The sequence below is a fragment of the Pseudoclavibacter sp. Marseille-Q434 genome (assembly GCF_050315415.1).
Taxonomy (GTDB): Bacteria; Actinomycetota; Actinomycetes; order Actinomycetales; family Microbacteriaceae; genus Pseudoclavibacter.
Map to the genome: position 1 here is coordinate 171,606 of NZ_JBNPQH010000002.1, position 225,772 is coordinate 397,377.

208 protein-coding genes, 6 tRNA genes, 1 other RNA gene, 2 pseudogenes and 1 riboswitch (2 of these 218 only partly in view) are annotated in these 225,772 nt (G+C 68.9%); of the genes and pseudogenes, 86 read left to right on the forward strand and 131 right to left on the reverse strand.

The genetic code is table 11. The features are described 5' to 3' along the window. The 4 genes from ACQFZP_RS07675 to ptsP form a co-directional block, all read right to left on the reverse strand. Positions 1–239: the beginning of a MetQ/NlpA family ABC transporter substrate-binding protein gene (locus ACQFZP_RS07675; protein WP_211890905.1), read on the reverse strand. 577 nt of this gene lie to the left of the window's left edge; the window shows 239 of its 816 coding nt (coding positions 1–239); the start codon lies at positions 237–239; the stop codon falls past the left edge of the window. A gap of 55 nt (positions 240–294) precedes the next feature. Then, complete coding sequence (locus tag ACQFZP_RS07680) at positions 295–975, reverse strand: methionine ABC transporter permease (protein ID WP_104312847.1); 681 nt, start codon at positions 973–975, stop codon at positions 295–297. Beyond that, positions 975–1,715, reverse strand: a complete 741-nt coding sequence (locus ACQFZP_RS07685) for an ATP-binding cassette domain-containing protein (RefSeq protein WP_211890906.1) — start codon at positions 1,713–1,715, stop codon at positions 975–977. Before ACQFZP_RS07685 ends, ACQFZP_RS07680 begins: the two co-directional genes overlap by 1 nt. A 304-nt stretch (positions 1,716–2,019) precedes the next feature. Then, complete coding sequence (ptsP, locus tag ACQFZP_RS07690) at positions 2,020–3,711, reverse strand: phosphoenolpyruvate--protein phosphotransferase (protein ID WP_104312849.1); 1,692 nt, start codon at positions 3,709–3,711, stop codon at positions 2,020–2,022. Positions 3,712–3,865: 154 nt separating this feature from the next. Between ptsP and ACQFZP_RS07695 the strand changes: the two genes are divergently transcribed. From ACQFZP_RS07695 to ACQFZP_RS07725, 7 genes are all read left to right on the forward strand, one after another. After that, positions 3,866–4,954, forward strand: coding sequence for a YihY/virulence factor BrkB family protein (locus tag ACQFZP_RS07695; protein WP_104312850.1), 1,089 nt, complete (start codon positions 3,866–3,868; stop codon positions 4,952–4,954). A 61-nt stretch (positions 4,955–5,015) separates the two neighbouring features. Next, complete coding sequence (locus tag ACQFZP_RS07700; protein ID WP_211890908.1) at positions 5,016–5,864, forward strand: exodeoxyribonuclease III; 849 nt, start codon at positions 5,016–5,018, stop codon at positions 5,862–5,864. Positions 5,865–5,913: 49 nt separating this feature from the next. Next, positions 5,914–6,921 carry a tryptophan--tRNA ligase gene (gene trpS, locus ACQFZP_RS07705; protein ID WP_211890910.1) on the forward strand — a complete coding sequence of 336 codons (1,008 nt, stop codon included), beginning with the start codon at positions 5,914–5,916 and terminating at the stop codon, positions 6,919–6,921. 92 nt (positions 6,922–7,013) lie between these two features. Beyond that, complete coding sequence (locus ACQFZP_RS07710) at positions 7,014–7,751, forward strand: polyprenol monophosphomannose synthase (RefSeq protein ID WP_104312853.1); 738 nt, start codon at positions 7,014–7,016, stop codon at positions 7,749–7,751. A 15-nt stretch (positions 7,752–7,766) separates the two neighbouring features. Further along, positions 7,767–8,399 carry a GTP cyclohydrolase II gene (gene ribA / locus ACQFZP_RS07715; protein WP_151424117.1) on the forward strand — a complete coding sequence of 211 codons (633 nt, stop codon included), beginning with the start codon at positions 7,767–7,769 and terminating at the stop codon, positions 8,397–8,399. Between the two features lie 238 nt (positions 8,400–8,637). Next, on the forward strand, positions 8,638–10,050 hold the full coding sequence (locus ACQFZP_RS07720; protein ID WP_104312855.1) for an MFS transporter: 1,413 nt from the start codon (positions 8,638–8,640) through the stop codon (positions 10,048–10,050). A gap of 202 nt (positions 10,051–10,252) precedes the next feature. Further along, entirely contained in the window at positions 10,253–12,259 is a 2,007-nt protein-coding gene (locus ACQFZP_RS07725) for an ABC transporter ATP-binding protein (protein WP_211890912.1), read from the forward strand. 505 nt (positions 12,260–12,764) lie between these two features. On the opposite strand, the gene ACQFZP_RS07730 is transcribed toward ACQFZP_RS07725, so the two are convergent. The 14 genes from ACQFZP_RS07730 to ACQFZP_RS07795 all read right to left on the reverse strand — a co-directional run bounded on the left by ACQFZP_RS07730 (position 12,765) and on the right by ACQFZP_RS07795 (position 26,659). Beyond that, positions 12,765–13,331, reverse strand: coding sequence for an isochorismatase family protein (locus tag ACQFZP_RS07730; protein WP_211890913.1), 567 nt, complete (start codon positions 13,329–13,331; stop codon positions 12,765–12,767). Positions 13,332–13,394: 63 nt separating this feature from the next. After that, the gene (dacB, locus tag ACQFZP_RS07735; RefSeq protein ID WP_211890915.1) at positions 13,395–14,807 is read right to left on the reverse strand and encodes a D-alanyl-D-alanine carboxypeptidase/D-alanyl-D-alanine endopeptidase; all 1,413 of its coding nucleotides are present in this window, start codon (positions 14,805–14,807) and stop codon (positions 13,395–13,397) included. A 143-nt stretch (positions 14,808–14,950) separates the two neighbouring features. Continuing rightward, positions 14,951–15,733, reverse strand: a complete 783-nt coding sequence (locus ACQFZP_RS07740; RefSeq protein ID WP_211890916.1) for a dihydrofolate reductase family protein — start codon at positions 15,731–15,733, stop codon at positions 14,951–14,953. Between the two features lie 62 nt (positions 15,734–15,795). Next, complete coding sequence (folP, locus tag ACQFZP_RS07745) at positions 15,796–16,722, reverse strand: dihydropteroate synthase (RefSeq protein WP_104312860.1); 927 nt, start codon at positions 16,720–16,722, stop codon at positions 15,796–15,798. Between the two features lie 71 nt (positions 16,723–16,793). Next, positions 16,794–16,869, reverse strand: a tRNA-Thr gene (locus ACQFZP_RS07750). Between the two features lie 87 nt (positions 16,870–16,956). Next, on the reverse strand, positions 16,957–18,549 hold the full coding sequence (locus tag ACQFZP_RS07755; protein WP_211890918.1) for an alpha/beta hydrolase: 1,593 nt from the start codon (positions 18,547–18,549) through the stop codon (positions 16,957–16,959). Continuing rightward, a complete protein-coding gene (locus tag ACQFZP_RS07760; RefSeq protein WP_211890920.1) occupies positions 18,546–19,715 on the reverse strand; it encodes a DNA polymerase III subunit delta' in 1,170 nt (389 codons plus the stop codon). The genes ACQFZP_RS07755 and ACQFZP_RS07760 overlap by 4 nt, the downstream gene beginning before the upstream one ends. Positions 19,716–19,717: 2 nt before the next feature. Next, positions 19,718–20,356: a dTMP kinase gene (gene tmk, locus ACQFZP_RS07765; RefSeq protein ID WP_104312863.1), complete on the reverse strand. Its 639-nt coding sequence runs from the start codon at positions 20,354–20,356 to the stop codon at positions 19,718–19,720. Then, positions 20,353–23,250 carry a type I DNA topoisomerase gene (gene topA / locus ACQFZP_RS07770; protein ID WP_104312864.1) on the reverse strand — a complete coding sequence of 966 codons (2,898 nt, stop codon included), beginning with the start codon at positions 23,248–23,250 and terminating at the stop codon, positions 20,353–20,355. The genes tmk and topA overlap by 4 nt, the downstream gene beginning before the upstream one ends. Positions 23,251–23,419: 169 nt before the next feature. Then, positions 23,420–23,788, reverse strand: a complete 369-nt coding sequence (locus tag ACQFZP_RS07775) for an Rv3654c family TadE-like protein (RefSeq protein ID WP_104312865.1) — start codon at positions 23,786–23,788, stop codon at positions 23,420–23,422. Further along, positions 23,785–24,141 carry a TadE/TadG family type IV pilus assembly protein gene (locus ACQFZP_RS07780; protein WP_307852788.1) on the reverse strand — a complete coding sequence of 119 codons (357 nt, stop codon included), beginning with the start codon at positions 24,139–24,141 and terminating at the stop codon, positions 23,785–23,787. Before ACQFZP_RS07780 ends, ACQFZP_RS07775 begins: the two co-directional genes overlap by 4 nt. Positions 24,142–24,149: 8 nt before the next feature. Continuing rightward, entirely contained in the window at positions 24,150–24,368 is a 219-nt protein-coding gene (locus ACQFZP_RS07785) for a DUF4244 domain-containing protein (RefSeq protein WP_104312866.1), read from the reverse strand. Between the two features lie 60 nt (positions 24,369–24,428). After that, positions 24,429–25,469 carry a type II secretion system F family protein gene (locus ACQFZP_RS07790; RefSeq protein ID WP_249312259.1) on the reverse strand — a complete coding sequence of 347 codons (1,041 nt, stop codon included), beginning with the start codon at positions 25,467–25,469 and terminating at the stop codon, positions 24,429–24,431. Then, the gene (locus ACQFZP_RS07795) at positions 25,466–26,659 is read right to left on the reverse strand and encodes a TadA family conjugal transfer-associated ATPase (RefSeq protein WP_211890922.1); all 1,194 of its coding nucleotides are present in this window, start codon (positions 26,657–26,659) and stop codon (positions 25,466–25,468) included. The genes ACQFZP_RS07790 and ACQFZP_RS07795 overlap by 4 nt, the downstream gene beginning before the upstream one ends. Positions 26,660–27,230: 571 nt before the next feature. Here ACQFZP_RS07795 and acs point away from each other — a divergent pair. Further along, positions 27,231–29,198, forward strand: a complete 1,968-nt coding sequence (gene acs / locus ACQFZP_RS07800) for an acetate--CoA ligase (RefSeq protein WP_211890924.1) — start codon at positions 27,231–27,233, stop codon at positions 29,196–29,198. 87 nt (positions 29,199–29,285) lie between these two features. Here acs and ACQFZP_RS07805 read toward each other — a convergent pair whose 3' ends face one another. After that, on the reverse strand, positions 29,286–29,747 hold the full coding sequence (locus ACQFZP_RS07805; protein ID WP_104312868.1) for a RidA family protein: 462 nt from the start codon (positions 29,745–29,747) through the stop codon (positions 29,286–29,288). Continuing rightward, positions 29,744–29,908, reverse strand: coding sequence for a hypothetical protein (locus ACQFZP_RS07810; protein WP_167516566.1), 165 nt, complete (start codon positions 29,906–29,908; stop codon positions 29,744–29,746). Before ACQFZP_RS07810 ends, ACQFZP_RS07805 begins: the two co-directional genes overlap by 4 nt. Positions 29,909–30,005: 97 nt before the next feature. On the opposite strand from ACQFZP_RS07810, the gene ACQFZP_RS07815 reads away from it, so the two are divergent. From ACQFZP_RS07815 to ACQFZP_RS07850, 8 genes are all read left to right on the forward strand, one after another. After that, positions 30,006–32,528: a transglycosylase domain-containing protein gene (locus ACQFZP_RS07815; RefSeq protein ID WP_211890926.1), complete on the forward strand. Its 2,523-nt coding sequence runs from the start codon at positions 30,006–30,008 to the stop codon at positions 32,526–32,528. Positions 32,529–32,561: 33 nt separating this feature from the next. After that, positions 32,562–33,545, forward strand: a complete 984-nt coding sequence (locus ACQFZP_RS07820; RefSeq protein WP_146080837.1) for a metallophosphoesterase — start codon at positions 32,562–32,564, stop codon at positions 33,543–33,545. Between the two features lie 4 nt (positions 33,546–33,549). Beyond that, positions 33,550–36,078 (forward strand): transglycosylase domain-containing protein, encoded by a 2,529-nt coding sequence (locus tag ACQFZP_RS07825; RefSeq protein ID WP_104312871.1) that lies wholly within the window; start codon positions 33,550–33,552, stop codon positions 36,076–36,078. Positions 36,079–36,163: 85 nt separating this feature from the next. After that, positions 36,164–36,237, forward strand: a tRNA-Pro gene (locus tag ACQFZP_RS07830). A gap of 80 nt (positions 36,238–36,317) precedes the next feature. Continuing rightward, a complete protein-coding gene (locus ACQFZP_RS07835) occupies positions 36,318–37,214 on the forward strand; it encodes an aminoglycoside phosphotransferase family protein (protein ID WP_211890928.1) in 897 nt (298 codons plus the stop codon). A gap of 117 nt (positions 37,215–37,331) precedes the next feature. Continuing rightward, positions 37,332–38,453 (forward strand): N-methyl-L-tryptophan oxidase, encoded by a 1,122-nt coding sequence (gene solA, locus ACQFZP_RS07840; RefSeq protein ID WP_211890930.1) that lies wholly within the window; start codon positions 37,332–37,334, stop codon positions 38,451–38,453. Continuing rightward, a complete protein-coding gene (locus tag ACQFZP_RS07845) occupies positions 38,450–39,352 on the forward strand; it encodes a LysR family transcriptional regulator (protein WP_211890932.1) in 903 nt (300 codons plus the stop codon). The genes solA and ACQFZP_RS07845 overlap by 4 nt, the downstream gene beginning before the upstream one ends. 64 nt (positions 39,353–39,416) lie before the next feature. Next, positions 39,417–40,793, forward strand: a complete 1,377-nt coding sequence (locus tag ACQFZP_RS07850; protein ID WP_307852789.1) for a sodium/glutamate symporter — start codon at positions 39,417–39,419, stop codon at positions 40,791–40,793. Between the two features lie 96 nt (positions 40,794–40,889). Here the strand turns inward: ACQFZP_RS07850 and ACQFZP_RS07855 are convergent, their stop codons facing one another. Next, a complete protein-coding gene (locus ACQFZP_RS07855; RefSeq protein ID WP_211890934.1) occupies positions 40,890–41,402 on the reverse strand; it encodes a mycothiol transferase in 513 nt (170 codons plus the stop codon). Further along, positions 41,399–42,502, reverse strand: a complete 1,104-nt coding sequence (locus ACQFZP_RS07860; RefSeq protein WP_211890936.1) for a glutathione S-transferase family protein — start codon at positions 42,500–42,502, stop codon at positions 41,399–41,401. The genes ACQFZP_RS07855 and ACQFZP_RS07860 overlap by 4 nt, the downstream gene beginning before the upstream one ends. 153 nt (positions 42,503–42,655) lie before the next feature. Between ACQFZP_RS07860 and ACQFZP_RS07865 the strand changes: the two genes are divergently transcribed. Next, on the forward strand, positions 42,656–43,438 hold the full coding sequence (locus ACQFZP_RS07865) for a glucose 1-dehydrogenase (protein WP_211890938.1): 783 nt from the start codon (positions 42,656–42,658) through the stop codon (positions 43,436–43,438). A 68-nt stretch (positions 43,439–43,506) separates the two neighbouring features. Next, on the forward strand, positions 43,507–43,899 hold the full coding sequence (locus tag ACQFZP_RS07870) for a DUF1801 domain-containing protein (protein WP_211890940.1): 393 nt from the start codon (positions 43,507–43,509) through the stop codon (positions 43,897–43,899). Positions 43,900–43,942: 43 nt separating this feature from the next. Here ACQFZP_RS07870 and ACQFZP_RS07875 read toward each other — a convergent pair whose 3' ends face one another. The 3 genes from ACQFZP_RS07875 to ACQFZP_RS07885 all read right to left on the reverse strand — a co-directional run bounded on the left by ACQFZP_RS07875 (position 43,943) and on the right by ACQFZP_RS07885 (position 47,026). Then, positions 43,943–45,601: a polysaccharide deacetylase family protein gene (locus ACQFZP_RS07875; protein ID WP_211890942.1), complete on the reverse strand. Its 1,659-nt coding sequence runs from the start codon at positions 45,599–45,601 to the stop codon at positions 43,943–43,945. Next, positions 45,598–46,260: a hypothetical protein gene (locus ACQFZP_RS07880; protein ID WP_211890944.1), complete on the reverse strand. Its 663-nt coding sequence runs from the start codon at positions 46,258–46,260 to the stop codon at positions 45,598–45,600. The genes ACQFZP_RS07875 and ACQFZP_RS07880 overlap by 4 nt, the downstream gene beginning before the upstream one ends. Before the next feature lie 151 nt (positions 46,261–46,411). Then, positions 46,412–47,026 (reverse strand): TetR/AcrR family transcriptional regulator, encoded by a 615-nt coding sequence (locus ACQFZP_RS07885; RefSeq protein WP_211890945.1) that lies wholly within the window; start codon positions 47,024–47,026, stop codon positions 46,412–46,414. Positions 47,027–47,241: 215 nt separating this feature from the next. Here ACQFZP_RS07885 and ACQFZP_RS07890 point away from each other — a divergent pair, with 215 nt between their 5' ends. Continuing rightward, positions 47,242–48,504 carry an MFS transporter gene (locus tag ACQFZP_RS07890; RefSeq protein ID WP_211890947.1) on the forward strand — a complete coding sequence of 421 codons (1,263 nt, stop codon included), beginning with the start codon at positions 47,242–47,244 and terminating at the stop codon, positions 48,502–48,504. Then, on the forward strand, positions 48,501–50,147 hold the full coding sequence (locus ACQFZP_RS07895) for an amidohydrolase (protein ID WP_211890949.1): 1,647 nt from the start codon (positions 48,501–48,503) through the stop codon (positions 50,145–50,147). The genes ACQFZP_RS07890 and ACQFZP_RS07895 overlap by 4 nt, the downstream gene beginning before the upstream one ends. A gap of 109 nt (positions 50,148–50,256) precedes the next feature. Here ACQFZP_RS07895 and ACQFZP_RS07900 read toward each other — a convergent pair whose 3' ends face one another. The 5 genes from ACQFZP_RS07900 to ACQFZP_RS07920 all read right to left on the reverse strand — a co-directional run bounded on the left by ACQFZP_RS07900 (position 50,257) and on the right by ACQFZP_RS07920 (position 52,848). Beyond that, positions 50,257–50,514, reverse strand: a complete 258-nt coding sequence (locus ACQFZP_RS07900) for a type II toxin-antitoxin system RelE family toxin (protein ID WP_104252160.1) — start codon at positions 50,512–50,514, stop codon at positions 50,257–50,259. After that, the gene (locus tag ACQFZP_RS07905; RefSeq protein WP_104252159.1) at positions 50,511–50,774 is read right to left on the reverse strand and encodes a type II toxin-antitoxin system Phd/YefM family antitoxin; all 264 of its coding nucleotides are present in this window, start codon (positions 50,772–50,774) and stop codon (positions 50,511–50,513) included. The genes ACQFZP_RS07900 and ACQFZP_RS07905 overlap by 4 nt, the downstream gene beginning before the upstream one ends. Positions 50,775–50,970: 196 nt before the next feature. Beyond that, positions 50,971–51,435 (reverse strand): PDDEXK nuclease domain-containing protein, encoded by a 465-nt coding sequence (locus tag ACQFZP_RS07910; protein WP_307852826.1) that lies wholly within the window; start codon positions 51,433–51,435, stop codon positions 50,971–50,973. Then, a complete protein-coding gene (locus tag ACQFZP_RS07915) occupies positions 51,378–51,773 on the reverse strand; it encodes a DUF1016 N-terminal domain-containing protein (RefSeq protein ID WP_249312328.1) in 396 nt (131 codons plus the stop codon). The genes ACQFZP_RS07910 and ACQFZP_RS07915 overlap by 58 nt, the downstream gene beginning before the upstream one ends. A 133-nt stretch (positions 51,774–51,906) precedes the next feature. Further along, on the reverse strand, positions 51,907–52,848 hold the full coding sequence (locus ACQFZP_RS07920; RefSeq protein WP_211890951.1) for a LysR family transcriptional regulator: 942 nt from the start codon (positions 52,846–52,848) through the stop codon (positions 51,907–51,909). A gap of 121 nt (positions 52,849–52,969) precedes the next feature. Between ACQFZP_RS07920 and ACQFZP_RS07925 the strand changes: the two genes are divergently transcribed. Continuing rightward, positions 52,970–53,962: a DUF1852 domain-containing protein gene (locus ACQFZP_RS07925; RefSeq protein WP_211890952.1), complete on the forward strand. Its 993-nt coding sequence runs from the start codon at positions 52,970–52,972 to the stop codon at positions 53,960–53,962. Positions 53,963–53,982: 20 nt separating this feature from the next. Beyond that, positions 53,983–55,017, forward strand: a complete 1,035-nt coding sequence (locus tag ACQFZP_RS07930; protein ID WP_211890954.1) for a methionine synthase — start codon at positions 53,983–53,985, stop codon at positions 55,015–55,017. Between the two features lie 52 nt (positions 55,018–55,069). Here ACQFZP_RS07930 and ACQFZP_RS07935 read toward each other — a convergent pair whose 3' ends face one another. Continuing rightward, positions 55,070–55,672 (reverse strand): thymidine kinase, encoded by a 603-nt coding sequence (locus ACQFZP_RS07935; protein ID WP_104252157.1) that lies wholly within the window; start codon positions 55,670–55,672, stop codon positions 55,070–55,072. A 91-nt stretch (positions 55,673–55,763) separates the two neighbouring features. Continuing rightward, positions 55,764–56,273 (reverse strand): GNAT family N-acetyltransferase, encoded by a 510-nt coding sequence (locus ACQFZP_RS07940; protein WP_104312887.1) that lies wholly within the window; start codon positions 56,271–56,273, stop codon positions 55,764–55,766. Positions 56,274–56,361: 88 nt separating this feature from the next. Between ACQFZP_RS07940 and ACQFZP_RS07945 the strand changes: the two genes are divergently transcribed. After that, positions 56,362–57,600, forward strand: coding sequence for an APC family permease (locus ACQFZP_RS07945; protein WP_211890955.1), 1,239 nt, complete (start codon positions 56,362–56,364; stop codon positions 57,598–57,600). A gap of 349 nt (positions 57,601–57,949) precedes the next feature. On the opposite strand, the gene ACQFZP_RS07950 is transcribed toward ACQFZP_RS07945, so the two are convergent. From ACQFZP_RS07950 to pta, 7 genes and pseudogenes are all read right to left on the reverse strand, one after another. Next, positions 57,950–59,440 carry a malate:quinone oxidoreductase gene (locus tag ACQFZP_RS07950; protein ID WP_211890957.1) on the reverse strand — a complete coding sequence of 497 codons (1,491 nt, stop codon included), beginning with the start codon at positions 59,438–59,440 and terminating at the stop codon, positions 57,950–57,952. A 191-nt stretch (positions 59,441–59,631) separates the two neighbouring features. Next, positions 59,632–60,684, reverse strand: a complete 1,053-nt coding sequence (locus ACQFZP_RS07955; RefSeq protein ID WP_104312890.1) for an aspartate-semialdehyde dehydrogenase — start codon at positions 60,682–60,684, stop codon at positions 59,632–59,634. A gap of 25 nt (positions 60,685–60,709) precedes the next feature. Beyond that, on the reverse strand, positions 60,710–61,981 hold the full coding sequence (locus ACQFZP_RS07960) for an aspartate kinase (protein WP_104312891.1): 1,272 nt from the start codon (positions 61,979–61,981) through the stop codon (positions 60,710–60,712). A gap of 183 nt (positions 61,982–62,164) precedes the next feature. After that, positions 62,165–62,761, reverse strand: a complete 597-nt coding sequence (gene recR / locus ACQFZP_RS07965; RefSeq protein WP_068476612.1) for a recombination mediator RecR — start codon at positions 62,759–62,761, stop codon at positions 62,165–62,167. A gap of 1,449 nt (positions 62,762–64,210) precedes the next feature. Beyond that, positions 64,211–65,666, reverse strand: a pseudogene (locus ACQFZP_RS07970) (DNA polymerase III subunit gamma and tau); the annotation flags it as partial. Between the two features lie 232 nt (positions 65,667–65,898). After that, complete coding sequence (locus ACQFZP_RS07975) at positions 65,899–67,086, reverse strand: acetate/propionate family kinase (RefSeq protein ID WP_211890959.1); 1,188 nt, start codon at positions 67,084–67,086, stop codon at positions 65,899–65,901. Positions 67,087–67,139: 53 nt separating this feature from the next. Beyond that, a complete protein-coding gene (pta, locus tag ACQFZP_RS07980) occupies positions 67,140–69,254 on the reverse strand; it encodes a phosphate acetyltransferase (protein ID WP_104252303.1) in 2,115 nt (704 codons plus the stop codon). Between the two features lie 102 nt (positions 69,255–69,356). Here pta and ffs point away from each other — a divergent pair. The 3 genes from ffs (at position 69,357) to ACQFZP_RS07995 (ending at position 70,394) form a co-directional block, all read left to right on the forward strand. Beyond that, an RNA gene (gene ffs, locus ACQFZP_RS07985) (signal recognition particle sRNA small type) lies at positions 69,357–69,453 on the forward strand. 94 nt (positions 69,454–69,547) lie between these two features. After that, on the forward strand, positions 69,548–70,201 hold the full coding sequence (locus tag ACQFZP_RS07990) for an SDR family oxidoreductase (protein ID WP_104312894.1): 654 nt from the start codon (positions 69,548–69,550) through the stop codon (positions 70,199–70,201). A gap of 105 nt (positions 70,202–70,306) precedes the next feature. Then, a tRNA-Ser gene (locus ACQFZP_RS07995) sits at positions 70,307–70,394 on the forward strand. 224 nt (positions 70,395–70,618) lie between these two features. Here ACQFZP_RS07995 and ACQFZP_RS08000 read toward each other — a convergent pair. The 5 genes from ACQFZP_RS08000 to ACQFZP_RS08020 all read right to left on the reverse strand — a co-directional run bounded on the left by ACQFZP_RS08000 (position 70,619) and on the right by ACQFZP_RS08020 (position 75,725). Beyond that, positions 70,619–71,758, reverse strand: coding sequence for a hypothetical protein (locus tag ACQFZP_RS08000; protein ID WP_104312895.1), 1,140 nt, complete (start codon positions 71,756–71,758; stop codon positions 70,619–70,621). A 266-nt stretch (positions 71,759–72,024) separates the two neighbouring features. Beyond that, a complete protein-coding gene (locus ACQFZP_RS08005) occupies positions 72,025–73,380 on the reverse strand; it encodes a hypothetical protein (protein ID WP_211890961.1) in 1,356 nt (451 codons plus the stop codon). A gap of 249 nt (positions 73,381–73,629) precedes the next feature. Continuing rightward, positions 73,630–74,013, reverse strand: coding sequence for a 50S ribosomal protein L7/L12 (gene rplL, locus ACQFZP_RS08010; protein ID WP_104252146.1), 384 nt, complete (start codon positions 74,011–74,013; stop codon positions 73,630–73,632). 45 nt (positions 74,014–74,058) lie between these two features. Further along, positions 74,059–74,574, reverse strand: coding sequence for a 50S ribosomal protein L10 (gene rplJ / locus ACQFZP_RS08015; RefSeq protein WP_104252145.1), 516 nt, complete (start codon positions 74,572–74,574; stop codon positions 74,059–74,061). Positions 74,575–74,852: 278 nt separating this feature from the next. Beyond that, positions 74,853–75,725: a LysR substrate-binding domain-containing protein gene (locus ACQFZP_RS08020; RefSeq protein WP_211890963.1), complete on the reverse strand. Its 873-nt coding sequence runs from the start codon at positions 75,723–75,725 to the stop codon at positions 74,853–74,855. Positions 75,726–75,838: 113 nt separating this feature from the next. Here ACQFZP_RS08020 and ACQFZP_RS08025 point away from each other — a divergent pair, with 113 nt between their 5' ends. The 4 genes from ACQFZP_RS08025 (at position 75,839) to ACQFZP_RS08040 (ending at position 80,421) form a co-directional block, all read left to right on the forward strand. After that, a complete protein-coding gene (locus ACQFZP_RS08025) occupies positions 75,839–76,990 on the forward strand; it encodes an FAD-dependent oxidoreductase (protein WP_211890965.1) in 1,152 nt (383 codons plus the stop codon). 14 nt (positions 76,991–77,004) lie between these two features. Continuing rightward, positions 77,005–78,261 carry an allantoate amidohydrolase gene (locus ACQFZP_RS08030; protein ID WP_249312262.1) on the forward strand — a complete coding sequence of 419 codons (1,257 nt, stop codon included), beginning with the start codon at positions 77,005–77,007 and terminating at the stop codon, positions 78,259–78,261. A 70-nt stretch (positions 78,262–78,331) separates the two neighbouring features. Further along, complete coding sequence (locus ACQFZP_RS08035) at positions 78,332–79,330, forward strand: YqaJ viral recombinase family protein (RefSeq protein WP_249312263.1); 999 nt, start codon at positions 78,332–78,334, stop codon at positions 79,328–79,330. An 89-nt stretch (positions 79,331–79,419) separates the two neighbouring features. Continuing rightward, positions 79,420–80,421 (forward strand): NADP-dependent oxidoreductase, encoded by a 1,002-nt coding sequence (locus ACQFZP_RS08040; protein WP_249312264.1) that lies wholly within the window; start codon positions 79,420–79,422, stop codon positions 80,419–80,421. Between the two features lie 21 nt (positions 80,422–80,442). Here the strand turns inward: ACQFZP_RS08040 and ACQFZP_RS08045 are convergent, their stop codons facing one another. After that, a complete protein-coding gene (locus ACQFZP_RS08045; protein WP_104312898.1) occupies positions 80,443–81,111 on the reverse strand; it encodes a FadR/GntR family transcriptional regulator in 669 nt (222 codons plus the stop codon). Between the two features lie 189 nt (positions 81,112–81,300). Here ACQFZP_RS08045 and ACQFZP_RS08050 point away from each other — a divergent pair, with 189 nt between their 5' ends. Further along, positions 81,301–83,088, forward strand: a complete 1,788-nt coding sequence (locus tag ACQFZP_RS08050) for a 2-isopropylmalate synthase (protein WP_211890967.1) — start codon at positions 81,301–81,303, stop codon at positions 83,086–83,088. A 121-nt stretch (positions 83,089–83,209) separates the two neighbouring features. Here the strand turns inward: ACQFZP_RS08050 and rplA are convergent, their stop codons facing one another. The 5 genes from rplA to ACQFZP_RS08075 all read right to left on the reverse strand — a co-directional run bounded on the left by rplA (position 83,210) and on the right by ACQFZP_RS08075 (position 86,001). Continuing rightward, positions 83,210–83,896 (reverse strand): 50S ribosomal protein L1, encoded by a 687-nt coding sequence (rplA, locus tag ACQFZP_RS08055; RefSeq protein ID WP_068482355.1) that lies wholly within the window; start codon positions 83,894–83,896, stop codon positions 83,210–83,212. 103 nt (positions 83,897–83,999) lie between these two features. Next, entirely contained in the window at positions 84,000–84,431 is a 432-nt protein-coding gene (rplK, locus tag ACQFZP_RS08060; RefSeq protein ID WP_104252140.1) for a 50S ribosomal protein L11, read from the reverse strand. Positions 84,432–84,541: 110 nt separating this feature from the next. Next, positions 84,542–85,471: a transcription termination/antitermination protein NusG gene (gene nusG / locus ACQFZP_RS08065; protein WP_104312899.1), complete on the reverse strand. Its 930-nt coding sequence runs from the start codon at positions 85,469–85,471 to the stop codon at positions 84,542–84,544. A gap of 75 nt (positions 85,472–85,546) precedes the next feature. Beyond that, entirely contained in the window at positions 85,547–85,858 is a 312-nt protein-coding gene (gene secE / locus ACQFZP_RS08070) for a preprotein translocase subunit SecE (RefSeq protein ID WP_104252138.1), read from the reverse strand. Between the two features lie 70 nt (positions 85,859–85,928). Next, positions 85,929–86,001 (reverse strand) — tRNA-Trp (locus ACQFZP_RS08075). Between the two features lie 192 nt (positions 86,002–86,193). Here ACQFZP_RS08075 and ACQFZP_RS08080 point away from each other — a divergent pair. Beyond that, positions 86,194–87,405, forward strand: a complete 1,212-nt coding sequence (locus tag ACQFZP_RS08080; protein ID WP_179557858.1) for a pyridoxal phosphate-dependent aminotransferase — start codon at positions 86,194–86,196, stop codon at positions 87,403–87,405. Between the two features lie 159 nt (positions 87,406–87,564). On the opposite strand, the gene ACQFZP_RS08085 is transcribed toward ACQFZP_RS08080, so the two are convergent. The 4 genes from ACQFZP_RS08085 to ACQFZP_RS08100 form a co-directional block, all read right to left on the reverse strand. Further along, entirely contained in the window at positions 87,565–88,689 is a 1,125-nt protein-coding gene (locus ACQFZP_RS08085; protein ID WP_211890969.1) for a hypothetical protein, read from the reverse strand. Between the two features lie 154 nt (positions 88,690–88,843). Continuing rightward, positions 88,844–90,577 (reverse strand): ubiquinone-dependent pyruvate dehydrogenase, encoded by a 1,734-nt coding sequence (gene poxB, locus ACQFZP_RS08090; protein ID WP_211890970.1) that lies wholly within the window; start codon positions 90,575–90,577, stop codon positions 88,844–88,846. 81 nt (positions 90,578–90,658) lie between these two features. Continuing rightward, positions 90,659–91,063 (reverse strand): VOC family protein, encoded by a 405-nt coding sequence (locus ACQFZP_RS08095; protein WP_211890972.1) that lies wholly within the window; start codon positions 91,061–91,063, stop codon positions 90,659–90,661. Between the two features lie 10 nt (positions 91,064–91,073). After that, on the reverse strand, positions 91,074–91,568 hold the full coding sequence (locus tag ACQFZP_RS08100) for a helix-turn-helix domain-containing protein (protein ID WP_211890974.1): 495 nt from the start codon (positions 91,566–91,568) through the stop codon (positions 91,074–91,076). Positions 91,569–91,701: 133 nt separating this feature from the next. Here ACQFZP_RS08100 and ACQFZP_RS08105 point away from each other — a divergent pair, with 133 nt between their 5' ends. The 6 genes from ACQFZP_RS08105 to ACQFZP_RS08130 all read left to right on the forward strand — a co-directional run bounded on the left by ACQFZP_RS08105 (position 91,702) and on the right by ACQFZP_RS08130 (position 96,631). Next, positions 91,702–92,634 (forward strand): ABC transporter ATP-binding protein, encoded by a 933-nt coding sequence (locus tag ACQFZP_RS08105; RefSeq protein WP_211890976.1) that lies wholly within the window; start codon positions 91,702–91,704, stop codon positions 92,632–92,634. Continuing rightward, entirely contained in the window at positions 92,631–93,530 is a 900-nt protein-coding gene (locus ACQFZP_RS08110; RefSeq protein ID WP_211890978.1) for an ABC transporter permease, read from the forward strand. The genes ACQFZP_RS08105 and ACQFZP_RS08110 overlap by 4 nt, the downstream gene beginning before the upstream one ends. A gap of 54 nt (positions 93,531–93,584) precedes the next feature. Further along, entirely contained in the window at positions 93,585–94,820 is a 1,236-nt protein-coding gene (locus ACQFZP_RS08115) for a sensor histidine kinase (protein ID WP_249312334.1), read from the forward strand. Continuing rightward, entirely contained in the window at positions 94,817–95,530 is a 714-nt protein-coding gene (locus tag ACQFZP_RS08120) for a response regulator transcription factor (RefSeq protein WP_211890981.1), read from the forward strand. The genes ACQFZP_RS08115 and ACQFZP_RS08120 overlap by 4 nt, the downstream gene beginning before the upstream one ends. A gap of 10 nt (positions 95,531–95,540) precedes the next feature. Continuing rightward, positions 95,541–95,987, forward strand: a complete 447-nt coding sequence (locus tag ACQFZP_RS08125; protein ID WP_211890982.1) for a hypothetical protein — start codon at positions 95,541–95,543, stop codon at positions 95,985–95,987. A 392-nt stretch (positions 95,988–96,379) separates the two neighbouring features. Next, complete coding sequence (locus ACQFZP_RS08130) at positions 96,380–96,631, forward strand: hypothetical protein (protein WP_146080841.1); 252 nt, start codon at positions 96,380–96,382, stop codon at positions 96,629–96,631. 95 nt (positions 96,632–96,726) lie between these two features. On the opposite strand, the gene ACQFZP_RS08135 is transcribed toward ACQFZP_RS08130, so the two are convergent. Genes ACQFZP_RS08135 through ACQFZP_RS08145 form a run of 3 tightly spaced genes read right to left on the reverse strand, consistent with a single transcriptional unit; the run spans position 96,727 to position 98,727 of the window. Continuing rightward, positions 96,727–97,782: a UDP-N-acetylmuramate dehydrogenase gene (locus ACQFZP_RS08135; protein ID WP_104312912.1), complete on the reverse strand. Its 1,056-nt coding sequence runs from the start codon at positions 97,780–97,782 to the stop codon at positions 96,727–96,729. Then, complete coding sequence (locus ACQFZP_RS08140) at positions 97,779–98,270, reverse strand: MaoC family dehydratase (RefSeq protein ID WP_104312913.1); 492 nt, start codon at positions 98,268–98,270, stop codon at positions 97,779–97,781. Before ACQFZP_RS08140 ends, ACQFZP_RS08135 begins: the two co-directional genes overlap by 4 nt. A gap of 4 nt (positions 98,271–98,274) precedes the next feature. Further along, positions 98,275–98,727 carry an FAS1-like dehydratase domain-containing protein gene (locus tag ACQFZP_RS08145; RefSeq protein WP_374100763.1) on the reverse strand — a complete coding sequence of 151 codons (453 nt, stop codon included), beginning with the start codon at positions 98,725–98,727 and terminating at the stop codon, positions 98,275–98,277. Positions 98,728–98,945: 218 nt separating this feature from the next. Here ACQFZP_RS08145 and ACQFZP_RS08150 point away from each other — a divergent pair, with 218 nt between their 5' ends. From ACQFZP_RS08150 to ACQFZP_RS08170, 5 genes are all read left to right on the forward strand, one after another. After that, positions 98,946–99,518: a hypothetical protein gene (locus ACQFZP_RS08150; protein WP_211890983.1), complete on the forward strand. Its 573-nt coding sequence runs from the start codon at positions 98,946–98,948 to the stop codon at positions 99,516–99,518. Further along, positions 99,515–100,087, forward strand: coding sequence for an OmpA family protein (locus ACQFZP_RS08155; RefSeq protein ID WP_211890984.1), 573 nt, complete (start codon positions 99,515–99,517; stop codon positions 100,085–100,087). Before ACQFZP_RS08150 ends, ACQFZP_RS08155 begins: the two co-directional genes overlap by 4 nt. A gap of 9 nt (positions 100,088–100,096) precedes the next feature. Next, positions 100,097–100,705, forward strand: a complete 609-nt coding sequence (locus ACQFZP_RS08160) for a hypothetical protein (RefSeq protein WP_211890985.1) — start codon at positions 100,097–100,099, stop codon at positions 100,703–100,705. Between the two features lie 168 nt (positions 100,706–100,873). Continuing rightward, positions 100,874–102,100, forward strand: coding sequence for a glycerate kinase family protein (locus ACQFZP_RS08165; protein ID WP_211890986.1), 1,227 nt, complete (start codon positions 100,874–100,876; stop codon positions 102,098–102,100). After that, positions 102,097–103,641 (forward strand): SLC13 family permease, encoded by a 1,545-nt coding sequence (locus ACQFZP_RS08170; RefSeq protein ID WP_211890987.1) that lies wholly within the window; start codon positions 102,097–102,099, stop codon positions 103,639–103,641. The genes ACQFZP_RS08165 and ACQFZP_RS08170 overlap by 4 nt, the downstream gene beginning before the upstream one ends. A gap of 148 nt (positions 103,642–103,789) precedes the next feature. Here ACQFZP_RS08170 and ACQFZP_RS08175 read toward each other — a convergent pair whose 3' ends face one another. From ACQFZP_RS08175 to ACQFZP_RS08185, 3 genes are all read right to left on the reverse strand, one after another. Next, positions 103,790–104,680: a class II glutamine amidotransferase gene (locus ACQFZP_RS08175; RefSeq protein WP_179557843.1), complete on the reverse strand. Its 891-nt coding sequence runs from the start codon at positions 104,678–104,680 to the stop codon at positions 103,790–103,792. 234 nt (positions 104,681–104,914) lie between these two features. Further along, positions 104,915–107,077 (reverse strand): chorismate-binding protein, encoded by a 2,163-nt coding sequence (locus ACQFZP_RS08180; protein WP_211890988.1) that lies wholly within the window; start codon positions 107,075–107,077, stop codon positions 104,915–104,917. Further along, on the reverse strand, positions 107,074–108,201 hold the full coding sequence (locus tag ACQFZP_RS08185; protein WP_211890989.1) for an aminotransferase class IV: 1,128 nt from the start codon (positions 108,199–108,201) through the stop codon (positions 107,074–107,076). Before ACQFZP_RS08185 ends, ACQFZP_RS08180 begins: the two co-directional genes overlap by 4 nt. Between ACQFZP_RS08185 and ACQFZP_RS08190 the strand changes: the two genes are divergently transcribed. Then, a complete protein-coding gene (locus ACQFZP_RS08190) occupies positions 108,202–108,624 on the forward strand; it encodes a low molecular weight phosphatase family protein (protein WP_374100754.1) in 423 nt (140 codons plus the stop codon). Positions 108,625–108,653: 29 nt separating this feature from the next. Here the strand turns inward: ACQFZP_RS08190 and ACQFZP_RS08195 are convergent, their stop codons facing one another. From ACQFZP_RS08195 to ACQFZP_RS08225, 7 genes are all read right to left on the reverse strand, one after another. Then, entirely contained in the window at positions 108,654–109,325 is a 672-nt protein-coding gene (locus ACQFZP_RS08195) for a riboflavin synthase (RefSeq protein ID WP_211890990.1), read from the reverse strand. Between the two features lies 1 nt (position 109,326). Continuing rightward, positions 109,327–109,821, reverse strand: a complete 495-nt coding sequence (gene ribH / locus ACQFZP_RS08200) for a 6,7-dimethyl-8-ribityllumazine synthase (protein ID WP_211890991.1) — start codon at positions 109,819–109,821, stop codon at positions 109,327–109,329. Beyond that, entirely contained in the window at positions 109,818–110,516 is a 699-nt protein-coding gene (gene ribB / locus ACQFZP_RS08205) for a 3,4-dihydroxy-2-butanone-4-phosphate synthase (protein ID WP_211890992.1), read from the reverse strand. The genes ribH and ribB overlap by 4 nt, the downstream gene beginning before the upstream one ends. Then, positions 110,513–111,619: a bifunctional diaminohydroxyphosphoribosylaminopyrimidine deaminase/5-amino-6-(5-phosphoribosylamino)uracil reductase RibD gene (ribD, locus tag ACQFZP_RS08210; protein WP_211890993.1), complete on the reverse strand. Its 1,107-nt coding sequence runs from the start codon at positions 111,617–111,619 to the stop codon at positions 110,513–110,515. Before ribD ends, ribB begins: the two co-directional genes overlap by 4 nt. A 109-nt stretch (positions 111,620–111,728) precedes the next feature. After that, positions 111,729–111,871, reverse strand: a riboswitch (FMN riboswitch). An 87-nt stretch (positions 111,872–111,958) separates the two neighbouring features. After that, a complete protein-coding gene (locus ACQFZP_RS08215; RefSeq protein WP_211890994.1) occupies positions 111,959–112,738 on the reverse strand; it encodes a PIG-L deacetylase family protein in 780 nt (259 codons plus the stop codon). Continuing rightward, positions 112,731–113,993 (reverse strand): glycosyltransferase, encoded by a 1,263-nt coding sequence (locus ACQFZP_RS08220; RefSeq protein WP_211890995.1) that lies wholly within the window; start codon positions 113,991–113,993, stop codon positions 112,731–112,733. Before ACQFZP_RS08220 ends, ACQFZP_RS08215 begins: the two co-directional genes overlap by 8 nt. Before the next feature lie 87 nt (positions 113,994–114,080). Beyond that, a complete protein-coding gene (locus ACQFZP_RS08225) occupies positions 114,081–114,353 on the reverse strand; it encodes a hypothetical protein (protein ID WP_211890996.1) in 273 nt (90 codons plus the stop codon). A 443-nt stretch (positions 114,354–114,796) separates the two neighbouring features. On the opposite strand from ACQFZP_RS08225, the gene ACQFZP_RS08230 reads away from it, so the two are divergent. Together ACQFZP_RS08230 and ACQFZP_RS08235 are read left to right on the forward strand one after the other, a co-directional pair. Next, positions 114,797–115,150 (forward strand): ATP-dependent DNA ligase, encoded by a 354-nt coding sequence (locus ACQFZP_RS08230; protein WP_104312932.1) that lies wholly within the window; start codon positions 114,797–114,799, stop codon positions 115,148–115,150. Between the two features lie 86 nt (positions 115,151–115,236). Then, positions 115,237–115,644: an ATP-dependent DNA ligase gene (locus ACQFZP_RS08235; protein ID WP_211890997.1), complete on the forward strand. Its 408-nt coding sequence runs from the start codon at positions 115,237–115,239 to the stop codon at positions 115,642–115,644. Here the strand turns inward: ACQFZP_RS08235 and ACQFZP_RS08240 are convergent. Next, positions 115,626–115,883 carry a hypothetical protein gene (locus tag ACQFZP_RS08240; protein WP_104312934.1) on the reverse strand — a complete coding sequence of 86 codons (258 nt, stop codon included), beginning with the start codon at positions 115,881–115,883 and terminating at the stop codon, positions 115,626–115,628. The genes ACQFZP_RS08235 and ACQFZP_RS08240 overlap by 19 nt on opposite strands. Positions 115,884–116,052: 169 nt before the next feature. Here ACQFZP_RS08240 and ACQFZP_RS08245 point away from each other — a divergent pair, with 169 nt between their 5' ends. The 5 genes from ACQFZP_RS08245 (at position 116,053) to ACQFZP_RS08265 (ending at position 119,722) form a co-directional block, all read left to right on the forward strand. Continuing rightward, entirely contained in the window at positions 116,053–116,760 is a 708-nt protein-coding gene (locus ACQFZP_RS08245; RefSeq protein ID WP_211890998.1) for a GAF and ANTAR domain-containing protein, read from the forward strand. Then, positions 116,757–117,470: a GAF and ANTAR domain-containing protein gene (locus ACQFZP_RS08250; RefSeq protein ID WP_249312265.1), complete on the forward strand. Its 714-nt coding sequence runs from the start codon at positions 116,757–116,759 to the stop codon at positions 117,468–117,470. The genes ACQFZP_RS08245 and ACQFZP_RS08250 overlap by 4 nt, the downstream gene beginning before the upstream one ends. A gap of 167 nt (positions 117,471–117,637) precedes the next feature. Continuing rightward, positions 117,638–117,898, forward strand: a complete 261-nt coding sequence (locus ACQFZP_RS08255) for a hypothetical protein (protein ID WP_104312936.1) — start codon at positions 117,638–117,640, stop codon at positions 117,896–117,898. Positions 117,899–117,971: 73 nt separating this feature from the next. Next, positions 117,972–119,348 carry a cytochrome P450 gene (locus ACQFZP_RS08260; RefSeq protein WP_211890999.1) on the forward strand — a complete coding sequence of 459 codons (1,377 nt, stop codon included), beginning with the start codon at positions 117,972–117,974 and terminating at the stop codon, positions 119,346–119,348. Between the two features lie 119 nt (positions 119,349–119,467). After that, on the forward strand, positions 119,468–119,722 hold the full coding sequence (locus ACQFZP_RS08265; RefSeq protein WP_211891000.1) for a hypothetical protein: 255 nt from the start codon (positions 119,468–119,470) through the stop codon (positions 119,720–119,722). A gap of 5 nt (positions 119,723–119,727) precedes the next feature. On the opposite strand, the gene ACQFZP_RS08270 is transcribed toward ACQFZP_RS08265, so the two are convergent. Further along, positions 119,728–120,069, reverse strand: coding sequence for an ATP-dependent DNA ligase (locus tag ACQFZP_RS08270; protein WP_104312939.1), 342 nt, complete (start codon positions 120,067–120,069; stop codon positions 119,728–119,730). Positions 120,070–120,206: 137 nt separating this feature from the next. Next, positions 120,207–121,094 carry an SDR family oxidoreductase gene (locus ACQFZP_RS08275; protein ID WP_104312940.1) on the reverse strand — a complete coding sequence of 296 codons (888 nt, stop codon included), beginning with the start codon at positions 121,092–121,094 and terminating at the stop codon, positions 120,207–120,209. 189 nt (positions 121,095–121,283) lie between these two features. Between ACQFZP_RS08275 and ACQFZP_RS08280 the strand changes: the two genes are divergently transcribed. From ACQFZP_RS08280 to ACQFZP_RS08290, 3 genes are read left to right on the forward strand one after another with little or no spacing between them, the layout of a single operon-like run. Beyond that, the gene (locus ACQFZP_RS08280; RefSeq protein WP_211891001.1) at positions 121,284–122,258 is read left to right on the forward strand and encodes a cation diffusion facilitator family transporter; all 975 of its coding nucleotides are present in this window, start codon (positions 121,284–121,286) and stop codon (positions 122,256–122,258) included. Between the two features lie 57 nt (positions 122,259–122,315). After that, positions 122,316–123,347, forward strand: a complete 1,032-nt coding sequence (locus tag ACQFZP_RS08285) for a PfkB family carbohydrate kinase (protein ID WP_211891002.1) — start codon at positions 122,316–122,318, stop codon at positions 123,345–123,347. Further along, a complete protein-coding gene (locus ACQFZP_RS08290) occupies positions 123,344–125,722 on the forward strand; it encodes a glycoside hydrolase family 65 protein (protein WP_211891003.1) in 2,379 nt (792 codons plus the stop codon). The genes ACQFZP_RS08285 and ACQFZP_RS08290 overlap by 4 nt, the downstream gene beginning before the upstream one ends. Here ACQFZP_RS08290 and ACQFZP_RS08295 read toward each other — a convergent pair whose 3' ends face one another. After that, complete coding sequence (locus ACQFZP_RS08295) at positions 125,723–126,778, reverse strand: ankyrin repeat domain-containing protein (RefSeq protein WP_211891004.1); 1,056 nt, start codon at positions 126,776–126,778, stop codon at positions 125,723–125,725. A 142-nt stretch (positions 126,779–126,920) separates the two neighbouring features. On the opposite strand from ACQFZP_RS08295, the gene ACQFZP_RS08300 reads away from it, so the two are divergent. The 8 genes from ACQFZP_RS08300 to ACQFZP_RS08335 all read left to right on the forward strand — a co-directional run bounded on the left by ACQFZP_RS08300 (position 126,921) and on the right by ACQFZP_RS08335 (position 135,054). Further along, on the forward strand, positions 126,921–127,946 hold the full coding sequence (locus ACQFZP_RS08300; RefSeq protein WP_211891005.1) for a LacI family DNA-binding transcriptional regulator: 1,026 nt from the start codon (positions 126,921–126,923) through the stop codon (positions 127,944–127,946). Between the two features lie 112 nt (positions 127,947–128,058). Continuing rightward, positions 128,059–129,387 carry an extracellular solute-binding protein gene (locus ACQFZP_RS08305; protein WP_249312267.1) on the forward strand — a complete coding sequence of 443 codons (1,329 nt, stop codon included), beginning with the start codon at positions 128,059–128,061 and terminating at the stop codon, positions 129,385–129,387. Between the two features lie 2 nt (positions 129,388–129,389). Further along, positions 129,390–130,388 (forward strand): carbohydrate ABC transporter permease, encoded by a 999-nt coding sequence (locus ACQFZP_RS08310; RefSeq protein WP_249312268.1) that lies wholly within the window; start codon positions 129,390–129,392, stop codon positions 130,386–130,388. 2 nt (positions 130,389–130,390) lie between these two features. Next, the gene (locus tag ACQFZP_RS08315; protein WP_211891006.1) at positions 130,391–131,278 is read left to right on the forward strand and encodes a carbohydrate ABC transporter permease; all 888 of its coding nucleotides are present in this window, start codon (positions 130,391–130,393) and stop codon (positions 131,276–131,278) included. Then, a complete protein-coding gene (locus tag ACQFZP_RS08320; protein WP_211891007.1) occupies positions 131,275–131,976 on the forward strand; it encodes a ThuA domain-containing protein in 702 nt (233 codons plus the stop codon). The genes ACQFZP_RS08315 and ACQFZP_RS08320 overlap by 4 nt, the downstream gene beginning before the upstream one ends. 80 nt (positions 131,977–132,056) lie before the next feature. Further along, the gene (locus ACQFZP_RS08325; RefSeq protein ID WP_211891501.1) at positions 132,057–133,169 is read left to right on the forward strand and encodes a Gfo/Idh/MocA family protein; all 1,113 of its coding nucleotides are present in this window, start codon (positions 132,057–132,059) and stop codon (positions 133,167–133,169) included. Positions 133,170–133,337: 168 nt separating this feature from the next. After that, complete coding sequence (gene ppk2, locus ACQFZP_RS08330; protein WP_211891008.1) at positions 133,338–134,243, forward strand: polyphosphate kinase 2; 906 nt, start codon at positions 133,338–133,340, stop codon at positions 134,241–134,243. A 28-nt stretch (positions 134,244–134,271) separates the two neighbouring features. Then, positions 134,272–135,054 carry a maleylpyruvate isomerase family mycothiol-dependent enzyme gene (locus ACQFZP_RS08335; RefSeq protein WP_211891009.1) on the forward strand — a complete coding sequence of 261 codons (783 nt, stop codon included), beginning with the start codon at positions 134,272–134,274 and terminating at the stop codon, positions 135,052–135,054. An 18-nt stretch (positions 135,055–135,072) separates the two neighbouring features. Here the strand turns inward: ACQFZP_RS08335 and ACQFZP_RS08340 are convergent, their stop codons facing one another. From ACQFZP_RS08340 to ACQFZP_RS08350, 3 genes are all read right to left on the reverse strand, one after another. Beyond that, positions 135,073–136,257 carry a Gfo/Idh/MocA family protein gene (locus tag ACQFZP_RS08340; RefSeq protein ID WP_211891010.1) on the reverse strand — a complete coding sequence of 395 codons (1,185 nt, stop codon included), beginning with the start codon at positions 136,255–136,257 and terminating at the stop codon, positions 135,073–135,075. Then, the gene (locus tag ACQFZP_RS08345) at positions 136,254–137,099 is read right to left on the reverse strand and encodes a sugar phosphate isomerase/epimerase family protein (protein ID WP_211891011.1); all 846 of its coding nucleotides are present in this window, start codon (positions 137,097–137,099) and stop codon (positions 136,254–136,256) included. The genes ACQFZP_RS08340 and ACQFZP_RS08345 overlap by 4 nt, the downstream gene beginning before the upstream one ends. A gap of 96 nt (positions 137,100–137,195) precedes the next feature. After that, the gene (locus tag ACQFZP_RS08350; protein ID WP_179557822.1) at positions 137,196–137,780 is read right to left on the reverse strand and encodes a TetR/AcrR family transcriptional regulator; all 585 of its coding nucleotides are present in this window, start codon (positions 137,778–137,780) and stop codon (positions 137,196–137,198) included. A gap of 61 nt (positions 137,781–137,841) precedes the next feature. On the opposite strand from ACQFZP_RS08350, the gene ACQFZP_RS08355 reads away from it, so the two are divergent. Continuing rightward, positions 137,842–139,515, forward strand: coding sequence for an HNH endonuclease signature motif containing protein (locus tag ACQFZP_RS08355; protein WP_211891012.1), 1,674 nt, complete (start codon positions 137,842–137,844; stop codon positions 139,513–139,515). 164 nt (positions 139,516–139,679) lie between these two features. On the opposite strand, the gene ACQFZP_RS08360 is transcribed toward ACQFZP_RS08355, so the two are convergent. Continuing rightward, entirely contained in the window at positions 139,680–140,162 is a 483-nt protein-coding gene (locus ACQFZP_RS08360; RefSeq protein WP_179557820.1) for a hypothetical protein, read from the reverse strand. Positions 140,163–140,343: 181 nt separating this feature from the next. On the opposite strand from ACQFZP_RS08360, the gene ACQFZP_RS08365 reads away from it, so the two are divergent. Then, positions 140,344–141,189: a PhzF family phenazine biosynthesis protein gene (locus ACQFZP_RS08365; RefSeq protein WP_307852792.1), complete on the forward strand. Its 846-nt coding sequence runs from the start codon at positions 140,344–140,346 to the stop codon at positions 141,187–141,189. 144 nt (positions 141,190–141,333) lie between these two features. Here ACQFZP_RS08365 and ACQFZP_RS08370 read toward each other — a convergent pair whose 3' ends face one another. Together ACQFZP_RS08370 and ACQFZP_RS08375 are read right to left on the reverse strand one after the other, a co-directional pair. Then, positions 141,334–141,708: a VOC family protein gene (locus ACQFZP_RS08370; protein ID WP_211891013.1), complete on the reverse strand. Its 375-nt coding sequence runs from the start codon at positions 141,706–141,708 to the stop codon at positions 141,334–141,336. 95 nt (positions 141,709–141,803) lie between these two features. Further along, positions 141,804–142,775, reverse strand: coding sequence for a pentapeptide repeat-containing protein (locus ACQFZP_RS08375; protein ID WP_249312271.1), 972 nt, complete (start codon positions 142,773–142,775; stop codon positions 141,804–141,806). 155 nt (positions 142,776–142,930) lie between these two features. Between ACQFZP_RS08375 and ACQFZP_RS08380 the strand changes: the two genes are divergently transcribed. From ACQFZP_RS08380 to ACQFZP_RS08390, 3 genes are all read left to right on the forward strand, one after another. Then, positions 142,931–143,881 carry a metal ABC transporter substrate-binding protein gene (locus ACQFZP_RS08380; protein ID WP_211891014.1) on the forward strand — a complete coding sequence of 317 codons (951 nt, stop codon included), beginning with the start codon at positions 142,931–142,933 and terminating at the stop codon, positions 143,879–143,881. After that, a complete protein-coding gene (locus ACQFZP_RS08385; RefSeq protein ID WP_211891015.1) occupies positions 143,878–144,654 on the forward strand; it encodes a metal ABC transporter ATP-binding protein in 777 nt (258 codons plus the stop codon). The genes ACQFZP_RS08380 and ACQFZP_RS08385 overlap by 4 nt, the downstream gene beginning before the upstream one ends. Before the next feature lie 148 nt (positions 144,655–144,802). Further along, positions 144,803–145,666: a metal ABC transporter permease gene (locus ACQFZP_RS08390; RefSeq protein WP_104312952.1), complete on the forward strand. Its 864-nt coding sequence runs from the start codon at positions 144,803–144,805 to the stop codon at positions 145,664–145,666. A gap of 11 nt (positions 145,667–145,677) precedes the next feature. Here the strand turns inward: ACQFZP_RS08390 and ACQFZP_RS08395 are convergent, their stop codons facing one another. Further along, positions 145,678–146,376 carry a metal-dependent transcriptional regulator gene (locus tag ACQFZP_RS08395; protein WP_211891016.1) on the reverse strand — a complete coding sequence of 233 codons (699 nt, stop codon included), beginning with the start codon at positions 146,374–146,376 and terminating at the stop codon, positions 145,678–145,680. A gap of 71 nt (positions 146,377–146,447) precedes the next feature. Continuing rightward, positions 146,448–146,780 carry a tryptophan synthase subunit alpha gene (locus tag ACQFZP_RS08400; RefSeq protein WP_244296265.1) on the reverse strand — a complete coding sequence of 111 codons (333 nt, stop codon included), beginning with the start codon at positions 146,778–146,780 and terminating at the stop codon, positions 146,448–146,450. 150 nt (positions 146,781–146,930) lie between these two features. Here ACQFZP_RS08400 and ACQFZP_RS08405 point away from each other — a divergent pair, with 150 nt between their 5' ends. Together ACQFZP_RS08405 and ACQFZP_RS08410 are read left to right on the forward strand one after the other, a co-directional pair. After that, positions 146,931–148,517, forward strand: coding sequence for a sensor histidine kinase (locus ACQFZP_RS08405; RefSeq protein ID WP_211891017.1), 1,587 nt, complete (start codon positions 146,931–146,933; stop codon positions 148,515–148,517). Beyond that, on the forward strand, positions 148,514–149,170 hold the full coding sequence (locus ACQFZP_RS08410; protein WP_211891018.1) for a response regulator transcription factor: 657 nt from the start codon (positions 148,514–148,516) through the stop codon (positions 149,168–149,170). The genes ACQFZP_RS08405 and ACQFZP_RS08410 overlap by 4 nt, the downstream gene beginning before the upstream one ends. A 42-nt stretch (positions 149,171–149,212) precedes the next feature. Here the strand turns inward: ACQFZP_RS08410 and ACQFZP_RS08415 are convergent, their stop codons facing one another. From ACQFZP_RS08415 to ACQFZP_RS08435, 5 genes and pseudogenes are all read right to left on the reverse strand, one after another. Further along, positions 149,213–149,581: a hypothetical protein gene (locus ACQFZP_RS08415; RefSeq protein ID WP_211891019.1), complete on the reverse strand. Its 369-nt coding sequence runs from the start codon at positions 149,579–149,581 to the stop codon at positions 149,213–149,215. Then, on the reverse strand, positions 149,578–150,582 hold the full coding sequence (locus ACQFZP_RS08420) for a phosphotransferase family protein (protein ID WP_211891020.1): 1,005 nt from the start codon (positions 150,580–150,582) through the stop codon (positions 149,578–149,580). Before ACQFZP_RS08420 ends, ACQFZP_RS08415 begins: the two co-directional genes overlap by 4 nt. 413 nt (positions 150,583–150,995) lie before the next feature. Continuing rightward, the gene (locus tag ACQFZP_RS08425; protein WP_211891021.1) at positions 150,996–151,382 is read right to left on the reverse strand and encodes a hypothetical protein; all 387 of its coding nucleotides are present in this window, start codon (positions 151,380–151,382) and stop codon (positions 150,996–150,998) included. 199 nt (positions 151,383–151,581) lie between these two features. After that, entirely contained in the window at positions 151,582–152,130 is a 549-nt protein-coding gene (locus tag ACQFZP_RS08430) for a type 1 glutamine amidotransferase domain-containing protein (RefSeq protein WP_211891022.1), read from the reverse strand. Positions 152,131–152,439: 309 nt separating this feature from the next. Next, a pseudogene (locus ACQFZP_RS08435) lies at positions 152,440–153,243 on the reverse strand (DNA topoisomerase IB); the annotation flags it as partial. Positions 153,244–153,445: 202 nt separating this feature from the next. On the opposite strand from ACQFZP_RS08435, the gene ACQFZP_RS08440 reads away from it, so the two are divergent. Both ACQFZP_RS08440 and ACQFZP_RS08445 read left to right on the forward strand, forming a co-directional pair. Further along, on the forward strand, positions 153,446–153,676 hold the full coding sequence (locus tag ACQFZP_RS08440; protein WP_151424219.1) for a hypothetical protein: 231 nt from the start codon (positions 153,446–153,448) through the stop codon (positions 153,674–153,676). Positions 153,677–153,679: 3 nt separating this feature from the next. Then, complete coding sequence (locus tag ACQFZP_RS08445; protein WP_211891023.1) at positions 153,680–154,183, forward strand: hypothetical protein; 504 nt, start codon at positions 153,680–153,682, stop codon at positions 154,181–154,183. A gap of 17 nt (positions 154,184–154,200) precedes the next feature. Here the strand turns inward: ACQFZP_RS08445 and ACQFZP_RS08450 are convergent, their stop codons facing one another. Genes ACQFZP_RS08450 through ACQFZP_RS08460 form a run of 3 tightly spaced genes read right to left on the reverse strand, consistent with a single transcriptional unit; the run spans position 154,201 to position 157,325 of the window. Continuing rightward, positions 154,201–155,106, reverse strand: coding sequence for an IclR family transcriptional regulator (locus ACQFZP_RS08450; RefSeq protein WP_211891024.1), 906 nt, complete (start codon positions 155,104–155,106; stop codon positions 154,201–154,203). Positions 155,107–155,115: 9 nt separating this feature from the next. Continuing rightward, positions 155,116–156,717, reverse strand: coding sequence for a GMC family oxidoreductase (locus ACQFZP_RS08455; RefSeq protein ID WP_211891025.1), 1,602 nt, complete (start codon positions 156,715–156,717; stop codon positions 155,116–155,118). After that, complete coding sequence (locus ACQFZP_RS08460; RefSeq protein ID WP_179557806.1) at positions 156,714–157,325, reverse strand: hypothetical protein; 612 nt, start codon at positions 157,323–157,325, stop codon at positions 156,714–156,716. The genes ACQFZP_RS08455 and ACQFZP_RS08460 overlap by 4 nt, the downstream gene beginning before the upstream one ends. A gap of 321 nt (positions 157,326–157,646) precedes the next feature. Between ACQFZP_RS08460 and ACQFZP_RS08465 the strand changes: the two genes are divergently transcribed. Both ACQFZP_RS08465 and ACQFZP_RS08470 read left to right on the forward strand, forming a co-directional pair. Next, complete coding sequence (locus ACQFZP_RS08465) at positions 157,647–158,210, forward strand: DJ-1/PfpI family protein (RefSeq protein WP_104312965.1); 564 nt, start codon at positions 157,647–157,649, stop codon at positions 158,208–158,210. 318 nt (positions 158,211–158,528) lie between these two features. Further along, a complete protein-coding gene (locus tag ACQFZP_RS08470; RefSeq protein WP_211891026.1) occupies positions 158,529–159,560 on the forward strand; it encodes a hypothetical protein in 1,032 nt (343 codons plus the stop codon). Positions 159,561–159,980: 420 nt separating this feature from the next. On the opposite strand, the gene ACQFZP_RS08475 is transcribed toward ACQFZP_RS08470, so the two are convergent. The 5 genes from ACQFZP_RS08475 to ACQFZP_RS08495 form a co-directional block, all read right to left on the reverse strand. Then, positions 159,981–160,766, reverse strand: a complete 786-nt coding sequence (locus ACQFZP_RS08475) for an SDR family NAD(P)-dependent oxidoreductase (protein WP_104287516.1) — start codon at positions 160,764–160,766, stop codon at positions 159,981–159,983. A 288-nt stretch (positions 160,767–161,054) separates the two neighbouring features. Further along, complete coding sequence (locus ACQFZP_RS08480; RefSeq protein WP_211891027.1) at positions 161,055–162,734, reverse strand: SDR family oxidoreductase; 1,680 nt, start codon at positions 162,732–162,734, stop codon at positions 161,055–161,057. Positions 162,735–162,869: 135 nt separating this feature from the next. Continuing rightward, complete coding sequence (locus tag ACQFZP_RS08485; protein ID WP_179557803.1) at positions 162,870–163,871, reverse strand: anti-sigma factor; 1,002 nt, start codon at positions 163,869–163,871, stop codon at positions 162,870–162,872. After that, complete coding sequence (gene sigK / locus ACQFZP_RS08490) at positions 163,868–164,428, reverse strand: ECF RNA polymerase sigma factor SigK (protein WP_249312354.1); 561 nt, start codon at positions 164,426–164,428, stop codon at positions 163,868–163,870. The genes ACQFZP_RS08485 and sigK overlap by 4 nt, the downstream gene beginning before the upstream one ends. A gap of 97 nt (positions 164,429–164,525) precedes the next feature. Next, a complete protein-coding gene (locus ACQFZP_RS08495) occupies positions 164,526–166,322 on the reverse strand; it encodes a cytochrome c biogenesis protein CcdA (protein WP_211891029.1) in 1,797 nt (598 codons plus the stop codon). A 286-nt stretch (positions 166,323–166,608) separates the two neighbouring features. Here ACQFZP_RS08495 and ACQFZP_RS08500 point away from each other — a divergent pair, with 286 nt between their 5' ends. The 3 genes from ACQFZP_RS08500 to ACQFZP_RS08510 all read left to right on the forward strand — a co-directional run bounded on the left by ACQFZP_RS08500 (position 166,609) and on the right by ACQFZP_RS08510 (position 168,721). Further along, positions 166,609–167,298 carry a fasciclin domain-containing protein gene (locus tag ACQFZP_RS08500; RefSeq protein ID WP_104252061.1) on the forward strand — a complete coding sequence of 230 codons (690 nt, stop codon included), beginning with the start codon at positions 166,609–166,611 and terminating at the stop codon, positions 167,296–167,298. 283 nt (positions 167,299–167,581) lie between these two features. Beyond that, positions 167,582–167,854: a GlsB/YeaQ/YmgE family stress response membrane protein gene (locus tag ACQFZP_RS08505; RefSeq protein WP_104312971.1), complete on the forward strand. Its 273-nt coding sequence runs from the start codon at positions 167,582–167,584 to the stop codon at positions 167,852–167,854. A gap of 93 nt (positions 167,855–167,947) precedes the next feature. After that, the gene (locus ACQFZP_RS08510; protein WP_211891030.1) at positions 167,948–168,721 is read left to right on the forward strand and encodes a potassium channel family protein; all 774 of its coding nucleotides are present in this window, start codon (positions 167,948–167,950) and stop codon (positions 168,719–168,721) included. A gap of 105 nt (positions 168,722–168,826) precedes the next feature. Here ACQFZP_RS08510 and ACQFZP_RS08515 read toward each other — a convergent pair. The 4 genes from ACQFZP_RS08515 to ACQFZP_RS08530 all read right to left on the reverse strand — a co-directional run bounded on the left by ACQFZP_RS08515 (position 168,827) and on the right by ACQFZP_RS08530 (position 171,395). Beyond that, a tRNA-Met gene (locus tag ACQFZP_RS08515) sits at positions 168,827–168,900 on the reverse strand. Positions 168,901–168,932: 32 nt separating this feature from the next. Then, positions 168,933–169,007: transfer RNA gene (locus ACQFZP_RS08520), tRNA-Thr, on the reverse strand. A 96-nt stretch (positions 169,008–169,103) separates the two neighbouring features. After that, entirely contained in the window at positions 169,104–170,357 is a 1,254-nt protein-coding gene (locus ACQFZP_RS08525; protein WP_146080845.1) for a M23 family metallopeptidase, read from the reverse strand. Positions 170,358–170,585: 228 nt separating this feature from the next. Then, positions 170,586–171,395: an inositol monophosphatase family protein gene (locus ACQFZP_RS08530; protein WP_249312355.1), complete on the reverse strand. Its 810-nt coding sequence runs from the start codon at positions 171,393–171,395 to the stop codon at positions 170,586–170,588. Between the two features lie 187 nt (positions 171,396–171,582). Here ACQFZP_RS08530 and ACQFZP_RS08535 point away from each other — a divergent pair, with 187 nt between their 5' ends. From ACQFZP_RS08535 to ACQFZP_RS08550, 4 genes are all read left to right on the forward strand, one after another. Beyond that, positions 171,583–172,368, forward strand: a complete 786-nt coding sequence (locus ACQFZP_RS08535) for a DeoR/GlpR family DNA-binding transcription regulator (protein WP_104312975.1) — start codon at positions 171,583–171,585, stop codon at positions 172,366–172,368. Next, positions 172,365–173,372 (forward strand): 1-phosphofructokinase family hexose kinase, encoded by a 1,008-nt coding sequence (locus ACQFZP_RS08540; RefSeq protein ID WP_211891032.1) that lies wholly within the window; start codon positions 172,365–172,367, stop codon positions 173,370–173,372. The genes ACQFZP_RS08535 and ACQFZP_RS08540 overlap by 4 nt, the downstream gene beginning before the upstream one ends. Then, positions 173,369–175,405 (forward strand): PTS fructose transporter subunit IIABC, encoded by a 2,037-nt coding sequence (locus tag ACQFZP_RS08545; protein WP_179557798.1) that lies wholly within the window; start codon positions 173,369–173,371, stop codon positions 175,403–175,405. The genes ACQFZP_RS08540 and ACQFZP_RS08545 overlap by 4 nt, the downstream gene beginning before the upstream one ends. Positions 175,406–175,594: 189 nt before the next feature. After that, positions 175,595–177,064, forward strand: a complete 1,470-nt coding sequence (locus ACQFZP_RS08550; RefSeq protein ID WP_104312978.1) for an alanine/glycine:cation symporter family protein — start codon at positions 175,595–175,597, stop codon at positions 177,062–177,064. Positions 177,065–177,166: 102 nt separating this feature from the next. Here the strand turns inward: ACQFZP_RS08550 and nhaA are convergent, their stop codons facing one another. The 6 genes from nhaA to ACQFZP_RS08580 form a co-directional block, all read right to left on the reverse strand. After that, positions 177,167–178,492: a Na+/H+ antiporter NhaA gene (nhaA, locus tag ACQFZP_RS08555; protein WP_211891033.1), complete on the reverse strand. Its 1,326-nt coding sequence runs from the start codon at positions 178,490–178,492 to the stop codon at positions 177,167–177,169. Between the two features lie 132 nt (positions 178,493–178,624). Then, positions 178,625–181,654, reverse strand: a complete 3,030-nt coding sequence (locus ACQFZP_RS08560; RefSeq protein WP_211891034.1) for an aminotransferase — start codon at positions 181,652–181,654, stop codon at positions 178,625–178,627. A gap of 382 nt (positions 181,655–182,036) precedes the next feature. Continuing rightward, positions 182,037–183,617 (reverse strand): GMC oxidoreductase, encoded by a 1,581-nt coding sequence (locus ACQFZP_RS08565; RefSeq protein ID WP_211891035.1) that lies wholly within the window; start codon positions 183,615–183,617, stop codon positions 182,037–182,039. A gap of 47 nt (positions 183,618–183,664) precedes the next feature. After that, positions 183,665–185,167 (reverse strand): MFS transporter, encoded by a 1,503-nt coding sequence (locus ACQFZP_RS08570; RefSeq protein WP_211891036.1) that lies wholly within the window; start codon positions 185,165–185,167, stop codon positions 183,665–183,667. A gap of 128 nt (positions 185,168–185,295) precedes the next feature. Further along, positions 185,296–186,240 (reverse strand): hypothetical protein, encoded by a 945-nt coding sequence (locus tag ACQFZP_RS08575; RefSeq protein WP_211891037.1) that lies wholly within the window; start codon positions 186,238–186,240, stop codon positions 185,296–185,298. After that, positions 186,237–187,274 carry a Gfo/Idh/MocA family protein gene (locus tag ACQFZP_RS08580; RefSeq protein WP_211891038.1) on the reverse strand — a complete coding sequence of 346 codons (1,038 nt, stop codon included), beginning with the start codon at positions 187,272–187,274 and terminating at the stop codon, positions 186,237–186,239. The genes ACQFZP_RS08575 and ACQFZP_RS08580 overlap by 4 nt, the downstream gene beginning before the upstream one ends. 111 nt (positions 187,275–187,385) lie before the next feature. Here ACQFZP_RS08580 and ACQFZP_RS08585 point away from each other — a divergent pair, with 111 nt between their 5' ends. The 3 genes from ACQFZP_RS08585 to ACQFZP_RS08595 all read left to right on the forward strand — a co-directional run bounded on the left by ACQFZP_RS08585 (position 187,386) and on the right by ACQFZP_RS08595 (position 190,238). Beyond that, on the forward strand, positions 187,386–188,663 hold the full coding sequence (locus ACQFZP_RS08585; RefSeq protein WP_179557791.1) for an ROK family protein: 1,278 nt from the start codon (positions 187,386–187,388) through the stop codon (positions 188,661–188,663). 160 nt (positions 188,664–188,823) lie between these two features. Further along, complete coding sequence (locus ACQFZP_RS08590; RefSeq protein WP_211891039.1) at positions 188,824–189,225, forward strand: hypothetical protein; 402 nt, start codon at positions 188,824–188,826, stop codon at positions 189,223–189,225. Further along, positions 189,222–190,238 carry a restriction endonuclease subunit R gene (locus ACQFZP_RS08595; RefSeq protein ID WP_211891040.1) on the forward strand — a complete coding sequence of 339 codons (1,017 nt, stop codon included), beginning with the start codon at positions 189,222–189,224 and terminating at the stop codon, positions 190,236–190,238. The genes ACQFZP_RS08590 and ACQFZP_RS08595 overlap by 4 nt, the downstream gene beginning before the upstream one ends. Positions 190,239–190,336: 98 nt before the next feature. Here ACQFZP_RS08595 and ACQFZP_RS08600 read toward each other — a convergent pair whose 3' ends face one another. The 13 genes from ACQFZP_RS08600 to ACQFZP_RS08660 form a co-directional block, all read right to left on the reverse strand. Next, positions 190,337–191,347, reverse strand: a complete 1,011-nt coding sequence (locus ACQFZP_RS08600; RefSeq protein ID WP_211891041.1) for a sugar phosphate isomerase/epimerase family protein — start codon at positions 191,345–191,347, stop codon at positions 190,337–190,339. 45 nt (positions 191,348–191,392) lie between these two features. Continuing rightward, positions 191,393–192,547: a Gfo/Idh/MocA family protein gene (locus tag ACQFZP_RS08605; RefSeq protein ID WP_211891042.1), complete on the reverse strand. Its 1,155-nt coding sequence runs from the start codon at positions 192,545–192,547 to the stop codon at positions 191,393–191,395. Then, positions 192,544–192,942, reverse strand: a complete 399-nt coding sequence (locus ACQFZP_RS08610; protein WP_211891043.1) for a C-glycoside deglycosidase beta subunit domain-containing protein — start codon at positions 192,940–192,942, stop codon at positions 192,544–192,546. Before ACQFZP_RS08610 ends, ACQFZP_RS08605 begins: the two co-directional genes overlap by 4 nt. 19 nt (positions 192,943–192,961) lie before the next feature. After that, complete coding sequence (locus ACQFZP_RS08615; RefSeq protein ID WP_211891044.1) at positions 192,962–194,005, reverse strand: sugar phosphate isomerase/epimerase family protein; 1,044 nt, start codon at positions 194,003–194,005, stop codon at positions 192,962–192,964. A 25-nt stretch (positions 194,006–194,030) separates the two neighbouring features. After that, positions 194,031–195,134, reverse strand: coding sequence for a sugar phosphate isomerase/epimerase family protein (locus ACQFZP_RS08620; RefSeq protein WP_211891045.1), 1,104 nt, complete (start codon positions 195,132–195,134; stop codon positions 194,031–194,033). Then, a complete protein-coding gene (locus ACQFZP_RS08625) occupies positions 195,131–195,526 on the reverse strand; it encodes a C-glycoside deglycosidase beta subunit domain-containing protein (RefSeq protein ID WP_179557786.1) in 396 nt (131 codons plus the stop codon). Before ACQFZP_RS08625 ends, ACQFZP_RS08620 begins: the two co-directional genes overlap by 4 nt. A 30-nt stretch (positions 195,527–195,556) precedes the next feature. Then, complete coding sequence (locus ACQFZP_RS08630; protein ID WP_211891046.1) at positions 195,557–197,143, reverse strand: GMC oxidoreductase; 1,587 nt, start codon at positions 197,141–197,143, stop codon at positions 195,557–195,559. After that, a complete protein-coding gene (locus ACQFZP_RS08635; RefSeq protein WP_179557784.1) occupies positions 197,140–197,934 on the reverse strand; it encodes a TIM barrel protein in 795 nt (264 codons plus the stop codon). The genes ACQFZP_RS08630 and ACQFZP_RS08635 overlap by 4 nt, the downstream gene beginning before the upstream one ends. Before the next feature lie 43 nt (positions 197,935–197,977). Beyond that, positions 197,978–199,279, reverse strand: a complete 1,302-nt coding sequence (locus ACQFZP_RS08640; RefSeq protein WP_211891047.1) for a C-glycoside deglycosidase beta subunit domain-containing protein — start codon at positions 199,277–199,279, stop codon at positions 197,978–197,980. Between the two features lie 552 nt (positions 199,280–199,831). Beyond that, positions 199,832–201,334, reverse strand: coding sequence for a C-glycoside deglycosidase beta subunit domain-containing protein (locus ACQFZP_RS08645; protein ID WP_211891048.1), 1,503 nt, complete (start codon positions 201,332–201,334; stop codon positions 199,832–199,834). Between the two features lie 15 nt (positions 201,335–201,349). Beyond that, positions 201,350–202,186 (reverse strand): carbohydrate ABC transporter permease, encoded by an 837-nt coding sequence (locus ACQFZP_RS08650; RefSeq protein ID WP_211891049.1) that lies wholly within the window; start codon positions 202,184–202,186, stop codon positions 201,350–201,352. Between the two features lies 1 nt (position 202,187). Beyond that, entirely contained in the window at positions 202,188–203,162 is a 975-nt protein-coding gene (locus ACQFZP_RS08655) for a carbohydrate ABC transporter permease (protein ID WP_211891050.1), read from the reverse strand. Positions 203,163–203,221: 59 nt separating this feature from the next. Continuing rightward, the gene (locus ACQFZP_RS08660; RefSeq protein WP_211891051.1) at positions 203,222–204,514 is read right to left on the reverse strand and encodes an ABC transporter substrate-binding protein; all 1,293 of its coding nucleotides are present in this window, start codon (positions 204,512–204,514) and stop codon (positions 203,222–203,224) included. A 193-nt stretch (positions 204,515–204,707) separates the two neighbouring features. On the opposite strand from ACQFZP_RS08660, the gene ACQFZP_RS08665 reads away from it, so the two are divergent. Continuing rightward, positions 204,708–205,646, forward strand: a complete 939-nt coding sequence (locus ACQFZP_RS08665; RefSeq protein ID WP_211891052.1) for a LysR family transcriptional regulator — start codon at positions 204,708–204,710, stop codon at positions 205,644–205,646. A 537-nt stretch (positions 205,647–206,183) separates the two neighbouring features. Here the strand turns inward: ACQFZP_RS08665 and ACQFZP_RS08670 are convergent. From ACQFZP_RS08670 to ACQFZP_RS08695, 6 genes are all read right to left on the reverse strand, one after another. Then, the gene (locus ACQFZP_RS08670; RefSeq protein ID WP_211891053.1) at positions 206,184–207,401 is read right to left on the reverse strand and encodes an acetyl-CoA C-acetyltransferase; all 1,218 of its coding nucleotides are present in this window, start codon (positions 207,399–207,401) and stop codon (positions 206,184–206,186) included. Then, positions 207,398–208,402, reverse strand: a complete 1,005-nt coding sequence (locus ACQFZP_RS08675; RefSeq protein WP_211891054.1) for a fumarylacetoacetate hydrolase family protein — start codon at positions 208,400–208,402, stop codon at positions 207,398–207,400. Before ACQFZP_RS08675 ends, ACQFZP_RS08670 begins: the two co-directional genes overlap by 4 nt. Before the next feature lie 14 nt (positions 208,403–208,416). Further along, a complete protein-coding gene (locus tag ACQFZP_RS08680; protein ID WP_211891055.1) occupies positions 208,417–209,487 on the reverse strand; it encodes an amidohydrolase family protein in 1,071 nt (356 codons plus the stop codon). After that, on the reverse strand, positions 209,484–210,617 hold the full coding sequence (locus ACQFZP_RS08685) for an FAD-dependent oxidoreductase (protein ID WP_211891056.1): 1,134 nt from the start codon (positions 210,615–210,617) through the stop codon (positions 209,484–209,486). Before ACQFZP_RS08685 ends, ACQFZP_RS08680 begins: the two co-directional genes overlap by 4 nt. A gap of 64 nt (positions 210,618–210,681) precedes the next feature. After that, a complete protein-coding gene (locus tag ACQFZP_RS08690; RefSeq protein WP_211891057.1) occupies positions 210,682–211,722 on the reverse strand; it encodes a cyclase family protein in 1,041 nt (346 codons plus the stop codon). Then, positions 211,719–212,720, reverse strand: a complete 1,002-nt coding sequence (locus ACQFZP_RS08695; protein ID WP_307852794.1) for a fumarylacetoacetate hydrolase family protein — start codon at positions 212,718–212,720, stop codon at positions 211,719–211,721. The genes ACQFZP_RS08690 and ACQFZP_RS08695 overlap by 4 nt, the downstream gene beginning before the upstream one ends. A 107-nt stretch (positions 212,721–212,827) precedes the next feature. Here ACQFZP_RS08695 and ACQFZP_RS08700 point away from each other — a divergent pair, with 107 nt between their 5' ends. Beyond that, positions 212,828–213,358, forward strand: coding sequence for a prevent-host-death protein (locus ACQFZP_RS08700; protein ID WP_427865272.1), 531 nt, complete (start codon positions 212,828–212,830; stop codon positions 213,356–213,358). Here ACQFZP_RS08700 and ACQFZP_RS08705 read toward each other — a convergent pair. Next, complete coding sequence (locus ACQFZP_RS08705) at positions 213,355–213,726, reverse strand: hypothetical protein (protein ID WP_211891059.1); 372 nt, start codon at positions 213,724–213,726, stop codon at positions 213,355–213,357. The genes ACQFZP_RS08700 and ACQFZP_RS08705 overlap by 4 nt on opposite strands. Before the next feature lie 4 nt (positions 213,727–213,730). Next, the gene (locus tag ACQFZP_RS08710) at positions 213,731–214,504 is read right to left on the reverse strand and encodes an SDR family NAD(P)-dependent oxidoreductase (RefSeq protein WP_211891060.1); all 774 of its coding nucleotides are present in this window, start codon (positions 214,502–214,504) and stop codon (positions 213,731–213,733) included. Between the two features lie 277 nt (positions 214,505–214,781). Between ACQFZP_RS08710 and ACQFZP_RS08715 the strand changes: the two genes are divergently transcribed. Continuing rightward, positions 214,782–216,728, forward strand: a complete 1,947-nt coding sequence (locus ACQFZP_RS08715; RefSeq protein ID WP_211891061.1) for a hypothetical protein — start codon at positions 214,782–214,784, stop codon at positions 216,726–216,728. Positions 216,729–216,997: 269 nt separating this feature from the next. Here the strand turns inward: ACQFZP_RS08715 and ACQFZP_RS08720 are convergent, their stop codons facing one another. The 8 genes from ACQFZP_RS08720 to pcaC all read right to left on the reverse strand — a co-directional run. After that, complete coding sequence (locus ACQFZP_RS08720; protein WP_211891062.1) at positions 216,998–218,605, reverse strand: carboxylesterase/lipase family protein; 1,608 nt, start codon at positions 218,603–218,605, stop codon at positions 216,998–217,000. Between the two features lie 102 nt (positions 218,606–218,707). Further along, entirely contained in the window at positions 218,708–219,694 is a 987-nt protein-coding gene (locus ACQFZP_RS08725; protein ID WP_307852795.1) for an alpha/beta hydrolase, read from the reverse strand. After that, the gene (locus tag ACQFZP_RS08730; protein WP_211891063.1) at positions 219,691–220,959 is read right to left on the reverse strand and encodes an ABC transporter substrate-binding protein; all 1,269 of its coding nucleotides are present in this window, start codon (positions 220,957–220,959) and stop codon (positions 219,691–219,693) included. The genes ACQFZP_RS08725 and ACQFZP_RS08730 overlap by 4 nt, the downstream gene beginning before the upstream one ends. Positions 220,960–221,107: 148 nt before the next feature. Next, positions 221,108–221,740, reverse strand: a complete 633-nt coding sequence (locus tag ACQFZP_RS08735) for a TetR/AcrR family transcriptional regulator (protein ID WP_211891064.1) — start codon at positions 221,738–221,740, stop codon at positions 221,108–221,110. Between the two features lie 212 nt (positions 221,741–221,952). Beyond that, positions 221,953–223,167, reverse strand: a complete 1,215-nt coding sequence (locus tag ACQFZP_RS08740) for an acetyl-CoA C-acetyltransferase (RefSeq protein ID WP_307852796.1) — start codon at positions 223,165–223,167, stop codon at positions 221,953–221,955. Continuing rightward, complete coding sequence (locus ACQFZP_RS08745) at positions 223,164–223,820, reverse strand: CoA transferase subunit B (RefSeq protein ID WP_211891065.1); 657 nt, start codon at positions 223,818–223,820, stop codon at positions 223,164–223,166. Before ACQFZP_RS08745 ends, ACQFZP_RS08740 begins: the two co-directional genes overlap by 4 nt. Next, complete coding sequence (locus ACQFZP_RS08750) at positions 223,820–224,638, reverse strand: CoA transferase subunit A (RefSeq protein WP_211891066.1); 819 nt, start codon at positions 224,636–224,638, stop codon at positions 223,820–223,822. Before ACQFZP_RS08750 ends, ACQFZP_RS08745 begins: the two co-directional genes overlap by 1 nt. Next, a protein-coding gene (gene pcaC / locus ACQFZP_RS08755) for a 4-carboxymuconolactone decarboxylase (protein WP_283245165.1) crosses the window boundary here: on the reverse strand, positions 224,631–225,772 show its 3' portion. The gene runs 106 nt beyond the window's last position; 1,142 of the gene's 1,248 nt are visible here — the last part of the coding sequence; the start codon falls outside the window, past its right edge; its stop codon occupies positions 224,631–224,633. The genes ACQFZP_RS08750 and pcaC overlap by 8 nt, the downstream gene beginning before the upstream one ends.

A 225,772-nucleotide genomic window follows, 5' to 3' on the forward strand; every position in this document is an offset into this window, starting at 1 on the left:
AGCACGTTCGGCTGCACGTAGTCGGAGACGGGAACGAGTTCGATCTCGTAGCCGTCTTCGATGGCCTCGGCCGCCGCTTCGACGACATCCGTCATGGGGGTCACGGTGGCGGCGACCTTGATGGTGACGACATCGCCACCGCCGCTCGCCCCATCGGCGGTCGGCGCGCATCCCGCGGTGAGGAGGGCGAGGGATCCGACGGCGAGCGCCGCCCCGATCGTGCGGAGTCGAAGTGTCATAGCTGGTGGTTCCTTTTCGGTGCGTTCGCGGGGTGGATGCAAGGGAGAGATGCGCTCAGCGGCGGTCGAGCGCCACCGAGAGCCGGTGGCCACCGGTCTGCAGCAGCTGAACGCACACGATGACGATCACGATCGTCGTGTACATGAGCGGGTAGTCGTACTCCTGGTAGCCGTAGCGCAGAGCGAAGTCGCCGAGGCCGCCGCCGCCGACGACGCCGAGCACCGTCGAGTACGAGAGCAGGCTGATCGCTGCGGAGGTGAGCGCGTAGACGAGCCCGCTGCGCGCTTCGACGAAGAGGAACCGGGTGACGATCTGCCCGGTGTCGGCCCCCATCGACCTTGCCGCGTGCAGGACGCCGGACGGCACCTCGAGCAGGATCTGCTCGACGAGCCGCGCGTAGATCGCGACACCGACGAAGCACAACGGGAACGTGGCCGCCTGCGTACCGAACGTCGTGCCGAACACGAGCCGCGTGAGTGGGATGAGGAAGACGACGAAGAGCAGGAACGGGAACGAGCGCACGACGGTCACGTAGAGGTTCGCTGCCCGCCAGATGACGCGGTTCTCGCGCACTCCGCCGGGGCGCGTCAGGAAGATGACCACGCCGAGCGGCAGCCCGAGCACGATCGCGGCGGCCAGGGAGAAGACGAGCATGTACCCCGTCTCGCCGAGTGCCTGCCAGATGGCGTCGGCGTTGGCTGTGAGGGAGGTCACGATGCTGTCGACGAGCTCCATCACGATCCGAGCACCCGCTTGGCGTGCTCGACGTACGAGCCGCGGTCGTCCCGAGCGCTGTGCTCGACCGCCACGATGCCCTGCAAGTGGCCCCTGTCGAGGATCGCGGCCCGGTCGCAGATCGCTTTCACCGCGGCGAGCTCGTGCGTGACGAGCGCGATGGTCGTGCCGAAGTCGTCCCTGGTGGAGGCGAGCAGTCTCAGGATGTCGCTTGTCGTGCGCTCGTCGAGCGCGGAGGTGGGTTCATCGCAGAGCAGCAGCGGGGGCCTCGTCACGAGGGCGCGCGCGATGGCGACGCGCTGCTTCTGTCCGCCTGAGAGCTGCGCCGGGTAATCCCCGCCACGGTCGCCGAGCCCCACGTAGTCGAGCAGCTCGTCGACGAAGGCCGGATCGCGGCGATGCTGCAGCCGAAGCGGAAGCTCCACGTTCTGCCGAGCCGTGCGATTCGCGAGCAGGTTGAAGCTCTGGAAGACCATGCCGATGCGGCGGCGCAGAGCCCGACGCTCTCGTTCGCGCATCGCAGACGGGTCGGCGCCCTCGATGAGCACCCGGCCCTCGCTTGGCGTCTCGTCGGCGTCGAGCAGCCGCAGCAGTGTCGACTTTCCCGCGCCCGACTCTCCCACGATGCCGATGATCTCGCCGCGGCGGATCTTGAGGTCGATGCTGTCGAGCGCTGGCTCACCCGCTCCGTATCGCACCGTGACGCGTTCGAGAGCAGCCACGGGGCCGGGGTCTGGCATGCACACTCCATCGTTTCTGGATTCTGTACAACTATACGCGCCCGGTGCTCGCCGTGCCGATCGAGCGGAGACACTCGCGATCGGGCGTCCGCCCTCGACTCGGGATGGCTTCCTCGCTCCCGGATGGGTTGCAGCCCATCCCGAGGCGCGCAACCCATCCCGAGACCACGGGTCGTGAGCCCGCCCGCGGCTGGCGCGGAGAACGAGCGCACAGCGAAGCGGGGTGCATCCGGAAGACTCCGGATGCACCCCGCTCGGGATCAGCGCGGCCGCGCGGCGACGCGCTCGGCCTCGGATCGAGTGGCTAGACCTCGACGACCGGCACGGCCGTCGTGATGACGCCGCGCGTCGCGAGCGCGTCGACGACGCGGCCCTTCGCGCCCTCTGCCGACTTCGCGAAGATCGCGAGATGCGCGATCTCCTTCGCCTGCTCGAGCGTGACGCGCTTGAGTGCCGCGCGGACCTCGACGAACGCGGGCGGCGCCATCGAGAGGGAGCGCACGCCGAGCCCGACGAGCACGATCGCGAGGTTCGGGTCGGCCGCGGCCTCCCCGCACACGCCGACATTCTTCTGGTGGTGCTCGCCAGCGTCACCGATGCGCTCGATGAGTCGCAGCACGGCCGGGTGCCACGGGTCCTGGAACGCCGCGACGCTGCCCAGCAGGCGGTCCGCGGCCAGCGTGTACTGCGTCAGGTCGTTGGTGCCGACGGAGACGAAGTCGCTGGTCTCGAGGATCTGCTCGGCGAGGAGCGCTGCCGAGGGAACCTCGATCATGCTTCCCGCGGTCATGAGGCCGTACTCACGGGCGAGCGACGTGAAGTGCTCGCTCTCGTGCGCGTCGGAGACCATCGGGGCCATGACCCAGACCTTCGCCTCGGTCGCGGCCTGCGCGTTGGCGAGCGCCTGGAGCTGGTCGCGGAGGATCTGCTCCTTCTTCATGAGCACGCGGATGCCGCGGAGCCCGAGAGCCGGGTTCGGCTCGTCGGCCTCGGTGAGGAACGCGAGGGGCTTGTCCGCCCCGGCGTCGAGGACGCGCACGACGACCTTCTTGCCCGGGAAGTGGGCAAGTGCGGCCGTGTAGTCGGCCGTCTGCTTCTCGACCGTCGGGGCGGTGTCGCTGTCGAGGAAGAGGAACTCGGTGCGGAAGAGGCCGACGCCCTCTGCGCCGAGTGCAGCTGCACGCTCCGCGTCGGCCGGCTTGCCGATGTTGGCGAGGATCTGCACGGGTGTGCCGTCTGCGAGCTCGCCGGGCTCGACTGGGGCCGCCTTCATCGCCGCGACGCGGTCGATCTCGGCCTGCGCCTCAGCGATGCGCTCCGCGCTGGGCTCGGTGATGACCTGCCCCTTGGCGGCGTCGACGACGATCGTCATGCCGTCGAGCAGGCTGTCGGCCTCCTTGACGGCGACGACGGCGGGGAGGCCCTTCTCGGCGGCGAGGATGCCCGTGTGCGCCTTCGGGCTGCCGTCGCGCGTGACGAGTGCGAGCACCTTCGACAGGTCGAGCTTCGCCGTGTCGGCAGGCGCGAGGTCGTGCGCGACGAGGATGAACGGGGTGTCGCTCGAGGGGACCTCGGGGGCGGGGACGCCGCGGAGCAGGGCGATGACGCGCTGCGAGACGTCGCCGAGGTCGGTGGCGCGCTCAGCGAGGTAGCCGCCGAGGCTCTTCAGCATCTCGGCGAAGGAGGAGAAGGACTCGAATACAGCGCGCTCGGCGGTCTTGCCGGCTTCGGTGGCCGACTTGATGCTGTCTGCAAGCGACGGGTCCGCAGCCATCATGGCCTGCGACTCGAGCACGTTCTTCGCGGCGCCGTCGACCGTCGCCGCGCGAGCGGTGAGGGCCTCGCCGGTTTCACGGAGTGCCTCGATCGCTCGCTCGTACTCGGTCGCGGCGTCGCCAGTGGCGCGCTCGTCGGCCGGCTCGGGGAGCGGATCAGGCATGCGCAGGACTTCACCGAAAGCGACGCCGGTCCCGACGCCAAACCCCGTGTATTTCATAGCAACTCCTTCGTGCTGGTAACTCAGACAGCGTATCGGCACAGCAACGTAGGCTTCGACCGTGACCGAGCAAAACTCAGGCAAGAGTTCGCGCAGTTCCACGTTCGCGCCGCCGTTTCCGAAGTTCCCCCCGGAGGCGCCGTTCGGCGAGCGCATGAAAGCGCTGATCGCCTGGGCTCAAGCTACTCGCCCTGCCCGAGTCTTCGCTCATTTCGGGGCAAGAAGCGCCTCGGTACTCGCCGGCGGCATGGCGTATTCCGCTATCTTCTCCATCTTCGCGGGTATCTGGCTCCTCTTCTCTGTCGCGGGCATCTTCCTCGCGACCAGTCCGGAGCTGCGCGACGGGCTCATCGGAGTGCTCAATTCCTCGCTTCCGGGCCTGATCGGGGAAGACGGCGCCATCGACCCGAGCCTGCTCGAGAACACCGGCGCATTCGGCTGGGCGAGCGCCATCGCGCTGGTCGGTACCCTCGGCACGGCGCTCGGCTGGCTCGCCCAGGCGCGCACGGGCATCCGCACGATCTTCGACGTACCCGTCGCAACAAAGCGCAACTTCGTCGTGCAGAAGCTCGTCGACCTGGGCTTCCTTCTCGCGTTCGCGATCGCCCTCGCCATCTCGGCGGCGCTCACCGTGCTCTCCTCCACGTTCCTGTCGTCGCTGCTCGAGACCGTGGGCATCGACGAGTCGAGCGGCTTCGCGCTGGTCGTCATCCGCATCGTCACGGTGCTGATCCTGCTCGCGTTCGACACCGTCGTTCTCGCCGGCATCCTGCGCATCCTCGCCGGCCTGCGCATCCCGACCCGTTCCCTGTTCTTCGCCGCATTCCTCGGGGCGATCATCATCGGCATCCTGAAGCAGATCTCGACCGCGCTCATCGGCGGCGCGACGAGCAACCCGCTTGTCGCCTCCTTCGCCGTCCTCCTGGGCCTCATGATCTTCCTCAACCTGCTCTGCACGGTGCTGCTGCTCACCGCCTCGTGGGTCAAGGTGACGATGGATGACATCGGAGCGTCTCCGAGGCTCCTCACCGCGAAGGAAGCCAGGGAGGAGTCGACCGACACCATCCTGCGCGCCGAGCGTCAGAAGATCGCGACCGAGGTCATCGAGGCGAGGGAGCGCCTCAACTCGGCGCCACGCTTCTTCCGCTGGAAGGCGATGGCCGAGTACCGCTCCCTGCTGCGCGAGCAGCGTCGCGTCGAGGCCGAGGCCCAGCGTCGCCGCTTCGAGGGCGGACGCGTCTAGCGTCGGTTGGAGCGAGGGCGCCCGGGACCCCGTGTCGGTGGTCGCGTCTAGACTCGAACCCATGCCAAAGACCATTCGCATCGCGTCAGTGAACGTCAACGGAGTCCGCGCCGCCTACAAGAAGGGCATGGGCGAGTGGCTCGCTGAGCGCGACGTCGACATCCTCGCGCTGCAGGAGGTGCGTGCACCCACCGAGGAGCTGCACAAGCTCATCGACACGGCCGACTGGGAGCTGCACGACCACCTGGCCACCGCGAAGGGGCGAGCAGGTGTCGCGATCGCGTCGCGCATCCCGATCCGCGAGGTCCGCACCGACCTCGGGGCGGACGACTTCGACTCGGCCGGCCGCTGGCTCGAGGCCGACTTCGACATCGACGGCACTCCGCTGACCGTCGTGAGCTGCTACGTGAACTCGGGTGAGGCAGACACGCCGAAGCAGGACGAGAAGTGGAAGTTCCTCGACGCCATGAGCGCGAGACTCCCCGAGCTGCAGGCGCACAGCGCGCACTCGCTCGTCGTCGGCGACCTCAATGTCGGGCACACGAAGCTCGACATCAAGAACTGGAAGGGCAACGTGAAGCGAGCAGGCTTCCTGCCGCGCGAGCGCGCGTACTTCGACCGCATCTTCGGGGAGAGCGGTGCCAGCGTCGAGGGTGCGGACGGCTCCACCGGCACCGGGCTCGGGTTCGTGGATGTGGGCCGCCGCCTCTCCGGCGAGGTCGAGGGCCCGTACACCTGGTGGTCGCAGCGCGGCCAGGCCTTCGACAACGACACGGGCTGGCGCATCGACTACCACGTCGCCACCCCTGACCTCGCGCAGCGGGCCGCCACCTACGCCGTCGACCGTGCGGCGAGCTACGACACTCGCTGGTCGGACCACGCGCCCGTCGTCGTCGACTACACGTTCTGAAGCACCTTCCCACTCGCGTCACCAACCGCACGACCCCGAGGAACAACAGATGACCAAGCCCGTGCTCTTCTCCGGCATGCAGCCCTCCGCCGACTCGCTCCACCTCGGCAACTTCGTGGGCGCGCTCAGCAACTGGGTGCCCATGCAGGAGGACCACACGGCCATCTACTGCGTCGTCGACCAGCACGCCATCACGGTGCCGTTCGAGCCGGCGTCTCTGCTCGAGCGCACCCGGGTGACGGCGGCGCAGTACATCGCGGCCGGGATCGACCCCGAGCGCTCGATCCTCTTCGTGCAGTCTGCCGTTCCCGCGCACGCGCAGCTGCAGTGGGTGCTCTCCACGATCACCGGCTTCGGCGAGGCCAGCCGCATGACGCAGTTCAAGGACAAGTCGCAGCGCTACGGCACCGACACGACCACCGTCGGCCTCTTCACCTACCCCGTCCTCATGGCTGCCGACATCCTGCTCTACCAGGCAGCCGCCGTGCCGGTCGGTGAAGACCAGCGCCAGCACATCGAGCTGACGCGCAACCTCGCTGAGCGCTTCAACTCTCGTTTCGGAGAGACCTTCGTCGTGCCGGAACCGCACATCATGAAGGAGACGGCGAAGGTCTACGACCTGCAGAACCCGACCGCGAAGATGTCCAAGTCGGCCGAGTCCGACGCCGGACTCCTGCGGCTCCTCGACGACGAGAAGGTCACCCGCAAGAAGATCATGCGCGCCGTGACCGACGCCGACGGCGAGATCCGCTTCGACCGCGAGGCCAAGCCCGGCGTCTCCAACCTCCTCACGATCGCCTCGGTCCTCTCCGGGTCGACGATCGACGACGTCGCCGCCCAATACGCGGGTGGTGGGTACGGCGACCTGAAGAAGGGCCTCGCAGAGCTGGTCGAGTCGACCTTCGCGCCCATCCGCGAGCGCACCATCGAGCTCCTCGCCGACCCGGCCGAGCTCGACCGCATCCTCGCCCGAGGCGCTGAGCGCGCCAACGAACTCGCGCTCAGCACGCTCGATCAGGTCTACGAGCGGGTCGGGTTCCCGAAGCCGATCCGCTGATTCTCTTCACCGCCAGGTCGCTGCATCAGGGCGCTCTGCACAGCTCACGAGATCGCATCATTTCCGGCTCCTCCCCGCGCTAGGATGACGCAATGCCCGAAACGCTCGTCATCATCCCCACCTACAACGAACGCGAGAACGTCCGCTCCATCGTGGACCGCGTTCTTGGTGCCGACTCGCGCATCCATGTGCTGGTCGTCGACGACAACAGCCCGGACGGCACCGGCGAGATGGCCGACGAGATGGCCGCGGCGGATGAACGCGTCAGCGTGCTGCATCGCGCAGGCAAGCTCGGGCTGGGCACCGCCTACCTCGAGGGCTTCGCCATCGCAGCCGAGCGCGGGTACACCTACGTGTTCGAGTTCGACGCCGACGGATCGCACCCGCCGGAGCGGCTGCCCGAGATGATCGACGCCCTCGACGCCGGCGCTGGCCTCGTCATCGGCACCAGGTGGATGCCGGGCGGACGCACCGAGAACTGGCCACTGCAGCGCCAGATCCTCTCCCGGGGAGCGTCGATCTACGCGCGCGTGCTGCTGCAGAGCAAGATCCGCGACATCACGGCCGGCTACCGCGGCTACCGCGTCGCCCTCCTCCAGGGCTTCGACCTCACCCGCATCAAGAGCGCGGGCTACTGCTTCCAGATCGAGATGGCCTGGCTCTTCGAACGATCCGGCATCCGCGTGAGCGAGGTGCCGATCACGTTCGTCGAACGCCAGGAAGGCGCCTCCAAGATGTCGAGCGACATCATCGTCGAGGCAGTCTGGCGCGTCTTCGCGTGGGGCCTCGGCTACCGACTCGGCGCATTCTCGCGCCTGGCCGGTCGGTAGAACGAAAGCGACCCCATGAGCGATTCCCCAGCGTCCATCACCTTCGAGGCGGAGACCTCGATCCCCACCAGGCACGGCGTGCTGCGCTTCCGCGCCTACACCGATGACGCCAACGGCCAGCTGCACCTCGCGATCATCTCCGGCGAGCCGGAGAACGGCGCCATCGTCCGAGTGCATTCCGAGTGCCTCACCGGGGAGGCCTTCGGCTCGCTGAAGTGCGAGTGCGGGCCACAGCTCGACGCTTCCCTCGAGGCCATCGGCAGAGACGGTGGCATCGTGCTGTACCTGCGCGGCCACGAGGGTCGAGGCATCGGCCTCCTCAACAAGCTCCGCGCCTACGCCCTCCAGGAGCAGGGGCTCGACACCGTGGATGCGAACCTCGCGCTGGGCCTGCCCGCCGACAGTCGCGCCTACACGGCCGCCGCGCAGATGCTCGACGACCTCGAGATCTCCCGCATCCGCCTGCTCACGAACAACCCAGCGAAGGCTGAGGCGCTCGAGGCCCACGGCATCACCGTCGAGGAGCGCGTGCCCCTCGAGGTCGGCCGCGAGGATGCGAATCTGGCGTACCTCACGACCAAGGTCCAGCGCATGGGGCACATCATGAGCGAGCTCCCACAGCTTCCGGGCGACGACGCCGCGAGCTGACCTGCGCCACGCCGTCGCGGCCAGGCCGCCGCGCGCTGGGTAGAGGGCCAGCGAACGCGACGAATGCGGTGTAACCTCTTCTCGGCCGGAAGCCACAAGCATCCGGTCGAACTCGCGTCAGCAGACCTGCAATCAACCGGGCCGGGCGCGTTCCATCCACCGCTGCTCTGAGTTCCTGCACCGCGCAACCCGCACCGAAACCGCGTCTCACCAGCGAGCCAGCTGTCTCAGGAGCAACGTGTCATCCCCCAGCAAGACCACGCCAGGTGCATCGGCCGAGGAGTTCGAGGTCAAGAACTCCCGCGGGAAGGTCCTCACCGCGAGCCTCGTCGGAACTTCAATCGAGTTCTACGACTTCTACATCTACGCGACCGCGGCGAGCCTCGTCTTCCCCGCTCTCTTCTTCCCGAACGACAACGAGACGACGGCGCTGCTCGCCTCGTTCGCCGTCTTCGGTGTCGCGTTCATCGCGCGCCCCATCGGCTCCATCCTCTTCGGCCACTTCGGTGACCGCATCGGCCGCAAGGGCACCCTCGTGGCGACGCTCCTCACCATGGGCATCGCGACCTTCGCGATCGGCCTCCTCCCAACGGCGCTCACGCCGGGCTGGGAGATCCTCGCGCCGACGCTGCTCGTCATCATGCGCTTCTGCCAGGGCCTCGGGCTCGGCGGCGAGTGGAGTGGCGCCGCCCTCCTCGCCACCGAGAACGCACCGGCGGGCAAGCGCGCCATCTACGGCACGTTCCCGCAGCTCGGCGCCCCGATCGGCTTCATCCTCGGCAACCTGCTCTTCGTGCTGCTCTCGCACTTCATGAGCGACGAGACGTTCTTCGCGTGGGGCTGGCGCGTGCCGTTCCTCCTCAGCGCGATCCTCGTCATCGTGGGCCTCTGGGTGCGCATCAGCCTCATGGAGACGCCCGCGTTCGAGAAGGTCGTCCAGGCCGGCGAGGTCTCCAAGGTCCCGCTCTTCGCCGCGTTCAAGAGCAGCTGGCGCCAGATCATCCTCGGCACGTTCATCATGCTCGCCACCTACGTGCTCTTCTACATGATGACGGCGTTCACGCTGTCGTTCGGCACCAAGGCAACGCGCGAGCAGGCTGCCGCGAAGGCGGCCGAAGCCGGGGAGCCCTTCGACCCGAGCACCTGGGTGCCGGGGCTCGGGTACCAGCGCGAGACGTTCCTCATCATGCTCATCGTGTCCGTCGTGTTCTTCGGCATCTTCACGCTCGTCTCCGGCCCGTTGGCCGAGAAGTACGGGCGCCGCAAGATGCTGCTCTGGACAACCGGCGCGATCTTCGTCTTCGGCTTCGCGATGACGCCGCTCATCGGCCTGCACGAGTTCTTCGGCCCGCAGGCGATGCTCATCATCGGCATGACCCTCATGGGCCTCACCTTCGGCCCCATGAGCGCCGTCCTCCCCGAGCTGTTCCCCGCCAACGTGCGCTACACGGGCAGCGCGATCGCCTACAACCTGTCGAGCGTGTTCGGCGCCGGCTTCGCACCCACCGTCTTCATCGCCCTCTGGGCGTTCGGCGACGGCAGCCCGTTCTGGGTCGGCGTGTACCTCGCCGGTGCGGCCGTGCTGACCTTCGGTGCGCTCCTGCTCTCCAAGGAGACCCGCGACATCGCCTACGTGACCAACACGAAGTAGCTCTCGCACCTCGCCGACGGGGCCGCGCATCCATTGCGGATGCACGGCCCCGTCCTCGTCGCTCGCCCGCGTTCGGCCAGGCGAGTCGTTCCAGGTCGCGCCGGGTACCCTTGGCGGGTGCGCGCACACGACTGCGCGCCATCGGCGTGCGCGCACTTCAGCGCGCTGCGGGCGAAAGGCCAGGAGTTTGGGCGACAAGCCAGTGAGTTCAGCATCGGTCGGCGGCGAGGACACGACGCAGAAGAAGCGGGGTGGCTTCCTCGGGCGTCCGCCTCGCGAGGCATCCGGTGCGCCGAGGGCCACGTTCAAGCAGCTCCTCCCCCACCTGCTCGTGAACAAGCCGCTCCTCGCCGGCATCATCGCGATCAGCATCTTCAGCTCGGCGTTGAGCCTCGCGCAGCCGCTGCTCGTCAACGTGCTCATCGGGCAGGTCGAGGTCGGCACGATCGCCGCCTGGGTCGTCTGGGTGCTCGTCGGCGCTGTCGTCCTCGGTGCGATCGCGAACGGCGTCCAGCACTTCCTCCTGCAGCGCACTGGCGAGTCGATCGTCCTCAACACCCGCCGTCGTCTCGTCGCGAAGCTGCTGCGGCTGCCCGTCGCGGAGTTCGACGCCCGCCGAACGGGTGACCTCGTGTCGCGCGTCGGCAGCGACACCACGATGCTGCGGGCTGTCCTCACGCAGGGTCTCGTCGAGGCCATCGGCGGTGCGCTCACCTTCATCGGTGCCGTCATCGCCATGATCGTGCTCGACGGCGTGCTCTTCCTCATCACCTTCGCCGTCGTCGTCGTCGCGCTCCTGCTCGTCGTCGGCATGTCGATGCGCATCCGCGAGGCCAGCGCCGCAGCACAGCAGAAGGTGGGTGACCTCACCGCATCCGTCGAGCGGGCCATCTCTTCCGTCCGCACCGTGCGGGCGTTCGGGGCGACCGAGCGCGAGGAGCGCCTCGTCGACGCCGACGCCGTCGGGGCGTACCAGCGCGGCCTCGACGTGGCCCGCATCTCGGCGTTCATCGTGCCCGTCGCGGGCTTCGCCATGCAGGGCGCGCTCATCGCGGTGCTCGGCGTCGGCGGGCTCCGCGTCGCCGCCGGCGACCTCAGCATCGCCAACCTCATCGCCTTCATCATGTTCCTGTTCATGATGATCATGCCCCTCGGCCTGTTCTTCGGTGCCCTCACGGCCGTCAATACAGCGCTCGGCGCCCTGGGCCGCATCGAGGAGATCATCGCCATTCCTGAAGAGGGGTCAGGCGACCGAACCGAGGCCCCGCTTGTTGTCCTCGAAGGGCCGGCGAACGAGCACGGGGCTCCGGATGCGCCCGCCGTCGAGTTCGACGCGGTCTCCTTCCACTACCCAGAGGACGTCGTGCGCGCCCGCGCCGCCCGCGAGCGTGCCGCCGCGAGACTCGAGACGATCCGCCGCGAGTCCTCACGCGGCGGCATGGCAGCGGCCATGACGGGCGCCGCATCCGATCCCGACGCCCGGCTCTTCGCCGAGGACGGCGCGCAGGCACGAGTCGAGGCGCCCCTCGTGCTCGACGGCGTCAGCTTCGCGCTGCGTCGCGGTGAGCGTCTCGCCCTCGTCGGTCCCTCAGGCTCCGGCAAGTCCACAGCCCTCGCCCTGCTGGAGCGCTTCTACGACCCGACGGGCGGAAACATCCGACTCGGCGGCGTCGATCTGAGTTCCATCGACCGGCAGCACCTGCGCGCGCAGCTCGGCTACGTGCAGCAGGATGCGCCGGTCCTCGCCGGCTCCCTGCGCGAGAACCTGCTCCTCGGGCGGCCGGACGCCGACGACGTCGCCTGCGAGCAGGTGCTGCGCGAGGTGAACCTCGGCGACGTGCTCGACCGCAGCGACGACCGCCTCGACACCCAGGTCGGCGAATCAGGCGTCATGCTCTCCGGGGGCGAGCGGCAGCGCCTCGCCATCGCGCGCGCGCTGCTCTCAGCCCCGCCCATCCTGCTCCTCGACGAGTCGACATCCGCCCTCGATGGGGCCAACGAGCGACTCATGCGCGACGCGCTCGACAAGGTGTCCGAAGGCCGAAGCGTCATCGTCATCGCCCACCGCCTCTCGACCGTCGTCGACAGCGACGAGATCGTCGTCCTCGAGCATGGCCAGGTGCTCGGCCGCGGCAAGCACCTCGAGCTCGTCGACACCGTGCCGCTCTACCGCGAGCTCGCGCAGCACCAGCTGCTGCTCCCCCGCTGACTCCGCGGCGGCCCGCGCCTTCGCCCCCTCGGCCACGCCCACGCCCACGGTTCCGGGATGGGACGGGATGGAAAAGTCGCTCCGTGCCGGGAAACTTTCCAGCACGAAGCGACTTTTCCATCCCGAATGCCTGAGGTCGAGACCTGATCAGCGCGCCCGGGGCGGCGGCGCACGCGGCACGAGCGGCGCTCGGCGTGCAAGTTTCGGGATGGGTTGCGCGCTTCGGGATGGGTTGCGCGCTTCGGGATGGGGCACAAGCCATCCCGAAGCGTGCAAGCCATCCCGAAATGAGGTGTCTATCCACGCCGCGGACGCAGACGCAGACGCGGACGCGATCCGATCCGGTCCGGTCCGATCCGATCCGATCCGATCCGATCCGACCGCCATACGCCGTCTCGGGATGGGACAGTGACGTCGCTCGGGGAAACTTTCCAACACGAAGCGACTTTTCCATCCCGAGAACCACGAGGCCGGGACCCGGTCAGTGCGACGAAGGGCCGGGCCGCTACTCGACGGTGATGCCGGTGGCGCGGAGCTCTTCGAGGGCAGCCGCACGCGTCTGGGGGCTGACGGCGGAGGTGAGTCCGTCGATGACGCGCACCGCGAACCCGGCCCGTTGGCCGTCGAGCGCGGATGCGCGCACGCAGTGGTCGGTCGCGATGCCGACGACGTCGAGCTCGTCGACGCCGCGTGCGCGCAGCGCGTCGGCTAACGTCTCGCCGTCAGCCGTTGCGCCGTCGAACGCGGAGTAGGAGGGCGTTCCCTGGCCCTTGAAGATGTGCAGGTCGACGAGCTTCGTGTCGAGGGCGGGGTGGTAGTCGGCACCTGCTGTCCCCGCGACGCAGTGCTCCGGCCAGCTGTCGACGAAGTCGGGCTGCGCGTGGAAGTGCCCGCCGTTGTCGCTGTTCGCGTCGTGCCAGTCTCGGGACGCGGCGACGACGTCGTACTGCTCGCGGCTGCTGGCGAGGTGCTCGGTGATGCCGGCGGCGACGGCCGCACCGCCGTCGGTCTCGAGGGCGCCGCCCTCGGTGAAGTCGTTCTGGACGTCGACGATCAGCAGTGCACGGCTCATGTCACCAGTCTGCCGCAGGCCACCTGGATGGGCCAGGCGCACGTGGACCGCGCACGGCGTGCGTCACCAGTTGGCGAGGGACGCTCCGCACGAGTAGGTGCGCGCGGCGATGGTGTCGAGGGCGTCGCGGTTCGCGGGCGTGACGGTGCCGACGACGAAGAACGCGAACGTGAGCCTGCTGCCGTCCGCGGCGGTCAGGTAGCCGGCCAGGCCGTAGACCTCGTTGATCCAGCCGGTCTTCGCGGTGATCGCCCCCGGGGGCACTCCGAGCGGCGTGAGGCGCGACTGCAGGGTGCCCGTCTGGCCTGATGCGGGGAGGTCGTCGAGCAGCTGGGAGGCGGCGATGTCGGGCTGAGAGATGGTCTGGAGGAGCTCTGCGACCAGCTCGGGCGGCACCCGGTTGTCAGCGGAGAGGCCGGATCCGTCAGCGAGCACGAGTCCGCTCGTGTCGAGGCCCAGCGTCGTGAGCGCCTGGCTCGTGGAGTCCTGGATTGCGCCGAAGTCCGTTCCGATGCCCTGTTCGATCGCCACGAGGCGCGCGAGCGTCTCGGCGACGTTGTTGTCGCTGTCGATGAGCGCGTAGTGCACGAGTTCGGAGACGGGTTGCGACCAGACTTCGGCGAGGAGCTTGGCGCCGTCCGGCGCAGACCCGCTCGCTCCCGTGGTCGCGGCACCGAGCCTCGTGGCGAACGCGGCGGCCGCGGCCCCGCTCGGGTCCTCTGTGCGGGGCGAGACGAGGCTCGCCGGGTCCTGGCGTCCGCCGTCGACCATGAGCGCGGAGATGGGGCTGATGTAGCCGTCCGTGCGGTCGGCCTGGGACCAGGAAGGCTGCCATTCGGCGCCGCTGAAGGCGGATTCGTCGACGAGGACCTGGGTGGGCGCCGTGCCGGACAGGCTCGGGTCGTTCGCCCATGCCGTCCGGGTCTGCGCTGCGAGGTCCGCGAGGGTGCCGGTCGCTCCGGAGTAGTAGCTGCCGGCGCCGCTGTCGGTGGAGGCGAGCGTCACGTCTCCCCCGCCGACGATGACGACCGTTCCGGGCTCGCTGCCGGCGTAGACGCGGGTCGGGATGCGGAAGTCGGGGCCGAGCACCTCGATCGCGGCAGTCGTCGTGAGGAGCTTCATGACGGAGGCCGTCGGGACCGCATCCGTCGCCTTCCGCTCATAGACCGTCTCGCCGCTCTGGGTGTCGACGACGACACCGTGGAAGTCGAGGGCCCCAGCGGCACTGGCGACGTCTTCGATGGAGCACGTGCGCACGGGCTCTGCGGCGGCGGCCTCGACGGGGGTCTCCCGGACGGCACCGAGCGTCTTCGGGGCGAGTTCCTGGGCCTCGCCCGCGAAGGCAGGGGCCGCGACGGCGAAGCCGCCTCCTCCCGCGGCGAACCCTGCGCCGAGCGCGAGGACGCCCGCGAGGGTGAAGCCGATCAGGCGGCCAGCACCTGGGCGCCGCGTGCGCGCGCTGCCTGAGCCGGCCATGTCACCTCCGAATGGAACCTGGGCGCCCCGCGTCTCGTGACGCCGCGCCAAGGTGCCAGTCTAGCCAGCGCTCGAGTGCGTGCCGTCTGACGTCGGGCATGCGACCCAGGCCATCGGTCGCACAGTGCGATCTCGAGATCGGGTCAGCTGAGCCCGGCCGAGCGCCGGTAGTGGAGCAGCAGCGTGTGATCGCACTCGAGGACCCCGGCGAGGGCGAGCGGATGCTGCGCGAGCGTCTCCGAGTGCGCGATGCGCCCTTCCTGGCCGCCCACGAGCGCGGGCGACACGGTGAGGCAGAGCTCGTCGAACGCGCCCTGGGCGTTGATCTCGCCGAAGAGCGTTGGCCCGCCCTCGCAGAGCACCTCGCTGTGGCCGAGCTCGCGCAGCATGGCGCGCAACTCGGTGACGTCGAGGGTTCCGGGGCGGCCCGGATGCTCTGGCACGGTCAGCACAGTCGCAACCTCCCGGAAGGGCGCGAGCCGTTCCGGGTCGGAGACCGGAGTCACGACGATCGGCGGAACGGGTGCGTCGGCGAACATCTCATGCTTGGGGTCGAGGGCGAGCCGACTCGAGACGATGCCGAGCGTCGGGTGCGCGGGCCGTCCCCGCGCCTCCCGCCACGCGACGGAGGCCTCGGAGACGCGAAGGCCGACGTAGCCCTCGTCTCTGAGCGTGCCTGCCCCGACGAGCACGAGGTCGGCGAGGCGGCGCAGCAGCTCGAAGACCCGGTGGTCGGCTGCCGTGCCGAGGCTCCCCGACCGACCGTCACCGCCCATGGCGGCGCCGTCGACGCTCGCGACGAAGTTCAAGCGGAACGCGCCGTTCGCGGGGTAGGCGTAGTGGGCGAGCAGCTGCTCGTCGTCGAGCCACCCGTGCTCGCCTTCTGGGCCAAGCAACGAGCGGATCGCCGCTGATGGAGCGTTCATGGTGAGAGCATGCCACGGCGACGTGCGCGGCAGTGGTGAGTTGGGTGCGAGCGGGGTGGGCGCTACAGGTTGTGGCGCGTGTACGCGGGCGCGCGCAGTCCGAGGATCGCTTCGGTCATCCTCGTCGCGTCCACCGCTTCTGGGACGTTGTGCATGCGGACGATGCGAGCGCCGAGCAGGATGCACGCGACGGCGGATGCAAGCGAGCCCGAGACGCGGTCCCGCTTCTCCCGATCAAGGGTCTCCCCGATGAAGTCCTTGTTGGAGACGGCGGCGAGCACGGGGAAGCCGATCGATGAGATCTCGTCGAAGCGCCTGGTCAGCTCGAGCGTGTGCAGGGTGTTCTTGTTGAGGTCATGCCCCGGGTCGATGATGAGCTGCTCTTCCCCGACGCCGAGTTCGATGGCACGTTCGGCGCGTGCTGCCAGGAACACCCGCACCTCGCCGACGACGTCGTCGTAGTGCGGGCGCGCGAGCTCCGCCCTCGGCGCTGCGACGCTGTGCGTGATGACGAGCTGCACGCCGGAGCCCGCCACGACTCTCGCGAGGTTCTCGTCCCGGAGGCCGCTCGTGTCGTTGATGATGCCCGCGCCCGCCTCGATGCAGGCCTCCGCTACGCGCGCACGGTACGTTTCTGCGGAGATCGGCACGCCGGTGCGCTCTCGGACAGCACGGATCACCGGCACGACGCGGGCGATCTCATCCGCTTCCGAGAGCTCCTCGCCTGGCGCGAACGGCTGCCCGCCGATGTCGACGATGTCGGCACCCGCGCGTTCGGCGGCGAGCACCGCGTCCACGGCGCTCTGGAGACCGAACGTCGCCCCGTCGTCGTAGAACGAGTCTGGAGTGCGATTCACGATCGCCATGACCGCGACCCGGCGCGAGAAGTCGAACGGCTCCACAGTTCCCAGCTGGTGCACGGGGCTCCGCAGCGGCGGGAACGCGAGAGGCGGGTGCTGATCGGGGTCGTGGTGCCTGCGCTCGAGCATCTGCTCAGCGTACGGGAGGCGGGGCGCCCGAGAAGACAAGAGCCCCTCCGCACCGAAGTGCGGAGGGGCGATGGGGCCGCCTGCGAGAATCGAACTCGCGACCTATTCATTACGAGTGAATCGCTCTGCCGACTGAGCTAAGGCGGCCTGCCTGCAGCTCAACTCCCTGGGGTGCTGAACTCGACACCAAAGCATAACGCACACTTTGCTCAAGTGCACATCGGGGTGTCGCGGTCAGCAGACCAGCCCCTCGGCGGGCACTGTGCCGTCGATGAAGTAGGCGTCGACGGCACCGGTGACGCAGCTGTCGCCCTGCGTGTAGGCGAGGTGTCCCTCGCCCTCGAAGGTGAGCAGCGTGGCCGATTCGAGCTGCTCGGTCACGGCCTCCGCCCACGCGTACGGCGTGGCCGGGTCGCCGGTCGTGCCGATGACGAGGACCGGGTCGGCTCCCGCACCGGTGACGGGTGCGAGCTCGTTGGTGGACGAGAACGCCCACTGCTGGCAGGTCGTGTCTCCGAGCGCTTCGGGTCCTGGAATGCCGATCGGGGTCGACTCTGCGATCTGCCGGTTGAAGTCGGCGATCTTGGCGGGGTCGGTCTCGACCGGGTAGTCGAGACAGTTGATGGCGGTGAAGGCCTCGAACATGTTGTCGGCGTAGGTGCCGTCTGGCCCGCGACCGTAGTAGGAGTCGCTGAGCGCGAAGAACCCTGCAGGGTCGCCCGCTGTCTCATAGGTGGCGAACGCGTCGCTCAGGTACGGCCAGCTCTGGTTGTTGTAGAGCGCCGAGCTGATGGCCGTGTCGATGACGCCGCTCGTGAGCTTCCGGCCGTCTGCGTTCACGGGGAGGGTGTCATCGGCCTCGGCCATGAGGGTGTTGATCTTCGCTATCGCCTCGTCCACTGTGCCGGTGAATGGGCAGCTCGTCGTGGTCAGGCAGTCTTCGAGGTAGGTGCGGGTGGCTTCACCGAAGGCGCCCTGCTGGGCGAGCACCACCTGGAACGTCGACAGGGTCGGGTCCGTGGCGCCGTCGAGCACGACGCGGCCGACCGTCTCCGGGAACATGTCGATGTACTGGGCGCCGATGTCGGTGCCGTACGAGAACCCGAAGTAGTTGACCTTCGGGTCGCCGACGAGCGCGCGCAGCAGGTCGAGGTCCTGCACGGTGCTCTTCGTGTCGACGAACTCGAGGAGCGGTCCCGTGTTCTCGAGGCAGTCGTCGGCGAACTCCTTCGAGTTCGCGGTGACCTCCGCGATGATCTGCTCATCGGTCGCGGTGCCCGGATCGAGATCTTCGTTGACGCCATAGAACCACTCGTCCATGCCGGCATCGTCACGGCACTCGACCGCGCTCGACTCACCGACACCGCGCGGGTCCCAGCCCACGATGTCGAAATCCTCCATGAGCTCCGGCGTGAAGACGAACTGGGCGCTGTCGCGCACGAACGAGACGCCGGATGCTCCGGGACCGCCAGGGTTGGTGAAGATCGTCCCGATCGGGTTGCCGCTCGACGCGGGTACCTTCACCATGGCGAGCTCGATCTGCTCCGAGGTCCCGTCTGCCCAGTCCATCGGAGCTTCCGCGGTTGCGCACTCGAGACCGCCGCCGCACGCGTCCCAGCCGAGGTCCTGCTCGTAGAACGTCTGGATGCTGGGGTCGAGGCCGGTCGGGATGACGTCGACGTCCTCCGTCTGCACGCCTCCACCGGAGCCTCCGCCGGCGAGCGTCGTCACGAGCGTGCATCCGCTGAGCAGGAAGACGACTGCACCGGTCAGGAGCGAGGCGCCGATGCTGCGCGTTGCCGCGCGACGGGTGGTCGGTCTGGTCATGATGCTCCCTGCTGCGATGGCGTCCAGCTGATCAAGAATGCCTCGAGGACGAGCGCCACAGGAACGTTTGCGGCGAGTCGTGCTCTGGCTTTGCTCGCCGCGTCAATGCTCGTGAGCACGTCGTCGGAGCTGCGCGAGCTCGTTGCGGATTCCAGTTCGTGCCGCCGGTGCTCGTTGACGAGCTCGACAGGGAGAGCCAGCTGCAGCATGAGCAGGTCTCGCAGCAGGGAGACCGAGTCGGTCAGGATGCGATCGATCGCATCGACCTGACCGCGCTTCGCTCTGCGCTTCTGATGCTCTTCGAGTTCACGGATCTGTCCGCGCAGCTGCCTCGGCACTGCCTGGCCCGGCGTGAGGCCGAGAGACCGGAATGCGGCTGCCCGCTCCTTGTCGTCGCGGTCTGCCGCGTTGGCGGTGGCGTCCTCGTCGGCGATCGCGACGAGCTGTGCGGCCTTCCGGACGGCGTCGCCGGTCGTGCGGATGTCGAGCAGGCCGTCGAGGGACGCGTCACGGCGACCCCACGCGTCTTCGCTCGTGGCGAGTCGTTTGGCCATGCCGACGTGGCTCTGCGCCTCGCGGGCGGCACGCAGAGCGACTTCCGGCTCGATGCCGTCGCGACGCACGAGCAGCCCGGCGACGTCTCGAACCTCCGGCACCCGAAGCCGCACGCTGCGCACGCGTGAGCGGATGGTCGGCAGCAGGTCGGCCTCGCTCGGCGCGCAGAGCACCCACACGGTCGACTCCGGTGGCTCTTCGATGGCCTTGAGCAGCGTGTTCGAGGTGCGTGCGACCATGCGGTCGGCGTCTTCGACGAGGATGACCCGGTAACGCCCGGTCATCGGCGACATGGATGCGCGCTCCACGAGTTCGCGTGCCGTCTTGATGTCGAGCTGCACGGTCTCCGTGACGACGGCCGTGAGGTCGGGGTGCGAGCGGGCGCGCACCTGAACGCAGGACGGGCACACGCCACATCCGTCGTTCGGGCACAGCAGTGCCGCCGCGAAGGCGTAGCCCATGTTGCTTCGACCGGAACCGGGTGGGCCGGTGATGAGCCACGAGTTCGTCATGCCGCTCGTGTCCACTGCACCGAGTTTGGAGGCCTTCGCCGCGTTCGAGAACAGGGCGATCGCGTCGTCCTGACCGGAGAGGTCGTCCCAGACGGTCATGGCTACTCGCCGACCGGGCGCCGCTCGAGGAGCTCGGCGACGCGGGTGCGGATGCGCTCGGCCACGTGCTCTCGTGGCTGGGTCGCGTCGATCACGAGGAACCTGTCCGGGTCGGCGGCGGCAAGGCCGAGGAAGGCGGAGCGGACGGCGTCGTGAAAATGCTTCGATTCGGCTTCGAGCCGGTCGTAGGTGCCGCGGGTCGCGCCGATACGTCGGCGCCCTTCGTCCGGATCGAGGTCGAAGAGCACGGTGAGGTCGGGGAGCAGGCCGCGCGCGGCCCACAGGGAGAGGTCCCTGACCTCGTCGGCGCCGAGCTCGCGCCCCGTGCCCTGGTAGGCGATCGAGGAGTCGAGGTAGCGGTCCTGCACGACGACGTCGCCGCGTTCGAGCGCTGGTCGGACGACGGTTGCGATGTGGTGTGCACGGTCGGCGGCGTACAGGAGCGCCTCGGCCCTGGCATCCATGTGACCCTTGCGGTGCAGCACGAGTTCCCGGATGTCGGCGCCGAGGTCGGTGCCGCCCGGTTCGCGCGTGCGCACGACCGTCTGCCCGAGGGCCGCCAGCCATTCCTCGAGCAGGGCCGAGTGCGTCGACTTGCCCGCGCCGTCGCCGCCCTCGAGCGTGATGAAGAGGCCCGTCATTCGCTGCTTGCTGCCCCGCTGGCCTTGGCCGCAGGCTTCTTAGCAGGCGCGCGTTTCGCGGCAGGCTTCTTCGCTGCGGTCGTCTTGGTCGCCGCCGCCTTGGAGGCAGCTGGCTTCTTGGCGGCGGGCTTCTTCGCTGCCGGCTTCTTCGCGGCCGTGGTCTTGCGCTTGACGGGGCCCTTGGCACGCTTGTCGGCGAGCATCTGCACGGCTTCCTCGAACGTGACGTCCTCCGGGTTGGCGCCGCGCGACACGGTCACGTTGGTCTCGCCGTCGGTGACGTACGGACCGAAGCGACCGTCCTTGATCTTGATCGGCTTGCCGCTCACGGGGTCGGCCTCGAACTCCTTGATGGCCGCCTTCGTGGTGCGTGCCCCGTACTTGGGCTGCGCGAAGAGCTCGTGCGCGGCCTCGAGCGTGACGGTGAAGATCTCGTCCTCGCTCGTGAGCGACCGCGTGTCGGTGCCCTTCTTCAGGTACGGCCCGTACCGGCCGTTCTGGGCCGTGATCTCGGCACCCGTCTCGGCGTCGACGCCGACCACTCTGGGCAGCTCGAGCAGCCCGATCGCCTGCTCGTAGGTGACCTGCTCTGGGATCATCGACTTGAAGAGCGACGCCGTGCGTGGCTTCTCGGCAGCGGCGGCCTTCTTGGCGCGCGGCTTCTTGACTGGACGCCCCTCGGCAGCGGCGGCTTTCGCCTCGGCCTCTTCCGCGAGTGCCTTGGCCTTGGCCTCAGCCTCTGCGGCGGCCTCCTCGGCCTCCGACGGAGCCTCGGTCACGTACGGGCCGAAACGGCCGTCCTTCACGACGATGCGCTTGCCGGTCTCGGGGACGACGCCCAGCACGCGATCCGTCTGGATAGGCGCCTCGACGAGCTCGATCGCTTTCTCTGCGGTCAGCTCGTCGGGGGCCAGGTCTTCTGGGACGTTGACGCGCCTCGGGGTCTCGCCTTCCGTCTCCGGAGCGACCTCGAGGTAGGGGCCGTAGCGGCCGATGCGCAGGACGATGCCGTCGGCGAGCGGGGTCGAGTTGATCTCGCGGGCATCGATCTCGCCGAGGTTGTCGATGACGCCGCGGAGTCCCTTGTGGTCGTCGGTTCCGAAGTAGAACCCGCGCAGCCAGTCGTTGCGCTGCTCGGTGCCGGCGGCGATGCGGTCGAGGTCGCCTTCCATCTGCGCCGTGAAGTTGTACTCGACGAGGTCGTGGAAGTGCTCTTCGAGGAGACGCACGACGGAGAATGCCGTCCAGCTGGGGACGAGTGCGCTGCCGCGCGGCGCGACGTACCCGCGGTCGATGATGGTGGAGATGATGGATGCGTACGTCGACGGGCGGCCGATGCCGAGCTCGTCGAGCGTCTTGACGAGGCTCGCCTCCGTGTAGCGCGGGGGCGGGCTGGTCTCGTGGCTCTTGGCGTCTGCCGTCTCCGGATCGAGCTTCTGCCCCTTGGTGAGCGGCGGCAGCTTCGCTTCTGCGGTGGTCGAGTCGTCGCGCGCCTCGTCTTTCCCCTCCTCGTAGGCGGCGAGGAAGCCGCGGAAGGTGATGACGGTGCCGGACGCCTGGAACTCGGCGACGCGGCTCGTGACGGTGCCCTGCGCATCGGAGACGTCGATGGGCGAGGCGTCGATCGTGACGGTCGCCGTCTGCCCCTTGGCGTCGGCCATCTGCGAGGCGATGGTGCGCTTCCAGATGAGGTCGTACAGCTTGAAGTCGTTGGGGCTCAGCTTGGGCCGAAGCTCGCTTGGCAGCGCGAACGTGGAGCCGGCCGGCCTCACGGCCTCGTGCGCTTCCTGCGCGTTCTTCGACTTCGAGCCGTAGAGGCGGGGAGCCGATGGAACCGTCTCGGCCCCGTAGAGCTTGGCGGCCTGCGTGCGTGCAGCGTTGAGCGCCTGCGACGACAGCGACGAGGAGTCGGTACGCATGTACGTGATGTACCCGTTCTCGTACAGCGACTGCGCGACGCTCATCGTCTGGCGTGCGGTGAAGCGCAGCTTGCGGGCGGCCTCCTGCTGCAGGGTCGAGGTCGTGAACGGCGCGGCGGGGCGTCGAGTGTACGGCTTGGACTCGACGGAGGACACCGTGACGGGAACCGTGCCGGCCGTGAGCTGCACGGTCAACGTGGTCGCCTCGGCTTCACCGAGGATCACGGACGAGTTCTTGAGCACACCGTGGTCGTCGAAGTCGCGTCCGGTGGCGACGCGCTCGCCGTCGAGCTTCGTCAGACGGGCGACGAAGGCCGACCCCTCCTTCCCCTGCTCGGGCGCGAAGCGGGCTTCGACTCCCCAGTAGCTGGCCTTCACGAACGCGAGACGCTCGCGCTCGCGGTCTACGATGAGGCGTGTCGCCGCTGACTGCACGCGGCCGGCGGAGAGTCCGGGGCCGACCTTGCGCCACAGCACGGGCGACACCTCGTAGCCGTAGAGGCGGTCGAGGATGCGCCTGGTCTCCTGCGCGTCGACGAGGTGCACGTCGATGTCGCGCGTGCGGTCCTTCGCGGCTTCGATCGCCTCGCGGGTGATCTCGTGGAACACCATGCGCTTGACGGGGACCTTCGGCTGGAGCACCTGCAGGAGGTGCCAGGCGATGGCCTCTCCTTCGCGGTCCTCATCAGTTGCGAGGATGAGCTCGTCGGCGTCCTTGAGCGCCCGCTTGAGCTCGGCGACGGTCTTCTTCTTCTGGTCGGAGACCACGTAGTACGGCTCGAACCCGTTGTCGACGTCGACGCTGAACTTCCCGAGGGAACCCTTCTTGAGCTCTGGCGGGAGGTTCTTGGGCTCGATGAGGTCGCGGATGTGTCCGACGCTGGCGAGCACGGTGTAGTCATCACCGAGATACTGCGAGATGCTCTTCACTTTGGTCGGCGACTCGACGATGACCAGTGTGTTGCTGCCTGACACAAGCGTTCCTTGGATGGGTCTGCGTGCTCTCGCACGACGATTCCGGCTGGCCGGAGTTATGTGGGGGCTGTTGCCACCCGTCGGCGCCCATTATATGGATGGGCTGGTACATGGACGGGGTGACTGGGCGGAAGGCCTCCGACTGCCGGCGGCTCCGCTTCACGGCTTCTCAGTGAGGTGGCGGTCCTGCCCTCGACGGTTCCGAAAAGACGAACGGGCCGGACTCTACACGAACTCGCACAACGGCCTCACGGCCGCTGACCGTGCAGGCTTCGAGCGAGGCACCGTTGGCGGCGACGATGCGGGTGGCTTCGGCGCACGGGTCCCCCGGCTTCAGCCCGGATGCGACGTCGGCCGCGGCCAGCGCGCCCGCGTCGGCTGCGGCGTGCGCGGCCTGTCTTGCTGGGAAGGCGGCGAGCACGCTGACGGCTCCGACGGTGAGTGCAAGAAGGAGGAGCGAGACCGCCAGCACGACGACCCCGCCAGCGCCCCGGTCTCCGCCCAGGCAGCGGAGAGGTGCCGACGCTTCGGCGCTCATCGTCCGCCGCCGAGCGCGCACGCGCGGGCGCCGACATCCACGGGGAGCACGCGCTCCCCGAGGATGAGTGGCGTGGACGCCCGCGCACAGACGAGGCCGTCCGCGCGACTGATCTCAAGGTGCGCGTCTGGTACGAGCGAATGCACGTGCTCGCGAGCGATGGCCTCGTCGTCCCCACGTGCCACGAGCCTGACAGCGTCGGCGACGGCGTCCTGCAACCGGACCTGCACGACGACGCCCTGCAGTCCCGTGAGGCAGAAGGCGAGCAGGAGGACGACGGCGGGTGCCACGATGGCGAACTCCGCCGTCGCCGAGCCACGCTGGGAGCTCGCGGGCAGGAGCCATCGGGGCACCCGACGCATCATTCGTCCAGCGTGAGGGCGGTGCGGATGATGTTCTCGAGCAAGCCCCTGACCTCGTCGCTCTGCATGATGACGACGAGGAGCCCCGCGAACGCGACGGCTGCCATCGTCGCGATCGCGTACTCGGCCGTCGCGGCCCCCTCGTCATCGCGCATCCACTGCCGGAGTCTGCTCAACAAGCCTCGGGATGCGTCGCCGAAGGTCGTGATCTGGAACATGGGTGTACCTCTCTTATTACGTATTGACGGTTGGAATGCGGCACGGGCGTATCGGGCGGCTCAGAGCCGCGAGATGGTCTGGGTCACGACGGCGAGGATGAGCGGAGCGACGCCGAGCAGGAGAAAGGCCGGGAGCACGCACAGGCCGAGCGGCAGCATGAGGCGCACGCCGAGCTCGGCCGCTTTCCTGCTCGACGCGGCGCGCGCGTCGCGTCGCTCGAGCGCGGCTTCGCTGCGCAAGAGGGATGCGGCGGGCACCCCAGCGTCGCGGGCGAGCTCCAGCACTCGGTCGACGCGCCCGCCGCCCAGGCCGGTTCGAGCCGCCGAACGCCCGTCGGTTCCGAGCGCCGCGTCGTCGAGCGCGCGTTGCACAAGCGGGCGGACCGCGGCGACGGATGTGCCTCCAAGCATCCCGAGCGCCGTCAGGTCCAGGGCGAGGCCTGGCAGCTGCTCTCGTCGGGAAGCCGCTGCGATGAGTGCCCTGTTCCAGAGGTGCGCGGAGACCATGAGGGCGACCCCTCCGCCGAGACAGGCGAGGCCGATCGGCGTGCCGAAGAGCATCCCGAGGCTGTCGAAGCCGAGTGCGAGCCCGAGGAGGACTCCGAAGGCGGGCAACGCCATGACCAGCCGTGCGGCGCTGCTCGGGCCCGCGAGCGCGAGTTGCACCTCCCGCTCGGAGGCGCCGAAGTCGCGGAACGTCTGGGCCAGTTCGCCGAGGCCCCGGGCAAGCGGGGCCCCCGTGGTCTCGGCGAGGGACCAGGCGCAGCCGAGGGCTCGCCAGCTCGGCTCATCGTGCTCCCGGAGCATCGCACCGACTCGCTTGCCAGCGCGCACGCCTCTCGCGATGGTGAGCTCGACGGGATCGCTGGTGGCGGCGCGCCACCGCGCGGGGCGAGGAATCCTCAGGCGGAGCCTGCCCTCCACCCAGGATGCGAGCCGCCTCCAGGCGATTCGTCCGGACCTCGGTGATTCTTCGGAGGCGGCGAAGCTCGCCGCGTGCTGCCACGCGGAATCCGCTGTGGTGCCGCCTGCGAGCAGGGCTGCGAGTCGCTCGACGACCGCCGCGGTTCGCTCGGCAGCGTCGACATCGTGCTGGGTCATCGCCGGCCGAGATCTCGGTGACCCGGATCGTGTCGGCGGTCATCTCCGCGACGGACATCAGCCTCACCGGCGGTGGCAGACGCGAGAGCCGTGACGTTCTTCGCCTGGCCAGATTCTCGACGCAGGACCGATGCGATGGCCAGGCGCCCGGCCTCATCGAGGCAGAACTCCCCGATGTCGGCGAGCCGCCGATGCCCGACGGACGTGCGCTCGACGTGCATGACGAGGTCGATGGCGCTCACGGTCTGCCTGGCGACCGCATCCTGCGTCATGCCGGCAAGCGCGCCGAGGGCCTCGAGGCGCGAGGGCACATCGGCGAGGGAGTTCGCGTGGAGCGTGCCCGCGCCGCCGTCGTGCCCCGTGTTGAGTGCGGCCAGGAGCTCCCGGAGTTCGGCGCCGCGACATTCGCCGAGCACGAGCCTGTCCGGGCGCATCCGCAGCGACTCGCGGACAAGACGCTCGAGCGGCACGCTCCCGGCCCCCTCGATGTTCGCCTGTCTCGCCTCGAGCGAGACGCTGTGGGGATGTGCGATGCGCAGCTCGGCGACGTCCTCGATCACGACGATGCGGTCGCGGGGGTCTGACTCCGAGAGGAGCGCGGACAGGAACGTCGTCTTCCCGCTTCCGCCGGCACCCGTGATGAGCACATTGGCACGAGCTCGCACCGCTTCCCGGACGAGCTCCTCCGCGCCAGGAGAGAAGAACGCCTGCCGGTCGAGCTGCTCGATGGTGAGCTGGCGGACCCGCGGTGCCCGAATGGACAGGAGCGTGCCGGAGATCGACACCGGAGGCAGCACAGCGTGCACGCGGATGCCGTCAGCGATGCGCACGTCGACGCACGGCGCGGATTCGTCGAGGTGCCTGCCGCCGGCAGCGACGATACGGACGGCCAGTTCGCGCAGCGCCCGCTCGCTCGGCGCCACCCAGGAGTCTTCCCGCTCCGCGCCGCCGCCTCGATCGACGAAGAGGCCGTCGGTGCCGTTGACGAAGAGGTCCGTGACCTCGCCATCGGCGACGTACATCGCCAGGGGACCGAACGCGTCCGCCTGACCTCGAGTCAATGTCCGAACGGATCGCGGCGTGCTCTCCGCGGTGCGCGGCGGCAACGGCAGCGAGGCCGCACGCTGCGAGGCCGGGCGAGCGACGAAGCGCTGGCCTGATGTCGATTCGAGAGCTGAGCCGTGTGCCATGCACGAAGCGTACGAACGCCGGAGGCCCACGAGTCCGATGGCCGTCGCGCCTGTGCATGGGCCACTGTGCACAGGGCACACGACGACGGAGTCGCGCCGGACCGAACCGGGGCCGCGGGAGAATTGGAGAGGCGCCCGGACAGGGGGATATCCGAGCGCCTCAGCTCATGCAGCGTTCAGGGGGGGTTGATTGCTGCAGAGCGACGATAGTTGCGACAGAGAGCGAAACCATCGAGGTCCATGGTAGTGCATATTTCGTCCGGAAAACTAGCCGGTCGGCTGTCTATCGAAAAATGTTCGGCTACAGCCCGCACTTCCGCGCGAGATCACGGTTTACGCCACATTTTTCACCCCCGACACGCCGGGCGCTCACGCCTGCGCGTGGCATGGACTGCGCCACGGCTGGCACAAGTTCGGACTCACGTGCTCCCCGAAGCGAGGTGGCCCCGGGAAGCCCGCGGACATTCCCCCCGAAAGGCGGGAGTCGCGGCACATGCTGGCTCCGTAGACTTCTGGCACGCTGCGCCGCATTGAGGCGGTGCCGGATCGCAATGACGCGAAAGGACCTGTGGTGGCTGACAAGATCGAACACCTCCTGGAAGACCTCGAGACCTTCCCGCCAAGCGACGAGTTCACGGCCTCCTCCCCCGTGCCAGCAGACCTCGCGGCGCGGGCCGAGGAGGACAGGCTCGGCTTCTGGGCCGACCAGGCCAGGGAGCTGCACTGGTCGACCCCCTTCACGGAAGTCCTCGACTGGAGCGACGCCCCGTTCGCGAAGTGGTTCGGCGACGGCACGCTCAACGCCAGCTTCAACTGCGTCGACCGCCACGTGCTCGCCGGCAACGGCGACCGGGTCGCGATCTACTGGGAGGGTGAGCCCGGCGACAAGCGCACCATCACGTACTCGGACCTCCTCGGCGAGGTCAAGCGCGCCGCGAACCTCCTGGAGAGCCTCGGTGTCACGGCGGGGGACGTCGTCGCGATCTACATGCCGATGATCCCCGAGACCGTCGTCGCGATGCTCGCCTGCGCGCGCATCGGCGCCGTGCACTCGGTCATCTTCGGCGGGTTCAGCGCCGACTCCATCCGCAGCCGCGTCGAGGACGCGAACGCCAAGCTCGTCATCACGAGCGACGGCAGCATCCGCAAGGGCCGCATCTTCCCGCTCAAGGAGACCGTGGATGCGGCGCTCGAGACTGAGGGGCACACCGTCGAGCACGTGCTCGTCGTGCGTCGTGCCGACAACGAGGTCTCGCTCACGCCGGGCCGGGACCTGTGGTGGGACGAGGAGATCGCGCAGGTCGGCGACGAGCACGTTGCGAAGCCGTTCCCCGCCGAGCATCCGCTGTTCATCCTCTACACCTCGGGCACCACGGGGAAGCCGAAGGGCCTCCTGCACACGACGGGCGGCTACCTCACGCAGACCTCGTTCACGCACCGCACGATCTTCGACCTCAAGCCGGAGCAGGACGTGTACTGGTGCTCGGCCGACGTCGGCTGGGTGACGGGGCACAGCTACTTCGTCTACGGGCCCCTGGCCAACGGCGCGACGCAGGTCATGTACGAGGGCACGCACGACACCCCCGACCTCGGCCGCTGGTTCGACATCATCCAGCGCTACGGCGTCACGATCTTCTACACGGCGCCGACGGCGATCCGCGGCTACATGAAGTCGGGCAGGCAGATCCCCGCCAAGTACGACCTCTCGTCGATCCGCCTGCTCGGCTCGGTGGGCGAGCCGATCAACCCTGAGGCGTGGGCCTGGTACCGGGAGGTCATCGGCGGCAACCGGGTGCCGGTCGTCGACACGTGGTGGCAGACGGAGACGGGGGCCATCATGATCTCCGCGATCCCCAGCCAGGTGGCGCTCAAGCCCGGTGCCGCCCAGGTGCCGGTGCCCGGTGTTGTCGTCGAGGTCGTCGACGACCAGGGCGAGCGGGTCGACCCGGGCGAGATGGGGCTGCTCACGATCACCGAGCCGTGGCCTTCCATGGCGCGCGGCATCTACGGCGACCGCGAGCGGTTCATCGAGACGTACTGGTCGCAGTTCCCCGGGCGCTACTTCGCGGGCGATGGCGCGGGCGTCGACAAGGACGGCCACCTGTGGCTGCTCGGTCGCGTCGACGACGTCATGAACGTCTCCGGGCACCGACTTTCGACCACGGAGATCGAGTCGGCGCTCGTCGACCACCCGTTCGTCGCCGAGTCGGCGGTCGTCGGAGCGAGCGACGAGACGACAGGCCAGGCGGTCGTCGCGTTCGTCGTGCTCAAGGAGAGCAAGAAGGCCGAGATCGAGGCGTCGGACGCACCCCAGGTGCTGCGCTCGCACGTCTCGACGAAGATCGGCGCGATCGCCAGGCCGCGCCAGGTGTATGTGGTCGCCGAGCTGCCGAAGACGCGTTCCGGCAAGATCATGCGCCGCCTGCTTCGAGACGTGGCGGATGGCAAGGCCGTGGGCGACACGACGACCCTCACGGATGCGTCCGTGATGTCCGCGATCTCCGCGGGTGTCGCATCCGGGACCGCCGACGACGACTGATCCGCACGGCGAGACGAGCGAAGCCCTGCACCTCTCGGGAGAGGGATGCAGGGCTTCGTGGTGTGCGGATGCTCGCGAACGAGCTCGCTACTCGTAGGCGACGATGAGGTCGACCTCCACGGGCGAGTCGAGCGGCAGCACCGCGACGCCGACCGCGGCGCGGACATGCTTGCCGGCGTCGCCGAACGCGAGGCCGAGCATCTCGGAGACGCCGTTGGCGACCAGGGGCTGCTCGGTGAAGTCCGGAGCGGAGGCGACGTAGACCGTCACCTTCACGACGCGCGTGACGCGGTCGAGGTCGCCGATGACGGACTTGATGGCGGCGAGCGCGTTGAGGCCGGCGAAGGCGGCGAACTCGATCGCATCGTCGCGCGGGACTTCGGCGCCGACCTTGCCCTTCTCGGGGATCGCGCCCTCGATGAACGGTAGCTGGCCGGACGTGTAGACGAGACCGCCGTGCTCGACGGCCGGGACGTAGTCGGCGACGGGAGCTGCGACGGGCGGCACCGCCATCCCCATGGCGCCGAGACGCTCTTCGACCTGGCTCATGACTGCTCCCCCGCGATCGGACGCTTCATGTAGGCGACGGAGCCGCCCTCAGCATTGGTGGAAACCTGGACCAGTTCCCAGCCCTGAGCACCCCAGTTGTTGAGGATGACAGTGGGGGTGTGCAACGGGAGCGGGGTGATGAAATATTCCCACTTCTGCATGGACGTCCTCCTGTGCGTGAGCGCTCAGGCGCTTCATGGGGTTCTCATTGAACACTCCTGAAGACGCCGAGAGCGGGTGTGACTTACCCTTGATCCTATGTCTGTCACGAATCCAGGGGCGCCCAAACGCAACATTCTGGGCGGCCTCCTAGGGCTGCTCGGTATGAGCGGAGTCGCGGGCGTGCTCGTCACGGCCATGATCACGCCGCTCATCGCCGTCACCGGTGTGGCCGCGAACAGCACCATCTCGCTGTTCGAGAACCTCCCGACGTACCTCGAGATCGGCTCGCTGCAGCAGAAGACCGAGCTGTATGCCTCCAACGGACAGAAGTTCGCCGAGTTCTACAACCAGAACCGCGAGGAGGTCTCGCTCGACCAGATCTCCCCGTACGTCGCAGCAGCGGCCATCTCGGTGGAAGACCCGCGCTTCCGTGAGCACGGCGGCGTCGACGTCATCTCCGCGGCACGAGCTCTCGCGCAGTCCGTCATCGGCGACGGCGCGGCGGGTGCATCCACGATCACCATGCAGTACGTGCGCAACGTGCGCGTGCAGACGGCCGAGGCGATCCCCAACCAGGAGGAGCGCGACAAGGCCTACCTCGAGGCGACCGAGACCACCACGGGCCGCAAGCTCCAGGAGATGCGCCTCGCGATCGGCGTCGAGAAGCAGTTCTCGAAGGACGAGATCCTGCAGGGCTACCTCAACATCGCCCTCTTCGGCGGAACGACGTACGGCATCGAGTCGGCGGCGCAGCGCTACTTCGGCAAGTCGGCGCTCGACCTGAACCTGCAGGAGTCGGCGAGCCTCATCGCCATCGTGCAGGAGCCCAACGCCTACCGGCTCGACGTGCCAGAGAACATCGAGGCGAACAAGATCCGCCGCGACTACATCCTCATGCGCATGATGGAGGAAGGCGCGATCGACCAGGCGACCTACGAGGCGACCATCGCGACGCCCGTCGAGCCCCGCCCGACCGAGCCGAGGCACGGCTGCGGCGCGGCCGAGGGCAACGCGCAGTACTTCTGCGACTACGTCCGGCTCATCATGGTGCAGGACCCGGCCTTCGGCGAGACCTACGAAGAGCGGCAGTTCAACTTCCAGACCAAGGGCTACCAGATCAAGACGACCCTCGACCTCGACATGCAGGCGCAGGGTCAGGCCTCGATGGCCTCCGCGGTTCCCGCGTACGTCGAGGGCATGGACATGGGATCAGCTGCCTCGATGGTCGAGGAGGGCACGGGCCGCGTGCTCATGATGGTGCAGAACACCGCCTTCGGCGACACCGAGGAGCTTGCTGCCCAACCCGGCTACACCTCGGTGAACTACAACACCGACTACGAGTACGGAGGCTCCACCGGCTTCCAGGTCGGGTCGACGTACAAGATGTTCACGCTCGCCGAATGGCTCGCATCGGGCAAGTCGCTCAACTCGTCGGTCAACGGCAAGGACCGCGCGTTCAACCTCATCAACTTCCAGAACTCGTGCCTCGGCGCCGACGGCGGCTCCTGGTCGCCGACGAATGACGGTGGCGCGAAGGTCGGCAACGTCTCCGTCCGCCAGGCCACCTCGCAGTCCATCAACACGGCCTACGTGGCGATGGCTGAGCAGCTCGACCAGTGCCGCATCCGCGACACGGCCATGGCCATGGGCGCGCACCGTGCCGACGGCGCGGTCAACGAGTCGAACCCGGCAGCCGTGCTCGGCACGAACACCATCGCGCCGCTCTCCATGGCGACCGCGGTAGCCGGTTTCGCGAACGGCGGCGTCACCTGCTCGCCCATCGCCATCGACAGCATCACGCTGCGTGACGGCTCCGCCCTCGAGGCACCGAAGTCGACATGCAACCAGGCGGTCACCCCCGAGGTCGCCGCGGGAGTCACCTCGGCGCTCCAGGGCGTTGCAAACGGCGGTACCGGCAGCGCGTCCAACCCCGGCATCGCACCGCTGATGGGCAAGACCGGCACGACGGACAGCGGCCTGCAGACGTGGATGGTCGGCGCGACCTCGAAGGTCGGCCTCGCCGTCTGGGTCGGCAACGCGAGCGGCCAGGTGCCCATGTACGGTGTTGACCTGCCCCGCGCCGTCGGCAGCCAGACCCGCCACGTCATCTTCAACGACGTCATCGCGCAGGCGATGCGCGTCTACGGGGGCGACTCGTTCCCCGAGCCCACCGGCAGCGCCGTCCAGAACGAGCAGGTGACGGTCCCAGACCTCGCCGGCAAGTCGACGGCAGAGGCGAAGACGTCGCTCGAGGGGCTCGGCTTCAGCGTCTCGGTCGGCAACCCCGTCGAGTCCGACCAGCCCGAGGGGACTGTCGCGAGCACGCTGCCGAGCGCCAACACGCGCGTCACGCAGGGCACGACGATCACGATCAACCCGTCGCGCGGACCGGACACCGCGCCGACGTCGGACGCCCTCGCCGCCCCCGACCTCGCGGGCCAGACTCAGGAACAGGCGCAGTCGACCCTCTCCCAACTGGGGTTCAACGGCACGATGGCGATCCTGACCGAGAAGAGCGCGACAGTCCCGAGCGGGCAGGTCATCCGCACCGACCCGGCCCCCGGCGCGGAGCTCGAGCGCACCGGGTCCATCCAGGTCTACGTCTCTTCCGGCCCCTAACGGGTCATCGCACTGACTGAAACGAGTTCCACCATGGCGAATCCTGTCGCCACCTCGAGCTCCGGGAGACCTTCCCGACTCGGACCAGGCTCTTCATCTCTCGGAGCCGCGAGCGCCGTCGCCCTCACCCTTCTCGGGGTGGGGGCGGCGACCGCCGTATACGGCACGATGATCGAGCGCCGGGCCTTCCGCCTGCGCCGCGTCGAGTCGCGCATCCTGCCGCCAGGCTCGGCCCCCTTGCGTGTACTGCATCTCAGCGACTTCCACGTCGCGCCGTGGCAGCGCAAGAAGCAGGACTTCGTGCGAGGCCTCGCCGCGCTGAAGCCCGACCTCGTCGTCGGCACCGGCGACAATCTGGGTCACGTCGACGCCATCCCCACGGTCGCGCACATGCTGGAGCCGTTCGAGGGCATCCCCTCGGTGCATGTCTACGGCTCGAACGACTACCTGGGCCCCGTGCTCAAGAACCCGTTCACCTATTTCGGTCGCTCCGCGCACGTCGCGAAGAAGGCCCCGCACCTCGACACGAAGACCCTCACCGGGCACTTCAATCGCCTCGGATGGACGCCGCTCAACAACATGGCGGCCGTGCTCGAGGTCGCCGGCAGGCGCATCCGCTTCTTCGGTGTCAACGACCCGCATATCGAGGCCGACGACTTCGCGGCGGCGGGCAAAGCACTGCGGGAAGCGTCGGAGGGCCAGGACTGGGACCTCACCATCGGGCTCGCGCACGCCCCGTACCAGCGGGTGCTCAGCGGCCTCGTCGACCTCGGCGCGGATGCGATCTTCGCCGGTCACACCCACGGCGGCCAGGTCTGCGTGCCCGGCTACGGCGCACTCGTCACCAACTGCGACATCCCACGCGAGCAGGTCAAGGGCCTGAGCGCCTGGACCTCGCGCGGCCGCACGGCCGCACTCCACGTCTCCGCCGGCCTCGGCACGTCGATCTACGCTCCCGTGCGTTTCGCGTGCCCGCCGGAAGCGACCCTCCTGACCTTCCTACCCCGGGTATCGTGACGCCATGGCAACAAAGAAACGTGGAAGCTGGAAGCGCGGTCCGTTGACGCGCGTCCTCGGCCTGGTCGGGGTGAGCGGCCTCGCCGCCGTCCTGATCACCGCGCTCGTGACTCCGCTCGTCTCCGTCGCCAACATCGCGGAGAACAGCTCGATCAACCTCTTCGAGAGCCTCCCCGACTACCTGGAGATCAACGAGCTCCAGCAGGTCACCGAGCTCTACGCGAAGCAGGGCGGGCAGGACGTGAAGTTCGCCCAGTTCTACAACCAGAACCGCGTCGAGGTGCCGCTCGACAAGATCTCGCCATGGGTTCCGCTCGCGGCGATCTCGGTGGAGGACCCGCGTTTCCGTGAACACGACGGCGTCGACGTCATCTCCGCGGCCCGCGCGCTCGTCACGTCCGTCATCGGCGACGCCTCCGCAGGCGCCTCCACCATCACCATGCAGTGGGTCCGCAACGTGCGCGTGCAGGAGGCCGAGGCCATCCTCGACCCCGCCGAGAGCGAGAAGGCCTACATCGAGGCGACCGACCCGAACACGGGGCGAAAGCTGCAGGAGATGCGCCTCGCCATCGGCGTCGAGCAGCAGTACTCGAAGGACGAGATCCTCCAGGGCTACCTCAACATCGCCCTCTTCGGCGGCACCACGTACGGCATCGAGTCGGCCGCCCAGCGCTACTTCGGCAAGCCGGCGATCGACCTGAACCTGCAGGAGGCCGCAAGCCTGATCGCCATCGTGCAGGAGCCGAACGCCTACCGCCTCGACCGCGAAGAGAACATCGAGGGCAACAAGGAGCGCCGCGACTACATCCTCATGCGCATGATGGAGGAAGGCGCCATCGATCAGGCGACCTACGAAGCCACCATCGCGCTGCCCGTCGAGCCGAACGTCAAGGACCCGAACCACGGCTGCGAGTTCGCGGAGGGCAACGCCAAGTACTTCTGCAAGTTCGTGCAGCTGTCCGTGCTCCAAGACGAGGCGTTCGGCGCCACCGAAGCTGAGCGCAACTTCAACCTCGCAGGCAAGGGCTACAAGATCTACACGTCCCTCGACCTCGACATGCAGAGCGTGGCCACGCAGTCCATGCAGAACGCCGTGCCGTCGACCTACCCGGGAACCGACCTCGGCGCTGCCGCCTCCATGGTCGAGAACGGTACGGGACGCATCCTCGCGATGGTGCAGAACACCCAGTTCAGCGAGGTCGCAGAGAACCAGGAGCAGCCCGGCGTCACCTCCGTGAACTACAACGCGGACTACGAGTACGGCGGCTCGACCGGCTTCCAGACCGGATCGACGTACAAGATCTTCACGCTCGCCGAGTGGATCGCGTCGGGCAAGTCGCTCTACTCCTCGGTGCCCGGCCAGAACCGCACCTTCTACCTGGAGAACTTCTCCAACACCTGCGAGGCCGAATCCGACGGGCCGTGGGCACCGACCAACGACAGCGGCCAGCGCGTCGGCACCGTCTCCGTGAAGTCGGCGACGGCGTCGTCGATCAACACCGCCTACGTGACGATGGCCGAGCGGCTCGACCAGTGCCGCATCCGCGACACCGCGATGGCACTCGGCGGCCACCGCGCTGACGGGGCCATCAACCAGTCCGTTCCCGCCGCCATCCTGGGCGCCGCCAACGAGATGGCGCCGCTGTCCATGGCGACCGTCATGTCCGGCCTCGCGAACAACGGCGTCTCCTGCTCCCCCACGGGCATCGACCGCGTCACGCTGCCCGACGGCACCGAGGTCACCGGGCCCAAGTCACGCTGCATCCAGGCCGTCTCCCCGCAGGTCGCGGCCGGCGTCGACGAAGCCCTTGCTGGCGTCGTCAACGGGGGCACCGGCTCCCGGTCGAACCCGGGCATCGTGCCGCTCATCGGCAAGACGGGCACCACCGACAACGGCCTGCAGACGTGGATGGTCGGGGCGACGACGAAGGTCGGCCTCGCTGTCTGGGTCGGCAACGCCAACGGCCTCCTGCCGATGTACGACGTCGACCTGCCGCTCGCGGCGGGAAGCCAGACACGTCACGTGCTCTTCAACGACATCATCGGGCACGCGATGAGCACCTACGGGGGTGGAGACTTCCCCGAGTACGTCGAGGATGAGGACGCCCTGGTTCTCGCCACGATCCCAGACCTGACGGGACGCTCCACGGAAGAGGCGCGCCAGGTGCTCGAGAGCCTCGGCTTCGGCGTCTCGATCGGCCCTTCGGTCGACTCGGACCAGTCGCCGGGAAGCGTCGCGAACACCCTGCCGACCGCGAACACGCGTGTCGACAAGGGGACGACCGTCACCATCCACCCCTCCGCGCTCCCCGATGATTCGACGACCGGCCTGCTGGCTCCGGACGTGACCGGGAAGACGCAGGACGAGGCGACCTCGCTTCTGGCGGGTGCAGGGTTCACCGGAACAGTGACCGTCATCTCCGAGGCGAGCGCCACCGTTCCGAGCGGCCAGGTGATTCGCACGGATCCTGCAACGGGTACGCCGATCGAGCCGACCGGGCAGCTTCGCCTGTTCGTCTCGTCTGGCCCCTAGAAGTTTCCGTGGCACGCGCCCTCGGTTGGCGGCGCGAGCCAGCTTCGGGTACTCTTGGGGAGTTCGCCGCTCGGCGGTGAGCGATCGGGGTGTGGCGCAGTTTGGTAGCGCGCTTCGTTCGGGACGAAGAGGTCGTGGGTTCAAATCCCGCTACCCCGACAGACAGGCCCGAGTTCGCAATGCGAGCTCGGGCCTTTTTGCGCGCGCAGACTGGTGTACCTTCGGCGCATGTCGAACGCGTGGGCGAAGTGCTGATCCCGGACGACCTCGTGCGGCGCCTCTCGGGGCGGCCCGCGGACATCGGAGATGACGGCGACGCCTGGCTGCGCCGACTGCCCTCGCTCATCGACGAGCGGCTCGACGCCTGGGATCTCTTGGTGGCTGGTGATGCCCGCAATGGGCACAACGCGATCGTCATCCCGGTCACCCGGCGCGGTGAGCCGCAGATGCTGAAGCTCAGCTGGCCGCACCGGGAGGCGGCGTCTGAGCACCTCGGCCTGCGGCATTGGAACGGTGGAGGAATCGTGCGGCTGGCGGCCGCCCACCCCGCGGACTTCGCGCTGCTTCTCGAGTCCCTCGACTCCGGTCGAGACCTGCACGCGATCGAGACCGATGACGCGTGCCTCGTGATCGGCGGCCTGCTGCGTCGGCTGAACGTCGCTCCCCCGCGCTCGGTTCCCGACTTCCGCGCGGAGGCGCGCGGGTGGATCGAGCCGCTGCGTGCGCATCCGCCGTCGGTGCCCCGCCGCTGGGTGGACCGGGCGCTCGACACGTTCGACTCCAGACCCTACGAGCCGAGGCTGCTGCATCTGGATCTGCACTTCGGCAACGTGCTCGCGGCGGGTCGGGAGCCGTGGCTGGCGATCGACCCGAAACCCGTGGCGGGTCCGGTCGGCTTCGAGGTGTACCCGGCGCTGCGCACCCGCGTCGAGGACTACCGCGGCGGGTCGCTCATGCACGCCGAGGTGCGGAGCCGAGTCGAGCTCATCTGCGGCGAGGCCGGCATCGACCTCGACGACGCAAGAGAGTGGTGCATCGCGCATGCCGTGCTGAACGCCCACCAGGTCGCCGAGGAGGGATGGCCGACGCTCGTGACCATGCACCTGGCCATCGCGAAGGCGCTGTCGGACCTCTGAGTGCGCGCACGCGGCCGGATACCCGAGAGGCGGTCAGCTGTTTCTCGTTTGTAAACTCTCGACTCCCATCTTGTTTACGTCTTGTGTCGCGAGCGAGATCGTCGCAGGATCGTCAGCATGGATGCAGACGTCATTGTCATCGGCCTCGGGGCCGCCGGTTCGTACGCGTCCTGGAACCTCGCCTGCAACGGCGCGAGCGTGCTCGGCCTCGAGGCGCAGTCGCTCATCCACGACGACGGGGCCTACGCGGGCGAGAGCCGTCTGTTCCGCGCGGCGTACCACGAGGGCGCCCACTACGTGCCGCTGCTCCTCGCATCCCGTCGAGCATGGCTGGAACTCGCCGACGAGAGCCTCGCTCCGATCTTCCACCCGACCGGGGTGCTCTCGATTGGGTCACCGGCAGACCCCCGCATGGAGCAGGTCCGTCGTTCGCTCGCCGCGGCCGACATCCCGCACACCACGTTCACGACCGCAGAACTCGCGGCACGCTACCCGCAGCACCAGGAGCTGAGCGACGAGATCGCTGTGCTCGACGAGCTGGGCGGCGCGCTTCGACCGGAATCGGCGGTCACCGAGATCCAACGGCGCGCGACCGCGGCCGGCGCCGAGCTCCGCGGCAACTCGCCGGTGCTCTCGATCGAGGAGACCGGTGACGCTGTCCGCGTCGTGACCCCCGAGGGCACGCTCACGGCCAAGCAGGTCATCGTCTCGGCTGGCATCTGGACCCCGAAGCTCCTGCCGACCCTCGACCGGCACCTCACGATCAAGCCCATCGCCCTCACCTGGTTCGCCCCGCAGAACCCCAGCGACTTCGACCCCTCCGTCTTCCCCGCGTTCATCCGCGACCACGGCGCTGTGCACATCTTCGGCGTCCCGACGCTCGACGGCTCGCTCGTGAAAGCCGGCTACGACGCGAAGTGGGGAGACATCGATGCCCCTGCGCACCTCGAACGCCGGTTGAGCGCCGCGGAACGCGCGAAGATCTCGCGAGACATTCACACCCTCATCTCCGGACTTCCGGACGGGATCGCGAAGCACTCCGTGCACGCCGACATCTTCACCGCCGACAAGACCCCAGTCATCGGGAGGATCAGCGACCGGGTCACGGTCGGCACTGGATACTCGGGGCACGGGTTCAAGCTCACCCCCGCCTTCGGCGACCTCCTCGCGGACATCGCGCTGGGCCGCACGCCCGAGTTCGACATCTCCCGCCTATCCCCGCACCGGTTCGCCGCATGAGCGAGATCAGCCTCAAGCAGCTGCGCTGCTTCGTCGCCGTCTACACGGAGCGCAGCTTCACCCGCGCAGCCAAACGACTCGGTTTGGCCCAATCGCCCGTGAGTCAGGCCGTGGCCGCACTCGAGACCCAGCTCGGCGTGACGCTCTTCGAACGTGGCGGCCGCGATGTCACGCCGACGCCAGCCGCCGAGGCCCTGTACCCGGAGGCCGTCGAGATCCGCCGCCGCGCCGAGGGTCTCCAGCGCCTCGCGTCGGCAGCCAGCGAGCGGCCCGCGACACGGGTGCTGCGTATCGGCTCGGTCAGCTCGCTGTTCGCCAGCGCGCTGCCCGCGCTCATCCGCTCGGAAGCGCTTGCACCCTTCGCCGTCGACGTGTCAGACGGGAGCAACGCGGACCTGACGGCGTCTGTCGACGACGGCGACCTCGATGTTGCCCTGCTCCGGGACCTGTCCCCCGACAGCGACCGGCACGTGGTCGCCTTCCGCGAGCGCCTCTGCGTCGCGGTCGCCGAGGGACACGAGCTCGCAGGCCGGGAGGCGATCTCCACCGACGAGCTGCGCGACCATCCCCTGGTGCTCTTCGACCGGGGCCGCGCTCCGCTCGCGTTCGATCTGACGGTGGGTGCCTTCCTCCGGTCGGGCAACCCGTTGCGCATCGCCTCCCGGGTGACCAGCGAGCAGGCGATGCTCGGACTCGTGAGCTGTGGGCTCGGGGTCGCTCTCGTCCCGCAGTCCCTCGCGGTGCATCCGTGGCCCGGAGTGGCGTTCCGCGAGCTGCAGGATGCGGAGCACAGCTACCCCCTGGCCGTTCGGGTCACCGCCGGCGACCCGCTTGGCCTCCTCGAACCGCTGGCCACGTCCCTCCGTTCCTGGGCGTCCGCGCACGCCCTCATCCGCTGACCACACCACCCCAGCCGGTCACCGTCGACCGGGCCGAAGATCCCCACCACAGAAAAGAGTCCCCGTGGAGTACACGCCTCAAGCTCTCCTCGTCGACGCAGGCCTCATCGGCATGCTGCTCATCATCGGTACGCTCGCGAGAGCCACGATCAAGCCCCTGCAGACCATGATGATCCCGGCTTCCGTCATCGCGGGTGCGCTCGGCCTGCTCCTCGGCCCGAACGGGTTCGGGCTGCTGCCCTTCTCCGACCAGCTCGGCACGTACGGCTCTCTGCTTATCGTCATCGTGTTCGCGTGCCTCGCGCTCACCGATGACTTCAACATCTTCAAGATCGGCCGCAACGTGGCCGGCTTCGCCGCCTACGGAGTGCTCATGTACTCGCTGCAGGTGGTCATCGGCCTCGTGCTCGTGCTGCTCCTGCTCGGCCCGCTGCTCGGGGCGCCAGACAGCATCGGCCTGATGCTCTTCGCAGGCTGGGCTGGCGGCTTCGGCTCTGCGGCTGCGATCGGGGCGGTGTTCGCGGATGCAGGGCAGCCGGAGGTGCAGTCGATCGCGTTCACGGCGGCGACCGTCGGCATGCTCGTCGGTGTGGTCGGCGGCATCATCCAGGCGAAGATCGGCGCGATGCGCGGCCACGCGAAGGAGTTCGCGGGCATGAAGGGCATGCCGGATGATCTGCGCACGGGCGTGCTCGACCAGGTCAAGGCGCGCCCCGTGATCGGCACGCACACCTTCTCAGGCGGCACGATCGAGTCGCTCGCATTCCAGGCGGCGATCGTCGCGGCCGTCGCCGCGGGCGCCTATGGCATCAACCTGGTGCTCGGCGAGCTCATCCCTGCGGTTGCGTTCCCGCTCTTCTCCATCGCGTTCATCGTCGGCCTCGTGCTCCGGGGCCTCATGGCGGTCACCAAGACCCGCAAGTACATCGACCCCGACTCGCTCCGTTCGGTCTCGGGCGCGGCGACCGACGTCCTCGTCGTGTGCGGCATGGTGTCGATCGTGCCGAGCATCGTCGCCGACAACTGGCTGGCGCTGCTCATCCTGTTCCTCGTCGGGCTCGCCTTCTGCCTGTTCCTGGGGTTCTTCGCGGCGCCGCGACTCATGCAGGACGGCTGGTTCGAGCGTCAGCTCTTCACGTGGGGCTGGGCGACCGGCGCCGTCGCGACGGGCATCGCACTGCTGCGCATCGTCGACCCCCGCATGAAGTCGCGCACACTCGAGGACTTCTCGATCGCCTACCTGCCTGTGGTCCCCGTCGAGGTTGCCGCCATCACGTTCGTCCCACTGCTCGTCATCGGCGGCGCCGCGTGGTTCGCGGTCGGCATCTGGGGTGCGATCGCGCTGGTCGCGGCCATCGGAGGCGCGATCGTGATCTTCACCGGCCGCAAGGGGAGCGGCAGAACTGGGTCTGAGGCGAACGAGGCGGTGACCACGTTCTGAGGGCACTCCGCCCGCAGATGGGTCGTTCTCGCCCCGTTTCGGGCGTCGAGACGGGGTGAGAACGACCCATCCGGAGAGGATACGCCGAGCGCATCCTCAGCCGCGCAGGATCCCTGCCGCGTAGGCGGCCTGGCCGATGTGCTGGGCAGCGTCGTCGATGATGCTGACGAGGCGGGCGGCACGCGTGACGGGTGGGTCCCAGTCCTCGTCGATGACCTCACCGAGGGCGTCTGCGCCGAGCGAGCGGATGTGCGAGCGCAGCGCATCCGTCGCGGCACGCAGGTAGTCGAGCAGCAGCGCCGCGTCGTCGACGGCCACGGCCCGCGCCTCGGCGGGCGTGTGCCCGTATCCGACTGAATCGCCCAGCTCGTCGAGCCCGAAGCGGGTGTCGAATCCTTGCGAGGACCAGACTTCCTCACCCTCGGTGAGCCCGGCGACCTGCGCGTCGATCTCGCGTCCCGTGTGCCAGAGCAGCCAGGCGATCGAGTTGTCGTGCCCGCCCGGGTGCGCGTTGAGCGCGTCGGGGCTCAGCTCGGTGGCGAGGCGCTCGGCGGCCTCGAGGGGGCGCCCGGCGAAGTCGTCGAGCACGTCGACCGCGGACGCGCTCATGCGCGGGACCGCCCGAGGTGCACGAGGTCGTGGCCCGCTTCGATGGGCTCGAGGTTGGGTCCCGGAGGGGTACCGTCGCCGAACGGGGAGCCGCCGAGCTGCTCGCGGAAGTGCGGCAGGTTCCAGTTGTGCAGCTCTGGGCCCGCTGGCACGATGCCGCTCGGATTGATGTCGCGGTGCACCTCGTAGTAGTGGCGCTTGATGTCGACGAAGTCGGTGGTGTCGCCGAAGCCGGGGGTCTGGAAGAGGTCCCGCGCGTAGGCCCACAGCACCGGCATCTCGCTGAGCTTCTGCCGGTTGCACTTGAAGTGGCCGTGGTAGACGGCGTCGAAGCGGGCGAGCGTCGTGAAGAGTCGCACGTCGGCTTCGGTGATGGTGTCCCCCATGAGGTAGCGGCGGGTCTCGAGCCGTTCGGAGACGATGTCGAGCGCAGAGAAGAGCCGGTCGTAGGCCTCGTCATAGGCCTCCTGCGAGCCCGCGAAGCCGCACCGGTAGACGCCGTTGTTGATCTCCGTGTAGATGTGCTTCATGACGGCGTCCATCTCGTCGCGCAGCGGCTCCGGGTAGAGGTCGGGCGCCCCGTCGCGGTGGAACTCGGTCCACTCGGTCGAGAAGTCGAGCGTGATCCACGGGTAGTCGTTGGTGACGACTCCGCCGCTCGGCACATCCACGATCGCGGGCACCGTGATGCCGCGCGGGTAGTCGGGGAAGCGAGTGAGGTAGGCGTCCTGGATGCGCGGGATGCGGAGCACGGGGTCGAGACCGTCCGGGTCCTTGTCGAACGTCCAGGAGCGCTTGTCGTGCACGGGTCCGCAGACGCCCATCGAGATCGCGTCCTCGAGGCCGAGGAGACGGCGGACGATGATTGCGCGGTTCGCCCAGGGGCAGGCGCGGGCCACGACGAGTCGGTAGCGGCCGGCTTCGACGGGCCAGGTCTGGATGCCGTCGCCCACCGGGCGGGCATCCTTCGTGATGCGGTCGCCGATGTAGTTCGTGTCGCGGTCGAAGGGCTGACCCGCTTTCGAGTACACGCCCTGCTCTGCCGCTTCTTCGCGCGCTTCTTCGCCGTCTGGCCGTGCATCCTGCGTCGCCTGAGTCATGTCGCAATCCTAGGAAGCGGATGTGGATGCTCCCTGGGGGCGGAGGTGCGGGCTGGCGGGGCGTCAGGCTGCGGGAATAATTTCACTGGCCCAAGACATAACTAAAGTGTCGTCCTGCGACTGCCGGGCGATGCGATTCAACGAAGGAGCAGCATGTCCCGGTTCACCAACAAGGTCGTTCTGATCACTGGCGGAGGGTCCGGCCTCGGCCGCGCGACCGCCGTCCGCGTCGCGAGCGAGGGTGGGAAGCTCGCGCTCGTCGACATCTCCGAGCAGGGTCTCGAGGCGAGCAAGGCCGCCATCCTCGAAGCTGCGCCAGACGCCGAGGTCTTCACGACGACCGCGGACGTCTCAAGCGAAGCCGAGACCGAGGCGTACGTCACGGCCACCGTGGAGCGCTTCGGCCGTATCGACGGCTTCTTCAACAACGCCGGCATCGAGGGCCGCCAGAACCTCACCGAGGACTTCGGCGCCGAGGAGTTCGAGCGGGTCATCTCCATCAACCTCCGCGGCGTCTTCCTCGGTCTCGAGAAGGTGCTCAAGGTCATGCGCGAGCAGGGCTCCGGCTACGTCGTGAACACGGCTTCCGTCGGCGGCATCCGCGGCGTCGGCAACCAGTCCGGCTATGCCGCCGCGAAGCACGGAGTCGTCGGCCTGACCCGCAACTCGGCCGTCGAGTACGGCCAGTTCGGCGTGCGCATCAACGCCATCGCGCCCGGCGCGATCTGGACCCCGATGGTCGAGAACTCCATGCGTCAGCTCGACGCCGAGAACCCCAAGAAGGCGGCAGAGCAGTTCATCCAGATCAACCCGACGAAGCGGTACGGACAGCCGGAGGAGATCGCGGCCGTCGTCGCGTTCCTCCTCTCGGACGACGCGAGCTACATCAACGCGGCAGTCGTGCCGATCGATGGCGGGCAGTCCGCGAAGTACTAGCCGGGCGCCGATCTCGGAACGGGGCGGCGGGCCCGACCGTCAGCAGGCCACGGGTCTACGCTGACGGCATGACCGCTGCCCCGTCCCCAGACGTCGACGCCTACTTCGCCGAGCTCGAGCATCCGCTGAAGGACGTCGCGGTTGGCCTGCGCGAGTTGCTTCTCGACGCGCATCCCGCCGTCGTCGAGAGCATCAAGTGGAAGGCGCCGAACTACGAGGTCGCCGACGACTTCGCCACCCTCAACCTGCGGCGGCCGAGCGCCGTGCAGCTCGTGCTCCACACAGGCGCGAAGGTGAAGCCCGAGCACCCGGAGATCGTGGTCTCCGCTCCCCCGAAGCTGCTCACGTGGCCCGGCCTGAACCGGGCCGTCGCGTCGTTCTCGAGCCTCGCCGAGTTCGAGGACGCCCGCGAGGCGCTGGCCGACATCGTGCGGTCCTGGGCCGAGCAGGTCGAGGCCTGACCGACCACGGACCCTGCAGCGTGCGACCCCAGAGCGGCGCCGATCAGCGCGCCGAGGTGTAGCTGTTCCCCGCGGCCGGGACGCCGCCGAAGATCTGGTCGATGGTGACGAGCACGAACCCCCGGTCGTGCAGGCCCGTGAGGATCTCGGGCACCGCATCCACCGTCGAGTCGTGGATGTCGTGCATGAGAATGATCGAGCCCGCCTCGGCCTCGTTCGCTCCGCGATCGACGATCGTCTCGTGCGGCGGCCCCTCCCAGTCGAGGGTGTCGATGTCCCAGAGGATCGAGGGCATGCCGACCTTCGTGAGCACACGCGCGTCGACGTCGCCGTACGGGGGCCGGAAGACGCTCGGCCGCTCGCCGGTCGCGGCGAGGATGGCGTCGTTCGTCTTCTTGACCTCTTCCTCGATCTTCTTGTCGTCGAGGGTCGTGAACTGCGGATGCGACCACGAGTGGTTGCCGAGCTGGTGCCCGTCGTCGTCGATCTGACGTGCGATCTCCGGATAGCGCTGCACGTTCGGGCCGACGAGGAAGAAGGTGGCGGTCGCGTCCTGCTCGCGGAGCTGCCCGAGCAGTGTCTCCGTGATCGGCGCTGGTCCGTCGTCGAAGGTGAGGGCGACGCACGCGAACAGCTCGCAGTTGACATCGCGCTCCCCCGCCAGCGGCCGTTCGCCAGCGAGCAGCGGCTGCGGCGTCGCAGAGGCCGCGACGAGCTCGCGGCCGAGGTCCGTGAGCATGGGGGCCGCCGCATCCGGTGCGATGTGGATGCTCGGGAAGCGGTGCGAGATCGGCTCGCCGACCACCAGCGTCGTCTCGCCGTCCGGGGAGATCGGCGGGGCCGCGTCCGCGCCGCCCGACACATCCATCTCGGGGGTGAGCAGCCCGGCGGGGATGCCTATGCGCAGCCCGCCGTCTGGCGTCGGCGTGACGTCGGCGAAGCCCTGCGCGAGCACGGCGGCGTTGGTCTCGCTCGGCGGCGCGACCTGCGTGTCCCAGAGCGCTCCGAGCTCGCGGCGCGCGGCGAGCACGAGCTCGTTCCAGATCGAGAGCGCCGCGTCTGCCGTGATGACGTCGGCCCCGCCTGCTTGCTGCGCCGTGGCCGTGTCGGCGAAGAACACGAAGCTCTCGTCGCGGGTCACGGCCGGCGTCGCGCCGACGGTGCCCTCGACGACGCGCACGCGCTCACCGAACTCGCTGCCACTCGCCACCACGATCTCGCAGGTGATGACCAGCGCCTCCCCTTCGGTGGCGCCTCCCTGCGCGAGCACTTCCGCGGCGAGCGTGCTGCTCGAGCCCGCCTCGCAACCGCGACTGCCGAGGCCGGCGCCGGCAGCAGCGGCTTCAGGCTCGTAGACCGTGCCGAGGCGGGAGGCGAACGCGCCGACGGTGTCGACCACGAGCGAGCGGATGCGCGTGTTCAGGTCGGTCTGGCCCGGCACCTCCGTCCACCTCGCGTCCACCGCCGGCGCCGAATCGCGGATGCGGTAGTGATCGAGCGGGGTCGCGCCAGCCTCCGCACCGGCGACGTCGCCGGTGGTCTCGTCGAAGCTCGTGACGGCGGCGCGCACGGGCGGCTGCCAGGCGATATCGGGTGCTGGCGTGCAGGCCGCGAGCGCGAAGGTGGCAACGCCGAGCATCGCGACGCCGAGAAGGCGGCGGACGGGGCGCCGCTTGGAGCGCTGTCGGGTCGCATCCGTCATGCGACCGGCCCGCCGATGCTCTCGAGGATCTGGGCGATGGCCGGGCGGTAGCGGTCGAGGTCGTCGGCGCTGGCGCTGAACTGCACCGACGCGTTCGGCGAGACGGCGCCCGGGCTCGACACGGCCGCGGCCCCGACCATCACACCGGGTGCGCCCTGCCCCTCGGCGGCGGGCTGCCCGTACTCGTAGCTGCCGTGGCGAACCGAGAGCCCGTCCTTCGGGGCCTCGTCGATCCAGAACAGGCTGCCGAGCCCGGAGGTCAGAGCCCCCTCGGGCACCTCGCCGTCGCGCACGAGCGACTCGGCGGCCTCCACGGCTGCGGCGTCGGAGGCATCCACCATGGACAGCGGCTGCGCCGGCACCCGCAGGGTGATCTCGAGGCGCGCATCCGGGCTGCGAAGCGTGACGACGTCTGTTCCGAAGTAGTGGGGCACGATGACCCACCCGGTCGGCGCGACGACCGAGACTCCCGTCTCCTCGCCGCCCACGGCGACCGTCTCGTCGGCTTCCGCCGCTCGGCTCGTCATCTGCGTGAGCAGCGAGCCGCCGAAGAAGAACCCGAGCACCGCGAGCGCAGCGACCAGCACGACGCCGAGCGCGACGTACAACCAGGGGCTGCTGCGCGTGCGCTCGGGGGCGGCGTGATGCGGGGTCGTCATCGGAGGCTCCGGACTGTCGGGGGCGCGGACGGATGCACCCAGGCTACTGACTCGAGCGCGCTTCCGATCGGCTCTCACGCGGAAGTTCGTGCCCCTCGCTGCGCCGGGGGCGGACCTGTGGTCGCTTCACCGGCGCGGGAGCGACCACAACTCACTCCTGGTCGCCCGCGGGGAGGCGGTCTCGGAGGGCGGCGAGGAGGACACCGAGGGCCAGCTCGAACGAGCGCTCGACGCGTTCTGGCCCCGATCGGGAGCCGGCGAGGAGCTTCCCGAAGAGCTGGGTGGGCGCCTCCGGCTGCCAGACCTGTTCCGGCGAGGCAAGCTCGAGGCCGAAACCCAGCGCGAACGCGTCGATCATGCCGACGAGGGTGAGGATCTCGTCGTCGGGGAATCCGCCGGACTGCAGCGCCACGGCGAGGTCGTCGTAGGCGTCGATCACGGTTGGGCTCGTGATGGTCTTCCCGATGAGGAAGGGGAGGAGCGCCGGATGGTCGGCGTACATGCGCCGCTGTCGGCGCACGACATCCTCCACGAACGCGTCCCACGGTTGATCGGCGGGCAGCGTGCGATACCGCTCGACGAGGCGGCCACGCATGAGCTCGACGATGTCGTCGAGCCCGGAGACGTGCTTGTACAGCGATGATGGCCGCACGCCCAGGTTGCGGGCGATGGCGTTGACGCCGAACGGCTCGCCTCCCTCGACCAGCTCGAGGCCGGCGTCCGCGATGAGGGTCGGCGTGAGGCCCACGATCCTGCGTCCGTCCATCCACTCGCTCCTTCGCGCGCTGCGACGTTGTGCATCCCGATTCGGGCATTCGAGGAAAATGTTCGGGATGACTACCGCTCGAGCCCGTCTCCGTGCATACTAGCGAACACCATTCGCTGGCGAATGGTGTTCGCCAAACGTTCGTCTCCACGACGCATCACGACTCTGCACGCAGCGACCCGGCCCCGGCCGAGCCCAGACCCCACTGGAGCCCCATGACAACTGCAGCCGAACTCAGCACCCGGGTGCCCCTGCGCTTCGCGCCGGCCTCCGCGACGTTCGCCATCGCGATCGCGGGCTACCTCGCCGTGAACCTGTCGCCCTACATGATCAGCGCGGCGCAGGATGCGGTTGGCCTCGACGTCCTCGCCGCGAGCTGGCTCGTCACGGGCACGCTCCTCCTGACCGCCCTCGCAGGCCTTGCCGCCGCCGGCCTCTGCGCCGGGGCTCGCCGCCACCAGGTCGCCCGCATCGGGCTCGGCATCGCGACGCTCGGCTTCCTCGCTGCGGCCCTCGTCCCGGCGCTCACCATTCCCGGGCTGCTGATCGGCGGCATCGGAGCGGGCGGCGCCGTGGCCTCGGCGGGGGCGGCGATGGCGTCGTTCCGGAACCCAGACCGCGTTGCGGGCTGGAACGGCTTCGCGAACCGAGGCGTCATCACGATCGTCCTCGCAGTCCTCCCCATCCTCGGACTCGCGCCCCTCAACGTCTTCGGCGCGCTGGCGCTCTTCTCAGCCATCGGCCTGGTCGTGACGACGTGGCTCCCCCGCGCGCCCATCCTCGACCAGGGCGCCAGCCTCGGAACAGCAGGGGCCGCCACGGGTGAGGCCATGCCCATCGAGATCCCGCCGACCGGCACGATCCGCACGCAGAGCGCCGCGCCCTCGCGCCTCCTCACGATCAGCGGCTTCGGGCTCCTCATCGTCTTTGCGTTCTGGGCAGTCAGTGAGGACTCGCTCTGGGCGATGATCGGCATCATCGGCGCGGAGACCAGCGGCCTGACGCCGGAGGGGCTGGGCATCGCCCTCTCCGGTGCCACCGCCGGTGGGCTCCTCGGTTCGCTCGCGCTCATGGCGGTCGGCAGCCGCCTCGGCCGTGCCGTCCCGCTTGTTGTCCTACTGGTGCTGGGCGGCATCCTCAAGATCGTGCAGGGCAATCTCACCGACGAGACGGCGCTCATCGTGGCGTTCATCGCCTGGAACTCGATCTACGCCGTCGCGTTCATGTACTTCCTGTCGACGGCGGCGGCGCTGGATGCTCGCGGCCGCTGGTCGGGACCCCTGCTGTCGGTGTACCTCGTCGGCTCAGCCCTCACGCCCCTCATCGGCGCCAGCCTGAGCGAGCTCCTCGGCGCGCAGGGCTTCACGCTGGCGCTCGGCATCACGAGCTTCGTCCTCGCCGTACCGACCGGCATCATCGCCGCCATCTCCACTCGCACCGAACGATCCATCCCGAACACCGCGGAGGCACTCGTATGACCACCACCCTCTACCTGAACGGCCGCGTCTTCCAGGGCGCCGCATCCGCTGACCCCATGGATGCCGCGGATGCCGCGGACCCGAGCGCGTTTGTCGTGCGCGATGGCAAGTTCGCGTTCGTCGGCGGCGAGGCGGATGCGCGTGCCTTCGCTGCGGAGCCAGACGTGACCGTCGACCTCGGCGGGCAGCTGGTGCTCCCCGGCATCACGGATGCGCACACGCACCTCGTCATGATGGGCGAGGCGCTTGGCCAGGTCGGGCTCACGGACGCGCGCGATCTCGCCGAGGTCCAGCGCCTGCTCGCGGAGGCTCGGGCCGCTGACCCGGATGCGAGGGTCCTTCGGGGTCGGGGTTGGCTCTTCGATTCGATCCCCGGCGGCGCCCCGACAGCGGCGATGATCGACGAGGTCGTGGCCGATGTGCCCGTGTACCTCGACGCCAACGACTACCACTCGTGCTGGGTGAACAGCGCGGCGCTGCGCGAGCTCGGCATCACTCGTGAGACGCCGGACCCGAGCGGCGGCCGCATCGAGCGCGACGTCGACGGCGAGCCGAACGGCATGCTCTACGAGACCGCCGCGGTCGAGTACGCGTGGGTGCAGCGCGACCTCGCGATGACCGACGCCGACCGCGACGCCGCCGTTGAACGCGTGCTCGCCGCCTACAGCGAGGCCGGGGTGACGGGAGTCGTCGACATGGCCCTCAACGAGGTCGCACTCGATGCGCTGCAGCGCGCCGCCGACCGCCGTGACGGCCAGCTTCCGCTGCGGATCGCCGCGCACTGGCTCGTGTCCAATGCCGACGACGATGCGGCGAACCTCGAGCAGGTCGAGCGCGCCAGGGCGCTCGCGGAGCAACACGTGTCGCCGTGGCTGCGGGTCGTCGGCATCAAGCTCATCCTCGACGGCACGATCGACGCCTGCACGGCGGCGATGAGCCAGCCGTACTCGGACGGGTCGAACGCCGATGCCATCTGGCCGGCGGACCGCCTGTTCCCCGTGGTCGCGGCCGCTGATGCGGCTGGCCTGCAGATCGCGATGCACGCCATCGGAGACGCCGCGAGCACGATGGCGCTGGATGCGCTCGAGCACGCGTTCGAGGCGAACGGCGACATCGGGCGTCGGCACCGCATCGAGCACCTCGAGTACGCCGCACCCGGCACGGCGGAGCGCATGGCCGACCTCGGCGTCACCGCATCCATGCAGCCCGTGCACGCCGACCCCGCGATCCTCAGCAATTGGATCGCGCAGCTCGACGACGACCGTGTGGAGCGCGGCTTCGCGTGGCACGAGTACGAGGACGCGCAGACGACGCTCGCGTTCTCGACGGATGCGCCCACCGCTCCCTACGGTCCGCTCGCGAACCTCTACGTCGCAGCGACCCGCGAGTCGGCGCTCGACCCTGCCTTCCCTGCCGCGCAGGTACTTGGGCGCACGGTGCCGATCGAGCGCGCGATCGTGCACGCGACGCGGGATGCGGCAGCCTCGGTTGGTGACGCGAGCTGGCGGGGCAAGATCCGCGAGGGTTTCGCTGCCGACTTCTTCGTCGTCGACACGGACGTGCTGAGCGAGCCCGCCGCGAGCCTGCTCACAGCCCGGACGGTGCTGACGGTTGTCGGCGGGCGGGTGACGTTCGAGGCGTGAGGTCGCGCCTAACCGAGGACAGGTGATCACGCAGAAACGGGGTCAGGACCACACGGGAAGCAGCGCTGGCCGCCCCAAGTGTGCGCACAGGAGCGAGTACTCGCCCCGCCTACTTGTCGTAGACCTCACGCCGGTGGCCAGCGTGAACGATCACCACGGTCAAGACGTCGTCCTGAATGCGATACAGCACGCGGTAATCACCGGTCCGAACGCGCCACTCAGGGCGTCCGGTGAGCTTCTTCGCGGCAGGTGGTCGTGGGTCCTCCGCGAGCAGCTCGACCGCGGCCTGGATGCGACGCTTCGCTTCCGGCGGGAGCTTCTTGATGGCTCTGGCCGCCGCCGGGAGGACCAGGATCTGGTAGCTCACAGAGCGAGGCCGAGGTCACGCTTGACGGCATCCCACGGAATCGGCTCCTCCCCCAGCGCCTCGGTCTCTTCCCACGCAGCGTCCACTGCTCGAATGTCCGCGAGTTCCTCTGCGTCCTCGAGGAGCTGCTGCAACTGGGCGGCGTCGATCACGGCCGCGACGGGCCGGTTCCGCCGAGTCAGGTACACGGGCTCGAGGCGCGCGTCGTCGATGATCGAGGCCAGGCGAGCACGGGCATCGGTGATAGCGATCTGACTCATGGGGACAGCGTACGTCGAATCGAAGAAAACGTACAGAGTGCGCGATAATGCACTGAAAGTTCGAGACCTGGGAAGCGATCTGAGGTTGCCCCTACCCGAGCAGTTCCACACCCGCCTCCGCGACAACCGCCCGCACCTCGTCGAGGTACCGCTGCGCCTACTCGGTGAGGGGGATCGCGGAGTTGAGTGCCTGAATCTAGTCGTTCTCGGCTACGTCGATCGCAATCCTCGTCAGAGCCTCCTCAGCTGGCAGCGCCGCCTGGTCGGCGGGCGACAGCACGTATCGACTGACAGCGACCGGTTGCTTCGAACCGGCCAGTGAGTACTTGACGACCGTTTCGTTCTTGTCCGCCACGAGCAGAATGCCGACAGTGGAGGCATGTAACTCGGGGATCCGCATCTGCTCGTCCACGAGCGCAACGTAGAAGCCGAGTTGTCCGGCGTCACGCGGGTCGAATTTCGTTGTCTTCAACTCGACGACCACGAATCGCACTTGCTGCCAGTTGAAGAACAGCAGGTCCACGTAGAAGTCGTCGCCGTCCACTTCGAAGTGCACTTGCCTGCCGACGAAGGAGAACCCCGAGCCGAGTTCACGGAGCGTCTCTACGACACGAAGCGTGAGCCGCTCCTCAAGTTCGCGCTCGCTCGCGTCCGAGTCGATCGCAAGGAAGTCGAGGGCATACGGATCTTGGTGAGCTGCTGGGCAAGCTCAGAGTCGGCGCGTTTCAGCGCTGACCCGAAGTTGGATGGCGCGGCTCCAGCCCGCTCGTGCAGACGGGCCGCGATCTGGTGTTGCAGAACCGCCCGACTCCACCCATGGTGGGCATCCTGGGCGGCGTACCAGTCGCGAAGGCGTTGGTCGTCGAGCTTGTCCAGGAGCTGGATGGTGTGGCTCCAAGGCAATTGGCCAACAGGCTGTTGGCGAATTCGATCCTCGCTCGACCAGGCTTCCGCGAGCCGACGCGCATACTTCAGGTTCGACTTCGAGAAGCCCTTCATCGTGGGGCACTCGGCGCGAAGATCCGCCGCGAACCGGGCCAGCACACCGCTGCCCCACCGACAAAACCACGCCTCATCGGCGCGATCCGCCAACAGCCTGTTGGCGAATTCCGGAGCACCCCTGACACTCCCCCTACCCGAGCAACTCCACCCCCGACTCCGCGACGACCGCCCGCACTTCCTCGAGGTACCGCTGCGCCTGCTCGGTGAGGGGGATCGCGGAGTGGCCGATCCAGCCGATCTCGATGCGTTCATCCACGTCCAGCGGCACCGCGACGATGCCGGGATCGAGGTCATCACTGATGATGCCGGTCGAGATGGTGTAGCCGTCGAGGCCGATCATGAGGTTGAAGATCGTCGCCCGGTCGGAGACGCGAATCTCCCGTCTGCTCGAGAGGGTCGAGAGGATCTCCTCAGCGAAGTAGAACGAGTTGTTCGCACCCTGGTCGAACGTGAGCCTGGGCAGGTCAGCCAAGTCGTCGAGCGTCGCGCGCTTCCGGGACGCGAGCGGGTTCCGCCGCGAGACGAAGATGTGCGGCTGCGCGAGGAACAGCGGATGGAACACCAGGCCTGAATCCCGCAGCAGCTTGTCGATGACGTTCCCGTTGAAGTCGTTCCGATAGAGGAGACCGAGCTCGCTGCGGAGCGTCCGCACGTCCTCGATGATCTCCCACGTGCGGGTCTCGCGCAGCGAGAACTCGTACTCTGCCGCCCCGGTCGCCTTCACCATCCGCACAAACGCATCCACCGCGAACGAGTAATGCTGCGCCGACACCCCGAGCAGACGCCGCGACGGCGGACGACCCAGATACCGCTGCTCGAGGAGCGCCATCTGCTCGACCACCTGCTTCGCATACCGGAGGAACTCGGTGCCGTCAGTGGTGAGCGAGACGCCGCGCGCCGACCGAACGAGGAGGGCGCGGCCCACGCGCGACTCGAGGTCCTTCATCGCCGCCGACATCGTCGGCTGGGCGACGAAGAGGACGTCAGCGGCGGCGCTGATCGAGCGCTCCGCGGCGACCTCCACGAAGTAGTGGAGCTGCTGCAAGGTCACGCCGTTCGATCGCCGACTCATAGCCCAAAACTATAGTGACGAATAGTTGCGACGGATTACCCGATAGCCGGCGCCCGCCTGCACAATAAATGCATCCACGCCCACAGGCCTGCCGGCCTCACGACTCCCGGATTGGCCTCACATGGCGAACGACATCACGTTCAACATCACCACCACGCGCTTCGACGAGCACTACGCGCCGTCAGACAGCTCCCGCATCACCACGAACTTCGCCAACCTGGCACGCGGCGAGCACCGCCAGCAGAACCTCCGCAACGCGCTCACGATGATCGACCGGCGCTTCAACGACCTCGCCCGCTGGGACAACCCCACCGGCGACCGGTACACGCTCGAGCTCGACATCATCTCCGCCTCGCTGCAGTTCGACGACGACGGCGACGACCGGGAGTTCCCACTCCTCGAGGTCCTCGACATCGGCATCGTCGACCGGCAGACCGGCAAGCGCCACCAGGGCATCGTTGGCAACAACTTCTCCTCCTACCTCCGCGACTACGACTTCAGCGTGCTGCTGCCAGCCGCGAACGCGGGCGGCACCGACTTCACCCTGCCCGACGGTTTCGGCGAGCTGCACGGCAAGCTCTTCCAGCACTTCCTCGACTCCCCCGCCTACCAGCAGCGGTTCCACAAGTCGCCCGTTATCTGCATCAGCGTCTCGACGAGCAAGACGTACACCCGCACCGACAACCACCACCCGGTCCTCGGCGTCGAGTACCGACAGGACGACTACTCGCTGACCGACCAGTACTTCGGCAAGATGGGCCTGCAGGTCCGCTACTTCATGCCGCCAGGCAGCGTCGCGCCCCTCGCCTTCTACTTCCGCGGCGACCTGCTGAGCGACTACTCGCTCCTCGAGCTCACCGGCACGATCAGCACCATGGAAGCGTTCCAGAAGATCTACCGCCCCGAGATCTACAACGCCAACTCAGCCGCCGCGAACGTCTACAGCCCCACGCTCGACCAGCACGACTTCTCCCGCACCGAGATCGGCTACGACCGCGAAGAGCGCAGCCAGCTCGCGAAGACACAGGGCGCGTACACGGCCGAGCACTTCGTGAAGCCGCACGGCGACGTGCTGGATGCGTGGGCCGCCAACTACTCCGTCTCCGCCCGATGACCGACGAAGGATCGACGATCATGAACACCCTCCTCCCCGTTGCCAGCGTTGGCAGCCTGCCCAAGCCGTCGTGGCTCGCGAAGCCCGAGGTCCTCTGGTCTCCCTGGGAGCTCGAGGGCGCAACGCTCGTCGAAGGCAAGCAGGATGCGCTGCGCATCGCCGTGCAGGAACAGCGCCGACGCGGCGTCGACATCATCAGCGACGGCGAGCAGACCCGTCAGCACTTCGTGACGACGTTCATCGAGCACCTCGAGGGCGTCGACTTCGAGAACCGCGAGACGGTCCGCATCCGCGACCGCTACGACGCGAGCGTCCCCACGGTCGTCGGCGCCGTCAGCCGCAAGCAGCCCGTCTTCCTCGACGACGCGAAGTTCCTGCGCGCGCAGACCGACCAGCCCATCAAGTGGGCGCTCCCAGGGCCGATGACGATGATCGACACCCTCTCCGACCGGCACTACAAGAGCCGCGAGAAGCTGGCGTGGGAGTTCGCGACCATCCTCAACCAGGAAGCCAAGGAGCTCGAAGCGGCCGGCGTCGACATCATCCAGTTCGACGAGCCCGCCTTCAACGTCTTCTTCGACGACGTGGCGGACTGGGGAGTCGCAGCCCTCGAGCGCGCGGCAGAGGGCCTGCGCGCCGAGACGGTCGTGCACATCTGCTACGGCTACGGCATCAAGGCCAACAACGACTGGAAGGCGACCCTCGGGGCCGAGTGGCGCCAGTACGAGCGGACGTTCCCGCTCATCCAGAAGTCCTCCATCGACATCGTGTCGCTCGAGAGCCACCACTCCCATGTGCCGACGGACCTCGTCGAGCTCATCCGCGGCAAAAAGGTCATGCTCGGCGCCATCGACGTGGCAAGCGAGCAGATCGAGACGCCGGAGGAGGTCGCCGACACCCTCCGCAAGGCCCTCCAGTTCGTGGATGCAGACAAGCTCATCGCGAGCACGAACTGCGGCATGGCTCCCCTGCCGCGCGACGTCGCCTACGGCAAGCTGAGCGCGCTGACTGCGGGAGCTGCCATCCTCCGCGCGGAGTTGGGCGAGCAGGCCTAACCGCTAGCCCGGGATGAACGCGACGGGGTCGGATGCGGCGGTCAGATGCGACCTAGACGCGCCCGGCCCCAAGGCGTCCGTGCGACGCTTCGAGGTAGCAGTTGCCGCACATCGACTCGTAGCTGACCTCGCCCTGGTCGATCGCGACCTGGCCACCGTCGAACACGAATTCGCCCGCGACGCGGCGGCCGTTGAAGATCGCTTTCCGCCCGCAGCGGCAGATCGTCTTGAGCTCCTCCAGCGAGTGCGCGATCTCGAGCAGCCGCTGGCTGCCGGGGAATGCGATCGTCTGGAAGTCGGTGCGGATGCCGTACGCGAGCACCGGGATGCCGTCGAGCACCGCGATGCGCAGCAGCTCGTCGACCTGCCAGGTCGTCAGGAACTGCGCCTCGTCGACGAGCAGGCATGAGATGGGCTGCCCGTCGGCGACCAGCGCCGCGAGCTGCTCTCGGGGACTGTCCTCGGCACCCACCAGGATCTCGACGCGCCTCGTCATGCCGAGGCGAGAGGCGATCTCGCCCTCAGCCTTCGTGTCCACCGCGGGCTTCGCGAGCACAACCCGGTGCCCGCGCTCCTCGTAGTTGAACGCCGCCTGCAGCAGCGCCGTCGACTTGCCCGAGTTCATCGCCCCGTAGCGGAAGTACAGCTTGGCCATGGTCCTCCTCGTTTCAGGGCTGAGCCCGGTCGATCGTACCCGCCCGCAACGGCATGCGCCCACCCCGCGGCGCCGACGCCGACGTGCGACGTCAGAGCCGCTTGACCATCTCCAGCTCCCGCTTCCGCCGGTTCAGGGGGTACGGAATCGTGGAACCCGTCGCGACGAACCCGCGCCGCTCGTACGCAGCCCGAGCCCGGTCGTTGTCCTCGTGCACGTGCAGCATGAGACCGGATGCGCGCGACGACGCCCACGCCTCGACCTCGCCGAGCAGCGCATCCGTCACCCCCGCCGCCGGGCCCCGGTAGCCCTCCGCCACGTAGACGCTCACGAGCATGGGCCACGGCTCGTCCCTGAAGGAGACGCAGCCCATCGTGCCGACCCAGCTGCCGTCTTCGAGCTCGGCGACGAGCGAGATGCCGTCGGCGGCCGCGCCCCGCGCGCCACGCCTGCGCCACTCCCGCTCATCATGGCCGAACGCCTCCGCGAGGGTTTCCGTGTACGCGATCGGGGTGTCCTTGAGCATCTCGATCCTGATCGCCCGCACCGCCCGCCAGTCGTCTGGCGTCGTCGCACGAATCGTGAACTGAGCTTCGGTCATCGCATGAGCGTACTCGCCGCGCGGCGTTCACCTGCCGCCTCTATCGTCACCTCGACAGCACGGTGGCACGGACGAGGTGAGGCAGCGGATGACGACAGGTGCGGGGCCGAGGAAGATCGGCACGGTCGGCGCGACGGCCATCGGCGTCTCCGCGATGCTCGGCGCCGGAGTCTTCTCCGCCTTCGCCCCGGCGGCACAGGCTGCGGGCGGCTGGCTCCTCCTGAGCCTCGCGATCGCGCTCGCCGTGGCCGCGAGCAACGCCGCCTCGACCGCGCAGCTCGCGCGCCAGCATCCGGGAGCAGGCGGCGTGTACCTCTACGGCCGCGAGCAGCTCGGCGAGTGGCCGGGGTTCCTCGCCGGCTGGGGGTTCGTGATCGGCAAGACGGCGTCGGTCGCCGCCATGGCCATCACCGCCGCCGCCTACCTCGTGCCCGAGCCCTTCGCCCGGCCGGTCGCGCTCGCCGTGCTGCTCGCCGTCACGGCGGCCGGGATGCTCGGCATCACGCGCACCGCAACCGTCGCGACGGTCATCGGCAGCGTGGTGATCGCTGGGCTGATCGGTGTCATGATCGTCGCGCAGGTCTCTCCGCCGATGTTCGGGTCAGCGAGCGGCGACGATGCCCTGTTCTCGGCGCACGGGGTGCTGCAGGGGGCCGGCATCCTGTTCTTCGCTTTCGCCGGTTACGCCCGCGTCGCGACGCTCTCCGAGGAGGTGCGCCATCCAAGGCGCACCGTCCCGCGGGCGATGCTCCTGTCGTTCGTGATCGTGAGCGCCCTGCTGGCCGCACTCGGCTGGGTCCTCCTCACCACGCTCGGTCCAGGCAGACTCGCGCTCACCCCGGCCCCGATCGCGGCGCTCGTCGAAACCCAGCCCGTCGCAGTCGCCGCGGTCAGCGTCCTCGCCGCCGTCTCGTCGATCGGCGCGCTCTCGGCCGTCCTCGCAGGCAGCTCCCGCACCGCCATGGCGATGGGGCGTCGTGGTGACCTCCCTGGTGCGCTGGCGCAGCAGCATCCGTCGGCCGCGGTGCCGAGAGCCGCGGTGCTGGCCGTCGCGGTCGGCGCCGCCCTGCTCATCTGCGTCGGCGACATCCGCGAGGTCATCGGCTTCTCGAGCGCCGGCGTGCTCGTCTACTACCTGGTCGCCAACCTCAGCGCCCTCACGCAGGCGCGGGAGCACCGCAGCGCGCCCCGCGCCGTGTCGCTCTTCGGCGCCTTCGGCTGCGTCGCCCTTGTCGTCACCCTGCCACCGCTCGCCCTGGTGTCTGCCCTCGCGGTCTTCCTCGTCGGCGTCGTCGCGCGCCTCGCGCTTCGGGCGCGACGCGGCTGACCGAGCGCTCGCAGCCACGTGGCGCGTGGCCGCGGTTGCGCCCGCGTGGCGCGTGGCCGCGGCAACGCGTCCGCGCCACAGCGGCTCGCGGCACGAACGGGCTCGACGCGGACAGTCACGGTGACGAGGCGACGAACATCGCCCGCTGAAGCAGCATTTTCGACCTGACGTCACCTTGACTGGCACATGAAGTGTCGACAACGACGCAGACCCACATCACCATGACCCCCTGGCGCGGTGAGAGCTCGAAGGCCCCAGCGCTCCGCACGCCACCGAGGCCGCCCCGCTTGTGCGGGACGGCCTCGGTGGCGTGCGGTGACGGGCCGGGGTGTTGCCCCGGCCGAGGCCCCTAGTGCGCGTTCAGCTCGAGCGCCTTGGCGCTGGCTGACTGCGTCGAGTCTGCGAGCTCCGCCGACGCGTTGACGTCGGTGCCGAGGCTCGGAACGAGTGCCTCCAGCTTCGGCGCCCACTCCGCCTTCTTGTCGGGGTAGCAGCGGCCGAGCAGGTCGATCATGACCGGGACGGCGACGGATGCGCCGGGCGAGGCGCCGAGGAGGCCGGCGATCGAACCGTCCTTCTTCGCGACGACCTCGGTGCCCATCTGCAGGATTCCACCACGCTTCGGGTCCTTCTTCATGACCTGCACGCGCTGACCGGCCGTGATGAGGCGCCAGTCGGCGGCGTTCGCCTCGGGGAAGAACTCCTTGAGCTGCTCGAACTTCTTGTCCTTGCTCGCGAGCACCTGACCGACGAGGTAGGTGACGAGGTCGAAGTTGTCCTTCGCGACGGCGAGCATCGGGATGAGGTTGTGCGGGCGCAGCGACTTGACGAGGTCGAGGTAGCTGCCCGTCTTGAGGTACTTGGGGCTGAAGCCCGCGTACGGCCCGAACATCAGGGCGGGCTTGCCGTCGACGACGCGGGTGTCGAGGTGCGGCACCGACATGGGCGGGGCACCGACCGATGCCTTGCCGTAGACCTTCGCGAGGTGCTTCTCGACCACCGCGGGGTTGTCTGTGCGCAGGAACTGTCCGGAGATCGGGAAGCCGCCGTAGCCCTTGATCTCTTCGATGCCCGACTTCTGGAGGAGCGGGAGCGCCCCACCGCCAGCTCCGACGAACACGAAGCGCGCGCGGGTGACGTTCTTGCGGCCCTTCTGCTCGCCAGCGAGCTGCTGCGTCGCGATCTGCCAGATGCCGTCGCGCTGCTGGCGGAGCGCGATGACCTCCGTGTTGAGGCGCAGCACGGCGCCGCGGTCGACGAGGCCCTGCACGAGCTTGTGGGTGAGCGAGCCGAAGTCGACGTCGGTGCCCGCGGCAACGCGCGTCGCCGCGATCTTCTCGCCTGCCGGTCGGCCTTCGACGAGCGTCGGAGCCCAGGCCTTGATGACCTCCGGGTCGTCCGAGAACTCCATCGTCGAGAAGAGGGGCTCGGTCTTGAGCAGCTCGAAGCGGCGGCGCAGGAAGTCGACGTTCTCTGCCCCTCGCACGAACGTCATGTGCGGCACGGAGTTGATGAAGCCAGACGGCTCGGGCAGCTCGCCGGCCTCGACCAGCGTGGCCCAGAACTGGCGCGACACCTGGAACTGCTCGTTGATCTGGATCGCCTTGGACGCGTCGATGACGCCGTCCTTCTCAGGCGTGTAGTTGAGCTCGCAGAGGGCGGCGTGGCCCGTGCCTGCGTTGTTCCACGGGCTCGAGCTCTCCTGAGCGAGCCCGTCGAGTCGCTCGATGATCTTGATGCTCCACTCGGGCTCGAGCTTCGAGAGCAGCGAGCCGAGGGTGGCACTCATGATGCCCCCGCCGATCAGAACGACGTCGTAGATCTTCTGTGAATCAGTCACCGAATCAGTCTACGACGGGGGCGGATGCGCATCCGCTTCACGTGGGTGGTGCGGCCTGCACATTCGTCCGTTTTTGCTGTTTTCGAATGCCCCACGCCCGAAACAGGGGACGGTCCACACCGACCACGACCGCGAACGCAAAAACGGACGCCCGCGAGGGGCGTCCGTTCTTGTGCGTGCGAGCTCGACGGTTACGCCTTCGCGGCGACGAGCTCCGCGATCTGCACCGCGTTGAGCGCGGCGCCCTTGCGGAGGTTGTCGTTCGAGATGAACAGCGCGAGGCCGCGGTTGCCGTCGACCGACTGGTCCTGGCGGATGCGGCCGACGAGGCTCGGGTCGGCCCCGGCTGCCTGCTGAGGCGTGGGCACGTCGACGAGGGCGACGCCGGGTGCCTGTGCGAGGAGCTCACGGGCGCGGTCGGGCGTGAGCGCCTCGGCGAACTCGGCGTTGATCGACAGGGAGTGGCCGGTGAAGACGGGCACGCGCACGCACGTCCCGCTCACGCGCAGCTCGGGGAGGCCAAGGATCTTGCGGCTCTCGTTGCGCAGCTTCTGCTCTTCGTCGGTCTCTTCCGTGCCGTCGTCGACAACCGAGCCGGCGAGCGGGATGACGTTGAACGCGATGGGCGCGACGTACTTGTCGGGGGCCGGGAACTCGACGGCCGAGCCGTTGTGCACGAGCCCGAGGAGCGCATCCTCGCCCTGGCCGACAGCCGCGACGGCCTGGCCGGAGAGCTCGCGGGCGCCCGCGAGGCCAGAGCCGGACGTGGCCTGGTAGGTCGACACGATGAGGCGCTCGAGGCCAGCGGCCTCGTGCAGCACCTTCAGCACCGGCATGGCGGCCATGGTCGTGCAGTTCGGGTTGGCGATGATGCCCTTGGGGGGCGCGACGATCTCTTCCGGGTTGACCTCGGAGACCACAAGCGGCACCTCGGGGTCGCGGCGCCAGGCGCTCGAGTTGTCGATGACGAGCGCGCCGGCGGCGGCGAAGCGCTCGGCCTGCGCCCGCGACGTGGTGGCTCCGGCGGAGAAGAGGGCGATGTCGATGCCGCTGACATCGGCGACGGCGACGTCTTCGACCGTGATGTCCTCTCCGCGGAACGGGAGGGTCGTGCCGGCCGAGCGGGCCGACGCGAAGAAGCGGATGCTCTCGACTGGGAAGTCGCGCTCCTCGAGGAGGGTGCGCATGACGGCGCCGACCTGGCCCGTCGCGCCGACGACGGCGACGTTCAACTTGGTGCTCATGAGTGCTCTTTTCTGCTCAGCCGCGTCAGCGGCCGGTGCCTGCGTAGACGACTGCCTCGGCGTCGCCGTCGAGGTCGAACGCGGTGTGGATGACGCGGGTGGCCTCGGTGACGAGGTCGGCCTGCGTGATGATCGAGATGCGGATCTCGGAGGTGGAGATCATGTCGATGTTGATGCCGGCATCTTTCAGCGCCGTGAAGAGCTTCGCGGTGACGCCGATGTTGGTGCGCATGCCGGAGCCGACGAGCGAGATCTTGCCGATGTCCTCCGTGAGGCGCAGCGACGCGTAGCCGATCTGCTCGCCCTCCGAGGCGATGGCGTCGAGCACGCGCTGCGCGTCCGCCTTCGGCAGCGTGAACGAGATGTCGGTGACCTTCGTGTCCTGCTCGGACACGTTCTGCACGATCATGTCGATGTTCGCGCCCTGCTCGGCGACGATCGTGAAGATCGCAGCCGCCTTGCCTGGCACGTCAGGGACGCCCGCGATGGTGATCTTGGCCTGGCTCAGGTCGTGGGCGACACCCGCGATCATTGCTGCTTCCACTTCGTACTCCTCTGCCCGATCTGGGTTGTAGACGATGGTGCCCTCGTGGTCCGAGAACGACGAGCGGACGTGGAGCGTGACTCCCTGTCGGCGTGCGTACTCGACGGCGCGGATGTGCAGGACCTTCGCGCCGGAGGCGGCGAGCTCGAGCATCTCCTCGCTGGAGATGTAGTTCAGCTTGTGGGCTTTCGGCACGATGCGCGGGTCGGCGGAGAAGACGCCGTCGACGTCGGTGTAGATCTCGCAGACATCCGCACCGAGGGCGGCCGCGAGTGCGACGGCGGTCGTGTCGGAGCCGCCGCGGCCGAGCGTGGTGATGTCTTTCGAGTCGCGGTTGAAGCCCTGGAAGCCGGCGACGATCGCGATGGCGCCTTCGTCGAGCGCCTCGCGCACACGCACGGGGGTGACGTCGACAATGCGAGCGTCGCCGTGCGTGGAGTCGGTGATCATGCCGGCCTGGCTGCCTGTGTAGCTCCTGGCGTCCATGCCGAGGTCCTTGATGGCCATCGCGAGGAGGGCCATCGAGACGCGCTCGCCGGTCGTGACGAGCATGTCGAACTCGCGTGCATCCGGAATCGTCGCGATCTGGTGTGCCAGGTCGATGAGGTCGTCGGTGGTGTCACCCATCGCGGAGACTGCCACGACGACGTCGTTGCCCGCGTTGCGGGTCTCGACTACTCGGCGGGCCACTCGCTTGATGCTCTCAGCATCCGCGACCGATGATCCGCCGTACTTCTGGACGATCAGACTCACGTGTCTTGTCTCCTCCGGTTCAGGATGCGCGTCGAGCTGTGCCCGCGCGCCACAAGCTCCCATCCTATCCGGCGGGGGCATGCCGTTCCTAGCGCGGGCCGCGTTCGTTTCCGTTGATTGCAGGCCCGTGACCGAGTGGCGACATCCCGGTGGTCGGTGAGGGCGGCGGGTGTCGTGAGCCGGTCAGTCGATGGCGCGGCGTCCGGAGAAGGCGCGGCCGAGGGTGATCTCGTCCGCGTACTCGAGGTCGCCCCCGACGGGGAGGCCGGAGGCGAGCCTCGACACGGGGACGCCGATGCTCGTGAGGAGCCTGCTCAGGTAGGAGGCTGTGGCGTCGCCTTCGAGGTTCGGGTCGGTCGCGACGATGACCTCCTTCACCTCACCGGACTCGAGCCGGGCGAGGAGGGTGCGGATGTTCAGGTCGTCGGGCCCGATGCCCTCCATGGGGTTGATGGCGCCGCCGAGGACGTGGAAGAGCCCGCTGAACTCGCGGGTGCGCTCGATGGCGGCCACGTCCTTCGGCTCCTCGACGACGCAGATGACGGTGCGGTCGCGGCGCGGGTCGCGGCACACGTTGCACTCCGGGCCCTCGCTGACGTTGCCGCAGACGGTGCAGAACTGCACCCGCTCGCGGACGGTCGCGAGGATCTGCGCGAGCCGCGACACATCGAACGACTGCGTCTGCACGATGTGGAACGCGATGCGCTGCGCGGACTTGGGGCCGACGCCTGGCAGCCGACCGAGTTCGTCGATGAGGTCCTGGATGATGCCTTCATACATGGGTCAGAGTCCCCGGCCTTCGGATGATGCTGCAGACACGGCTCAGTAACCGCCGTCTTCAGGTGGTGGTGGTGCGGAGAAGTCGTCTTCGGGTGGCAGCTCGACCGCTTCGGGCTCGGGCACGATGATGTCTTCGCCGATGAAGCGGGCACCGAGTCGCTCGCGCACGATCGCCTCACCGTAGCGCTCGACGCCGGGAATGACGGGCGCGCTCGCGACGCGCTGGGTGCGCTTCGGGGCGGGCGGCGCCGCGGGGGCCTGGGCTTCGTCGGCCGCTGCGGTCGGTGTCGCGACGGGTGTCTCGGCGGGGGCCGAGGCCACGGCGGCTGCAGCTGGCGCGGATGCTGTGGGGGTCCGCGTCGCGGAGGCCACGCCCTGCGCGGTCCCCGACCCCGGGATCGCGGCGGTCGCCCATCCGGAGCCCGGCCCGTCGTCGGGGAGGGCTTCCTGGCCGGGGATCTTCGCGACGGTCCAGTTCAGGCCGCTCGAGGAGCCGGGGGCCGAGGGAGCCGCAGTGGCCTGCCCAGCCTGCGAGGCGGGTGTCTTCGCGTTCGTCGCCGGGGTCACTGCATGGCGCTCACGCTGCGCGGACTGCCCGGTCTGCGGCCGAGGCGCCGTCGCGTCCCCAGACGCTCCCTGCGCGCGGGCCGCGTCGGACTGTTGGCCTCGCGCCGGGTCGGGCTCCGCGGGGGCTGGCGCGGGCTCGTCGGTGCGGTTGGGCGCCTGCGCGCCGCCCGCCCCACTGGTCGCTGCCCCGCCAGGACGCTGCGGCTGGAACTTCACGGTGATGCCGAACATCTCGTTGATCGCGGTGCGGAGCACGGCGCTCGGGGAGTCGGTTGCGCCTCGCTCGCCGCGGAACTGGTCGAGCACGGCGCGGGACGGCACCTCGAAGACGAGCAGGTCGCCGACGAGATCCCGCGGGTGCACGGACTGCGCGACGCTCCACGCGTGGGTGCCGCCGAGGTCGCGCATGCGCTCGAGCAGGGTGGGCCAGGCGTCGCGCAGCTGCGCGAAGACGGGTGGCTCAGCGGATGCGCGTGCCGCCGTGGCGTGCGGGACCGGAGCAGAGTCGGCGGCAGGGCCGGGCGCCGCCTCTGACGCAGGTGCAGGTTCCGGCGCCGATGCGACCTCCGGAGCAGACACAGGTTCCGGTGCTGACGCGACTTCAGGATCCGGGGCGGATCCCGCTGCTGACGAGAGGTCTCGCGCTGACTCGAGTTCGGCAGCTTCGACTTCCGGCGCCGATGCGGTTCCGGATGGCGCCTCGACGTCCGACGCAGGCGCGCCGTCCGAGGCAGAGTCCGAGACGGGCGGGGCGACGGTCTCGTCCTCGGCCGGAGCGTCGGCGTCGGTCGGCGCTTCGCTGCTGCCCGGAGCGAGGACAACCGGTTCGGGCGCAGACACGGTCGGGGCCGGTGCAGGCGTTGCCGGTGCAACTCCGGAGCCGGGAGTCGCCGCGGCCCACGATGCGGCGGCCAGGCGCGCGGCGGAGGCGGTGTCCGGCTCCGCGGCAGAAGGGACCGAAGGAGCCGCCGGAGCGGCGGGAGGCGCTTGGCGCTCACTCGGTACCGAGTCGGCAGCCTGCCCGACACGCGGCGCGCGCGGGGTCTCGGGCTGTCGCTCCGAGGAGGGCTGCGGAGCCGACGCGGGCGCGGGCTCCTGGACGGGCGCGGCAACCTCGGACGCGGGCGCGGGCGCGGAAGCGGAAGCGGAAGCGGACGCGCCAGCCGCGAGTCGCATCGGCGACGTGCCTGGCGCATCCGCCACCGCGAGCAGCGTGCCGCTGTCGATGAAGTCAGCGCGCGACGCGACGAGGATGCGCGCGACGAGCAGCTCGAGGTGGAGCTTCGGCGACGTGACGCCGCTCATCTCGGTGAGCGTCTCGTTGACGAGGTCGGCGATGCCGGTGAGTGCGGCGGGCGAGAACCGGCCGGCCTGCACGCGCAGGGCCTCGACCTCGTCCGCCCCGAGGCCGCGCAGGACCGCACCGGCTCCTGGCCCTGTGGCCTTGGCGACGATGAGGTCGCGCAGACGCTCGAGCAGGTCCTCGACGTAGCGGCGCGGGTCTTGGCCAGACTGGATGACGCGGTCGACGGCCGTGTAGGCCGCTGCCGGGTCAGCATCGGCGAAGGCGTCGATCGACTCGTCGAGCAGCTCCTGGCCCGTGAACCCAAGCAGCGCGGCGGCGCGCTGGTAGCCGAGGAGGCCCGTCTCGGAACCGGCGATGATCTGGTCGAGCAGCGAGAGCGTGTCTCGCGCCGAGCCACCGCCCGCGCGCACGACAAGCGGGAGCACGCCGGGCTCAGCCGTGACGCCCTCGCTCGTGCAGAGCTCTTCCACGTACTCGAGCATGAGGGCCGGCGGGATGAGCCGGAACGGGTAGTGATGCGTGCGCGAGCGGATCGTGCCGATGACTTTCTCGGGCTCAGTCGTCGCGAACACGAAGCGCACGTGCTCCGGCGGCTCCTCGACGACCTTGAGCAGGGCGTTGAAGCCGGCCGAGGTCACCATGTGGGCCTCGTCGATGATGAAGATCTTGTAGCGATCGCGGCTCGGCGTCGAGGATGGCGCGCTCGCGCAGCTCTCGCGCATCCTCGACGCCACCGTGACTCGCGGCGTCGATCTCGAAGACGTCGAGCGAGCCTCCGCCATCGCGCGCCAGTTCGACGCAGCTCTGGCAGACGCCGCACGGGGTGTCGGTCGGCCCCTCGGCGCAGTTCAGGCAGCGGGCGAGGATGCGTGCCGAGCTCGTCTTGCCGCACCCGCGTGGGCCGGAGAAGAGGTAGGCGTGGTTGACGCGACCGGTGCGGAGCGCGGTCATGAGGGGCTCGGTGACCTGCGACTGCCCGATCATCTCGGCGAAGTTCTCAGGCCGATAGCGGCGGTACAGGGCTGTGGCCATGCGCTCCATCGTAGACGGCACCACCGACATCCCGCGTTGTCCCGCCACCACCTGTTGGCGTCGCCGAGATCGCACTGCCCGCAGACCCCATCACTGCCAGCGAAGTGGCCCTTTGCGCGACCCCAACCGACATCGCCGCCAGCCAAGTGGCCCTTCAGGGGACCCCAGAAAGGCCACTTCGCTGGCAGCGATCGCTCCGGTGGGACGAGCATGGGCGACGCGCCAGCCGGGCTCAGGCGATGGCGGCCAGACTCTGGCGCGCGATCTCGAGCTCCTCGTTGGTGGGGACGACCAGCACCTCGATGCGCGATTCGTCGGCCGAGATGCGGCGCGCATCCCGTGACGCCGACTCGTTGCGCTCCGGTGACAGCTTCACGCCCAGCCATTCGAGCCCATCGAGCACCTCGGCGCGCAGCTTGGCGTCGTTCTCGCCGATGCCCGCTGTGAAGACGATCGCGTCGGCGCCGCCGAGCAGCAGCATGTACGCGCCCAGGTAGTGGCGGATGCGGTGCGCGTAGACCGCGAGGCCGAGCTGCGCGCGCTCGTCGCCCGCGTTGGCCTTCTGCCGCACGTCGCGCATGTCACCGGAGCCCGTGAGGCCGAGGAGCCCCGACTTGCGGTTGAGGAGGTCGTCGAGCTGATCGATCGTGTAGCCGCCTCGACGCGACAGGTGCACGAGGACGGCGGGGTCGAGGTCGCCCGTGCGGGTGCCCATGACGAGCCCCTCGAGCGGCGTCATGCCCATGCTCGTCTCGACGGAGCGCCCGCCATCGACCGCGCACATGCTCGCGCCGTTGCCGATGTGGAGCACGATCGTCTTCAGGTCGGCGAGGTCGCGCCCCAGGAAGCGTGCCGTCTCCTCGGACACGAACTTGTGGCTCGTGCCGTGCGCCCCGTACTTGCGCACCCGGTGCTCCTTCGCGACCTCCGCATCCAGCGCATACGACGACGAGGCCTCGCTCATGGTCGTGTGGAACGCGGTGTCGAAGACCGCGACGTGCGGCGTCTGCGCGAACACGTCGCGCGCGCCCATGATGCCCTCGAGGTTCGCGGGGTTGTGGAGCGGAGCGAGCGGGATGAGGTCCTCGATGTCCTGCAGCACCTTGCCGTCGATGACGGCCGCGTCGAAGAAGCGTCGCCCGCCGTGCACGACTCGGTGACCCACGACCACCGGCGGGAACGCGGCGAGGCTCGGCCCGTGCTCCTCGAACCCCTCGAGCATCGCCTCGAAGCCACGAGTGTGGTCGGGGATGTCCGCCTCGCGGGTGAAGGTTGCTCCCCCGGTCTTGTGGGTGACGCTCGCGACGCCCTCGCCGATGCGCTCCACGAGGCCGGACGCGAGCGTCTCCTCGCGGTCCATGTCGATCAGCTGGTACTTGAAGGACGACGAGCCGGAGTTGACGACCAGGACGATGCTCATGGGCACCCTTTCTCGAGACCCGCGGGAAGCGGGCAGAACGTGCGGCGGAGGCTCTACGAGCCCTGAGCCTGGATCGCGGTGATGGCGACGGTGTTGATGATGTCGGAGACGAGCGCACCGCGGGAGAGGTCGTTGATGGGCTTGCCCAGCCCCTGCAGGATCGGGCCGATCGCCACGGCGCCGGCGGAGCGCTGGACTGCCTTGTACGTGTTGTTGCCCGTGTTGAGGTCGGGGAAGATGAAGACCGTCGCGCGGCCGGCCACCTGGCTGCCCGGCATCTTCTTGCTCGCGACCGCGGCATCCGTCGCCGCGTCGTATTGGATCGGCCCCTCGACGAGCAGCTCTGGCATGCGCTCGCGCACGATGCCGGTCGCCGTGCGCACCTTGTCGACGTCGGCTCCGGAGCCAGACTCGCCCGTCGAGTAGGAGAGCATGGCGACGCGAGGCGCGATGTCGAACTGGCTCGCCGTCTCGGCCGAGGAGATCGCGATGTCGGCGAGCTGCTCCGCCGTCGGGTCCGGGTTCACGGCGCAGTCGCCGTACACGAGGACGCGGTCGGCGAGGGCCATGAGGAACACGCTCGAGACGACGGAGACGCCAGCCTTGGTCTTGACGATCTCGAAGCCGGGGCGGATGGTGTGCGCGGTCGTGTGGGCCGCGCCCGAGACCATCCCGTCTGCGAGGCCGAGGTGCACCATGAGGGTGCCGAAGTAGCTGACGTCGCGCACGCGCTCGGTCGCGGCCTCGATGGTGACGCCCTTGTGCGAGCGCAGTCTCGCGTACTCCTCGGCGAAGCGCGCGACGTAGTCGGGGTTGCTCGTGCTGAGCACGTGGGCGGCGGAGATGTCGACGCCGAGCGCGGACGCACGGCCACGCACCTCCGACTCCTCACCCAGGATGGTGATCTCGGCGACCTCGCGGGCCAGCAGAGAGCCGGCGGCGACGAGGATGCGGTCGTCGCTGCCCTCAGGGAGCACGATGTGCTTGCGGTCCGAGCGTGCGCGGTCGAGGAGCGTGTTCTCGAACATGAGCGGCGTGACGACGAGCGACTGCTTCACGTTGAGGAGCGCCACGACCTCGATGGCCGGGATGTGCTGCTCGAACTTCGCGAGGGCGAGGTCGATCTTGCGGCGCGAGATTCCCGCCGCCGCGAGGCGGCCGCGCGTCTGCATGATGCGCTGCGCCGTGTCGTAGGTTCCGAAGTTGGTGCGGATGATGGGCACCTCGACATTGAGGCCGTTGATGAGCCGCTCGATGGCCGGCGGGAACTCGAACGGGCCGTTCACGACGATGCCCGTGAGGGACGGGAAGGTCTCGGCGCGCTGCGCGAGGAGCACGGCGAGCAGCACCTCGGTGCGGTCGGCCGCGATGACGACGACCGCGCCCTCCTTGAGGCGTTCGAGGACGTTCTGCATCGACATGCCCGCGAGGACGATGCCGAGCACCTCGCGACCGAGCAGCTCGCGGTCGCCGTAGACGAGCTCCCCGCCCACCGCATCAAGCAGCTGCGAGAGCGAGGGGGCCATGAGCAGCGGCGTCTCGGGGATCGCCCACACGGGCACCTTGTGGCCCAGCTCGCGCAGAGCCCGCTCGGCGACAGCTCGACGCACCTCTTCCGTGGCGTTCTCGTCGGCGCGGTTGATGGTGATCGCGAGCAGCGTCGCGTGCGCGGCGTCGAGCTCGGGCAGGGTCACCTCGAGCGCCTGCGCGAGCTGCTCCGGGGTGCGCGGCTGGCCCTTGTCGGCGTCGAGGCCGGTCAGGACGAGCAGGACCGGCGCGCCGAGGTTCGCGGCAACCCTCGCGTTGAAGCCCAGCTCGGCCGGGTTGCCGACGTCGGTGAAGTCGCTGCCCACGATGACGACGGTGTCGCAGCGGCGCTCGAGCGCACGGTACCGGGTGACGATGCGGGAGAGCGCCTCATCGGGGTCGGCATGCACGTCGTCGTAGGTGACGCCGAAGCCGGACTCGTATTCCGGGCCCCGGTTCTGCGGATCGAGCTGCGAGAGGAGCAGTTCGAGGATGTCGTCGCGCACCTCGGCGCTCTGCACGATGGGCCGGAACACACCCACCCGCCCGATCGAGCGGCTCAGGGCGTTCACCACCCCGAGCGCGACGGCTGACTTGCCAGAGTGACCCTCTGATGACGTGATGTAGATGCTTGTCCCCACGCCTGGCAATGCTAGTCGGGTGATCAGTCAGCGGGCTGTCGCGATCCTGCCAATTGCGGATGCACCGGATTCGCGTCTCGCGCCCATCGCGCTATGATGGTCGACGGCTCCTCGCGTGGCGCCATCCAGGCCAACTCCCCCAGGGCGGAAACGCAGCAAGGGTAACCGGGCTCTGGCGGGTGCGCGGGGGGTCTTTTCTTTTCTCCGGCGAACTCGGCAGCTCGGTGCCCCTGGCAGATCGCCCGCCGCGAACGCTGGCCTCGAACTCAGACTCACCAGCTTGACTGGCTGGCATGAGAATCGCAGTCATCGGTGGAAACGGTCAGATCGCACGCCTTCTTACGACCCAGCTCCTGCAGCGCGGGCACCGCGTCACGAGCGTCGTCCGGAATCCGGAGCACGTCGACTCCCTCAAGGAGCTCGGCGCGGATCCCGTGATCGCCGACCTCGAGCAGAGCACGCCAACGGACCTCGCGAAGCAGCTGGGGCATGTGGACGCGGTCGTCTTCGCGGCAGGTGCGGGCCCCGGCAGCACGGCGGAGCGCAAGCTCACGCTCGACCGCGACGGGGCGATCCTGTCGGCGGATGCGGCCGAGCTCGCGAACATCCGCAGGTTCGTCGTCGTCTCCGCAATCGGCACCGACACCTTCGACCGGGACTCGGACGACGTCTACCAGGTGTACCTCCGCGCGAAGAGCGAAGCCGACGCCAACATCCGCGGCCGCAGCGCGAAGCTCGACTGGACCATCGTCCGCCCGGGAGGGCTCACCGACGACGACGCCACGGGCAGCGTCAAGGTCGGCGAGCAGGTCGAACGCGGGTCCATCCCCCGCGCCGACGTGGCAGCGGTGATCGCGGCCCTCCTCGACCGCCACGCCGGCATCCACAAGCAGTTCGAGGTCGTCTCCGGCGAAGAAGAGATCGGCTCAGCAGTCAAGAAGCTCTAGCGGAGGGCCCGGCGGGCCTCCCTCTTGGGGCAATTCGGCGCTCGCGTTCACGAACAGTCGCGGGAACCGGTATGCTCTTTCGAGGTGAGCGCCTGGCGCTCCCGTGGAGGATTCGCCTAGTGGCCTATGGCGCACGCTTGGAAAGCGTGTTGGGTGAAAGCCCTCAGGGGTTCGAATCCCCTATCCTCCGCCATGTGCACGTGAGCCCCGACCCGGGATCCCCGGTCGGGGCTTTCGTCATGCGCCCGCCGGCGGGCGCCTACATCTGGGCAAGACATGCTCACTGCTCGAGGAAGCTGCACTTCCCGCATGTCTGTGGTGAGCCGGCGAATGCAGGGCGAGCGGATGCGGGGCGAGCGCGCGAAAGAGGGCGCCACCCGAAGGTGACGCCCTCTCAGCGAAGTGCTCGGTGAGCTGCTAGGCCTTCTTGGCTGCCATGCGGCGAGCGACGAGCACGCCGGCGCCGGTCGCGAGCGCGAGGAGGCCGATGCCTGCCGCGCCGAAGACGTCCTCAGCACCCGTGGTGGCGAGCTCAGGCGTCGTGTGGCCGGCGTTGGTGCCGCCGTTGCCCGCAGGAGCTGCGGTCGACGTGGGCGCCGTCGTGGTGCCAGGCGTCGCCTCGGCGATCAGGAACGTGAACGTTGCAGACAGGCCGCTCGACTGCGAGAGGGTGACGGTGTACTCGCCAAGTGGCAGCGCAGCGCCCGACTGGTTGATGAGGACGCCCGGGTAGGTGCCGTCCTCTGCGACGACGGAATCGTCGGTCGGGTCGACCGTGACGGAGGAGCCGTCCGGGTAGACGACGGTGATGTCGAGCGCGAGGCCGGGCGTGAAGTTCTGCGCCGTGTACGTGATGTTGTCCGTGGGGAGGAAGCTGTCCGCGTTCGCGTAGGCGACAGGGGCTTCGACCGTCGGGGTCGGCTCAGCGGTCGGCGTGGGCGTTCCCGTGGACACCGCCGCGACGTTGAAGCCGAACGTGACGACGTTCTGTGCGGGAGCGCCAGCAGCGTCGACGTAGTCCTGGGTGACGGTCACCGAGTAGTCGCCCTCGTCGAAGAGCGCCGTGTTGGTGATCTCGCCGGCGTAGGAGCCGTCTTCTCCGACGTCCCAGCTGTTGCCGGCGCCCGCAGGCACGGCCTGTGCGGTTCCGTCGGGGAACGTGAGCGTGATGCTCGAAAGCGGAGCCTCGGGCGCCAGGCCCGTGAGGACGTAGGTGATGCCCTCGTCCGGCGTGAAGCTCGGCTTCGTCGCCGCGCCCGCAGCGGCCGGAGCCTCTGCCGTCTCGGTGGGCTCGGCCGGCGCCGACTCGTCCGGGGTCGACGTCGGCGTCGACTCCTCGGTCGGGGTCGTCGTGGCCGGGGCCGACTCGGTGGGAGTCGTCGTCTCGGTCGGCGTCGCCGACTCGGTGGCGGCCGGCGTCTCGGCGGGCGTTGCTGGCGGCGTGGTGGTCGCTGCGAATGCGGGAGCAGCGGTCAGCACGGCGCCGCTGGCGAGCACACCGAAGGCGATCGTGAGGGCGGAAGCGCGCTTGCGCGACGAAGAGAATGAGGAAGCCATAACCCAAGACTGGCCTGACTCACAGGTGATGTCCAGAAGGCTCCACGCGATTTCGGTGGGCTTCGTCCGGATCAGGACTGCAGCACGTGGGAGAAAACCCAGATAAGCGCCGCTTTTTGCGGCCAAACATGGACCGGTTTCAGTTGTGGGGACTTCTTCCCGATTGGTTGAAAAATCATGAAAGATCACCCCGGCCTGAACGCAGCAGCGGGGCTGGCACCGTATGGTGCCAGCCCCGCTCAGCGTCAGTCCAGGTCGTGCGGTCGTCAGCTCTCGCGACGGCGGCTCAGGAAGCGCGCTCCCGTGACGGCCGCCGCGCCGAGCCCAAGGACCAGGAGGCCGATGCCAGCGGCACCGAACGCATCCTCAGCGCCCGTCGTGGCGAGGGACTTGCTCTGGGCCTTGCCCTTGGTGTCCGCGGTCCCGCTCGCGTTGCCGGTACCGCCGTTGCCAGCCGGCGCGGCAGTCGAGCTCGGGGAAGTCTCGGAAGTCGCGGGCGTCTCACCGGTGACGGCGAAGGACGTCGTTGCCGTCTGCTCCTCTGCCGGCTCATCGGCCTCGAGCTCGACCGCCGCGGACGACTCCGCCGGGGCAGTCAGGTCGGACTCCTCCTGGACGATCAGCGGCACGCCTCGCGCAGAGTCGGCCGCCGGAGCGTCGGTCTCCTCGCCAGCGGCAGGGCTGATGCTCGTCAGGGTGATGCCGTAGTCGCCGGCAACCCAGGCACCGTCGTAGGTGATGATTCCCGCGTAGTTGCCATCCGCATCCGGAACGATCGGCTCGGCCGACTCGAACGCCGCAGTCGTCTTGCCTGGAAGCAGCAACGTGAGGCCGAGCTCGACACCGGGAGTGAAACCGGTAGCGACGTAGGTGATGCCCTCGGCCGCCTCTTCCTGCGTGTAGCTGGCCTGCTCGGTGGCGACGGCCGGCGCAGCGATAGGCGCTTCGGTCTCCGTCGGCTCCGGAGTCATCGTCTCGGTGGCTGTGGGTGGGACGCTCGCCGTCTCGGTCGGCTCGAGCGTCGGCTCTTCGGTGAGCGTAGGCTCTGGCGTCTCCGTGGAGGTCTCCGTGGGCTCAGGCGTGGCCGTCTCGGTCTCCGTGGGCTCAGGTGTGGCCGTCTCGGTCTCCGTGGGCTCAGGTGTGGCCGTCTCGGTCTCCGTGGGCTCAGGCGTCGAGGTCTCGGTAGGAGCCGCTGCCGAGAAGGCCGTGGAGGCCTGCACGTCGTCCGACTCGAAGAGCACAACCGAGTAGTCGCCCTCGCTCCAGTCCTCGTCGCTGGTCAGTTCGGCGCTGACGGCGCCCGACGCGTCGACTTCGTGTGACTCGGTGCCCCAGGACCAGTTCGTCTGGCCCTCTGGTCCGACGACTCGCACGTACACGAGGTTGCCCGGCGTGAATCCAGAGCCGGTGACCGTGAGGCCGGGGGCATCAGCGGAGATCGAGTCCGCAGAGACCGATGCGGATGCAGTGCTGGTCTCACCATCGACGCTCGCGTCTACCTGGTCGCCGTTCGCGGCGAACGAGGGCGCTGCCGTGACGGCGACTCCACCGGCAACGACGCCGAAGGCGATGACGAGGGCCGTGGTGCGAGCGCGAGCGCTCTTGAAGGTGTCGGAAAGCATGAAGGGACGCTAACACGGCGGATTATTGTCCGTCGAGGCTGAAAACGGGTCAAGCGACACGCGGAAAGTCGCGATTCCCCGTCGACACACCAGTCACATTCGTCACACTGACCTCAGAAATCGCATCTTCAACAGGGATTTCCCGGGGAAACGGAACGAGGCACCGCATCCGGAAACCGGATGCGATGCCTCGTGAAAAAAGTTCCTTCGGCGTGTCGGAACACGCCGCGAAGAACAGCTACGGGATGACTACTTGACGGTCACCGAAGCGCCGGCAGCCTCGAGGGCGTCCTTTGCCTTGTCAGCAGCTTCCTTGTTGACGCCTTCGAGAACGGGCTTCGGAGCGCCGTCAACGAGTGCCTTCGCCTCACCGAGACCGAGGCTCGTGAGGGCGCGCACCTCCTTGATGACCTGGATCTTCTTGTCGCCAGCACCCTCGAGGATGACGTCGAACTCCGTCTTCTCCTCCTCTTCGGGTGCGTCAGCTGCTGCAGCAGCAACGCCTGCAACTGCAACGGGAGCAGCAGCGGTGACCTCGAAGGTCTCCTCGAACGCCTTGACGAACTCGGAGAGCTCGATGAGCGTGAGCTCCTTGAATGCTGCGATGAGCTCGTCAGTCGTGAGCTTTGCCATGTGTTTTCTCCTTGTGTGTTGTTCTAGCCGCGAGATCCCGGAGGACTAGTTCGCGGACTCCTGCTTTTCGCGCAATGCCTCGACCGTGCGAACAGCCTTGGCTGCAGGCGCGGTGAACAGGTATGCGGCACCGAACAGCGAGGCCTTGAAGGCGCCGGCAAGCTTGCCGAGCAGAACTTCGCGGGACTCGAGGTCGGCGAGCTTGTTGACCTCTTCTGCGCTGAGAGCGTTTCCGTCGAAGAAACCGCCCTTCAGAACCAGCTGAGGGTTGTCCTTGGCGAAGGTACGAAGACTCTTCGCGACTGCGACGGGGTCGCCGTGCACGAACGCGATTGCGCTCGGTCCGGCCAGCTCGTCGTCGAACGCGGTGATTCCGGCGTTGTTCGCCGCAATCTTCGTCAGCGTGTTCTTCACCACGGCGTAGCTTGCGTGCTCACCGATCGTGCGACGCAGCGTCTTGAGCTGCGCAACAGTGAGACCGCGGTACTCAGTCAGCAGGACGGCGGTCGAGTTCTGGAACAAGTCCTGAAGCTCGGCAACAGTTGCTTCCTTGGTCGCCATGGCACTCCTCTCTCTCTTGCACGTGAATCACGTTTGTCATTCACGCACCGCAGGCGCATCTTCGATGCACAACACACAAAAAACGCTCCGGCCGCAGATGGCCGGAGCGGAGAGGATGCGATTGCTCGCACGACAACTTTGCTTCGTACACCTGCGCGGGACGTTCTTGCGAACTCTTCGTTCGTGTACGTTCTCACGCACAACGAAGACCTGCGGTCTTGGGCTTCGGTAAGAGTACATCCTCGTGGGCATCTCGTCAACGCGGGTCGCGCACTCCGTCACCGCGGCCCACGGAGGCTGTCGACGAGCAGGTGCGCGCTCGGGTGGGAGCGCTGAGCTTCCACCGCGTGGAGCTCGGTTCGAGGCGACCCCAGCAGGGGGCGCGTGATCACTCCTGGCATGTGGAAGCGCGCGACCGACGCGGGCAGGATCGATGCGCCGACGCCAGCTGCGACGAGACCGAGCACCGTCTCCTGGTGGATGACGCTCTGCACGATGCGCGGCCCGGCCTGCGCTTCCCCGAGCCAGGACATGACGGCGGACACGAAGCCGGGCATGAGCTCGAAGGGGAAGAGCACGACCTCTTTCTCGTGGAAGCTCGCGGGTGCCACGGTCGACTCTGCGGCGAGCGGGTCCCCCGCCGGAAGCACCGCGACCAAGTCCTCGCCTTCAAGGAGGGTCGTACGCAGCCCGGGCACCGCAAGAGGGTCGCGCAGGATCCCCACGTCGAGCTCACCCTCGAGCAGGAGCGTGATCTGCTCAGCGCTCGTGAGCGACCGAGGCTCGAGGCGGATGCGCGGCCTGAGTTCCTGGAACGCCTGCAAGCCCCTTGGCAGCACGCTGTAGCTCGCGGAGCTCACGAATCCCACGCGAAGCCTGCCCGCGGTCCCGGCCGCGACGTCGCCGAGGTCGGCCACCGCGGCGTCAAGGTCTTCGAGGACCACGCCGACTCGCTGACGGAACGTGCGACCGGTCGCCGTCAGCGAGACGCTGCGAGTCGTGCGCTCGAAGAGCTGCACGCCGAGCTCGTCTTCCAGCCTGCGCACGGCGACTGTCAGGGGCGGCTGGGTCATGTGCAGGCTCGCGGCGGCGCGACCGAAGTGCAGTTCGTCGGCGACGGCGACGAAGTACCTGAGCTGACGGAGCTCCATGAGATCCATTCGAGAGAGCTATCAAAGTGTCCCTCAATGATATTGGACGCAGCGCCCTGTGAGTGGGGTAATCGAAGCACAGCAGCATCCGGACAACCTCTCGAGGAGCGGACATGACCGACACCATCGTCATCGGCGCGGGACTCGCGGGCGCAGCAGCGGCCTGGCAGCTCGCCGAGCGCGGGCACCACGTGACCGTGCTCGAGCGCACGACGCCCGCCAACGAGCACGGCAGCTCTCACGGGTCCGCGCGCATCTTCCGCTACGCGTATCCCGAGCAGACGTACACCGACCTCGTCGTGCGCTCGAAGGCAGGGTGGGACCAGCTGCAGCGCACGACCGGAACCCAGCTCATCCGGCCGACGGGTGCGCTCGACCACGGCGACATCCGCAACCCCACCGGCCTCGCGACCGTGCTGGAGGCAGCTGGCGTCGAGCACGAGCTCCTCAGCGCAGGTGAGGCGCGTGCGCGCTGGCCGCAGTTCCGCTTCGAGACCGACGTGCTCTGGCACCCTGGGGCCGGCGTGCTCGACGCGGGCGGCACTGTCGACGCGATGCTGGCCGCCGCGTCCGCGACCGGGAGGCTCGAGGTGCGGACCTCGTGGCCAGTCGCTCGAGTCGAGCGCCGAGGCGCGGGCTACCGCGTGCACTCGGCGGCCGGCGAGATCGCCGAGGCGGACGCGATCGTGGTCGCTGCCGGCGGCTGGCTCCCCGCACTCCTCGGGGAGCTCTCACTGCCGAGCGCATTCCTCGACCAGTTCCCAGCGCTCGAGGTGCGGCAGGAGCAGGCGTACCACTTCCCCTACCGCGAGGCGGGGGACGCCGGGGCTGACGCCGACCCCTGGCCCACCTTCATCTTCAAGTCGCGCGAGCTGCAGACCTACGGACTCCCCGGTGGCCGGGACGCGGACTGGCGAGGGCAGAAGGTCGCGCAGTTCAACGGCGGCAAGATCATCGACTCCGCGCTCGCGCAGGACGGGGTCGTGGATGCGGCCAATCGGCGCGCGCTCGTCGCCTACGCCGAGGCGTTCCTGCCAGGCGTGGAGCCGGAACCCTACGCGGAGACCACCTGCCTCTTCACGACGACGCCGACAGAGGACTTCGTGATCGACCGAGTCGACAACCTCGTGGTCGTCTCCGCCTGCTCCGGGCACGGCGGGAAGTTCGCCCCGCTGCTCGGGGAGCTCGCAGCCGACGTGCTCACGGGAGCCGGAAGCGTGCCAGCCGAATTCCGCGTCGCGGCCCAGGCCGGTGCACGCGCATGAACGGGGAGAGCATCATGGAGAGCATGGAAGCGACCAGCAGGGCCCAGCAGCCGACGAGCGTCTCATCGCTCATGCGCGAGATCGAGCACCTGGGCCGCGATCGAACGCGCGGCGGCTACAGCAGGCCCGTCTACTCGCATCCAGAACTCGAGCTGCGCGAATGGTTCCTCGCCGCAGCCCAGGCTCGAGGCCTCGACATCGAGGTCGACGCCAACGGCATCATCTGGGCCTGGTGGGACCGACCAGACGGCGACCGCTCCGGCGCGCTCATCACGGGGAGCCACCTCGATTCCGTCCCGGGCGGCGGTGCGTTCGACGGGCCCCTCGGCGTGACGGCGGCCCTCGCCGCGATCGACCTGCTGCGCAGCGAAGGGCGCGCGCCGAGCGTCGCCGTCGCGATCGCCGTCTTCCCCGAGGAGGAAGGGTCACGCTTCGGCGTCGCCTGCCTCGGGTCAAGGCTCCTCACGGGCGCCATCGACCCGGACCGCGCGCGCTCGCTTCGGGATGCGGACGGCACGACCTTCGCCGAGGCCTCCGCCGAGGCCGGCTTCGACCCAGCGCACCTCGGCCCCGACCCCGCTCGGGTCGCGCAGTTCAGCGCGTTCATCGAGCTGCACGTGGAGCAGGGCCGCGGCCTCATCGACCTCGCGGGCCCCGTCGCGATCGGATCCTCCATCCTGGGCCACGGCCGCTGGCGCGTGAGCTTCACCGGCCAGGGCAACCACGCCGGCACCACGCTCATGGCCGACCGCCGCGACCCCATGGTGGCCGCGGCGCGCCTCATCGTGGGTATCGAGGAGATCGCCCGATCTGTGCCAGGAGCCCGAGCGACCGTCGGGCGGCTCGAGCCGGTGCCGGGCGGAACGAACGTCATCGCCTCTCGCGTCGACGCGTGGCTCGATGTCAGGCACCCCGACGACGAGGTGACCGCCGCCCTCGTGGAGCGCATCCGCGCCCGAGCGACGGAGGTGGCCGCTGAGCAGGGATGCGAGGCGACGCTCGTCGAGGAGTCGCTCTCCCCCACCGTGTCCTTCGACGCCAGCCTCCGAGACACGCTCCAGCGCGCACTCCCGGACGCGCCAGTGCTCGACACCGGCGCCGGCCACGATGCCGGCGTGCTCGCCCCGCACCTGCCGACCGCGATGCTGTTCATCCGCAACCCGAGCGGCATCTCCCACTCGCCGGAGGAGTACGTCGAAGACGTGGATGCGGACCACGGTGCGCGCGCGCTCGCCACGGTGATCATGGCGACAGGTGCGGCGGAGGCCTGAGCCCGACCAGATTTCGGCGAGATCGGCGCTTGGTACCGCGACTGTCGGTGGTGTGGGAAACAATAGACGGATGGTCATGTTCCGCCCGAGCCACGACGTCGACGAGACGTCCTGGTTCGGCGAACCCCAGGAGGCACCGAAGTCGCGCCGCCGTGACCGCGAGCTCTACGGCCCGGCCGCACTGATGGACTACGCGTCTGCACCCGCGCCGACATCGGCACCCAGAGTGGAGTCCCTGCCGCGCTTCTACACCTCGGAGACCAGGACCGCGCCGGCGACGACGCCGCTCTCGGCGAGCGAGGTCGGCGTGTGGCGCGCCCGCGGCCCGGCCTCTGCCGAGACATCCGCCATCGAGCTTCCCGCGACCCCGGAGGTCGAGGCCATGAGCGCGCACCTCCTGCGCGTCCTCGCCGACTCCAACGACCGCGCAGCCTGGCTCAAGGCCCGCGCCGACGGCGTCACGGCCACCGATGCGGCACGCCTCGCAACACCGTCATCGGTCAAGCAGGTCGTCAAAGACAAGGTCATGGGCAACTCGTTCAACGGAAACGCCTACACCGACTTCGGACGTCAGCGCGAGCCGGAGATCGCCAGGTGGGTCCTCGAGCGCCACGGCATCCCGGCAAGCGGCCTCCTGTTCCACGCCGAAGCGTCCAAGAGCCACCTCGCGACCCCCGACGGCCTGCACTGCGACGAAGAGGGCCGCATCCTCCTCGCCGAGATCAAGACCACGAACAAGGTGTGGAAGCGCATCCCCCGGTCCTACATGCGCCAGATCTGGTGGCAGCAGTACGTGCTCGGCGCCGAGCGCACGCTCATGGTGTGGGAGCGACACCAGGACTTCATCGTCGTCGACCGCGAACCGAAGTTCGTGTGGATCGACCGCGACGAGGAAGAGATCGCCAAGCTCGTGACCCTCGCCAACGAGGTGCTCAAGGACGTCGAGAAGTACCGGGGCGAGTTCGCCCAGTACTCGACCGGCAACGCTCAGCCTTTCCAGGGATACGGAAACACGCACAGCAGCAGCGACTACACGCAGTCGTTCTACGACGCCGAGACCTACGCGTAGCGAGCATCCTCCCGGCCACGCCCATCTGTTCCACGCGAGTCTCATCTGGTCCGCGCGAGTCTCATCTCGTCCGCGCGAGAATGGCAGCTATGACTGACGCCGCAGATCTCCAGCCGACCTCCGACACCATGCGCGCCGCCCTCCTCACGGGCATCGGCGGGCCAGAGATGATGCAGCTCGGCGAGACCGCCGTGCCGCTCACCCTCAACTCGGACACGCTCGTGCGCGTCAAGGCGGCGGGGGTGAACCCCATCGACGGCAAGACCCGCTCGGGTGCCGGCGCGGCGAAGGCGATCACCAGCTTCCCGTCGACCCTCGGCGGTGAGTTCTCGGGCGTCGTGGTGCGAGCTTCCTACGAGCTCGCCCCCTTCCAGCCCGGCGACGAGGTGTACGGGATGCTCCTCTTCCCCCGATACTCGGGCGCGTACGCCGAATACGTCTCGGTCCCCTTCATGAGCCTCGCGAAGAAGCCAAAGAACCTGTCCTTCATCGAGGCCGGCGGCGTTCCGCTCGCCGTGCTCACCGCCTGGGCCGCCGTCGTCGAAGCAGGCGGCGTCTACACGGGACAGCGCGTCCTCATCCACGCTGGCGCCGGCGGGGTCGGCCATTTCGCCGTGCAGCTCGCGAAGTACTACGGCGCGCACGTCATCACCACGGCCTCCGAGCGCAACCACGAGTGGCTGCGCGAGCTCGGAGCCGACCAGGTCATCGACTATCGCAACGAGCGCTTCGAGGACGTCATCAGCGAGCCCGTCGATGTCGTCATCGACCTCATCGGCAACGTCAAGGACCAGACCGGCAGTCGGTCCCTTCGCGTCCTCCGCGACGGCGGCACGCTCATCAACGTGCCGACCGGCAGCTACCCGGACCTCTTCGACGAGGCCGCCGCCGAGAACCGGGGCATCGTCGCCTCCACGCTCAAGCTCTCGCCCGAGGGGCGCATCCTGCAGACCATCACGCAGCTCTTCGAACAAGGGGCACTGCAGACGCACGTCGACCGGGTCTTCCCCCTCGCCGAGGCCGGCGCCGCGCAGGAGCTCATCGCCGACGGCCACGTGCGCGGCAAGGTCGTCCTCGACATCGACGCGTAGTCCGCGGCACCCCCGACGCGGCTAGCCCGTCCTCGCTTTGAGATCGAGCAGGTGGTCCCGAGTGAGGGCGGCGGCCGTCGGAGCGTCCTGCGCCTCGATCGCATCCAGGATGCGGAGGTGGACGTCGTGGTCGGCGTCGCTGCCGAACTCGCCGCGAAGGCGCAGCATGCCGATCATCGCCCCCCTGCTGCGGGGCGCGAAGCCGTCGAAGAGCTCCGTGAGGATCTCGTTGTGAGCCGCGATGACGATGCTGCGGTGCAGTGCGATGTCCGCGTCGACATGCGCTTCGATACTCGTGCGCTGCGCGATACGGACCTTGGCGGCGCGGACCATCGCCTGAAGCTCCGCGGTCGTGCGCCGTTCGGCCGCGAGCCCTGAGGCTTCCACTTCGATTGCGATGCGGGCCTCGATCACCCTTTCGATGTCCGCGCGCATCACGATCGAATCCAGGGGCTCAGCCGCGTCGAGAGCGGTGACGAACACCCCAGCACCCTGCCTGGTGGCCAGCACGCCGCTCCCCGCAAGCTGGCGGATGGCCTCGCGGATCGTCGACCGACCGACCCCGAGTTGGGGCGCGAGGGTCGTCTCGCCCGGCAGCTTCTGCCCCAGTTCCCATTCGCCACCGCGGATTCGCTCGAGGAGCAGCTGGGCAGCCTGCTCGGCAAGTGGTTCACGGCGAAGTGCGCTCATGCACCCATCATCCCCCACATTGCATACTCCTCTACTTGTCTGAGGAGTTGTGATAGGTTCTGGCACATGCTCCCCGCATCACTCCTTCTCCTTCGCCGCCACGACGGGTCCTAGCCTGACCGGCTCCCCGTCGTGGAGCCGAAGCGCGCGCCGGTCGTCACCCCCCACGCGACCACCAAGGACAAGAACATGCACAGCACCGATTCCAGAATCTCCACACCCGCCGGCCCCGTTCCAGACCAGGCACCGCACTGGAACCGCCAGCGGCACTCGCAGATGCCCTCCCACCGCTACCTCGACGTGCACTCCCGAGTGGACGTGCCGCTCACCGAACGGGACTGGCCCGCGAATCGACTCACGACCGCGCCCCTCTGGGTTCCCGTCGACCTGCGAGACGGAAACCAAGCGCTCTCGGAGCCCATGGATCCCGACCGCAAGCGCCGGTTCTTCGAGCTCATGATCCGCATGGGATACAAGGAGATCGAAGTTGGCTACCCCTCCGCCTCCCAGACCGACTACGACTTCGTGCGCCTCATCGCGACCACCGAACTCGCACCGGAGGACGTCACGATCGTCGTGTTCACGCCCGCGCGCCGTGACCTGATCGAACGAACAGTCGCCGCCATCCAGGGGATCAGGAACCCGGCTGTCATCCACCTCTACACGGCGACAGCTCCCGCCTGGCGCGACGTGGTCCTCGGGAAGAGCAAGCAGCAGCTCAGGGAGCTGATCCTCGCTGGTGCGAGCGACGTCCTCGAGCTCGCCGACCACCTGCCGAACGTGCGATTCGAGTTCTCACCTGAGGTGTTCAACCTCACTGAGCCCGACTACGCCCTCGACATCTGCAACGCCGTCACGGAACTCTGGATGGCGACCCCCGAGCGGCCGGTCATCCTGAACCTCCCCGCCACCGTCGAGGTCGCGACCCCGAACATCTACGCGGACCAGATCGAATACATGCACAAGCACCTGGCGCGACGCGACTCCGTGATCCTCTCCGTGCATCCCCACAACGATCGAGGGACGGGAGTCGCCTGCGCAGAGCTGGCGGTGCTCGCGGGCGCGCAGCGCGTGGAAGGGTGCATCTTCGGCAACGGCGAGCGCACGGGCAACGTCGACATCGCAGTCCTCGCCCTGAACCTGCACGCGCAGGGCATCGACCCCATGATCGACTTCTCCGACATCGACGAGATACGCCGCACCGTCGAAGACAGCAACCGCCTCGAGGTCCACGCGAGGCACCCCTACGTGGGAGACCTCGTCCACACTGCCTTCAGCGGCACGCATCAGGACGCCATCAGGAAGGGGTTCGCCGAGCAGCGCTCCCGCGCCGCGCACGAGGGGCGCCCGGAACGTGACGTCGAGTGGCGGGTCCCCTACCTGCCCATCGACCCGGCGGACATCGGCCGCAGCTACGACGCCGTCATCCGCGTCAACTCGCAGTCGGGCAAGGGCGGTATCGCCTACCTGCTCGAAACCGACTACGGCATCGAACTCCCCCGGCGCCTCCAGATCGACTTCGCTCGACGCGTTCAGGAGCACACCGACGCGAACGGCGGAGAGGTGGGGGCCGCGCAGCTGCTCGAGCTCTTCGAGCGCAGCTACCTGCGCGGCTCGTCTCCTGACGTCGAACTGCTCCAGCTCAGCGTCGAGACCCGCGCGGGGACCTCACGCACGAGCATCCGCGTTGGCATCGACGGCACCGAGCACAGCGGCACCTTCGACGGCATCGGTCCAGCCGAGGCCGTCACGAAGCTGCTCGCAAGCGCGGGTGTCACCGTCGACATCCTCTCGCTCCACCAGACAGCACTCGGGTTGGGCAGTAGCAGTGAAGCGCTGACGCTCCTCGAGTACCGGGACCCCTCGGGCACGCATTGGGTCGCCGGCCGAGACCGGTCGGTGCTGTCGGCAACCGTCACCGCGATCCTCAGCGCAGCACGCGACAGCGTCTCGACGCGCGTGCACACACCCGCGTAGTCGGGGCGGCGAGGCCCGGCGGATGCGCTCGCCGGGAACGCACGAACGGCCCAGTCCGAGGACTGGGCCGTTCGTGCTGGCGGATGCGCGCATCCGCCTGAGCTCTGCAGCTCGCGACAGACTAGATCGCGTTGACGTCCAGCGGGATGCCGGGGCCGAAGGTCGTCGAGACGACAGCCTTCTGGATGTAGCGACCCTTCGAGCTCGACGGCTTGAGGCGGACGACCTCGTCGAGGGCTGCGCGGAGGTTCTCTCCGAGCTGCTCCGACGTGAACGCCGACTTGCCGACGATGAAGTGCACGTTGGAGTGCTTGTCGACGCGGAACTCGATCTTTCCGCCCTTGATCTCGGTGACAGCCTTCGCCGGGTCGGTCGTGACCGTTCCGGTCTTCGGGTTCGGCATGAGGCCACGGGGTCCGAGGACCTTTCCGAGGCGTCCGACCTTGCCCATGAGGTCAGGGGTGGCGACTGCGGAGTCGAAGTCGGTCCAGCCGTCTGCAACGCGAGCGATGAGCTCGTCGCCGCCGACCTCGTCGGCGCCAGCAGCGATAGCCGCCTCAGCCTTGTCACCCGTCGCGAAGACGATGACCTTGGCCGTCTTGCCGGTGCCGTTGGGCAGGCTGACGGTGCCACGAACCATCTGGTCAGCCTTGCGCGGGTCTACACCCAGGCGAAGAGCGACCTCGACGGTGCTGTTGAACTTGGACGAGCCGGTCTCGCGTGCGAGCTCGACGGCCTCGGCGAGACCGTAGAACTTGTCCTCGCCGATCTTCTCTGCCGCGGCACGGTATGCCTTGGACTTAGCCATGTTGTTCTCCTTCAAGAGTTGCGGTTGCGAGCCTGGCCGGCTCTCCCGCGATGTTCAATGCCGCGCCCGAGGCGCGACGTGTGGTGTTGGGAGCGGGAAGGCCTTAGCCCTCGACCGTGATTCCCATGGAGCGAGCCGTGCCGGCGATGATGCGCGACGCCATGTCGAGGTCGTTCGCGTTCAGGTCGGACTGCTTCGCCTCCGCGATCTCGCGGACCTGGGCGGCGGTGAGCTTGCCGACCTTGGCCGTGTGAGGCGTCGGGGAGCCCTTCTTGACGCCGGCAGCCTTCTTGATCAGCTCGGCAGCAGGAGGGGTCTTCAGGATGAAGGTGAACGAACGGTCTTCGTACACGGTGATCTCAACGGGGATCACGTTGCCACGCTGCGACTCGGTAGCCGCGTTGTAGGCCTTGCAGAACTCCATGATGTTGACGCCGTGCTGACCGAGCGCGGGGCCGATAGGAGGAGCCGGGTTAGCGGCGCCAGCCTGGATCTGAAGCTTGATCAGACCCGAGACCTTCTTCTTGGGTGCCATGTCTTTTCCTTCTTTCGATTCGAACTCCGCGCAGACGCGCGGTGCTCTCCCGGTGGCCCGGCGGTTCCGGACTCCGGTGGTTTAGGGGCAGTCGCTTGGTGGAGCGAGTGCTAGAGCTTGGTGACCTGGTCGAAGCTGAGCTCGACGGGGGTCTCGCGCTCGAAGAGCGACACGAGCACGGTGAGCTTGCCGCTCTCCGGCTTGATCTCGCTGATCGAGCCGGTGAGCCCCTCGAAGGAGCCCTCCTTGATCGTGATGGTCTCGCCGATCTCGAAGTCGATCTCTGCGATCGGCTGGCGCTTCTGCACGCCACCCTGACCTGAAGCGTTCGCCTTCGCGGGTGCTTCTGCGATCTCGACAAGACTCTTCAGCATCTCAAATGCCTCGTTGAAGCGCAACGGGGTCGGGTTGTGGGCGTTGCCCACGAAGCCGGTGACACCCGGGGTGTGGCGCACGACGGACCAGCTGTCCTCGTTGAGCATGAGGCGCACGAGCACGTAGCCGGGGATGCGGACGCGCGTGACCATCTTGCGCTGGCCGTTCTTGATCTCGACCACGTCTTCCATGGGAACTTCCACCTGGTAGATGAAGTCGCTCATGTTCATGGACTCGGTGCGCTGGTGCAGGTTCTGCTTGACGCGACGCTCGAAGCCGGCGTAGGTGTGGATGACGTACCACTTGCCTGGCTTGAGGCGCAGTTCGCGCTTGAAGGTCTCGTACGGGTCGACGTCAGGATCTTCCTCGCGAGCCTCGACCTCTTCATCTTCGGTCGCGGCGGCCGCAGCCGCCTCTTCCTCGCTCGTGTCGATCTCGAGGACATCGTTGACGATCGCGTCGACCTCTGGGTCGACGACATCGGCGCCTTCTCCGTCGTCGAGGTCTTCCTCGGTCACGACTTCGTCGGACTCTTCGATCTCGTGGGCCTCTTCGAACTCTGCGTCGATGTCGCGGTCACCCTCCTGGGCCTCTGCGACTTCGGAGTCCTGCTCCAGCGCGGTCTCGTAAAGACCGTTCGGGTCGGCGACGTTCGGGTCTGACACGATTCCTCATCTCGATTGTGTGGTGCGGGGCTGCTCGCCCTTTTCGGTGGAGGCTCGGGAGCCGGAGCGGTGCGACTATTCCGTCGGAACGGGCGTCGCCGCCGGCTCACTCGGGAAGAGCGAGCTGCCCTGACCGAACACCCACGATGCGCCCCACCCGAAGAGCAGGTCGAGCACCGTGACGAGCAACATCATGAAGATGACGAAGACGAGCACGACACCCGTGAACTTGAAGAGCTCGGCGCGGGTCGGTGTGACGACCTTCTTGAGCTCGCCCATGACCTGGCGGAAGAAGAGAGCGATGCGGCCGACAAGACCGCGCTTGGGCTCGGAGCCTCGCTTTGACTCGGCGACGTCGGTCGCTTCGTCGGACTTGCTTGGACTCACGCGCTCTCCCTTTCGATGGTTGAGACCTTCGATGGTGGGCCCCGTAGTGGGTGCGTTCAGCACCGAAATGCAGGGCGGACAGGACTCGAACCTGCAACCTGCGGTTTTGGAGACCGCTGCTCTACCAATTGAGCCACCGCCCTTTGCGTGAACACCGGATGCGTGCATCCGTTCACCCTGATACCGTCTGCAGCCGCTCCATAGGGAACGGTTTCAGGCGCGGTTCAGTATGTCGCTTTCGGCAACCAGGAAAGCATACGACAGGTGCGCGCCGGAAGTCCAACGCGGGTGCAACTCGCGGACGGCGACGTGCCTCCGGACCTAGACTCAAGGCCATGGTTTCCGACTCACGTCTCTCTCCTCGCATCGCCGCGATCGCCGAATCCGCCACCCTCAAGGTCGACGCGAAGGCCAAGGGCCTCAAGGCCGCCGGCCGACCCGTCATCAGCTATGCAGCGGGCGAGCCCGACTTCCCCACGCCGCAGCACGTCGTCGAGGCTGCGCTCGTCGCCGTCAGCGACCCCAAGAACCACCGCTACACGCCCGCAGCCGGCCTGCCGGAGCTCCGCGAGGCCATCGCCGAGAAGACCAAGCGCGACTCCGGCTGGGATGTCCCCGCCTCGCAGGTCATCGTCACGAACGGTGGCAAGCAGGCCGTTTACCAGGCCATCAACACGGTCGTCGGCGCCGGCGACGAGGTCCTCCTCCCCGCCCCCTACTGGACCACCTACCCCGAGGTCATCCAGCTCGCTGGCGGCACGACCGTTCCCGTCTTCGCCGGAGCCGACCAGGAGTACAAGGTCACCGTCGACCAGCTCGAGGCCGCGCGCACGCCCGCCACGAAGGCGATGCTGTTCGTCTCGCCGTCCAACCCGACCGGTGCCGTCTACTCCGAAGAGGAGACGCGGGCCATCGGCGAATGGGCTGCCGAGCACAGCATCTGGGTCATCGCCGACGAGATCTACCAGAACCTCACCTACGACGGCGTCCGAGCCGTCTCCATCGTCGAAGCGGCCCCTGCTGTCGCCGACCGCACCATCCTCGTCAACGGCGTCGCCAAGTCGTTCGCGATGACCGGCTGGCGCGTCGGTTGGATGGTCGGCCCCGCCGACGCCATCAAGGGCGCGGGCAACCTGCAGTCGCACCTGTCGAGCAACGTCAACAACATCGCCCAGCGCGCGGCCATCGCAGCCCTGACGGGGCCGACCGAGCCCGTCGAGGAGATGCGCCTCGCCTTCGACCGCCGCCGCAAGACGATGGTCGAAGAGCTCAGCAAGGTCAACGGCTTCCGAGTCCCGACGCCCGAGGGCGCCTTCTACGTCTACGCCGACGTGCAGCAGCTCATCGGCACGGAGATCGAGGGGCGACAGATCACCTCGTCGCTGGACCTCGCCGACCTCATCCTCGACGTCGCCGAGGTCGCCGTCGTGCCAGGTGAGGCGTTCGGGCCGTCCGGCTACCTGCGCCTCAGCTACGCGCTCGGCGACGACGCGCTGCTGGAAGGCGTGCAGCGCCTGCAGAAGCTCTTCGCCGGCGTCGAGCTCTAGGCACGCGGCGGCTCGGCACGCATCCGCTCGCCGCGCATACGCTTCGCTGAAGAGGCCAGTTTCACCTCATCCTGGCGCTCAGGACGGGGCGGAACTGGCCTCTTCTCGCGGTTCTCGGTTCTCGGTCCGCGGGCGCGCAGGGCCCGCGAGCAGGCGTGACTACGGCGTCGTGAAGCTGATCTCGGCGACCTTCTGCGAGATACGCGAGTTGGGGTCGTCGAGCTCGCCGCCCCACGCATTCGCCAAGATGGTGATCTTCGTACCGGTCGACGGCATGTAGCGGGTCGCCATCATCCCCTCGGACCCGTCCGACCAGCGCAGGCGCTGCGCGAGCAGCTCCAGCTCGTACCCGCCCTGCCCCTTGAGCACCAGCGGCACGGGATCACCGATCGGCTCGGGCTTCGCCGTGAACTGCAGCGAGGCCGAGTTCAGTTCCGACCGCGTCATGTCCTCGTCGCGGTACTCGCTCTTGTGCAGGTTCTCCTGCGCCACCGAGAAGTACGCGCCGGACTGCGGGTCGCTCAGGATGTACAGGTTGGGCTGGCGCTCGGAGACGTCCTGCTCCCAGCCGCCGACAGGTGGGTTCACCACCGTGATGCCGTTCGGGAACACGACGTCCGTCGTGATCGGGATGTACCCGGCGACCGCGTCCTGGGGCGCGGCGGGCATGAGCGTGCTCGTCGGGACGGGCGTTGACGTCGGAGCCTGCGGGTCAGCGCCCCCGACGGGGATGGTGGGGTCGTTCGGCGAGGTGAACGCCATGAAGAGGCCGACTACGAGGGCGACGATCGCGACACCGCTGATGCCGATGCCGACGAGGAGACCGACCGGGCGCTTGCGCTGCTTCTGCAGTTCCGGGTCCTCCCCCAGCTCGCGGCGCCTGGGCTGCGCGGCAGTCTGCTGCTGCGGCGCGAACCGGGGCGGCGGGACACCGGCGGGAAGATTCGCGGGAGGACCCTGCACGAACGGGGGCTGCCCTGGGAAACCGGCACCCGGCTGCCCCGGGCCCTGCACAGGACGTGACATCGGAACCTGCGACGGGAGATTGCCCGGCCCAGGGACGGAGGCGTTCGCGGGGTGCTGCCCGTGCGCGGGGTGCTGGGCCGGCGCGGGGTACTGGCCCGGCGCGGGGTACTGGCCCGGCGCGGGGAACTGCCCTTGCCCCGGTCCGGCAACGCGCGGTGGTGCGGAGAACTGTCCAGGCACTCGAGGGTGCCCCTGCGGCACGCCAGCCGACGGCACGCCCCACGGGGTCTGCTGACCGGCACCCTGCGCGGGTGGCACGGGTCCACCTCCGCGCGGCCGATCCCGGCGTCGGTCCTGACCGCCGTTCTGGCCCGGCGGTGGTGTGATGGGCGGTTGCGTCATGCCTGCGAGAGTACCGCCCGCGTCAGGCAGTCGCCTTGGCGCGGGCGGTACTCACCGAGAGAGCTGCGACTCAGTCGAAGATGCGGCGAAGCAGGTTCGTGTCTGCGAGGTCGACGAGCTCGTCACCGCGCCCGGACAGGACGGTGCGCAGGGCGTACAGCGTGAATCCCTTGACCTGCTCCGCTGAGATGGTCGGGGGAATCGACAGCTCCTGCCTCGCCGTCACCACATCGATGAGCGCCGGTCCGTCGTGCGCGAACGCCTCCCGGAGGGCACCCTCGAGGTCGTTCGGGTTCTCGACCCGCTGCCCGTGGATGCCGACCGCCTTCGCGACGTCTGCGAAGTTCGGGTTCTCAAGGTCGGTGCCGTAGTTGACGAAGCCGGCGGCCTTCATCTCGACCTCGACGAAGTTGAGGGAGGAGTTGTTGAAGACGACGATCTTCACGGGGAGCTTGCTCTGCCTGAGCGTGAGCAGCTCACCGAGGAGCATCGCGAGTCCGCCGTCACCCGCGAGCGCCACCACCTGGCGATCGGGGAACGCCGACTGCGCACCGATGGCCTGCGGCACGGCGTTGGCCATCGTGCCGTGGCTGAACGAGCCGATGAGCCTCCGCTGCCCGTTCATCTCGAGGTAGCGGGCGGCCCAGACGACGGGTGAGCCAACATCCGGGATGAACACGGCGTCTTGCGTCGCGAGCTCGCTGACGAGTCGGGCCACGTACTGCGGGTGGATGGGCGTGCGCCCGTGGTCGTTGTCGGCGAGCGAGTCGAGTTCCTTGCGCGCCTTGCGGTAGTGCTTGACGGACGACTCGAGGTGCTTGCTGCTCTTGTTTCCCGCGAGGAGCGGGAGCAGCGCGTCGAGGGTGTCCCCGACGTCGCCGACCAGTCCCAGGTCGAGCGGAGTGCGCTTGCCGAGCTGCTCGCCGCGGATGTCGACCTGGATGATCTTCGCCTTCGATGGGAAGAACTGCTGGTAGGGGAAGTCGGTGCCGAGCATGAGGAGCGCGTCGCAGTCCTCGATGGCGCGGTAGCCGGACGAGAAGCCGAGGAGCCCCGTCATGCCGACGTCATAGGGGTTGTCGTACTCGATGAACTCCTTGCCGCGGAGCGCGTGGACGATCGGGGCTTGCAGCGCCTCGGCCGCTGCCAGCAGCTGCGCGTGCGATCCCTGCGTGCCGGCGCCGCCGAGAATGGTGACCTTCCTTGCCGAGTTGAGGATGTCCGCGGCCCTCGCGAGGTCCTCGTCCGTCGGGCACACCACTGACCTGGTGGGGAGGATCGGTGCGGACTTGCGCCGCCCGGCGCTCTCCTTCAGGAAGATCTCCCCCGGGATCACGACCACGGCCACGCCCTGCTTCTCGACAGCGGCGCGCATGGCGATCTCGAGCACCCGTGGCAGCTGCTCGGGCACGCTGACCATCTCGCAGTAGACGCTGCTCTCGCGGAAGAGCTCCTGCGGGTGCGTCTCCTGGAAGTAGCCGCTGCCGATCTCGGCGGAAGGGATGTGGGCGGCGATCGCGAGCACGGGCACGCGGCTGCGGTTCGCGTCGTAGAGGCCGTTGATGAGATGCAGGTTGCCCGGCCCGCAGCTGCCAGCGCAGACGGCCAGGTCGCCGGTCAGCGCGGCGTCTGCCGAAGCCGCGAAGGCCGCGGCTTCCTCGTGCCGCACATGCGACCAGGCGACGCGCCCGTTCCGGCGGATGGCGTCGGTGAATCCGTTGAGCGAGTCACCGGGAAGCCCGTAGACCCGCTCGACTCCGGCATCGTGGAGGATATCGACGATCGTGTCAGCGACTGTAGTCATGGCGCGATCTTCTGCCTCGAACCGGGGAGACAGCCGAGCAATCGACAGCCTGTCACCGCGAGACCGTGCTAGGCGTTCCCGCTAGGCCTGGCTGACCCGCACGAGGTTGCCCGAAGGGTCGCGGAATGCGGCGTCGCGCACGCCCCAGAACTGGTCGGTCGGCTCCTGCAGCACCTCGACCCCGCCCGCTGCCTGCACCTTCTCGAAGAGCGCGTCGAGGTCGCTCGTGCGGAAGAGGAGTCCGGGCAGCTCGCCCTTCGCGAGCATCGCGGAGAGCATCTCGCCGTCTTGCTCGGAGCGATCGGCCTTGGGATGGGAGAGCACGATCTCGAGCTCGGGCTGCTCCTGCGTCGACAGGGTGATCCAGCGGAAGCCCTCGTTCGGAACCTCGCTGCGCACCTCGAGGCCGAGGGCGTCTCGATAGAACGCGAGCGCCGCATCCGGGTCATCGGCGAACACGTGCACATGGCTGAGTGAGAGTGTCATGGTCCCGATGCTAGGACCGGCCACCGACATTCACTTCTCGGAAACTGCTCGAAGCCTCGACGACCGGTACGGCAGCCAGTCTCCCGCCCTTCTCGGCGCGCGCATGGACGCGCCTCGGCCGACCCCAGATCTGCGAGGTGCAGCTCGGGATGACGATGCTCTCGCGGTGATCGCGCGCTCGGTAGGCGATCGGTGACTCCCCCACGATCTCCGTGAAGCGACTGCTGAACGAACCGAGGCTCGTCGCGCCGACTGCAGTGCACGCATCCGTCACGCTCACATCGCCTCGGCGCAGCAGCGCCTTCGCCCGCTCGACGCGCCTCGTCATGAGGTGCGCATACGGGGTCTCGCCGTAGGCCTCCCGGAAGCGGCGGCTGAAGTGGGCCGTCGACATGTGCGCCGCCTTCGCCATGGCCGGAACGTCGAGCGGCCGCGCGTACTCGCGGTCGATGAAGTCGCGCGCGCGTCGGAGGCGGCGAAGCTCGTCGAGGTCGGTCGAGGCCATACCTCCAGTATGCGCGGACGCCGTCGTGGGTTCGGTCACCGAAGTTGGCGGGCCCGCGCATCCACCGATCGGTGGAGGCGAATCAGCCGGTCGGGCCCTGCCGCTGCGGGCAGGCTCACCGTTGGATAGGAGCATGAGCACACAGGCAGCCATAGAGGTCACCGACCTCGTCAAGCGCTACGGAGACCGCGACGTCGTCGACGGCCTCTCCTTCGAGGTCCGCCACGGCGAGACCTTCGCCCTGCTCGGTCCGAACGGAGCCGGCAAGAGCACCACCATCGAGATCCTCGAGGGCTTCCGCACGGCGACGTCCGGCAGTGCGCGTGTGCTCGGCCATGACCCGGCGCACGGGGACGCTGGATGGCGCGGCCGCATAGGCGTCGTCAGCCAGTCGAGCGCCGACATCGAGCGCTACTCGGCGCGTGAGGTGCTGCGTCACTTCGCGAGCCTCTACCGACAGCCTCGCGATGTCGCCGAGACCATCGAGCGCTGCGGGATCGCGCCGTTCGCGACGCAGCGCGTCGGTCGCCTCTCCGGCGGCCAGAAGCGCCGTGTCGATGTCGCGCTCGGCATCATCGGCAATCCGGAGGTGCTGTTCCTCGATGAGCCGACCACGGGCTTCGACCCCAACGCCCGCCGCGAGTTCTGGGGGCTCATCCAGCAGCTGAAGGGCGAAGGCATGACGATGGTGCTCACGACGCACTACCTCGACGAAGCGGAGCACCTCAGCGACCGAGCCGGGATCATCGCGGCGGGGAAGCTCGTGGAGATCGGCGACATCACGACGATCGGTGGGCCTGCGTCCCGCACTCCGCGGGTGCGCTGGCAGGAAGCCGACGGCCGATGGCGAGAGCAGAAGACGGATGCGCCCGCCCAGCTCGTAGCCGCGCTCGCGGACAGGCTCGGCCCGGAGCCCGCCGGCCTCACCGTCACCCGGCCCTCGCTCGAGGACGTCTACCTCGAGATCATCGGCGAGCATCCGGTCGCCAGCCCGGCGCATCCGGCGCATCCGGCAGCCGACACCCCCGCAGCACTCACTCCCGCACTCCTCGGAGGCACGAAATGACTCAGATCTCAGCACTCGGCACCGCTGGCGACAGCACGCAGGACGCCCCGACGTCCGGGCTGCGCGCGGCAGGCCGTCCGTCCAAGCCCAAGACGACGATCGGCAACGGGCTGCGGCGCATCTCCTTCGAGCTGCGGGGGTACTTCCGTCAGACCGATCAGGTGTTCTTCGTCTTCCTGTTCCCTCTGGTCATGTTCGCGCTCTTCGCATCGATCTTCAGCGGTGAGACGGTCGTCGACGACCCGAGGTTCGCCGACGTGACGATGTCGCAGTACTACCTGACGGGCATGCTCGCGATGGCGATCCTCCTCTCGGGCATGCAGTTCCTCGGCATCGACATCGCCACCGAGAAGCATGAGGGCGGACTCGCGCGCCTCGGCGCGACCCCGCTCAGCCCCGTCTCGTTCTTCATCGGGAAGATCGGGCTCGTCCTCCTCACCTGCACGGTGCAGCTCGCCCTGCTCATGGCCCTGGCGGTCATCGCGTTCGACATCACGCTGCCGGACCCGGGCGAGCTGTGGATGCGGTTCGCGTGGCTGTCGATCCTGGGCATCTTCTGCTTCGCCGCCCTGGGCATCGCGATCTCCGCGGTCCCGCGGTCTGCCAGGTCGGCATCAGCGATCGTGCTGCCACTGGTGCTCGTTCCTCAGTTCCTCTCGGGCATCTACGTGCAGTTCTCGGTCCTGCCCGAGTGGATGCAGCAGGTCTCGAACCTCTTCCCCCTCGCCGGTCTCGTTCGGGGCATGCGCAGCGTGTTCCTTCCTGACGCATTCGCGGCGGCGGAGGTCGGCGGCACGTGGGGCCTCGGCAACGCGGCGATCACACTCGGCGTCTGGACGGTCATCGGTCTCGTCGCGAGCCTGCTGACGTTCCGGTGGAGCCGCGGCCGCAACTAGGTGCGAGCGCAGGTGGGCGTCGTTGTCGGTGGGTCGCGAGAGGATGAGCACGTGATGGATTTCCTGGTTCGCAACGGCCGCTGGTGGCACCTGCTGATCGTGGGCACGGCGCTCGCGAACGCGGTGGTCGCCGGCTTCGTCGCGGTCACGGCCCGGACTGCCGCCGAGCGCGCGGAAGGCCTCATCGCAACGGGGGCACTGCTCCTCATCCCCGTGGTGTGGCTCGTCTTCGGAATGAAATCCTTCGGGGACCGACGCCGGGGCGCGGCGCTCATCGTGCTCATGACGCTCCTCGTGACGGTGGCGATGGTGCTCGTGCCCTGGACCGGGTTCGTGCAGACCCTCATCTACCCGCTTGTCTGGCTCGTGTGCGTGAGCGCGCGGCGCAGCATCCTCGTCTCGATCGCCATCGCGTTCGGCATCGGCGCCGCGTCGGCGCTCTACAACGGTGTCGAGGAGATCCCGAACATCCTCCCCGGCCAGCTCTTCAGCGTCGCGGCGACCTGCGGTATCGGACTCTCGATCAGCTACGCCTGGCGGGTGGCGGACGAACGGCGGGAACTGCTCGAGCAGCTCACCGCCGCTCAGGGTCACGTTCAGGAGCTGTCGCGGCAGAGCGGCGCATCCGTTGAGCGCGAGCGCATCTCCCGCGACCTGCACGACACGCTCGCTCAGACCCTCGCGGGGCTCGCCATGCTCGCCGACAGGAGCGCGAAGGACATCTCCCGCCTGCGCGACGATGAGGGGGCTGCCGGTGAGGCGGCGCAGGCGGCGCTCCTCGCCCAGGAGGAGCGCGCCGACCTCATCGCGTCGCTTGCCCGCGATGCCCTGGCAGAGGCCCGGGTGCTCATCGCCGAGAACGCGCCGGTGCGGTCGGCCGACCCCGCCGTCGCCACCTTTCCTGATGCTGTCGCGCGCCTCGTCGAGCGGTTCCGGCGGGAGACGGGGGTGCTGGCTGACGCGCAGATCGAGGTCTCACCCGGCGCTCTCGACCGCGAGAGCGAGGTGGTCCTCCTCCGGTGCGCCCAGGAAGCGCTCTCGAATTCGAGACGGCACGCGCACGCCTCGAACGTGCACCTGTCCGTGACCCCGCTGGGCACCAGCGTCCGCCTGCAGATCGAGGACGACGGCCGCGGATTCGCGCTCGACGCCGAGCCCGCCGGCTTCGGTCTCGCCAGCCTCCGCGACCGCGCAGCGGCCATTGGCGGCCTCGTGTCAATCTCCAGCGAACCGGGCCGTGGCACGATCGTGACCGTGACGATTCCGGCGAGGGCAGGTGACCGCGCGTGATCCGCATCCTGGTCGCCGATGACCACCCCATCGTCCGCGCGGGCCTGGTCGGCATCTTCGAGGACGAAGCCGACATCGAGGTCGTGGCCGAGGCGGCAGACGGCGCCGCGGCGGTGACCCGGGCGCTCGCGACGACACCGGCGGTCGTCGTCATGGACCTCCGGATGCCGGTCACCGACGGCGTCTCGGCGACACGACAGATCCTGGCGGCCCTCCCGAGCACTCGTGTGCTCGTCGTCACGACGTACGACAGCGATGATGCGATCATCGGCGCCATCGAGGCCGGCGCAAGCGGCTACCTCCTCAAGACCGCGAGCGGGGCGGAACTCGTCGAAGCCGTGCGTCGCGTTGCTGCCGGCGAGCTGGCCCTGGCGCCCTCCGTGACCGCGAAGCTGGTCGCGCAGACCCGGGCGGCTGCTGTCGCAGCGTCCGGCGGTCCTGGTACCGCGCATCCGCCCGCCGGTTCGGCCGACGCCGCGCCCGCGCTGAGCGAGCGTGAACTGCAGGTGCTGCAGCTCGTCGCCGACGGACTCTCGAACCCCGAGATCGCGGTTCTCCTCCACATCGGGGAGGCGACCGTGAAGACCCATCTCGGCAAGGTCTTCGTCAAGCTGAACGTCAACTCGCGAGTGCGCGCCGTGACGCGCGGCCTCGACCTCGGCTTGCTCCGGCGAGGTGAGACGCCGGAGCATCCCAGGCGCCAGTCCTAGAGTCGGGGTCATGAAGTCTGCGCGTCGGGCCCTGCTCACCGTCCCCGTGATTGCGGCGGCGGCGCTCGCCCTGAGTGGATGCGCGGACGCGTCCATGCCGACGAGCGTCGCGACCGACAGCTACGGCGGCCTGCCTCCCGAGCACAGCGGCGACGTGGGCGCCGGAGACATGGAGGGGCCGCTCGTGCTGTGGCTCGACGAGGGCAGCTCGATCTCTGTGACCACGTGGGGAAGCTCGGGGTGCCCTGCGATCCTCACCGAAGTCAACGTGGTGGACGCGCGGACGCTCGACCTGCAGTACGCGGACACCACCGCCTACGCCGACCAGGTGTGCACGGCCGATTATGCGCCGCACACGAGCGAGATCGACCTGCCGGCAGAGATCACGGGCGCGCCGCTGACCGTCTCGGTCAGCTTCGACGGCGAGGAGCCGCGCGCCTCCGTCATGCTCGACTGAGCCCGACACGAAGGGGTCACGTTTCGGTCGTGCTGAGGTCCACCTCTCATTCGGGTTGCGTCCCTCACCCGAGACACGATTGACGGGCAACCGCGGTATCGGTAGGGTCGCAGCACACGCCTAGCCAGAGAGGAGTCCCGATGATGCGCATGATCACGTTCAGCAAGCAGCCGCCGGTGACCCGTCTGCTGGGCGCCCACATCTCCTAAGCTCCGCGTCGCGGGTGGACTCTGTCCCCGCTCAGCCCGGATGCGCCTCGGCACAGGAGCCGAAGCCTCCCCATGCCGCCCCGGCAAGCACCATCGCCGTGCCATGCCCGCGCAGCGCCGCTCCTTCGCGAGCCCCTCCTTCGCACGTCTTCTTCAAGAGAAACGCCTCTCATGCACCACGTCATGACCACCGTCCAGACCCCAACGCCGAGCACCGTGCTCGTCACCTTCGCACCCACCACCACGACGACGTCCTCGCTGCTCCAGCGCCTGGAGCTGCGAGTCGCTCTGTGGCTGCTCCTGCGCACCGCGCGACGTCAGGACCCCGAGCTGAACCACGCTGAGCAGCATCGCCGCCGTCGCAACCGCGCGGCGCGGGCCCGACGCGAGCAGGCTGCGCTCCGCGCCTGGTGCACGCAGTGCATGCACCACTGAATCGCGTCCGAGGGGAACGGTTTCGGCACCACTAGGAAAAGCCCCGAAGCGCTGACAGCGCTTCGGGGCTTCCGCCTCACGGGGTCTTGCGGGCTCTAGAGCTCGAGGCCGACGAGGACGGGCTCGTTGACGAGCCGCACGCCGTACTCGGCTTCGACGCGGGCGCGCACGTAGCGTGCGAGCTCCACGATCTGCTCCGCCGTCGCTCCCCCTCGGTTGGTGATCGCAAGGGTGTGCTTCGACGAGATCGCCGCGTTCGAGCCCGGCAGCGAGAACCCCTTCTTCACGCCTGCGTGGTCGATGAGCCAGGCGGCGCTGAGCTTCACGAGCGGCGCGCCGTCCTCGTCCTTGCCCGCGTCGAACTTCGGCATCTCGGGAAGCTCACTCGCGAACGACGAACGCACGATGGGGTTCATGAAGAACGAGCCAGACGAGACGGAGTCCTGGTCGTGCGCATCCAGCACCATGCCCTTCGACGCCCGCAGTCGGACGACGGCATCGCGCACGACGTGCACGGGCATCCGCTCACCGAGGGGCACACCCAGGGCGCGGGCGAGCTGGTCGTAGCGCACGGGTTCGCTCTGGCCTTCCGGCATCTCGACGAGGTCGAGCTCGACGCGGGTGACCACGCCCCGCAGCTCACCGCGTTTGATGGCGGACGTGCGGTAGCCGAGGCTCAGGTCGGCGGCGTTGATCCAGCGCACGGTGTCGAGGTCGGCGTCGTAGAACTCGACGCGCGCGAGCACGTCGGAGAGCTCCTGGCCGTACGCCCCGATGTTCTGCACGGGCGTCGCGCCAACCGAGCCGGGGATGCCGGCGAGGGCCTCGATGCCGCTCCAGTTGCGGGCGACGGCGTAGTCGACGAGCGCCGTCCACGACTCCCCCGCATCGACGCGTACGCGCGCCTGACCGACCTTGTCGACGGGACCGTCGAGCTGGTGGATGCCCCGCGTGACGACGTGGAGGACAGGTTCGTCGATGCGGTCATCGGTCGCGATCGTGTTGGACCCGCCGCCCAGGACAAGCGGCTGCTCGTAGTTCGCGAAGAGCTTCCCGGCAGCGTCGACCAGCTCGTCACGGGTCGCGGCGGCGACGAGGTTCGTCGCCTCACCGCCCACCTGCGTGGTCGTCAGCTCGGAGAGCCTCGTCACGCGACGATCTCCTCAGGGAGCCCCGCGGGCACCTCGCCCTGGAGGTTGGCGCGCACCTGCGACTTGGCGAGCACCGTCTGTCCGCCGAAGGAGACGACGAGATCGATGCGGCCGATGCCGTCTTCACCTGCGAGCTGACCGATTTTCGCGACGATGGACACCTCGGCGCCGTCCTGCGGGTCGACGACGACGGGGCGCGTGAACCGCACCTGGTAGTCGACGACGCGGCCAGGGTCGCCGAGCGCGTCGACGACCGGCTGCAGCGCGACGCCCATGGTGAGCATCCCGTGCGCGAGCACCCCGGGGAGACCGACCTCTTCGGCGATGTCGTCGCGGTAGTGGATGGGGTTGAAGTCGCCGGATGCGCCGGCGTAGCGGACGAGGTTGTCCCGCGTGAGCGTCACCGTGCGCTCCGCGATGACCGTGCCCACCTCGAACTCCGTGAAATCGGGGCGAGGGAGCTTCGCGATGGCAGTCGAATCAGTCATGCGGCTACTCGCTCTCGTTGGGGGTGGCGCGGACGACGAGGGTGGCGGAAGCCGTGACGACCGTCTCGCCCGCGGCGTCCGTCAGCACCGTCTCGGCGGTGATCATCGAGTTGCCGCCGAGCGACTTGACGCTCTTCACCTCGAGGGCGGCGCGCAGCTCGTCGCCGGCGACGATGGGGCGCGCGTACGTGAAGCGCTCGTCGCCGTGCACGATGTGCGAGAGCTCGATCTGGGCTTCAGGGTCGGAGAGCAGCAGCTGCAGCCCCGCGTCCTGCAGCACGGCGGGGAACGTGGCGGGCGCGACGAGGTCGGCGTAGCCAGCGGCCTGCGCGGCGGCCACGTCGAAGTGCGTCGGGTGCGAGGCCAGCACGGCCTTCGCGAACGAGCGGATGTGCTCTCGGCCCACGAGGTACGGCTCGGGGAGCTCGTACCGGCGGCCGGCAAGTTCAGGGTTCACAGACACGGCCGCCAGTCTACGGGGCGGCACCGACACTGGCATGAGGCCGCCTGCGCGCAGACCGCCGGGGAGTTCTGCCCTTTCCAGTGTCGGTGGCTCGTTCTAGGGTGCCGATGACGGCGTTCGGGGGAAGGACGCCGCTGCACCAAGTTCATGGGGGTTCCGTCTTGTCACGCATACAACGACCGCCGAGCGGCACGAGGAAGCCGAGAGTTGCGATGCGTGGCTTCGTCGTCGCGGCCACGCTCACGTCGGCACTCACCCTCGCCGGATGCACCGCGCCAGGAGGCTCCGAGGGTGGGACTCACGGGGGCTCGGGGCAGGCCCAGGCCACGCAGGGCGGCAGCGGGCCAGGCGCGACCGGGACGCCCGGCGTCGAGTCGATGGAGAAGGGCGACATCGTCGCCACGCAGGAGGTGACGCTGCCGGGCGACCGCGGAACGGCGACGGTCGAGATCGAGGCGCTGCGCGTCGACGGCCAGGTACAGACGCTCACGATGTTCGTCACCCCGCATCTCACCGACACGAGCGGGTCGCTCAGTCTGTTCCACTTCCTCGACATGCACGGCTTTCGACCTCGGCTCGTCGACAAGGCCAACCTGAAGGAGTACACGACGCTCGAGAAGGGGGCCGAGGCGTGGTCGAGCGACTCAACTGCCACTGAGGCTGGTGACGGTGAGACGTTCAAGGCGTGGGCGGTCCTCGCGGCACCGGAGGACGGCGCGACGAGCTTCGACGTGACGATCTCCGACGCCTACCCGCGCTTCACCGACATCCCGGTGATCCCGTGAGCGCCGTCGGCACGATGGGCGCGCTGACCCTCGCGACGGTGCTCGCCTTCGGCGGCGCGCATCCGCTGACCGTCGACTCGCCAGACGACCTGCCGGAGCCGACGCAGGAGATGCTCGACGCGTCCGTCACCCGGTGGAACCCGGAGGGCTCGGTCACGCAGTGGTCACTCGACGGCAGCGTCGACGAGCTCTCCAAGGAAGTCGATGAGGGGCCGAACACCGTGGTGACGCTGAAGAGCGACATCCTGTTCGACTTCAACAGCGCAGCCGTGCCTAACACCGCTGGCGTCGCGATCGCCGAGGCAGTCAAGGACGCCCCTCAGGGGGCCGCCGTCACGATCGGTGGCCACACCGACGGCGTCGGCGACCCGGCGTCGAACCTGACACTCTCCCAGCAACGCGCCGATGCCGTGGCCGCGGTCATCCGCGCCGAACGCCCCGACCTGCAGATCACGGCGACCGGCTACGGCGACACGCAACCCGTCGCCGAGAACACCACCGGCGGCGAAGACAACCCAGAAGGACGCGCGCAGAACCGCCGCGTCGAGATCACGTACGCGAAGGCCTAGAGCACCACCATGAGCAGAACACGCAGCACAGCCCTGGCCAGCATCTTCCTCGTCGGCACGCTCGCGCTGAGCGGATGCTCGCTGCTCGGCGGCGGTACCGACGACGGCACGCAGCAGACCGACGGCACCGACAGCACCTCCCACACAGACGGCTCGCAGGGTCAGGCCTCTGGAGAGCCTGGGGTCGTCGCCTACGACGAGTCGAAGGTCGTCGCGACGCAGGAGGTGACGATGCCGAACGGCCTCGGCACCGCGACGGTCGAGATCTACCCGCTCAGAGTCGAGGGCGAGACGCAGATCATGACGGCGTTCATCACGCCGCACCTGGCGAATGCGGATCCGAGTTCGCCGACGTACACGGACTTCAGGCTGTATGACTTCAATGGCGAGCGCAGGTGGGAACCTGTCCTCATTGACCAGGGGAACCTCAAGCAGTATTCACCCCTTGAGAGCACCGGTCTGGATTTCTGGACCACCGACTACGTAACGGCGATCGGCACTGACGGCATCCCGATGCCGGTCTGGGCCGTGTTCGCGGCGCCGCAGGACGGCACGACGAGCTTCGACGTGGTCATCGGCGAGAGCTACCCGCGCTTCGAGAACATCCCCGTCGAATAGCGGCCCCGCCCGCCGGGCAGTGCTGCTCGCCCGAGGACGCGCTGGATCGCTGCAGCTCGTGCCGTGAGATCTTCCTCATGAACGGGTCATGAACGGTTTATGAACGGCGACCAGTGTCGTACTCACGCCGCAGCGATTGGCGCTGTGGCCTCGAGGAGGTCGGCGAAGATGACACAGGTTCCAGGACGCATTCTGGTTGCCCCCAGCGGGTTCAAGGAAAGCCTCTCGGCAGAGCAGGTCGCGGACGCCATCGCGTCCGGTGTGCGCCGGGTGCTCCCCGGTGCGGTGATCGACCGCGTACCGGTTGTCGACGGCGGCGAGGGGTCGGCGCGGACGCTCGCGGCCGCCACGGGAGGTCGACTCGTCGAGCGCACGGTCACGGGCCCGGTCGGGCACCCGGTGTCCGCCGTCCTCGCCCTCCTCGGGGGTGACGCGAAAGGTACCGCGGTCGTCGAGATGGCCGAGGCCGCGGGGCTCCGCCTCGTGCCGCGGGACCTGCGGGACCCGGGCGCCACGACGACCTATGGTGTCGGTGAGCTCATCCGCGCCGCCCTCGACGAGGGCGCCAAGCGCATCCTCGTTGGCTGCGGCGACTCCGGCACCTGCGATGGAGGGGCCGGCGCGCTGCAGGCGCTCGGCGCGAGCATCACGGATACGGCCGGCGCCGAGATCGGTCCGGGAGGCAACTCCCTCGCGGACGTGGCGGCTCTCGACCTCTCCGGACTCGACGGTCGTCTCTCGAGCGTCGATGTCTTCGTCGCCTGCAACCCGCACAACGTGCTCACCGGCCCCCGCGGCGTGGCCCGCGTCTTCGGCCCGCAGAAGGGGGCGACGCCCCAGCAGGTCGACACCCTCGACGCGGCGCTCGAGCGCTGGGCCGGCGTGCTGAGCCGCGACGGCGTGCAGCCGAAGTCGTACGACCTCGCCACGGGCAGCTGCACCGGCGCATCCGGTGGTCTCGGGGCTGGCCTGGCCGGCGGCATCGGAGCGCGCCTCATGCCGCGGTTCGAGGTCATGCTCGACCACATCGACCTGGATGCCCTCGTGCGGCAGGCGGACCTCGTCATCACGGCCGAAGGGTCCATCGACGAGCAGACACCTCACGGCAAGGTGCCCGCCGAGGTCGCGCGACGTGCCAAGGAGCAGGGGAAGCCCGTGTTCGCGCTCGCCGGCACCATCGGCCGGCACGCGCGAGACGTGCACGACATCGGCATCGACGCGATCGTGTCGATCGTGCCGCTTCCTCTGACCCTGGAGGAGTCGATCGCCCGCTCGCCGCAGCTGCTCACCGACGCGGCCGAACGCTCCATGCGGCTCATGATGATCGGCTGCCAGCTCGGGCAGGTCGAGCGTTCCGAGCCGGTGCCGCTGCCGCTGCTGCGGAGCGTGTCGTGAGCGCGCGGGCTACGGCCGACCAGGAGCAGGCACACGACCGGGATCAGGAGCGCGAGCCGCGGCAGGAGCTTGGGGCAGAGCAGAGCACCCAGCACCGCAAGCGCTCACCGATCCCCTTCCGCGCGCTCCTCGCCGCTTGGACTCGCCTGCCCATCCGCACGCGCTGGGCCATGGCCCTCATCGCGGTCATCGGGGCAGTAGTCTGCCTACCCGGCGAGCTCCCGGCGGAGGTGCGGTTGGCGCTGTTCGCCTTCGGCTCCGCCACGGTGCTGTGGACGCTGACCGACCTCGAGCCCGGCTACGTCGCGCTCGGCGCTGGCCTGCTGGCGTGCATCCCGACGGGGCGCCAGGAGCAGTTCTTCTCCGCACTCGGCAACGACGTCGTGTGGCTCATCATCGGGGCGTTCATCATCGGCGGGGCCACGGCGGGCTCCGGGCTCGCCGCTCGCCTGACGAGCGCGATCGTCGGGCGGGCACGGACGGTGCGCGGACTGATGTGGATGGTCACCGCGGCCGTCGTCCCGCTGTCGTTCCTCGTGCCATCCACCTCGGGTCGCGCCGCCGTGCTGCTTCCCGTCTACCGCTCGCTGACGGAGCGGCTGGGCGACGCGCGGATCGCGAAGGCCCTCGCACTGCTGATGCCCACGGTCGTGCTCGTCTCGACGACGGCGACACTCGTGGGCGCGACGTCGCACCTCGTCGCCGTCGACCTCCTGCAGCAGACGACCGGCGACACCATCTCGTACCTGCAGTGGGCGCTCTGGGGCGCGCCGTTCGGTATCGCCGCGAGCGTCGTGGTGTGCGTCGCCGTGCAGGCCCTCTTCCTTCGCCGAGACGAGCGTCGCCGGCCAATCGCGCAGCAGGTGTCCCTGCAGCCGTCAGGGCGGTCGCCGCTCACGCGCGCCGAGCGCATCGTGGCTGCGGTCGTCGGCCTTGCGCTTGTCGGCTGGCTGACGGAGCCGCTGCACGGGCTCGGCATCGCGGCCGTCACGATCATCGCCGCCGTTGTGCTCTGCGCCCCGGGCATCGGTGTGATGAAGTGGAAGGAAGGCGTGGCCGCGGTGTCCTGGCCGCTTGTGCTGTTCGTCGCCGGGGCGCTCGCGCTCGGCGGAGCGCTTGTGGAGACGGGGGCAGGCGACTGGATCGTCTCCAGCCTCTTCGCGGTGAGCGGCATCGAGGGGCTCACCTCTGCCCTGGCACTCGTGGTCATCATCGCGGCGCTCTCAGTGACCGCGCACCTCTACGTCACATCGCACACCGTGCGCGCGATCGCGCTCATCCCACCGTTCCTCGCGCTCGCTGCGACGGTCGACCTCTCCCCCGTCGCGGTGGTGTTCATCGTGAGCATCGGCCTCGACTACTGCCTCACGCTGCCGGTCAGCTCGAAAGCCCTGCTCGTTTTCACGGATGCCGACGGTGACGGCCAGGGGCTCGACCCGCGCGACTTGCTCCGGCTCTCGCTTGTGGTACTCCCCGCCTACATCGCGCTCATGGTCGTCACGTACGAGCTCTGGTGGAAGCACACGGGCCTGGCCCTGTAGGCCCGCGTTTCAGCTCGGTGCGGGGACGCTCACGGGATGGAAACCTCGCTTCGTGCTGGAGAACTTCCCGCTACGAAGCGAGGTTTCCATCCCGAGACCCTGCGGGCGGGGCCGGCGAAGCAGGGCAGACCGAGGCGAGGCTCGCGACTCAGACGGCGACGAGACGCGGCTGAGCGGATGCCGTGGCCACGGCTGCCCCGGACACCGACGCGCGCGCCTCGGCTGCGCTCGAGAAGAGCGCGCGCTGCGTGAAGTCGAGCGAGTCGAGGTCGACGCGCGAGATCGTGTCCTCAGGAACCGAGGTCCAGCCGGCCGTGTCGATACCCGTCGACGAGAAGACGGTGGTGCCGTCGGCCGCGCGGAGCATGCTGAGCCGGTAATACTCGTCGGTGTGCCCGTTGGGCAGCGTGGATGCGTCGATGCCGTAGCGCGCGAACGTCTCCTCGGTGACGTGAGCGGTGCTCGAGGCGTGGACGACGACAAGCTCGTCCGCGGAGAGGATGGTCGCGTTGAGGCTCGATTCGGGGAACTCGGCGCGCAGCACGCGCACGGCGGCAGCGGCCGCGTCCTCGAGCGAGAGCCCGTCGCGGACGCCCTGGCGCACGAGACCGAAGTACAGCTCGCTGTCGGTGTCGCCAGCGATGGTCGCGCGGATCTCCGGGCGAAGCAGGTCGTCGAAGCGCCACGTGGGAACGATCGAGCCGTTGTGCGCGAAGGCGAGGCCATCCGACACGAACGGGTGCGTGTTGACCTTGGTGCGCTTGAAGTCGTCGGTCGCGAGGCGCAGGTGCACGATGCGGGCATTGGAGGGCGCGTCCGCGAGCAGCGTCGACAGCAGCGGGTCGTTCTGACCCGGCGTCGAGACGCGCAGCGATTCGATCTCGCGCTCGGTCTCGCCGAACCCGGCGGCGAGCCAGGCGGTGCCCCAGCCGTCGTTGTGCACGCTGGTCATGCGCTGGAAGGCGTCGCTGTTCATGTCTCCGATCACCTTCGTGACGGTGGTGTCACGTGGGGCTGCGTAAGCGAGCAGACGGCACATGTGCGAACTCCTTCCCAGTTGTCGAGCTTGCTGTCGGGTGTTGTTCGGAGCCGAGCGGCTCACGAGCATCTGACAATCCTGTGACAGACGTGTCGCCGGGTCCACCTTCGCGACGCTGTATGACGGACGATTGCGGCGGCCTACGCGCTCCCTGCCCGCGGCGCCTGTCCAACATGAGTGCGACGTGCGGCCGAATCGGGTCCGCACGGACGCCGCGGCTTGACGAGACCCGCCTCAGCTCCGCGACGACCTCGCAAAGGCACGACGCAGGGCGCTCGCCTTCAGCTCCACTTCGAGCGTCTCGGCCTCCGGGTCGCTCGCGAGCACGATCGCGCCGCCTGCCCCGATCGACCAGCCTCGGGCATCACGAACGGCCGTGCGGATGACGATGCTCAGCTCGGTCGAGCCGTCGGCGCCGAGCACGCCGAGTGCGCCCGAGTAGACGCCGCGGTCGCGGCCCTCGATGTCGCGCAGCAGCTCGACGCTGCGCAGCTTGGGGGCACCCGTCATGGACCCGCCGGGAAAGAGCGCCCGCACGACGTCGAGCGGCGGGACTCCGGGCGCCGAGCCGCGAACCGTGGTCACGAGCTGGTGCACGGTCGCGTACGACTCGACGGCCATGAGGCTCGGCACGTGGACGGTGCCGGGCGCGCAGACGCGGCCGAGGTCGTTGCGCAGCAGGTCGACGATCATGAGGTTCTCGGCGAAGACCTTCGGGTCGTTCGCGAGCTCGCGGGCGGCTGCCGCGTCGAGCAGCGGGTCGGATGCGCGGGCGGTGGTGCCCTTGATGGGTTTCGTCTCGTAGTCGCCGTCTGGGGTGCCACGCAGGAACCGCTCTGGCGAGGCGCTCACGATCGCGCCGCCGTCGAACTCGAGCAGCGCGGCGTAGGGGGCCGGGTCGGAGGCGCGGAGCTCGAGGAACAGATCGAGCGGGTCCGGGTCGGCGTCCGGCCTGAACTCGTTGGTGAGGCACAGCTCGTAGGAGTCCCCGGCGAGGAGGTGCTCGCGGCACCGGGCGATGTCGGCGGCGTACTGGGCTCTGGACGTGTGCCAGGTTCCGGCGACGAGGGTGTCCTGGCGGCCAGGGCTGGCGGATGCGCGGGGCGAGCTGCGCGCGTCGACGAGCGTCGTTCGAGGCTCGGCATCGAGCGCGTCGCGAACGACTTCCGCGAAGCTGTCTGCCGCTGGTTCCGCGAGCGCGAGGGTCGAGGCCGTCGCGACGACCGTGACCGCGCCGGTCGCGCGGTCGACGATGACGGCGCGGCGCGGGTCGAGCCACCACGCGTCCGGGACGTCGGGCTTGGCGGCGTCACCCCGTGGGGGCAGCGCACCGAGCATCCGTACGCCGAGTTCGTAGCCGAAGTAGCCGAGCAGTCCGCCGCGGAACGCGAGGCCCTCGCCGCCAACGGGGAGCATCCGCTCGAGGGTCTCCTGCACGGCCTCGAAGCTGCCATCGCCGAACAGCCGCAGCACTCGGGCCGGTTCGCTCGCCGCGCCCCCGTCCGAGATGGCGGCGTCGTCCGCGAGGATGCTCCACTGCGCCTGCCTGCCCGCTTCGTCCGGCACATCGACCCACACGCTCGCGGATCCCTGCCGCAGCACGTCACGGTAGATCTGCGTGGCGGCGGCCTCGGCGGCCGCACGCCCGTCGCTCTGCGGCCCGCGCACGACGCGGCTCGCGACGAAGAGGTCGCGCGCCGGCGGAGCGACCGCGTCGGAGCCGTGGGCGGGCGCACCGCCCCGTTCCAGCTCGCGTCCGGCCGGCTCCCCCCGGGGAGGTGCGACCTGGCGAGCCGCATCCACTGCCGCCACGAAGTTCGCGAGCATCTGTCGTCCGTGCTCGCTGGCGATCGACTCCGGGTGGAACTGCACGCCCCAGACGGGTCTGCCCTCGACGTCGAGGCCCTGCACGACCCCGTCCTCACTGCGGGCGGTCACCCGCAAACCTGCTGGCAGCGGCTCGCGGACGGCGAGCGAGTGGTAGCGGGTGACCAGCGTGCGCTGTGGGATCCCGGTGAAGGGGCCCGTGCCGTCGTGCTCGAGTGGCGAGCGCCAGCCGTGCCTCGCCTCGGGGGCGGCGACGACCTCGCCGCCGAAGTGGAGGGCGATGCCCTGATGCCCCAGGCACACCCCGAAGACGGGCAGGTCCACCCCTGGCGCGAGGGCAGCATCCAGCACCGCGGCCGACCCGTCGAAGTCGGCGGCGGTGGCCGGATGCCCTGGCCCGGGCGAGATGACGATCCCCGAGACGAGGCCATCGGCGACCCAGCCGAGGCACACGCGGATGTCAGCGGGGTCACCGGCGTCGATGACCCGGACCTCGCGGTCGCTGAGCTCGAGCAGCAGCTGCACGAGGTTGTAGGTGTAGGAGTCGCGGTTGTCGACGACGACGATCACGCGCCGCGCCCGTCAGGCGGGCGGCCGTCGAGGAGCGGTACGGCGCTCGCCTCCTCGAGGCGGGGCCGCCAGCGTCGCACGCGGGCGACGTCGAGGCCGAGGCGGGTGCCGTCGAGCATCGAGACGGGGCTGATGCCGTGGAGCGTGTTGAGGTACCAGAGCTCATCCCACCCCCGGTCGGCGGATGCGGCGAGCGGGTCGGCGAGCAGCTCGCCTTCCACGCGCGGGATGCCCGCCGTGGTGAGCAGCTTCTCGAGCACACCCAACGTGGTTCCCGGAACGCGCCGACTCGCGGCGGGGATCACGAGGGTCTCGCCGCGCCAGCCGACGACGGTGCCATAGGCGGCCTCGGTGATGACGCCGCGATCGTCGACGAGCAGCGCGTCCGCGGCGCCCTGCTCAGCAGCGCTCGCACGGAGCTGCGACAGGGACGGGAAGTCGGGGCCCTTGACGGTCGGCCAGCGGCGTTCGTCGAGGCGCGTCGCGAGCTTCGTGAGCGGCCGTGCCTCCGGGGCCGGCCGCAGGGCGAGCTCGACGAGCACGCGGTCGCCGCCAGCATCGCCCTCGCCGTCGAGGCGTGCCGACAGTCGCGGGAACCATGAGTCGGCGAGGGGCACGCTCTCGAACACGTCGGCCCAGATTCGCGCCCAGTCGGCTTCGATGGTGTTGGTGCCCGCGGGGCTTCCCGACCAGAGCAGCGGGTGGGCGGTCGCCGCCTCTCCGAACAACTCGCCGACGGATCGCTCGAAGCGCTCGCGGTGGGCGGCGTGGGCGATGACGCGGCCCGAGTCGACGCGCCACGATTCGACGACGCTGACGGCCGCGGTCTCCCGGCCACCGGCGTCGCTGTCGTCGCGCGCGGCACCTTCGCTGGCTTCAGCTGCACCATGACCCTGCATCGCCCCATTCTGCCCCAGGTGCCGAAGGCGCGTCCTCGACGCCGCAAAGGTGTGACCCTGCGCTGAGCACCAGAATCCGTCGGGGTCGTCGAAGGCGAGGGCGGACTTGTGGTCGCTTCCCGCGTGTTTTGACGACCACAACGCCGCCCTCGGCAGCGACTCCACGAGGGCGGCCATCCGTTGCCCGATGACCTCTCGGTTGCCATCGTGACGCAGAATGCTCACATGACCAGCATGAGCACCCCAACGAGCGTCGTCTTCGTCTGCAAGAAGAACGGCGGCAAGTCGCAGCTGGCGGCCGCCTTCCTGCGCGCGCTCGGCGACGAGTCGATCAGCGTCGCCTCCGCCGGGACCGCGCCCGGCGGCTCCCTCAACGCCGAGTCGGTGGAATCGCTCGCCGAGCTGGGCATCGACGTCGGCGACGAGCACCCCAAGCCGCTCACGCCGGCGATGCTCGACGGCGCCGACCTCGTCGTAGTCCTCGGCGACGAAGCGCAGCTGCCGGACGGCGTGACGACTCCCGTCGAGCGCTGGATCACCGACGAGCCCTCCGAGCGCGGCATCACCGGCATGGAGCGGATGCGGCTCGTGCGCGACGACATCCGCGCGCGCGTCGCGGAGCTGCACACGCGGCTCCGCGACGCCTGAGCGGACGAGCCGCCCGTTCCACCCTCAGCTCACTGAGTCCGCGCAGCTCCATCACTCGCGGAGGTCGCGAAGCTCACGAGCCGAGCCACGTGCCGCGCGAGGATGTCCGTCTCGACGTTGACGCGGTGGCCCACATCGAGCGTGCCGAGCGTCGTCGCGCTGAGCGTCTCGGGGATGAGCGACACCTCGAACCAGTGACCGTCCCCGGGCGCGCCGCTCGAGCCGGCAGCCCCCACGGCGCTGACGGCCCCAACCGCGCTGACCGTGAGCGACACCCCGGACACCGCCACCGACCCCTTGTCGACGAGCAACCCGGCGTGCACCGGGTCGATGGCGAAGCGGATGCGCCGCCACGCGTCGAAGTGCTCGACCTCCAGCACCTCGCTCGTCGTGTCGACGTGCCCCTGCACGATGTGGCCACCGAGCCGGTCGCCGAGCCGCATGGCCCGTTCGAGGTTCACGGCGTCACCTTCCGCTCTGCCCCCGAGGGTGGATGCGCGCAGGGTCTCCCCCATGACGTCGGCCGTGAAGGCATCGGCGTGCAGCTCGGCGACGGTGAGGCACACGCCCTCGACGGAGATGGAGTCTCCCACCTTGGCGTCGCTCACGCTGAGCGGGCCGCGCACCGTGAGGCGCGCATCCGTGTCGTGCCTGACGATGCTCGTGACCTGGCCGAGCTCCTCGATGATCCCAGTGAACACGCTACTGACCCGCCGTTCCAGCTGCTGCCGGGAAGTCGCGAAGGGCGGCGGCCGTCGCGACCGCGGCGAGCGCCGCGTCCGCCCCCTTGTCCTCGAAGCTGCCTGGCAGGCCGATGCGTGCCTGCACCTGCTCCTCGTCGTCGCAGGTCAGCACGCCGAACCCGACCGGGATGCCCGTGCGCACGGCGACATCGGTGAGGCCGTTGGTCGCGGCAGAGCACACGTACTCGAAGTGCGGGGTGCCGCCGCGGATGACGACGCCGAGGGCGACGATCGCATCGGGCCCGCTGGCGGCGACTCGGCTGGCGGCGACGGGCAGCTCGAAGGATCCGGGCACCCGCACGACCCGCACGTCGGTGACGCCGGACGTCTCGAGCGCCCGGTGCGCCCCGTCGAGGAGCGCCGCCATCGCCGTGTCGTGCCATCGAGCCGCGACGATCACGACCCTCATCCCGGTGCCGTCTGCCTGCACCGCTGGTGCTCCCTGTCCGCTCATCGCCGTGCTCCTCTCGTCAGCGCCTCCGCGGCGCGCGTGCTCGTTTCGTGGTGGTGGTGGCTCTCCGTGCCGGTCAGAGCCGGGAAGCCCGGGGGCCGCCTCCGGTAGTCGACGATGTCGTCGACGTGCAGCAGCACGAGGTCGTATGCCGATGCGAGCGCGCCCGCCTCGGTGTACGAGAGCATCTCGCCGTCGTCGCGCACGAGCTCGGCGATGACGCCGACCTCGCCTGCACCAGCCAGGCGCACGAGGTCGACGGCCGCTTCCGTGTGGCCGGGCCGCTCGAGCACGCCACCGTCGACGGCTCGCAGCGGCAGCACGTGGCCGGGGCGGATGAGGTCGCGCGGCGTCGAGCCGGCGGCCGCGAGCGCTCGCACGGTCGTGGCCCGGTCGCTCGCGGAGATGCCGGTCGTCACGCAAGCGGCAGCATCCACGGTGACCGTGTAGGCGGTGCGGCGCGAGTCCTCGCTGCGTTCGACCATCAGCGGCAGCTCGAGCCGATCGGCGAGGTGGCCGGGCAGCGGCGCGCACAGGAGTCCGGACGAGTGGCGGATGATCCACCCCACCCATTCGGGCGTCGCCGTGTTGGCGGCGAGGATCGCGTCGACCTCGTTCTCGCGCGAGGAGTCGTCGGCGACGAGCACCGGGCGTCCGGCCCGCAGCGCGTCGAGTGCGCGGGCGAGCTGGCCGCTCATGCTGCGACCCCCTCGGCGGCGACGGCGCCGACGTGCTGGGGGTGCGCGCGCGTGTCCCGAACGAGGTGGATGAGCGTGTCGACGCCAAGCGGCTGCACGGACTCGGTGGTCCACCGGTTCGCGTCGCGCAGACGCCCGACGTCGAGCGACGCGACGGAACTCGCGCCGTCGCCCAGGAGGATCGGCGCGAGGTATGCGTCGATCTCGTCGACGAGACCAGCTCGCAGGAACGCCGCCGAGATGGTCGGACCGCCCTCGACGATCACGTGGCGGGCGCCGAGCAGGTGCAGCTCCTCGAGCGCGGTGACTGGGTCGTGGGTCCTCAGGTGGACGAACAGCTCGGGGTCGGCGCGAACGGCGGCATCGGCGGCCACATCCCGCATGCCCATGACGACGCGCAGAGGCTGGGGCGCATGGACGGCCGCGGGCCCACGGACGGAGAGCGTCGGGTCATCGGCGCGCTGCGTGCCCGTGCCCACGAGGATCGCGCAGGCCTCGGCCCGCCGCTGGTGCGCGTGCAGCCGCGCGGCTTCCGAGGTGATCCACCGGCTCGACCCGTCTGCGGCGGCGACCCGCCCGTCGAGCGTGGAGGCGAGCTTGAGCGTCACGAAGGGCCGGCCTTCGGTGACGCCGGTGAGCCAGGCGCGCAGGAGCGCCTCGCCCTCGGCAACCCGGAGCCCCTCGAGCATGCGCACCCCGTTCGACCGCAGCCGCGCAGCTCCCCCGGAGGCAACCGGATTCGGGTCGGCGACCGCGAACACGACCTCCGCGACGCCGGCCTCGAGCAGCGCGTCCGCGCACGATGCTGTCCGCCCGGTGTGGGAGCACGGTTCGAGCGTCACGACGGCGGTCGCGCCCCGCACTTCCACCCCGGCAGACCGGGCGTCGTCGAGCGCCGCGGCCTCCGCGTGCGGGGTGCCCGCCCCTCGGTGGAAGCCGCGTCCCAGGATGCGGCGCGGGCCGCCGCCCGGAGACGACGGTGCGAGGAGCACGCACCCGACCCTGGGGTTGGGGTCTCTGATCGGCCCGCGGGCCGCGAGGGAGAGCGCCAGTTGCATGGCGGCGTCGACAGACTCGACGCGGTTGGATTCTTGGATCGGCATCGCCGGTGACCTCCGCATTTCGCGTGCCACGGGGCCATATCCCGGTACCGGCGCAGCCGGAGATTCCGGCAGCCGACGCCAACGGAGGCCCTCGCCGAAACGAGCGCCTCCCATGCACCTACCATCCGGACTTTAACCGTCGGTCCCGCCTCCTCCCCCAGATAACAGGGGCCGCTGGGTCAACCGCTCGCGGACGAGCGGGTCGCGGACTCTCACCGCCGGTTCGGACTTTCACCGACCCCGGAGCATGTTGCACGGCGAGCCTAAGCGAGACGACCGTTGGAAGACAGCGTGTGACGCCCGGAAACCGACTTCGTCGCGATGTTTCGGGAAGGCGGCCTACGCGACCACTTCGCGCAGGCCGATCGCGAGGTGCACGTCCTGGCGCTGACCGCCGGAGTGCACCAGCGCGGAGCCGTCATCGTCGACGGTGAGCTGCGTGCGGTGGCTGCGCAGGGCGGCCACGACGGCGTCGCGATGCTGCTCGAGGTCGAACCATTCGAGGTCGCCGATCTCGGCCGCGAGCTCGCGTTCGCTCTGCTCGACGAGTTCGGCGAACCGCACACCGGCACCCCGCGCGGCGGCGAGGCTCGCTTCGCGGGCTCGAACGTGGTCGGGGTGCCCGTAGCCGCCCGTCGCGTCGTAGCTGATGACGAGGTCCGGCTCGTCGTGGGCGATGACGGCGGCGAGGTCGGCCGTGACCTCCTCGACGGGAGCCACGCTGAACGCCCGCAGGTCGGTTTCGTCGGCGGGACCAGCGAGGCCTGGCCGCAGCCAGCGCATCCCGGAGTCGTGGTACTCGCGCGCCTCGAGGCCCGCTGCGCGTGCGGGCGGTGTCCCGAGCCACCGGTGCTCGTCGATGCCGAGCGCATCGAGGGACCCGCGCAGCTCACGCTCGCGCACGTCCGCGAGGTCCGCGACCGACGTGTCGGCGGGAAGGACGCCGTCGACGATCTCGCCGAGCTCACCCCGCGTGCAGGTCACCAGCGTCACCTTGGCGCCGCGCTCGTGCAGTTCGCGCAGCAGCGCTCCGCCCGCGAGGGCTTCGTCGTCGGGATGCGCGTGCACGACCAGCGCGTGTCGCACGGAGTCGAGCAGGCTCGCGCTGCCCTCAGGCACGCGACGACCCCTGCCCCGCCTGAACGACCAACTGGCGGAACACGGCCAGGAGGCCCTCAGCGCTCAGATCCCAGGAGTGGGCGAGCGCGTGCTCGCGCGCGGCGACGCTCAAGCGCTCGGCGAGCTCCGGGTCGCGCAGGATGCGCGCGATGGCGGCTGCCCAGTCCGCGGGGTCGCGGGTCTCGAGCAACGTGCCGGTGACGCCGTCGACAACTGCCTCGCGCAGCCCGCCCGCGGCGGAGGCGACAACCGGCACTCCCGAGGCTGCTGCTTCGAGGGCGACCAGACCGTACGTCTCGGAGTGCGACGGGATCAGCACGACGTCGACGAGCCGCAGCTGGGCCGCGAGCGCCTGCCTGCTGAGCGACCCGATGTACTGCACGTGGTCGGCGAGCCCGTGCCGCGCCACCGCCTCGTGCAGCTTCGCTTCGTAGGCGCGTCCATCGTCGTCAGGTGGGGCTGCCCCCACGAGCACGTAGTCGGGGCGCACGTCGTCGTCGATCTCGGCGATCGCGTCGAGCGCCAGGTCGAAGCCCTTGAGCGGATGCAGGCGGCCAGCTGACAGGGCGCGCTTGGGTCGCGATTCCCGGGCGGCTGGCTCGGCCCGCGCATCCCAGGCCGGGAAGAAGAGGTCGGCGTCGACGCCGGGCGGCACGATGTGGGTGATCGCCGGGGCGCCGCCGAGCCTCGAGAGGACGGTGTCCCGCTCCGCTCTGCTCACGACGACGATGGCGTCGACCGACTTCGCGAGCATCGCCTCGCCAGCAAGACGGCCTGGGGACTCGGCGCGCTCCCCGTCGGCGAGCGGCGTCGAGCTGCCGGCGGCGATGGAGTGGAAGCTCTGCACGATCGGGATGCCCAGGTCTCGCGCGACGGGGAGGGCGGCGACGCCAGAGAACCAGTGCTGGGCGTGGAGCACGTCGACGGACAGCTCGCCGAGGAGCACGGCGAGCGCATCCCGGAACTCGTCGATGACGTGCTCGTGCTCGCCTTTCGAGATGAGTCGAGCGGGGCCCGCCTTGAGATTGTGGAGCCGCAGGTTGTCGCCGAGCTGCACGGTGGGAGCGGAGCCGGGGTCGCTGCGCCTCGTGATGAGCTCTACCTGGTGGCCGCGGTCCGCGAGCGCCTCCGCCTGCGCCAGCACCACGACGTTCATGCCGCCCGCGTCCTTGGTGCCCGGCTCGTCGAGGGGGGAGGTGTGGAGCACGACAAACGCGATGCGGAGGGGGCGCTCGTCGGGGAGGACATCAGGCATGCCTCCGACCGTAGGCGTCGCGGGCCCGCTTCGCCATTCGGGATGCTTCGCGTTACGAGGTGCCGGCCGTCGTGGCTCTGGCCGCGCTCAGATATGCAGGCAACGGCACACGGCGTGGCAGCCGTCGAACGATCGCCCGCGTGCGTTGCGGAGCACGTTGATGGCCGGCGGCGACAGATGGCGGCGCACGGCCTCGCGCAGCAGATCGTCCCCTGAGGCCGGATACTCGATCTGCCACAGCAGCTCTCGGATCTCGCCGCGCAGGGGCGCCTCCACAAACGACTCCCGGATGTCGATGATCCCGGCGAGCGCAGTCTCGGATGTCGAGCCGGCGGCGGCTGGACGCTGGTTGGCTTTCATGAGGACCTCCTTGTCCGTCTGATTCCAGGGTCCCGTATCCAGGTCACGGGCGGCAGTGGTAGCACGATTCGAGGGAACGTGGTAGCGGATCCAGTGTCGAGCTCGCTTGGCGAGCTGCCAGGCGGCGCAGCCCGCGGCGCACGCCCAGAGCACCGCGAACTGGATGAGGGTCACGACCCCCGCCAACTCGAGAACCGTCATCGATCACCACCTCCTCGGACTCGGCACCCAGCGAACCTAGAGCGGGACGGAGCAACCTGAAACGGCTTGCGCCAGCGTTGCCGTGCCGCTAGTGATCGCGACGGCTCGCCGGCAGTCGACCGTCTGGGTGCCCCCGCCCCTTAACGCGAATCGGAGCCGGAGGGAATCCACGCGTCGCCGTTCGGCGCACTTCCTAGGCTGGATGCACGTGCCACACACGCGCCGACCGGAAAGGCAGCACGATGGGAACCCTCACGTACGCGTCCTTGCACCTGGAGTTCGAGGACCGTCTCCTCCAGCATCTGCAGATCGTGATCATCCAGAAGTTCCGTCGCCACGAGGCGTTTCTCATGTCGTGGAAGGAGTCCGCGAGCGCGGCTGATGGGCGGGCGGCGATCTGGCTCACGCCGAACGTCCCGATCTCCTTCAAGTTCTACGGCAGCAAGGCACCGTCGGTGAACCGCGACTGGCTGTCGTCGCTCGCGCGTTCCGCGGACAGCTCGACGGGCCTGATCGTCACCGGGGAGGACGGCGAGCTCGCGCTGGCGTCCCCCGACAGCGGGCAACCAGGAACCGCCCACCATAAGTGGCATTAGCACAACTCGCCAGCGATCTCTACCCCTCGAATTTTCAACTCCGCCTCGGGACGCTACTAGGAGGCCACGAGGATTGGGGGACCGCCATGGGATACCTGTACTACGGGGCGGACGCCCACGCGATCGAGATCGAAGACCGGCCGTTGGCGCACCTGCGAGTCGCGATCTTGAGCCTCCTCCGGGCCGGGCACAGCGTTGCCTTCACCTGCCCGCGGTCGAAGGACCTCGGTGGCGGCCGCGAGTCGATCTGGATCACGCCGCAGACCGACCTCCGCTTCCGCTTCCGTGGAAGCCGTGCACCGAACCTGAACGAGCACTGGGTGCGCGCGATCATCGCGACGAACGATTCGGCGGCAGGGCTCCACCTGGTACCGGAGTGCACGCAGTTCAATGAGCCCGTCGCGCACCACCCCGCGGCCCAGCAGAGCGCGCCCGTGCACCAGTCGAATCTTGGGCGCCGTTCGGCGCCTGAGCATCAGCTCTCGAAGTCGTAGAACGAGATATCGGCGAACGGTGCGCCGTCATCGCCCTCGTCAGCGATCACCGGCACCTCGCGGACGCTCACAGACGACGCCGTCGTGATGAGTTCCCACTGCTCCAGGCGCCCACGCACGGGAAAGCGAACCAGGTCTCCGCCCTGGCGGACCGCATCCACGATCATGTGCTGCAACGTCGGCATCGCCTCATCGTCGACGTAGTGCGCACGGTCATCGACTGTCACCAGGAATGGCATGTCCACCTCCACCGGGAAAAGAACTCACCGTCCAGTGAACGCCTTCGCGAGCCCAGAATCTGGGCCTGGAACAACGTCGACGCATGTGCTACGGAGCAGACGCGGGGCGCAGTTGCGGCATTGCAATAGAGTTGGGGCAGGGTTTCGACGGACCGAGAACGGGATCAACATGGCACGGGACGCATACGACGCAGCAGTCCAGACGCTGCAGGCGCCGCTCGACTCCGTGGAGGGGGTGGCTCACTCCTTCGTCGGCCTGTTCCCTGTCTCAGGTGCAGCCGTATCCACCATCGGCGAGCTGCTCGGCAACCAGACGCTCTCGGCATCGAACGCTATCGCGGCGCGACTGGATGAGCTCCAGTTCGACCTCGGTGAGGGACCGTGCTGGGACAGCCTTGCCACCGGCCGCCCCGTGCTCGCGCCGAACCTGCGTGAGCTGCCGAGGACTCGCTGGCCCGTCTTCGCCCCCGCGATTCCCCGCGACCAGGTAGGGGCGCTCTTCGCGTTTCCCATGCTGGTCGGCCCGCTGCAGGTCGGGGCCATCGACCTGTACGCCGCGACTCCGACGACACTCGAGCCGCTGCAGACGAGGCAGGCGGCCCGGCTTGCCACGCTCGTCGGTCGCAACGTGCTTCGCCTCGCGCTCGCCACATCCAGCGAGGAGCCGCAGCCCGAGAGCAAGCACTCGCGCCGCCGCGTCCACCAGGCCACCGGCATGGTGCTCGCACAGCTCGAGACGACCGCGGACGAGGCGACCCTGGTCATACAGGGGCACGCCTTCGCGACAGGACGCTCGATGATGAGCGTCGCCGAGGACATCCTCGCCGGCAAGCTGGCCTTCCACTCGGGACCCTCCGGAATCGAGGAGCGGCGATGATCCAGGAAGGACGGGACACCCAGCTCCTCGAGACGTTCGCGGTGCTCGCCGACACACTCGTCGCGGGCTACGACGTCGTGGACCTGCTGCAGACGCTCGTGGACCGCTGCCAATCGCTGCTCGAGGTGACAGCAGCCGGCATTCTGCTCGCCGACGAGCACGGCGATCTCGAGCTGGTGGTCTCGACGAGTGAGGCGGCGAGCGTCGTCGAGACGATGCAGATCTCAGCAGACGCCGGTCCGTGCATCCAGAGCTTCAACGAGGGGCGCATCGTCGCGGTCGAGGACATCCGCGAGGCTCCGGACTCCTGGCGCATGTTCAAGCAGAGCGCGCTCGAGCACGGTTACCTGGCCGTGCAGGCTGTGCCCTTGAAATTGCGCGAGACCACGATCGGCACGCTCAACCTGCTGCGCTCGACACCTGGAGAGTTTCCCGAGCAGGAGACCGTCGCCGCGCGCGCCCTCGCGGACGTCGCGACCATCGGCATCATCCAGGAGCGCACGATTCGTCACGCCGACACCGTGCGCGAGCAGCTGCAGAACGCGCTGAAGAGCCGCGTCGTGATCGAGCAGGCAAAGGGAGTCGTCGCCTACCGCCGCTCCATCACGCCCGAGGAGGCGTTCGATGTGATCCGCGGATACGCGAGGTCGAATCGACTGTCACTCTCGCAGGTCGCCGCGCAGCTGGTCGCGCGTACGCTCAGCATCTGACCGACCCCATACTCACCTTCAGGGCGTACGCTCACCCTGTTGGCCAGGACCTCGCCGCCGAGCCCCGCTCACGCAGCCGGGCCGTACGGTCGCCGCCATCCGCTGAACTCGGACCTTGGCGTCGAGATATGAGAGGCCTCCGCCGGGAGGCTGAACCGAGGTCAGCTATGTCCATTCTTGTCACCGTCAATCGTGAGCAGTTCGTGCTGCGTGACCCGGAGGCGATCACTCGCGTACGCGCTGAGATCGAGGAGGCGGCCCGTTCGGGTGGCCGGATGCTCGTGATCGGCGACTCGGCCGACGGCCCCGAGGTGCTCGTCACGCCGTCCACGAACGTGCGCATCGATATCCTGCCGCTCGAAGCCCCGGACGAGGGCGAGAGCGACGACCGCGACGAAGTTGCCTTCGTCGACTTCGACGAATACTGATTCCCGCAGGACGCTCACCGGACGCTGAGGGCTTCCCCAGCCGCCTACCTGAGCGGTTTGCCAGCCTGGAGGCATGACAGACGCGACCGCCTTCGACGCCCGTTCGACCACAGACCCAGGTACCGCCCAGTGGCGGGCAGCGCTCGACGACGACTCACTGTCGTTGATGACGAGGGGCTACGGATTCGGCGCGCAGATCTGGAGCAGGACTCGCGAGCACGCCAGGGCTGTGCCGCTGCGACTGCTCGGCAAGGAGGCGTTGCTGGTGCGCGGCGGCGACGCCGTCCGCCTGTTCTACGACGAGGACCTCATCGAACGCCACGGTGCGATGCCCGCGTTCGTGCAGGAGTCGCTCTTCGGCCACGGCTCGGTGCACAGTCTCGATGGGGCTGAGCACCGGCACCGGAAGGCGTCGTTCCTGCGCGTGGCCTACGACGATGACCGCGTGGAGGACCTGCTCCCCCACCTTGAGCGGGAGTGGCGGGAGCAGGCCGACTCGTGGGCGGATGGCGACGACGCCTCGGCCTACGACGCGGCAGTCACCGCGTTCGGACGGGCATCCATGACCTGGGCTGGCTTGCCCGGCACGTCGGCCGCGAAGTCGCGGTGGGCGGCGCGCCTCGCCCAGATCGTCGATGGCTTCGGCGCCCCGTACTCCCCTGAGTTCCTGCTCGCGTTCGGCAACCGGATGTGGTCCGACCGACACGCTCAGCGGCTCATCGAGGCCGCGCGGTCCGGTGAGCTTGCGGCTCCGGCTGGCACCGCCTTGCATGAATGGGCCTGGCACGTCGACGAGCAGGGGGAGCTGCTGCCGCCGAGACTCGCGGGCGTCGAGCTGCAGAACAGCATCCGCCCGATGATCGCCGTCGCACGCTTCGTGGCCTTCGCCGCGAAGGAGTTGCACGACCGACCCGGCTGGCGCGCGCGGATCGGCGACGAAGCCGCGGCCCGCGGTTCGTTGCATGGCGGCCCGCTTGCCACCGCATTCGCGCAGGAGGTGCGGCGCACCGCCCCGTTCGTGCCACTCCTGCCAGGGTGGGCGCGCGAGGACATCGAACTGGACGGTTCGCGCGTGCGGGCAGGGGGACGGCTGCTCCTCGACATCCTCGGGACGAACACCGACGACAGCTCCTGGGATGATGCGGGCTCCTTCCAGCCGGAGCGGTTTCTCGGCGTCGACGACTACGAGGCGATCGCCGAGTTCGTCCCCCATGGTGGGGCTGACGTCGCGGACGGGCACCGCTGCCCCGGTGAGAAGCTCGCCATCGCCGGGCTCGCGACCGCCATCGCGGCGCTCAGCGACCCGCGGGTCGAGATCGCGGACATCGGCCTGGACGTGAATCGAAGGAGACTTCCCACGAAGCCGTCTTCAGGGGGCCTCGTTCGCCCGGCTGCCTTATCGAACCTCGGTGGTACAGCTGCAGCCGCCACAGGCTGCCCCGTGCACTGACCTGCAGCGGGGTGCCCATGTCGCAGCGCGACGATGCGACGCCAACTCCATCCGAACCGCCGGCGGCCCCGAACAACTCTGCAACGCGCCCGACGGAGGGCGACGAAGCGAGGTCACCGATGTCGATTGTGCTGACGGTCAATCGGGAGCAGTTCGTGCTTCACGACCCTGAATCCATCTCACGCTTGCACGGCGATATTCGCGACGCCGTTCAGGCCGGCGGGAGTCTGGTTCCCATCGGCAGTCGCTCGGACAGCCCCGAAGTGCTCATCACCCCTGCCACTCATGTGCGCATCGACGTCCTCGACGTCTCGGAAGAAGTCCGCGGCACCGACAGCGGCGACGTCGTGTTCATCGACTTCGACCAGTACTGACCCGGTCAGCGCAGAGTGCCGGGGTAAGGCGCGTCCGTGCCCACGAGTGCGAGCTTGCCCTCTTCGTCCGTGACCAGGAGACCGGTGCTGCTCTCGGCCGACTCCCCGAGCCGCTTGAGCCAGTCGCGATTGATCTCCGGCACCTTGCCACCCAGGAACTTGAACTGCATGGACGTGTTCGGGGTCAACCAGATCGCCGAGCGTCCGTCACCGACTGAAGGCGAGTCCTTCCAGGACATCAGGAACGACTCGTTGCGGCTCAGCTTCTGCACGATCACGATCTGCAGGTGCGTGAGGAGCCGGTCCTCGAAGTGGATCGACGTGCCGTCGTAGACGAGCGTGCCCATGATGTGCTCCTGTCAGCCTTGGGGGATGCGGCCTAGGATACGGACCGTGACCGGGAACGCCCAGGACGTGCGCTGGATGCGCCGACCGCGAGAGAGGCGAGGCACGATGCCCCGCCTCCCCGTTCATCGCTTCCGTCCTAGAACGCGGGCGTGCCTCCGGCGATCGTGATCGTCGCCCCGCTCGTGTAGCTCGACTCCGGGCTGACCAGGTGCACGTACGCGGCGCCCAGCTCAGCTGGTTGTCCCGGCCGCCCGTACGGGGCCTGCTCGCCGAAGTGCGCCACGGTCTCGCCATCAGATGAGGCTGGCTGCAGCGGCGTCCAGATCGGGCCCGGAGCGATCGAGTTGACTCGGATGCCCTTCGGCGCGAGCTGCTGCGCCAGACCAGCGGTGAAGACGCCGATCGCGCCCTTTGTGAGTGCATAGTCGAGCTTGTCAGGCGACGGCTCGGCGCCCTGGATGGAGCCGGTCGTGACGATCGAGGAGCCCGGTTCGAGGTGCGGGAGCGCCGCCTGCGTCAGCCAGAACAGCGAGTAGACGTTGGTCTTCATCGTCTGGTCGATGCTCGCAGTGGTCATGGTGGTGATGTCGCCGTTGCTCTCCTGGTGGCCGGCGACCATCACGAGCGTGTCGAGTCCGCCGAGCTCCGCGACGGCGCGTTCGACGAGGTCACGGCAGAACTGCTCGTCGCTGATGTCCCCCGGCAGGAGCACGACCTTTCGCCCCTCGCGGACGAGCAGGTCGCGCACTTCCTCCGCATCCGCCTGCTCGCTGGGCAGGTAGTTCAGGGCGAGGTCGGCGCCTTCTCGACTCAGGGCGATGGCCGCCGCTCGGCCGATGCCCGAGTCGCCGCCCGTGACGATGCCGCGGAACCCCTTCAGCCGGCCGAGGCCGACGTAGCTCTCCTCGCCGTGGTCTGGTCTGGGGGTCATCTTCCTCGCCAGGCCGGGGAGCTGCTGCTCTTGTTCGGGGAACGGCGGCTTCGGGTAGAGGTCGAGCGGGTTCTTCTTCTCGTAGTGGCTCATGCCCGCGACGCTAATTTCGGGCAGGGCGTGCCGACAACCGCTTGACCTCCCAGCTTTCTCCCGCCGTGGCACCGGCGAGGGTCCACGTCAAGGTCTCGCGGTGCGTGGGCGCATTCGTGACACTGTTTCGGGGTCGACCGATGGGTCGCGCGTGACGGCGAGGAGATTCCAGTGGGGAGCACGGGCCGCATGGACCTGCCACAGGAGCAGCGGGAGGCGCTGAGGGCCGCGGTTCGCTGGGAGTGGGCGACCATCGGCTTCACTGCCTGCACCATCACGATCGTCGCGTTCGTCGTGGGCAACTCGCAGGCGATGAAGACCGCCTGGATCGAGGACATGCTCTCCCTCATCCCGCAGTTCGCGTTTCTGATCGCGCTCGTGTTCATCCGGCGCAAGCCGACCCGCACCTTCCCGTTCGGGCTGCATCGGGCAATGGGCATCGGGCATCTCGTCGCCGGTGTCGCTCTCCTTGCCGTCGGCGGCCACCTCGCGGTGGAGTCCGTCCTGGGGTTGGTGAACGCCGAGCATCCCACCATCGGCAGCGTCCAGCTCTTCGGGACCGTCATCTGGCAGGGGTGGCTCATGGTCGCCGTCATGGCGGTCATCGTCGTCGGACCGCTCGTCTACGGTCGCGCGAAGGCCAGGCTCGCCCCGAAGCTCCACAACAAGCTGCTCGCGGCGGACGCCGACATGGCGAAAGCCGACTGGCAGACGAACGCCGCGTCGATCCTGGGCGTGCTCGGCATCGGGGTCGGACTCTGGTGGCTCGACGGCGTCGCGGCGCTCTTCATCTCCGCAGGGATCGTCTGGGACGGGGTGAAGAACACCCGCTCCCCGGTGCGCGACCTCCTCGACGAGCAGGCGCGCACCCATGACGATCAGGAACCGCATCCGCTCATGAAGCGGGTGATCCTGCGCCTCCAGGACGAGACGTGGGTCGACGAGGCCGGCATTCGGATGCGCGACCAGGGTCAGGTGTTCCACGTCGAGGCGTTTGTCGTGCCCGTCGATCGTCGTCCCCCGACCGTGGATGCGCTGCAGGACGTCGCACGGGATCTCGCGCGACTCGACTGGAAGATGCAGGACGTGGTGCTGGTTCCCGTCGCGAGCATCCCGGACGGGGCGCAGACGCTGGCGTCCATCCGAGGGACCGGTCGGACCTGACGCCGCTGCACGCTCACCACCATGAGATGTCCAAGGGGACGTCGGTACCCTCTCCTCATGTCGAACGGCACCCCGGGCATCCCCGCGCGCACGGCCCAGCCCGTCTCGCCGGCGCGCGTCGCGGTGGTCGGGCAGGCCGGCCGGGATCTTGTGCTGCGCGTTGCGGGGATCCCGGACGCGGGGGCGAGCGCCGTGGTCAGCGAGCGCATCGAACGTCTGGGCGGAAAGGGCGCGAACATCGCCGTCGGGATCCGCCAGCTCGATCCCACCGCGCGGGTCTCGCTTGTCGCTGTCCTCGGCGACGACGGTGCCGGCGAGGAGATGCTGGGCGACGCCGCCCGCCAGGGGCTCGACACGGGACACGTCGTCAGACGCGGGGTGACGGCGCTGCTCACGGATGTCGTCGCCGACGACGGCGTGCGGCGGCTCCTCGAGCACATCCCGGAGCAGGCGCTCCTCACCCCTGACGACGTCCGCGCCGCGACAGCTCTGACGACGGCGGACGCCGTCGTCCTGCAGCTGCAGCAGCCCATCGACACGCTGCTGGCGGCGGCGCAGCTCACGAGGCAACGGCCCGCGGACGGTGCCCCGAGAGCGCTGTTGGTCCTCGACGGGGCCGTCGACGCGACCGAGGACGAGGCAGCACGGGATGAGCTCCTCGGATTCGCCGACGCAGTCCGCGCGAACGCGAGAGAGGCGTCGATGCTGTCCGGGTCCGAGGTCAGGAACCGAGAAGACGCGCTCCGCACAGCCGAGACGCTCCTCGACCTCGGCCCCCGCGTCGTCGCGCTCACGGTCGACGATGCTGAGCTCATCGCCTGGCCTGGTGACCACGTGTTCCTGCCGCACGAGCGCACCCGAACGGTCGACCCCACCGGCGCGGGTGACGCGTTCGTCGCGGCGCTCACGACCGCGCTGCTCTCTGGAGCGAGCCCCCGCGAGGCAGGGCAGCGCGCGACGCAGGCCGCCGGCGCGAGCGTGCAACGCCTTGGCGGGCACCCCAGGCTCCGACGGCTCTCTCCCGACAGAAAGGGCAGCATGCTCCCCTCTACCGACCTCCCCTCGACCGACGGCGAGGCGCTCGCGTGACCGGCGCGATCCCCTTCGATGTCGCACCATGGAGCCTCGGCTTCACCGGGCTCGACCTCGACGCACCCCAGCTCGCGCATCTCGAGTCGGTGTTCGCCCTCTCCAACGGCCATATCGGCTGGAGAGCGAACTTCGACGAGGGCGACCCGCACGAGGTGCTCGGCACCTACCTGAACGGCGTCTTCGAGGACCACCCGATGCCCTACGCCGAGGACGGCTACGGGTATCCGGACACGGGGCAGAGCGTCGTGAACGTGCAGAACGGGCAGGTGCTCCGCCTGCTCGTCGGCGATGAGCCGCTGGATCTCCGCCGGGGCACGGTCGTTCACCACGAGCAGCGCCTCGACTTCCGCGCAGGCACGCTGCGGCGCGATCTCGAATGGACGTCTCCCGCAGGGCGCACGGTGCGGGTCACCAGCATCCGCCTCGTCTCGCTCACCCATCGCTCGCTCGCGGCCGTGCACTACGAGGTCGAGGCGCTCGGCGACGGCGTGCACGTGAGCGTGCAGTCCGAGGTCGTCGCCAACGAGGACATGCCGGAGGTGCATCCCGACCAGCGGGTCAACGACCAGCTCGACGAGCCGTTCGAGGGCCTCGGCCACTATTCCCTGGGCAGCGCGGCCACGCTCGTGCACCGCACCCTGAGGAGCGGCATCAGCATCGCCGTCGCCATGGACAACGTGGTGGCGGGCACCTGCGCGACGCCTCCGAGCGTCGAGACCGAGACATCCCGCGACCTGGCGCGCACGACCGTGAGCGTGGAGCTGAAAGCCGGGGAGACCCTGGAGATCACGAAGTACGTCGGCCACGAGTTCTCGTCGACGCTCTCCCCGGAGGCGTTGCGCGACCGGGCGGAGGGCGCCGTCGACGACGCGAGACGGGACGGCTGGGAGCGGGTGCTCGCGGACCAGCGCGCGGACCTCGACGAGTTCTGGGCGTGCGCGGACGTGGAGATCGACGGCTCGCCGCGACTGCAGCAGGCGACCCGCTTCGCGCTCTTCCACGTCTACCAGTCGGCGGCTCGGCTCGAGGCGCGTTCGGTGCCGGGCAAGGGCCTCACCGGCGCCGGCTACCTTGGTCACACGTTCTGGGACTTCGAGAGCTACGTGCTGCCGCTCCTCTCGGCGACGGTGCCGGCTGCCGCCGAGCAGGCGCTGCGCTGGCGGCACTCCACCCTCGAGTACGCCCGCGAGCGCGCGAAGCTCCTCAAGCTCGAGGGGGCCGCGTTCGCGTGGCGCACGATCGACGGCCGGGAGAGCTCCGGGTACTGGCCTGCGAGCACGGCCGCGTTCCACGTCAACGCGGACATCGCCGCGGCCATGGTTCACCACATCCGCACGACCGGTGACGAGCGCTTCGAGCGGGAGGTCGCCGTCGACGTGCTCGTCGAGACCGCCCGGCTCTGGTGCTCGCTCGGTCGATGGGACCCGGACGGGGGCCTGCACTTCGACGGGGTGACCGGTCCGGACGAGTACTCGGCGCTTGTCGACGACAACACCTACACGAACCTCATGGCGCGCCTGAACCTGCGCGCCGCGGTGTCCGTCGCGGAGCGACACCACGCCGAGGCGGGCGCACTGGGCGTCGATGACGACGAGATCAGACGGTGGATGCGTGCCGCCGACGCCATCGTGGTGCCGTTCGACGAGCGCCGCGGCGTCCACGCGCACGCGGCCGGGTCGACGGATCTCGCACAATGGGACTTCGCCGCCACCTCCGCATCCCAGTACCCCCTGCAGGAGCACTTCCCGTACTTCCACCTGTACCGCAAGCAGGTGATCAAGCAGGCCGACCTGGTGCTCGCCCTCTACTTCGCGCACGAGGCATTCACCTTCAAGGAGAAGAAGCGCGCCTTCGAGTACTCGGAGGCGCTGACGGTGCGCGACTCGTCGCTGTCCGCCTCCGTGCAGTCGGTCCTCGCGGCCGAGGTCGGGCACCTGCAGCTCGCCGCCGACTATCTGGCCGAGGCTGCCACGCTGGACCTCGACGACCTCCGCGACAACACCTCGCAGGGACTGCACATGGCGTCGCTCGCCGGCATCTGGACGGCCGTCACAGCTGGCCTCGGCGGCCTACGCGAAAGCGACAGGGGGCTCCGGTTCGCGCCTCGAATCCCCGACCAGCTGACACGCATCCGCTTCGGGATGCTCGTGCAGGGTCGACGGCTGCACGTCGAGATCCGAGCAGAGTCGACCGTCTACCAGCTGAGCTCGGGCGAGCCCCTCCTCATCCGCCACTTCGATGAGGAGTTGGAGCTGCGGGCGGGGGACGAGGTGACCGCATCCACTCCCCCGCTGCCAGCCCCGGGCCCGGCCCCGGCCCAGCCGAGACACCGGGCGCCGAGACCCTTCGCTGAGGCCATGCGGGAGGAGTGACTACCGTCGGTAGCTCGGCGTCGGCAGGTCGACGCGCTCCGGGTTCCGGAGCACCCACGTCACGGCGAGCTCGGTGAGCGTGTCGACGGCCGGCTCGTCGAAGGATCCGCCTGCGAGCCGATCGACGGCCTGGTCGACGCTCACCAGCTCCTCCTCATCGAGCGGTGCCCCCGTGCTCACGTGCGCACGGTACGCCTGCAGCATCCTGTCGAAGTCCTTGTCCCAGTTGCCGCCGCCGTTGCCGAGGATCTCGTTGCCGACGCGACCCGCGATGCGCACGACCTCGCCCTGCACGCTCTCGGCGGCGCCACCCCCTGGCACCAGCATCTTCCACAGCTCGCTGTACTGCGCCTTCCATCCCTCAGCGGTGACGGTGATGGGCTCGCCTGGCGCGAGGACCCTCGGCGGCACCGTCGGTTCCACGCCGAGCAGCTCGAACAGCTCAAACAGGATCGCGAGGTTCTCCTCGGACCCCTTGCCCCTGGCGATGAGTCCCTGCAGCTGCGACATCGTCTGACGCAGGTACTTGGGGGTGTCCCCGGAGATGGTCGCGCCGCGGGCGACGAGGATCCGCGCCACCTTGAGCGCCCGAGGCGCGTGGTAGTCCTTCATCCTCGTCATCGCGCGGTCGAGCGCCGTCTCATCGCGACGCCCGAAGTCCAGCAGCGGGTCCGCGCCCGCCTCGAGGAGCAGGGTGAGGCCGTCGATGTTCCCGTACTCGGCCGCGGCGGCCAGCGGCGAAGAGTGACCGGTGATGTTGGGGTCTGCGCCGTGCTCGAGAAGCACGGTCAGGACGTCGAGTTTCGCCTTCCACTTCGAATGGTGGGTCAGCGCGGTGTTGCCGAAGCGGTCGACGGCGTCCACCTCCGCGCCGTGCTCGATCAGCCAGCGGATGCCAGCTGCATCGAGCCGGTCGCTCATGAGCGCGGACTCCTTGGAGGAGTCGCGGCCGAGGGCGGTCGTCTCGACCTTCGCGAAGATCTCCTCGAGCTCAGCGATCGTGTAGGTCTCGCCCCGCCTGAACTCCTTGGGCAGGGTGATGCGCTTCTTCGGCAACGTCGTCTCCTCCGGTCGGTTCGATCTCCAGTATCGTCTGCTCGCGGGTGCCGTGGCAGAGGCCGGTCGAGTCGGACTCCGAGGCATTCAACCCCACGCGGGTGCATTGCCTGAGAGGGCAACCGTCGATAACGTCTCACTCATGAGCGATAGTTTTCCTCCGAAGCCGACCATGGCGGTCATCGCCGAGCAGGCCTCCGTGTCCCTGTCGACGGTCTCCAAGGTCCTCAACGGACGCAAGGGCGTCTCCGCGGGCACGCGCGAGCGGGTCGAGCAGCTGCTGCACGAGCACGGGTACCTCCGTCCGGGCGACTTCGGGCGTTCCGGTGGCCTGATCGAGGTGGTGGTCGAGCAGGGCCTGTCCAGCATGTGGGCATTGGAGATCGTGCGAGGCGTCGAGGCGATCGCGCGCCAGCAGGGCCTGTCCATCGTGTTGACCCAGACGCAGGCCAGGCACGATCCTGGCGCTGCCTGGATCGACGGGGTCGCCAGGCGACGCCCCGTCGCGGTCATCCTCGTGCTCACCGACCTCTCGGCCGACCACAAGCGACGACTGCAGACGCGGAACATCCCGTTCGTCCTGATCGACCCAGCCGGCTCCCCCGACGCTGACGTGTCCTCGGTCGGTGCGACGAACTGGGCGGGCGGCGTGGCCGCGACGGAGTACCTCATCAGCCTCGGGCACCGGGAGCTCGGCATCATCACTGGCCCGTCCGACATGCTCTGCACGCACGCCAGGCTCTCCGGCTTCCGCCACGCAGTGGAAAACGCCGGCCTCTCGCTGAAGCCCGGTCGCATCGTGCCGGGAGATTTCACACGGGACTCGGGCGTCGCCGCTGGCCTGCGTCTGCTCGGCGGTCCCGATCGCCCGAGCGCGGTCTTCTGCTCGAACGACATGGAAGCGCTCGGCGTCTACGAGGCTGCGCGCCGCCTCGGGCTCTCCATCCCCGACGACGTCTCCGTGGTCGGCTTCGACGACATCCCGCTGGCGGGATGGATCACCCCCGGCCTGACCACCATCACCCAGCCGCTCGAGCAGATGGCCTCCGAGGCGGTGAAGATCGTGCTTCGCGCGGAGGACGCCGCCACCGGAGGCACGCGACTCGAGCTCGCCACGAAGCTGAAGATCCGTGAGAGCACCGCTCCGCCAGCGAAAAGTTTCCAATAGCGCTGCGACGACTTGCGCCCTTCTTTGCGTGACGCATAGGTTCGCCACACGGCACCGGGAGCGGATTCACCGCCTTCGACGCCGGACCACGCACCTAACTCAAGGAAGAGCCATGATGCCCTCACGTCCCTCGAAATCCCGACCCCGCACGCTGGCGAGACGGGCGGTGATCTCCCTCGCCGCACTGTCCGTCGCCGCGCTGCTCGCTTCCTGCGCCGGCGGCTCAGGAAGCGCCGGATCCGGCGCCGGCGACGCCGTGACCCTCTGGGGGATCACGTCGGACCAGGAAGAGACCGTCGACCCCTCGGTGGCCGACTGGAACGCCGCGCATCCGGACGCGCAACTCGAAGCCACGTACTTCGAGGGAGAGGCGTACAAGTCCAAGATCAGGACCGCCATCGGCGCCGGTGCCGGCCCGAGCGTCATCTACAACAAGGGCGGCGGCACGCTGCAGTCCTACGTCGACGCCGACAAGGTCCTCGACCTGAGCGATGCCCTCGGGGACGACCTCGACCGCTTCCTGCCGTTCGCCCTCGACCCCGTGACCTTCGACGGCGCGGTCTACGCGGTGCCGATGAAGGCAGTCGCCCCCGTCGTTCTCTACGTCAACGAGGACGTGATGGATGCGGCCGGCGTCGAGTCCCCCGAGACGTGGGACGAGCTGCTGGTCGCCGTCGAGAAGCTCAACGCGGCAGGTGTGGCACCGTTCGCCCTCGCCGGCGCCGCCAAGTGGCCGGAGCTGATGTGGCTCGAGTACCTCGCCGACCGCATCGGCGGACCCGAGGTGTTCGACGCCATCCTCGCCGGCGAAGCCGACGCCTGGTCCCACCCCGCCGTCATCCAGGCCAACGAGATGATCCAGGACCTCGTGGAAGCCGGAGGCTTCGCCGACGGGTTCGCCTCGGTGACGACCGACTCGAGCGCTGACGCGGCCCTCCTCTACACCGGCAAGGCCGCCATGCTCCTGCAGGGCACGTGGGTGAACAACACCTTCCGCGAGCAGGCACCCGAGTTCGCCGAGAACTCGCTCGGCTACCTCCCCTTCCCCACCGTGGACGGCGGAACGGGCGACCCGGCCAACATCGTCGGCAACCCGACCAGCTACTTCTCCGTGTCAGCCGACGCCACGGAAGCGCAGCAGGCCGTGGCCATCGACTACCTGAAGACCGGGCTCTGGGACGAGCCGTTCGTCGACCGCCTGATCGAGGCCAACCAGGTGCCACCGCTCGCGGACATCGACGACACCATCGCCGACCTTCCGGACGCGGCCTTCGGCGAGACCGTCTACCAGATGATCAGCGACGCACCGAACTTCCAGATGTCCTGGGACCAGGCGCTGGAACCGGGTCAGGCACAGGAGATGCTCACGAACCTCGACCGCCTCTTCAACCTGCAGATCACGCCAGAGGAGTTCTCCACCAACATGAACGCGACCCTCTGACCATGACCTCCACGATCCTGCCAGCCGACGCCTCATCGGCCTCGCACGGCGAGAAGCCGCGCATGCCCTCCGACGGCACTCCGCATCCCGCCCCAGCAGACCAGAGCCCCAAGCCGACGGGCCGCAAGGGCATCACGGACCGGCCGAACCCCATCCTGCTGCTCCCCGCCGTCGCGCTCTACGCCCTCTTCGCCATCATCCCCCTCGGGGTGGCCCTGTGGCTCAGCTTCACGAGCTGGGACGCCATCTCCGACCCCGAATGGGTCGGGCTCGAGAACTGGACGCGCATCCTCGGCGGCGACAACTTCCGGAACGGGCTCATGCTGAGCCTCCAGGTCATCGTCGTCTCCTGGTTGGTGCAGACCCCCATCAGCCTGCTCCTCGGCGTCTTCACCGCTGGACACCAGAAGTACCGTGCCGTGCTCGCCGCGCTCTACTTCATCCCCCTCATCCTGTCCTCTGCCGCGACCGCACTCGCCTTCAAGGCCATCCTCGACCCCAACTTCGGGCTCGGCGCGACTCCCGGGCTCGAGCTGCTGCGACAGGACTGGCTCGGCAACCCCCAGCTGATCTTCGTCACCGTCGTCTTCCTCATCGCCTGGCAGTTCGTTCCCTTCCACGCCCTGCTCTACCAGGCTGGTGTCCGACAGATCCCCCGCACCCTCTACGAAGCGGCCGAGCTGGACGGAGCGGGTCGACTGCAGACGTTCTGGTACGTCACCCTCCCCCAGCTGCGGCACACCATCGTCACCTCATCCACCATCATGCTCGTCGGTTCGCTCACCTACTTCGACGTGATCTTCGTCCTCACCGGCGGGGTCCCCGGCTACGGCATCCGCATCCTGCCCATCGACATGTACCTCACCGGCTTCGCCGCGAACGACATGGGCGGCGCGAGCGTGCTCGCCATGGTCCTCGTCGTGGTCGGGCTCCTCATCGCGCTGGGCATCACCCGCGTCAGCGGCTTCTCCCGAATGAAGAGCGACCAGGAAGGAGCCTGAACATGACCGCCACAGCACCCAAGCTGTCCAGCAGGCCCACGTACCCCCGACCACCCCGCGAGCGACGCGGCGGCCGACGCACCCCCAACGTGCTCGGTGCCCTCGGCGGCTTCGCCTGGCTGCTCGTGATCATCGTGCCGGTGTACTACATCGTCATTACCAGCTTTCGACCCCAAGCGGGCTTCTTCAGCGACAACCAGCTGCTGCCCTCAGCCGAGCCGACGCTCGAGTCCTACCTCCTCGTCCTGCAGAGCGACTTCCTGCTCTACCTCGCCAACAGCATCATCGTGACGACCGTCGCGGTTGCCGTCACCGTGACGGTGTCCCTCATGGCTGCGTTCGTCATCGTGCGCTCCACGCACTGGACCGCCAAGGTGTCGTTCTCGCTGCTCCTCATGGGACTCGCCATCCCACTGCAGGCGACCATCGTGCCGCTCTTCTACATGCTCAGCCAGGCGGGCCTCTACGACACCCTCGCCGCGGTCATCCTCCCGTCCGTCGGCTTCGCCATCCCGATCACGGTGCTCATCCTGGTCAACTTCCTGCGCGACATCCCCACCGAGCTGTTCGACTCGATGCGCGTCGACGGCGCCACCCAGTGGCGCACCCTGTGGTCGCTCGTGGCGCCCCTCGCCCGCCCGGCCCTCGTCACGGTCGCCATCTACGACTCCCTCACCGTGTGGAACGCGTTCCTGTTCCCGCTCGTCCTCACCCAGAGCCCAGAGAACCGGGTGCTCCCCCTCTCGCTCTGGACCTTCCAAGGAGAATTCAACGTGAACGTACCCGGCATCATGGCGGCGGTCGTGCTCTCGACGCTGCCCATCCTCGCCCTCTACATCTTCGGCAGGCGCCAGCTGGTGAGCGGCATGACCGCGGGGTTCGGCAAATGACGGCGAAGCGGTCAGCGCTCATGGTCAGGGGCGGATGGGCCGGTCACGAACCCGTGGAGACCAGCGACTACATGCGGGGCTTCCTCGAGCGCGAGGGATTCGAGGTGCGGGTGGAGGACGGGCCGGCCGTGTACGCCGAGCCCGGCTACCTCCCCACCGTCGACCTCATCGTGCAGACCGTGACGAAGAGCACCATCGAGAAGGAGGAGTTCGAGGCGCTGCGCGCAGCCGTCACCGCTGGCACCGGCTTCGCCGGCTGGCACGGGGGCATCATCGACTCGTACCGCAACAACGCCGACTACCTGCAGCTCGTCGGCGGGCAGTTCGCCGCGCACCCCGGATGCGACCCCGCGGATCGCACGGGCGAGCAGACCGACAACTACCGGCCCCACACCATCGAGGTCACGGAGGCAGGGCGAACCGACCCCATCATGGCCGGGATCGAGGACTTCACGATCGACTCCGAGCAGTACTGGGTGCTCGCAGACCCGTATATGAAGGTGCTCGCGACGACCACGCAGCCCGTGCGCCCGTGGGATCCATGGCACGAACCAGTGACGACCCCATCCGTGTGGAAGCGGTTCTGGGGGCAGGGCCGGATCTTCGTCTCGACCTCGGGCCACCACCTCGACATCCTCCAGCAAGACCCCATCCGCACTCTCACAGAACGGGGGCTGCTATGGGCGGCTCGATCATGACCTCGACGCAGGAACCGGTTGCAGCCGGCCTGCACACCCCAGAAGCCCTCCGACCGGAGGCGCTTCGACCCGACCAGCGCATGCGCGTCGCCATCGTCGGAGCCGGGGTCATCAGCGGCCAGTACCTCGACAGCCTCGCTCGATTGGACGACGTCAGACTCGTCGCGGTCGCGGATCTCGACGACGAACGTGCCCGGACCGCCGCCGAGCAGTACGGCCGCGGCGCCCGCGCGCTCACCGTCGATGAGCTGATGCGCGCCGACGACGTCGACGCGATCATCAACCTCACGATCCCGGCCGCGCACCTGGCCGTGTGCACGGCCGCCCTCGAATCGGGCAAGCACGTGTACGTGGAGAAGCCGCTCGCCCTGACCGTCGCCGACGGCCGCCAGCTGCTCGACCTGGCGAGCAGCCGACGGCTGCGGATCGCCGGGGCACCGGACACGGTGCTCGGGACGGGCCTGCAGACCGCGCGCGCCGTCATCGACGGCGGCCACATCGGAGTTCCCGTCGCCGCGAGCGCGAGCTGGTCCTCCCCTGGGCACGAGCGCTGGCATCCGGCACCCGACTTCTACTACAAGACCGGCGGCGGGCCGTTGTTCGACATGGGCCCCTACTACCTGACGGCGCTGGCCACGTTGCTCGGGCCGGTGCGAAGCGTCACGGCGACCACCGGACGCTCGGATCGCCGCAGATCGATCGCCACCGGCCCCCGCGCGGGAGAGCCCATCGCGGTCGAGGTCGACACGCATGTCACCGCTCTGCTCGAGCACGAGAGCGGCGCCGTCTCGACGGTGCTGCTGAGCTTCGAGCAGTGGGGGTCCCGTCAGCCGCGCATCGAGGTGCACGGCACGGCAGGGTCGGTGACAGTGCCAGATCCGAACATGTTCGACGGCTGCGTCGAGCTCCTGGGCACGGGACGAGAGTGGCAGGAAGTCCCTCCCCTGGCGGGATACGCGGACGCCGGGCGCGGCTACGGGGTGGCAGACCTGGCACGCGCGGTCGCCCAGAACGAGGCGCATCGCTCGTCGGCCGAGATGGCCCTGCACGTCCTGGAGATTATGGAGTCGATCGGCCTGGCGGCAGCGAGGCGAAGCGCGGTGTCGCTGTCGACCACCGCGCAGCGACCCGCCCCGGTTCCACTGACCCAGCTGCCCGCCCCGCGGACCGAGGTGGTCTACGGGCGACTGTAGCCCTCGCGTCGGGCGCGCGGATGAGCGCGCGGGCCACGCCGGACCGTGGCTCCGGATCGACCGCACTCGTACACATCCCGTTTGCCTTCACGGCGCAGTATGGTCGCCGCATCCCCCGCCGCAGGCCGTGGCGGGCGGATGCGCGGCACCTGAACCTCGGAGGAACGCATGGCCATCGAACAACCCCAGGACCTGCGCGAGTACATCGAGCACCTGCGCACGCTCGGCTACTCGGTGCGCGACGGCCACACGAACGACCCGGATCTCATCGACCCGCAGGGCAACCCGGTGTACACGTGGCAAGAGGGGTACCCGTACGAGGAGCGCCTCAGCCGCGACGAGTATGAGAGCGAGAAGTACCGCCTGCAGGTGGAGCTGCTGAAGTGCCAGTACTGGATGGAGGACAGCGACCAGCGCGCCGTGATCCTCTTCGAGGGGCGAGACGCTGCAGGCAAGGGCGGCACCATCAAGCGCTTCACGGAGCACCTCAACCCTCGCAAGGCGCGCGTCGTGGCGCTCGCGAAGCCGAGCGACCGCGAGCGCGGCCAGTGGTTCTTTCAGCGCTACATCCAGCACCTCCCCACCGACGGGGAGCTCGTCATGTTCGACCGCTCCTGGTACAACCGTTCCGGCGTGGAACGCGTCATGGGTTTCTGCACCGACGACGAGTACACGCAGTTCATGCAGCAGGCTCCCGCCTTCGAGAAGATGCTCGTCGACTCGGGCATCCACGTCACGAAGTTCTGGTTCTCGGTGTCGCGCACCGAGCAGCGCACGCGCTTCGCGATCCGCCAGCTCGACCCGGTGCGCCGCTGGAAGCTCTCCCCCATGGACCTCGCCTCGCTCGACCGCTGGGAGGACTACACGGCGGCGAAGGAGGAGACGTTCCGCCTTACCGACAAGAAGCACGCGCCGTGGACGATCATCCGCTCCAACGACAAGAAGCGCGCCCGCCTCAACGCGATGCGCTTCTGGCTCGGGCAGTTCGAGTACGAGGGAAAGGATCACGACGTCGTCACGAAGCCGGACCCGCTGCTCGTGATGCGCGGCAAGCAGGAGACCGCCGACGAGTAGGCGTGGCCTCACGCCCTAGGCTCTGACCATGCGCCACGCAGACTTCATCGACACGACCGAGGACGCCGCGAACGGGTTCGCGCTCCTCCTCGAGTCTGCGGACCACACCACCCCCGTCTCCTCGTGCCCCGGCTGGTCGCTCGTCGAGCTGGCGGTCCACCTCGGCGGCGTGCACCGGTGGGCGCGTGCGCAGCTGCTCGGCGGTGGGCAGCAGCTCGACCGTCAGACGCCGGATGCGCCGCTCGCCGACCGGGACGCGCTCGTCGCGTGGTTCCGCGAGGGCGCCGCGGACCTCGTGGCGACGCTGCGCGAGCTGCCGGAGGACGCGCCATGCTGGGCCCTCTACCCTCCTGCGCGTGCCTCGACGTGGGCGAGACGACAGGCGCTCGAGACGGCCCTGCACCTCTGGGACGCGAGCGACAGCCTCGGCATCGCGGTGCCGATCCGCCCAGACCTCGCCGCCGCCGGTGTCGCGGAGGTCGCCGAGGACATGTACCCGCGGCAGGTCGCGCTCGGACGGATGCCGTCGCTCGAGGAGCGCGTCGACCTGCGGATGCTGGACCGGCTCGAGCGCCCAGGCGACGGCGGCAGCTTCGGCCTGCGCGTCCGGCTCGGCCCCGTCGACGAGACACCGGCGGGCACCGCGAACACCCTCAGTGGAGCGAGACCGGCCGACGCGACGCTCGAGCTCACGGCCGAGGCCGCGCTGCTCCTCCTCTGGAAGCGGCGCGACCTCGCGGCGGTGGGTGCACGGGTCACCGGCTCCCGCGAAGTGCTCGAGCGTGTGCTCGGGAATCCGTTGGCCCCCTGAGCGCAGGAGAGCAAGCCCCTAGACACTAAGCGTCGCCGCGAATGGGTCTCGCGTGTGGTCGACGAGCGGGACCGGATCGACCGTGCTCTCGATGACCACGACCTCCCCGGCGGCCGCCGACTCCTCGATGGCGAGCATGATGTCGAGCACGTGCAGCGCCAGCTCCCCGGTCGCGACGTGCGGGAGCCCCTCCCGGATGCCCCGCGCCATGTCGAGCGCACCGTAGCCGCGGCCCGTGACCGTGCCCTCCTCCGGGTAGTCCTCCCAGGTCGGTTCGAGCACCTCCGCGTACTCCTGCGGGTGCCTGGCGACCCTCGTGCCCCCATCGGCGTGGTTCGGGTCCGGGGTCAGGAGCATCCCGCCCGCCCCGATGATCTCGACCGTACCCATCTCGGCGAGCGGGGAGTCGTTGCTGAAGGTGAGCTGCGCGCTCGCCCCGCTCTCGAACGTCACCAGCGCATCCACGTGCGTCAGCACCGAGACGGGGAACGACTGCCCGGTGAGCGGGCCGAGCTTGACGGTGCGCGTCTCCTTGGCCGTCGATCCCGTCGCGTAGACCTTGCGGACAGGGCCGAAGGCGCTCACGAGCGTCGTCACGTAGTACGGCCCCATGTCGAGCAGGGGGCCGCCTCCTTGGGCGAACAGGAAGGCCGGGTTCGGGTGGAAGAGGTCGGGGCCCGAGTAGCGCATCATGGTGCGCGCTGTGAGCGGGGTGCCGATGGCACCCGCCGCGAGGTGCCGCAGGGCGGTCTGGATGCCCGGGTTCAGCACCGTGTCGGGCGCCACTCCCACGCGCAGGCCGGCCGCGTCGGCGGCCACGAGGAGGGCCTTCGCCTCCTCCCGGTTGATGCCGATGGGCTTCTCGATCCACACGTGCTTGCCCGCCGCGATCGCGTCGAGGGCGACAGGCACGTGCGCCGCGGGGATGGTGAGGTTGATGACGATCTCGACCTCCTCGTTCGCGAGGACCGACGCCGGCGAGCCGGAGAAGGGAACGCCGTAGGTCTGCGCCTTCTCGGCGGCGAGCGCCTCGTTGAGATCACCGAGCGCGACGACTCGCACGTCGGGGAAGCGCACGAGATTGACGAGATACGCGTCGCTGATCATGCCGGTGCCGATGATGCCGATGCCCACGGGTCCGCGCTTGGCACCCGGCGCTGATGTGGATGCTGCAGCGGCTGCTGCTGCCTGCGGGAGGCTCATGCGCGGTTCTCCAGGTAGTCGAAGCTGGCGGCGATCGCGGCGAAGATGTCGCCGTCGAAGTGGTCGAACTCGATGACGGCGAACTCCGCCGACGGGGCGGCGTCGAGGGCCGCACCGAGCGGGATGACGCCCTGGCCGGCCGGAACCTGGCCGAGACCGGACGGGTCGAAGCGGGCATCCGTCAGGAACGGGTTCTCGACCTGGGGGCCGTCCTTGATGTGGAGCGCCTTGACGCGGTCGCCGAGGCGAGCGAGCAGAGCGGGAGCCTCCACGCCGCCGATGTGCGCCCAGTAGACGTCGATCTCGAGCACCACCTCGTCGTCGAGGAGCCCAGCCAAGTACTCGAGGGCCGGGACGCCGTCGATGCGGTTGCTGAGCTCCCACGCATGGTTGTGATAGCCGACGCGGAGGCCATGCTCGGCGGCCGCCTTCGAGGCCTCGTTGAGCGCCGCGGCCGTCGCCTCCACAGCCTCGCGAGTCGACCAGTCGAAGACGGCGGGATCGATGACGTACCGCATGCCGAGCTTCTTCGCCGCCTCGAATGTGGTCGCGTGGCCCGGCACCGGCGTCGTCACGCCGTCTCGCGTGACCTGGTTCGCGACGAGCATGGCGTGCCCCGTCGGGGCGGCGATGCCGTGCAGCTCGAAGGCCGCGGCGAGCTCGTCGGCGCGGTCGACGAACGCGAACGCCTCGACGTTGCGCACCCCGATGTTGGCGAGTCTCGCGAGGGTGCCGTCGAGGTCGACCTCGAGGTGCGAGTTGATGCTGTAGAGCTGCAGCGACGTCGCCGGGCGCTGCGATTCCTGTGGGGTGCCGGGTGCTGCTGGTCGGGTGGTGGGCACGTTGACTCCTGTGTCGGTGGGCGCCCGCCGCGTCGCGGTTCGCTCTCACTGGAGACGCTACAAGAAAATTGCCAATTGGCAACTTTCTTTCTCGGCTCAGCCGGTTCGGCCGAGCCTCTCGAGCAACCCCAGCGTGCCCGCGACGTCGACGCTCGGGTCCAGGAGCCAGCGAACCTGCAGCCCGTCGGATGCGGCCATGATCAGGTCGACGAGCATGGCCGCGTCCGCGCGGCGCTCCTCGGGCAGCGCCGCGAGCTGGCCGCCGACCTCGGCCGCCAGCTCGACCCTCGCCCGGGCGAACCGAGCCGTGAAGAACGAACGAGCAGGACCATCCCCAGCCTCGACCGACTTCGCGAGCATCTCCGTGAACAGCGAGACCATGCCGGGGAACCGCACGTTGAACTCGGCGCTCAGGCGCATCCGCTCCACGAGCGAGACGGAATCCGGCATGCGCTCGTCGTTGACGCGGTCGTGCTCGCGGATGACCTCGACGAGCAGCCCCTCTCGGGAGCCGAAGTAGTGCGTCAGCATGCCGTGAGAGACCCCGATGGACTCGCCGATCGCGCGCAGCGAGGCCCCGCTCGCGCCCGTCTCGCGAAGCCTCTCGTACGCCACCGCCAAGATCTCGCGCTTGCGCTCGACACCCTTCGCGTACCGACCCCGAACTCCGTCTGCTGCCACGCCCAGCATCGTAGCCGGGAGGTGGCAGGGCTGGCGGGAACAAGCCGGACGCACTGACCCCATGGTCCAGACCGATAAGACCTGCTGCCTGATCGGGGTTTTCTCAGCCACTGAGGGATCGGCGAGCCGAAATGTCGGTGGTGCGGTCCAAGATTCGGGTATGAACTCGTACGACGGTGAACCGCTGAAGGTCTTGGGGCTTGATCCTCACGACCCGGTGTCGGTGTTGGCGTGGCGGAAGTTCTTGCTGGATTGGGATGCGGATCTGGCGGTCATGGCGGCCGCTGTGGCCGCGGATCAGGTGCGGGTGCGTGCGAAGTTGGCGGAGATGGCGTCGGTTCTGGATGAGCTTGATGGCACCGAGGAGCATGCCATGCACGTGCAGTCGCTCGCGGCGGAGATCGCGTTGATCGAGCAAATCGGGCAAGCGGCGGCTGAGGGGGCTTTGTCGGATGCTGGGATCGCGGTGCGCGAGTTCCCTGGCTTCGTGGACGCGCTCGGGGAAGGCAAGCTCAGCGAGGAGCAGCTTCGGGTCCTCACGGGTGCTGGCTTGTCGGTGTCGCATGCGGACGCGGCTGAGCAGTCCGCGCGACGGGGTGAGTTCGTGCGGGTGATGCTCGCCGAGCTGGATTCTCGGGTGTTGCCGCCGAAGGCATTGCGGATGGCCGCGGCCCGCGTCGCGGAGTCGGTGACGGCGACGGAGAACGGCATGTGCATGCTGCGTGCCCGGCTCCCGCTGATCGAGGGCAAAGCCATCGCGGACCGGCTGCGGAAGCAGGGCAAGGCGCTCATCAGGGCACGACCGAAGCCCGCCCAGGCACGGCGAGCGCCAGAGGCTTCAGACGCTCCGGACGCACAAGAGGCTTCGGGCGTGCCGGACTTTTCAGATGGGCCGTCTGTTTCAGACGCGCCGGATGAGCGCACCATGGACGAGGTCAAGGCCGACCTGTTCACGGACATGCTCCTGACCTCCGACCCGATGTCCTGCGCGGCGGCGGCAGGTATCCAGGCGAACGTGCAGTTCACGATCCCGATCCTCACCGCCCTCACCAAGCTGAGCGGGAACGGTGCTGTCAGCGGCACAGGCAGCGGACCAGGCAGCGGCCGAGGCCCAGGCCCAGGCTCACGCCCAGGCCCAGGCCCACGCGTTCGTGGTGGTGGTGCGGCGAGCTGTGTTGCTGGCGCGGCCCGTCTCACCCCGGCTCCGGCGCTGCTCGATGGCATGATCCCGGTGCCCTTCGAGGAAGCGATCCGCCTCGCCGGCACCGCAACCTCGTTCGTGCGCATCCTCACCCACCCCATCACCGGCACCGTCACGGCCGTCGACACCTACCGACCCAGCGCAGCCATGCGCGCCTTCCTCGCTGCCCGCGACATTCACTGCCGCTGGCCCGGTTGCCGACAGCCCGCGACCCGATGCGACCTCGACCACACCCACGCCTGGGAACACGGCGGCAAAACCACCCTCGAGAACCTGTGCGGCTTCTGTAAACACCACCACGTCATGAAACACGCCACCGCCTGGACCGCCACCCAACTAGACGGCGGCGTCATGCAACTGCGCACCCCCAGCGGCAAGATCCTCACAGACAGACCCGAACACCACGACGTCTACTTCACACGCAACGACGAATACGAGACACCTGCGGCACCGCCCCAAGACTCTGTTGCGGAGACCGAGCGCACCCGAGCCCCAGAACCCAACGATGTTCCCGGCGACCCACCACCGTTCTAAGAGACACAACGAGGTACTTGCCACGCTCACCGCTGAGCCGAACGCGCCGAACGCGCCGCACACGTACGCACAACATGCCACGGACCCTTCCGGTGCGGGTGGCAGCACAGCGGGCACTTCCGGTGCGGGTCCGGTGCCGTTGCCCGTGCCGGTTCAGCGGCTCTCTAGATCTCGTCGACGGGGCGAGCCTCGTGATGGCGGGCGCCGTGCGTGCGCCGGTCCTCCTTCATCGCAGCCTCGGCGAGGTGACGCCGGCCTGCGACGAGCTGCTCCCTGACGTCGCGTTCTGCCGCCCGGAACGGCTCCCAGTAGGTGTCGTCGTAATCCTCGACGATCTGGAACGTCCACCGCCCTTCGATCACATTGCGGCCGACCAGCTCCGAGTCGAGCCGGTCGGCGAGCTCATCGTGACCCGCGTCCCGCAGTGCATCGGATGCCTCACCCAACGCCAGGTCGGCAGCCCCCGTCAACCGGTGGAAGCTGTAGAGCAGCCCGCGCGCCTGGTCGACCATCTCGAGCGCCTCAGTGAGCTTCCCCACGGCAGCGACGGTCGCCTCGTCGACGCCTTCCGGCGGCAGATGCTCGGCGCTTCGGCGCTCCCGCTGATCGTCGTCGGCCCCGGGCGCTCGCGTGTTCTCGTCGCTCATGGTGCGATTGTTGCGGCCGAGCCTGAGCGATCCGTGGACCCCCGCGCGGGACAGGTCCACACCTCCGGATTGGACCTCAAGTCCAACTGCGAGCGATTGGCACGAGCGCTCCCCGCCACCACACCCCTACGGTTGCCGCACGCGCCTCGTTCGCGCCGCATCCCCTCCGAAAGGACACCCCGTGACCACCTCGCGCCCCTTCGCCCAAATCGACGTCTTCTCCGAGACCCCCTACCTCGGCAACCCCGTCGCGGTCATCCTCGACGGCGAAGGACTCACGGGCGACGACATGCAGCGCATCGCACGATGGACGAACCTCTCCGAGACGACGTTCGTGCTGCCCACCACCGACGACGCGGCCGACTACCGACTGCGCATCTTCACCCCGGGCGGCGAGCTGCCGTTCGCCGGGCACCCGACGCTCGGCTCGGCGCACGCCTGGCTCGAGAACGGCGGTACCCCGAAGAAGGGCGGGCGCATCATCCAGGAGTGCGGCGCCGGACTCGTGGAGGTGCGCGTCGATGCGGGACGCGTGTCGTTCGCGGCCCCGCCGACCCTCCGCAGCGGTCCGCTCGAGCCGGAGCTCCTCGCGCGCATCATCGAGGCATATGGCATCACCAAGGAACAGGTCGTCGCCCACCAGTGGATCGACAACGGGCCCGGGTGGGCGGTCGTGCAGCTCGCATCCGCGCACGAGGTGCTCGATCTCGACCCCGACTTCTCGCTGCTGCCCGACGACATGGTCGGCGCCGTCGGCGCGTATCCGGCCGGGGCGGCGCACGCGTTCGAGCTGCGCAGCTTCGCGCCGCGCATCGGCGTCGACGAGGATCCGGTCTGCGGCAGCATGAACGCCTCGACGGCCCAGTGGATGCACCGCACGGGCACCGCGCCGGGCTCGAGCTGGCGGGTATCCCAGGGCGCGCGCCTTGGCCGCGCCGGCGACATCACCGTGACCGTCGACGACTCCGGCGCCGTCTGGGTTGGCGGCGCCACGACCACCCTCTTCACGGGAACCGCGCTCGCGTAACCGCTGCCGCTGCGCCTCGCGGCTGCCACGGCCCAGAGCGGACTTATGGTCGTCAAACCCGCTCCTTAGCAACCAAAAGTCCGCCCTGGATGGCGGCCCACGCTAGGGCCGGCCCGGGGAGTCAGCGCGGCGCAGCGCCCCGGCTCAGCCCTGGGGTGCCTTGCAGAGGCAGAACGGGTGGCCCGCGGGGTCGGCGTAGACCACGAATTCGTCGGGACTGCCGGGTTTGTCGCTTGCCTTGAGGAGACGGCCTCCGAGCTCGAGCACTCTCCGGTGCCCCTCGTCGAGGTCGTCGATGTAGAGGTCCAGATGGATCTGCTGCGGGGGTTGACCGTCAGGCCACCTCGGTGCCACGTGGTCAGGAGCGAGCTGGATGCCGAGCCTCCACTCGCCGTCAGCGTAGACACTGTGCCAGTCGTCCTCCTTCTCGACCGTGCCCTCGAGCAGGGACGCCCAGAAGGCACTCTCGGCCTCGATGTCAGCGGCGTCGAACACGACGATCGTGCGGCGAACCCTCATGGCCCCTCCATGGGTGTCAGCCTGCAGAACACGCTCACGCTGCGGAAGAACGCTGACCGGCATCTGCCAGACGACGCGCACGCTCAGCCTCGGCCTCACTTCCAGTGGCGGGGCCGCGTGAGCGAGTCCGGAAGCTGGGTCGTTGCGTCACCGAACGCCGCCGCCAGTTGCGGTTGCGTGAGGTGCAGCACGTGGCGCAGGTCGGCACCGTGCAGCTCGGCGTCCCGCAGGTCGGCGCCGAGGAGGTCGGCCCATCGCAGGTCCGAGCCGCGCAGCTTCGCCGCGATGAGCAGCGCCCCGCGCAGCTCGACGGCGCGCAGGTCGCCTCCGGCGAAATCGGTGCCGAGGTAGACGCCGCGCGGCTCGACTCGCGACCAGGCCCCGGATGCGCGGCGTCGGGGCGCGTGCATCCGTCGCACCTCGCGGCTCACGGCTCCCAGCAGTTCACCCGCGGCGGGCCTGCTCGACTCGACCGCTGCTCGCAGCACCGCGACATCGGGTGACGCGGCCTGCGCATCCACACGATCGAACAGGGCGTCGATTCGGCGCAGCAGCGGCCGGTCGGCGGTGCGCCGCCTCGCCTCGGTCAGCAGCCACAGCACCTCGTGCAGTTGACGCACGAGTGGGAACACGGCGAACATCGCGTCGCGCAGCCCCTCACCTTCGCGCCAGTCGCCACCACCGAAGGTCTCCTGGGTGACCCGCTGGCCGGCGCCGTGGCATTCGAAGACGGTGCAGCCCCGGTACCCGCGTTCGAGGAGCACCGCGTGGATGCCGCAGCCGAGGTTCTCGTCGAGGTTGCGGCAGGGTTTGCCTGCTGGCTTCTCGTGGGCGAAGTCGTCGCCCCGTGAGAAGGCGAGGGCCGAGCAGCAGAGCGCCACGCAGCGCGCGCAGTCGCTCTGGAAGCGCGTGTCGTCTGCATCCGCGCCACGCCCTGCGCCGGAAGCGCCCCCGGCGGATCCCCCGGAGCGAGGCCCGGCCAGTCGACCCGAAACGGGGTCGACGGTGAGCGGCATCGGCACGCTCGGCCGGTGCCGCAGCTGCTCGCTGGGGTCGCCTGGTGACATCGTGGCCACAGCCTACGTTCGCATCCGCACGCGCGCGCTGAGCGCCTTTCACCCTGTGGATCACTCTGAGCGAGCGAGCACGGCGCACACTCACGGGGAAATGTTCGGCGCACCGAACATTGTTCTTCCCCTGGCCGTAGCGCTATGCTCTGGTCATGCTGACCCCCGTGCTGCATGCAGCCAGACGGAAGGCCAACCGCATCGTCGCGGCCGGCCTCGCACTCGTCGCGCTCGCATCCCTCACCGCCTGTGCCCCCGCCGCCGAGGACGACGACCGCCCCGTCGTCCTCACAACCTTCACGGTGCTCGCCGACATCGCGCGGCAGGTCGCCGGCGACGAGCTGCGGGTCGAGTCGATCACCAAGGTCGGCGCGGAGATCCACGGGTACGAGCCGACCCCCCTCGACATCGCGAAGGCCTCCGAGGCCGACCTGATCCTCGACAACGGCATGAACCTCGAGGCGTGGTTCGAGCAGTTCGTCGCGAGCATGGACGTGCCGCACGTCGTCGTCAGCGACGGCGTCGAGGAGGTGCCGATCGCGGGCGACGCCTACGCGGGGCTCCCCAACCCGCATGCCTGGATGTCGCCCCTCAACGTGCAGCTCTACGTCGACAACATGGCCACCGCGTTCGCCGACCTCGCGCCAGCAAGCGCGAGCATCTTCGAGGAGAACGCCGCCGCCTACAAGGCCGAACTGCAGGCCGTGCACGACGAGCTCGTCGCCGCGATCGAACCGCTCCCCACCTCGCAGCGCGCTCTCGTCACGTGCGAGGGAGCCTTCTCCTACCTCGCCCGCGATGCCGGGCTCGAGGAGGTCTACATCTGGCCCGTCAACGCCGAGCAGCAGGCCACGCCGCAGCAGATCGCCGGCGTCATCGACCACGTGCGCGACAACGGCGTGCCCGCCGTGTTCTGCGAGTCGACCGTCTCGGATGCCCCCATGCGACAGGTCGTCGACGCCACGGACGCCGAGTTCGGCGGCACCCTCTACGTTGACTCGCTGAGCGAGGAGGACGGCCCAGTGCCCAGCTACCTCGACCTCATCCGGCACGACGTCGACACGATCGTGGCCGGCCTCACCGGCGAGCAGGGGCGCGCCTCGTGAGCCCAGCATCCAGCGGCGCGCCTGCCGGCACCCTCGCATCGCCCGCCATCGAGGTCGACGCCCTCACCGTGCACTACGGCGAGGTGCTCGCGCTCGACGGCGCCAGCCTCGCCATCTCGCCGGGGCGGGTGTGCGGCCTCATCGGCATGAACGGCTCCGGCAAGTCGACGCTCTTCAAGTCCATCATGGGGGTCGTCCGCCCCGATGCGGGCACCGTCCGCATCCTCGGCGGCACATCGGCGGATGCGCGCAAGCGGGGCAGCGTCAGCTACGTCCCGCAGAGCGAGCAGGTCGACTGGGACTTCCCACTCTCGGTGCGCGATGTGGTCATGACGGGCCGCTACGGGCACCTCGGCGTCACCAGGAGGCCGAAGGCGCGCGACCACGCCGCCGTCGATGCGGCGCTCGAGCGCGTCGAGCTGAGTGACCTCGCGGGGCGCCAGATCGGGCAGCTCTCCGGCGGGCAGCGCAAGCGCGCTTTCGTCGCCCGCGGCATCGCCCAGGAGGCCCAGGTGCTGCTGCTCGACGAGCCCTTCGCCGGCGTGGATACGCGCTCCCAGACGACCATGACGCGCCTCCTTCGCGAGCTCGCGGCGCAGGGCGTCTGCATCCTCATCGCCACCCACGACCTCGGCTCCCTGCCCGAACTCGCCGACGAGGCCGTGCTCTTCAACCGGCGCGTCCTCCTGCACGCGAGCCCCGAGGAGATCATCCGACCGGAGAACCTGGCCCTCGCCTTCGGCATCGACACCGGCAAGGGGGCAGCCGCATGAGCCCCGCATCCGCCGCCAGAGTTGTGACGAAGTGCACCCTCCCGCCGCCGCGACAGCAACCATCCACAACTCTCCGCGACGGGCGAGGCGCGTGCGGCGCGCACGGCGAACGCCGCGAGCACCGCGAACCCCGAGATGGAGACCGCGCATGAATCTCGTCGACCTCGTCCTCGAGCCGCTCGGCTACGAGTTCATGGTGCGGGCCCTCATCACGACGATCATCACGGCCATCGTCTGCGCCCTCCTCAGCTGCTGGCTGGTCCTCATCGGCTGGTCCCTCATGGGCGACGCCGTCTCGCACGCTGTCCTTCCCGGGGTCGTGCTCGCCTACATCGTGGGCGCACCGTTTGCGCTCGGTGCCCTCGTGTTCGGGCTCGTCGCCGTCGGACTCATCGGCGTCATCCGCGACACGAGCAGGGTGAAGGAGGACGCGGCGATCGGCATCGTCTTCACGACCCTGTTCGCGTTCGGCCTCGTCCTCATCTCGGTCACCCCCAGCCAGACCGACCTCAGCCACATCCTCTTCGGCAACCTCCTCGGCGTGAGCAACACCGACCTCGTGCAGATCGGCATCCTCGCCGCCATCGTCGCGGTCGTGCTGCTCGTGAAGCGGCGCGACTTCACACTCGTCGCCTTCGACGCGACGCACGCCCACGCGATCGGCCTCAACCCGCGCCTCCTGCGCGGCGCGCTCCTCGGGCTCCTCGCGCTGACGGCCGTCGTCGCGCTGCAGACCGTCGGCGTCATCCTCGTCGTCGCGATGCTCATCATCCCGGGAGCCACCGCGACCGTGCTCACGCGCAGCTTCGCGCGGATGCTCGTCATCGCCCCGATCGTGTCGGTCGTCTGCTCGGCCATCGGCCTCTACGCCAGCTACTACCTCGACGCGGCGTCGGGCGGCATGATCGTGCTCGCGCAGGGCGTCGCGTTCCTGCTCGCCTACCTGCTCTCGCCAACGCAGGGGCTCGTCACGTCGCGCGTCGTCGCGCGTCGCCGCGCGAAGGTCGCGTAGCGATCACGCTGTCAGGCTGACGTCACCCAGACCGCTCGGGCGGCCACTGGGCCCAGGGCGAACTGGGGCGCAATCGCGATGTCCGCGCCGGGGGCCGCATCCACGACGCTCAGCACCAGCGACTCGGAGTACGGGTCGCTTTCGCCGATCTCGAGTCGCGCCCCGACGGTGACCCCCTTCGCGGCGAAGTACTTGAGCAGCTCGGGATCGGAGTCGGAGATGCGCTCCACGACAACGCGCGCGCCCACGTCGAGGCTGCTGAGCAGAACAGCCTGCGGGATGCTCACCTCTCCGGCTGCGGACGGGATCGGGTCGCCGTGCGGGTCGCGCTCCGGGTGCCCGAGCAGAGCGTCGATCCGCTCGACCATGAGGTCGGACACCGAATGCTCGAGGTTCTCGGCCTCGTCGTGCACCTCGTCCCACCCGTAGTGCAGCACCTCGACGAGGAACGTCTCGAGCAGCCGGTGCCTGCGAATCATGGCGAGCGCGTGCGCGCGACCCTCAGCCGTGAGCGAGATGCTGCCGTAGCGGGCATGCTCGAGGAGGCCCTGGTCGGCGAGTTTTCGGATGCCCTCGGACACGGTCGAGAGCCGGAGCTGCAGGCGCTCGGCGACGATCGTCGCCGTGACGGGCGCATCCGACCACTCTTGGAGACTCCAGACCACCTTGAGGTAGTTCTGCGCGCTCACCGAGAGTTCTGACACCGACATGCGGACAAGCCTACGGGGCAGGGTGCGCGGCGCGCGGATGCCCGGAACGCGACCGTCGCGACGGCCGAGGGTCAGGCGCTCCAGCGGTCGCCGAAGCGGCTCTCGCCCGCGAGCATCGTCCACACCGTGGTGCTGAGCGGCGGGTACTCGGTCGCGATGCGGCGCATGAGCTGCGCGTCGTGAGCGCCGCTCTCCGGCGCCTCGTCGCCACCCCGCTCGAGCGCTTCGGCGCGCATGAGCAGCACGACCAGCTCGTCGACGGTCGGCAGCTCCTGCATGAAGCGCCACGGGTCCTCCCCGTTGCGGGCGCGCGCGTAGATCATCGTCTCGCGCTCGTCCTGCGCCTCGGCGCGCAGGACCTCCAGGCTGGCTCGCCTGGTCAGTTCGTAGCGCTCGGTTTCCACGCGACGAGCCTACGCGCCACCTCGTCATCCCGCTGGGACTTGTGGAATGGGCCAGGTGTGCCTGTGGACAGCGGCCCGCCCGGGGTGCCCCCGCGTGAGAGTCTTCTCACCTGCCAGGCTCTGGACTCCTGCGCCCCAGATAATCGATGGATGCGGGTGATGACGGCGGGCGAAGCGAGACTGGAGGTGCGGCCGCGCTCTTCGGTGCGGGTGCGCATCCTCGCGTCGATCCTGCTCGTCACGATGCTCGGCATGGTCGTCGCGGGCGCCACGAGCTACGTCGCCGCCCGCGAGCGCGTGCTCACGGGCGTCGACGAACGACTCGTCACCGTGGCCGAGAGCGTACGCGGGCTCGTGAGCGGGCAGGAGCTCGCGGCGCCGACGACACCTGACTCGGCCAGTCCGTCTGCTTCGGCCAGCCCGTCATCTACGGCCAGCCCGTCAGCGACCGCACCAGACGCCGCTCGGACGTTCGCGAACTCCACCGAGGCGCTCGAGCTCGTCATGCAGCGCCTCATCCCGGAACGCAACGAGGGAGCCCTCGGGCTCATCGACGGGGCGCCCGCCTTCATCCCGTCCACCGCGACTCCGTTCTCGCTCGTCGACCTGCCCGCGCTCGTCGAACGAGCCGTGAGCGAGACCGCCGACGGCTCGGTGCGTATGGGCACCTTCGTCGACGCCACCCACGCGCTCCGGTATGTGGCCGTGCCGTTCACGGTGGGCGACGGCTCGAGCACGGCCCTCTACCTCGCGGCCTACGACCTGCGTGCCGAGCTCGCCGACACCAACAGCACCTTCCAGACCTACTCTCTGGTCGCCGTCGCCGCCCTCATCGTGGTCGGGCTTGTCGGCTGGTTCGTCGCGGGCCGCCTCCTCAGGCCCCTGCGCGAGCTGCGGGAGACGGCGGCCTCCATCACGGGCAGCAACCGATCCGCGCGCATCCCTGTCGTCGGCCACGACGACGTGTCGGCCCTCACCGCGACGATCAACGGCATGCTCGACCGCCTCGACGGCTCCCTCACCGCCCAACGGCAGCTGCTCGACGACGTGCGCCACGAGCTGAAGACCCCCATCACGATCGTGCGCGGACACTTCGAGATCCTCGACCCGACGGATCCCGCAGAGACCAGAGAGACGGTTGCCCTGGCCCTCGACGAGCTCGACCGGATGAGCGAGCTCATCGACGACATCGAGGCTCTCGCCGTCAGCGAGCAGCAGGGGCTGCTGAGCCTGGCGCCGTGCGACGTGCTCGAGCTGACCGAGCAGGTGCATGCGAAGGCGAGCGCCCTCTCGGCGCACCGATGGGTGCTCGAGCAGACCGCCCCCGTTGTCGTCGATGTCGACGCGCGGCGCATCACGCAGGCCTGGCTCCAGCTCGCCGACAACGCGGCGAAGTACTCGCCAGCGGGCTCCCGGGTCGGCCTCGGGAGTCTCGTGGATGCGCGCGGTGAGTTGCGCCTGTGGGTGCGCGACGAGGGCGTCGGCATCCCCGCGTCAGCCCAGGAGCGCGTCTTCGACCGCTTCGGGCGGGCCGAGACGGGGCGCAGCCAGACGGGATCCGGGCTCGGACTGTCGATCGTGCAGTCCATCGCGCGCGGCCACGGCGGGCGGGTCGAACTCGAGAGCGAACCGGGCGTCGGATCGATGTTCAGCATCGTGCTGCCCGGCGCCGGCGCCGGACTCGCCTCGAAGCCGACCGACACGACTTCCGAATCCCAGCGAGAGGACCCCGCATGAGCAGCATCCTGGTCGTCGAAGACGAGGCGCGCATCGCCTCGTTCGTCGAGAAGGGCCTGAAGTCGAGCGGTTACGCCGTGACGGTCGCGGCCAACGGCACCGACGGCTTCGAGCTCGCCCGCGGCGGTGACTTCGATCTGGTGCTCCTCGACGTCGGACTCCCAGGGCTCGATGGCTTCGAGGTCCTCGACCGGCTGCGCGCCGAGGGCAGCGCCGTGCCCGTCATCATGCTCACGGCCCGGACCTCGGTCGAGGCGACAGTGCGGGGCCTCGACGGTGGGGCCAACGACTACCTCGCGAAGCCGTTCAAGTTCGACGAGCTGCTCGCCCGCATCCGCCTGCGGCTTCGGGACGCGGGCCAGGTGGCGGCCACCGAGCTCACGCATGACGACCTGCTGCTCGACCTCCGAACGCGCCGCGTGCGGGTGAACGGCGTCGACATCGACCTCTCGGCGCGCGAGTTCGGCCTCGCCGAGCAGTTCTTCGGGAACCCCGGTCAGGTGCTCAGCCGCGAGCAGCTGCTGAGCCGAGTGTGGGGGTTCGACTTCGATCCTGGCTCGAACGTCGTCGACGTGTACGTGCGCTATCTGCGCGGCAAGATCGGTGCGGACCGCATCGAGACGGTGCGCGGCATGGGCTACCGCCTGCGCTGAGGCGAACTCGGACGCCCCGACGGTATGCGTCCGCGCCGCAGGTCAGTCCTCGTCGTCCCCATCGTCGTCGTCGTCATCATCGTCGTCGTCGTCGATCTGCGACGGCCCGACGGGGTCGACCGGTACGGGCGCCTGGATGCTCCCCGTCGGCAGCGAGGGCTGCACCGGGTCCGGCACGCTGCTGGGCGACGGCGAGCCGGTGCCGGCCGGGGCAGTCGGCGACGGGGTCACGCTGATGGTCGTCACGGGAGTCTGCGCACCGACGATGGGCCCGACGTCGAGGGACTCGCCCGGTGACGAGCGCAGCGACATGGCCTGAGCGAACGTGACCCCGGCGAGCGCGATCGCGAGCGCGCCGGCGCTCGTGAGGGCAAGCATCAGCCAACGCGGGCGGGGCTTCTGGCTGGTCATCGTCTCGGCTCCTTCGAGAGTGCGACGGCGAAGTCGAGGATGCGGTCCGGCAGCGCGTCGAGCCCGGCCCCGCCGCGGACCGCCGCGCCGAAGGCGTGCGAGAGCAGGTGGGTGAGGGCGACCGCGTTGGCGCGGATGCTCAGGTCGGGGTCGTCGGTGAGCGTTCCGGCCTGTCCTGGGCTGTTCCAGGTGTGCGCGAAGTCGCCCCACGCGAGGCGCACGAGTTCGGCGAGCTCGAACGTCGAGGTCCGGAGCTCGGCCCTTCCGCAGAGGTCGTGCGTGAGGGCGGTCACGATCGCGTGTGCATAGAGTCCGCCGAGGTCATCGGCGAGGTCGCCGACGCCCGCCGTGTCGATGTCGACGACGCCCGTGATCGTGGCGCGGCCGTCGGTCTGGGCGTGCGGCTCGACGAAGATCTGGCCGAGGTGGAGGTCGCCGTGCACGGTGCGCGCTGGCCCCGGGCGCGCACGGGCGACCTCCGCGCGGATGCACGCGGCCACCCCATCGATGTCGGCCCTGCGCGCGGGGAGGAGATCGTAGAGGCGCAGCAGGTACCAGTCGAGTCCCGCCGTCAGGCTCGCGCGGGCCCCGCGGGAGACCCTGGCGGCGCCGATGGACGCGACCAGTGACTGCAGCTCCCGCAGGAACGCGAGCCGCGCATCCGGTGTTCGTGGCACGTGTGAGTCGGCGGGAACGCCCGGCATGCGCTCGAGGGCGACGAGGCCCGCCTCACTCCAGCCTCGGCTTCGCGGCACTGCCACGCCGGCACCGGCGAGTTCCTCGTGGATGCGGTGCAGCGGTTCTGCGTGCCCCGGTCGGACGACCTTGAAGAAGAGGGTCCCCTCGGGGCCGGCGAGACGCAGCACCGCCCGGCGCCCTGGCCGGTACGCGAGCATCTCGAGCTGCCCCTCGCCGACGGCGCCGAAGCGCGCCGCGGTCTCGCGCGCGGAGTCGGGGAACGCCGTCGCGGGGAGGGCGGAAGGGGTCGTGGGTAGCGCCACACGCGCACCTGCTCGCGGGTCGCGGGGTTCTGCACGGTGGTCCACTGCTGCGATTCGCCAGCGACCGAAGCGGCCGCGGGGTTCGTCGCCGTATCGATGAACAGACGGATGCGCTCGTCCGGTCCCTGCAGCGACGCGAGCTCGACGTCGTAACCGGCAAGCACGCCGTCGCCGCTCGGCTCAGCGCAGGCGAGCGTGACCGACGCCACCTCGCGGCCGGTGCCCGTGGCGACGGCCTCGATCACCTGCCTGGCTGCTGCGAACATGTGCTCCTCCTGCGGCGCTGCGCTGAGCTGCTGTCGTGCTGAGTGTCGAACTGAGTTCTCGGCCGCAGCGTCCCGCGGCTCTGCCTCGAACCTACCGGGGTCGCAGCGCGACAGCCCGGGAACGTGCTCAGCTGTGGAGAACGCCGACTACGCGCTCGGCACGGACGGCGGCGTCTGCGCGCTCACCGGGCTCTGCGCGGAGACGGGGCTCTGGGCGCTCACCGGGCTCTGCGCGGACACGGGGCTCTGAACAGTCGGCGCGCTCTGCGGGGTCTGCGCCGAGACGGGGCTCGGGGAGCTGAAGACGGGCGTCGCGGTCGGTGAGGCGCTGGTGCCCGTCGATGGGGAGGCCGACGGGGTAGTGGATGCGGCTGGGCTGCTCGTCGCGGACGGCGTCGAGAGGGTGAGCTGCTCGCCGGGCACGTCGCGCACCTCGAGGGCGTTGGCGACGCCCGCCCCGCCGACGGTCAGGATGCCGAGACCGAGGGCGCTGGCCGAACCGACGATGATCCAGGTGTTCTTCTTCTTGTTCATGGCTGCTGCCTCCTGTTGACTGCCGAGGCGTGACTTCGCCCCGGTAGCCCCAAGTCTCGTGAGCGTTCATGAGACGCACAGTGGCCTGAAGATGAGAGCGGCCTCATCTTCGCGCGGGCGCCGCCGCGCAGGCGCGGACGCGTGAGGGGCGGGTGGATGCGTGCATCCACCCGCCCCTCACGTCAAGAGCTGGAGTCGATCAGGCGGTCTGGCCCCGGTGCTTGCCCTCCGCGACTTCCTCGACGAGCTTCGCGTTGAAGGCGGGGAGGTCGTCTGGCGTTCGGCTCGAGACGAGGCCCTGGTCGACGTGGACCTCTTCGTCGACCCACGTCGCGCCGGCGTTGATGAGGTCGGTCTTGAGGCTAGGGAAGCTCGTGAGCGTGCGCCCGTCGAGCACCTTCGCGTCGGTGAGGATCCACGCGCCGTGGCAGATCACTGCGACCGGCTTGTGCGCCTCGAAGAAGTCGCGCACGAAGCTGACCGACGCCTCGTCGAGGCGGAGCAGGTCCGCGTTGCCGACTCCGCCGGGCAGGACAAGCGCGTCGAAGTCAGTTGCTCTGGCGTCGCCCGAGGCGAGGTCGACGGCCTGCTCGTGCCCGTTCTTGCCCTTCACGCTGCCGGACTCGGGTGAGACGAGTGACGCATCGCCTCCGGCTTCGGTCACGGCGCCCCATGGGCTCGTGAGCTCGCTGTCCTCGAAGTCGTTCGTGAGGAGGAAGGCCACGCGCTTGGTGTCGAGAGTCGTCATTGCTGATCGTCCTTTCGTCGGGGGGAAAGAGTGTGCTGCTCGATCGAAGCCGGGATGTCGAGCCGCGACGAGCAGGCATCCACCGTCTCGCACGGACCTCCCTGAAACGTGGACGGCCCGTGTGCGCGACCTGGCTGTCAGCTGGACGAACCCAGGAGGAGCTTCCGCAGCGCCGCCTCCCCAGACCCGCGCCCCCTCGACGACCCGCCCCTCGTCGTAGGCCTCGATGACCCTTGGATCGATGTAGCTCGAACGCGCGACCGCCGGCGTGTTCCCGAGCAGTTCCGCGGTATCCCGCACCGCCTGCGCGACGAGTGACGTGCGCTCGCGCACCGTCGCCCCTACGCCCAGCTCGGCCAGTCGCCCCGCGGCGAAGACCGTGCCGTGCAGCGTGCGGAAGTCCTTCGCCGTGAACTCGCCCTTCGTTCGCATCCTGATGTCGTCGTTGACTTCCCGAGCCGAGAGGCGACGCCAGGCGCGGCCGTCCCTCCACGACAGGATGCGCCGCCCCGGCGACCCGCTCGCCTTGCGCTCGCCGAGGAACGTGACGAGTTCGAGGTCCTCGATGAGGGCGCTCCACGGCACCCCGCTCTTGCCCTTGAACTCGAGCAGCACCTGCTCATCCTGCAGCGAGATGTGCCGGTTCAGGAGCGTCGTCAGTCCGCGGTGCCCGAACTGCTTCGCGGACCGCTCACTCCCGACGCGCAGGAACGCCGTGTCGAGGAGCTTGAAGCTCGCCGCGAGCGATGCCTCACGTCCGTCATTCACCGTGCGAAGCGCGCGGGTCGCCGCGCGCCGCGCCGACGGCAGCACGCGCGAGAGCTCCAGGGCCCGGTCGAAGGTCACGATCTGGCGCTTCGCGGTCCAGTCGGGATGGTAGATGTACTGCGTGCGGCCAAGCGCATCCACGCCCACCGCCAGCACGTGGGCGTTCTCGTGCGGCGCGATGCGCACGTCTCGCCACGCCGGCGGGATGGCGAGCGATGCGAGTCGAGCGCGCACCACGGGGTCGACGATGCGCTCACCGCGCTCGTCCCGGTAGCTGAAACCGCTCCCGGCTGCCTGCCGCGTCCACGCGGATTGAGTCGGCGTCCACCTTCGCAGTCGAACCATCTGTCTTGGCTAGCACCTGCGCGCCCCGCGAGGCAAGAGCTGAACGGCCATCGGCTGGATGGCGTATTTCTAGGAGGTATCGCCTTCCCACAGATGTGGTGAGAACCCTCCACAGATCCCGTGGAAGTGGCTCCGCGCACATGTCGATGCGCGAGGATGCGACTATCCGTTCGAGACGGTCGCCAATGACGGCAGGAGCCTCATGCCATTCCCCGTTCCACCTCTCACCGCGACGATGCCCGCCGAGGGCCGAGTCGACCGCCTCTCCGAGCATACGTATCGCGTCGTCAAGGACGGCCGCATCCTGGGTTTCATCAACAAGATCGACGAACTCTGCGTCGTCTCGGCCGGATCCGACGCCGGGGCCGCCCTCGAGGTGCTGCAGACCCGCGACTTCGCGCGCGCGGTCAAGGAGCTCCAAGACCGAGCCTGACCCATGACCCCACGCCGCAGCTCCCCGGCCCGCTGGAAGACAGCGGGCCTTGGAGTCGTGGCCACCCTCACGGCGACCCTCGCGCTGACCGGATGCACCGCGGCCGGATCGGGAGCGAGTTCGGAATCAGCCACCGGCACGTTCGCGCCGGCTCCCCCCGCCTCGTCGGCACCCCCTGACCAGCCGGGCGGCGCCACGGAGGCCGCCGGCGACCTGATCTTCGCCGCCACCGCCGACGACCGGCATTCGTGGATCACGGCCGAGGCCCGCGTCTCGGGCGTCACTCGATCCGGCACCTGCGAGTACACCGCGAGCGCCGAGGGCGTCGACACGATCACGCGCACCGCCAAGGCCCTCGCCAGCAACTACGACACCGTCTGCGGCGACATCTCCTTCGAGCTCGGCACGCCGGGGACCTACACGATCACGGTGACCGTCACCGATGTCACGGACCAGCCGCTCACGGCCAGTACCGACGTCGAGTTCCTGGGCGCATCCGCCGACTGACCCCGGGCCGCGCGAGCCTACCGTCCGCGGCGCACGAGGTGGCTGGCCCTCGCGCCCGCCCCGCGCAGGAGCCGCTCGAGCTCGTCCGAGCGATGACCGAGACGCGGCGACTCGAGCGAGAGTGCGACCGCTCCGATCACCTCACCCGAGGCGCTGCGCACGCCGACGGCCGCGCACGTGTGACCTGGCACGAACTCCTCACGCTCCCAGGCCACGCCCCGCAGCCGCACCCGTTCGAGGTGTCGCTCGAGCTCGTCGCGCGACGTGATCGTCGCATCCGTGAACGAGGGCATGCCGTTCGCGTCGAGGAATGAGTCACGCTCCTCCACGCTCATGCCGGCGAGGATGATCTTGCCGAACGCCGTCGCGTGTGTCGCCTCGTGGAAGCCGAACTCGAGGGGGCGGATGCGCTGTGCACGCGCCGAGTCGGCGACGTGCGCCACGACCACATCCGTGCCCCGGTAGACCGCGAAGTACGCCGCAACGTCGCCGGCCTCATGCAGCGCCTGCACGACCGCCCGCATGGGAGGCGAGACCCCGAGCTGCTGGTGCAGCGCCCGGCCGAGCTCGTGCACCTTGTAGCCCAGCTCGAACCGGCGCTCCTCGCGCAGGTGCACGAGGTAGTCCGCATCCACCAGCAGCTGGGCGAGCCGGTAGACGGTTGGCAGCGAGAACCCGAGCGTCTCCTTGATCTCAGTCGCGGTCGCGCCGCCGTTCTGGGCGACGAGCTCCAGCAGCGACAGCGCCTTGAGCGTGCTCGAGGAAGGCGCGGCCGACGCCGTGCCCGGGCCCGCGTCGCCCTCGAGGGGAGGCACGGCGGCGATCGAGGGGGCGGATCTGCTTTCGGGGGCATCCACGTCGACACTCACCGCAGCAGTATGCGCAGTGAAGACTGGACCCGCGGTGAGTGTCGCGTGGCTCATGACGTCTCCCTACAGCTCGCCGGCGCGCAGCTGCGTCGCCAGGTAGTCGGCCTGGCGCATGGCGAGCGCCACGATCGTGAGCGTCGGGTTGGCCGCGGCGCTCGTCGTGAACACGGATCCGTCGCCCACGAACAGGTTCGGCACGTCGTGGGATGCACCCCACCGGTCGACGACCCCGTCCTCGGGTCGCTCGCTCATGCGCGCCGTCCCGAGGTTGTGGGTCGACGGATACGGCGGGGTGCGGTGCACGTGCTCCGCACCGACCGCCTCGTAGAGCAGCGTGCCGCGGTCGTAGCCGTGCTCGCGCATGGCCACGTCGTTGGGGTGGTCGTCGTAGTGCACGTTCGGGACGGGCAGCCCGTTCGCATCCGTCACCGAGCGGTTCAGGGTGATGCGGTTCGACTCCTGCGGCAGATCCTCACCGACGATCCACATGCCGGCCGTGTTCTCGTAGGCGTCGAGCACCGAGGTGAACGATTTGCCCCACGCGCCGGGGTCGGCGAAGCTCGCCAGGAACGCGGGCCCGAGCGAGAGGGTCTCCATGAAGTAGCCGCCCACGAAGCCGCGGCTCGGGTTGTGGCCGGACTCATCCCGGATCACGCCGGCCATCGTCTCGCCGCGGTACATGCGCACCGGCTTGTCGAAGCGGGCGTACAGCGAACCGGTCGTGTGGCGCATGTAGTTGCGCCCGACCTGGCCGGACGAGTTCGCGAGGCCATCGGGGAACAGCGAGCTCGCACTCAGCAGCAGGAGGCGTGGCGTCTCGATCGAGTTGCCCGCCACGACGACGACCCTGGCCCGCTGGCGCTGCAAGTTGCCGTCCCGGTCGAGGTACAGCACCCCATCCGCTCGCCCGTCGACGTCATGCGTGATCTGCACGGCGTGGCTCTCCGTGCGGAGGTCGAGGAGCCCCGTCGCGAGGGCACGCGGGATCTCGCGCACCATCGTGCTCCACTTCGACTTGTTCTTGTCTCCCTGGAAGTTGAAGCCGTCCTGAATGGATGCGGGCCGCCCGTCGTACGGCTCCGCGTTCGTCCCATACGGCCCCGTCGAATAGTGCGTGTACCCGGCCCGCTTCGCACCCTCGGCGAGCACCTTGTAGTTGTTGTTGGCCGGCAGCGGCGCCCGACCGCCCGTGTGCGTCGAGCCGATCGCGTCCTCGGCCTTCACATACCAGGGCGCGAGCTCGTCAAGCGTGATCGGCCAGTCGAGGAGGTTCGCCCCGTCGACGCGACCGTACGTGCTGCGCGCCTTGAACTCGTGCTCGTAGAAGCGAGGCGTCGCGCCGGACCAGTGCGTCGTCGTGCCACCGACCGCCTTCACGATCCACGCGGGAAGGTTCGGGAAGTCCTTCGCGATGCGCCACGACCCGCTCGTGGTGCGCGCATCCAGCCACGCCATCTGGTTGAAGGCCTGCCACTCGTTGTTCTCGTAGTCCTCGTTCTGCAGGTACGGGCCAGCCTCGAGGACAACCACCGGGATGCCCTTCGCGGTCAGCTCGTGCGCGATCGTGCCGCCTCCCGCCCCGGAGCCGACGACGACGACGACCTCGTCGTCCTGCGAGATGGGCTTCCCGAACCGCGTGGGGCGTGCGCCCGTGTCCTCGGTCATCGCTCGACTCCTTCGTGGCTCGCGGCGAGATCGCCTGGCTGGTTGGTGGAGATGGGGTTGCCGTCGCCGGCCGCCTCGGCTGCGGATGCCGCCGGGATGCGCACGGCACCCGTCTGCGGACGCTTCAGTCCGGGCAGCGGCGAGAACGGCACATCCGCCGGCTCCTCGATGAGTGGCTCGGGCACCCAGTCGAGGTCGTTGAAGCCCCGGTTCACGTACCCGCCGAGCTCGAACGAGGAGCCCTCGTAGCCGACCGCCTTCCACACCTCCGGGTCGTCGTAGAGGTTCAGCACCGTCGTGCGGCGGATGAAGCCGAAGAAGTCGGTGTGCTCGATGCTGCGCAGCACGGCCGTCGCCTGGTCCTCGTCGAGGGCGGTGAAGTCGCCCGCCGACAGGGAGTCGAGCGTGAGGAGCCCCTGCGTGAGCGTCACCCGAAGCCACGTCGACGACTTCGACTCCTCGAGGATGATCTGCGCGGTCCGCTCGTACGGGGAATCGGGGAAGGACGGGTGCGGGAATGCCACCCGGATGACGCGCACGAGCAGATCTCGAGCGTGCTCGGTGAGCTCTGTCTCGTTGAGCTGGGGGTACTTGGCCGGATATGCCATGGGTGTCGCTCTCCTCTCCATTGAGGTCTTGGTATGCAGTGGTCCCGATAGGCCCGTCGAGGCCGGACTCGAACCGTCCGGTGCCGGTGGGGGCCAGCATCCGCCTCGCGTCATCGGCGACGCGGCGGTGGATGCGGTGCTCATACGGTGCCCCGCACGATCCTCTCCTCACCACTCGCATTCTCGACATGCAAGAAACGGCGTTGCCTGGGTGGTCGCAGCGACGAGAGTCTGTGACGTGTCGGGGCGGATGAGAACGGCCCCGCGCATCCCGCAGGCAGCACCCTTCGGGCCTGCAGCAACTGAGAACAGGAGACAACGATGTCCAAGGTCCTTATCCTCGCCGGTGACTTTTCCGAGACCCTCGAGGTGTTCTACCCGTACGAGCGGCTCCGCGAGGAGGGCTACGAGCCCGTCATCGCGGCCCCGACCAAGAAGCGCCTGCAGTTCGTGGTGCACGACTTCGAGGGCTACGACACGTTCACGGAGAAGCTCGGGCACGGCTGGAACGCCGACATCGCCCTCGCCGACGTGAACCCCTCCGACTACGTCGCCCTCGTCGTTCCCGGTGGGCGCGCCCCCGAGTACCTGCGCAACAACGAGGACGTGAAGCGCATCGTGAGGCACTTCTTCGGCGAGGACTCCCCCGTCGCCGTCACCTGCCACGGGCCGATCATCCTCGCGAAGGCGGGCGTGCTCGAGGGTCGTACCACGTCGGGCTTCCCCGAGATCGCGGCCGACATCGAGGCCGGCGGCGGCACCTACGAGAGCTCGGAGGCCCTCGTCGACGGCAACCTCGTGAGCGCCCGCGCCTGGAACGACAACGGCCCCTGGTTCGGCAAGTTCATCGCGCTCCTTCGCGAGAAGGCCCCCCTCTCCGCGTAGCGCCCGCAGGCGCGCCTGCCCCGCCCGCTCCCCGTCCCCGTCCCCGTCCCCGGCGTAGACCTGGGGCTTGTGCATCCGCCATACTCGCCCGGCGTGCGCAAGCCCCAGGTCTCACCCGCGCTTCCCACCGCGCCAACGCACACCTCGGGCCAACGCATCCACACCACCCCCGCAGCATGCGCAACCCCCACGTCTCGCCACGCGTGACGCCGCCAGCGCCGGGGTTGACTGCGTTGTCACAGGAGTGCAGCCCGTGGTCTCTCCACAGGCAGTAGTTCCCCAAGACCGTGGATGCTGGCCCGCGTCTAGCTTCGGCCTATGACTTCGGGCCAGAGACCCCCGCGATTTCGGACAGAGCTCCCGGCTGAGCTCCGGGGCCAGAGCTTCACGGTCGCGGATGCGCAAGCGCTCGGGGTGGGCAGGGGCCGACTGCAGAACCGCGGCCTTGAGCGCCCCTTTCGCGGAGTGCGCGTCGACGCCCTCGCGCTCGAGCCGACGATTGAGCGTGAGGCCAAGGCCGCTGCCATCCGCCGCAGGTTGCGAGCCCGCGACCTGCAGTACGCACTGCTCTTGAAAGAGTCGCAGGCATACGGGGCGATCTCGGCGGCTCGCGTGCTCGGTCTCCCGCTGCCGTGGCCGCTGCTCAACGACACACGCGTGCATCTCATCGTGCCGGAAGGCAGGAACCTCCCGCGGCGACCCGGCGTGGTCACACGAATCGTGCCGCTGCGACTCTGGCGCACGTTTGCGTTCGAGGGAGTCCTCCTGCCGCACCCGACCCTACTGTACTGCCTGATGAGCCGTGATCTGCTGCGGTCGAATGCCTCCGCCGCGCGGTCGGACCTGCTCAGTCTCGGCGACGCGCTCGTGACGGTCGCACGGAACTACCCGAACCGTGTCTGGAACGGCAACCTCACGACTCGCGCGGCCCTCGCCAGCGCAGTCGCCGAGTGGTCACCCGGTTACGGCTCCTCACTGCTCCGCGAGATGACCCCGCAGATTCGCGAACAGGTGGAGTCGCCGTATGAGAGCCTCATGCGCTTCGCGCTCCACGATTCCGGGTACCCGGAGCTCGCGGTGCAGCACTCACTGCAACTTGGCGGCGTGGAGCTGGCTCGGCCCGACTGCGCCGACTTCAAAGCCAAGATCGCCTACGACTTCGAGGGCCTCGGTCACTTGGTGAGCCCAAGCCAGTGGCGACGGGACGTGAAGCGAGCGCGGCTTGTCACCAACCTGGGCTGGCACGGTGAACGCCTCACGCACTCGGACCTCTGGCCGGACCCCAGTGAGTTCATCAGGCACGCGCACGGTCTCCGTGAGCGGCGATTGCGTCTCCTCGGCGAGATGTGACTCCCTGCGTGCGGTGAAATCTGACGCAATGCGCGCGCGCATCCCAAGGTCTCCGCGGGCGACGCCACAAACCTTGGCCCGGTGCACCCACACCGCAGAAAGCGAATGCGCAAGACCTAGGTCTGCCGAAGGGCTGCTTCAACAGTGCTGCCCGGGACCGGCCCCTGGCCCGGGCGGGCGGGCGGTACACAACGCGCGGATCCGCCACCCCTCAGCCAATCCTGCGCGGAGACCTGGGGCTCCCGCATCCACCCTTCGCGCAGGCCGTGCGCAACCCCAAGGTCTCCGCCGGCGACGCCACAGACCTTGGGCAAGCGCATCCACGCTTCGGAGACAGGATGCGCAAGGCCCAGGTCTGCGGCGGGGCTTCGCGGGGGGGCGCGGCGGGGCGCGGCCGGCCGCCGCGCCGCGCGGCGGGGGCTAGCTGAACTGGATGCCGCCGTCGACGAGGATCGTCTGGCCGGTGACGTAGTCGGAGTCCTCGGACGACAGGTAGGAGACGAGCTGAGCGACGTCGTTCGGCACGGAGACGCGGCCGAGGAGGATGGACTTCGCGTTCTCCGCGAGCGCCTCACCCTTCGCGAGGCCCTGCTTCGCGCCGAGCTTCTCGTCGATGAGGTCCCACATGGCGGTGCCCACGATGCCGGGACCGTACGCGTTGACCGTGATCTTGTGCTCCGCCCACTCCATCGCGGCTGCCTGCGTGAGGCCGCGCACGGCCCACTTCGACGCCGAGTACGGGCCGAGGAGCGCGAACGGGCGGAACGCGACGATCGACGCGGCACCGATGATCTTGCCGCCGCCGCCCTGCTTGATGAACTGCCTGGCCGCCGAGCGGTACTGGTAGAAGACGCCGGTGACGTTCACGTCGAGCACGCGCTGGAAGTCGGCGCTCGAGTAGTCGAGCAGCGACTCGACCTGCGCGATGCCGGCGTTGGCGATGAACACATCCAGCTTCCCGGCCTTCTCGGCCGTGAACTCGACGAGGGCGTCGACGGATGCCTCATCCGTGACGTCGACGACAGCTCCTGTCGCCCGTCCCCCCGCGTGCTCGATGGCGGTGACCGTCTCCTCGACGCCGGCCTGGGCGCCCTCCAGGTCGGCGACGATGACGTGCAGTCCGTCCCGGCCGAGACGCTCTGCGATTCCCTTGCCGATGCCCCGTGCTGCTCCCGTGACGATGGCGACGCGCTGTTCGGTGCTCATGAATCCTCCTTGACTCGAGCGGCGCCTGCGCTCCGGTGCGCGGCGCTCGCTGCGAGGCTATGGAGGACGCACCGTCCGACGAAAGCGTCCCTCTCGCTGAGCGAGAACGCGCATCCGCACCCGCATCCACGCCCGCCACCCTTCATCCGTCACCCCGCACGCAGACACACGGAAAGCGCCGGTTCGTCGAGCAACGGACCGGCACTTTCCGTGTGGATGCTGGGGCCCAGAAGGTCGCTCGGAGGGACCAGCCGGAGGGACCGGCCGGAGGGATGAGAGTGGGAGTCCTCAGTCGTCCGCGTTCGCGGCTGCCGTCGCGACGATGCGGGAGGCCATCGTCGCGAAGATGAAGCCGTGGAAGGGGAAGACGGCAGCCCAGTAGAGGCGGCCGAGCAGCCCCTGCGGGAAGTAGACGGCGCGCTGCTCGTAGCGCGAGCGGATGCGTTCCCCGCCCTTCTCGCCGTCGCCCTGCGCGTCCGTCTCGCCCTCGCCGTCGCCGACGGGCACGGCCCGCATCTCGAGCCAGGCGAGCCCGGGGACGCGCATCTCGGCGCGAAGGCGGAGCAGCGACCCGTGCTCACCGCCACGTTCGATCGTCTCGACGCGCCAGAAGTCGAGGGCGTCACCTTCGGCGAGACGGTCCGGGTTCGTGCGTCCGCGCCGCAGACCGACACCGCCGACGAGCTTGTCCATGACGCCTCTGGCTCCCCAGAGCAGCTTCGACGAGTACCAGCCGTTGTCGCCGCCGATGCCCTCGATGACGCGGAACAGCTGCTCGGGCGGCACCGTGCTCTCCTTCGACTGCTCGTCGGTGAACACCGTCTGCCCTGCCCAGTCGGGGTCGGCGGGCAGCGGGTCGCTCGGCGAGTTGTGCACGTTCGCGTCTCGCCAGCTGGTCTCGGTCGCGCGCAGCTTCTCGCGGCCGAGCGCCAGCTCGACGGCTCGCAGGTACGTCGTGAGGCCTTCCTCGGGCGGCGGGATGAGCGCGTCCACGTCTCGGTTCTTGACGACGCACTCGTTCTGGAGCGACTCGACGAGCGGGCGGGCGATCGATTTCGGGATGGGGGTGACGAGGTTCACCCACCTCGATGCGAGGCCGGGTGTGAAGACGGGGAGGGAGGCGATGGCGCGCTGCGGAAGGCCAGCTTTCACCGCGTACCCGTTCATCATCTGCCCGTACCTGAGCACGTCTGGCCCGCCGATGTCGAGCGGACGGTTCACATCCGCTTCCACTCGGGCGGCACCCAGGAGGTAGTGGAGCACGTCACGCACGGCGATGGGCTGGATGTGGTTGCGCACCCACTGCGGGGCCGGCATGTAGGGAAGCACGTCGGTGAGGTGGCGGACCATCTCGAACGACGCCGATCCTGAACCGATGACGATGCCGGCCTGCAGCACGATCGTCGGCACGGGCGAGTTGAGGAAGACCTCGCCGACCTCCTTGCGGGAGCGCAGGTGCTTCGAGAGCTTCGCGTCGTCGGGATGCAGGCCGCCGAGGTACACGATGCGGGAGACGTTCGCTTGCGCGGCCTGCTCGGCGACGTTCTCGGCGAGCTTCAGGTCGGTGCGCTCGAAGTCGGAGCCCGAGCCCATGGCGTGCACGAGGTAGTAGACGACGTCGATGTCCTGCATCGCTTCGCCAACGGCCTTCGGGTCGTCGGCGTCACCCACGACGACGTCGACCTGGTCGCCCCAGTCGTAGGCGGCGACGCGGCCCGCGTTGCGGGCGAGCACGCGCACGCGGTAGCCGGCGGTGAGGAGGCGCGGCACGAGGCGCCCCCCGAGGTAGCCGGTGGAACCGAAGACGAGAACGCGGGGAGCGGACCCGTCGGGGCGCGGCTTGGCCTTGAGCGCGGGCTCGGTGCCGGTCGGTGCGGGGGTCGCGGGAGTGGTGTTGTTGGCCGGGGCGTCGCCGGTCGTGAAGTCGTTGCCTGCGGGGCCGGATGGGGGCGTGCCTGGGGATGCCATGCTCGCGAGGCTATGACTTCAGACTGACCGAAAGATGATGGGTTGACATCGCGAAGTTCGGGCCGTCCGGGACAGGGAAGACCCCCGAGCGGCCGAGCCGCTCGAGGGTCTTTCCGGCTGTCCTCTGCTCGGCGTCTAGCTCTGCACGACCGCGACCGGGTCGGTGGTGGGGAGGCCCGTCTCCGAGCCGCCCTTCGACTCGACGGTGACACCGACGGCCATGCCGGGCGCGAATGTGCCGTCGAGCACGCGCACTGCAGGGGATCCGTCGGCCATCGTCAGGATGCCGGCAGGTGCCGGCCCCTCGCCGTCGATGTACCAGAGCTCGTAGTCGTTCTCAGCTGGCAGCTGGGCCATGCCGTGGGCGACGACCGCCGACTGGCCGAGTTCCTCGGACCAGTAGACGGTGACGGTCCCGCCGCCGGCGACCTCGGTGCGGGCGCTGTCGACGTCGGGGGCGGCGAGGATCAGCGCGACGTCACCGTCGGCGGTCGGCGGCTCCTGCCCATCCTGCCCGAACCCGCCGAAGGCGAAGCCTCCGCCGAGGAACAGGCCGACGGCCAGCACGACGGCCGCGGTTGCCGCGAACATCGCCTGTGCGCTGCTGCGGAACCAACGGCCACGGGCACGCGTCTCGACGGGACCGAAGTCGTCCTCGCCGTGGCCGGTGCTGGATGCGCCCCCGCCAGCCGAGGCGACGCGACGATCGTCGTGGAGATCACGATCGTCGTCCTCGTCGGTCTGCGGCTCCGGGACGAGGGATAGCTTGCGCCGTCCCTCGCCGTCGGTGTCTTCGTTCGCCACGTCGGCGCGCGAAGGCACTCCGGTCGCGTCCGAGGCATCGGCGGAGGACGTCGCATCCCGCTCGTCGCCGATCGGGTTCTGCTGCGGGAAGCTGTCGAGCTTCGCGAACAGCGAGTCCTTCATGGAGAGGGGCGGTCGGATGGGGTCCGTGGCCAGCGCGAGCTGGGCTGCGGCTTCCTGGTAGCTCTCGAACTCCTCGGAGAGCTCGCCGTCTTCCAGGAGCTTGTTGAGCAGCGCCCGGTCGGCGGCATCGTCGAAGTCGTTGGCGGAGAGCGCCTCTGCAGCAAGCAGCTGCTCGAGCTCTTCGCGTTCGCGATCCTGTTCGTTGCTCATGACTCCACCCCCAACTCTCGTCGCAGCCGATTCATTCCGTCTCTGATTCTCGTCTTCACCGTGCCGAGCGGCACCTCGAGCCGTTCCGCGATCTCACTCTGCGTGAGACCCCCGTAGTAGGCAAGGGTGACGGCTTCACGTTGTTGATCGCTGAGCTTCGCGAGCGCCTGCTGTGCGCGCTTGTGCTCGATGCTGATCTCCGCGGATTCGGCGACGTCGTCGCGTTCCCCTTCGAAGTCCCGCACCCCGATCTTCAGGTCACGGTCCTTCGACGCCTGGGATGCACGCACCCGGTCGATGGCTCTGCGGTGCGCGACAGTCAGCATCCAGGTGGTCGCCTTGCCCTTGCTCGGCGAGTACGACGCGGCGGTCTGCCAGATCTCCAGCAGCACTTCCTGTGCGACCTCTTCGGATTGCGCCTGGTCGACAAGCACTCGCCGGATCAGCCCCAGAACTCGCGGGGCCATGAGGTCGTAGAGGGTGGAGAAGGCTTCCTTGCTTCCTGTGGCGGTACGCACGAGAAGTTCCTCTATCTCTCCGATGGCTTCGCTCACCAGCTCAGCTTGCCATCTCTCGAAGCTTTCGCGAATTCGGTTGACTTCAACCTGTGAATCAGCGGGAGCTCTGGTGGGGGCTGGGTCGTTCGGCCTGGCCTCAACCGAAGGTGAATGAGTAAGCATCCACGCCACCCCCCAGCGTCACGGTCAGCTCTCCCTGCTTGCTCTGGTCCCCTTCGAAGAGGAGGTACGAGCCTGGGTTGCCTTCGACCTGGATCTCGCGGGGGCCCGTGCCGTCGTCGACGGTCACCGTGCCCGATCCGCCGAGCACCATCCGGATGGTCGAGGCCGTGTACGAGAGCTTGATCTTGCCCTCGTCGTCGCTTCTGATGCCCTGCGAGTCGAGGTTGAAGTCGCCTTCGAGGGAGAACGTGTCCTGCTGCTGCTCGGCGGGGAACGTGAAGCTGCGGTCGCCCTGGCCGTAATCGCCCTCACCTGCGTAGTTGACGACCTTCGTCGGCATCAGGTAGGTCTCGGGGGTCGTGCTTCCGAGCTCGGGCGTCGTGTCCGAGGTGTCGGTCTCACCCGGCAGCTGCACGTCGGGGTTGGCTTCCTTGAGGAGGTCGCGGATCTGCGCCTCGGTCTCCGCGTATCCGCCCTCACCGAAGTGGATGGCGCGGACGGTGCCGCTCGCGTCGATCAGGTAGTGGGCTGGCCAGTAGCGGTTGCGGTAGTTCGTCCACGTGCCGAGGTTGTTGTCGAGTGCGACGGGGTACTCGATGCCGAACTCGTCGATCGCGTTTGAGACGTTGGATGCTTCCTTCTCGAAGGCGTACTCGGGCGAGTGGATGCCGATGACCTGCAGGCCGGCGTCCTTGTAGGCCTGGTCCCAGGCGGTGACGTGAGGGATCGAGCGGATGCAGTTGATGCAGGAGTAGGCCCAGAAGTCGATGAGCACGACCTTGCCCTCAGCTGCCTGCGCTGCGAGCTGCACCTCTTCGCCGTCGGGAGTGTTCATCCACTCCTGGATGTCGAGGATCTCGGGCGCGGGACCGCAGTCGCCGAGCTCAGGATCGCCGGGCGTGCAGTTGGTGAGCTGCTCGTTCTGGTCGTTGACGAGGCCGCCGAACGCGAGGGCCTCTTCGACCTGCTCGTTCGAGTTGAACTGCTCCTGCAGGCCCGCCGTGTAGTCGGGGACGAGGCGCTGGAGCAGCTGTGGGAGGTTGAAGACGAGGCCGATCGCGAGGGCGATCATGACGACGCCGGCCGTGATGCGGATGCCGCGCTGGTGCTTGCGGAACGACTTGACGCGCTCGCCCACCCGGCGCCCGGCGAGGGCGAAGATGAGGAGCGGGATCGCCGCACCGATGCCGAAGGTCACCGTGAGGATGACCGTCTCGATGCCGATCTGGCCGGTCGAGCCTGCAACCGTGATGGCGGCGAGCACGGGGCCGGCGCACGGCACGTAGACGGCGCCGAGGGCGATGCCGAGGAGGAAGCCGCCGCGGTCGGTGTTGACCTGCTTCTGCGGGATCCACGAGAACGGCTTCTCGAGGAGGTGCTCGAACTTCGGCACGATGAGGCCGACTCCGATGAGCACCAGCACGATGATGCCCGCCCAGCGGAGCACATCCTGGGGGAGGCCCAGGAGGCTGAGGAGCAGCGAGCCGAGCAGCGTGAAGACGCTGAAGCTTGTAACGAGGCCCAGGATGACGAGGTACGGACGGGCGGATGCGCGCCGCTTCGTCTTCTGCTCGCTCTTGACTCTCGTCTTGAGCGTGCCCTCGTCGGGCCCATCGGCCCCGGGATCCTGGGCCTCGGCTTGCATCTCCTCGTCGCTGCGCGCACCCTGCACGCCGCCCGAGAAGAAGATGACGGGCAGCACCGGGAGGATGCACGGCGATATTCCCGTGATGAGGCCTCCGAGGAAGCCGATGAGTCCTAGCGAGATCATGTTGCGCTCCCTGCAGCGTGGCTGTCAGGCGGTCAGTTATGCCTGTGAACGGAGTTCGGAGCGGTGTCCGTTTCGGTTTGGTCTCACCACCTCTTCTGTTGCTGGAGGAGGTCACATCCCGGGCCTCGGAGGGGCACCCATATGTAAGGACTCGAAACCCGCGATTGCGACGCCGCAGAATTTATTCCGAACTTTTCCAATCCGTCCCGGGAGGGCCTCCGAATGTCTCAGTGAACCGCAACGGATGCGGCTCCGGCCCACCGGCCGAGAAATGAGGAGTGAAGTTATGCGCACTATCACCAGGAAGGGCTCACTCGCCCTCCTCTCGCTGGCGGCCATCTCGACCTTCGGCCTGGCAGCCTGCTCGAACTCGGCCCCCACGGCTGAGCCTGACGCCTCGATGGAAGCGTCCCCCATGGAGACGACCATGGAGTCGCCCATGGAGACCTCCATGGAGACGATGGACCCAGCCGCCAACCTCGTTGGCCCCGGCTGCGCGGACTACGCGGCACAGGTGCCGGACGGCGCTGGCTCGGTTCAGGGCATGTCCCAGGACCCGGTTGCGGTCGCGGCCTCCAACAACCCGCTGCTCACGCAGCTCACCGCAGCGGTCTCCGGACAGCTCAACCCTGATGTCGACCTCGTCTCGACGCTGAACGGTGGCGAGTTCACGGTGTTCGCACCGGTGGATGAGGCCTTCGGCAAGATCGATGCCGGCACGATCGAGACGCTCAAGACCGACGCGGACCTGCTCTCGGGCATCCTGACCTACCACGTCGTCGAGGGACAGATCCTGCCTGACGAGATCGCTGGCGAGCACACGACCGTCCAGGGCGAGACCGTCACCGTTGAGGGCTCGGGCGACGACCTGACCGTCGGTGCCGGTGGCGCCAAGGTCATCTGCGGTGGAGTCCAGACGGCCAACGCGACTGTCTACCTGATCGACTCGGTGCTCATGCCGCCGTCGAAGATGTAAGGCAGTACCCACTAACACAAATAACAGATAAGGCCCCGGATCTTGCATCCGGGGCCTTTCTCTGATTCTTTTCGCGCATTTGGCGGATATGACCGCGACTATCACAGGAAGAGCACGGCTTTCCGAGTGTTTGCGCACAGGATTTCCATATACCGATATCCGGGGTCCACAATGGACTGTCCGGTGAAGAGCCTGGCTGCACCGCTGAGCGCCACAAGCGCCACAAGGGGCGGCCAGCGTCCGACACCGGCGACTACAGTCAACATCGAACTTTGGAGCTCTCATGGGATTCCTCGCATTCCTCCTTCTCGGACTCATCGCCGGGGCCATCGCGAAGCTCATCCTGCCCGGCAAGCAGGGCGGCGGATGGATCGCAACCCTCATCCTCGGCGTCATCGGCGCACTGCTGGGTGGATGGATCGGCACGGCGCTCTTCGGCGCTGACGTCGACTCGTTCTTCTCGCTGAGCAGCTGGCTCCTCGCCATCGGCGGGTCGCTCATCGTGCTCGTCATCTGGGGCTTCATCACAAGCCGCGGCAGCAAGAACAAGGCGTAACCCGTACGACCTCAACAGCGGACCTCGGCTTCGGCCGGGGTCCGCTGTTGTTTGCGCTCGCGCTCTCGTGGCTAGCTGTGGTTCGCTCGATGCATGACCCCGAGCGCGACCATCCCCCACCCCGACCGTGCAGCGGCCCGCTGGCGCGCACTCGAACGCTGGGAGCAGTTGACGGCGCTGCCGATGTTCTTTGTGGCTGTCGCCTTCTTCGCGGCCTCGTCCATCCTGCTCATCGACGTGCAGCTGCCGACGGATGCGCAGGGCCAGCTCACGACGGTCGTGTCGGTCAGCTGGATGCTCTTCATCGCCGAGTTCGTCGTGCGTCTCCTGGTCAGCCCCGCCAAGCTCACCTTCGTCAGATCCCGATGGTTCGACCTGCTGTCGCTATTCGTCGTGATCCTGCGACCGTTCCTCATCGTCACGTACCTCTGGCGGCTGCCGTTCTTCCGAGGCGGCGGCGCGAGGGCCAAGCGCACCCGCAACGTCCTCGCCGTCTCGATCGCGTCGCTCCTGTACGTATACACGGCCTCGCTCGGCGTGTACCTCGTCGAACACAACACCTCAGGCGCGAACATCCTGAGCATGGGCGACGCCCTCTGGTGGGGGTTCACCACCATAACGACGGTCGGCTACGGCGACTTCACACCCGTCACGATCGCGGGGCGCGCGCTCGCCGTCTCCCTCATGGTCTCCGGCGTGCTCATCGTAGGCTTCGTGAGCGCGACGATCATGTCGGCCATCCGCGAAGACGCGCACACGATCGCAGCGAAGCTGACAGCGAAGGTGCCGGGCGAAGCCGAGGCGACGGCCCAGGGCCAGGGCCAGGGCCAGGGCCAGGGCCAGGGCCAGGGCCAGGCCGCTCGCTGACGCCTTGAGCCTAGCCCGACCGGGCCGACGCCAAAGACCGGCCAACACATAAGACCCGCCGACGCGAAAGACCCGGCCGCCAGAAGGCAACCGGGTCTTTGTTTGTAGCTGGAGAGAGATTCGAACTCTCGACCTCACGATTATGAGTCGTGCGCTCTCACCAACTGAGCTACCCAGCCAAGGGTTTCTGCAACAGACACCTGCTCCAGAATGGAGCCCCGAGTCGGGTTTGAACCGACGACCCCTTCCTTACCATGGAAGTGCTCTACCACTGAGCTATCGGGGCGAGATGCCAATCGAGCTTGTGGCTCGGAATGGCACCAGATGAGGATAGCACCTCACGGAACCCCGTGAGAACACGACCCTCGTCGTGGACCGCGTGTTACGCGCCAGCGCTTTCGCCTGGCATCGTGACGACCGTGGAAACCACGTTGAACTGCGTGAGGAAGGCGATCGGGTCGATCTTGTTGCCGTCCGCCGTGTGCACCTCGAGGTGCAGGTGGGGGCCAGTGGATGCGCCCGTGTTGCCGACCTTGCCGAGCTCGTCGCCGACCTTGACGACGTCGCCGACCTTGACCGCGATGGAGCCGGTCAGCATGTGGCCGTAGACGCTCTCGTAGCTCTGCCCGTTGATGACGTGCTCGACGATGACGTGCACGCCGAGGCCGCCGTTGTCGGTCGGGGTGACGCTCTTGACGGTGCCGCCGGCGATCGAGCCGATCGGCGTGCCCTGAGCGGGTGCGAAGTCGATGCCCATGTGGTTCGTGCTGCCGATGCCACCGGGCGAGACGCGAGGACCGAAGTCGTCGGTGATCGCGACGCCGACCGGGAACGGCCACTGCACGGTCGAGGACAGGTCGTTCTTGTAGGTGCCACGGTCGACGAGGCTCATGAGGTTGGCGGCTGTAGCCGACCCCATCGTGGTGACGGCGTACGCGTCTTCGCGCTCGACCGTCGTGCCTTCGCCACCGGAGACCGTGAGGGTCTGGCCGGGAACCGAGGAGACGGCGTCGGCGAGCGCTGCTGCGCTGTCGCCTGCGACCTGGTCTTCCTGAGTGGAGGTCGCGTTGGCGGGCATCGTCGAGACGACGGCGATGGTCGCCGCGAAGCCGAGTGCCGTGACGCCTGCCGCGCCGCGGAGGAGGGCGCCGCGCTTCTTGTGCGACGACTCTGAGTTCTTGACGCGGACGAGGCCGCGGCGGCCGGTCTTGCTGTCGACCTCGGGGCGAAGAGCCTCTTCGTTGCGTGCGAAGCTCAGCGGCACTTCGAGGACCGCGACCGAAGCGCGCTCGATGCGAGCGGTCGACTCGGTCTCGTCGGAGCGGATCTGCGCGACTTCGGCGATGCTCGGCGTGACGATGGACGCGGGGGCCGGTGCAGGTGCGGAGACGACGGGCGCCGCCTCGGCGATCGACACGACCTGCGGCGCAAGGGCCGCGGTGATGACGGGGGCCGTCTGCACTGGAGTCGAGGTGCGCTCCGCCTCGCGGCGGGCACGGCGGGAGGTGAATGCCTCCGGCGTTGCCTCTGGCGCGCTAGCCGCGAGCGATGCGAGACGCTCTGCTTCGCGGAGTTCTCGACGGGTCATGGGCGCCGGCTGAGCCTGCTCCTGGCCCGATGTGAGAAGGGAAGTCAACGATTCATATCCTTACCGCGGTTTATAACGAACTGGTAAATAGTAACGCGCAGGTCACGGAAACTTCAAGGTCTCCGGAGAATCGAGGCTCTGTGTGGCCCGTCGCGAGGGTCGGCCCATCGGCCGCGTGGCCAGCAATCACGCGGGAAGGCGCGGGAGCCAACGACGTTCCAAGTCGGGCGTAATTCTTGCTGTCCAGCGCACCCCGGGCGTGCCACCATCACGGATTCAGAGGCCAACCCCAGGAAGCACCGTGACCAGATCGGCCAGCTCGACCTCGAGACCCGGCTTGGCCGCGATGATCAGGCGGCGCCCTTCGCGCCCCATCGCCTCGCCCACGACGACCGCGCCGGCCTCGCGGGCGACCAGCGCCGCCCCCGCGTGATCCCACGGGTTCAGCCCCGACTCGTAGTACGCATCCAGCCGATTGATCGCGATGTTGCAGAGATCAAGGGATGCGGCGCCCACGCGGCGCAGGTCGCGCACGCGACCGGCAAGCGTCGTCCACTGCTCCGCCTGCTGCACACGACGCTCGGCCGAGTAGCTGAAGCCCGTGCCGACGAGAGCGAGCTCGAGAGGCGGGGCCGCGTCCACGTGCAGCCGCTCGCCGTTGCACCAGGACCCCTGCCCACGCATGGCGGTGAAGGACTCGCGACCTTCCGGGTTGACGACGGCTGAGGCGAGCGCGGTGAAGCTCGAGGGCTCAGAACCTGGATCGCCGAGAACGACCGCGACGCTCACCGCGTAGTTCGGGTAGCCGTAGAGGTAGTTGACGGTGCCATCGATGGGGTCGACCACCCAGGTCAGTCCCGTCTCGCTTGCCGTGGCGTCTGATTCCTCACCGAAGAAGCCATCGCCAGGGCGGAGCTCCTCGAGACGGCGGCGGATGTGGGCCTCTGATTCCCGGTCAGATGCGGTGACGATGTCCACCGACGACGACTTCGTGTCGGCGACCGCCACGCCTTCCTTCCGGCGCGCAGCCACGAGCTCGCCGGCCTCCGTCGCGAGCGTCACCGCGATGTCGAGGAGCTCCCGCAGCTGCTCGGGAGCGAACTGATCGGCGTCTGGTGCAGGTGAGGAAGCGTCGCGTTGGGTCACCGCTGGAGCGTAGCAAGCGCGCCCTTCACGGGTTGATTCTGTGTTTATGTTTGTTTCTCTTGTTTTACGTCTGCTTCGGGCGTACGCTCTCCACCAGAACCAACACCCGGATCGCACAGGAGCATCCATGTACGCAACGGAGCGGCACGCGCTCATCCTCGAACGCATCACCCAGCACGGGAAAGTCGCCGTGCGGGAACTCGCGGGCGACCTCGACGTCACACCAGAGACCATCCGCCGCGACCTCGACCAGCTCGAGCTCGAGAACCTCGTCAGACGAGTCCACGGCGGAGCCGTCAGCAACTCCCTCGGCAGCCTCGCCGAGACCGCCGTCGCCGAACGGCAGCCGCTCAACCACGACGCCAAGGTGAGCATCGGCGAAGCCGCCGAGCGCCTCATCCCCCGCGGCTTCACCGGGTCCATCCTCATCGACGCCGGGACGACCACCGCCGAGATCGCCGCGGCCCTCGTGCGACGACCCTCAGACGAGCTCGCGAAGCTGCAGGTCATCAGCAACTCCCTGCCCATCCTCGCGCTCCTCGCGGCGCACAGCGAGCTCACGACGATCGCCATCGGCGGGCGAGTGCGAGGCCTCACGAGCGCCGCCGTCGGCCCGAGCGCCCTCGCCCAGCTCGCCGCGCTCCGCCCCGACCTCGCCTTCGTCGGCACCAACGGCATCAGCGCCGAATTCGGGCTCAGCACCCCAGACCCCGACGAGGCGGCAGTGAAGTCGGCCATGTGCCGAGGCGCCCGCCGTGTGGTCGTCGCCGTCGACGCCTCCAAGTTCGACCAAGACGCCCTCACCCACATCGCGCCGCTCTCCAGCGTCGATGCCCTGGTCACCGACCAGCCCCCGCGTGCGGCACTCGCCGCCGCGCTCACCGAGAACGACGTGGAAGCAGTGCTCGCATGATCGTCACCGTCACCGCCAACCCAGCAATCGACAAGACCCTCGCCCTCCCCCACCCGCTCGCTCGAGGTGAAGTCCAGCGACTCACCGGCAGCGAGTCGCAGGCGGGCGGCAAGGGCATCAACGTCTCCCGCGCCCTCCGCGCCTCCAAGCTCGACAACCTCGCCATCTTCCCCGCATCCGCAGACGACGACTTCACGCACCTCGTCGAAGCCGAGGGGCTCCGGATGCTCCCCGTCCGCATCGAGGGCAAGGTGCGCACCAACTTCGCCGTCACCGAGACCGACGGCACCACCACCAAGCTCAACGAGCCCGGCCCGCACCTCAGCGCCGAAGAAGCAGCCGCCCTCGTCGCCGCCGTCGTCGCCGCATCCCACGGCGCCGACTGGCTTGTCCTCGCGGGCTCCCTGCCGCTCGGAGTCGACTCCTCCTTCTACGCAACGCTCATCGAGGCCGTTCGCGCCGAGCTCGGCGACGCATCACCGCGCGTCGCCGTCGACAGCTCAGACGCCCCGCTCGAAGCACTCCTCGCATCCGGAACCCGCGTGCAGCTCATCAAGCCGAACGCCTTCGAGCTCGCCGACCTGAGCGGCATCTCCGACGGAGACACCCTCGAAGCCGACCCGCAGCTCGCCGCCGACGCTGCGGGGAGAGCCCTCGAACGGGGAGCCGACGCCGTGCTCGCCACCCTCGGAGGAGCAGGCGCCATCTACCGAGACGCCACCACCAGCCTCTTCGCCACCCCGCCACCCACTCGCGTGCGCAGCACCGTCGGAGCAGGCGACTCGTCGCTCGCCGGCTACCTGCTCGCGAGCGTCACCGGGGCCACCCCCGAACGCGCCCTCGCCCAAGCCGTCGCCCACGGAAGCGCCGCAGCTTCCCTCCCCGGCAGCGGAGTCCCGTCCCCCGAGCAGACACAGCCGGACCTCGTCCGCATCGACCACCTCGCCACCACCGGCGAACACAGCAACAGCATCGCAACCAGCACCAAGGAGAACGCATCATGACCACCTACATCACGCCAGGGCTCGTCGCCCTCGACGTCGACCTGGGTGCGGACAAGACCGATGTCATCCGCAACCTCGCCGAACGCGTCGTCTCGCAGGGCCGCGCGACCGACGCCGCAGGGCTCGCCGCCGACGCCCTCGCCCGCGAAGAACAGGGAGCAACCGGCGTGCCCGGCGGCATCGCCATCCCGCACTGCCGCTCCGGCGCCGTCACCGAGGCCACGCTCGCCATGTCGCGCCTCAACCCGGGTGTCGACTTCGGCGCCCACGACGGGCCAAGCGACCTCGTCTTCTTCATCGCCGCCCCCGACGGCGCCCACGACGAGCACCTCCAGATGCTCTCCAAGCTCGCCCGCTCCCTCATGGTCCCCGAGTTCAACGACTCGCTCCGCGCCGCGACCACCCCGGAAGAGATCGTCGCGATCGTCGAGAAGGCGCTCGAGCCCGAGGAAGCGAAACCGGCAGCTGCTGCCGCACCCGCGGCTCCTGCCGCGAGCGGAGCATCCACCGGCCCCGTCATCGTCGCCGTCACGTCCTGCGCCACCGGCATCGCCCACACCTTCATGTCAGCGGATGCGCTCACCGCGAAGGCCAAGGAGATGGGCATCGAGTTCTACGTAGAGCCGCAGGGCTCCTCCAAGGTCACGCCCCTCGACCCCGCCATCATCAAGCGTGCAGACGCCGTCATCTTCGCCAACGACGTCGACGTGCGCGACCGCGGCCGCTTCGCCGGCAAGCCCGTCGTGCAGTCGCCCGTGAAGCGCGGCATCGACCACCCGGACGAGCTGCTGGGCGAGGCCGTCGCCGCAGCCAAGGACCCGAACGCCAAGCGCGTCCCGGCCGCCGACTCCAGCGAAGCCTCCGAGAACAACGCCAATGAGAGCGTCGGCGCCCGCATCAAGCGCTGGCTGCTCACCGGCGTCAGCTACATGATCCCGTTCGTCGCAGGTGGCGGCCTCCTCATCGCCCTCGGCTTCCTCCTCGGCGGCTACGACATCGTCAGCGACGGCCGCAACACCGACATCATCCTGCAGAACTCGCTCTTCAACCTGCCGCCAGACGAAGCAACCCGCTCGGGCCTCCTCGTCTACCTCGGCGCAGTCGCATCCGCCATCGGGCAAGCCTCCATGGGCTTCCTCGTGCCAGCCCTCGCCGGCTACATCGCCTACGCCATCGCCGACCGCCCAGGCATCGCGCCCGGCTTCGTCGCCGGTGCCGTCGCAGGCATCATGGGCGCCGGCTTCATCGGCGGCATCGTCGGTGGCCTCATCGCAGGTGGCGCGGCCTACTGGATCGGCTCGTGGAACGTGCCCCGCTGGATGCGCGGCCTCATGCCGGTCGTCATCATCCCGCTCGTCGGCTCCATCATCGCCTCCGGCCTCATGGTCATCCTCCTCGGCGGCCCCATCGCGGCCCTCACCAACGGCCTCAACACCTGGCTCACCGGCCTCACCGGCGCCAGCGCCGTGCTCCTCGGCATCATCCTCGGCACCATGATGTGCTTCGACCTCGGAGGCCCCGTCAACAAGGTCGCCTACGCGTTCGCAGTCGCCGGCCTCGGCGCCGGATCCTTCGACAACCAGGCACCCTGGATGATCATGGCCACCGTCATGGCAGCCGGCATGGTCCCGCCGCTCGCCATGGCACTCGCCACCACCATCGCACCGCGCCTCTTCTCCCCCGTGGAGAAGGAGAACGGCCGCGCGGCCTGGCTCCTCGGTGCAGCCTTCATCTCCGAAGGCGCCATCCCGTTCGCCGCAGCCGACCCGCTGCGTGTGATCCCCGCGAGCATCCTCGGTGGTGCCGCCACCGGCGCCATCACCATGGCCACGGGCGTCACCTCGCAGGCACCCCACGGCGGAATCTTCGTGTTCTTCGCCATCGGCAACCTGCTCTGGTTCGTGCTCGCGATCCTCATCGGAACCGTCATCTCCGGCCTCACCGTCATCGCCCTCAAGAAGTGGGTGCGCAAGGCCCCGGTCGACGCCGACGTGCCAGTCGCCGCCTCGCTGCAGGGCGAGCTCGCGCACTAGGTCGCTCGCGTCGCGGACGTCTCCCTCTGACTCGGGATGGGTTCCACGCTTCGAGATGGGTTGCACCCCATCCGGAAGCGCGGGACCCATCCCGAGACTCGTTGAGGTGCGGCCACGCCCTCACACTCGTCCATCCGAGTAGTCCGCATCGTTACTCCAGCGAAACTTCCCTGCGGGCATACTCACACTATGGACTTCATCAACGAACTCATACTCGCCGGCGGTGACTTGCTGTGGACGTGGGCAGTGCTGCCCATCCTGGCCCTGCTCGGTGTGTACTTCACCATCCGCTCCGGCGTGGTCCAGTTCCGCCTCATCCCGGAGATGTTCCGTACCCTCACGAACAAGACCCCCCTCAACGAGGCGGGCGAACCGCAGTCGGTCTCCGCGTTCCAGGCATTCACGATCTCCGCCGCATCGCGAGTCGGAGTCGGCAACATCGCCGGCGTCGGCACCGCGATCGCCATCGGCGGACCAGGCGCGGTGTTCTGGATGTGGGCGATGGCGTTCATCGGCGGCGCGTCGAGCTTCGTGGAGTCCACGCTCGGGCAGCTCTACAAGGTGCGCGACAAGGACAGCTTCCGCGGCGGGCCCGCCTACTACATGCAGTACGGGCTCAAGTCACGCTGGATGGGCATCCTCTTCGCCGTCATCCTCGTCATCTGCTTCCCCTTCGCCTTCAGCTCCCTCCAGGCGAACACCATCTCGGCGACCGTCTCCGCGAGCTTCGACGGCGACGTCAGCTGGATCCCGTGGGTCGTCGGCATCGTCCTCGCCATCCTGACGGCACTCGTCATCTTCGGCGGCGTGCACCGCATCGCCTCGATCACGCAGGCCGTCGTGCCCCTCATGGCCCTCATGTACCTGCTCATGGGTATCGTCATCGTCGGCATGAACATCGACCAGCTCCCGGTCGTGTTCGGTCAGATCTTCACCCAGGCGTTCGGCTTCAACGAGGTGCTCGGCGCCACCGTGGGCACCATCATCATGACCGGCGTCAAGCGAGGCATGTTCTCCAACGAGGCAGGCCTCGGCTCAGCGCCGAACGCCGGCGCCAGCGCGGCAGTCACCCACCCCGTCAAGCAGGGCCTCGTGCAGACCCTCGGCGTCTACTTCGACACGTTCCTGGTCTGCTCGATCACCGCATTCATCGTCCTCGTCTCGACACCGGACCTCGCGGGGGCGGAACGAGGAATCGCCCTCACGCAAGCGGCCGTCGTCGGGGCGCTTGGGCCGTGGTCGAACATCCTGCTGAGCATCATCATCTTCCTGCTCGCGTTCAGCTCGATCATCGGCAACTACTACTACGGCGAATCGAACATCGAGTTCATCAACCCGAACAAGACCGTGCTCCGCGTCTACCGCTTCGCCGTCGTGGCCGTCGTCCTCCTCGGATCCATCGCCTCGGCCGACCTCATCTGGAACACGGCAGATGGCATCATGGGGCTCATGGCGCTCGTGAACCTCGTCGCCATCGGCCTCCTCTCCGGCGTGGCCTTCAAGCTGCTGAAGGACTACACCGATCAGCGCAAGCTGGGCAAGGATCCCGTCTTCACGCGCTCACGGCTCCCGGAGCTCCAGGGAGTGCACTGCTGGGAGAACGAGCTCAGCGTGACGGGCCCCGTCACCGTCGTCGACGAAGCCAAGGCGCGCGGCTGATCCGGCGCAGCTGACGCAGCGCACCTGCCGCGCAGAACAGAGCCGGGCCCGCATCCACTGATACGTGGATGCGGGCCCGGCTCTTCTCGGTTGGCGCTGGAGTCAGCTCTCCTTGGTGTGCGGCTGCGTGTCGCGCCTGTCGACGTGGGCATCGATCTCGGACTCGTCGGCGTCGCTTCCGATCGGTGTCCTGTCGATGTCGGGGATGCCGTCCTCGTTCATGTCGTCGCTGCGAGCGCGCTTCGCGTCGTGGCGCAGCGTGATCGCGGCGAGCACGGCTGCGAGGAGGCTGCCGCCGAGCACGGCGAGCTTCGCAGCCGCCGTGTGCTCTGAGTCGGGGAACGAGAGCTCGGCGATGAGCAGCGAGACCGTGAAGCCGATGCCGGTGAGGAAGCCGACCGGGAGCAGGTCTCTGACGCCGATCGCGTCGGGGAGCCTCAGCGGTGTCAGCTTCACGACGAGCGCTGTCATGCCGAGCACGCCGATGAGCTTTCCGAGCACGAGTGCCGCTGCGATCGCGATGAACACGGGCTGCGAGACCACCGCTCCGAGACCATCACCGTCCACGATGTTCACACCGGCGGCGAAGAACGCGAAGACGGGCAGCGCGAAGCCCGACGAGAACGGACCGATCTTGTCGCCGAACCGATGCGTGCGCGAGTCGGTCTCGCCATGGACCTTCTTGGATGGCACGCAGAACCCGAGCAGCACACCCGCGATGGTCGCGTGCACGCCCGCCTCGTGCATGAGCACCCAGGCGATGATCGCGATCGGCAGCAGCAGCCACCAGGAGGGGCGCTTGGAGCGGACGACGAGCAGGAAGACGCCGACCGCGACGAGCGATCCGAGCAGCGCGAGCAGGTTGATGCCCGCCGTGTAGAAGATGGCGATGATGACGATCGCGAGGAGGTCGTCGACGACCGCGAGTGTCAGCAGGAAGGTGCGGACTCCGCGCGGGAGGCCGCGTCCGAAGATGGCGAGGACTCCCAGGGCGAAGGCGATGTCCGTCGCAGTCGGGATCGCCCAGCCGTGGAGCGCCGAGGTGTCGCCGAGGACGGACACCGCGATCACGTAGAGGATGGCCGGCATCGCCATGCCCGCGACGGCGCCGAGGACTGGCACCGCCGCCTCCTTCGGCTTGCGGAGGCTGCCCGAGACGAACTCGTGCTTCAGCTCCACGCCGACGGTGAAGAAGAAGACCGCGAGCAGGCCGTCAGCCGCCCAGGTCGCGAGCGACAGGTCGAGGTGGATGGCGGCTGGCCCGATCGTGATCGCGCTGAGCGCCTCGTAGCCTCCGCGCCACGGCGAGTTCGCCCAGATGAGGGCGATGGCGGCCGCGAACAGGAGGAGGGCCCCTCCGGTGGTCTCGCGCATGATCCACGCGTTCAGTCGCGCGAAGCCTGTCGGTCGAGTGGCGGGTGCTGTCATGGTTCTCCTGACGTCTGAGACCGGCCAGCGGGTTGTGGCACAGCCGCCGACCAGACTTCCCGGCACACCGGGAGACGAGTCTACCGCTCGCCCGGCGTGCATCGCAGCGCGCATGCGGACGCGGCGCGGCGTTCAGAGGCCGCGGGTGAGGACCTCGTCGAGGGCTGCGACGAACGTGTCGGCGCTCGCCTTCGTGAAGCACAGCGGCGGCTTCACCTTCAGGACGTTGCCGCGGTCGCCGGTGGGCTGCACGACGATGCCGATGGCGAGCATCCGGTCGCAGAGGGCGAGCGTCTCGGCCGTGGCCGGCTCGAGCGTCTCGCGGTCGCGCACCAGCTCGATGCCCTGGTACAGCCCGCGCCCGTGGATGGCGCCGATGAGCGGTTGCCGCTCTGCGAGACTCAGCAGCTGCTCGCGCAGGTAGCCGCCGATTTCGCGCGCGTTCTCTTGCAGCCGGTCGTCGCGCATGATGTCGAGCACGGTCACGCCGAGCCTCGCGCTGAGCGTGGAGCCGCCAGCGGAGGAGAAGAAGGTGCCCTGGTCAGCGAGAGCCTCGGCGATCTCGGAGCGCGTGATGACGGCGCCGAGCGGATGCCCGTTGCCCATGGCCTTCGCAACGGTCACCACGTCCGGCACGATGGGCTCGCCGTCAGGGCCGGCGTGCTGTTCGAAGCCCCAGAAGACGTCGCCCTGCCGCCCGTACCCGACCTGGACCTCATCGGAGATGACCACTCCCCCGCCGGCGCGGACCGCGTCGTAGACGGCGGCGAGGTAGCCCGGGGGCACCTCGATGGCACCCGCGTTGCCGTTCCGCGGCTCGGCGATGAACGTGCCGATCGGGGTTCCGGCGGCGGCGAGGCGCTCGAGCTCGGCGAGCGCATCCGCCGCGTACCGCTGACCCGCGTCGTTACCACGATGCGTGCCCCGGTAGGCGTTGGGCGCGTCGAGCGCGTGCACCCAGGGCGCGCGCAGCTCGGCGGCGAGCGGGTTGTCGGAGGTCGACGTCGAGACGGCATCGGCCGCGTACGACCAGCCGTGGTACGACTCCTCGACGCAGGCGACGTCGTCGCGCCCCGTGAACGCCTTCGTGAGCCGGAGTGCGAGATCGACGGCCTCGGTGCCGCTGTTGACGAGCAGCACGGTGTCGAAGCTGTCAGGCAGAGTCTCGAGAAGCCGCCGGGAGAGCTCTGCGACCGACGCGTAGTTGAACCGTGAGTTGGTGTTGAGCATGCGCCACTGCTGCGCGACCGCGTCTGCAAGCACGGGATGCCCGTGGCCGAGGGCCGTGACGTTGTTGACCATGTCGAGGTAGTGGCGGCCAGCGGTGTCGATGAGCATCTCGCGCCAGCCGCGCTCGAACTGCGGCGGATGCGCGTAGTAGTGGCCCTGCAGGGGCGCGTAGGTGTCGAGTCGCGCGCGGAGGGTCTCGCCGGCTCCGGTTCCGGCTCCAGCTCTGTCCCCGCTCGGAGCGAGCCCGATGAGCTCGCTCGGGTCGCCGATGACGGCGAGCCAGGCCGGGAACTCCTCGGCGGTCACGAAGCGCGGCACCGGCGCGGCAGCGGCGTCCACCGCCGACACCTCGCCGAGTTGCAGGGAGACCTGCGCCCAGCCGGCGATCTCGGCGAACGGGTCACCCTCGTCGACGCGGGTGGGGACAGCTGCGCTCTCTCCTTCGAGCGAGCGGCCCTCGACGAGCCCGCGGGCACCGGCGATCACGAGTGTGCGCGTGCCGTCCGTCAGCGTGACGTGTCCCTCGGCCGAGGACACGAGGCCCGAGAACGGTGCCGTCAGTGCGAGGTCGCCTGTGCTGTACAGCTCGACGCCGGTGGCGACGTTGGCGGGGGCGTCACGGGAGACGCCCACCGAGCGGGTGAGTCTCGGCTCGCCGAAGCGAGTCGCGGCGACCCCGCCCGTGCGGGCGGCGAGCAGCAGCAGCTGTGCCTCGGCTTCGGCCCCTTCGTCACCGAGCCAGGAGCCGTCGCGCAGTGCGGTGCTCGTGTGGTCGAGGGTGACGACGCGGGTGCGGCGGGCGAGTTCGGGGTCGAGGAGCGTCGCGCCCTTGGGTGCCGTGGCTGGCCCTGCCGCGACCGTGCGTCCGAGTGCTCGTCGGATCGCGGCCGTCGCGACGCGCGAGTCGAGGGCGGCCGGGACAGCGAAGATGGTCCACTCGCGCCCGAGGGCCTCCTCGGCGTAGTCGTTGCCCTCGTCGATGGCGACCTGCTGCAGGCCGCTGACGACGAGGGTCGCGCCCCGGAGCACGATGAGCGGCCAGAGCGCGTCGATCTCGGCGTCGGTGAGCGGCACGACCGCGTCGAAGGCGCGGATGAGCGGCAGCAAGGCGAGGGGGCGAGCGGGGTCGTGGTGGAACACGGCCGTGCAGGCGACCGCCAGCTCGGCGATGCGCCACCCCGTTCCCACGTCGCCGAAGTCGATGATGCCGGAGAGCTCGGGGCGGCCGAGCGCGCCGGCCGTCGCGACGAGGTTGTCGTCGGTGAGGTCGCCGTGGATTGCCTGCAGCGGCAGTTCGTGCTTGAGGGGAGCCAGCGCGGCCGTGACGTCCTCGAGCGCGCCGAGCACGAAGGCCTGCCGTTCGGGCTCGGTGACGTAGCCGATGAGCTCCTCGACGAGTTGCTCGCCGACGCGCAGATCCCACTGCAGCTCGCGGTCGAGACCGGGATGCTCGAAGCCGGCGAGCGTCGCGACGACCTGCCCGACGAGCGTGCCCATGGCCGCGATCGTTTCGGCGGAGAAGTGCTCGAAGTCGATGAGGGGCGTGCCCTCGACGAAGGTCAGCAGGCGGATGCTGTGCGGCGACCCATCGACGTCGGCCGTCTCGATGTCGTGGCCGTTGACGCTGGGCAGCGGGGCGGGCGAGGGGTGGCCCGCCGCGTGCATCCGCCGCATGGCCTCGTTCTGCGCCTCGATCTCGTCGCGGCGCACGGCCCGGTTGCTGACCTTGAACAGGACGCGGCGGCTCGGCGCGTGCGGGAGTGAACCCGGCTCGGTGAACAGGAAGTTGCGGTCCTGCTGGCTGCCGAGCTCGCGAACCTCACCAGCGACGCCGTACAGCTCGGCCGCGATGCGACGCACCTCGTCGATCGTGATGTTCGGGCGCGGAAGGCCCTCTGCGAACGACGGAATGCCCTCTGCGAATGCGGCCATGACTGCTCCCCCTCGAGTCGCCGACCGGTGCGCGGTCGGACCGAGGCAATGCTAGCGGCGGCCACCGACATCGCGGTCAAGGGCGAGCACCCGGCAGCGCCAGGAGTTTCGAGTTGGAAACCTCACTTCGTTGTGGGAACTTTCCCCGATCGAAGCGAATCTTCCAGCCCGAGAATGCGGGTCCTGCCGTTGCAGCCATCAGCGGGGGGGGACGCCGATGCTCGAACCACGCCCAGCGTGCGCGGCTGGGGATGGGTTCCGCACTTCGGGATGGGGAGCAACCCATCCCGAAGCGAGGAACCCATCCCGAGACTCCGACGACGAAGCATGCTCGACGAGGGCACCACGACGACGCTGGACGACGCCCGGGAGCGGGCGTGCCCTACGCGAGCTCCTCCGCGAGCTTGCGGGCGCCGCGCACCGCGATGGCGACGCTCATGAGCGTGGGGTTCATCGTGGTGGCGGTGGGGATCAGTCCGTTGCCGCCGACGTAGAGGTTGTCGATGCCCCAGACCCGCGAATATGGGTCGGCGACCGTGGTGCCGTCGTCATTCGCGCCGGCGCGCATCGTGCCCTGGTAGTGGAGGCTCGAGCCGTTCGGCAGGAGGCGAGGTTCGGCGATGAAGGTGCCGAGCTTCTCGCCGGCGCGGCGAAGGTGCGCCTCTCCGTCGGCGATCTCCGCTTTCTCGACGTCCGTGAGCGCGTAGTCGACGGTCATGTTCGGGAAGCCGCGGTAGTCGAGCTCGTCGTCGTGGAACGTGATGCCGTCCTCGACGCGCGGGTGCTTGCGCATCCCGTATCCCATGTTGACGTAGCCCCAGCGGTTGCCGGCGTGCGGATGGGCGGGGTCGAGCGGGAACGGCGGGTTCTCGGCGTACATGACCTGCAGGGAGAAGGGATGGTCGGGCTCGGAGAAGGGGATGCGGTTGACGGCGCCGACGGGGTCGGCCGGGTTGAGGGCGCGGCGGGCGAGCTCCTCCTCGAGGTCGGCGTCGGTGGCGAAGCGCGCCATGCCCTCTGGGTCGAGGGCGACGGTCGAGATGACGACGGGGTGCTCGGTGAGGTAGCGGCCGAGGGCGGCCGGGCGGATGCCGGACGCCCAGAGGAGCTGCGGCGAGCGGAAGGCGTCGGCGGCGACGACCACGGCGTCGGCGGCGACGAAGCTCGTCTCGCCCGTGCGAAGGTCTTCGACGGTGATGCCCGTGACCCGAGCGTCGACACCCGGGCCCTCGCGCTCGACGCGCCGCACGAGGGTGAGGTCGCGCAGTTCGAAGCGCTCCGCGAGGGGGTTGCCGGCCTCGACGAGCGGGCCGAAGACGACGTCGGCCCCTGCCCAGCGGACGGTGCCGTCCGGTTGCGCGTCGCCCGCGACGGGCAGCGTGCTCGGCCCGAAGCCTTCCGGCAGTTCAGCGGAGAACTCCTCTGAGAGCAGCGAGCGGATGGCGGCTCCCACGCCGGAGTCGGCGAAGGCCGCCGACTGCACGTGCAGCAGCCGCTCGGCGCTCACGATGAGCTCATCCCACTCGGCGCTCTCGATGAAGTCGACGCGCTCGCTGAACTCGGGCGCGGGGGTTGCGCAGGTCCAGTGCGCGCCCATGCCGCCGACGTTGGTGGAGGCGGCTGCGGCTGGGAACGTCTCGGTGTGTGCCGAGCCCTCGCCGCCGAAGTCGAGGAGGTGCGTGCCCTGTCGGGCCGTGAACATCCCTTCGACGACGGCTGCCCTCGGGATGCCGAGCGACTCGCGGAAGTCGCCTGCCTGGGGCCCTTGCGACCGCTCGCGGGCCAGTTCCTTCTCCGTCGGGTCGGCGATGTTGCGAACGCTCTCGCCGGGGGTGTCGGTGAGCTGCGGTCCGGCTTCGAACATCGTGACGCGCACGTCGGGGTTCGCCTCGAGGAGGATCCGCGCGTAGGCGGCCCCGATGGGTCCGCTGCCGACGATCGCGACGACTGGGTTCTTGGTCATGGGCTTCCTCCTTGGAAGTGAGGGGTGAGTGGATGCGGCTGCCGCGCTCAGGCGCGCGACGCCGGCTCGTTCCGGGGTTCGACGACGGGGATGCTCCCCGTCTCGTTGGAGAGGCGCCCTGGCGGGAGCAGCAGCGCGGCGACGAAGCCGACGGCGTACGCGGCGGAGAGGCCGATGAAGATGGGCGCGAAGACGTCGCGGTAGATCTGTGCGACGGTCGCCTGGAAGGCCGTGTCGCTGCCGTGCACGAGCTGCGGTGTGAGGCTCGCGGCGTCGAAGCCGATGGGCAGCATGGCGGCGACGCCGGCCCCGATCACCCCGCCGATGATGGCGGTCGTGACGGTCGACCCGACTTGGCGGACGATGTTGACGCTCGCCGTGACGGCGCCCGTGGCGTTCTTAGGGGCGGCGCTCTGCACGACCGCGACGATGAGGCTCATGAACGAGCCGGTGCCGAGGCCGACGGCGAACATGACGACCATCGGCACCCAGAGCGCGAGGCCGACGGGCAGCATCGACATGATGAGGAGCCCGACGGCGCCGAGTGCCGTGCCGACGATCGGGTAGACGCGGTAGCGACCCGAGCGGCTGGCGAGGAAGCCCGTGAGCAGGTTGCTCACGAGCATCCCCATGACGGTGGCGATGGGCACGAGCCCCGAGACGGTCGCGGTGGTGCTGTACGCCATCTGCACGTAGGTGGGGAGGTAGGCGGTGATGGAGAAGAGGCCGACACCGATGATCGCGGAGAGCGCCGTGCCCGCGGCGACGGTGCGGTTCTTGAAGATATGGAGTGGCACGACCGGGTTGACGGCGCGCACCTCTGCCCAGAAGAACAGCGCGAACGCGGCGAGCGCGATGCCGAAGGCCGACAGCGCGGAGGTGAGCAGCTCGGGGTCGGAGACCCAGCTCACGCCGAGCACGAGGGCGACGAGTGCCGCAGTGAAGGCGACCGAGCCGAGGACGTCGAATCCGGGAGCCTCGGCGCGGGGGATGCTCGGGATCGCGACGAGCGCGAAGATCAGGGCGGCCACGCCGACGGGGAGGTTCACCCAGAACACCCACTGCCAGCCCCAGTTGTCGGCGATGATGCCGCCGAGCAGCGGTCCGATGAGGATGGCGACGGGGAACGCCGCTCCGATGATGGCCATGTACTTGGGGCGGGCACGCGGGCTCGTGACCTGGGCGATGATCGTCTGCGACATGAGCTGCAGGCCAGCTGAGCTCATGCCCTGGAAGACGCGGGCGACGATGAGCAGGCCCATGTTCGGGGCGAAGCCGCACGCGAGGGAGGCGATGAGGAACAGGACGAGCGACGACAGGAACACGGCGCGGGGCCCGACGATGTCGCCGAGCTTCCCGAGCACGGGCAGGAGGACGGTGCTCGCGAGCGTGTAGCTGACGACGACCCAGCCCATCTGCTCGAGCGCGCCGAGGTCGCCCGCGATGGTCGCGAGTGAGGTCGACACGACCGTGTGGTCGAGGGCGCCGAGGAAGGAGACGGTGAGGAGGGATGCGACAAGGAGACGGAGTCTCAACGGTGAGAGTGGCATAAAAGGGCCCGAACGATCGGACGATCTACGCGACATGGTGTGCCCTCGGCCGCTGCGTCGCGGCCGGTGACGGGTTCGGGGAACCCCTGCGTCGGACCTACCCTACCGAGACTTATGTTGAAAAACAACTAAAGATGGCCAGCAAGTCGCTCATGTCCGCCTCGCTGAGGCGGCAGCCCAGCCTCGATCTGCCGCTGGAGCTCCAGGTCGGCGAGCACGCCGGACAACTCCGCGCTGATGTCGCCACGCAGTTCGGAGACACGTACCGCCTCGATCGCACGACGCAGCTCTCCGCGCACCCGATCTTCGTAGCCCGACCCGACCAGCTGCTCGCCGTGCGCGGAACGCACCACACCGCTCGCATGACCGGTCCCGGCGTCAACGATGACCTCGACCTCTGACGCACCGAGCGCGGAGACCCGCAGCCACGGAGGGCCGGAGCTCCGCCGCCAAGACAGCGTTACCGGCGTGCCGGGCTCAGACTCGGCCAGGGCGGTCGCGCCCCTGGGCTCCCCTCGCACAGCCGTCAGCGTCAGCTGCGACCCGGTGAGCACCCGAGCCCAGCCGAGCGCGTCGCGCAGGACGCCGCTCGAGGCGGCGCCCCCGACCTCGACAGTGACCAGTCGAGCCCCATCCGTCAGAGGCTCCACGAGCGCACCCACCCCATCAGCGAGACCCCTCGGGAGGAACCGCCGCGCGACCAGCACGGGTACGCGACCCGCCACCGATGCCACGCCTGCGCTCATCGGCGCACCTGCACCGGCGCCCGCGCGCACCTGTGTGCCCGAGTTCGCTCCCACTCCCGCACTCGCATCCGCCACCGCATCCAACAGGACCACCTCGTCGACGACGACACCGAGCGCGCCCGCGGCCAGGGCGGCGTCGAGCCCGGCAGCCCAGCCACCCGTGACACGGCCGTCCACGACAACCACCGCCCCCTCTGCACCTCCCGCAGCCTCCGCACTCAACGGCAGCGCTTCGATCGCCGCGCGATAGGCAGCCAGGACGTCGTCACGAGGGCCGACCGCGTCACATTCGAACGGCGGCACGAAGACGGGCACGCGCGCGCTCACGAGGCGCTCGCCTGGATGTGCGCCGCGGCGGCCGCGGCGAGCTCGAGGGCGTAGCACGTGTCCCCCAGCTGCTCGTCGTACTCCAATGGGGCACCGCCGTCGAGGAGTTCCGCGAGGGCCAGCCATTCGGCCTCGTAGCCGTCACGCGGCGACCTCGGCGGTGAGCTGACCGTCCCGTCAGCCTGTCGAACCGTGACGTGAGCGGCACCGTCGTGCACAAACGCGGGCGGGAAGTGGACATCGACGCGTGCCTCTCCCGCCGACACCGTCAGCCGCCAGCACGCATCCGCCCCGTCCTCCCGCATGACGGCCGCGATCTGCACGTGGGCGCCACCCGAGCGGTAGCCGAGAACGAACCCGAGCGGAGCGACGAAGCGCGCGAAGTCGATGCCGTCGATCCCGGGAAGCAGGTCGCGCACGGCGGGCAGGTCGTGGATCGCGAGGCCCGACACAAGCTGCCGCACGATGCCCGCCTGCACATGGGCGGGGAGCCCGGGCGGTGGACGCCGCACGGAAGAGGCCTCGCCCGCAGGAACCTCGGTGACCAACCGGTGGTAGCGGTCGTTCGGCGGCAACGACAGCGTGACCCGCACGCTGTCGACCGGCGCGCGCAACTCCCCGATCGCGCGCCGAGCCTGCACCCACCCGGGGTCATAGAGATGGTTGGTGCCGATGAGCAGCGCGACTCCCCGCTCGCGACACGCGGCAACCAGCGCTTCCGCCTCCGCGACGGTCGTGGCGAGGGGTTTCTCGCAGAGGATGCCAGCCACCCCGGCGTCGAGGGCGGCCTGCACGTGCGCCGCGTGCTCGGCGGGCGGTGAGCAGATCAGCGCGACCTGCACGCGCTTGTCCTGGAACAGCTCGTCGACACCCGAGCTGCTGCTCGCACCCACACGATCGGCGAGTTCGGCCGCGCGGCCACTCCCCGAGTCGGCGATGTGAACAACCCGGAACAGCTCAGGGAAGCGAGCCAGGGTGGGGAGGTGGAGCGCGGAGACGCCCGGCCCGGCCCCGATGACGCCGACTGACCACATGCGACCACTTCCTTGTGCTCTTTTGTATGTTTCATGCGAAAGATCGTTTTGGACGAACGTATCTGGGTGCTTCCTGCGGCGCAAGGTCGACATATTGGGTACAGTTCGCCCATGAGAGAGTCAACGCTCCGCTTCGGCGCTCAGACCGATGAGGTCACGAGCCTTCTCCGCGTCGTCAACCTCGTGCGGATGGGCGAAGCCCAGACCCGCCCGCAGATCGGCACCGTCACGGGCCTCGGCCGAGGGGTCGTCACCCAGCGAGTCGAGCAGGCGATCAGCATGGGCTTCCTCGAAGAGGGCGACGTCGGCCCCTCATCTGGCGGCCGCGCGCCACGCACGCTGCGCTTCCGTGGCGAGAGCGGCCTCATCGTGGTCTGCGCCCTGGGCGCGCTGCACATCCACGTCGGCCTGGCGCAGCTCGAGGGCGACGTGATCGCGCAGGCGCACCTCGACTGGGAGATCTCGCGCGGCCCCGCCGAGACCCTGGATGCCGCCCTCGGTCTCGTCGAAGAGCTCCTCGCCGCCGACACGAAGACGCGCGGCAGCGAGCTGCCCGTCTGGGGCATCGCCGTCGGCGTCCCGGGCCCCGTCGATTTCGACTCCGGCCGCCCCGTGGCCCCGCCCATCATGCCCGGCTGGAACGGCTTCGATATCCGCCGCCGTTTCGAGCAGCGTTTCGATGCGCCCGTCTGGGTCGACAACGACGCGAACCTCCTCGCGCTCAACGAGCGCACGAATCGTCAGGTGCCCTCGGTCGACCTCATCTACGTCAAGGTCGGCTCCGGAATCGGCGCGGGCCTCGTCTCGCGCGGGCGCATCCACCGCGGCGCGAACGGCGCGGCGGGAGACATCGGCCACGTGAAGGTGTTCGGCTCGACCTCGCAGTGCCGGTGCGGCAAGATCGGCTGCCTCGAAGCGGAGGCAGGCGGCTGGGCGCTTGTCCGCGACGCCCAGCTCGCAATCGACGCGGGGGACGACGGACTCCTCGCGCGGCGCGCCCGTGCAGGGGAGGAACTCAACCCCGAGCTCATCGCGATGTGCGCGGAGGACGGCGACGCGCTCGCCATCCAACTCGCGCAGCGCTCCGCGAAGATCATCGGCGAATCGATCTCCGCCCTCGTCAACATGTTCAACCCGAAGGTCATCGTGGTCGGCGGCGCCCTGGCCTCCGCCGGCGAGATCTTCCTCGCCGAGGTCAGGCAGCGCGTCTACGAGCACTCGCTCCCTCTCGCGACGCGCGACCTCAACATCGTCGTCTCCGCCAACGACGTGCGAGAACCCCTGCGTGGCGGTGCGGCGATGGTGCGCGAGCAGCTCTTCGAGGAGACGTTCACCCGGTGGTTCGCGGATGGGCGTCCCACGATCTCGGGGCTCGCGCTCGGACGCTGATCGCGGGGACCGCGCTCGGTGGCACTTCTGCAGAGCACCCACTTCTTCCGATTTTCGACATAAGCAGGTAGGTTCACTCCTAAAGCCGAAGATGGCCGTCACAAAGGAGTGTCATGCCCAGCAACGCCACGCGCATCCGCGCACCCCGGGGAGCGCGCTCGTGAGCCTCGCGATCCTGCTCGACGACGCACTGCGCAGCGACGGCGCAGGCTTCTCCCTCCGCGTCTCACTGCCCTGGATCCGCTCCCTCCCGCTCGCGAGCCTCCACGACCTCCGCGTGACGATCGACGGAGACGACGTGCCGCTGCCCGAGCTCGCACCCAGCCCGACGTGGTGGTTCGTGCAGGACAGGATCGTCGTGAGCTCCGAGGTGAGCCTCGAGCCAGGTACGCACGAGGTGCTCGTCGCCTTCAAGCTGCTCATCCCCAACATGGGTGCGGGCCCGAGCCAGCCGCTCATCCTCCCGTTCGCGGCCGCCCGCCGGCTGCAACTGGATGCGCCGCTCGAGGCCCCGCGCGCATCCCGCGACGTGCCGCTCGAGGCCGTCGGGAGCCCAGCGTGAGCGCGCAGCTGCCCGAGGGGTGGACGCTCGCCGCATCCGCCTTCAACTGGTCGCCCGCGCTCATGGTCGCCGACCGCACCTCGCCAGAGATCGCGGCGTCGATCAGCGCTTCCGGCGTCGCGGGCGTCATCGAGCTCGAGGCAGCGCAGACCTGGCGCACGTTCCCGAGCCCGACGGACGCCGAGACGGCGAGCATCCGCGAGACCCTCGACGCCACGGGCACCTCGGTGAGCATCGTCGGCGCGAGCCTCGACGACTGGCTGACGGCGACAGCACGTCGCTCAGAGGACGAGCGCTACGAGTTCCTCCTCCCCCAGCTGCGCGGTGCCCAACGACTGGGCGCCGAGGGCATCCGCCTGCCGATCGGCCAGGCCGGCCCCGCACTGCTCGAACGGCTCCTCCCCGACCTGCACGAGCACGGCCTCACGCTCTACGAGGAGCTCCAGGGTCAGCAGTCGCCCGATAAGCCACAGCATGCGGCCGCCGTCGAGGCGGTCGCCGCGATCGACGATCCCCGCATCCGCCTGCTCGTCGACATCAGCATGCTCATGCCGTCGCTACCGCCGAGCTACCTCGCGAAGCTGCGGGCCGGTGGGGTCGACCCGGCACTCGTCGATGCGCTCGAGCGCGACTGGCGGAACCCGGCGACACTCGCCGCCGTCCAGGGCGCGCTCCGCGACGGCACCGTGCCGCCGCAGGTGCACACCATGTTCATGAACCTCGTCATCCGGTTCGGGCGGTCGGATGCGCGGGATCTGCGCGGCATCCTGCCCCTGGTGAGTGGCGTGCACCTGAAGTTCTGGGACCTCGACGACAGCGACGACCGCATCTCGAACCCCATCCGGGAAATCTCGGCTGAGCTCGCCGGCGTCGGCTTCACGGGCACGCTCTGCAGCGAGTGGGGCGGCCACGAGTGGATCGACTCGCTCACGCCGGAGCAGGCGACGCGCGCCCACCTGGCGCTCGCCCGCGAGGCGATCGCCGAGGGCGCATCCACGCCGGTGGCTGCCTGACTGCCGCCGTCCGCGCAGAAGAGTGCGGCAGCTGCAGGCTCCCATCCTCGGGAGCATGCATCTGCCGCACTCTTGTCGCTGGATTGGACTGGCCCTGCTTAGTCCTGCTTGGTCGAGAAGGCCGAGTCGAAGGCCGCCTCCGACGGGCGGTACGTGGAGAGCTCGCGCACGAATCCCAGCGCTTCCGGGGCGCCGACCAGGCGGTCCATGCCCGCGTCCTCCCACTCCACCGACAACGGCCCGTCGTAGCCGATCGCGTTGAGCATGCGGAAGCAGTCCTCCCACGGCACGTCCCCGTGCCCGGTGGAGATGAAGTCCCAACCCCGCCTCGGGTCAGCCCAGGGCAGGTGCGACGACAAGCGCCCGTTCCGGCCATTGCTGAGGCGCTTCTTCGTGTCCTTGCAGTGCACGTGATAGATGCGGTCCTGGAAGTCCCACAAGAACCCCACCGGGTCGATGTCCTGCCACACCATGTGCGAGGGATCCCAGTTCAACCCGAACGACTCCCGATGCCCGATCGCCTCCAACGCGCGCTTCGTGGTCCAGTAGTCGTACGCGATCTCGGACGGGTGCACCTCGTGCGCGAACCGCACCCCGACCTCCTCGAACACGTCCAGGATCGGGTTCCACCGGTCCGCGAAGTCCTGGTAGCCGGCATCCACCATCGCCTCCGTGGCGGGCGGGAACATCGCCACGTACTTCCAGATGCTCGACCCGGTGAACCCGGTGACGGTCTTCACGCCGATCGCCGCCGCCAAACGGGCCGTGTTCTTCAGCTCCTCCGCGGCACGCTGCCGCACGCCCTCCGGTTCGCCGTCACCCCACACTCGGTCGGACACGATGTCCCGGTGCCGCTCGTCGATCGGGTCGTCGCACACCACCTGCCCCTTGAGGTGGTTCGAGATCGTCCACACCTGCAGACCATTGCGCTCCAGCACTTCCAGCTTGGAAGCCACGTACTCGGCGTCATCCCACCGCCACGGATCCAGGTGGTCACCCCAGCAGGCGATCTCCAGACCGTCATACCCCCACTCCCCCGCAAGACGCGCAACCTCCTCGAACGGCAGATCGGCCCACTGACCGGTGAACAACGTGACAGGACGAGACATGCTTCTCCTCTTAACTAACGTTCTCGAATGCTGAAGCCGCGCTGCTCAGACAGCGACGGCGGACCGGGTCTCGACCCATGCGCTCTCCGCGGCCGAGCTGCGCTCGACGGCGTCGAGCACTCGCTGCACGCTGAGCCCCTCTTCGAAGCTCGAGTGCAGCGGGGTCCCGTCGACAATGGCGCCCACCAGGTCGACAACCTGGTGCGTGAAGCCGTGCTCGTAGCCGAGCATGTGGCCGGCCGGCCACCAGGCTGAGACGTACGGATGCTCGGGCTCGGTCACGAGGACCTGCGCGAACCCCTGCGTTCGGCTGTCGGCCGTGCGGTCGTAGTACTGCAGCGAGTTCAGGTCCTCGAAGTTCCACGCGAGGGCGCCGAACTCGCCGGAGACCTCGATGGCGAGCGCGTTCTTGCGGCCCGTCGCGAAGCGGCTCGTGTCGAACGAGGCGAGCGCCCCGCCCGAGAGCCGCCCGGTGAAGATCGCGATGTCGTCGACCGTCACCGACCCGGTGCCCGAGCCGTCCGCGAGCGGCCGCTCAGGGATGATCGTGTCGATCGTCCCCGAGACCCGGTCGACGCTCTGGCCCGTGACGAACTGCGTGAGGTCGATGGCGTGCGCCCCGATGTCGCCGAGCGCGCCCGACCCCGCGAGCTCCTTCTGCAGGCGCCACGAGAGCGGTGCATCCGGGTCGACGAGCCAATCCTGCTGGTAGGAGGCGCGCACCCGGTGGATGCGGCCGATCTTGCCCTCGGCGATCAGGTCTCGGAGCAGGGTCACGGCCGGCACGCGACGGTACGTGAACCCGACCATCGATTTCACGCCGCGCTCTGCCGCGCGAGCAGCCGCATCCGCCATCGCCTCGCCCTCGGCGACCGTGTTGGAGAGCGGCTTCTCGACGATGACGTGCTTGCCCGCATTGAGCGCCGCGATGGCGATCTGTGCGTGCGAGTCTCCGGGCGTGACGATGTCGACGATGTCGATGTCGTCTCGCCCGATGACCTCGCGCCAGTCGGTGGCCGACTCCTGCCAGCCCCACTGCTTCGCGGCCTCCGCGACGGCCTCACCGTTGCGCCCGACCACAACCGCCATCTCGACCTCGGCTGGCAGGCCGAAGACGCGAGGCGCCTGCCGCCAGCCGACCGAGTGAGCGGCTCCCATGAAGCCGTAGCCGATCATGGCCACGCGCAACGGCCGGGTCATGCGAGCACTACCTCACGCTCGACGGGGACGCGGTTGGTGACGTAGCGGCCCGGCGCGATCTGCATGTAGAGGAGACGCATCGTGAGCACCACCTCTACCGTGAGCTTGTCGCCGGCGGCGGGCACCTCATCCAGTTGGATGACGATGTCGGGTCGGTCGGAGAGATACCAGAGCGTCTCGGACTGCTCGGGCAGCTCATCGATCGTGTACGAGCGACCCTGCAGCTCGAAGCGCAGCTTGTCCTTGGGGATGGCGACGCCGTTGACGTTGACCTCGACGTTGTCGACGGCCGACAGCCAGAGGCTGCGGTACCAGGGGATCTGCACGGAGACGCTGATGCCGTCCTCTCGGCGCGTGACGTCCTTCTCGGCGAAGAGTGAATTGTGTGTTGCCATGGTGTTCTCGTCCCTAGCCTCAGGCGACCGTGAGGCTGTTCGCCTCGGCCGCGGTCTCTTCGATGGCACGGCGCATGAGCGCGTGCTGCTGGCGCACCTGCTCGACCGGGTCGCTCTCGCCGAGGTCGGCGAACGCGTGGCCCTCCCACTCGCTGGAGAGGTAGCCCTGGTAGCCGCCCTTCACGAACTGGCGCACGATGCGCGCCGTGTCCATGGCCGGCTCCTCGCCGTGCTCGTCGATGTCGTAGAACTTCGCGTGCACGTGGAACATCTGCGGCATGATGTCGAGCCATTCCTCCGGCTCGACGAGACCGTGCATGTTGAAGGCCAGGCGCGTGAACGGGCCGAGGCGGGCGAAGTCGAACTTCTCGGCCGTGAGGAAGTCCTCGAAGGCCTGGTTGCGCACGTGCATCGGCTGCGGGCGACGCCAGATCTCGTCCATGACGGAGAAGTACTCCTCCGGCATGCCCATGCTGCTGAGCGTGCGCAGCAGGCGCGGCGAGAGGCTGTGCATCGTCGAGCTGAAGTCGGCCGTGAAGCCGAGGCGCTCGCTGCCGAGCTCCTCGTACATCTCGCGGATCGCGTGGATCTGCGGGGCGTTCGGGCCGGAGGGGGCGTGGATCTCATAGCCGAGACGCTGGTCGTACTTCTCGGCGAGCGGCAGGAGGCGAGCGAGCAGCTCCTTGCCGGCCGAGCGGATGACGACGGTGCGGAAGCCGAAGTCGTTGGCCGTCGCCAGCTGGCGTGCGAAGAACTCGTACTCCTCATCCGGTGTCATGTCGCGGTCCTTGCGGCGCCCCATGTCGAGGTTCGTGCCGACGGCGCTGGGCTCGAGCCCGTCGCGGTCGAGCGTGTCGCGCCAGAACTTCACGAACTCCGTGTCGGTGTCCGGGTAGGTGCGCAGCAGCTGCGCGATGTTGAACTCGACGCCGGTGCCGAGCCCTTCCTTGTGCACCGCCTCCACGAGCGTCTCCGGCGTGTAGAGGCCGGCCGCGAACTCCGAGGTCAGCGAGTAGAGGGTGATGCCGAGCTTGATGCCCGTTCCTGCGATTCCGTCTGTCATGGTGTTCTCCTTCTGGTCCCGGCGCTCAGCTGCGTACGGGCAGTGCATGGTGGGCGGCGAGGATGCGGCGCGCCTCGGCGGGGTCGGTGATCATGCGCGAGCCCGCATCCGCTGCAGCGGAGCGCTGCACGGCGTGCTCGGCGCGGATGATGTCGAACGGGCTCTGCCAGTGGTTCCAGTGCCAGCCCTCGTACTCGCTCGAGACGGCACCCGAGTAGCCCTGCTCGACGAGCAGCGCGATGAGCTCGCGCACGGGAACCGAGGGCTCCTCGCCGTGCTCGTCGATGCCGAAGAACTTGCCGTGCACGTGCTTGACCCACGGCATGATCTCGAGCCAGTCCTCGACGCGGGCCGGGCCGAAGAGGCCGGTGCCGTTGATGGCGAAGTCGATGCCGAAGTCGGGCCGGCCGTGCTTGGCGGCGAGGCCGATGAACGAGCCGAAGCGCTTGCCGTGCACGCCCTGGTCGGCCGGCGGGCCTTCCGCGTAGTAGCCGTCCCACAGCTCGACGAGCTCGGCGAGCAGTTCCTCCGAGGCGCCGCGGCGGCGGTAGGCCTCGACGGCCGAGGGGGCGAACGCCTTGGTGGTGGCGCCCCAGTCGGCGGTGAAGCCGAGGAACGGGGAGCCGACCTGCTCGAAGCGGTCGCGCAGCGCGAGGATGCGGGGGTGCGAGGCGTACTGGTCGGCGTGCACCTCGAGCGCGAGGGTCACGCCGTGCTTCTCGGCGATCGGCGCGAGCTGCTCCATCGAGTCCGGCGTGATCGAGATCTGCACGCGGGCGACGGGGAAGCCGAGCTTGGCGGCCGCCTCGATCTGCCGCGTCATGTACTCGACGAGCTCGTCCTGCGAGAGCAGGCGGTCGCGGTGGATGCCGATGTCGGCGTTGACCGCGAGCGAGGTGCGGACGAGGTCGAGCTCCTCGACGAGGTCGGAGAACCAGCCGGCGAACTCGTCGGTGATGTTCGGGAAGCCGCGGATGCTCGAGAAGCCGATGAGCTCGATGCCCGGCCCGAAGCCCTCGGCCGCGACCTTGCGGATGAGTCCTTCGAGGTCGTACTCGCGCCCGTGGAACGCGCGGGTGAAGCTGTAGAGGGTGACCCCCTGGATGGGGGTGCCGAGCTCGCCAGTCATGCGGAGACCGCCTTCATCGTCTTGGAGTTGTGTTCTTCGATGCGGAGCACCCCGTGGTCGGTGATGATGTACGGGATGTAGAGCTTCAGGTCGACGTCGACCTGGTGGTCTCCGTCACCCGCGGCGATGGGGATGTCGCCTTCGACGACAACCGAGTCGGTCGGGAACCACCACTCGGTGGTGTCGCCCGCGAGCTCATCCGGTGCGTAGGTCTTGCCGTTCATGGTCCAGCGCAGCGTCTCGAGCGGCGCGGCGATGCCGTCGACGGAGAGGCCGAACTCGGAGATGCAGGATGCGGGGAGCGAGCGGTACCAGGGCAGGCGCACCTCCACCGAGGTTCGTGTGCCGTTGGTCTTGAGCGTGTCCTGCTCGATGATCCGATCAGGAATCATGGTGGCCTCCTAGCCAGTTGTCAGTCATGGTCAGTTCCGTGTCGCCTGGGCGGCGACTGCTGCAACGCCAGCGAGCTTCGCCGCGACATCGCGGGCGCCCTTCACCGCGAGCGCGACGCCGGTGAGCGTCGGGTTGCAGGCGGTCGAGGTCGGGATGACGCCGTTGCCGGCGACGTAGAGCCCCGGCACGCCCCACACCTCGCTCGTCGGAGAGCAGACGCTCTCCCCGTCGTCGGTCTCGCCCATGCGGGTGGTGCCCTGGTAGTGCAGGGAGGCGCCGAACGGCAACACCATGGCTCGGTCGTCGAGTGGTTCGCCGATCGCCCGGCCCAGCGTCAGCAGGCGCTGCTTGGCGGCTTCCATGACCTCCCGGTCGTGGTCGGTCGCGGTGTAGTGGATGCGAACGGCGGGCATCCCGTAGCTGTCGAGGTGACCGTCCTCGAAGAGGACACGGTCGTCACGCTGCAGGTCTTTCGCGCAGAACAGGCCGAGGCCGACGATGGAACCGGGGATGACGGCGTCGTCGTCTGCGATGGGAACCGGCGACGCATCGAGCTGCATGACCTGCCCGTGGAAGGGCTGATCATCGGTGTACGGGATCCAGCTCACGCCACTGGTCTCGGTGATCGTGCCTGCAGGGCGTTGAGCCGCATCCGCAATCTGGTCTGCCGACGCTTCGAGGCCCGTGATCCGAGCAGCGAACACGATCTGCGTCTGGTCGTTGAGGTAGCGGCCGAGGGCGTCCGGCCGAATGCCGGAAGCCCAGAGGACCTGGGGGGTGCGCAGCGCGTCCGCCGCGATGATGACGACTCGCGCTCCGACGAAGCTGAGCTGACTGTCGCCGGCTTCGCTGAGGTCACGCACCTCGACTCCTGCGACTGCTCCGTCGTCGCCGATGACGGTCCGGGTGACGAGGGATTCGTCGAAGAGCGAATAGTTGGGGTTCTGGCGCGTGACGTCACCGAGAACAACGTCGGAGCCTGACCACACAAGGCGTCCGTCTTCACGACGGCGGACCGCAAGCGGCATGCGCTGCACGCGGGCGGCTGGCTCACGGCCTTCATCGACCGCGGGTGAGAGGCGGTCGCGAATGAGTTGCGTGAACGGTGCATCGTCGAAGGCATCCGTGGTGACGCCGAGCAGTCGGTCAGCCTCGTCGAGGAGCTCGTCGAGCTCTCCCGTGCCGTCGAGGAAGGCAATCCGCTCGCTCTCACCCGGCCGCGGGCACGCGCCAGTCCAGTGTGCCGACATGCCGCCAACGTTGCTGGACATGGCCGCGACGGGCATCCCGTCTCCACCGTCGACTGAGAAGTCACCGTCGGGCAGGATGTACGTTCCTGGACGCGACTGCCGCTTCCCCTGCGCGAGGGCCACGGGGCTGTTGAGCTTGGATGCCGCTTCCCCGGTCCCCTCGGAGCGGCGCTGGGCTGCGCTCCGCGCCTCGAGGTCTTCGATGTTCTTGACGTGAGCACCGGGAGGGTTCGAGACGGTCGGCCCGACCTCGAACATCGCGATGCGCAGCTCCGGCGCCGTCTCGCTCAGGATGCGCGCGTACGTCGCGCCGGCGGGTCCGCTGCCGACGATGGCGACGTCGACGCGCTCTGGGTAGCGACTCATGCCGAGGCCGCTGCTTCCTTCACGTAGGCGACCGACGCCGCAGACTCCTTGGTCGGGTAGTACTCGAGACCGATCGGCCCGTCGTAACCGGATGCGCGCAGCACGGAGAACTTCTCCGCCCAGTCGAGCGCACCGCTGCCGGGCTCGCCCCGGCCTGGCGCATCCGCGAGCTGCACGTACTTGACGATGTCGCCGGCGTTGGCGAGCTCGGCGGCCATGTCCTCGCCCTCGACGGCCGAGTGGTAGATGTCGTAGAGCACGCCGAAGTTCGGGGAGTCGACGCCGCGCGCGACGTAGACGGCTTCGGAGGTGCGGTCGAGCAGCGCGCCCGGGTGGTCGACGCGGATGTTGACCGGCTCGAGCACGAGGGTGATGCCGGAGCCGTCGATCTGGGCGATGGCCTTCTCGTAGATGGCGATGAGCTCGTCGAGCTGCGTCTGGCGCTTGGAGCCGCCGAAGCCCGTGCCGCTGCCGACGACGAGGCGCGGGCAGCCGAGCTCCTGGGCGATGGCGACGCCCTCGTCGAGGCACTGGTAGAAGAAGGAGTGGTCCTTGGGCGGGATCATGAACTGCGTGCGCGGTTCGGCGAGCTGCGCCGTGAGCTGCGTGCCGGTCTCCTCCAGCGCCGCTTTGAGGGCGGGGATGTCCTTGGGCTTGGCGGGCGCGTCCTTGCCCGTTGCGCCCCACATCTCGACGGCGTCGAAGCCGGCTGCGGCGGCCGCGCGGACACGGTCGTGGTAGTCGCCGGCCTCGGTGAAGAGGAGTTCGATGTTCGGTGCGAGCTGGTACATGTGTGGATCCTTTGCGGTGATCGAAAATGGGGAGGCCGAAGCTTCAGAGGCGGTCGGCGAGCTGACGGATGAGGGAGTGCTGGCGGCGGACCTGCTCGATGGAGCGCCACGGCTCGCGCTCGCCCTCGTATTCGCTCGAGAGGTAGCCCGTGTAGCCGGCGTCCTTGAGGGCCTTGAGCACGGGCTCCCACGGGATCTGCTGGTCCTCGAGGTGCTCGTCGATGTCGTGGAACTTCGCCTGGATGAACACGACGTGCTCGATGATGCCGGCGATATCGGCGGGGTCGACGCCGATCCCGTCGAGGAAGTCGGGGCGCTTGCCCGGCAGCTCGCCCGGGCGCAGCGGGATCGGCCGGTCCTGGAAGATGCCCGTGTCGAGGAGCAGCCCGAAGTGCTTCGTGCCGGTGCGCTTGATGAGCGCGATGTAGTCGTCGACGACCTCGTGCTTGATGGGCGTCGGCGAGTGGATCTCCGGGCAGATGATGACGTCGAGCTCTGCGGCGAGCGGGAGGCTCAGCTCGACCGCTTCCGTCCAGCTGTGGTGGGGCACGAGGTCGCTCGTGACGACGCCGATCTTCGGGCGCACGAACCTGAAGCCGAGGCGCTTGGCGAGGCGCAGGTCGCGCTGGAGGATCTCGGCGCCCTCGGCCGCCGTGAGGTCACGGGCCTGGAGCCCGCTCGAGTGAAGCCGCGTGTCGATCCAGGAACCGTAGTTGGTGGGCTCGAGCGCGTACTTGTCGAGCAGAGCGAACCACTCGTCGACCCACTCGTCGCTCGGGTTCGGGTAGTTCGGGATGTGCCCCTCGCCGAGGATCTCGACGCCGGTCGCGCCGAGGTCGGCGATCGTGCGGAGTGACGTCTCGAGGTCCATGACCGTGCCGAAGTCGCCCATGTAGCTGTAGAGGGAGACGCCGTACTTGAACTGGGCGCCTGCAGCCTCGGGGGTGAGAGTGACGTGCTTCGTCACCTGGTAGCGGCTCGGCTGGTGCTCGAGCGGGATGTACGACATGCGCAGGCGCAGGTCGACCGAGAGCTCGTGCACGCCATCCGGCAGGCCGCCCTCGAGCGGAACGGTGACGGTGGCTGGCTCGTCGAGCTGCCAGCGCACATCCTTCGACACCCACAGCTCCTTGAGCGTGTAGGTGTTCCCCTGGAGCGTCCAGAGCGGGACGGTCGGGTCGACGTCGACGACGCCGGGGATCTGCACGCCCACCCCGTCGATGAGGGAGGCGGCCATGCCGCGGTACGACGGCATGCGCAGCTGGAACTGGAATCCGGTGACCTCGTCGCCCTCGCGCACGTTGCGGAAGCCGACGGACTGGATGAGGTCTCTCTCGAGAAGCATCGTTGCTCACTCTCTGTGTCTGTGCGTCCACTCTACGCACTTATGTCGGTTTCAGTCATAAGAAAGACTGATGTGCACCTTAGGTGCTGCGGATGCGGGCGCAGCGCAGGGCGCACACTGCCGGGTGGCCGCCTGGCCACCCTCAACTCAGTCAGTCCGCACACCTAGGGCTTGCGCATCCACCTGAGCTTCAGCACCTGCGCAACCCCCAGGTCTGCGCGACGCCGAGGTCCACCCACCCCGCGCCCACGCACCCACAGACCTGGGCCATGCGCACCTGCAGGCACCCCACAGCCTGCACAACCCCAAGTTCTGCGCAGATCCCCGCCCACGCGCCCACAAACCTGGGGCTTGCGCACTCACAGGAAGCGCTCCACCTGCGCAACCCCCAGGTCTGCGCGACGCCGAGCTCCGCACCTCCCGCGCCACTCACCCCTCGCCTCCACCCACTCCTCCCGCGCCCCTCCAAGCGCAGATGTGGGGGTTGCGCACGTGAATCACCCGATTCACGTGCGCAACCCCCACGTCTGGTCAGCTGGAGCGCGGCTCGGGTCAGGCGAGCGCCTGTACCTCGCGCATGCTGCGGCGGATGAGGGCGTGCTGGCGCTGCACGAGCACCAGTGGGTCGACCTCGCCGAGGTCCGCGAACGCGTGCCCCTCCCACTCGCTTGACATGTAGCCGGAGAAACCTCCGCGCACGAACTCCTCCGTGATCGCGCGGTAGTCGATGGCCGGCTCGTTGCCGTTCTCGTCGATGTCGTAGAACTTGGCATGCACGTGCAGGATCTGCGGCATGATGTCCGCCCAATCGCGCACATCCACTCGCCCCTGCATGTTGAACGACAGGTGTGCGAGCGAGCCGAGAATGCCCGGGTTGATGCCGCGGCCCTCGAGGTACGCGATGAACGCCTGCTGGCGCTCGCGCATGGGCACGTCGGTGCGCCAGATCTCCTGCAGCTTCGAGGTCGCGGCGTCGTCGAGGCCACGCTTCTTGACGGAGCGCAGCAGTGTCGGCGCCATGCTGTGCATGGTCGACGAGAAGTCGGCGACGAAGCCGAGCAGCGGGGAGTCGAACTCCTCGAAGACCTCGCGCACCTTCACGATCGGCTCGGCGTTCGGCCCGAGGGGTGCGTGGATCTCGTAGCCGAGCTTGAGGTCCAGCCGCTCGGCGATGGGCAGGATGCGTCGCAGCAGCTCCGGCTTCGCGCTCTGGATGCGCACGAGCGGGAAGTCGAGCTTCTTCGCCGACTGCAGCAGCGTCTCGGTGAACTCGAACTCCTCGTCGAGGCTCATGTCGCGGGAGCGGTTGCGCCCCATGTCGAGGTTCGCGCCGAACGAGCTGGCGTCGAAGCCGTACTTGTCGAACGCGCTGCGCCACTTCGTGACGAACTCGTCGGAGACGTGCGGGTAGGTGGGCACCATCTGCGAGGCGACGATCTCGATGCCGGGGCCGACGCTCAGCTCCGCGACGCGAGCCAGGAGGGAGTCGAAGTCGTACCAGCCGGCCGCGAACTCGGCAGTGGCCGAGTAGAGGGTGAGGCCGAGCTTGAACGGGTCGCTTTCGCGCGGCGCGGCGAACTCGCCGAGCGCACCCGCTGCCGATGCCTCGAAGTACGGCGTCGTCGCGGCCTCGGCGGCCTCGCTGGCCACGAGCGTGCGGGTGACGTCGACGTGGTTCGGCACGTAGAGGCCGGGCTGGGAGTCGCTGCCCGGCTTGATCTGCATGTACGGCAGGCGCAGGTCGGCGACGAGGTGGATGCTGTGCTCGCTGCCGTCCGCGATCGGCTCGTCGAGCTCGACGATGAGGCGCGGGCGGTCCTGCAGGAACCAGAGCACCTCCGACTGCTCGGCGATCTCGTCGAGGCGGTAGCTCGCGCCGCGGTGCTCGAGGCGGAGCTTCGACGCGTCGATCGGCGTGCCGTCGATCTCGAGCGCGAGGCCCGTGACGGAGGAGAGCCAGACGCTGCGGTACCAGGGCAGCTGCAGACTGAGCGCGGCGCCATCCGGGTGCGGGAAGAGGCTCTGCTCGCTGAGCAGGGTGTCTTGCGTTGCCATGAGAGGTCTCGATTCCTAGTGCTTGAGTCCGCCGGCGAAGCCCTGCATGAACTGCTTCTGAGCGACGAGGTAGAAGATGAGGATCGGCACCATCGAGATGATGACGATGGAGAAGATCTGGTTCCACTGCGAGACGAGCGAACCGACGTAGTAGTACATCGCCACCGGGAGCGTCTGGAAGTCGGAGCCGCCGAGGAAGATGAGCGACGTGAAGAAGTCGTTCCACACGATGAGGCCGGCGAGGATCGCGACCGTTCCCGTGGCGGGGGCCATGAGCGGCAGGATGATCTGGAAGAACACCTGGGTCGGGCTCGCCCCGTCGAGGGCCGCCGCCTCCTCGTAGTCCGTGCCGAGGCCGCGGAAGAAGTTGGCGTAGAGGAAGATCGCGAGCGGCAGGAGCATGCCGGTGTAGAGCACGATCATGCCCCACAGCGAGCCCGTCAGGCCGAGCGCGCGGGCCCCCATGTAGAGGGGGACGGTGCCCAGCTGCGTGGGCAGGATGATCGCGATGAGGAAGATGTAGTACGACACCTGGGTCCAGCGACGCGTGCTGCGGGTGATGACGTAACCCGCGAGCGCCCCGAGGATCACCATGCAGAGGATCGTGCCGCCCGTGATGATGATGCTGTTGAGCAGGCCGAGGAGCACGTTCGACTGGCCTGTCGCCGTCATGACGTTGGCGAAGTTCTCGACCGTCCACGTCGCGGGAAGCTCCGTGGCGGAGGTCGAGAAGACCTCCTGGTCGCTCTTGAACGCCGTGATGACGAGGAAGTAGAACGGCAGCAGGAACACGATGGCGACGAGCCAGACCGCGACTTCCCTGATCAGCGTGAACTTGGTGTACCTGAACATGTCAGCGTCCCTTCTCGGGGCGTTCGGCCGTGAGCTTCTGCTGCATGACGGCGAAGATGAGGATGATGACGGTGAGGATGAGCGCGAGCGCTGCGCCGTAGCCGAAGTTGCCGAGCGAGAAGGTCTGCTTGTAGACCTCGGTCGCGAGCGTCTCGGTGGCACCAGCCGGCCCACCGCCCGTGAGGGCCATGACCTGGTCGAAGATGCGCAGGCCGTTCACGAGGCCGAGCGTCGTCGCGATGGCGACGGCCGAGCGGATGGAGGGCAGCGTGACGTACCAGAACCGCTGGAAGAGGCTGGCGCCGTCGATCGCGGCCGCCTCCTCGATCTCCACGGGCACGCTGGCGAGGCCTGCGATGTAGATGACCATCGTGAAGCCCGTGTTCTGCCAGACGATGACGATGAGCACAGCCCAGATCGACCAGTTCGGGTCGGCGAGCCAGGCCTTCTGGTACTCGGCGAAGCCGAGCGTCCCGAGCAAGGCGTTGAGGGGGCCATTGAACTCGAAGATGAACTTCCAGATGTAGGCGACCGCGAGGGGGCTCAGCACCACCGGCATGAAGAACAGGGTGCGGAGGATGTAGCGGCTCTTGAGGCCGCGGTTGAGCGCGAGGGCCAGAATGAGGCCCGCGACGTTGGTGAGGATGACGGAGCCGAACGCGAGGAACAGGGTGTTCCCGACGGCGCCGATCTTGGTCGGGTCGGCGAAGATGTCGGCGAAGTTGTCGAAGCCGACGAACGTGAACGAGCCGATGCCGGTCCAGTTCGTGAACGCGAAGAAGCCTCCGGCGGCCGTCGCGGCGTAGTGGATGAACGTTACGAGCACGAGCCCGGGCAGCACCCACCACCAGTGACCGAATTGCAGGAGTGGACGCCCCTTGCGGGGAAGGGTGGCGTTCTTGCCACCCTTCCCCGTGGGCGACTGATCTTCAGCAGCAGACTCGGTCTTGCCGTCGCTGTGCAGTGTCGCAGTCATGAACTGGTTCCTTTGCTACTCGTGGATGCGGTTGAGGCTCGGCCTGACGATGTCGGCCATCAACCCCAGGCGGCATCCATTGATGCGAGGACTCCATCGACGTTCGTCTGACCCGTGAGCAGGCCCTGGACGCCGGTCTGCAGTGCTTCATAGACGGAGGGGTTCGGCCAGAAGCTGATCGGAAGCGCGGTGAACTCGCCGTTCTTGAGGAGTTCTTCGACACCCGAGTACGCGGTGCCTTCGAATTGGAAGTCCTCGAGCCCGGTGATGGGGAGGGCTCCGGAGACGTCGGAGAAGATCTTGGCGCCTTCAGGCTGGGCTACCCAGTCGAGGAAGGCCTGCGCAGCCTCCTGCTTTTCACTGGCTGCGTTGACCGAGAGAGCGTAGTTCGAGCTGGCGAGCACGCCTGGCTTCTTACCCGCTTCAGACGGGAAGGCCTCGATGGTGAAGTCCAGGTCGGGGTTTGCCGAGAGGAGTTCCGGAACAGCTGAACCAGGAAGGAATGCACCGAGCGAGGTGCCCTGCGTGATGTTGTTCGTGATGACGTCGAAGCCGGCACCCTGAGATCCCGCCTGGAAGCAGCCAGCCTCATTGAGGTCGACCACCGTCTGAAGAGTGTCCTTCCAGCCCTGCGAGTCGGCGAACGTCACGTCGCCCGCGGTGCGCTGGTCGTTCCAGTCGGGGGTGTCCGCATAGACGCGGCTGGCCGAGATGGACAGAGCAGTCATGCCCGTGTTCGGCCCTGCGGCGCCCGCAAGCGCGATCATGGATTTGCCTTCGCCGGTGAGCGTCGAGCATTCGCCCACAAGAGCCCCTGCGTCGGCGGGGAAGCTGGAGATGCCGGCCGCGTCAGCCGAGGCGTTGCTGTAGACGAAGCCCGAGACGGTGAAATCGACGGGCTGGGCGACGATCTGGTCCTCATAGGTGAAGAGCGCCTCCTGCCCTTCGGGAAGCACGCCCGAGACGGCGTCGTCCAGAGGGGCGAGGAATCCGGCCTCGGCGAGGCTCAGCGCCGCCTGACCCTGGCCTGCACCCGGAGCCGTCTGGATGACGTCGGGGGCGTTGCCTGCCTGCAGCTGGGTGCGGAGCGTCTCGCCGTAGCGGTCGTTCGGCTGCGGGTTGAGCGTGATCTTCACGTCGGGGTTTGCTTCCATGTACGCGTTCGCGAGCGCCTCGTATGGGTTCTCGAAGTTGTTCGAGGTTGCGTACGTGAGGGAGAACTCGGTCGCTCCGCCTTCTCCGGTGCCGCCGCCGTCTCCGCCGCCTGCGCAGCCGGAGAGGACGAGGACACCGGCAACCGGGAGGGCGAGTGCTGCGCTGAGGCGCATCCGCTGGTTACGGGAGTGAGACATTGTTTGCCTTTCTTGACAGCGTTGTCGAAGATCCTCCGGCTGTGCCGGAGCGTGGGTTCAGTCTGGCAGGCTTGTGCGCAAAACACACATAAGTAGTTGCGATGCTCCGCATAACTGTCGGCGCGGAACCCTCCGAGCGCATCACCCAGACGGATATGCTGGCGCCACACCCCTGATCCGGAAGCACAACGACGTGACCTCAGAAACACCGCTGTCCAGGCTCGACCTGAATCTGCTCGTCTCGCTCGACGCCCTCCTCACCGAGCGGAGCGTCACCCGGGCCGCCGAGCGGCTGCACCTCAGCCAGCCCGCGCTCAGCGCATCCCTCGGCAGACTGCGCACGCACTTCAACGACAAGATCCTCGCCCGCACCGGCAACACGTACGAGCTCACACCCCTCGCCGTCCGGCTCAGCGAGCTGACCGCCACCGCCCTCGACTCCGCGAGGCGCGTGTTCGACAGCCAAGCCGAGTGGAACCCCACGCAGTCCACACGCGAGTTCACAGTGCTCGGCTCCGACTACGGCTTCGCGACCATCGGCGCCGCGGTCTCGAAGCTCGCCGCCGAGACCGCTCCGGGCGTGCGCTTCCGGTTCCGGATGCACAACCCCAGCATCGTCGAGGACGCCATCGCGCAGCTCCGCTCCGTCGACGCCATGATGATCCCCCACGGCTTCCTCAGCGACCTTCCCTACAGCGACGTCTTCACCGACGAATGGCGCATCATCTGCACCGACGACAACCCGCACGTCGGCGAGCACATCACGATGGACAACATCGCCGAGCTCCCCTGGGTGTTCAACTACCTCTCCCGGTCAGCGTTCACCTCCGCGAGCAGGCAGATCCGCGAGCTCGGCATCGAACCCACCGTGGCCGCCGTCGTCGAGGGGTTCCATGTGCTCCCCCACTTCGTCCAGGGCACCAACCGGCTCGCGCTCATGCAGAAGCGCCTCACCGATGTCCTCATTCCCCACGAAGGGTTCCGCGTGCTCGAACCACCCTTCGACGCGACCCCCATCTCGGCCGCCCTCTGGTGGCACCCCACCCACAACAGCGACCCAGAGCACGCGTGGATGCGGCGCCTCTTCGCGCAGGCCGGCGCCGCCATGCAGGCGGAGACCGGGGCCGCGTAGGTCGGCGGCGCCGCGCGGAGACTGCGGCTGCCGCTGCCGCTGCCGCTGCGGCTGCGGTTGCGGTTGCGGTTGCGGTGCGGCTACTTCGGGATGGGATTCTCACTTCGTTGCGGAAAACTTCACCGAACGAAGTGAGACTTCCACCCCGAGACTCGTCGCGCAGCGCCACCGGCCCACCCCGCCGCACACCATCCCACCGTCTCGGGATGGGTGCCGCGCACACAGATGGCTTGCAAGCCACCCCGAAGCGCCAAAGCCATCCCGAAACTCGCTCGGCGGCGACGCCACCCGGCGCACTCACCCGCCCCAACCTCGGGATGGGTTCCTCACCTCGTTGCGGAAAGTTCGCCAGCACGAAGCGAGAAAGCCATCTCGAGACGGAAGAAGTGGGGGTCGGGTCAAGGGCAACCGGTGGGGTCAGCCGTCATCCAAGCAACCGTCATCGAGGCAGCAACGCAGCGGTCAGCGACTCAGCAACTCAGCGGTCAGCGGGTCAGCGGTCAGCGACTCAGCAATCAGCGATCAGCGATCAGGGGGTCAGCGGGTGAGGATGAGGGCGTCGCCCTGGCCGCCTCCGCCGCAGAGGGCGACCGCGGCCGTTCCGCCGCCTCGGCGGGCGAGTTCGTGCACGGCGTGGACGACGACTCGGGCACCGGATGCTCCGATCGGGTGGCCGAGCGCGATCGCGCCGCCGTGCGGGTTCACGACTTCGTCGGCGACGCCGAGCTCGGCCCGCGACTGCACGACGACGGCGGCGAAGGCCTCGTTGATCTCGATGTGATCGAGCGACGAAGCCGCGATGCCCTGCTTCTCGCAGGCCCGCGCGATCGCTCGTGATGGCTGCGACTGCAGCGATGCGTCTGGTCCGGCGACCTGGCCAGCTGCGCCGACGACCGCTAGCACCTCGTAGCCGTGCTGATCGGCGAAGGCGCGGGTCGTAAGCACAACCGCGGAGGCGCCGTCGGAGATGGGCGAGGCGTTGCCTGCTGTGATCGTCCCGTCCGCGGTGAAGGCGGCGCGCAACCCGGCAAGCGATTCGGCGGTCGTGGAGGGGCGGATGCCCTCGTCGCGGGTCACCCGAACCGGGTCGCCCCGACGGGCGGGCACGTCGATGGCCACGATCTCGGCGTCGAACAGCCCAGCCTCCACGGCCGCGGCGGCGCGCTGGTGGGAGCGCGCGGCGACCGCGTCCTGCGCCTCGCGCGTGATGCCGAGGCTCGTGTTGTGCTGCTCGGTGAGGAGGCCCATGCTCTGCCCGGATGCCGCATCCGTCAGCCCGTCGTGCGCCATATGATCGAGCGCCTCGACCGATCCGTACGCCCAGCCCTTGCGGGATCCTGCGAGGAGGTGCGGCGCCTGGCTCATCGACTCCATGCCGGCCGCGACGACGAGCTGCGCGTCGCCGGTCTTCAGTAGCCGGGCGGCGTCGATGACGGCGGTCAGCCCCGAAAGGCAGACCTTGTTGATGGAGGCGACGTGCGCGGACGCTGGGATGCCCGCGGCGAGCGCCGCCTGGCGTCCGGCGTTCTGCCCGACCCCGGCGGAGAGCACGTGCCCGACGAGGACGGCGTCGACGAGCGACGCGTCGATGCTGCCCTGTGCGAGCGCGCCGCTGATCGCGGCGGCGCCGAGCTGCGGGGCGGTCAGCGTCGAGAGCTGCCCGTTGAGCTTGCCCTGCGGGGTCCGGGCGGCGGCGACGATGACGACGTCGTTCGCGGCCGGAGCTGGGCTCGCGCCGAAGTCTGTGCCGCTCATGCGCTCACGCGTCCTCTCGTTCGTGCCCGCGACGCCGCTCGGGCACGCGGGACCGGCACGGCGTCGACGGCCACACCGATGACGTTGCTGATGTCGCCGATGCGTTCGACGCGCAGCTCGACGACGTCGCCTTCCGCGAGTGGTGGCGGCGTGAGCGAGCCCGCGCGTCCCCATAGCTCTGCGAGGCAGCCGCCGTTGCCGGCCGTGCCTGAGCCGAGGACGTCGCCCGGCGCAACCCGCGAGTTCCGGGACGCGTAGACCAGGAGCTGCGGGAACGACCAGCCCATGTTGGAGAGCAGGTCGCTGCCGATGAGCTCGCCGTTGACGAGCACCTGCAGCTCGAGCTCGAGGAAGCCGTCGGCGTCGTGCGCGTCGGCGAGCTCGTCGGCCGTGACGATCCACGGCCCGAGCGTCGCGGCAAAGTCCTTGCCCTTGCAGGGCCCGAGGCGCACCTTCATCTCGCGCGACTGGATGTCTCGCGCCGACCAGTCGTTGAAGACGCTGTAGCCGAAGATGTGGTCGGCCGCGGCCGCCTCGTCGAGGTTCGACCCGTCGCTGCCGTCCAGTGCGCCGACGATCACGGCGACCTCGAGCTCGAAGTCGAGCCGCTCGGTCACGGGCGGGCGGATGCTCGCCCCGCTGCCCACAAGCGAGTGCGGGTTGGTGAAGTAGAAGGTGGGCGCGTCGTACCACTCGGCGACGACCCCCGAGTCGCCGTCGATCGACTTCACGACGCCCTCGACGTGCTCCTCGAACGCGACGAAGTCGCGCACGCTCGGCGCCTCGATGGGGGCGAGCAGCTCGACGTCGGCGAGCGACGGGGCGAGACCGAGGGAACCGTCCGCCCAGGCATCCTCGATGAGCGAGGCCGCGATCGCGTTGGCGCGGTCGAGGCCGAGCCTCGTCGCGCCGAGCACGGTCAACCCGTCGGCGAACGCGAGCAACCGGTCGCCGCCCTCGTGCGCGACGACGACCCCGTCGTGCGTTCGGCCGTCGTGCATCCACCTGGCGTATCTCACCGTGCCGCCTCCACGGTGTTCCAGACGCGGGGTAGCCGCGCGGCGTTGCCGAACAGGATCTGCGCCTCGTCCTCGGCGCCGAGTTCCGCGTCGTGGACACGCTCGACGGGGTTCTCGACGCCCATGTCGAAGGGGTAGTCGGAGCCGAGGAGCACCCGGTCGGCGCCGACGGCGGCGACGAGGTTCCGCAGCGCGTCGGGCGTGTGCACGAGCGAGTCGAAGCTCAGCTGCCGCAGGTACGTGGACGGCGCGCGCAGGCAGGTGCGCGCCTCGGGCCGCACCTCCCAGGCGTGGTCGGAGCGGCCGATGAACGTCGGCAGGTAGCCGCCGCCGTGCGCCGCGATGAGCACGAGGTCCGGGAAGCGGTCGAGCACGCCACCGAAGATGAGGTGGGAGATCGCGGCCGCGTTCTCGGCGGGCTGGCCGACCGTGTTGGAGAGGTAGAAGCGGTCGAGGCGCTCGTCGAGGCTGCAGCCGAACGGGTGCAGGAACACGATCGCCTCGAGTTCCTCGGCACGGCGCCAGAAGTCGTCGAGGCGCTCGTCGCTGAGCTCCACGTCACCCGCGAACGACGACAGCTCGACCCCGGCCAGGCCGTTGGTCAGCACGGCGTCGTCGAGCAGCTCGACGAGACGGTGCGGATGCTGCAGCGGCACGAGCCCGAGCCCGCGCAGCCGTTCGGGCGCACCGGCCACGTGTTCGGCAATGGCCGCGTTGGCCTCCTTCGCCGCCCAGACGGCGAGCTCCTCGCCCGCCCACGGGTAGTAGTGGCTGGGCGAGGGCGAGACGAGCTGCACATCCACGCCCTGCGCATCCATCACCGCGAGGCGCTCTTCGAGGGAGATGAGCTTCGGGAAGCGCGACTTGATCATGGCACCGGATGCGGCGAGGCTCTTAGGCCCGTTGCGCTTGGCCTCGAGCTCGCCGGCGGCGGCGAAGCCCTCGGGGTCGCGGCCCTGCACCGCGCCTTGGAGGGCGGGGAGGAGGAGGTGCGCGTGGACGTCGACGACCTGGCCGGCGGCGCCAGAGGCACGGCCGTCAGCAGTCACGTCGTTCGCCCCGCTCATGCCGGCACCGCCACGAGCTGCGCGACGCCGCCCATGAGGGCGGGCACGTTGCCGTCGCGCTTGCCCTCGAGCTGCCACTGGCCGAGGGTCGTGGACGCCTCGACGACGTGCGATGCGCGGGGGATGCGGCGGGCATGGAAGTCGTCCCAGAACTGCTGGTCGAGCTGGTCGCTCTCGAGGAGCATCGTGGCGAGCACGAGCCCGTCCTCGGCGGCCTGAGCCGCGCCCTGCGCGATGGTCGGAGGGCAGCTGTGGGCGGCGTCGCCGATGATGACGACCCGGCCGCGGTTCCATGCATCCGGAACGACGTGGGAGGTGAAGAGCGTGTAGTGCACGCGGGCCGACTCGGTGAGCGAGTCGCGGATCTCCTGCCACGGCCCGCCGTAGCTGCCGGCGAGGTCGCGCATGATCTCGACGCTCTCGGCTGGCGTGAGGCCGGTGCGGTCCTGCGCCTTCTCGACGAGGTAGGCGTAGATGCTGTTCTCGCCCGTCGGGCAGTAGCCGGCGATGAAGCAGCGGCCGCCGTAGTAGAGGTCGGTGTGGGTGACCTCGGCGGGGCGCTCCACGAAGGCGCGCCAGATGCCCATGCCCGTGCGCTCGGGCTTGGTCTCGATGCCGATGAGCGATCGGGTCGGCGAGTTGAGGCCGTCTGCGCCGATGACGAGATCGACGCGCGACGTGTCGCCGGCATCCGTCGTCAGGGTCACACCATCGGCGTCCTGCTCGAGGCCCGTGACGGTCGTGCCGTAGTGGATGCGAGCGCCGACTTCGAGGGCGCGCTCGGCCAGGATCTTTGCAAGGTCGGGACGGTACATGCCGGCCGTCGCCGGGTACTCGGGGCCGCCCGTGCGGGTCTCGGTGAGGCTCGCGATGGCCGTGCCCGCCGGGTCGGGGGCGCGCATGCTGACCTCGTCGAACGAGTACGACTGCTCCTGGATGCGCTCCCAGATGCCGACCTGGTCGAAGACGCGCAGCGCGTTGCCCTGCAGGGTGATGCCGGAGCCGAGAGCCGTGACCTCGGACTTCGCCTCGTAGACGTCGACCTCGACGCCGCCGTCGGCCAGGATGATCGCCGAGACCATGCCCGCGACTCCGCCTCCGACGATGGCGACCTTGGAAACTGCACTCATGATGGTCCTGCTTTCTGCGTCTGCGTTGACGATGAAGATGTGCGTGCCGTGCGGCGGGGGCTGCTCAGCGGATGGCGATGGGGTTGACGGGAGACCCGACGGCGCCGGTGATGGGCAGCGGCGGGGCGACGAGGAGGAAGTCGTAGACCCCGTCCTCGGCGCTCGCCGCGGCGAGCGCCTCGAGGTCCCACATCTCGCCGATGGTCAGGCCCATGTTGGGGATGACAACCTGGTGGAGCGGTTGGAAGGCGTCGTCGAACTCGTTGGGGCGCACTTCGAAGCCCCACGTGTCGGTGGCGATCGCGGCGATCTCGCTGCGGTGCAGCCAGCCGGCCGTCGTGAAGGAGAGCCCGGCGCTTGGGCCGCCCGCGTAGCCGTTCCACCCGTCGCGCTGGGCGCGGGCGTAGCGGCCGGTGCGTACGAGCACGATGTCGCCACGGCCGACGGCGGCGGTCGCGCCCTGCGCGCGGATGCACGACTCGAGGTCGGCGGTCGTGATCGCGTAGCCGTCCTCGAGCTCCCCGTCTTCGCGGAGGTGCCTGCCGAGATCCAGCAGCACGCCGCGGCTCACGATCTCGGCCGCGGTGTGCTCGATGCCGGTGACGAGGTCGCCGTCACTCGTCACGACCTCACCGGAACGGCGACCGTTCCACGCGTAGCCGTGGTCGAAGATGTGGCCGAGACCGTCCCACTGCGTGGAGCACTGCAGCGGCATGGCGATGACGTCGTCAGCCCCGCCGAGACCGTGCGGGAACCCCTGGTTCGCGAGCTGCGCATCCGTGCCCGTGTCGAGCATCGTGTGCACGGGGTTCGTGCGGCGACGCCACCCCATCTGGGGGCCGTTCATGTCGAAGGGCTGCGAGAGCGAGAAGCTGCGGCCCGTGCGCACGAGCTTTGCGGCGGCTGCGCGCTTGGCGTCGTCGATGAAGTTGAGCGTGCCGATGCGGTCGTCGTCGCCCCAGCGACCCCAGTTGCGGTAGGTCTGCGCGGCGCGCGCGACTTCCGTGGTGGGGTCGGTGCGGTCGAGCTCGGCCGGGTTGTCGGTGGGGGTTCCCGTGACCGTGGGGGCGCCCCCGGCAACGGTCGTCTCGGTGACGGAGGTCACGAGGGCACCGCTTCCGCGCGCACCTTGGTCGTCTGCGTGCCGAGGCCCTCGATGACGCTCACCATGACGTCGCCGTCACGGAGGAGGCGGCCGTGCACGATGCCGTTGCCGGCTGGGCTGCCCGTGAGCAGCAGGTCGCCGGGGAGGAGCGGCATGTTCTCGGACGCGGCCGAAATGAGGGCCGGGATGTCGAAGAGGAGGTCGTCGGTGACGGCGTCCTGCATCGTGTCGCCGTTGAGCGTGAGCTTGAGCGTGAGTGAGTGCGGGTCGGTCACGAACTGCGCCGGCACGAGGAACGGGCCGGTGGGGAGGAAGCCTGGCGCGTTCTTGCCGCGGTACCAGTCGGTGCCGATCTCCTTCATGTCCTTGCGGAAGATGAGGTCGCGCGTCGAGATGTCGTTGACGATCGTGTAGCCGGCGACGTGGTCGAGGGCGTCTTCGCGGGAGACGCGGTGGGCGCGCTTCCCGATGACCACCGCGAGCTCCAGCTCCCAGTCGTGCTGGTCGCTGTAACCGGGCAGCTCGAGCTCGGCGTCGACGCCTGCGACGGCCGTCGGCAGGCCGATGAAGAAGTACGGCTCGCCGTCCCTGGCGCGCGCATCCATCATCTCGGCCGCCCACTCGCGCAGCTCCTCGATGGGGCGCGGATCGTTCTTGGCCCGGCCCGCGGCGACGAGGTCGATGACGTGCGTGCGGTAGTTGGCGCCCGTCTGCAGCACCTGGCGGGGCTCGACGGGGGCTTCCAGCGTGACGTCGTCGAGGGCCAGCCAGGCGCTGTCGTCGCTGGCGCTGGCGCTGGTCTGCGCGAGCTCGGCGACGCGGTCCCACGAGGCGGGCGCCCCGGCGAGGAAGTCGTTGAGGGAGTCTGCGCCGAGCTCTTCGCTGCTGAGCGGGCGGATGCGGCCGGCCGCGACGAGGCCGAGCTGCGGCTTCCCCTCCCCCACGCTGAAGCGGGCAAGAGCGAAGTCGGCGGTCAGGCCTTCGGACGACGATGTCACGGGTGGTCTCCAATTCACGACGCTTCGGTGCGTTCGTGACATAAGTCAACCGCGTGCGGCGCCATCAGCCAAGCCGGGATGCGTTATCCCGGGCATCAGGGTTGGTGATGGAGCGGTGGACGCTTCTCAACAGATTTCCCGATCGCGCCACTTCAGAATTACTTCTGAAGTACGCTTTTGTCATGCACTCCGCGACACCCACAAGCAGGACGTTCAACTCGTCCGACCTCAGCCGCAACGCACCGAAGGTCTTTGCGGCAGCTGAAGACCACCCCGTCGACGTCACCCGACGCGACGGTGAAGATCTTGTGCTGATGTCGAAGAGCGAGTCTCAGGCCCGCGATCAGCTCTTGGAGATCGCGGCGCAGCTCATCGCCGTAGCGACCGACGACCGCGGCTCGCTCGAGCACCGAATGTCGCAGATGTTTCCATGGATGCTGGCCCTCAGCCCAGATAGCCAACGCAAGTGCGCGCACGACCTGCTCGACGCGTCGCGTGCATCCTTCTCTACCGGCCAGGCTCATCTTGCGATTGCCGAGTTCACGGCGTGGAAGGAAACGGCATCGGCGCTCGCGGCGGGACTGACCCCAGTTCAAGCCGACTGGCTCGAAGCCGACATCACCGTGGAACGCCCCTAGAAGGTGACGAAAGACACACCAGTCCCCCGCCCGACGAAGAAAGGCGAGTACCGCATCCGATTCGCGACGAACTCGGCCAGGAAAGGCTGGATGGATCTGGCCGCCACGATCCGAAACCCGCTCGCCGATGCCGGGACTTCCTTACCACGACGCCCCAGGAGGCCACCCCGAACAACTACAGGCTTCGCGACGAACTCGGCACCGTTCGGCGTGACGGTCACGTCTACGCACGCTGGCAACACAAGCCGACACTGCGCGGCGATGCCCGCATCTGGTTCTACGTCGACGGTGACGTCGTCTGCCTGGAACAAGTTCACACACATCACCCCCACGAGACGAAGTAGGTGCGCCAAGGGGTGCGTGGGCATGAAGTCAGCTGATCGCCCTCGCGATCGGCAGCCCGCCGCCGTGCGAGGTGAGGCCGCCGTCCACGGCGAGCTCGGCGCCCGTCACGAATGAGGTCGCCGGTGAGAGCAGGCTCGCGACGACCTCGGCAACTTCGGCCGGCGATCCCGTCCGGCCGAGCGGTGTCAGCTCGACGTTAATGTCGCGGAACGCGGCCGAGGCGCTCGCCGTCATGGGCGTCTCGATGTATCCGGGATGCACGATGTTCACGCGAATCCCCCGCGGCCCGAGCTCCATCGCGGCGGTCTTGGTGATGCCGCGCAGCGCCCACTTGCTCGCCGCGTACGCCACGGCATAGTGTGCCGTGAGCGCTGCCGCGGAGCCCACGTTGACGATGGATGCGCCGCCCGCCATGAGCGGGGCGAGCGCCTTGATTCCGAGTGCCGGGCCCGTCGCGTTGACGGCGAAGGCCAGCTCGAAGTCCTCGGCGGTGACGTTCGCGATTCGAGCCCGCCTCGTGACGCCGGCCGCATTCACGAGCCCCGCGAGCGCGCCGGCGGCTGCGGTCGAGGCAGCGGCGAGCTCGGCGACAGCAGCCCAACCCTCCGGGTCGCGCACGTCGAGAATGACCCGGTGGACGCTCGGTAGCTCGGGTGCATCCGCTGGCCAAGAGAGGTCGGCCGCGATGACCGGGATGCGGTCGGCGAGGAGCCGCCCGACAACCGCTGCCCCGATGCCGGACGCGGCACCCGTAACGACTACAGGGGCGGACGCGGTGCTGGCGCTGGTGGTTTCTGACACGTGGCTCCTCTCGACGCGCGGCTCTGCGCATCAACTTCAACCCAAGCAGGGACGGCGGCGTCCGCACACATGAGATCAGTGATCTGCCTCATCGGTGGACTCGATGGAAGGCCCTCCGCGGCGTGCACCAATCGGCCGCTCAGCCTCGTCCTGCACGGCGCGCCTCGGCCTGGGCCTCTTGTCGTCGATAACCGACATGGATATGTTGCTTTTAAGCCAAAGTGGCCCTGGTCGGGCTGAAACCGACCAAGCTCCTCTACAAGGAAGTAGCAGGTACATGGCAAGAATTCGACATCTCGCAGCGGCTGGCTCCGCAGCGGCATTGCTCACGACACTGGTCATCGCAACTCCCCCAGCAGGCGCCGACGAAGCACCGAGCGGCCAGATAGTCCCCGTCACGCTCAGTGAAGAAGGCTACGAGACCACGGCCTTCGCCTACGTTCCCGACGTGGCCGAGTACGGCGAGCGCGCCACCGCGTCCCCGCTCATCGTCGTGTACGGGGACGCGCCGTACACCGCCGACTCTGCTCTCCAGACCGCCGAAGACGGCGGCTTCGCGCAGATCGCGGCCGACGAGCGAAGCCCGATCCTGTTCGTCAACCCAGCCAACGGATCCACGTGGACGGACGTCGACGAACGTAGCCTCGTCGTCTCGAAGCGCCAATTCTCCGACTCGACCAACCTCGACTACACAACGGGAACCACCGCGGGCACCAGCGACACCGGACTCTTCCCGGGGTCTCGCTTCCGCACCTACGTCTTCGCCGATGGAACCGGAGCCGACTTCGCCCACGAGCACCTCTACGACGGAGTCGAGGACGTCCACCCGTACGTCTCAGCATGGCCTGCCACGTACTTCCCGAGCGCCATCTACACAAGCAACGCAACAGCGTCCGTCGTTACCGGTTCGACTGAGGCCGAGGTCCCCGGCTACCTCGTCAACGGAACTGCGGCGATGCACGAGGCCATCACCGGCATCAACACGAGCTTCGGCACCGCGGTCGCCGCGACCTCTCCGGTTGTCGACGGCTTTGACGCAGCCTCGGTGAGCGAGGGTTATAGCGAGGTACTGAGCACGTTCATGCGCCGCGACAGCTGGGTTGCCCCGCACACCTCAAGCCTCGTTCCACTGACGGACTATGCGGCGCTGGGCATCGAGATGACCCGCGACGTGATCGAGGTGCAGGATGCTCGGGTCGAGTACTTCACGTACACGCCTGACTCCGTCGCTACGGCCACCGTGGACTCAACTCCGGTCGTCTTCCTCTTCCACGGCAACGGCAACCACGCGGAGGCCCAGGCCTCGATCACCGAATGGCCCCGAATCGGCGCCGAGGAAGGCTTCATCACCGTCTCGGTGCAGGATCACGCCGCGGTCGGCATGGGCGACGAGCGGATGCGCGCGGCCCTGGACAGCATCCTGGAGACGATCCCACAGGCGGACAGCACGCGCATCTACGCTTCCGGGTTCTCCATGGGCGGTCGCCAGAGCTGGTCGCTGGGTGCACTGCAGACAGAGCTGTTCGCCGGTATCGCGCCGACGAACGGGGTCTTCGCACCGCCCGCATCAACCAACGATCTGCGCCTGCCGACGTTCTACGCTGGCGCACCCCTCGGGCCATTCGATGAGCTGCCGTCCAAGAACGGCACTGCCAGCACGGTCGACGAGACGCTCGCATCAACGTTCGCGAAGAACGGCATCACCGACTCCTACACGTTTGATGCTGAGGCCGACCCAGTCTGGGGCATCGCACCTGACCGCACCGCGCGCTACACGAGCCCGTACTTCGAGGTCCAGACTGACGTCAACTACTACGCGGATGCAGACGGCCAGGAGATGGTGGCTCTCGCCATCAACCACGACGCGACCCATGAACCACTGAGCGTGACGACGGAGGCAGCTTGGGACTTCCTGCAGGACTTCAGCCGGGCCGCTGACGGTTCGATCGTGATCGGCGACCCCGTTCCGACGGCACCGCCAGAGACGACACCGCCAGCGACTACGCCTCCCGCGACGGCGACCGCTACCCAGCAGCCGACGACAACCAGCACCGCAACCGCGGCACCGACTCCGCCCGCCCCGCAACCGACTGGCACGGAGGCCGGGAAGCCTGACTCGCTGGCGACGACGGGGAGCGAACTCACCGCACCGCTCGTCATAGTCGCGCTGCTGCTCGTGCTGGGCGCCGGCGCCGTCTTGCTGTCGCGTCGTCGGGCGAGCTAACTCACGCACGGACGCTGATCGGGGTGTCACTGGCTGGCTGCTACCCCCAGTGACACCCCGATCTCTGTTCGTCGGACCGCGCGAGATGTCGCCGATCGCCGGACTCGACGGCGCGTGGACTCGCACCCTACGGCTCGAGCACGGCACGACCCCACCGCCGCCGTGGCGAACACAGCTTCGCCCCGGCCGATCTGCCGTTCGAGACGCTGCAGGAGCATCCGTCCGACAGGTCGCAGTGACCGGGGCGAAGCAGTGAGTGCGCGGATGCGTCAGCTCATGCTCGCCCAGAACTCGCACTGGTGCTCGGTCGCGAAGTCCTCGAAGGGCGTCTCGCCTTCCGGGGTCAGCTTGATGAAGGTCGGAGCCTCCGCCGTGAACGCCACCCACGGCGACCCCAGCGTCCCGGAGGTCAGGAATTCAGCCCAGTAGTCCATCATCCGATAGCCGAGCTCCTTCTCCTCGGCGGTCAGGGGACGCTCCACTTCCGCGTAGTCGAAGAGGTAGGCCAGCTCCGCCGAGTGGGCGCTCGACATGTCGATGCCGTCCAACGCCATCCCTGCGTTTGTCGGCGACGTCGGGTCTTCGAACTCGTACGCGTAGATCGTCGCCTGGTCTGCGGCACCCTCCGCGAACGTGAACGTGCTGCACCCGAAGGTGCTGTCGGTGTCGATCGCCGCGAGGGCGAGCGCCGGCTGATCGTAGTCCCCAGCCGGGTACCGCTGGAGAACGTCGTCGGCCTTCTCGGCGTACGTCTCGCGAACGCGCGCCTCGTACTCCTCAGCCGTCATCGAACCTGCATCCGGGCCCACGCTGAAGAAGATCCCCTGCTTCCCTTCCCAACGGTTGGAACCAGCCAGCACAGGGATCGCGTCCCAGTCTCCGGCCTCTATCGCGTCCATCGGCATCGCCGGGAGCACGTCGCTTCCGAACGTGGGCGAGAATCGGCCAGGCGTCTCCATGAGCACCTCGGCGTCGAGCCCCTGCAGGCATTCCAGCTGCGCGGCGCCGGCGGGGCAGCCGATCTCGGCCGCCGTAGTGTTGCCCGCCTCAACCGCAGCCTCGAAGGGAGTGAAGGCTCTGAATGCACACGACCCGCTCTGCAGGATCGCACCGCTGAGCATCCCGGTAGTCTCTGGCGACGTCAGCAGGCCGCAGATCGACATCGCCCCCGCGGACTGTCCCGCAGCCGTCACCCGTGCGGGGTCACCGCCGAACGCGGCGATGTTCTCATTCACCCAATCCAGCGCTGCGACCTGGTCGAGCAGACCGAACGAACCGGCGTCAGCGCCCATCGATTCGGACGCGAGGTAACCGAGCGCGCCCAGACGATAATTGATGTTGACGACCACGGTGTTCGTGCGCTCGACGAACTCCGAGGGGTCGAAGAGCGCGCCGCTGCCACCGCCGAACCCCCCACCGTGGATCCACATCATCACCGGCAGCTCTGCGTCGGCGTCAACGCCAGAGGGTCGGTAGACGTTGAGATACAGGCAGTCCTCGCTCTTCTCGACGCCGACCACCTCGCCTCCCTGCAGACAGGCCGGGCCGAACGCGTCGGCTTTCTTCGTCCCCTCCCACGCCTCGGGGGGCTCGGGCGCCTTGAACCGGAGATCATCGACCGGAGGCGCCGCGTAGGGGAGACCGAGGAACGCATCCACCCCTTCAGCAGCAACACCCTCGATCGATCCCTGCGCGACCGCGGCAGTCGCACCGCCTGGTGAAGTCGAATCGCCCGCTTGCGGGGAGCATCCGGCAAGGGTCAGCACCGCCGCGGAGGCGAATGCGAGCCCCGCGAGGCCTCTCGCCCGACGAACGCCGGGGTAGCCCTTCCGGGGGTTGCGGCGCGCTTTCGGGCGCGCCGATGAGTGATGTGTCATGACGACTCCAATGTCGTGAGGTGTCGGCGCCGCTTCGTGCGGTCGCCGGGTTCTCGATGGGTGGATGGAAAGGGAAAGCGGGAAGAAAAGCGGGCTGGGCAGCTAGGCGCCGAGCCACTCGCGCATCGCGGCAAGGGTGCGGTGCGCGCCGGCATCGGACGGCTCGTCGATGTGTCCGTGGTGCGAGTCGAGTTCGAGGCGGTACTGCGCGGCGACGCCCGCGCGCTCCAAGGTCCGGACGAAGGCCTCGGCTGACGGCACGAACGCGTCGCGCTCGCACGCGACGACAAACGTCCTCGGAAACCCGCGCCCGTTGCCCCACCCGGGGAACACCTGCGGGTCGGTCAAAGCCGCGAGGGATCCTGCGAAATTCATCGTGAGGCCGTCGAGGTGCGCAGCCTTCGGTGCCACCGCGGTCGGGTCGGTGGGATCGGGATGCAGAGCGGGATATACGAGGATCAGCCCGGCTGGCACGGGACGTTCCGCGTCGATGAGCCGCTGCACGGCCCCCGCGGTCAGCGTTGCTCCGGCGCTTGCCCCACCGAGTACGAGCCGGTCGCCGGGGACACCCAGCCATTCGAGCGAATGAGACCGAGCCTCCTCCCACCAGGCCAGCACGTCGTCGGACGGGACCGGGTAGTGCACTCCACGCACACATTTCGTGTAGTCGATGGACAGCACCGGGACGCCCCGGGATGCGAGTTCCAGAGAAGTCCAATTGGCTTCGGGTATGTCGAGGTGGCCACCCAGGAAGGCGCCGCCGTGGGCCCAGACGAATCCGACACCAGCTGCTTGCGCGGTCTCATCGACGTAGATCCTGCCAGGCAACGGACCGTTCGGCCCGTCGAGGGTCACGTCTATCGTCGCAACGGCACCAAGGTGGGGGAATCGACGAACGAGCGAGTCAGCGTCGATGTCATCTCTCGGATCTGTGGGCTCACCGTTGCGACCGATCCACTCGATCATGTCGGCCACCGGAAGCCGGCGGAACTCCGCCGAGGTGATCTCGGACGCGGCGTTCTCGGGCATAGCGGCATCGGGCGCAGCATCCCCTGGCGTCTCGAGCCCGACGGGGCTGTCGGCCGTCACTTCGAGTCCCAAGCCGCGTCGAGCTCACCCAGCAGCCCGTCGACCGACTGCTGGCCCGTCAACAGGGCCTGCACTCCGGAGCCGAGCTTGTCGAAGACCGAAGGGTTGCTCCAGATGTTGACCGGGAACTGCGTGTACTGGCCATCCGCGATGAGCTGAGCGACCGGGGCATAGGTAGAGTTCGTGAGGTCGATGCCATCGATGCCCGTGATGGGGATCGTGCCTGCCGCATCCGCATAGCCTTCAGCGTTCTCCGGCTCGGCGAACCAGTCGAGGAACGCCTGTGCGGCTTCCTTGCGCTCGGACGCCTCACTGATCGAGACGGCGTAGTCGGAACTCGCAAAGATGAAGGGCTTCGCGCCCTTCGGAGCGGGGAACGACTCGACGACGAGCTCGGCTTCAGGCGAGCTCCGTCCGAGCTCGACCGCCGCGCCGCCAGGGATGAACGCGCCCAGGGACGTCCCTTGACCGATGCCGTTCACGATCGCGTCGAATCCGCTGCCCTCTGCACCGGCCTGGAAGCATCCGGCATCTTTCATGTCGATGATGAGCTGGAGGGTGGCCCTCCACCCTTCAGTACCGGCGAAACTCACCTCTCCAGCTGCTCGCTGCGCATCCCAATCGGGATTCTCGGCGTACACGTTGGTGGCCGCGATGGTGACCGCGGCGATGCCGCCGTTGATCGGAACGGAGCCTGCGAGCGCAAAGAGAGACGTTCCACCGTCGAGCGCCGCGCAGGTCTCGAGCAGCTCTTCGCTCGATTCCGGGTACGTGACGCCAGGCGTCTCGTTGAAGACCGTCCCCGTGATGCTGATGTCGGTGGGGTGACCGAACTGCTCGCCGTCGACGAAGAACAGCGGCTTGCTGCCCTCATCCACCAGCGCCGCGTTGGTTTCGGCAAGTGGCGCGAGCAGGTTCGCTTGCGCCAAGGAGATCACGGAGAGCGTCGTGCCGGATCCCGGCGTCGCCATGATCACGTCCGAGGCGTTGCCGCCTTGGAGCTGGGTCCGGAGGACACTGTCGTAGTTCTCCGAGGGGATCGGGTTCAGCGTCACCGTGACACCAGGATTCGCTTCCATGTACCGCTCGGCGAGCGCCGCATACGGGCTGTTCTCAGTGGATGGGTAGGAGAAAGAGAAGTCGAGCGAACCTGCGCTCGGCGTGGAGGCGGTGCTGTCGCTGCAGCCCGCGAGCGCGACGACCACGGCGACGGCGGTGAGACCTGTCGTGACTCGGGTTCGGGCGGGAGTGAGCGTGGGGGGCATGGTCCAGTCCTTGACGTCGGTGTCGTGGCGAACGCGTCTGGAGCTGACGGACGGCGGTGTCCGTCCAGGCGAACGCGTCCTGGGCAACGCCAATGTAGCACTAATCCGAATGAGAATTCGGATTTTGTTCTCGTTGTTCGGGCGCCCACTACTCCGAGGCGCCGACCGGACCTTCCCCCGCCTCGAGGAGCAGACGGGCAGTGCGGATCAGGTTCTCGACGAGACGCCGCTGACCAGCTGCGCTCTGGGGGGTCGAGGACTCAAGGTATTGAAACGTTGCAGCATCCAGGACCTCGTACACCCATGAGCGCCACGAGTCAGAGGAGGGCGCGACCACGACGTCCGAAGCTCGCTCGAGTGATCCCATGATGACTTCACGCATCTCGCGCCAGGCGGCAGGACCGGCCGCATCCAACTCCTGCTGGGCCGCCGCGAGCTGCACCAGCGACCGGAGGGTCGGGGCGCTCGATGCCATTCCCTGCACGTAGGCGTCCACTATCGATTCGACCGTGGCCGCACCATCCGCCTCAAGCGCCGCGAGCACGGCCACCATCGAGGCCTGGATGCGAGCGAGCTCCTCCTCCTGCACGGTGCGCAACAGGTTCGCGCGATTGCCCACCCTGCCGTAGATGGTGCCGACCGAGACCCCGGCCCGCTCACTCACATCGGCAATGGTGACCCCGGCCGCACCATGCTCGGCCATGAGGGAGAGGGTGGCGGCCCTCACACGGGCGAAGGACTCGCGACTCCGCTGCTGCCTCGGCTGCGCGATGCCATCCATGGAACCCCCAGAGCGTCACCTGCCGCCGAACGCGATGCAGGTATGGCCGCCAATGATTCCACACGGCGGCACGCGAGCCCTAAGAGCAGGCAGCGGGGCGGGAATCGAGGTGCAGGCAAGCGCTCCCCCTCGTCTCGGGATGGGTTTCTCGCTTCGGGATGGGCTGCAAGCCATCCGGAAGCGAGAAACCCATCCCGAAACTCGCGCCGCGGCTACACGCGCTCGAAGACGGCGGCGAGGGCTTGGCCTCCGCCGATGCACATGGTCTCGAGGGCGAGGCTGGCGTCGAGGGCGGGCAGCTCGTTGGCGAGGGTCGCGAGCATCCGGATGCCGGTGGCGCCGATGGGGTGCCCGATGGAGATGCCGGAGCCGCGCGGGTTGAGGCGAGGGTCTTCGGCATGGATGCCCCAGTCGGCGAGGCACGCGAGCACCTGCACGGCGAACGCCTCGTTGAGCTCGATCACATCGAGATCGCCCAGTCCGATGCCTGCACGCGACAGTGCAAGCGAGGTCGCCGGCACCGGCGCGACGCCGAACAGCCGCGGGTCGTTGCCGGCCACCGCCCACGAGACCAACCGGACCGAAGGGGTCAGCCCCAGCTCAGCGGCCCGCGCAGGCGTCGTCACGATGCACGCGGCGGCCGCGTCGTTCTGCCCGCTCGAGTTGCCGGCGGTGACGGTGGACGCGGGGTCCTTCTTCCCGAGGATCGGCCGCAGGCGGGCGAGGGCCTCGATCGAGGAGTCGGCGCGCGGATGCTCGTCCCGGTCGACGACGACGTCGCCCTTGCGTCCGGGCACCGTCACGGGAATCAGCTCGGCGTCGAACGCACCGGACTCCTGCGCCGCGACGGCGCGCTCGTGCGACTGCAGGGCGAAGCGGTCCTGCGCCTCGCGAGAGATGTCGTACTCGGCGCGCAGCAGCTCGGCGCTGCCAACGTTGCCGTCGGGGCTCGGGTAGTTGACGCCGCCCACCGTCTCTCGTCCGCGGGCGAGCGCGTCGTGGAGCATGAGGCCGGCGGGCGGGGTGCCGCGGCGACCCTGCTCCGTATAAAGAGGCGCGTTCGACATCGACTCGGCGCCGAGCGCGACGACCAAGTCGGCGACGCCCGTCTGCACCTCCATGGCCGCGTTCATGACGGCCTGCAGGCCCGAGCCGCAGCGGCGGTCGAGCTGATACCCGGTTGTGGTGATGGGGAAGCCAGCATCCAGTGCCGCCACGCGCCCGAAGGCCGGCGACTCCATGGAGGGGTAGCCCTGCGCGGCGATGACCGAGTCGACCGCATTCACGTCGAGGCCGCTGCGCGAGACGAGCGCTTTGAGCACGGCGACGCCGAGGGCACGAGCAGACAGCGGCGCGAGCGAGCCGCCGAGGCGCCCGACCGGCGTGCGCAGGGGCGAGCAGATGACGACCTCGCGCAGCTCGGTCACGCCGAGACCTCCTGCAGCGAGTCGGCGACCGTGAACGCGGCTCCGGTCGCATCCCGAACCTCGTCGACCGTCACACCGGGTGCGAGCTCGATGAGCACGAGCCCCGAGTCCGTCACGTCGAGGACGGCCAGGTCGGTGATGATGCGGTCGATGCAGCCCTTGCCCGTGAGGGGCAGGGTGCACTGCTCGACGATCTTCGGCGAGCCGTCCTTCGCGACGTGCTCCATGACGACGAGCACGTGCTCGGCGCCGTTGACGAGGTCCATCGCCCCGCCCATGCCCTTGACCATCTTGCCCGGCACGGCCCAGTTGGCGATGTCGCCCGCGGCGGAGACCTGCATGGCGCCGAGGACGGCGTTGGTGACGCGGCCGCCGCGGATCATGCCGAAGCTCGCCGCCGAGTCGAAGAACGACGCGCCAGGCAGCACCGTGACGGTCTCCTTGCCCGCGTTGATGAGCTTCGGATCGGCCTCACCCTCCCACGGGTACGGGCCGACGCCGAGGATGCCGTTCTCCGAGTGCAGCACCACCTCGATGCCGTCGTCGATGTAGTTCGGGATGAGCGTCGGCAGCCCGATGCCGAGGTTCACGTACGAGCCGTCCTTGAGCTCCTTGGCGGCGCGTGCGGCCATCTCGTTCCTGGTCAGCGGCATCAGGCGTGTCCCCTCGAGTCGGTGGATGAAGTGGGTGCGCCAGCGGCTTCGCGCGGCCGGACGGTGGTCTTCTCGATGGGCAGCTCGCCCGCCTGCTCCGCGCTCAGCACGATGACGCGGTCGACGTAGATGCCGGGCAGGTGGATCTCATCCGGGTCGAGCTCGCCCGGCTCGACGAGTCGGTCGACCTCGGCGATCGTGATGCGTCCGGCCATGCCCGCGAGGGGGTTGAAGTTGCGGGTCGACTTCTCGAAGATCAGGTTGCCGTGGCGGTCGCCGACGGCGGCGCGCACGAGGCCGAAGTCGGTGCTGATGGCGGTCTCGAGCACGTATTCCTTGGCGGCTCCGAAGACGTCGAAGGGGCGCTGCTCCTTGGGTTCGCTGACGAGGCCGACGGTGCCGTCGGTGTTGTAGCGGATGGGCATCCCGCCTTCCGAGACCATGGTGCCGGCGCCGGTCGCCGTGTAGAAGGCGGGGACGCCGACGCCGCCCGCGCGCAGCCGCTCGGCGAGCGTGCCCTGCGGGGTGAGCTCGACCTCGATCTCGCCGGACAGGTACTGGCGCGCGAACTCCTTATTCTCGCCGATGTAGCTGGCGATGACGCGGCGGATGCGCCCCTCGGAGAGCAGCTCACCTAGGCCCCAGCCGTCGACCCCGCAGTTGTTGGAGACGACCTCGAGGCCGTCGACGCCGAGCGCCTGGATGGCCCGGATGAGGGTGATCGGCACACCGGAGAGGCCGAAGCCTCCGACCGCGAGCGACGATCCCGCCGGGATGTCGGCGACGGCCTCAGCCGCCGAGGCGTAGGTCTTATCCACGTTCTGCTCCTTCGTTGGGGCTGGATGCTTGAGTGTCTGCGGTACCCGCGGCGTCGAGGCCCGCGAAGACCTCCTTGGCGATGCCGAGGGCGCCGTTGGCGGGAGGCAGCCCGGCGTAGAGGGCCGTGTGCAGGATCACTTCGGCGATCTCGGCGCGCGACAGGCCGTTGGTGAGGGCGGCGCGCACGTGCATCCGGATCTCGGCCTCGTGCGACCCGGTGACGAGGCTCGCGAGCGTCGCGATGGACCGCTCGCGGCGGGACAGCTCGTCGCGCGCCCAGATCTCGCCCCACGCGTAGCGGGTGATGAAGTCCTGGAACGGCGCCGTCTCTGCGGTTGTGCCGGCGACGGCCCGGTCGACGTGCGCGTCGCCGAGCACCTCGCGGCGCACGCGCATCCCCTGCTCATGCGCGGCGGCCTGCGTCGACTGGCCCTGCGAGGCGGATGCGCGCAGGTGCGTCGTGAGGAGGCTGGCGGCGGCGTCCGGGTCTTCGAGCGCCGCGAGGTGGGCGGTGCCCGCGATGGTCGAGTGGTAGCCGTTCGGGATGCGCTCGGTGAGCGCCTGCATCGCCTCGGGCGTCGTGACGGCGTCGTGTTCGCCGCTCACGACGAGGGTCGGGGCGCGCAGGGAGCCGAGCGAAGCGGTGCGGTCGAAGGCGGCGAGCGCCTCGTTGCAGCGCGCGTACGACTCGTCGTCGATGTCGATGAGCGTCGAGAGTGACCGCGCGGCGGCCGAGAGGGGGTTCTGCTCGAGGAAGCCGGGCGCGAACCAGCGCTCGGCGCTGCCCGTGACGAGCGACGCGGTTCCGGATGCGCGCACCGCGGCGGCGCGCTGCTCCCAGCCCTCGGTGGTGCCGATTTTCGAGTCGGTGCAGAAGAGCGCGAGGCTCTTCACGCGGTCGGGATGCGCGAGGGCCAGCTCGAGAGCGACGGCCCCGCCCAGCGAGAGCCCGGCGAGGTGGAACGCACCGCCCCCGGCTTCCTCGACGACGTCGAGCACCGCATCCGCCAGCTCGGCGATCGTGAACGGCTCCGCCGTGGCCGGGCTGGAGCCGTGGCCGGGGAGGTCGAGGCGCAGGATGCGCAGCGTGCTGCCCGGCGTCGAGGCGCGGAGGGCCGCGACGGTGCCGTCCC

Coding starts and splice junctions, on each gene's coding strand:
- ACQFZP_RS07680 (WP_104312847.1), bottom strand. CDS start 975: ATGGAGCTCGTCGACAGCATCGTGACCTCCCTCACAGCCAACGCCGAC.
- ACQFZP_RS07685 (WP_211890906.1), bottom strand. CDS start 1,715: ATGCCAGACCCCGGCCCCGTGGCTGCTCTCGAACGCGTCACGGTGCGA.
- ptsP (WP_104312849.1), bottom strand. CDS start 3,711: ATGAAATACACGGGGTTTGGCGTCGGGACCGGCGTCGCTTTCGGTGAA.
- ACQFZP_RS07695 (WP_104312850.1), top strand. CDS start 3,866: ATGAAAGCGCTGATCGCCTGGGCTCAAGCTACTCGCCCTGCCCGAGTC.
- ACQFZP_RS07700 (WP_211890908.1), top strand. CDS start 5,016: ATGCCAAAGACCATTCGCATCGCGTCAGTGAACGTCAACGGAGTCCGC.
- trpS (WP_211890910.1), top strand. CDS start 5,914: ATGACCAAGCCCGTGCTCTTCTCCGGCATGCAGCCCTCCGCCGACTCG.
- ACQFZP_RS07710 (WP_104312853.1), top strand. CDS start 7,014: ATGCCCGAAACGCTCGTCATCATCCCCACCTACAACGAACGCGAGAAC.
- ribA (WP_151424117.1), top strand. CDS start 7,767: ATGAGCGATTCCCCAGCGTCCATCACCTTCGAGGCGGAGACCTCGATC.
- ACQFZP_RS07730 (WP_211890913.1), bottom strand. CDS start 13,331: ATGAGCCGTGCACTGCTGATCGTCGACGTCCAGAACGACTTCACCGAG.
- dacB (WP_211890915.1), bottom strand. CDS start 14,807: ATGGCCGGCTCAGGCAGCGCGCGCACGCGGCGCCCAGGTGCTGGCCGC.
- ACQFZP_RS07740 (WP_211890916.1), bottom strand. CDS start 15,733: ATGAACGCTCCATCAGCGGCGATCCGCTCGTTGCTTGGCCCAGAAGGC.
- folP (WP_104312860.1), bottom strand. CDS start 16,722: ATGCTCGAGCGCAGGCACCACGACCCCGATCAGCACCCGCCTCTCGCG.
- ACQFZP_RS07755 (WP_211890918.1), bottom strand. CDS start 18,549: ATGACCAGACCGACCACCCGTCGCGCGGCAACGCGCAGCATCGGCGCC.
- ACQFZP_RS07760 (WP_211890920.1), bottom strand. CDS start 19,715: ATGACCGTCTGGGACGACCTCTCCGGTCAGGACGACGCGATCGCCCTG.
- tmk (WP_104312863.1), bottom strand. CDS start 20,356: ATGACGGGCCTCTTCATCACGCTCGAGGGCGGCGACGGCGCGGGCAAG.
- ACQFZP_RS07775 (WP_104312865.1), bottom strand. CDS start 23,788: ATGAGCGCCGAAGCGTCGGCACCTCTCCGCTGCCTGGGCGGAGACCGG.
- ACQFZP_RS07785 (WP_104312866.1), bottom strand. CDS start 24,368: ATGTTCCAGATCACGACCTTCGGCGACGCATCCCGAGGCTTGTTGAGC.
- ACQFZP_RS07790 (WP_249312259.1), bottom strand. CDS start 25,469: ATGACCCAGCACGATGTCGACGCTGCCGAGCGAACCGCGGCGGTCGTC.
- ACQFZP_RS07795 (WP_211890922.1), bottom strand. CDS start 26,659: ATGGCACACGGCTCAGCTCTCGAATCGACATCAGGCCAGCGCTTCGTC.
- ACQFZP_RS07805 (WP_104312868.1), bottom strand. CDS start 29,747: ATGAGCCAGGTCGAAGAGCGTCTCGGCGCCATGGGGATGGCGGTGCCG.
- ACQFZP_RS07810 (WP_167516566.1), bottom strand. CDS start 29,908: ATGCAGAAGTGGGAATATTTCATCACCCCGCTCCCGTTGCACACCCCC.
- ACQFZP_RS07815 (WP_211890926.1), top strand. CDS start 30,006: ATGTCTGTCACGAATCCAGGGGCGCCCAAACGCAACATTCTGGGCGGC.
- ACQFZP_RS07820 (WP_146080837.1), top strand. CDS start 32,562: ATGGCGAATCCTGTCGCCACCTCGAGCTCCGGGAGACCTTCCCGACTC.
- ACQFZP_RS07825 (WP_104312871.1), top strand. CDS start 33,550: ATGGCAACAAAGAAACGTGGAAGCTGGAAGCGCGGTCCGTTGACGCGC.
- solA (WP_211890930.1), top strand. CDS start 37,332: ATGGATGCAGACGTCATTGTCATCGGCCTCGGGGCCGCCGGTTCGTAC.
- ACQFZP_RS07845 (WP_211890932.1), top strand. CDS start 38,450: ATGAGCGAGATCAGCCTCAAGCAGCTGCGCTGCTTCGTCGCCGTCTAC.
- ACQFZP_RS07855 (WP_211890934.1), bottom strand. CDS start 41,402: ATGAGCGCGTCCGCGGTCGACGTGCTCGACGACTTCGCCGGGCGCCCC.
- ACQFZP_RS07860 (WP_211890936.1), bottom strand. CDS start 42,502: ATGACTCAGGCGACGCAGGATGCACGGCCAGACGGCGAAGAAGCGCGC.
- ACQFZP_RS07865 (WP_211890938.1), top strand. CDS start 42,656: ATGTCCCGGTTCACCAACAAGGTCGTTCTGATCACTGGCGGAGGGTCC.
- ACQFZP_RS07870 (WP_211890940.1), top strand. CDS start 43,507: ATGACCGCTGCCCCGTCCCCAGACGTCGACGCCTACTTCGCCGAGCTC.
- ACQFZP_RS07875 (WP_211890942.1), bottom strand. CDS start 45,601: ATGACGGATGCGACCCGACAGCGCTCCAAGCGGCGCCCCGTCCGCCGC.
- ACQFZP_RS07880 (WP_211890944.1), bottom strand. CDS start 46,260: ATGACGACCCCGCATCACGCCGCCCCCGAGCGCACGCGCAGCAGCCCC.
- ACQFZP_RS07885 (WP_211890945.1), bottom strand. CDS start 47,026: ATGGACGGACGCAGGATCGTGGGCCTCACGCCGACCCTCATCGCGGAC.
- ACQFZP_RS07890 (WP_211890947.1), top strand. CDS start 47,242: ATGACAACTGCAGCCGAACTCAGCACCCGGGTGCCCCTGCGCTTCGCG.
- ACQFZP_RS07895 (WP_211890949.1), top strand. CDS start 48,501: ATGACCACCACCCTCTACCTGAACGGCCGCGTCTTCCAGGGCGCCGCA.
- ACQFZP_RS07905 (WP_104252159.1), bottom strand. CDS start 50,774: ATGAGTCAGATCGCTATCACCGATGCCCGTGCTCGCCTGGCCTCGATC.
- ACQFZP_RS07915 (WP_249312328.1), bottom strand. CDS start 51,773: ATGAAGGGCTTCTCGAAGTCGAACCTGAAGTATGCGCGTCGGCTCGCG.
- ACQFZP_RS07920 (WP_211890951.1), bottom strand. CDS start 52,848: ATGAGTCGGCGATCGAACGGCGTGACCTTGCAGCAGCTCCACTACTTC.
- ACQFZP_RS07925 (WP_211890952.1), top strand. CDS start 52,970: ATGGCGAACGACATCACGTTCAACATCACCACCACGCGCTTCGACGAG.
- ACQFZP_RS07930 (WP_211890954.1), top strand. CDS start 53,983: ATGAACACCCTCCTCCCCGTTGCCAGCGTTGGCAGCCTGCCCAAGCCG.
- ACQFZP_RS07935 (WP_104252157.1), bottom strand. CDS start 55,672: ATGGCCAAGCTGTACTTCCGCTACGGGGCGATGAACTCGGGCAAGTCG.
- ACQFZP_RS07940 (WP_104312887.1), bottom strand. CDS start 56,273: ATGACCGAAGCTCAGTTCACGATTCGTGCGACGACGCCAGACGACTGG.
- ACQFZP_RS07945 (WP_211890955.1), top strand. CDS start 56,362: ATGACGACAGGTGCGGGGCCGAGGAAGATCGGCACGGTCGGCGCGACG.
- ACQFZP_RS07955 (WP_104312890.1), bottom strand. CDS start 60,684: ATGAGCACCAAGTTGAACGTCGCCGTCGTCGGCGCGACGGGCCAGGTC.
- recR (WP_068476612.1), bottom strand. CDS start 62,761: ATGTATGAAGGCATCATCCAGGACCTCATCGACGAACTCGGTCGGCTG.
- ACQFZP_RS07975 (WP_211890959.1), bottom strand. CDS start 67,086: ATGAGCATCGTCCTGGTCGTCAACTCCGGCTCGTCGTCCTTCAAGTAC.
- ACQFZP_RS07990 (WP_104312894.1), top strand. CDS start 69,548: ATGAGAATCGCAGTCATCGGTGGAAACGGTCAGATCGCACGCCTTCTT.
- ACQFZP_RS08000 (WP_104312895.1), bottom strand. CDS start 71,758: ATGGCTTCCTCATTCTCTTCGTCGCGCAAGCGCGCTTCCGCCCTCACG.
- ACQFZP_RS08005 (WP_211890961.1), bottom strand. CDS start 73,380: ATGCTTTCCGACACCTTCAAGAGCGCTCGCGCTCGCACCACGGCCCTC.
- rplL (WP_104252146.1), bottom strand. CDS start 74,013: ATGGCAAAGCTCACGACTGACGAGCTCATCGCAGCATTCAAGGAGCTC.
- rplJ (WP_104252145.1), bottom strand. CDS start 74,574: ATGGCGACCAAGGAAGCAACTGTTGCCGAGCTTCAGGACTTGTTCCAG.
- ACQFZP_RS08020 (WP_211890963.1), bottom strand. CDS start 75,725: ATGGAGCTCCGTCAGCTCAGGTACTTCGTCGCCGTCGCCGACGAACTG.
- ACQFZP_RS08025 (WP_211890965.1), top strand. CDS start 75,839: ATGACCGACACCATCGTCATCGGCGCGGGACTCGCGGGCGCAGCAGCG.
- ACQFZP_RS08030 (WP_249312262.1), top strand. CDS start 77,005: ATGGAGAGCATGGAAGCGACCAGCAGGGCCCAGCAGCCGACGAGCGTC.
- ACQFZP_RS08035 (WP_249312263.1), top strand. CDS start 78,332: ATGGTCATGTTCCGCCCGAGCCACGACGTCGACGAGACGTCCTGGTTC.
- ACQFZP_RS08040 (WP_249312264.1), top strand. CDS start 79,420: ATGACTGACGCCGCAGATCTCCAGCCGACCTCCGACACCATGCGCGCC.
- ACQFZP_RS08045 (WP_104312898.1), bottom strand. CDS start 81,111: ATGAGCGCACTTCGCCGTGAACCACTTGCCGAGCAGGCTGCCCAGCTG.
- ACQFZP_RS08050 (WP_211890967.1), top strand. CDS start 81,301: ATGCACAGCACCGATTCCAGAATCTCCACACCCGCCGGCCCCGTTCCA.
- rplA (WP_068482355.1), bottom strand. CDS start 83,896: ATGGCTAAGTCCAAGGCATACCGTGCCGCGGCAGAGAAGATCGGCGAG.
- rplK (WP_104252140.1), bottom strand. CDS start 84,431: ATGGCACCCAAGAAGAAGGTCTCGGGTCTGATCAAGCTTCAGATCCAG.
- ACQFZP_RS08080 (WP_179557858.1), top strand. CDS start 86,194: ATGGTTTCCGACTCACGTCTCTCTCCTCGCATCGCCGCGATCGCCGAA.
- poxB (WP_211890970.1), bottom strand. CDS start 90,577: ATGACTACAGTCGCTGACACGATCGTCGATATCCTCCACGATGCCGGA.
- ACQFZP_RS08095 (WP_211890972.1), bottom strand. CDS start 91,063: ATGACACTCTCACTCAGCCATGTGCACGTGTTCGCCGATGACCCGGAT.
- ACQFZP_RS08100 (WP_211890974.1), bottom strand. CDS start 91,568: ATGGCCTCGACCGACCTCGACGAGCTTCGCCGCCTCCGACGCGCGCGC.
- ACQFZP_RS08105 (WP_211890976.1), top strand. CDS start 91,702: ATGAGCACACAGGCAGCCATAGAGGTCACCGACCTCGTCAAGCGCTAC.
- ACQFZP_RS08110 (WP_211890978.1), top strand. CDS start 92,631: ATGACTCAGATCTCAGCACTCGGCACCGCTGGCGACAGCACGCAGGAC.
- ACQFZP_RS08115 (WP_249312334.1), top strand. CDS start 93,585: ATGGATTTCCTGGTTCGCAACGGCCGCTGGTGGCACCTGCTGATCGTG.
- ACQFZP_RS08125 (WP_211890982.1), top strand. CDS start 95,541: ATGAAGTCTGCGCGTCGGGCCCTGCTCACCGTCCCCGTGATTGCGGCG.
- ACQFZP_RS08130 (WP_146080841.1), top strand. CDS start 96,380: ATGACCACCGTCCAGACCCCAACGCCGAGCACCGTGCTCGTCACCTTC.
- ACQFZP_RS08140 (WP_104312913.1), bottom strand. CDS start 98,270: ATGACTGATTCGACTGCCATCGCGAAGCTCCCTCGCCCCGATTTCACG.
- ACQFZP_RS08150 (WP_211890983.1), top strand. CDS start 98,946: ATGCGTGGCTTCGTCGTCGCGGCCACGCTCACGTCGGCACTCACCCTC.
- ACQFZP_RS08160 (WP_211890985.1), top strand. CDS start 100,097: ATGAGCAGAACACGCAGCACAGCCCTGGCCAGCATCTTCCTCGTCGGC.
- ACQFZP_RS08165 (WP_211890986.1), top strand. CDS start 100,874: ATGACACAGGTTCCAGGACGCATTCTGGTTGCCCCCAGCGGGTTCAAG.
- ACQFZP_RS08175 (WP_179557843.1), bottom strand. CDS start 104,680: ATGTGCCGTCTGCTCGCTTACGCAGCCCCACGTGACACCACCGTCACG.
- ACQFZP_RS08190 (WP_374100754.1), top strand. CDS start 108,202: ATGACCAGCATGAGCACCCCAACGAGCGTCGTCTTCGTCTGCAAGAAG.
- ribH (WP_211890991.1), bottom strand. CDS start 109,821: ATGAGCGGACAGGGAGCACCAGCGGTGCAGGCAGACGGCACCGGGATG.
- ribB (WP_211890992.1), bottom strand. CDS start 110,516: ATGAGCGGCCAGCTCGCCCGCGCACTCGACGCGCTGCGGGCCGGACGC.
- ribD (WP_211890993.1), bottom strand. CDS start 111,619: ATGCCGATCCAAGAATCCAACCGCGTCGAGTCTGTCGACGCCGCCATG.
- ACQFZP_RS08220 (WP_211890995.1), bottom strand. CDS start 113,993: ATGCCTGATGTCCTCCCCGACGAGCGCCCCCTCCGCATCGCGTTTGTC.
- ACQFZP_RS08225 (WP_211890996.1), bottom strand. CDS start 114,353: ATGAAAGCCAACCAGCGTCCAGCCGCCGCCGGCTCGACATCCGAGACT.
- ACQFZP_RS08230 (WP_104312932.1), top strand. CDS start 114,797: ATGGGAACCCTCACGTACGCGTCCTTGCACCTGGAGTTCGAGGACCGT.
- ACQFZP_RS08235 (WP_211890997.1), top strand. CDS start 115,237: ATGGGATACCTGTACTACGGGGCGGACGCCCACGCGATCGAGATCGAA.
- ACQFZP_RS08240 (WP_104312934.1), bottom strand. CDS start 115,883: ATGCCATTCCTGGTGACAGTCGATGACCGTGCGCACTACGTCGACGAT.
- ACQFZP_RS08245 (WP_211890998.1), top strand. CDS start 116,053: ATGGCACGGGACGCATACGACGCAGCAGTCCAGACGCTGCAGGCGCCG.
- ACQFZP_RS08250 (WP_249312265.1), top strand. CDS start 116,757: ATGATCCAGGAAGGACGGGACACCCAGCTCCTCGAGACGTTCGCGGTG.
- ACQFZP_RS08255 (WP_104312936.1), top strand. CDS start 117,638: ATGTCCATTCTTGTCACCGTCAATCGTGAGCAGTTCGTGCTGCGTGAC.
- ACQFZP_RS08260 (WP_211890999.1), top strand. CDS start 117,972: ATGACAGACGCGACCGCCTTCGACGCCCGTTCGACCACAGACCCAGGT.
- ACQFZP_RS08265 (WP_211891000.1), top strand. CDS start 119,468: ATGTCGATTGTGCTGACGGTCAATCGGGAGCAGTTCGTGCTTCACGAC.
- ACQFZP_RS08270 (WP_104312939.1), bottom strand. CDS start 120,069: ATGGGCACGCTCGTCTACGACGGCACGTCGATCCACTTCGAGGACCGG.
- ACQFZP_RS08275 (WP_104312940.1), bottom strand. CDS start 121,094: ATGAGCCACTACGAGAAGAAGAACCCGCTCGACCTCTACCCGAAGCCG.
- ACQFZP_RS08280 (WP_211891001.1), top strand. CDS start 121,284: ATGGACCTGCCACAGGAGCAGCGGGAGGCGCTGAGGGCCGCGGTTCGC.
- ACQFZP_RS08285 (WP_211891002.1), top strand. CDS start 122,316: ATGTCGAACGGCACCCCGGGCATCCCCGCGCGCACGGCCCAGCCCGTC.
- ACQFZP_RS08300 (WP_211891005.1), top strand. CDS start 126,921: ATGAGCGATAGTTTTCCTCCGAAGCCGACCATGGCGGTCATCGCCGAG.
- ACQFZP_RS08305 (WP_249312267.1), top strand. CDS start 128,059: ATGATGCCCTCACGTCCCTCGAAATCCCGACCCCGCACGCTGGCGAGA.
- ACQFZP_RS08310 (WP_249312268.1), top strand. CDS start 129,390: ATGACCTCCACGATCCTGCCAGCCGACGCCTCATCGGCCTCGCACGGC.
- ACQFZP_RS08315 (WP_211891006.1), top strand. CDS start 130,391: ATGACCGCCACAGCACCCAAGCTGTCCAGCAGGCCCACGTACCCCCGA.
- ACQFZP_RS08320 (WP_211891007.1), top strand. CDS start 131,275: ATGACGGCGAAGCGGTCAGCGCTCATGGTCAGGGGCGGATGGGCCGGT.
- ACQFZP_RS08325 (WP_211891501.1), top strand. CDS start 132,057: ATGCGCGTCGCCATCGTCGGAGCCGGGGTCATCAGCGGCCAGTACCTC.
- ppk2 (WP_211891008.1), top strand. CDS start 133,338: ATGGCCATCGAACAACCCCAGGACCTGCGCGAGTACATCGAGCACCTG.
- ACQFZP_RS08335 (WP_211891009.1), top strand. CDS start 134,272: ATGCGCCACGCAGACTTCATCGACACGACCGAGGACGCCGCGAACGGG.
- ACQFZP_RS08340 (WP_211891010.1), bottom strand. CDS start 136,257: ATGAGCCTCCCGCAGGCAGCAGCAGCCGCTGCAGCATCCACATCAGCG.
- ACQFZP_RS08355 (WP_211891012.1), top strand. CDS start 137,842: ATGGTCCAGACCGATAAGACCTGCTGCCTGATCGGGGTTTTCTCAGCC.
- ACQFZP_RS08360 (WP_179557820.1), bottom strand. CDS start 140,162: ATGAGCGACGAGAACACGCGAGCGCCCGGGGCCGACGACGATCAGCGG.
- ACQFZP_RS08370 (WP_211891013.1), bottom strand. CDS start 141,708: ATGAGGGTTCGCCGCACGATCGTCGTGTTCGACGCCGCTGACATCGAG.
- ACQFZP_RS08375 (WP_249312271.1), bottom strand. CDS start 142,775: ATGTCACCAGGCGACCCCAGCGAGCAGCTGCGGCACCGGCCGAGCGTG.
- ACQFZP_RS08380 (WP_211891014.1), top strand. CDS start 142,931: ATGCTGACCCCCGTGCTGCATGCAGCCAGACGGAAGGCCAACCGCATC.
- ACQFZP_RS08390 (WP_104312952.1), top strand. CDS start 144,803: ATGAATCTCGTCGACCTCGTCCTCGAGCCGCTCGGCTACGAGTTCATG.
- ACQFZP_RS08395 (WP_211891016.1), bottom strand. CDS start 146,376: ATGTCGGTGTCAGAACTCTCGGTGAGCGCGCAGAACTACCTCAAGGTG.
- ACQFZP_RS08405 (WP_211891017.1), top strand. CDS start 146,931: ATGCGGGTGATGACGGCGGGCGAAGCGAGACTGGAGGTGCGGCCGCGC.
- ACQFZP_RS08410 (WP_211891018.1), top strand. CDS start 148,514: ATGAGCAGCATCCTGGTCGTCGAAGACGAGGCGCGCATCGCCTCGTTC.
- ACQFZP_RS08415 (WP_211891019.1), bottom strand. CDS start 149,581: ATGACCAGCCAGAAGCCCCGCCCGCGTTGGCTGATGCTTGCCCTCACG.
- ACQFZP_RS08425 (WP_211891021.1), bottom strand. CDS start 151,382: ATGAACAAGAAGAAGAACACCTGGATCATCGTCGGTTCGGCCAGCGCC.
- ACQFZP_RS08430 (WP_211891022.1), bottom strand. CDS start 152,130: ATGACGACTCTCGACACCAAGCGCGTGGCCTTCCTCCTCACGAACGAC.
- ACQFZP_RS08440 (WP_151424219.1), top strand. CDS start 153,446: ATGCCATTCCCCGTTCCACCTCTCACCGCGACGATGCCCGCCGAGGGC.
- ACQFZP_RS08445 (WP_211891023.1), top strand. CDS start 153,680: ATGACCCCACGCCGCAGCTCCCCGGCCCGCTGGAAGACAGCGGGCCTT.
- ACQFZP_RS08450 (WP_211891024.1), bottom strand. CDS start 155,106: ATGAGCCACGCGACACTCACCGCGGGTCCAGTCTTCACTGCGCATACT.
- ACQFZP_RS08455 (WP_211891025.1), bottom strand. CDS start 156,717: ATGACCGAGGACACGGGCGCACGCCCCACGCGGTTCGGGAAGCCCATC.
- ACQFZP_RS08460 (WP_179557806.1), bottom strand. CDS start 157,325: ATGGCATATCCGGCCAAGTACCCCCAGCTCAACGAGACAGAGCTCACC.
- ACQFZP_RS08465 (WP_104312965.1), top strand. CDS start 157,647: ATGTCCAAGGTCCTTATCCTCGCCGGTGACTTTTCCGAGACCCTCGAG.
- ACQFZP_RS08470 (WP_211891026.1), top strand. CDS start 158,529: ATGACTTCGGGCCAGAGACCCCCGCGATTTCGGACAGAGCTCCCGGCT.
- ACQFZP_RS08475 (WP_104287516.1), bottom strand. CDS start 160,766: ATGAGCACCGAACAGCGCGTCGCCATCGTCACGGGAGCAGCACGGGGC.
- ACQFZP_RS08480 (WP_211891027.1), bottom strand. CDS start 162,734: ATGGCATCCCCAGGCACGCCCCCATCCGGCCCCGCAGGCAACGACTTC.
- ACQFZP_RS08485 (WP_179557803.1), bottom strand. CDS start 163,871: ATGAGCAACGAACAGGATCGCGAACGCGAAGAGCTCGAGCAGCTGCTT.
- ACQFZP_RS08495 (WP_211891029.1), bottom strand. CDS start 166,322: ATGATCTCGCTAGGACTCATCGGCTTCCTCGGAGGCCTCATCACGGGA.
- ACQFZP_RS08500 (WP_104252061.1), top strand. CDS start 166,609: ATGCGCACTATCACCAGGAAGGGCTCACTCGCCCTCCTCTCGCTGGCG.
- ACQFZP_RS08505 (WP_104312971.1), top strand. CDS start 167,582: ATGGGATTCCTCGCATTCCTCCTTCTCGGACTCATCGCCGGGGCCATC.
- ACQFZP_RS08510 (WP_211891030.1), top strand. CDS start 167,948: ATGACCCCGAGCGCGACCATCCCCCACCCCGACCGTGCAGCGGCCCGC.
- ACQFZP_RS08535 (WP_104312975.1), top strand. CDS start 171,583: ATGTACGCAACGGAGCGGCACGCGCTCATCCTCGAACGCATCACCCAG.
- ACQFZP_RS08540 (WP_211891032.1), top strand. CDS start 172,365: ATGATCGTCACCGTCACCGCCAACCCAGCAATCGACAAGACCCTCGCC.
- ACQFZP_RS08545 (WP_179557798.1), top strand. CDS start 173,369: ATGACCACCTACATCACGCCAGGGCTCGTCGCCCTCGACGTCGACCTG.
- ACQFZP_RS08550 (WP_104312978.1), top strand. CDS start 175,595: ATGGACTTCATCAACGAACTCATACTCGCCGGCGGTGACTTGCTGTGG.
- nhaA (WP_211891033.1), bottom strand. CDS start 178,492: ATGACAGCACCCGCCACTCGACCGACAGGCTTCGCGCGACTGAACGCG.
- ACQFZP_RS08560 (WP_211891034.1), bottom strand. CDS start 181,654: ATGGCCGCATTCGCAGAGGGCATTCCGTCGTTCGCAGAGGGCCTTCCG.
- ACQFZP_RS08565 (WP_211891035.1), bottom strand. CDS start 183,617: ATGACCAAGAACCCAGTCGTCGCGATCGTCGGCAGCGGACCCATCGGG.
- ACQFZP_RS08570 (WP_211891036.1), bottom strand. CDS start 185,167: ATGCCACTCTCACCGTTGAGACTCCGTCTCCTTGTCGCATCCCTCCTC.
- ACQFZP_RS08580 (WP_211891038.1), bottom strand. CDS start 187,274: ATGTGGTCAGTCGGCGTCATCGGGGCCGGGCCGGGCGTCTCCGCGCTC.
- ACQFZP_RS08585 (WP_179557791.1), top strand. CDS start 187,386: ATGAGAGAGTCAACGCTCCGCTTCGGCGCTCAGACCGATGAGGTCACG.
- ACQFZP_RS08600 (WP_211891041.1), bottom strand. CDS start 191,347: ATGTCTCGTCCTGTCACGTTGTTCACCGGTCAGTGGGCCGATCTGCCG.
- ACQFZP_RS08605 (WP_211891042.1), bottom strand. CDS start 192,547: ATGACCCGGCCGTTGCGCGTGGCCATGATCGGCTACGGCTTCATGGGA.
- ACQFZP_RS08610 (WP_211891043.1), bottom strand. CDS start 192,942: ATGGCAACACACAATTCACTCTTCGCCGAGAAGGACGTCACGCGCCGA.
- ACQFZP_RS08615 (WP_211891044.1), bottom strand. CDS start 194,005: ATGACAGACGGAATCGCAGGAACGGGCATCAAGCTCGGCATCACCCTC.
- ACQFZP_RS08620 (WP_211891045.1), bottom strand. CDS start 195,134: ATGACTGGCGAGCTCGGCACCCCCATCCAGGGGGTCACCCTCTACAGC.
- ACQFZP_RS08625 (WP_179557786.1), bottom strand. CDS start 195,526: ATGATTCCTGATCGGATCATCGAGCAGGACACGCTCAAGACCAACGGC.
- ACQFZP_RS08630 (WP_211891046.1), bottom strand. CDS start 197,143: ATGAGTCGCTACCCAGAGCGCGTCGACGTCGCCATCGTCGGCAGCGGA.
- ACQFZP_RS08635 (WP_179557784.1), bottom strand. CDS start 197,934: ATGTACCAGCTCGCACCGAACATCGAACTCCTCTTCACCGAGGCCGGC.
- ACQFZP_RS08640 (WP_211891047.1), bottom strand. CDS start 199,279: ATGCTTCTCGAGAGAGACCTCATCCAGTCCGTCGGCTTCCGCAACGTG.
- ACQFZP_RS08645 (WP_211891048.1), bottom strand. CDS start 201,334: ATGGCAACGCAAGACACCCTGCTCAGCGAGCAGAGCCTCTTCCCGCAC.
- ACQFZP_RS08650 (WP_211891049.1), bottom strand. CDS start 202,186: ATGTTCAGGTACACCAAGTTCACGCTGATCAGGGAAGTCGCGGTCTGG.
- ACQFZP_RS08655 (WP_211891050.1), bottom strand. CDS start 203,162: ATGACTGCGACACTGCACAGCGACGGCAAGACCGAGTCTGCTGCTGAA.
- ACQFZP_RS08660 (WP_211891051.1), bottom strand. CDS start 204,514: ATGTCTCACTCCCGTAACCAGCGGATGCGCCTCAGCGCAGCACTCGCC.
- ACQFZP_RS08670 (WP_211891053.1), bottom strand. CDS start 207,401: ATGAGCGGCACAGACTTCGGCGCGAGCCCAGCTCCGGCCGCGAACGAC.
- ACQFZP_RS08675 (WP_211891054.1), bottom strand. CDS start 208,402: ATGCACGACGGCCGAACGCACGACGGGGTCGTCGTCGCGCACGAGGGC.
- ACQFZP_RS08680 (WP_211891055.1), bottom strand. CDS start 209,487: ATGAGCGGGGCGAACGACGTGACTGCTGACGGCCGTGCCTCTGGCGCC.
- ACQFZP_RS08685 (WP_211891056.1), bottom strand. CDS start 210,617: ATGAGTGCAGTTTCCAAGGTCGCCATCGTCGGAGGCGGAGTCGCGGGC.
- ACQFZP_RS08700 (WP_427865272.1), top strand. CDS start 212,828: ATGGAGCGGTGGACGCTTCTCAACAGATTTCCCGATCGCGCCACTTCA.
- ACQFZP_RS08705 (WP_211891059.1), bottom strand. CDS start 213,726: ATGCCCACGCACCCCTTGGCGCACCTACTTCGTCTCGTGGGGGTGATG.
- ACQFZP_RS08715 (WP_211891061.1), top strand. CDS start 214,782: ATGGCAAGAATTCGACATCTCGCAGCGGCTGGCTCCGCAGCGGCATTG.
- ACQFZP_RS08720 (WP_211891062.1), bottom strand. CDS start 218,605: ATGACACATCACTCATCGGCGCGCCCGAAAGCGCGCCGCAACCCCCGG.
- ACQFZP_RS08730 (WP_211891063.1), bottom strand. CDS start 220,959: ATGCCCCCCACGCTCACTCCCGCCCGAACCCGAGTCACGACAGGTCTC.
- ACQFZP_RS08735 (WP_211891064.1), bottom strand. CDS start 221,740: ATGGATGGCATCGCGCAGCCGAGGCAGCAGCGGAGTCGCGAGTCCTTC.
- ACQFZP_RS08745 (WP_211891065.1), bottom strand. CDS start 223,820: ATGCCGCTGACCAGGAACGAGATGGCCGCACGCGCCGCCAAGGAGCTC.